The sequence below is a fragment of the Agrobacterium pusense genome, assembly GCF_013285525.1.
Taxonomy (GTDB): domain Bacteria; phylum Pseudomonadota; class Alphaproteobacteria; order Rhizobiales; family Rhizobiaceae; genus Agrobacterium; species Agrobacterium pusense.
The window spans coordinates 959,708-1,188,762 of record NZ_CP053856.1; the positions used below are offsets into that span (position 1 = coordinate 959,708).

A 229,055-nucleotide genomic window follows, 5' to 3' on the forward strand; every position below is an offset into this window, starting at 1 on the left:
TCGAGCGGCGAAAGGTCTATGCCGAAGTTCGAGAAGAAGTCGCGTCCGCTCTCCGTTAAGGCAGGATCATCACCTAACGTCAGGAGACCCTTTGCGGTAATGGCGGCAAGCAGTGCCACGCCGCTTTCCCCGGCCAGATGATCGTAGCAGATGCGCGCCTCACGAAGCGCCTTGTCCTTCGGCCCGGTGCGCACACGTACCGCGCCAGTGCGTTGGGCAAGCCCCATCAACGCTTCCAGAACCTGCGCCACATCCTCATCGGAGAGGCGGAAATATCGATGTCGACCCTGTTTTTCCGCTTTCAGCAATTGTGCGTCCGAGAGCTTTGACAGGTGACCGCTGGCAGTTTGCAGGGTCACACCCGCGGCTTCCGCGAGCTCGCTCGCTGTCAGCGCGCGCCCGTCCATCAGCGCCGTCAAGATGTTGGCGCGGGCAGGATCGCCGATAAGGGCGGCAACATTGGCAATCACGGGTCCGTCTTTCATGCTTCGATGGTAACCGAAGCATCGAGGCATGGCAATGGCGTAGAAGGGAGAGGCAGAACATGAGGAGACAAACGATGCTGACCTGTTTCATCCGCTACGAGATCGATCCTTTCAAGGTCGATGCCTTCGAACGCTATGCCCGCAACTGGGGAGAGGCGATCCCGCGTTGCGGGGCTGATCTGATCGGTTATTACGCGCCGAAGGAGGGATCGAGCACCATTGCCTACGGTGTCTACAACATCGAAAACCTCGCCGCTTACGAAGCCTATAGGGCGCGGCTCGCCGCCGATCCGGCCGGGCAGGAAAATTATGAATTCGCGCGCCGCGAACAATTCATCCGTCGCGAGGACCGACTGTTTCTGCGCCTCGCATCCGCCCCCCACGCGGGAGCCGGACGATGATCGCCGTTATTTTTGAGGTCTGGCCAGCCGCAGGCGAGAAGCAACATTATCTGGATATGGCCGCCGGCCTGCGGGGAGAACTTGAAACCATCGACGGTTTCCTCTCCGTCGAGCGGTTTCAGAGCATCGGCAATCCGAACAAGATGCTCTCCTTGTCGTTCTTCCGTGATGAGGAGGCGGTGAAAGCGTGGCGCAACACCCTGCCTCATCGCGCCGCCCAGTCGCTCGGCCGGACTGGCGTCTTCTCCGATTACAGGTTGCGTATCGCGCATGTGATGCGTGACTATGGTTTGCAGGAGAGGGAGGAAGCACCGGCGGATAGCCGGTCTGCTCACCCGACGGGTGTCGGCCCGGGCTGACGCATCAGCATCAATTTTTCTGCATGCCTCGACAAGCCTTTCTGGTTCGAACTCGTCTTGGAAACCCGTTAAAGATGAGACAGTTTAAGCTGAAGAAGGACCGCCATACGGGCTTGTCCGTCAGACTTGGAATGGGAGAAAAGCGATGTCGGCAGAAAAAGCGGCGGTGGTGACGGCAGGCGGCAGCGGCATGGGAGCTGCCGTTGCGAAACGCCTGGCCGCGGATGGTTACAAGCTCGCTATCCTGTCGTCTTCAGGCAAGGGAGAGGCGCTGGCGAAAGAGTTGGGCGGCATCGGCGTTACCGGTTCCAACCAGTCCAATGAAGACCTGCAACGGCTGACGGATCTGGCGCTTGAGAGATTCGGCCGTATCGACGTGCTGGTGAACAGCGCCGGCCATGGCCCGCGCGCCGCCATCCTCGATATTACCGACGAACAATGGCATACCGGGCTCGATGTCTACCTCATGAACGTCATTCGCCCGACGCGCATCATCGCCCCGGTCATGGTAAGGCAGAGGGCGGGCGCGATCGTCAACATCTCGACTGCCTGGGCTTTCGAACCGAGCAGCATGTTCCCGACATCCGCCGTGTTCCGCGCCGGCCTTGCCTCCTACACCAAGATTTTTGCCGATACCTACGCAGCCGATAATGTCCGCATGAACAATGTCCTTCCCGGCTGGATCGACAGCCTGCCGGCGACGGAAGAACGCCGCGAAAGCGTTCCGATGCAACGTTACGGCAAGAGCGAAGAGATCGCCGCCACAGTGGCATTTCTCGCATCTGAGGGGGCAGGATATATTACCGGCCAGAATATCCGCGTGGATGGTGGTCTCACAAGGTCTGTCTGACGGTTGGCCTCTCCCACTCCTCATCCCGTGCCTGTTAAAGGGATCCAGCCAGCCCAGATCCTTGGGCTGAAAGGGCGCTCCCGCCGTGAGAATGCGTTGACTGCGTTCCTGTGACAAGCATGGGATGAGAAAATGTTAGTGGCCCTAAAAGGGCCCGTTCTTTGCATCCATAAAAGAAAACGCCCGCAACATCGTTGCGGGCGTCTTTTATCCAAAATGTAGCTTCTCTCAGAAGAAGCCGCGGCGCTGCCACCAACCGCCCTTGCGCGGCTTCGGCTCGTCGCCATCGGGATTGGGAGACGACGATGTAACCACCGGCTCCGAAGTTGAAACATTGCTGCCCCGGTTCGCGCGGACCTTTTCTTCGCTCGCCGGTGCTTCCGCCTGCGGAGCGACATCGGCCGACGCTTCGCCTGCTTCTTCAACAGCGACATCCACGACGGTTTCCTCAACGATCACCGGCTCCACCGTTTCAACGGCTTCGGCCTTCGGCGCTTCTTCGGTTTCCGTCTTGGCCTTCGCCTTGCGGGTACGGCGCGGCTTCTTCGGCGCTTCCTCTTCCACGACGTCGGCAACGACACCTTCCACCACTTCGGCTGCGGTCGCCTCTTCGGTTACCGGTGCCTCAGTTACAGGCGCTTCGTCGCTTTCGCTTTCGCCTTCGTCCTCAGCGCCGGAAGCGTCGAGAGCTTCGTCCTCTGCACGATTGCGGCGACCGCCTCGCTTCCCGCGGCGGCGGCGCTTGCGCTTGCTTTCCTCTTCGGAGGTTACAGCTTCCGCAGTGCCGTTTTCGGTCTCAACCCCATTGTCATCGGTGTCGATCCCGTCGTCATCACCCTCGGCATCGTCGCCGTCAGCGTCGTTGCCGGAACCGGCCTCAAGCGAGCCGTTCTGGTCGTTCTGACCGCCCTTGCCACGACGGCGGCGACGGCGCTTGCGCTTGCGCTTGCCTTCTTCGCCATTGTCGCCCTGCTGCTGCTGACGGGGCTGGGCGCTTTCGGTCTTGACGATTTCTTCCTCGTCTTCGTCCTCTTCCACCTCGGCGACAAAATCGTCTTCTTCTTCCACGAAGTTCGGCAGCATCTGGATGAGGCTTTCGATCTTCACGGGATTTTCGACGGCTTCACCGCGATCGATGGCGAAATGCTGGGCGCCGACGCCGGAGTCGGCGGCAATGATGATCGACACGCCGAAGCGGCCTTCATAATCGACAATCGTGCCGCGCTTGTGGTTGAGCAGATAGAGCGCCGTTTCCGGCGTGCAACGCACGGTGATGTTGTGGGTGGTGTTGCGCAGCAGATATTCCTCGACACCACGCAGCACATGCAGCGCGATGGAGGATTCCGAACGCACGTGACCCGTGCCGCCGCAATGCTGGCAGACCTGCGTGGTCGATTCCAGCACCGAAGCGCGAATGCGCTGGCGCGACATTTCCAGAAGGCCGAAATGCGAGATGCGGCCGACCTGGATGCGGGCGCGGTCGTTCTTCAGGCAGTCCTTGAGCTTCTTCTCGACGGCGCGGTTGTTGCGCTTTTCTTCCATGTCGATGAAGTCGATGACGACAAGACCGGCAAGGTCGCGCAGACGCAGCTGGCGTGCCACTTCTTCCGCAGCTTCCAGGTTGGTCGTCAGCGCGGTTTCCTCGATGGAATGCTCGCGTGTCGAACGGCCGGAGTTGACGTCGATGGAGACCAGCGCTTCGGTCTGGTTGATGATGAGGTAGCCACCGGACTTCAGCGTCACCTGGGGCTGCAGCATGCGGTCGAGCTGCGCTTCGATGCCGGAGCGCGAGAAGATCGGGTGAATGTCGCGGTAAGGCTGAACAACCTTGGCGTGGCTCGGCATCAGCATCTTCATGAAGTCTTTCGCTTCACGATAGCCTTCTTCGCCGGAAACGATGATCTCGCTGATATCCTTGTTATAGAGATCGCGGATCGAACGCTTGATCAGCGAGCCTTCCTCGTAAACGAGGCAGGGAGCCGTGGAATTCAGCGTCAGCGTGCGGACGTTTTCCCACAGGCGCATCAGATATTCAAAGTCGCGCTTGATTTCGACGCGGGTGCGGTTGGCGCCTGCGGTGCGCAGAATGACGCCCATACCCTGCGGCACTTCCAGATCGCGCGCGATTTCTTTCAGACGCTTGCGGTCAGTCGGCTGGGTGATCTTGCGGGAAATACCGCCGCCACGCGCCGTATTCGGCATCAGCACGGAGTAACGGCCGGCCAGCGACAGATAGGTGGTGAGTGCAGCACCCTTGTTGCCGCGCTCTTCCTTGGCCACCTGCACGAGAAGGATCTGGCGGCGCTTGATGACTTCCTGGATGCGGTATTGTTTGCGCGGCTTGCGGGCAACGCGATCTGGAACTTCTTCCATGGCGTCTTCGGCGCCGACGGATTCGATCACTTCCTTTTCGTGGTGATCGTCATCGTCGTCGTCATCATCGTCATTGCCGCGGCGAAGACCTTCGACTTCCTCGGAAATCGTGTCGGTATCGACCATCGCGGCCATTTCACCGCCGGTGCTGCCATCGTCTTCGGAAGACGCGTCTGCCGCCTCGGCTGCGATTTCTTCGGCTGTCTTCTTCTTGGCGCGGGGGCGGCGAACGCGCTTCTTCGGCTTTTCTTCCTCAGCCGGCGCTTCTTCCGCGACGACTTCGACGGCCGCTTCTTCGGAAACCGCTTCCACGACGGGTGCAGCTTCTTCCGTCACAACGGTCTCAGTGGTTTCGCTTGCGGAAACAATGCCGACATCCGGCTGATCCACCTGCGAAAGGTCGATCATCGGGGCGGCGGGCTCAGGCGCATCGGCCGATTCGAAATCGTCGCTGCGGCGATGATCCTCGGCTTCCGCTTTCAGCAGGGCCTGACGATCAGCGAGCGGGATCTGGTAATAATCCGGATGGATTTCCGCGAAAGCGAGAAAGCCGTGACGGTTTCCACCGTAATCCACGAAGGCCGCCTGGAGGGAGGGCTCAACGCGGGTGACCTTGGCAAGGTAGATATTGCCGCGGATCTGTTTTTTGTGTTCCGATTCAAAATCGAATTCTTCGATCCGGTTCCCACGGACAACGACTACGCGTGTCTCCTCTTCGTGGGAGGCGTCGATAAGCATTTTGTCTGCCATGTAAGCTGTGCTCCTCGGCGCAGCCTTGTTTTATACGAGAACAGGCCCGCCACACGGACGAGCCTTTCATATGAGTGCAAGGATGTGCCGGAAATGAAGTCTCCTGCCGGGCGTCTGTAAACTGGCAGCATCCGGACCGACGGCGAGGCGCTTGGCCTGCTCCTGGTATCCGGTTCATGTGAAAACTGCTGCGACATCATTGGCCAGGCGGAACGACAATAATATATAGACCCCTTGGGGTCCGATGAATTTGCTCTCCTCAGAGCGGCGGTGGCAGCGCCACCGGGTAGGTCTCCGGCCACGGCCGGAATTGATCGAGTTTCAGGATAAATGTAACGACGGCAGATGATTGCCCGATTTGCAGCGCCAGCGTCTTTTTCGATTGGCAGCCGGCGGGCATCTATCCCGTCAACACTTTTAACCCTCATCCATGTTGTATGTTTTCTCTGTCATAATAGCAATAGGCTGGCTAAATATGCCATATTGTTGGTGGAATTTCCGGGTTAACAATTGGTTCACCAAGGCCTGCGATGGTGAGGCGCAAACGCGCAAATTGTCGTCCGGCGTGGTTGAAACGGCACCGTTCCGGGTGTTTTACCGCGCCGGTTATCGAAAATGACTGAAATACGGAATTTCTTGAAGACCATGAATTTCACGCGCAGCGCAACGAAATCAGGTGGGGCAGGGTGGATTGGCGCGCGAATCGCGCGGCTTGCGGCTGTCGTGACAGTGTCTGCCGTCGCCTCGGTTTCCGTCGTTCCGGCCGTCCAGGCCACGGAGCCGCTTGTCGCGCATCAGGCCCGCATTATCGGTGATGAGGCGCGCACGCGCATCGTTCTCGATTTTGCCGAAGAGCCGGAGTTCGACGTTCACTATCTCGATTCGCCCGCCCGCATCGTCGTGGACTTCCCGGCGGTGAATTTCAGCTTTTCCGCATCCGATCTCAGGCCGACCGGCCTTTTTTCCGATATTCGCTTCGGCGGAATGGGGGAAAACAGCGCCCGTATCGTGCTGACGGCGAAGAAGCCGGTGCGGGTGGCGGTCGCTGAAACGAAAAAGGCCGATGACGGGCAGTCCTTCCGTTTCGTCCTCGATACGGAAATCACCACCAAGGGCAAGTTCGCCGAACTTGTGAAGGAGCAGCATTGGCAGGCGCCTGCGCCCGTTACCACCGCCGCGATTTCTCCCGCGGACAAGACTTCCCGCCCGGCGGAATTCGTCATCGCGGTCGACGCCGGTCATGGAGGCATCGATGCCGGCGCCTCAGGCGGCACGACGGGCACCGAGGAAAAGGTCATCACCTTGATGTTCGCGAAGGAGCTCGCGGAGCGCCTGAACCGCGAGCCCGGCATAAAGGCCTTCCTGACGCGCGATTCCGATACATTTCTTGCCTTGTCCGAACGCGTGACGATCGCGCGGCAGAACAACGCCAATCTTTTCATCTCCCTGCATGCCGATACACTGAAACAGAAGGGCATACGCGGCGCGACCGTCTATACATTGTCCGATCGCGCGTCGGACCGTATGGCGCAGGAATTGGCGGAGCGTGAAAACAAGTCCGACCAGATCGCCGGTGTCGCCGTTTCCAGCGAGCCGCCGGAAGTCGCCGATATTCTCCTCGATTTCACGCGCCGGGAAACCCAGGCGTTCTCGGTGACGCTTGCCGAAAACATCGTTTCTTCCTTCGAGGGGCAGGTTGGTCTCATCAACAATCCACATCGTTACGCCGGTTTCATGGTGTTGCGCGCCCATGACGTGCCATCGGTGCTTCTCGAGCTTGGTTTCCTTTCCAATCCTGACGACGAGAAGCTGCTTCTCGATGCGGAATGGCGCAAGAAGGTGGCCGATACGCTGGCAACAGCCGTCGGGCGGTACCGTTCGAAGGCTCTGGCGAACGGTGGTTGAAGGGAAATGCGCCGCGTCGGCAGAGCTGTTGCCGCGTTGCCATTGATCGCTAAAAATGCTGTTCAATTCGGGACCTTGCGGATGAATAACGGGGCCGAGCCCTATTTTACTCACATTCGCCGCGTTACTCGGAACTCGGATTCGGTGGCGGTCCGCAAAGCGTTGGCGCGGAGTTGCGGGCTGGTGGCCCGGTAACATATCAGCGAATGCTGCCGTATCCGGCTTGTCATCGAAGGTATGGTGTGCAAAACGGCACGCGATATGCAAAGATGCGCCCGTTTCCTCGGGCGTGGATGGTTACGATTCGAATTATCGGTAGCTTGGTATGATCAGACTGATTGGATATTTTTTCGGCTTGGCCAGCGTGCTCTTCCTGTGCGCCGCCGCCGCCGGTGCGATTTATTTGCACGGCGTGACGAAGGACCTGCCGGATTACGCAGTTCTGAGCACCTATGAACCGCCGGTCACGACCCGCGTGCATGCGGGCAATGGTGCGCTTATGGCGGAATATGCCCATGAGAAGCGCCTGTTCCTGCCGATCCAGGCCATTCCCGACCGGGTGAAGGCCGCCTTCCTGTCCGCGGAAGACAAGAATTTTTACAATCACCCCGGCGTCGATGTGTGGGGCCTCGGCCGTGCCATTCTCGTCAATATCCAGAATTTCGGCTCCGGCCGCCGTCCGGTGGGCGCATCCACCATCACCCAGCAGGTCGCGAAGAACTTCCTGCTGACAAACGACCAGACCATCGACCGCAAGCTCAAGGAAGCCATTCTTTCCTTCCGCATCGAGCAGACCTATTCCAAGGACAAGATTCTTGAGCTTTATCTCAATGAGATCTTCTTCGGCCTGAATTCCTACGGCATCGCCGGCGCGGCGCTCACCTATTTCAACAAGTCGGTGACGGAACTGACCATTGCGGAAACCGCCTATCTGGCGTCGCTGCCGAAAGGCCCGGCCAATTACCATCCCATCCGCCGCGAAAAGGCGGCTCTCGAGCGTCGCGACTGGGTGATCGACCGCATGGCCGAAAACGGCTATATCACGGCCTCCGACGCCGCAGACGCCAAGAAACAGCCGCTTGGAGTGAACCTGCGCCGCGGTGGCGCGCATATCTTCGCGTCCGACTACTTTGCAGAGGAAGTCCGCCGCCAGATCGTTGAGAAATACGGCGAGGAAGCACTTCTCGAAGGCGGCCTTTCCGTTCGCACTTCCTTTGATCCCCAGATTCAGATGGAGGCCCGCAAGGCGCTTCAGGATGGTCTGGTGCAGTATGATGAGCGTCGCGGTTTCCGTGGGCCCATCGAAAAGATCGAGACGGCCGGCGACTGGACGGCTGCGCTTGCCAAGGTCAAGGGCTTGAGAGACGTTCCGGAATGGAAGGTCGCGGTCGTGCTTGCGGTTGCCGCAGATGGTGTCGATATCGGCATCCAGGCCGACCCCGATGCGGAAGATGGCGACAAGCGCACGCGCGGTCACATCTCTGCGGAGAACATGCGCTGGGCCTATCGTGACGCGGCAGGCAAGAAAGCCACCGCCAAGTCTCCGGTTGGCGTCCTGACAGTCGGTGACGTCATCTATGCGCAACCGCTTTCCAGCTCCGGAAATGAATATCGGCTGCGGCAGCCGCCCAAGGTGCAGGGTGGTATGGTGGTGATGGACCCGCATACCGGCCGCGTTCTGGCCATGGTCGGCGGTTTCTCCTATGCGCAATCGGAGTTCAACCGCTCGACGCAGGCAATGCGTCAGCCCGGTTCCTCGTTCAAGCCGTTCATCTATGCAGCGGCGCTCGACAATGGCTATACGCCGGCATCGGTTATTCTCGATGCGCCCATTGAGGTGGTGTCGGGCGGCCAGGTCTGGAAACCGCAGAATTACGGCGGCGGTTCTGCAGGTCCCTCGACCCTGCGCCTCGGCATCGAAAAGTCCCGTAACCTGATGACCGTGCGTCTGGCGCAGGACATGGGCATGAATCTGGTGGCGGAATATGCGGAACGCTTCGGCATCTACGACAAGATGCCGCCGCTTCTCTCCATGTCGCTCGGTTCGGGTGAAACCACCGTGATGCGTATGGTTTCGGCCTATTCGGTCATCGCCAATGGTGGCAAGCAGATCAAGCCGACGCTGATTGACCGCATTCAGGACCGTTACGGCAAGACGATATTCCGTCATGAGGAGCGCGCCTGCGAAGGTTGCAACGCTACCAGCTGGCAGAACCAGGATGAGCCTGTGATCGTCGACAACCGCGAACAGGTTCTGGACCCGATGACCGCTTATCAGACCACCTCCATGCTAGAAGGTGTCGTGCAGCGCGGTACGGCCGCAGGCAAGATCAAGGTCGATCTGCCGGTTGCCGGCAAGACGGGCACCACCAATGATGAAAAGGATGCCTGGTTCGTCGGTTACACTCCGGACATGGTCGCCGGCCTGTACATTGGTTTCGACTCGCCCGCACCGCTCGGTCGCGGTGGTACCGGCGGCTCGCTGTCTGCGCCGATTTTCGGTGAATTCATCGCCGATGCGGCCAAGCATCTCCAGCCGAGCAAGTTCATCGTGCCTGCAGGCATGAACTTCGTCGCCGTCAACCGCAAGACCGGCATGGCGGCAGCGGAAGGCGAACCGGACACGATCATGGAAGCCTTTAAGCCCGGCACAGGCCCGGCCGATAGCTTCTCGGTCATCGGTGCTGAAGGCTACATGTCGCAGGAAGATATTCTGAAGACCTCGCCACAGGCGCAGCAGGCCATCACCGGCGGTGGCGGCGGCCTTTATTGACATCAGCCATGACGTTTGGCGGGGGCGCGGGTCTTTACATCCGCGCCCCCCGCATTTATTTGAGCAACGAGTTTCAATGAAGGTGAAGAACCAGCGAAATGCGCAATGAAATCGTGAACGTAGTCGACGAAATCAAGCAGGCCATAAGCCTGCTGAGGAGGCATCTTTGACTGGGACCAGGCGATAAGACGACTGGACTGGTTGAACAACAAGGCAGAGGATCCGACCCTCTGGAACGATGCCGCAGAGGCGCAGAAGTTGATGCGCGAGCGCCAGCAGCTCGATGACAGCATCAATGGCGTCAAGGCGCTGGAGCAGCAGCTCCGGGACAATATCGAGCTGATCGAACTCGGCGAGATGGAGGGCGATGATGAAATCGTCAAGGACGCCGAAGACGCGCTGAAGGCGTTGAAGAGCGAGGCAAACCGCCGTCAGGTGGAAGCCATGCTCTCAGGCGAGGCCGACGGCAATGATACCTATCTCGAAGTGCACTCCGGCGCTGGCGGCACCGAAAGCCAGGACTGGGCGAACATGCTGCTGCGCATGTATACCCGCTGGGCCGACCGTGAAGGTTTCAAGGTCGAGGTTCTGGAAGTCCACGATGGCGAAGAAGCTGGCATCAAGTCCGCGACGATCCTCGTCAAGGGACATAATGCCTTTGGCTGGCTGAAGACGGAATCGGGCGTGCATCGCCTCGTCCGCATTTCGCCGTATGACAGCAACGCGCGTCGCCACACGTCGTTCTCTTCCGTCTGGGTTTACCCCGTCGTCGACGATTCGATCCAGATCGATATCAATGAAAGCGATTGCCGCATCGATACCTATCGTTCGTCCGGTGCGGGTGGTCAGCACGTCAACACCACGGACTCAGCCGTGCGCATCACGCACATTCCGACCGGTATTGCCGTCGCCTGCCAGCAGGAACGCTCCCAGCACAAGAACCGCGCCAAGGCGTGGGACATGTTGCGTGCCCGCCTTTATGAGGTGGAGCTGCAGAAGCGGGAAGAAGCGGCCAATGCGCAGGCGGCATCCAAGACCGATATCGGTTGGGGCCACCAGATTCGCTCCTACGTCCTGCAGCCTTACCAGCTGGTGAAGGATCTGCGTACCGGCGTGGAAAGCACGGCGCCCGGCAACGTGCTGGATGGCGACCTGAACGAATTCATGGAAGCCGCTCTTGCCCACCGCATCAGCGGCGGTGCGGATGTGGACGTGGCGGATATCGACTGAGGCCCCAGGCGCTTCGATCGAAAAAGATCACCCCTCGCGAACCCATTGCGAGGGGTTTTTCATTAGAGGAGATGCATGAATCAGGCGCTCTATATCGTCGACGTCCAGCCGAGCTTCAATCCTCCGGCAACGCTGGTTGCCGAGATATCCAGTCTCGCGCAGACCATGCCCAGCCTCGCCACTGTCGAACGCCATGACGAAAGCGTGACGCCATTTGAACGGCAACTGGGCTGGAAGCCGGGCAGGGACGATGAGTCGCTGGTGGTTGCCGATCGCATCTTCATCAAACATGGCTATGCGCCGCCACGGGAGGCCATCGACTATCTTCTGTCGCTGAAGCTCGACCGCGTGCTGGTCTGCGGCATCCAGGCCGATACCTGCGTTCTGGCTGCCGGTTTTGCGCTTTTCGATGCGGGACTTCATCCCACGCTTCTGCCGTGGCTGACGGTCGGCTCGAGTCTCGACCGCAGCGGCGAACTGGGCGCGCGCTTGTGGAAGCATCATTTCGGTGCAGTTCTGGATGGCCCTCATGAGTTGAACACCCAGACTATTGCATGACGACTGCCCACCGGCCAATCACGGGCTAGTTCGAAGCCTTCTCAACCTTCATCTCACCCAGCTCGTCGATCAGGATCGTCCAGCTTTCCGCTTCCTTGCTCATCGGATCGGTCTTGAGATAAACCGTCACGAAAAGGCCGGGCGAGGCGGGCGCTCCATTCGAGCTTTCGGGACGAATATCCGTGACATAGGACTTCATCTGACTGAATTCCTCGAGCTCGATATTTTCGAGAAGATTCGGCCCCTCGGCGGTAAAGGCGATGCGCTGCAGATAAATTTTCGCCGTACCATCGCCCTGGCGTATGGCGATGACCTTGTAATAGCCGCGCGTTGGTGAGGCAGGTGGGGGCCGCAGCTGCCCGTCAGGCCCCTTCACCGGCTCAAGATTGCGATCTTCCCACATGCCGCTGCTGGTGACAAAGATCGCCGAAACCGGCAGCGCGTCAATCGCTTCCGTCTGCGCCCGCGCCGGAAGCACGGCGGCGGCGAAAAGGCAGGCTGCGATGAGGGTTCTTGTCAGTTGCATGGCATTGTCGATCGTTGGCTTCAATTGTTGAACTGTTCGGCGAGGACCCGGTCCGACCACGAACGGTCCGGATCCGAGAGAATTCTGGCCGTCCTGTCCTGCGATTGTGCGATCCGTACATGACGAACGGATTTCACCTCGGTGTGGTCGGCCACCGCGTTCACCGGGCGCTTGTCGCGTTCGAGAACATGAATGTCGACCGTGACCTTATTCGGCAAAAGCGCGCCGCGCCAGCGCCGCGGACGGAAAGCGCTGACCGGCGTCAGTGCAAGCAGCGGCGATTCCAGCGGCAGAATCGGTCCATGGGCGGAAAAATTATACGCCGTGGACCCTGCTGGCGTCGCCACCATCATGCCGTCGCAGATCAGCTCTTCCAGTCGAACCTTGCCGTCCACCTCGACCCGAAGCTTGGCAGCCTGATGCGATTGGCGGAACAGGCTGACTTCGTTCATGGCGAGCGCCGTAAACTCGTCGCCGTCGGAATCCGTCGTCGTCATGCGCAGGGGGTGGAAATCGTTGCCGCTTGCCACCGCAATGCGTTCGATGAGGCCTTCCACCCGGTAATCGTTCATCAGGAAGCCGACCGAGCCCCGGTTCATGCCGTAGACACGCTTGCCGGAATTCATCGTCTCGTTGAGAATCTGCAGCATGAATCCGTCACCGCCGAGAGCCACGATGACGTCCGCTTCGACAAACGGAGTATTGCCATAAGCGCTTTTCAGCTCTTCCAGCGCCGCCTGCGCCTCCGCAGTCGCGGAGGCTACGAAGGATAGTGAATAGGTAGAATGCGACATCCGCTTCCCTCGACAACGGCGAAGACCGGGACCCGGCCTGCGACTGCAATGTAACCTGTTGAAGCGGTTCGCAATCTTCGAAAGTCGTTCAAGACCTCCGGTCGCAAGCCGCAAGACGCATCCTTGGTACATGAAGACGGCCGCCGGCGACAAGGCCTTTCGGGCAGAGAGACGTTCTCAAGGCCATGCCATTGAATCGCGCCGTTCCACAGCTTCTTGATTTCCTGTCGCAACAAGGGTTGCGGTGTAAGGCGGCCTGATGCAGTTTGCGCAAGGCAGACGAGGTTTCGAATGGCAGGAGACGGGTGTGGCGCTGCACTACAATATCTATGATGTGTTTACCGAGACGAAAATGGCGGGAAACCCGCTGGCGGTAATGTATGACGCCGATGACCTCGATCAGGGGACGATGCAGGCCATCGCCCGGGAGATGAATCTCTCCGAGACCGTTTTCATCAATCGCTCCAGCAACCCTGCGCACGCGGCTTCCCTGCGCATATTCACACCCTCGGGTGAATTGCCTTTCGCCGGACATCCGACCGTCGGCGCCGCGGTAGCGATTGCCGAGCGCAATCGAGGGGATGGCGATGACGACATCGATATGGTCTGCGTACTCGAGGAGAAGGTGGGGCCCGTGCGCTGCGCGGTGAAAATGCGCGCCGGCGCCGTCAGCTTTGCGGAATTCGATCTGCCGCGCAGATCTTCAAGGGTGGACCTGCCCCTCGATCATGCCGCCCTGGCCGATGCGCTGGGTGTCAGCGAAGGCCATCTCGGTTTTGAAAATCATGTGCCATCGATCTGGACGGCCGGCGTGCCTTTCCTGCTGGTGCCGATGCATAATATCGCCGCAGTGCGTGATATGGATTTCGACGCCGGTCTGTGGCTGCGCACCGCACCGCTGGTTGAGGGGCTGCTGACGGCGGCCTATATTTACTGTCGCGGCGGTGTCAATCACGCCGCAAAGTTCCATGCCCGTATGTTCTCCCCGGATATGGGCATTGCCGAAGACCCCGCAACCGGCTCGGCCGCCGCCGCGCTTTCCGGCGCCATCCACCATTTCGACGGGCTGACTGACGGACATTATCCGCTTCTGATCGAGCAGGGGGTGGAGATGGAAAGGCCGTCTCACATCCACCTGCGCATGGACATCAAGGACGGCGAAATCGGCCGCGCCCGCATCGGCGGCCACGCGGTGCGGGTTGCATCAGGCACGTTCGAGATTTGATGCAGGCCATACTGGTCAAATGCCCAGCGTGAAAGGATGGCGAAGCAACTGGCTCGCGCAAAAGAAAAACCCCGGTCTTCACCGGGGTTTTTCTTTCAGTGTCGTTCGGATCAATTGAACCGACCCGCCGCATGGGCAAGCATCGTATAGACCTTGCCGGTATCTGAGGTGAGGTAGGATTGTGTCACGGTCCGGTCGCGGTCGGTCCGGGCCACATCGGCAAGCAGCTTCTCGAAATCGTTGATATAGCGGTCAACGGCGGTGCGGAACTCCGCTTCACGCTCATATTTGCGCTTGATCTCGTCGAAGGTCGTCTGGCCTTTCAGCGTGTAGAGACGACGCGTAAAGACGTCGCGTTCGCCACGCTGGTAACGGCGCCACAGTTCCACCGACGCATCGTGATCGATGGCGCGGGCGATGTCGACGGAGAGCGAGTTCAGCGATTCCACCATGTGACGGGGATTACGGGTGTCGGCTGCGCGGGTCGGCTGTTGCTCGGTGCTGGCGCGCGGTGCGGAGGCTGCGGGCGTCTCCTGGGAGGCGCCGCGCAGCAGATCGCTGATCCAGCCGCCGCCTTCTTCGCGACGTCCCGCCTGGCTTGGTGCGACCGGCTGCGCCGGAGCGGGTGCCTGACGATTCTCGACTTGGCGGTTTTCGACCTGGCGATTTTCGAGCGGCAACGTGCCGCGCAGGGCAGATGCTGGCTGCTGCTGCGCCGGGCGCTGCTGTTGAACCGGCGCCGGGGCTGCGGGCTGCGGGCGCGGCTCTACACGGCGCTCGACGGCGGGCTGGGTTGCGGCGATGGCGCGGGCAACCGGCTCGGACACTTCCATCTGCTGCGTCGAGCGGCCGACGAGTTGGGAAATATCCTGCAGCGCCTTGATCTGCTCGGATACGGCGCGGCGCATTGCGGCCGCACTTTCCTTGGCTTCTTCCGGCAGGTCGAAGGCACCACGCTTCAGTTCGGCGCGGGTCGCGTCAAGTTCGCGGCGGATATCGTGGCTGGAACGACGGATTTCATCGGTCGCGCCGGCAAAGCGGCTCACCGCTTCCTCGACAGCCTGGCGCAGCGTTTCCTTGAGGTTGGCTGCGGCCGCATTGGATTTTTCGGAAGCACTGCCGAGAAGGTTGTCGACTTCGGAGAGAGAGGATTCGACACCGCCGCGCAGGCGGTTGACCAGCTCGTCGGAGTATTTCTGCGCGTCGGAGAGCGTGCTCTCGATCGAGCGGCTGGCATCCTGACCGGCGGCGAGCAGGGCGCCCCGCATGGTCTGTGCCGCCGAACGGGCGCGCTGTTCGGTTTCATCAAGCGAGCGGCCGATATCGGAGAAGGAAGCCTGCAGATTTTCACGCAGGTTGCCGGCGACGTTCTGCGAACGCTCTTCAGCCTCGTTAAGTGTGGTTTCCACCACACCAATGACATTGCGCATGGCGCTTTCGATTTCCTCGGAACGCTTGACGAGGCCGACAGACAGGCTGCGCAACGCATCCTGGCGTTCTTCCAGCGTGCCGACGAGGCTCGACTGGGCGGCATTCAGCAGCTCGGATGCCTGGCTCAGCACCTTCGAATGTTCTTCGAAGCGGCTGACGATGCCAGCGACCTGCGCCAGCGTCTGGCCGGAAATATTCGACAGACGGTCGATCTTTCCTTCCAGCAGACGGCTGGAACTGGACACCATGTCGGCGGCCTGCGACGCGGACTCCGAGAAACGGGCTGCAGACGCATTCAGCGCTTCATCCGCTGCACCGAAGCCCTGAGCGGCGCGCTCAACGGCCGAATTGAAGTTGGTTGCCGACTGTTCGACGATTTCGGCCATGCTGTTATGGGTCTGCGACAGCATATCCGTGCTCTGACGAGTGGCGGCAACCAGCTTGTTGGCTGCTTCGCTTCCGGCGCGGGCATATTTGTCGATACCCTGTTCGACGGCGTCCGCCATTGCAGTATGGGTTTCCGACAACATGTCGGTGCTCTGGCGGGTGGCTGCGACCAGCTTGCTTGCCGCATCCGTTCCGGCGGCGGCATAATCGCTGATTGCCTGCTCCACCATGCCGACCATGCCGCTATTGCTCTGCGACAGAAGCTCGGCGCTCTGCTGGGCAGCGGACACGATCTTTTCGGCGGCTTCGCGGCCAATGGTGGCATATTCGTCGACGACCGGCTTGGCTTTCTCCTCGATAAGACGAGACAGCTCCGCGGAGCGGCTGGCCAGCATCGAGTTGAGTTCGCGGGTGCGGTTGTCCAGTGCCGAACGGATCGATTCGCCGCGCGCGTCGAGGGCGGATTCAACACCCGTCAAAGTCTCGGAAATGACACCAACCTGTGAGCGGACAACGGCTTCAGCCTCGGCAACCTTGTTGACGATGATGTTGCCCGCCTCGGAGAAGGTCTGCGCCACGGCGGCAGCCTGGCCGGAGAGGCGCGTTTGTGCATCCGAAATACGGTTGACGATTTCACCCGAGCGTTCCTCGATGGCCTTGGTAAAGGCCTCGTTCTGTGCCTGCACCTGTTCGGCGAACTCCGCGCCGGACTTCGCCAGCAGAGCGGAGGAACGGGCAGCTTCGTCGCCGATGCTTTGCGTGGCAGAGGTGACCGCGCCACGCAGGCTGACAGCAAGATCGGTGGCCTTGCCTTCGATGGTGCGATTGACGTTTTCGAGACCGATCGTCAGTGCGCGGTCCATCGTGCCGAGGCGCTCATCGATGCGGGCCGTGCCGGTATCGAAGGTTTCGGCCAGGCGGCTGGTGCGGCTTTCGAAGGTGTCGGCAACGCGGGTCGTCTGCTCGTCCAGGATGCCGGTAATCCGCTCGGCGGCCTCATCGCTGGTGCGCGCAAAGACGGCTGTCTTGTCTTCCAGCGCCTCGGCGAAGCGGCGGCCGGCATCCTCGATCGACGTGTTCACATTGGCGAGATCGCCGCCGACGCGTGCCTGAAGCGTATCGAGAGAGGTCTCGATGCGGGTGCCGGTTTCGTCGAGACGGGTGGTGACGTTGCCGATAGAGGTCTCGATTTTCGAGGAGAGGGCGTCCGTCGCGCCGCCGATTTCGCGTGCGGCTTCGCCGATCTTGACGGCGATATCGCCGGCGCTGTTGCGAAGACGCTCTTCCAGCGTTGCCGCACTACCGTCAATCGCCTTCTGCAGCGTTTCCTGCTGGGTTTCGAGCGACAGTTCAAGCATGCTGGCGCTGGAGGCGACCGTGGTGCCGATCATCATCGCCTGCTCGGAGAGCATGTCGCCCATCTGGGTCGTGGCGGAGCTGAGCGTGGCTGCAATTTCTGCCTGACGCTGCTCAAGCGTGCTGCGGATGTCCTCGTGCGATTGCGAAAGATTGCTTTCGAGGCGCGAGACGCCTTCTTCCACGGTCTGCGCAAACCGGGTGCTGCCGTCCTCAACGACGCTTTCAATGCGGTTGGCCGCGCCCGAAACGCTTAGCTCGATCAGACCGCTGTTGCGTTCCAGCGATCCGGCAATACGCTCGGCCTGCGAGCCGAGCATGGTTTCGAGCCGCTCATGGCCGCTGGCAAGCGCATTTTCAAGCGTGAAAGCAGTGGCTTCCAGGCGTTGGCCGACGCCGGCCGCCGCAAGCGAAAGCGATGACGCCCTGGCGTCCATGGCTTCGGCGATCCGTTCTTCGACACCCGAAATGGTCATGTCGAGCGCCATGGTGCGGCTGTCGAGCGCATCGGCGATGCGTTCTTCCGCACCCGATACGATACCGGAAAGAGCCGCCGTGCGGGTGTCCAGCGCGCTGGCAATGCGGTCTTCCACGCCGGAAACGGCGCTGTGCAGGGCGGCGGTGCGGCCGTCGAGAATATCCGCTATCTTTTCCTCCACGCCCGAGAAGCTCATGTCGAGCGCCATGGTTCGGCTGTCGAGGACGTCGGTGATGCGCTCTTCCGCGCCGGAAACGACTGACTTCAGCGAATCCGTCCGGCTGTCGAGCGCGCCGGCGATGCGGGTTTCGGCGCTGGCCACCAACTCGCCGAGGGCCGCGGTGCGTGTATCGAGCGTTTCGGTGATTTTTTCCTCGACTCCGGAGAAGGCCATATCCAGCGCCATCGTGCGGCTGTCGAGTGCATCCGTGATGCGTTCTTCCGCACCCGAAACCACGGCGTTGAGGGCTGCGGTGCGGCCGTCCAGCGTTTCTGCAATCCGGGTTTCGGCGCCCGCCACCACATCGCCGAGCGCGGCTGTACGGCTGTCCAGCGCGCCCGCAATTTTCTCTTCGGCGCTCGCTACGATGCCGGTGAGGGCGGAGGTGCGGTTGTCGAGCGTCTCGGAAAGCCGTTCCTCCACATTGGCGAAGGTCATGTCGAGCGACAGCGTGCGGCTGTCCATGGTGTCGGCGATACGTTCCTCGACGCCGGAAATGGTGCTGGAAAGCGCAGCCGTGCGGCCATCAAGCGTTTCGGCGATACGGCTCTCGGCTCCGGAGACGACGTCGTGCAGGGCAGCCGTGCGGCTTTCCAGCGTGTCGGAGATGCGGTCCTCGATGCCGGAGACTGCGCCGGTAATGGCTGCGGCCCGCGTTTCGAGCGTTTCGGCAAGGCGACGTTCCACGTCGGCGACGACGTTGTTGATCGCAGCTGCACGTTCGTCGAGCATGGCAGCGAGGCGTTCTGCCGTGCCGGAGACGGAGCCGGTAATAGCCATGGAACGGCTGGCGAGCGCTTCGTCGAAACGGTTCTGGCTGGCCGAAAGCGCGCCGAACAGGGCGTTGCTGCGTTCCGACAGCACGGCGTCGATCTTCTCGTGCGAATTGGCGAAGACGTCTGTGATTTCGGCGGTGCGCTGGCCGATCGCGTCGCTGAAGGCCTGAGTCCGGGCCTCAAGCGCGCTTTCCAGCATTTCCTGACCCGTGCCGAGCGCGGTGGCGAGCGCCAGCGACTGATCGGTCATGGTGGTGCCGATGCGTTCCAGACCGGCGCTCAACATGGTGTCTAGCGCTTCAGAACCGCCCGCCACGGTTTCGTTGATCCGGGCAAGGCTTTCCATCAGCTTGCTATCGAGGCTGCCGGCGCGCTGGTCGAAGGCGCTGGCGAATTGCGCCACGTGTTCATCGAAGGCCGAGTTGACCTGACCCACCGTCGCCTGCATCCGTTCCTCATAGAGGCCGGAGCGGAGATCGAGATCCATGATGGCGTCGTCGGCCGTACTCTGCAGGCTCTGGCGGAAGGAGAGTCCTTTTTCCTCTAGCGTCGTGGAGAGCTTGTCGAGCACGGTATCCAGCGAACCGCCGATGATCTGCTGGCCGCGTTCGATATTGCGGTTGAGCTCGAGCGTGCGGCTGGAAAGCGTCTCGTTGAGCTGGCGGGTGCGTTCCTCAAGCGCGCTGTTGAGGCTTTCCACGCCGCTGTCGAGCGTCGAGGCATGGATCGCGAAACGTTCGAGCAGCACTTCACCGCGTTCGTCCAGCGTCGAGGTGAGATTATGCAGCCGCATGTCGAATTCGTTGGAAATCGTCGTGCCGGAGGAGTTCAGCGCCTGCAGCAGGTTCTCGGTCTTGGCAGCGATCAGGCTGCCCATCGCTTCCGTCGAAGCGCGCGATTTTTCCAGGAGAGCCGCCGAACGTGTGTCGATCATCGACGCAAAGGCCTCGCCGGTCGTGGCGATCCGCATCGAAAGCTCTTCGCCGACGATGGAGAGTTCTTCCTTGATCTGTTCCTGCGCGCCGACGATGGAGGAGCGGATGCGCTCGGCATGGTTGACGATTGCGTCGCGTTCGGCGGTCAGTTCCTGCACGAGGCTGCGCACGCGCAGCTCATTGTCCGCATAGCTGCGCTCAAGCGCATTGACTTCGGAATGGACGAGGGTTTCGAGTTCGGTCGCACGCGCAATGGTGCGCTCGATACCGTCATTCATGGCCGAGACTTCACGGCGAACCGCCTGGCCAACGGACATGATGCGGTCAGAGGCAACGGTTTCGGGTTCGGCAAGACGAAGCGCGACTTCCGCCATGGAGCGGGCGGCGTTGCGCAGATCGCGGGCACGCGCCATCATGATGGCGAAGGCGAAGAATAACATGACCGGCACCAGAATGCCGACGACGATCGCCATCAGGCCGGGGATCGCGGCGAGGTCGGAAAGCGAACCGATATTCCAGAGCGCATTGCCGTAAAGAAGATGCGCGATGCCAAGGCCGCCGAGCGCCCATATGACCGACATGATCGTGGCGTTGCGAAGCGCGCCGCCGATGGACCCGCCTTCCAGCGATTTGAGGATCATGGCCGGGCTGCGCTTGGACCCGTCATTGGCCGCTTCGAGATTGGGCGATTTCGGCGCCGGTTCGACAGGCGTGCGCGCGACTTCGGGAGCAGGGGTCGGTCTGCTGGCTTCCTTCACTCTGGCCTCCGGCTGCTTCGGCGCTGCAGTCTTCCGCGTCTCCGGCTTTTCTTCGAAAGCGCCAAGCTGCAGGGCATCTTCCAATGCCTGGAAAGCAGTCTCGTCGACAGAGTCGCTGATCTTGTTATTCGCCATGCGGTTACGCCTCGTTACACATACGCCCGGCTTCATGCCGTTGGACCGCCTGCCTATGCAGGCGGACTGCCGCCATCATGCCAGCGGAACATATCCCTCCAAGAGAGAACAATCCCGCCACTTACCAAATCCCGAATGCTGGTGATCCAGCTTTCGGGCGAAATTACAACACTGTGCCGCAATAACAAAGCTTGTGCTTAGGCCTCGCAGCAACAGCAGTACCGTAGTGACACATTTAGGTGTTCGAAACAATTAATGCGGATTTGCGGTGGTGGCGAAGTGTCGGCTTTTTAACAGTTTTTAAACCTGAGTTTCACGCTGAACGCCTTGTTTCGCATAAGTTTAACATAAATTAACCATAGCAGAAGATTTTCAGCCGCGTCACGCCGTAATTTAAGCCGATAGCACGGGTTAGGATGCCTGAATACGACACAGATGTGACACGAAACAGGAAACGGCAAGACAGGAATTTGAGACATGGCAGCAGTCAGTATCGCTTTCGAAGCGCCCGATAATTGCGGCGGCGCGCCGGTCACTGGAAAAAAGCCTATCGATTTCGATCATCTGGCCCGTCAGACGATGGGCGACAAGAATCTTGAGATCGAGGTGCTGCAACTGTTCAGCCGCAATGCGCGCGCCGCGCTGCACGAAATGGCGGGCGCCGGCGACACGGGCGTGAAGGCGACAGCGCACCGTTTGAAGGGCGCAGCACAGGCTGTCGGCGCCTTTGATGTTTCTGTGGCTGCCGCCGCCGTGGAGGCTGGTGGCAATGACAGCGTCGCGATTGCAAAGCTTGCGGCCGCCATTGTCGAGGCGGAAAATTTCATCCTGAAACTTTGCCGCTGAGGCGTAATTCATCAAAATTGCGGTTTCGCAAGGCCGGTTGAGGCCCTGGGCGCCCTCCAAGCGGGTTGCCAAGGCGAACCGGCCTTTCTATGTGTTTAGAACAGTTCTTAGATCACATTCTGGATTTCGGCATGACAAAACTGACAATCGTTGCCTTTGACGGCACGCCCCATGAACTCGACGTGAGCAACGGTTCCACCGTGATGGAGAATGCCGTGCGCAACTCCATCCCTGGCATCGACGCGGAATGTGGCGGTGCCTGCGCCTGCGCTACCTGTCATGTCTATGTCGACGACGCCTGGTCGGAGCGCGTTGGCGGGCCGGAGCCGATGGAAGAAGACATGCTGGATTTCGCTTTCGATGTGCGGCCGACTTCGCGTCTTTCCTGTCAGATCAAGATGAGCGACGACCTTGACGGTCTCGTCGTTCACGTTCCTGAGCGCCAGGGCTGAGACGAAACGGCTTTGCGGCAGAAAAAGCCCCGCTCACCAAGGTAGCGGGGAGCGGGGCGAGGCGGGTACGCAGCATGCAGGCGAGGGAGGAAACACCTGCGAGCCCTCAAGTGCGCACCGGGAGAACCGGAGGCGGCTGCGACCATCAAAGCTTTTGAGACAGTATGGTCCGAAACCGTATGTAGAACGTACAATGAGTCTCACCGGACGCACCATCACCAGAAGTCACGGGTGAGATCGGACATCACGTTACGTCATGTCGGCCAATCATTCAGCTTTGTCGGAAGAAAGGCGCGGATCTCTCAGCGGCGGCTCTGTCCCTGTTCGAGCCGGTTTTTCAGGAGCCGTGTCATGCGGGCATCGAAATTTCGCGATTCCACCACGTCGAACCGCATCTGGTCCCTGTCGTGCTCGTCCATCACCGTCTGGGTGATCTTGCCAACCATTTCCTGCAGTGTTTCACAGTTTTTCTGGGGGCGAAGCGCGGTCAACTGCCTTTCGAGCGAACGGGCGTGAGTGCGGGCGATTTCGGCGTGCCGTTCCTCGTGGCGCTTGATATCGGCAAGCAGCGTATCCCAGATGAAGGCCAGTTCCGCCGTGGTGCGGCGGCGGTTTTTCCATTGTGGCAGGAGAATCCGGGTATTCAGCACCACTTTGGCGGTTCCGACGCTGCAAAGGCCGTTTTTCTCGACATAGGTGAGTTCGCCGCCGAATTTGATTTCGGTCGCGCCCGGATGGCGAGCGCCGGTATTGCGGGTCAGCGGGCCGTGCCTGGAAAGCTGCTGGTCGAGGTCGGCGGCGGTTTTGCCGCTGATCGAAAAATAGGAATAGGTCTTGCGGACGATGGTTTCGGAAAAAGCCGGTCCGGGGATGGAAAGTGCGACTGCGACCGCCAAAGCGGCGCAAAGAGCACGTGATGATTTGGTCATGACCCGGCCTTCCGGTTGAACTTGAAAAACGTTTGCTGCATAGGCGGAGCGGAACTTATAAGAATTGGCATAACACTCCGTTATTCCGAAAGGCACGTGTTACGTGATAACAGCCGGCAGCAACGCGTGGCAAGCGGCCCATGGCCGCTCCCTGAAACTTGATGGGCGTGGCCGTATTATGGCCATCGTCAACGCAACGCCCGATTCCTTTTCGGATGGCGGCCGTTATCTCGCCGTCGATGCGGCTTTTTCCCAGGCGCTGACCTGCGTGGAAGAAGGAGCCGACATCATCGACATCGGCGGCGAGTCCACCAGGCCCGGGGCTGCCGCGGTAACGGAAGCCGAGGAGCAGGATCGGGTGCTACCCGTCATCGAGAAATTGCGCCGCGAGACGGATGTATTGATTTCCGTCGATACCTACCGCGCTTCGACGGCTCGGCTCGCCATCGCGGCAGGGGCGCATATCGTCAATGACGTTTTCGGTTTGCAGAAAGACGCCGAAATGGCGGGCGTGGTCGCCGCCACCCGCGCGGGCGTCTGCATCATGCATACCGGCCGCGACCGGCAGAAGCTCGCCGATGTCATCGCTGACCAGTTCGAATTCCTCAATCATTCGCTCGAGATCGCCGAGGACGCGGGTGTTGCCCGCGATGCCGTCGTGCTGGATCCCGGTTTTGGTTTTGCCAAGGACGAACGGGAAAATGTTGAGCTGATGGCCCGTTTCAGCGAGCTTGCCGCCTTTGGCCTGCCGGTTCTTGCCGGCACGTCGCGCAAGCGTTTTATCGGGTCGCTGACGTGCCGGGATGCGGCCGATGAACGCGATATCGGAACGGCTGCGACGACGGCGATCCTGAGGCTTGCCGGCGCTTCGATTTTTCGTGTGCACAATGTCGCCGCGACGCGTGATGCATTGGCAATCGCCGATGCGGTTCTTGCCAAAGCGTCGGCAAAGGCCGATGCCTAGATCAATGAGTGCCGGAATGTCATGTCCCGAGGAGGGTGCGGCTTTCCGGCGAAACAGTCCTGCCATGGAGGCGATGCGATGAGCCGCTATACCATCATCCTGAAAAACTGTTCCTTCTTTGCCCGTCATGGTCTTCTTGAACAGGAAGAGGTGTTGGGGCAGCGCTTTTTCGTCGACGCCGAGATGGAGGTCGAGGCGGGCGACGCGCTGGAAACCGACGATATTGAGAACACCGTCGATTATGGCGTGGCTTTCGCGGTCATCGAAAAGATCGTCGTCGGCCAGCGCCGGTATCTCATAGAGGCGCTTGCGAACGACATCGCCAAGGCGCTGCGTGCCCGTTATCCGCAAATCGTCTGGCTGCGCATCACGGTGCGCAAGCCCTCGGCGCCGGTTCCAGGTATTCTGGATTATGCACAGGTGAGCGTTGAGCACCGAGCCTGAAACGATGACCGTCGCTGCCCTGGGTCTCGGCGGCAATATCGGCAATGCGGCCGCCGCCATGGCCAGGGCACTGCGCGAACTCGATGCGCATGGCGATTGCCGCCTGATGGCCGTCTCCAACCTTTACCGCACACCTCCATGGGGCAAGACGGATCAGGCCGATTTTTTCAATTGCTGCGCTTTGGTCGAGACCGCGCTTTCGGCGCCCGCGCTGCTGGAACTGTGCCTCGATATCGAAAAAGGCATGAAACGGGTACGGACGGAACGCTGGGGCCCGCGCACCATCGATATCGATGTGCTGACCTTCGGGAACCAGTCTGTCGTCACGGAAAGCATTGAAGTGCCGCATCCGCGCATGACGGAGCGCGCTTTCGTGCTGATGCCGCTTGCTGATATAGCGCCTGATCTCCAGGTCAAGGGAAAGTCCGTCCGGGAATGGCTTCAGCAGGCGGACAAGAGCGGCATTGTCAGCGCAAACGAAAAGCGGGAGTGGTGGACACTCCCGCCTGGCAATGGCTGAAAAACTGTAGTCTTTACGGCTTGATCGAGCCTACAGCCAGCTGGTCGATATCGCGCGCCAGCGTGACGCCGATGACCGGTATCATCTGATCGGCGACCTTCACCGAGATGGTGATGTTCATCGAATTGTCGTTGGAGACGCGGGCAACCATTGCACCGTTGAGTTTGGCGCGGTTGATGCCGACGACGACCTTGTCGCCGCTGACCTGTCCGGAGGTGATGTCCAGACCCTTGCCCGCCGCGCCATCAAGGAACCTGCCTTCGTAGCTGTTGCCCTTCTGGCTGATGACGGCGGACATGGGCTGGCTGAAGACGCCGACGCGGCAGGTGCCGCCGAGCTTTATGCCGGTCTGCTTGTCGTCAAGCGGTTCGCCCGTCAGGTCGCAGGTGAATTTCGTGCCCTTGTATTTGCCGGCGACGATTTCGCCCGGACCCTTCCAGACGCCGGCAACGGAGCGGAAAAACACGTCGTCGCGATCGCGTGATGCGGCATGCACGTCAGACATGCCGAAACCGCCGCTGACGGACAATATGGCGGCAAGTCCGCCCACAAGCGAAAAGAAGCGCGAATACATGATACTTTCCCCGGCGAAGAAGCCTGTTCGATAGGCTGCAATCTACCGGCGGAATGGTTAATGCTTGGTTTATTTCACTCTCATTTGCGGCGTCATCCGTAACCTTTTGAACCGCTCAAAGCCGAGCAATCAGGCTTTCTCGCCGCTCTTTCCACTGCTTAAATCGGGCGTGAGGTCGGACATGAAATCGCCGATTCCCGGCCGTTTCACAGCCCTGAACGGCAGCGGGCGGCAAAGATCCATTGCGGCAATGCCGATTCGCGCCGTCATCAGGCCGTTGATGACGCCTTCGCCGAGACGTGCGGAGAGTTTCGAAGCAAGGCCGTGTCCGAGAACCTGTTGAGCGAGCCCATCACCGACGGCGATCGAGCCCGTGACGGCGAGATGGGCGACGACATCGCGCAGGAGTTTCAGCATGCCGAGCGTGCCGGGACGGCCGCCGTAAAGCTCTGCCATGGCGCGCACCAGCCGCGTCACTTCGAACAGCACATAAGCGAGATCGACGACGGCGCGTGGACTGACGGCGGTGACAACCGAGACCCGTTTTGATGAATTGAGAATCAGCGCCCGCGCCTGTCGGTCGAGCGGCACCAGCAGTTCACGTTCGGCAAGCTCGATCAGATGCGGCCCGTCGATGACGTCACTTTCCGTTTCCTTCAGCGCCGCGCGCCCCTTGGCCGTTTCCGCCCGATGGGAAAGGACGGCATTCAGGCGGGTGACGATGGCGCGGGCGGGTTTCGGGCTCTTGTCAAGGCTTGCCGTCTCGGCATCCGCCTTGAGAGATTGTACGGCATTGAGCCGCATGATGCCGAAGACTTCGCGGCCGACGAGGGCGAGAACCGCAAAAAGCGCCACGATGAGGGCGATCGTTGCCGTGTAGCCCAGCCAGTCGGAGCGGGAAAACAGATTGCGGATGAGCTGATCCGCCCAGAGCCCGAAGGCAAGCGAGAACAGGACACCCAAGGCACCCAGCGCCAGCTTGCCGAAGGAGAAGCGGCTTTTCTTCGGTATCGCCACGGGCAGAGCGGCAGCGTCTATGTCCTTAGGTGCCAGAAACGGATCATCTTCATCTGGCGTCAAAGATATCTCCGCATCGAAACTGCGCGGCGCTCGCTTCTGCGTGGCGGACGGTCGTGCCGTCTCTTCCGTCTCGAGCGTGAAAGCGGCGGGGCGGCGCGTCTGCGGATCGTTTTGTGTGGGAGCTTTCATGCGAGCTTGTCTCCGAACAGGAACTGCATGGCGCGGTCGAGCCTGATATGTGGAACGGAAAGCCGAATGCCGCCGCTGCCCGGCTCGTCAATGTTGGGCGGTCGAAAACGCACGACATTGACATCAGGTAGTGTCGCCTTGTCGCCATCCCGGTCTATGCTGCGGAACAATGGCTCCGGATCGTCAGGCAGGTCGCCCGGAAAGATCGCTGTCTTGCGATTGCCGTCAAATGTCTCGCCATTGATGGTTTCGCCGGCCATCGGCGTGCCCACGATGACGGGCAGTTCGTGGCCATCCTGTCGAACACTTGCCTCTCTCGTGGCGCGAACCGAAGCCAGCGCCATGACTTCGATACCGGCGCCATTCATTCCGATGGTGGTGATGGCGCGGTCGACCAGACGCCGGGTCAGGCGCTCCAGCCGGTCATGGCTTTCGTGATGCAGATGATCGGCCTTCGTAGCCGCAATCAGCACCTTGTCGATGCGACGGCCGATCAGCGACGACAGCAGGCTGTTGGTGCCGGGGCGGAAACAGGCGAGAACATCGCCCAGCGCCCGCTCCAGATCCTGAACGGCTTCCGGACCGCGATTGACGGCCTGCAGCGTGTCGATCAGGACGATCTGCCGGTCGAGGCGGGCGAAATGCTCGCGGAAGAAGGGTTTGACGACGATCGACTTGTAGGCGTCGTAGCGCCGCTCCATCATGGCGCGCAGGGAGCCTTTCGGCGCTTTTTCGTCCGTCAGGCCGGGAAGCGGCGCAAAGGTCAGCGCGGGCGACCCTTCCAGATCGCCGGGCATCAGGAAGCGGCCGGGCGGCAGGGTCGACAGCGATCTCTCGTCGGACTTGCAGGCCTTGAGATAGGCCGCGAAGCTTTCAGCCAAGCGTCGGGCCGTCATTTCGTCGGCGGGCGCGTTGATATCGAGCGAAGAGGCGATGGCCAGCCATTCCTGTGCCAGCTCGGCGCGGACCCCGCTTCCGGCCAGCGAGACTGTGGTATCGCTGAATTGCCGGTAATCTTGCGACAGAAGCGGCAGGTCGAGCAGCCATTCGCCGGGGTAATCGACGATATCGATAGAGAGCTTGCCGGTCGAGAACCAGCGGCCCCAGCCGCTGGCGCTCTGGTAATCCAGCGTGATCCTGAGTTCCGAGATCGCCCGCGTCGAATCCGGCCAAAGCCGGTCGCGCACCAGTGCCTGGATGTGATCTTCATATTGGAAACGGGGAATGGCGTCGTCCGGCTGCGGCTCCAGCCGCACGTTAGAAACGCGTCCGGAGCGCATGGCCTCAAACAGCGGCAGCCGCCCGCCGTTGAGAAGATTGTGGACCAGCGAAGAGATGAAAACCGTCTTGCCCGCCCGCGAAAGGCCGGTGACACCAAGCCGCAATGTGGGGTGAGTGAGGTTACTCGCGCGGTCGGCCAGATTATCGAACGCAATGAGCGCACTGTCTGTCAGGGACGTAAGAGAAGGCGGCAATGGCAATTTCCCGGCTGCGTTAAACGGTCACGGCTGCAATATAGGAAGATACGGTTGCCCAAAAAAGAAGCGCGCCATCGGATTTTCAGCGCGCCTTCTTTCCACAATTCATCGCACGCCGAAGCGATTATTTGCCCGGTGCGAGGAAATCGACCAGCCGCCAGCGGTCTCTGCCGTTGCTGGCACCGCCGTCGTGATCCAGAACCGCGAGGCCCGATGTCGGAAAACCCGAGGGCAGGGCGGCATGTAGCAGGTCCTCGCCTATCATCGCTTCCAGCGTTGCCTCCATGGTGGGGTTATGGCCCACCAGCATCACTGACTGCGCCTCCGTCTGAGCGGCGACAAGGGAGAGATAGGTTTCGCTGCGCGCATTATACATCTCATCGACATAGAAGATGTCTATGCCTTCATTGAAGGCCCGTTGCCAGGCCTCCGTTGTCTGCCGGCAGCGAACGGCCGTGGAAGACAGGAGGACTTCGGGCCGGTAGCGGCGGTCGGCGGCGAGGTCGGCAATGACCTCCGCCTCGGCAAAGCCGGCCTCGTTCAATCCCCGGTCGAAATCCCGTTCTCCCGGCGCCGCCCAGGCGGCCTTGGCGTGACGCAGAAGATAAACTCGGCTCGGGGAAGATGCTGTCAAGGGCGGGGACCGGCGTTCGAATGTCAGGGCACGGGCGGAATGCTACAGGATTGGGTTGCAGGACCGCAAGTGCTCTTTCCTGTTGGTAAGTCGCATTGAAGTGATTGAAGAAGAGATCGCTTCAATACGAATAAAGAATAAAAATTAGTCATTTAGATGATTTTTGTGTCAGTTTTAAAAATGCCCGAAAACTGATCTGTAGACTTGAACCGGCCACTATCATTGGAGTATACACCGCCGCATTGAGATGTTCTTCGAGGAGAATCGCGTTGAGTGAGAAGATCGATCTTAGCAAATATGTGCTCTCGGAAGACGATGAGTTCATGAATGCCAGCCAGCGCGCCTACTTTCGCGCGAAGCTTATAGCCTGGAAAAACGATATCCTGAGAGAAGCGCGCGAGACGCTCGGACATCTCGCCGAAGAAAGCGCCAACCACCCCGATCTTGCGGATCGGGCCTCTTCCGAAACAGACCGGGCGATCGAGCTTCGCGCCCGCGACCGTCAGCGCAAGCTGATATCGAAGATCGATGCAGCCCTTCAGCGGATCGAAGACGGAACTTACGGTTATTGCGAGGAAACAGGCGAGCCCATCGGCCTCAAGCGTCTGGACGCCCGCCCGATTGCGACCCTCTCCATCGAAGCGCAGGAGCGCCACGAGCGTCGCGAAAAAGTCTACCGCGACGAATAAGGCTAAGCCGCCTCAGACCGGTGACACTATAAAAGAACAAGGGCACGGAAACGCTTCCGTGCCCTTTTTTATGCAATGGACCTTGGCCTGGTAAATTCGTCCCTTCAGCGGTCACGGGTCACCGAAAGCTCACCGAAGATGCGTGCCATTTCCTTCTGGACGTCACCATCCGGTGATGCGCCGGTGACTGGTGGCGTGGCCGGCTGCGGTTTTGCCTGCTTTTCCGCTACGGGGAAAGTGCCCGGGTCACTATCGGCTTCCTTGCTTTTGGCGATCTCGGCTTCGAGGAAGCTCTCGAAATCGCTGGCCAGCTCGTCTGAAAATTTCGGCTCGGTGTCATTGGCGGCGACAGCCGGATTCTCAGGCTTGGGTGGGAACGGGACAGACGGTGCGCTCGCCGCCGGGCTCATACCGGGAAGAACCCGCTCCCGCGCAGCGTCGAGAAAATCGGCTGCGATGGATTGATTGATCACCGGCTCGCGCGCAGCGAAAACGGGCGGCGCAACGTCCGCAGGCCCGCCCTCTGCCGTCTTTGCCTCTATAGGTCCCTGGGCCGGGATCGGCGGCGCAACCGGTGCGGGAGCGGGTGCCGAGGGTTCGGCCCGCTTAAACTCCGGCCGCTCCGGGGCGATGGGGAGTGACGCGGCGGCGACGGGCAGAACGGTCGCGCCCGCGGCGGCTACGGTCACCGGTATTGGCGGCGGGGCAGGACGGGCCGCCTCCCGCTCGGAAGGTGCAGGTCTTGCCGGCGCGGCGGATTCACGCGCCGTCGGAGGCGGGGACGCAGGCGGCGGTGGCGTTGCCGGGCGCGGCGACGGTGGTGCTGCCGCTGCTGTCGGCGCGGGACGTTGGGCTTGAGCGGGCGGTTCCGGCCGTTGCGGCTGCTTCACCGGCTCCTCCGCTATCGAAGCGGGCGCAGGGGCTTGAGACGGTTGCTGCTGCGGCAGCACGGCGCGGCGTTCCGGTGAGATGGAAGGCTCGGTCCTTTTCGGCTCGCTTTCCTGACGCGGGAGCGCCTTGAGTTCCGGCTCCTGCACATCCCTGACGATCGGGATCGCGCCTATGCCGCTCTCGATCACGATATCGGTTGGGCCGCCGATCATGACCAGATGCTCGACATTGTCGCGCCGCACCAGCACGAGGCGACGCCGCGCATCGACGGCTGTGGCGTCAAGCACCTGCAAACGTGGCTGCCGGTTGCGGCCGCCGCGGATAAAGGGCGCCGAACCGCTTCGTCTGCGCAGGATCCACAGAGCAATCGCCAGAACGAGGAGGGCCACACCCACACCGACGACGGCGACGATGAGACGGTTTCCATAGGTGCCGATAAAATCTTCCATCATGGAGATCATCCCTTCAGATTTTTGGCTTTTTAATTTCTTGGGCAATTAATATTGCCGTGGTTCTTATAATGTGAACATCAAGCACGAAAAGACGATTTTTTTAGGCGCAACACAAGGTTTATTCATTTCAGCACGGGCATCGCCTTATCGATGGCAACGGCGCCACCAAAGCGCCACATCTCGTCCTTCAATGCTGGGCGAGAGCGAAAGTTGCAATTCTTCCAATAGAAGGGAGCGCTTGCCATGTTCCGAACCCGTCTCGTCGGACCCGTACTGAGGAGCTGCACTGCCGCCCTGTTGATTTCCTGTTCGGCAGCGGCGGATGATAAGGCGCCAGGCAAGGTTTTCACGATGGATGAGTTCGTTCGGGACAACCCATCGTGTGTGGACTTTACCGATGGATGTTCGGTCTGCACCGTCAGTGACGGCAGGATTGAGTGCTCCGCGCCGCGGATCCAATGCCAGGTGAGGGAACTCACCTGCACGCGCCATTAGTCTTTTGAGGCTGATATGCGGTTTTGAAGCCGTTTTCGCTGTGCTTTTTAAGCCTTTGTGTCGCTGCGGAGCTTTTTGAGGGTCGAGCGAGTTGCTACAAGAAATTCTGCTGCCCGATTCCGTCCGGAGTGCGGGACTGTTCGAATGACGACCTGCACGACTGCGAGGCCAAGATGACACGGGTGCGCGAGACAAGCGACAACGACCTTCCGCTGGTGGACAGGCGTGCCCGTTCCGGCACGGTGTTGCGCATTCTGCTGCTGGCGCTGGTGCTGATCGCCGCTGCCGCCGCCTTTGTCTATTTCAAGGATTCTCTCGAAAACGAAATCGTGCTCGGCATTCTTGGTGTGCTGGCCATGATGGGCATTTTCTTTCTGGTGTCGTCGATCATCGGTTTCATTGAGGTGATGCCGCAATCGCAATCGGATGGGCTTGCACGCCGGTTTCTCTCTGCCCACCCCGATGGTACGCTGATAACAGATGCCAAGGGGCATATGGTTTATGCCAACGCCACCTATTGCAGGATGAGCGGCACCACCAAGGCGAGCGATATCCAGAGTCTTGAAACATTGCTGTCGCGCAGCCGAGAAGCGACGGAGGCTCTTTACCGTCTCATCAACATGCTGCGCGAAGGCCGCGACGGCTACGAAGAATTTCGCCTGCTGAAACCGCTGGGCGAGGATTCCAATGCGGGGCCACACTGGTACAGGCTGAAGGGCAGGGTGCTGAAGGATTCGGGCGGCGAGGGGCTGCATGTCTTCCAGATTGCCGATATCACGCCAGAGCGCGAAGATCAGGAGCGCTTTTTCCGCGAATTGCAGAATGCCATCGATTACCTCGACCACGCGCCGGCCGGTTTCTTTTCCGCCGGTCGCAAGGGGGAGATCGTTTATCTGAACGCCACTCTGTCGGAATGGCTCGGCATCGATCTCGCACAGTTTTCGCCAGGCTCGATGACGGTCTCGGACATCGTCGCCGGCGAGGGCATGGCGCTGATCGAATCCGTCCAGCCCCAGGGTTCAGCAAAGCGCACCGAAATCCTCGATCTCGACATGCGCCGGGTGAACGGCCAGAGCATGCCGGCCCGCCTCGTCCACCAGGTCACCGCAAAGGACGGCGCGCCGGGTGAGAGCCGTACCATCGTCCTGATGCGGCCCAAGGGGCAGGAGGATACCGAATCTTCCTCCGCCATGCGCTTCACGCGCTTTTTCAACAATACGCCGATGGCGATTGCCTCGCTTGACGGCGATGGACGCATCCTGCGCATCAATGCGCCTTTCCTCAAGCTGTTCTCCGGCGTTGTCGGGCGCGACGATATTGATCGCGGCGTGGCACTCGAGACAGTCCTTCACGACAATGAAAAGCCGCGCCTTGAACAGGCGCTCGCCGAGGCCAAGGACCGTCAGGGCGATATCGCGCCCTTCGATTCCCGCCATCCGAGCGACGAGACCAGGCATTTCCGTTTCTACGTCAATGCCGTCATCGACCAGGACGACGAGGCGCCGGAAGAGGTGGCAATCGTCTATGCCATAGAGGTGACAGAGCAGAAGGCGCTCGAAACCCAGATGGCGCAGACGCAGAAGATGAACGCGGTGGGCACGCTCGCAGGCGGCATCGCCCACGATTTCAACAACGTGTTGACCGCCATCCTGCTGTCGTCCGACCATCTGCTCTTGCAGGCGCGTCCGGCCGATCCGAGCTTCGCCGATCTGATGGAGATCAAGCGAAACGCCAACCGCGCCGCCGTACTGGTGCGCCAGCTTCTGGCATTCTCGCGCAAGCAGACCATGCGCCCGGCAATCCTCAACCTGACGGATGTGATCGGCGATCTGCGCATGCTGGTGGACAGGCTGATTTCCGGCACCAATGTCAAGCTGGAGGTCGATTACGGCCGGGATCTGTGGCCGGTGAAAACAGACCTGTCGCAGTTCGAGCAGGTGCTCATCAATCTCTGCGTCAATGCACGCGACGCCATGCCCGATGGCGGCAAGATCACCATCAGGACACGCAACGTCGACGCAGAAGAGATCGCCGCGCTCGGCCGTCCCGAATTCCCGGCCGAAGACATGGTGATGGTGGAAGTTGCCGATAACGGCACGGGCATCCCGCCGGAGATCATGGACAAGATTTTCGAACCGTTCTTCACCACCAAGGAAGTGGGCAAGGGCACGGGCCTCGGGCTGTCGATGGTCTACGGCATCGTCAAACAGTCCGGCGGCTATATTTATCCCGAATCGGAAGTGGGCAAGGGAACGGCCTTCCGCATCTACCTTCCGCGCCACGTGGTGGAGGCGGTTCCCGGCACTGGACAGCAGCCAGGCGAGGCGGCGCTTGCGCCGGTCGCCGCGGCCGAGCCGGTGAAGGAGGAGCCGCTGGACCTCACAGGCAAATCCGCCGTCGTGCTGCTGGTGGAAGACGAAGAGGCGGTGCGGCGTGGCGGCAAGCGCATGCTGGAAACGCGCGGCTACACCGTGCACGAGGCAGGCTCCGGCACAGAGGCGCTGGAGGTGATGGAGGAACTGGAAGGCAAAGTGGATATCGTCGTTTCCGACGTCGTGATGCCTGAGATGGACGGCCCGTCGCTGCTGAGAGAGCTGCGCAAGTCCTATCCAGACCTGAAATTCATCTTCGTTTCAGGTTATGCCGAGGATGCCTTCGCGAAAAACCTGCCGGCTGATGCCAAGTTCGGTTTCCTGCCCAAACCCTTCTCGTTGAAGCAGCTTGCCATCGCCGTGCGCGAAATGCTCGACGACAAGGAGTGAGACCAGCGCCGTCGAACCGAATTCGGCAGAGCGGCCGCCTGTCGCAGCCGTCCGCATTTGGCGCGAAGGCGCGCCCATGCGGGCGAGGTATGTCTTCTCGGACTTCGGTTACCTCTCATATCCCGCACTTTTCGCGAGGTTTGCCTCTTCGCAAACGCAATAGTGATTGCACCGTCGCGCAAGGGGCTTAAAATCGCTTCTTAACGACCTAAATATGGAGAGGCGAAGTTCTCCCTCCTGGCAATCAGCTGTCGGTTTGAGAACAGTTTGGAGAATGATGAAAGATGATCGCTAAGCCGATCTACATGCAGGGCGAGGGCGAAGGGGAAGACGGGGGCGGTACCAACCGTGGAACGTCTGTTATCACCCGCGTTAAGCCGAAGACGAAAAGACCGAATTTGTACCGTGTTCTTTTACTGAATGACGACTACACTCCCATGGAATTCGTCATTCACATTCTGGAACGGTTTTTCCAGAAAGATCGTGAAGCGGCAACCCGCATCATGCTGCACGTGCACCAGCACGGCGTAGGCGAATGCGGGGTGTTTACATATGAGGTCGCAGAGACGAAAGTAAGCCAGGTCATGGATTTCGCCCGACAGCACCAGCATCCGCTGCAGTGCGTCATGGAAAAGAAATGAGGATCGCAACGTGCCAACTTTTTCCCCGAGTCTCGAGAAGGCGCTGCACCAGGCACTGACCTTTGCAAATGAGCGTCACCACGAATATGCGACGCTCGAACATCTACTTCTGGCGCTGATCGACGACGCGGATGCCGCAGCCGTCATGGGCGCCTGCAACGTCGATCTCGATGCCCTTCGCAAGACTGTCAGCGATTACGTCGACAATGAACTGACCAACCTCGTCACCGGTTACGACGAGGATTCCAAACCCACATCCGGCTTCCAGCGCGTCATTCAGCGCGCCGTGATCCATGTTCAGTCATCCGGCCGCGAGGAAGTGACCGGCGCAAACGTGCTTGTGGCGATTTTCGCCGAGCGCGAGAGCCATGCTGCCTATTTCCTGCAGGAACAGGAAATGACCCGTTACGATGCGGTCAACTATATCTCTCACGGTATCGGCAAGCGCCCCGGCACGTCCCAGACGCGCACGCCGCGTGGCGCTGACGAACCGGAAAGCGAAAACAAGCCGAACCGCAGCAATCCCGAGGAGGACGGATCGTCCGCCAAGAAGCAGCAGGATGCGTTGAAGGCCTATTGCGTCAACCTCAATGAAAAGGCGAAAAACGGTAAGATCGACCCGTTGATCGGCCGCCACGACGAGGTCAACCGCACCATCCAGATCCTCTGCCGCCGCTCCAAGAACAACCCGCTTTATGTGGGTGATCCGGGCGTGGGCAAGACGGCGATCGCTGAAGGGCTTGCCAAGCGGATCGTGGAAGGCAAAGTGCCGGAGGCGCTCGCCAATGACACGATCTTTTCGCTCGACATGGGCACGCTGCTGGCGGGCACCCGTTATCGCGGTGATTTCGAAGAGCGTCTGAAGCAGGTCGTCAAGGAACTCGAAGAGTACCCGGGCGCGGTCCTGTTCATCGATGAAATCCACACCGTCATTGGTGCGGGCGCGACCTCCGGCGGCGCGATGGATGCGTCTAACCTGCTGAAGCCTGCGCTTTCGTCGGGTGCAATCCGCTGCATCGGTTCGACCACCTACAAGGAATATCGCCAGTTCTTCGAGAAAGATCGTGCGCTTGTGCGTCGTTTCCAGAAAATCGACGTCAACGAGCCGTCGATCGATGATGCGATTGCGATCATGAAGGGCCTGAAGCCCTATTTCGAGGACTACCATCACCTCAGATATTCTAATGAGGCTATCAAGGCTGCTGTCGAGCTGTCGGCCCGCTATATCTCGGACCGCAAGCTGCCGGACAAGGCGATCGACGTGATTGACGAGACCGGTGCAGCACAGATGCTGCTGCCTGTTTCCAAGCGCCGCAAGCTGATCACGGAACGGGAAATCGAGGCGACCATCGCGACGATGGCCCGTATTCCCGCGAAGACGGTGTCCAAGGATGACGAGATGGTTCTCGCCAACCTCGAAAAGGAACTGCGCTCCGTCGTTTATGGTCAGGACATCGCCATTGAGGCGCTTGCCACGGCCATCAAGCTGGCCCGTGCCGGTCTGCGCGAACCGAACAAGCCGATTGGCTCCTATGTCTTCTCCGGCCCGACAGGCGTGGGCAAGACGGAAGTGGCCAAGCAGCTTGCCGCCTCGCTCGGCGTCGAGATGCTGCGCTTCGATATGTCGGAGTACATGGAACGTCATACCGTGTCGCGCCTGCTTGGTGCGCCTCCCGGTTATGTCGGCTTCGACCAGGGCGGTCTCCTGACCGATGGCGTCGATCAGCATCCGCATTCCGTGGTGCTGCTGGACGAAATCGAAAAGGCGCATCCTGACATCTACAACATCCTGTTGCAGGTGATGGACCACGGCTCGCTGACCGACCATAACGGCAAGAAAATCGACTTCCGCAACGTCATCCTCATCATGACGACGAATGCGGGCGCTTCCGAAATGGCGAAATCCGCCATCGGTTTCGGTTCTTCGCGCCGCACTGGTGAAGATGAAGAGGCGATCAACCGCCTGTTCACGCCGGAGTTCCGCAACCGTCTAGATGCGATCATTCCGTTCTCGCCGCTGCCGACCGCCGTTATCCACAAGGTCGTGCAGAAGTTCGTCATGCAGCTGGAAACCCAGCTCTCCGAGCGCAACGTCACCTTCGATCTGCATGAAGATGCGATCTCCTGGCTGGCGGAGAAGGGTTACGACGAGAAGATGGGCGCCCGTCCTCTGTCTCGTGTGATCCAGGAGAACATCAAGAAGCCGCTCGCCAATGAAATTCTCTTTGGCAAGCTGAAGAAGGGCGGCGTCGTCAGCGTCACCGTCGGCAAGAAGGATGACGGTGCCGATGGCCTCATACTAGAGGTTCTGCCGGAGACCGCACCCGTCAAGCCGCAGCCGGAAGCCGAACTCAAGGCGGCGAAGTCCCCGGGCAAGGCAAAGGCGAAAACATCTTCCAAGGCTGCTAAAGCGAAGGAAGAGGCGGATGTCCTCGTCGCCGAAGCTGACAAGTCCGACGATGCCGAAAAGCCGCGGCGCAAGGCCAACGCCGTACCGAAAGTACCGAAGAAGAAGTGACCGCGGTCTTTGATCGATAAACAGATGCCGGGCGAAAGCCCGGCATTTTTATGCATGAAGCGTGCCGCTCTTTAATGGAATCGGCGGCAAGTCTTCATTTCTCCGTCTGTATGACGTTGCCGCGATGCCACGGCATTTCAGACGACATGCACGAGTGGGTTCGCAATGCAAAATGCCGATAGCGACACCATCCCATTGCGCGGCTGGTTTTTCAGGGGAATGCGGGGCATATCCTCGCTGCCGTCCCTTATTCTCATGACATCCTTCGTCGGTTTCAGCGCTTTTGCACTGGAATCGGGCGTAGCCCGCGGTGAAGCCGTGTTCATGACGCTGTTCATCTGGGCATTGCCCGCCAAGATGATCCTGATCGGCTCCATGGTCGGCGGCGCCAATCTTGCCGCCTGTTTTCTGGCGGTGACATTGTCATCGGTACGTATGATGCCGATGGTGGCCTCCATCGTTCCCGAAATGCGCGGCGCGAAGACGCCGACCTGGATTTTGCTGTTCCTTTCGCATTTCGTTGCGATTACGGCGTGGGTCTTTGCAACACAGAACCTTTCAAAGGTGCCGCGGGAGGCCCGCGCCGCCTGGTTTGCCGGGTTTGGCATCACGCTCACCGTCGTCAATGCCATCATCGTTGGCCTGTGTTACGGTGTCGTCGCCGCGTTTCCGCCGCTGGTTGCTGGTGTCCTGTTCTTCCTGACGCCGGTTTATTTCATCGCGTCCATCTGGGCTTCCGCGCGCCACTCCGTCGTCAAGGTCGCCTTTGTCATCGGCGTCATCGCCGGTCCGGCCTTTGCGGTCCTCGCGCCCGAATTCGACATCCTTTATGCCGGTATCGGTGGAGGCACGGTGGCTTATGCAATCGATCGCCTCATATTCCGCCGCAGGATGAAACCGGCCTCACCGGAGAGTGAACCATGATGAGCGACCATTGGTGGGCACCCTATCTCTTCATCGCAATCGCAGGCTGGCTGGCGACCGATCTCTGGCGCTGGCTCGGTGTTCTCGCCGGTAACCGGTTGAAAGAGGATTCCGAGGCGCTTTATTGGGTGAGGGCGGTTGCCACGTCACTCGTCATGGCGGTCACCGCCAAGCTGATCGTGTTTCCGACCGGAACGCTTGAGTCCTCGCCGATGTGGCTGCGTATCGGTGCGGCAGTACTCGGCTTTGTTGCCTTTCTGGCCGCCGGCCAACGTGTCATCGTCGGCGTCGCGGTGCCGATCGTGCTCCTGGCAGGCGGACTTTTCGCGCTGGGTTTCTAACCTGGTATTAAAACTCCCTGTTTAGACTGCGCGATCAAAACAGGGATCCAGCGCCATGCGATTATTTGCAGCGGAACGTTTCGTCGTTGGCTTTATCGCTTTATTATTTGTCGTTGATGCAGCCTTGATTGCAGCAAGGGGCATCAGCGTGGATTATGCCGGGTACTTCCTGTGTGTATTCGCGGGTGCCGGCGTCTTTCTTCTCGGTCAATTCTATCGCAGAAGCGGGCGCGATGACCGTATAGCTGCCGCCCTCATGTCGGGAGGGCTTTTTATCCTCTTCACGCTCGCGGCCTCCATCTTCAACTATATGTTCCTGCCAATTGCGTTCCCGACGATCGATCATGTGCTCTTCGCTGTGGACGCGGCATTTGGCTATAGTTGGAAGGACATTGTCATCTGGGCGGCAACGCATCCGTGGATCGGGACAATCCTGTTCTTCGTTTATGCGACATCACTTCCCCAGCTTCTATTGATTGTCCTCACTCTGGGCTTTACGGGCAAGAACCGGGTGCTGCATCATTTCCTCGTTACCGGGGTGCTGGGCGCTTTTGCGAGCATTGTTTTCTGGATATTTTTCCCGACATTCGGACCATCTGCCTATATGGAGCTGCCCCAATGGGTCTCCCAGGCAATTCCTCTGGCGGTGGGCAATGAGTATGGGCAGGAACTGAACGGTCTTGCGACGCAGGGAGTTGGCTACCTTTCCCCTAAAAGCGTTCTGGGACTTATCGGTTTTCCATCGTTCCACATCTTCATGGCGGCGATGTCTGTCTGGTTCGCACCAAGGCACTGGTGGGCGATGCTCGTCATCCTGCCGCTTAACCTGTTGATGCTGCCGGCCGTCCTCGTGCAGGGCGGGCATCATCTCTCGGATGTTTTTGGCGGTCTCGTCGCTTTTGCCATCATCTGCGCCGTCTCGGGTCGGTTGCTCCAATGGTTGTCGGCAAAAGAGCGCATGGAAAGGACGGCCGAGGCGGCCGGGCAGGTCATGGTGGCGGAATAGTCCCGGCTTCGCGTGCTTCTGCCAACAGCCAGTTCGCCAGAAGCCTCGCCGATGTACTCATTTCCGCCGTTTCCACCAGCCAGTAATATTTGTCCTTGTCGGCGGCGCGCTCGAAGAGAACGGTCAGTTCGCCTTTCGCAATCTCGTCACGCAGAAGTGCTGTCGGACAGAGACCGACGCCCTGGCCGGCCTTCAGCGCTGTTACGAGAAGATTGAAATCCGCGAAAATCGGGCCGGTGCTATTCGGCGGGACCGTGCCGGCGGCGGCGAACCAGGCCCGCCAGGCCATTTCGTTATCGTCATGCAGCAATTCCGCCTGCAACAGGCTGGCAACCTCGCTGAACGGACCGAATTGGTCGGCGTAACCGGGAGCGCAGGTGGGGCGTGTCTCGGCGCTGAGAAGCGCCACGGCATTTGGCCCGGCAGACACGCCATGCTCTATGGTGAGATCGGCCGGCACGGCCTGCCTGGCGCCGAGATAGCTGATGGACACTTGAATATCGGGATGCATCGCCCGGAAACGCGGAAGCCGCGGCGTCAGAAAATGCGCAATGACTGAAGGCAGGCTGGCGAGGCGGACCGTGATGCGATCGCGACGGCCGCGTATGCGTTCTGCGCCGGAAGCGATCTGCCTGAGGCTTGAGGAAACCGTGCCCCCGAAATCCTTCCCGGCCGGCGTCAGCGTTACGCCCCTGGCATGCCGTTCGAAGAGTGCAACACCAAGCCATGCCTCGAGATTGCGTATATGCTGGCTGACGGCGGTCGCCGTCATGCCGAGTTCAAGGGCGGCCAGGGCAAAACTGCCTTTCCTGGCGGCCGCCTCGAAGGCGCGGATAGTGGCGAGCGGAGGCAACATCATGAGAAACAAGGGTAAGTAAAACTTGGTCTGAGCGCAAGAAGAAGCCATCTTGTCAGCCGGGCATTCGTACCGCAATTTCCCTCCGACATTACATTGCTCAGAGGATTTCATGCCCCGAACGCCTGTTGCCGAACCCGATGACGCCGCCGCGCGTCGCGCCATTTCGCCTGTCGTCGTTTACCCGAACGGCACACTTGAGACTCCCGACCTTGCGCTTTTGGAAAAAGCACGCGGGAGCATGGAAAAGATCGATGAGGTTATCGTGCCGCCGCGTGACGGCCGAACCTTCAATGTTCCGAAGGGCCATTTTTTCCGCATCGTCAGTATCGAAGGCCCGCAGGTGGGGGATTTGAACCTCTGGAATGCGCATGATCTGAATGAACGGTTTTTCAGCGGCAAGACCCGCGCGCTGCATGCCACCCATGTTTCTGTCGGCAACCGGTTGTGGAGCAACCTGCCATCCCTTCGGCCGATGGCGACCATCACCCATGACACGCTGTCATGGTATGGCTGGGACGAGGACGGCGGCGGTGTGCATGACGTGATCGGCACGCGCTGCGATCCCTACACGAACAAGCTGCTCAGCGGCGGCGATTATCATCATTGTTGCCACTCCAACCTCACGAACGCGCTTGCTTCCGCCAAAGGCCTTTCGTTCCGGCAAGCGGAGCCGCATGTTCATGATGTGTTGAACGTCTTCATGTGCACGGGGTTCACCCGCGACACCCACCAGTATTTCATGAAGGCAAGTCCGGTGCGTCCGGGCGATTATCTCGAGTTCTTTGCGGAAATTGATCTCATCGGCGCGCTGTCCGCCTGCCCGGGAGGCGATTGCAGCGCCACGCATTCCAGCGATACGGCGGCCTGTTATCCGCTGCAGGTAGAGATCTACCGGCCGGATCTGACGATGCTTGAAGGCTGGCCATGGCCGGAGAGGAATGCCTATCGCCCTCCGGCGTGACTGCAAACAATATTGCCGCCGTGCGCGTTCCCGAACGGGCCAGAGGATGATGCCGCGTGCAGCCAGGGCGCTTCTGCGCCTTAAAGCTAGCGCGATCGAGAACTTGATCGCGCCAGCCGAGGGATCGCGTCTGTGACAACGGCGTGCGGAGGCCGCGACAAACGCGCAGATGTCTTGGCGCCCGTCACGAGGCGAGCGCCGCCTTTATCTTCTCTGCGTGAGCCTTCAGCACTTCACCATCGGCCATCACGCCCGAGTGCGGCTTCAGCGGCTCGCCTTCCTTGCGTGGAATGACGTGGAAGTGCAGGTGGAAAACGGTCTGGCCAGCGGCCGGTTCGTTGAACTGGGCGATGAAAACGCCGTCCGCATCGAAGGCTTCCTTTGCCGCGACTGCGAGTTTTTGCACCACCGGAATGGTTTTCGCCAGCACTTCGGGATCGGCGTCGAGCAGGTTGCGGGAGCCGGTCTTGGGAACGACGAGCAGATGGCCCGGGGCCTGCGGCATCACATCCATGAACGCCAGGGTATGCTCGTCCTCGTAAAGCTTATGGCTCGGAATTTCGCCGCGCAGGATTTTTGCGAAGATATTGTTGTCGTCATAGGCGCTGGCCGTCATTCTGCTCTCTCCGTATGTCGGACTATGCGTCCGGTTCCTATCTTTCGCCCTTGCGGAAAGGCGTGTGTTCATCAAGGTAATCGCCGATATGCTCGACCTCTTCGCGCTCCCGCTGAAGATAATCGGCAATGGCGCGGCGCAGGCCCGGGTGGACGATGAAATGCGCCGAATGGGTGGTGACCGGCACGTAGCCGCGCGCCAGCTTGTGTTCGCCCTGCGCACCGGCTTCCACCCGTTTCAAACCCTTGGACAGCGCAAAATCGATCGCCTGATGGTAGCAGACCTCGAAATGCAGAAAAGGATGATCCTCGATGCAGCCCCAGTGCCGGCCGTAAAGCGCGTCCGAGCCGATAAAGTTGATCGCACCGGCAATATAGCGCCCCTCGCGTTTCGCCATGACCAGCAGCACGTCATCGGCCATTCGCTCGCCGATCAGCGAATAAAATTCCCGGGTAAGATAGGGCCGGCCCCATTTACGGCTGCCGGTATCCATGTAGAAGGCGAAAAACTGGTCCCAGATGTCCTCCGTCAGGTCGGAACCCGTCAGCCAGTCGATCTCGATGCCGTGTTCCAGCGCTGATCGGCGTTCCTTCTTGAGCCCCTTGCGCTTGCGTGATGACAGCGCATCGAGGAAATCGTTGTGATCGCGATAACCGTCATTGATGAAATGGAATTGCTGGTCCGTACGATGCAGGAAATCGCCTGGCAGAAGAGCGGATAGGTCATCCTCTTGCAGAAACGTGACGTGAGCCGAGGAAACGCCGATCTTCTCGGTCACTTGTGCGAGACCGGAAGCAAGTAGCGGCTTGAATCGTCCGACATCTTCGCCGTTGGCAACCAGCAGCCGCGGGCCCGTCGCCGGGGTAAAGGGCACCGAGCATTGCAATTTCGGATAATAATGCCCGCCAGCCCGCTCGAAGGCATCTGCCCAGCCGTGATCGAAGACGTATTCGCCCTTGCTGTGGTTTTTCAGGTAGGCAGGAACGGCACCAATGAGGGTGCCTGCAGCGTTTTCCAGCAGCAGGTGGTGCCCCAGCCAGCCAGTCTTGGCGGTCGCCGAGCCAGAGTCTTCCATAGAAGACAGGAATTCATGCGATATGAACGGGTTGTAAGATTTTCCTGATGCATCGCGCGATGTTCCGGAAAGCCGTTTCCAGCTCTCCGGATCGATGTCCGCGAAGGACTGCGCAATGCTGATGGAATAATCTTCTGTCATGCCGTGGTGGACGGGTTCTCTCTCGGGTCGAAACCTTCGAATGTCATCTGGTCCGCATATTTATAGGTCGTCTCGCGCGCATTTTCATCCCTGACCGTCCAAGTAATCACCGGAAGCCCGAGTTTTCTTTGCGCTTCGATGAAGCTGTTGGGCAGGTGACCCCAATGATAGGAGATGAAATCGAGCCCCAACTGCATGGCTTCGTCATGTCTGAAGAAGTCCTCCGGCTTGTCGCCTTCGGCCGTCAGCCCAAGAGGCCAGGGCGAGCCCGCAGCCTTCAGGTCCTTCAGCAGATGGTGGTCGAAGCTCATCAGCGCCACGTGGCCGTTATAGCCCTCGAGGTCTTCCAGCACCGCTTCGGCAAAGCCGTCATCGACGCCTTCGCCCTCGCGGCCCTTCAGCTCAATAACCAGCGGCACCTTGCCGGCCACGAGAGCCAGAAGCTGCTTGAGGCTCGGAACGCGATCCTTGGTTTGGCCGACGGAAAGCATTGCCAGCTCCGCCGAGGTGCGTTCACGCACATCGCCCTTGATGCCGGTCAGCCTTTCCAGATCGTGATCATGGAAAACCACCGGCACACTGTCGGCCGCCAGCTGAACGTCGCATTCGATCGCAAAACCGGCCTCGACGGCGCGGGAAAAGGCGGAGAGCGTGTTTTCCCAGACCGCCTTGTTGAGATCATGATAACCGCGATGGGCGACGGGCTGGGCCGTCAGCCAGGAAAGTTTCAGTGTCATACGTCGATTTCCACGATGGCGTCGATTTCGACCGATGCATTGAAGGGCAGGGCGGCCATGCCGACGGCGGCGCGGGCATGTTTGCCGGCTTCGCCGAGAACATTGGCGATGAGGTTCGATGCACCGTTGATGACGAGATGTTGCTCAACGAACTCGGGAACGGAAGCCACAAAGCCGTTCAGCTTGATGACGCGGCGGACTTTCGACAGATCGCCATTCAAGGCGGCCTTGACCTGTGCGAGGATGTTCACGGCGCAAAGTTCGGCTGCGCGCTGGGCGCCTGCCACGTCGACATCGCGGCCAACGAGGCCCGTCACCGCAATCTTGCCCGATTCCATCGGCAGTTGACCCGATACATAAAGCAGATTGCCGCTGATGGTGAACGGAACGTAGTTTGCGGCTGGTGCTGCCGCAACAGGAAGCGTAAAGCCTAGTTCCTTGAGGCGGCCTTCGATGACGTCCGACATTTTCGTCTCCGGTTTTGTTGTAAATCCTTCAAGAATCCGGCATTCAGAAGATGTTGATCCAAAAGCCGGGCGGTTGCTTGTACAATATGAGCGGTGAGTCCAACAGGAGATATTGCATGTTTGTCAGGACGCTTGGTTTCGTTGCCGCAACAGGGCTTATGACCGGCCTGTCGAACGCCGCCAGCGCCTTGCCCGTCGCGGTTCCCGATCTCATTGCACATCGCGCCGTCTACGACCTCGAACTCAAGGATGCGTCCGATCGCTCCGGCATCGAAGGCATGACTGGTCGCATGGTCTATGAGTTCACCGGCTCCGCCTGCCAGGGTTACAAGACCGATTTCCGTTTCGTAACGCAGATCAACACGGGCGATGCCGTGCGGATGACGGATCAGCAGACGACGACGTTCGAAGACATTGCCGCCAAGAAATTCACCTTCGAGACCAAGTCCTACACCGATGACAAGCTGGACAAGGAAGTGCAGGGGGCGGCAACCGATAGCAGCGATGGCGTGAAGGTCGACCTGACCCGTCCGGATGCCCGCCAGGTCAGTCTGGTCGCAAGTGAGTTCCCGACACAACACATGTTTCAGGTCATCGAGCACGCGAAGCAGGGAAAGCGCATTTTCGAATCCCGTATTTTCGATGGGTCGGATGATGGTGATGAAAGCCTGATCACCTCGACGCTGGTCGGCAAGGCGCAGACACCGAAGGACGGGGACGCGGATGCCGGCAAGGCGGGCGATTTCGCCAAGGCCGCCTTCTGGCCGGTGACCATCGCCTATTACAACGACAAGACCGGCACCGACGCTTTGCCGATCTACCGCATGTCGTTCAAGCTTTATGAAAACGGAATCACCCGCGATCTCACCATGGATTACGGTGATTTCGTTCTGACGGGAAAGCTTGCGAAGCTTGATATTCTCAAGCCCGAAACCTGCGAAAACAAGCCCGTGCGCTGAAACGGGGCCATTTGCGCGGTTTTTTCGCATAAACGCTTGCATTTTTAAGCGGGCGACTGTATGCGGCTCACCATTCCACACGCGAAGCTTGGGATGTTCCGGGAGAAATCCGGTCCGTTCCGCCCGGTGGTGTCGATGAAAATCGGCGCTGTTCGCTTCGCGGGGGTTAAACCGGAAAAGGAGTAACAAGGCATGGCATTGCCCGATTTTTCTATGCGCCAGCTTCTGGAAGCTGGTGTTCACTTCGGCCACCAGACGCACCGCTGGAACCCGAAGATGAAGCCGTACATCTTCGGCGACCGTAACAACATCCACATCATCGACCTGGCTCAGACCGTTCCGATGCTGTCGCGCGCCCTTCAGGTCGTGTCCGACACCGTTGCCCGTGGCGGCCGCGTTCTGTTCGTTGGCACCAAGCGCCAGGCGTCCGAAATCATCGCCGACAGCGCAAAGCGTTCGGCCCAGTACTACGTCAACTCCCGCTGGCTCGGCGGCATGATGACCAACTGGAAGACCATCTCGAACTCGATCCAGCGCCTGCGCAAGGTTGACGAGATCCTGAACTCGGAAGGCTCCGGCTACTCCAAGAAGGAACGTCTGAACCTTGAGCGCGAACGCGAAAAGCTTGAAAAGGCTCTCGGCGGTATCCGCGATATGGGCGGCGTTCCGGACCTGATGTTCATCATCGACACCAACAAGGAAAAGATCGCGATCGAAGAAGCCAAGCGTCTTGGCATTCCGGTCGTTGCGATCATCGACAGCAACTGCGATCCGGATCACATCGACTACCCGATCCCGGGTAACGACGACGCGTCGCGCGCCATCTCGCTTTACTGCGACCTGATCGCACGCGCTGCCATCGACGGTATTGCCCGTCAGCAGGGCGCTTCCGGCCGCGACATCGGCGCTTCTGAAGAAGCTCCGATCGAGCCCGCTCTCGAAGACGAGGCTGGCGCCTGATATAGGCCCTGTCTGGCGGCGATCCCGTATCGCCGTCTCCTCGACCAGGATATGACAAGGCCGTCAAAGACCTTCAATGGGTTGACGGCCTTGTTTGTTTCTAACCGCTCCGCCACGGTTTCTGGAAACCACAGGCGTCCGAGGTGGTTGGAACGGCAGGCAGTCTTCATAACGCTGTCACACTAGAGCGGCACCCATCATTTCGATGTTTGGCGACGCCGCAGCACTTGGGAATGCGCATGCCCCTTGTCGGAACCTCAGGGTTTCAAAGGGTGTGCGGCCGGGTACAGTCATCACCCAGAACTTCGGCACGGCAAATTCCGCCGGCTGACCGATCGAACCGATAAGAGGCACACAATGACCGAAATCACAGCCGCAATGGTGAAGGAACTGCGCGAAAAGTCTGGCGCAGGCATGATGGACTGCAAGAAGGCTCTTGCTGAAACCAATGGCGACATGGAAGCGGCGATCGACTGGCTGCGCGCCAAGGGCATCGCGAAGGCCGACAAGAAGTCCGGCCGCACGGCTGCCGAAGGTCTGGTCGGCGTTGCCACCATGGGTCACAAGGCTGTCGTTGTCGAGCTGAACTCGGAAACCGACTTCGTTGCCCGTAACGACGCTTTCCAGGATCTCATCCGCGGCATCGCCCAGGTTGCTCTATCCACCGATGGCACCGTTGACGCTGTTTCCGCTGCCACCTATCCGGCAACCGGCAAGTCCGTTTCCGACAGCATCAAGGACGCAATCGCAACGATCGGCGAGAACATGACGCTGCGTCGTTCCGCTGCGCTGGAAGTGCCGCACGGCGTTGTCGCGACCTACATCCACAACGCTGCCGGCGACGGCATCGGCAAGCTCGGCGTTCTCGTTGCGCTGAAGTCGGAAGGCGACAAGGCAGTTCTCAACTCCATCGGCCGCCAGGTTGCCATGCACATCGCTGCAACCAACCCGCTCGCCATCCGTGCTGAAGAAGTCGACGCTGCCGTTGCTGAGCGCGAGCGCAACGTCTTCATCGAACAGGCCCGCGAATCCGGTAAGCCGGAAGCCATCATCGAAAAGATGGTTGATGGCCGCATGCGCAAGTTCTTCGAAGAAGTCGCCCTTCTGTCGCAGGCTTTCGTCATCAACCCCGACCTGACCGTCGGCGCTGCCGTCAAGGAAGCCGAGAAGGAAGCAGGCGCTTCCATCGAAGTTACCGGCATGGTTCGCCTGCTGCTCGGCGAAGGCGTCGAAAAGGAAGAAAGCGATTTCGCAGCTGAAGTCGCAGCCGTCGCCAAGGGCTGATTATATTTACCCAATCTTGGGAAAACGGGAGGGCATCGCGTGACAACGCGGTGCCCTTCGTGTATCCGCGTTTCGGTTACATTTCCGAGGAGTCATGATGTCTTCCAAGCCGATCTACAAACGCGTTCTTCTCAAGGCTTCCGGCGAAGCCCTCATGGGTGATCAGGGTTTCGGTATCGATGTGGCGGTGGCCGACCGCATTGCCTCCGATATCGCCGAGGCAAGGGCGATGGGCGTTGAAGTCGGCGTTGTCGTCGGCGGCGGCAATATCTTTCGCGGCGTGGCCGTGGCATCCAAGGGCGGCGACCGCGTCACCGGCGACCATATGGGCATGCTGGCAACCGTCATCAACGCGCTGGCCCTTGCCACCTCGCTCCGCAAGCTCAGCATCGACACTGTCGTTCTTTCGGCAATCGCCATGCCCGAGATCTGTGAGAGCTTCTCCCAGCGTGCCGCCCTTCATCATCTGGCCCAGGGCCGCGTGGTGATTTTCGCCGGCGGTACGGGCAACCCGTTCTTTACCACCGATTCCGCTGCTGCACTGCGCGCCGCCGAAATGGGCGCAGAGGCGATCTTCAAGGGAACCCAAGTGGACGGCATCTATTCCGCTGACCCAAAGAAGGACCCGACGGCAACCCGCTTTGACGAGCTGACCCATAGCGAAGTGCTCGGCAAGGGGCTCGCGGTCATGGATATCGCCGCTGTCGCCCTTGCCCGCGAAAACCACATCCCGATCATTGTTTTCTCGATCCATGAGAAGGGTGGTTTTGCACAGATATTGACCGGCGGCGGCCGCAAGACCATCGTGCACGACAAATAATCCAAAACGATGCCGCCCCTGGGGCGAATACGGCCGCTGGCCGACAAGATGGAGTATCAAGATGAGTGGTGTTGACCTCAACGATATCAAGCGCCGTATGGATGGCGCCATCAATGCGTTCAAGAGCGATATCGCGTCGCTGCGCACCGGCCGCGCGTCGGCCAACATTCTGGACCCAGTGACCGTCGACGCCTACGGTTCGCGTGTGCCGCTCAACCAGGTGGCCAACATCACCGTTCCCGAGCCGCGCATGCTCGGCGTCAACATCTGGGACAAGTCGATGGTCAACGCTGTCGACCGCGCCATCCGCGAATCCAACCTCGGCCTCAACCCGATCGTTGACGGACAGAACCTCAGAATTCCGTTGCCTGAACTCAATGAAGAGCGCCGCAAGTCGCTCGTCAAGGTCGCCCATGACTATGCCGAAAAATCCAAGGTGGCGATTCGCCATGTCCGTCGTGATGGCATGGACGGTCTGAAAAAAGCCGAAAAGGATGGCGACATCGGTCAGGACGAAAGCCGTGGCCAGTCGGAAAAGGTGCAGAAAATGACCGACGACACGATTTCGGAAATTGACCGCTTGCTTGCCGAGAAGGAAAAGGAAATCATGCAGGTCTGATATCGCCTGCGATAGACCTGTCTTTTCCGTTTAATTCCGCGCTGCCCTGTTACTGGATCGATATGCCGACGACGACACGTTCCTCCATACCCGAGCACGTCGCCATCATCATGGATGGCAACGGCCGCTGGGCAAAGCAGCGCGGCCTCCCGCGCGTGATGGGGCATCGCCGCGGTGTGGAGGCCGTGCGCGAGACCGTGCGCGCGGCCGGTGACTGCGGCATACGCTATCTCACCCTCTTCGCCTTCTCGTCGGAAAACTGGCGCAGGCCCGAATCCGAGGTAAGCGACCTGATGGGGCTTTTGAAGGCTTTCATCCGCCGCGACCTTGCCGAACTGCACCGCGAGAACGTCCGCGTGCGGATCATCGGTGACCGGCAGGGGCTGAAGAACGATATTCGCTCGCTTCTGGAAGAGGCTGAGCAGATGACGGCCGACAACACCAAGCTGACGCTGGTGATCGCCTTCAACTACGGCAGCCGTGACGAGATCGCTCGCGCGACGGCGTCAATCGCCCTTGATGTTGCCGCAGGCAGGCTAGACGCCGCTTCCATCACCCCCGAGATGATTTCGGCCCGGCTCGACACCTCGGGCATTCCTGATCCTGACCTGATCATCCGCACCAGCGGCGAGGAACGCCTGTCGAACTTCCTGCTCTGGCAGGCGGCCTATTCCGAGTTCCTGTTCATTCCGGAATATTGGCCGGACTTCGACCGGCAGCTCTTCTTCTCCGCAATCGAGCAATATGCAACGCGTGACCGCCGCTTCGGTGCACTCACCGAGCAGGTTGCCGTGGCAGGCGCCTGATGAGCCGAGAACTCAGACTGCGGATTGTTTCCGCGATCGTCATGGCCGCGGTCATTCTGGCCGCAACCTGGTATGGCGGCATTCTGTTCCGCATCGTTGCGGGCCTTCTGGCGATTCTCATCTATTATGAGTGGTCGACGATTACCCGGATGTCGGAAAGCAATCCGACCGGCAACGCCTGGGGCTGGTTTTCCGTCGCCGTCATTGCCGGCAACACGATTTTCGGCGAATCCTCGCTCGACCTGCCGCTTTTGTCAGGCTTCACGCTGACAGCGGCGCTGTTTCCGGTATTGCGCGGCAAAAACTGGTGGCTGGTGGGGGGCATTTTTTATGCGGGTCTGAGCGGTATATCACTGGCGGCCATCCGCGGTGACGAACTGACGGGCTTTGTATCCATCCTGTTCATTTTCGCCGTTGTCTGGTCAACGGATATTCTTGCCTATTTTGTCGGTCGCGCCATCGGCGGGCCGAAGCTGGCGCCTTCTATTTCGCCCGGAAAGACGTGGTCTGGCGCGATTGGCGGGGCGGCGGCGGCCGTGATCGGCGGCGCGGCAGTCTCCATGGCCTATCACGGACGCATCAGCTTTCTGGTGCTGGGGCTTGCACTCCTTCTTTCCGTGTTCAGCCAGATCGGCGATCTCTTCGAATCCTTCGTGAAACGGCGTTTCCAGGTCAAGGATTCAAGCCATCTCATTCCTGGCCATGGTGGCGTCATGGACCGTGTTGACGGTCTTGTTTTCGCCTGCTTTACGGTATTCCTCATAGCTTTCGTGCACGCGGCGGCAACCGGCTATGTGCCCGGGTCGGGCGGCGGTCTGCTGCCGGGTTTCTAAGCGGCACGAAAGGTCACGACATGAAGGGCAGATTGTCATGAACACAGTAATGGCGGCGACCGGCTTTTTGACCGGCTATATCGTGCCCTTCATCCTGGTGCTTTCCCTTCTCGTTTTTGTCCACGAGATGGGGCATTATCTCGTCGGTCGCTGGTGCGGCATCCGTTCCACGGCATTCTCCGTCGGATTCGGCCCCGAGCTGCTCGGTTTCACCGACAAGCGCGGGACGAGATGGAAGATCTCAGCCATACCACTGGGCGGCTACGTGAAATTCTTTGGTGATGAAGACGCAGCGAGCAAGCCGGACAGCTCGGGCCTGTCCCATATGACGCTGGAGGAAAGGGCGCAGACGCTTTCCGGTGCAAAACTGTGGAAAAGGGCGGCGACCGTCGCTGCGGGCCCGATCGCAAACTTCATCCTCGCGATTCTCATCTTCGCAGTACTCTTCGGCATTTACGGCCGGATGATCGCCGATCCCGTTGTTGCAGAGGTGCGTGAAAACAGTGCCGCTGCCGCTGCGGGCGTGCGCCCCGGCGACCGTCTGGTGGCGATTGATGGCGAAAAAGTGGTGACCTTCGAAGATGTCCGCCGTTATGTCGGCATCCGGCCCGGCACGCCTATCACGGTCACCGTCGAGCGGGCAGGCGAGGAGCTCAAGCTGCCGATGGTGCCGACCCGGACCGAAACCACCGACCAGTTCGGCAACAAGCTGGAAATGGGCATCATCGGCATTGTCACCGACCAGACCAGCGGTAATTTCCGTCACATCAAATATTCGCCGTCGCAGGCGCTTCTGGAAGGTGTGCGCGAGACAGGCCACGTCATCACCGGCACATTCAATTATATCGGCAATCTCGTTACCGGCCGCATGAATGCCGATCAGCTCGGCGGCCCGGTGCGGGTCGCGCAGGCTTCTGGCCAGATGGCGACTCTTGGCATTTCCGCCGTGATTCAACTTGCAGCCGTTTTGTCGGTATCGATCGGGCTCCTCAATCTGATGCCCGTCCCGGTTCTGGACGGCGGACATCTCGTGTTCTACGCCATCGAGGCCATCCGCGGCAGGCCGCTGGGAGCGGGCGCGCAGGAGGTTGCCTTCCGCATCGGCATGGCGATGATTTTGGGTCTTATGGTTTTTGCAACATGGAATGATATCAGCAGCTTGATTGGCTGAGGATTGTGTTTTAACGGTTTTGTTAGTCGGTTGTTTACCTTGTTTTTATGCCAAAGTGGCGAATGAGCCACTCTGGAGCACGAAGTAAACAGAATTTAACGTTCGCGCTTGCTTGTAGGGGAAAAGCAGGTAAAACGACGCACATGGCCGGAGTCGGGTTCCGCCCGCTGAGGGACAACGTAAAAAGGTAAGAATTGAAATGAAGGCTGGTTCAAGATTTTTGAACGCTGTGTCGGCGGTTGCTCTGTCTGCCGGTGTTTCTTCGGTTGCGGGCCTTGGTGTGCTTGCCTCTGCTGGCGTTGCACAGGCAGCCGTCATCAGCAGAATCGACGTTCGCGGCGCCGAAAGATCGGGTGCGGATTCGGTTCGTTCCAACATCACCATTGCGCCCGGCAAGAACTTTTCCAATTCGGACATCGATGAATCGGTGAAGCGTCTTTACGCCACCGGTTATTTCTCGAATGTTTCCATGCGCGTTTCGGGCAGCACGCTTGTCGTGACCGTCAACGAGAACCAACTCGTTAACCAGGTAGTCTTCAACGGTAACCGCAAGATCAAGGACGACAAGCTCGCCGGCATCGTGCAGACGCAGTCGCTCGGCCCGTTCAATCAGGCCATCGTGACGGCGGATATTGCCCGCATCAAGGAAGCCTATGCCGCTATCGGCCGCAGCGATGTCGAAGTCACCACCCAGACGGTTTCCGTCGGTCAGGGTCGCGTGAACATCGCTTTCGTCATCAATGAAGGTGAGCGTACCAAGATCGGCCGCATCGACTTCGTGGGCAACAATGCCTACAGCGATGGTCGTCTGGCTGCTGTCATCAATACCAAGAAGTCCAACATGCTGTCATTCCTGACGCGTAAGGACGTCTACAACGAGGACAAGCTGCGCGCCGACGAAGAGGCGCTGCGCCAGTTCTATTACAACCGCGGTTACGCCGACTTCCGGGTCGTTGGTTCCGAGGCTGTGCTTGATGAGTCCAAAAACGAATACAACATCACCATCACGGTCGATGAAGGTCAGCGTTACAACTTCGGCAACGTCGCGGTCGAATCGACCGTTCCGGGTGTTGAGGGTTCGGAGCTTCAGGGCCTCGTTGAGACCCGCCAGGGCGCAAGCTACAGCGCCAAGGAAGTTCAGCAGAGCATGGAGGCGATTTCCAAGCGCGTCGCCGGTGAAGGTTATCCTTTCGCCCGTGTAACGCCGCGCGGCGACCGCGACATGTCCGGCAACACCATTGGCGTGACCTACATCGTTGATCAGGGCGAGCGCGCTTACGTCGAGCGTATCGAAATCCGTGGCAACACCCGCACGCGTGACTATGTCATTCGTCGCGAATTCGATATTTCTGAAGGCGATGCGTTCAACCAGACGGTTATCACCGCTGCCAAGCGTCGTCTGGAAGCGCTGGGTTACTTCTCGAAGGTCAATATCTCGACCGCCGGCGGCAGCGCGCCTGACCGCGTCGTGATCGTGGTTGACGTTGAAGATCAGTCGACCGGTTCGTTCGGTATCGGCGCCGGTTATTCGCAGAACGACGGTGTTCTGCTCGAAGCCTCCATCGAAGAAAAGAACTTCCTCGGCCGCGGTCAGTATATCCGTCTCGCTGCCGGTGCGGGTGAAGACGATGCGCGTAGCTACACGCTGTCCTTTACCGAGCCTTATTTCCTCGGCTACCGCCTTGCTGCAGGTTTCGACCTGTTCAAGAGCCAGAGCCGCAGCGAAGATTATTACGACTACGACGAGCAGGGCTTCTCGCTGCGCGTGACCGCGCCTATCACCGAGGATCTCTCGACGACGTTCAAGTATACCTACAAGCAGCTCAACTATGATGGTGAGGGTGACTGGGAGACCGGTAGCAACCTTGCTGCACCTTATAAGGACCTGATCCGCGGTGGCGATTGGACGCAGTCCATCATCTCCAACACGCTGAACTACAATACGCTCGACGACCGCAACATGCCGCGTGAAGGCTGGCAGGCTGCTTTGACGAACGAATTTGCCGGTCTGGGTGGCGATTCTGAATATTACAAGATCTACGCCAAGGCGCGCTTCTTCTATACCCTGTCGGATGAGTACGATGTCATCGGCTCGCTCACCGGTCAGGCCGGTCACGTGATGCCGACGGGCGACAATCTGCTGGTATTCGATCAGTTCAAGTTCGGCGGACGTCAGGTGCGCGGCTTCAAGAACGATGGTATCGGTCCGCGCATCGGTTCCGACTCCATCGGCGGCACGACCTATTTTGCCGCCTCTGCTGAAGTCACGGCTCCGATGCCTGGCGTTCCCGAGGATTTCGGTCTGCGTCTTGCTGGTTTCGTCGATGCCGGTACGCTTTACGGCAATAAGGTCGCCAACAGCGCCGGTGTAAAGGATGACAATTCCATCCGCGCATCCGCCGGTATTGGCGTGATGTGGGCGTCGCCCTTCGGTCCGATCCGTGTAGACTACGCGGTTCCGATCGCCAAGGAAGACTACGACGAGGAACAGCGTTTCCGGTTTGGCATGTCCAACACTTTCTGATATCGGCAGTCCAGAACTGCAACTTTGAACGTTCTGGAGTTTCCGGCTAATGGAATACAACGCGTTTTTTCCGCCCCACGAGGGACTGCGATTGAAAGACATCGCAGACCGCTTTGGGGCGGAACTGTCTGATGAGGCGGCGGGAGAGCGGATTGTCAGGTCCGTTTCTCCGGTCTATCGGGCAAAACCCGATCAGCTCTGCTATATCCTTTCGCGCAAGAACCGCGATGAGCTGCAGACCTGCGAAGCCGCCGCCGTCATTTGTGACGCTGCCCTTGTGGACATGCTTCCGTCCGACATCCCCGCGCTGATATCGAAAAATCCACACACGCTGTTTGCCCAGGTTGGTGCCTTGCTGCACCCCTCGGCGATGCGTCCCGGTCCGATCGCGCGGATGGAAAGCGAAATTTCTCATGCTGCGCATGTCGATCCTTCCGCGAAGCTGGAAGCGGGCGTCATTGTCGAGGCGCTCGCAGTGATCGGCGCCGGCGCCCACATCGGTGCTGGTACGCGGATCGGGCCCGGTGTCATCATCGGGCAGGACGTACAGATCGGACGCGATTGCACCATTGCAGGCGGCGCAAGCGTTCTTGCCGCGCTCATCGGTAATAATGTGATTATCCACAATGGTGCGCGCATCGGGCAAGACGGTTTCGGCTATGCCCCCGGTCCACGCGGCATGCTGAAGATCGTCCAGATTGGCCGTGTCATCATCCAGGACAATGTCGAGATCGGCGCGAACACCACGATCGATCGCGGCACCATGGATGACACGGTGATCGGCGAAGGCACCAAGATCGACAATCAGGTCCAGATTGGCCACAACGTTCGCATCGGCCGCCATTGCGGCATCGTCAGCAAGGTCGGCATTGCGGGCAGCACCCGTATCGGCGACGGTGTGATGATTGGTGGTGCGGCAGGCGTCAATGGCCATATCAACATTGGCGACGGCGTGCAGATCGCTGCCATGAGCGGTGTTGTGGCGGACGTGCCGGCAGGCGCCCGTTATGGCGGAACGCCTGCGCGACCGATGAAATATTTCCTGCGCGACATGGCCGAAATTCTGGCACGCGCTGAAGGGCGTGATAAAAAAACAGGAGAGAAAAACAATGACTGAAGAAACGAAGACGACGCTCGGCGCGGCTGACATTCTGGAAGTCATGAAGCTTCTGCCGCATCGTTACCCATTCTTGCTGATCGACAAGATCATCGATATTGACGGTAACAATTCGGCGACCGGCATCAAGAACGTGACGGTCAACGAACCGCATTTCACCGGCCACTTCCCGGACCGGCCGATCATGCCGGGTGTTCTGATCGTCGAAGCCATGGCCCAGACGGCAGGTGCAATATGCGCCCGCAGTCAAGGCGAGGGCGGCCATCTGGTCTACTTCATGACAATCGACAACGCCCGTTTCCGCAAACCCGTGATCCCCGGTGACCGTCTGGAAATCCACGTCGTCAAGCAGCGCCAGCGCGGCAATGTCTTCAAATTCCATTGCGAGGCGAAGGTGGATGGTGCGCTGGTGGCGGAGGCTGATGTCGGCGCCATGATGATCCCCGAGGACCAGCAATGAGCACGATTGCCGCCTCGGCCAGAATTCACCCCACCGCCGTGATCGAAGATGGCGCGGTGATCGGTGAAAACGTCGTCATCGGTGCGCTGAGCTACGTCGGCGCGAAAGTCACGCTGCATGATGATGTCCGGCTGCACAATCATGCCGTTGTATCCGGCCTGACGGTCATCGGCCGTGGATCGGTCGTCCACCCCATGGCGGTCATCGGCGGCACGCCGCAGGCGGTTCGCCACGACGGTTCTGAAACCACGCTCGAAATTGGCGAGCGCTGCATCATGCGCGAAGGCGTCACCATGAACGCCGGCAGCTCTGATGGCAGCGGCAAGACGATCGTCGGTAACGACAATCTGTTCCTTGCCAACTCACATGTGGCGCATGATTGCCGCCTTGGCGACCACATCATCCTGTCCAACAATGTGATGCTGGCAGGCCATGTGACGATCGAGGACCGCGCCATTCTCGGCGGCGGCTGTGCTGTTCACCAGTTCACCCGCATTGGCCGTCAGGCCTTCATCGGCGGACTGTCCGCGGTCAATTACGATGTCATTCCCTATGGCATGCTGAATGGCAATCCCGGCATTCTCGGCGGCCTTAATGTCGTTGGCATGACGCGTGCCGGCATTGAGCGCGCAGATATCCACAAGGTCCGGCGCGTCTTCAAGCAGATTTTCGAGGCGGAAGGCACGATCCGGGGCAATGCGGCAGCGATCGACCGCAGCGAATATCTGGATTGCCCGCAGGCGCTAGAAATCATCGATTTCATTGGAGTGGACAGCGACCGCGCAATCTCTTCGCCCAACCGGGGCAAGTGAGCCGTGACAGGCGGCGGGCGTCTCGCCATTGTGGCCGGCAGCGGCCATTTGCCGCTTTACGTGGCGAACGCCGCCCGTGAGATGGGAGAAGATCCTTTCATCGTGCGGCTGCGCGATGATTCCCGCTTCGACTGGAGCGGTTTCGACAACGCCGTCATCTCGGTTGGTGACGTCGCCGGGCTTGGCCGGCTGCTGCGTGACAACCGGGTGGATCGTGTCGTACTCTCCGGGGCCGTGGCGCGGCGGCCGGAATGGCGTGAAATCCGCCCCACCGTCGCCATCCTGCTAAAACTTCCATCCATCGTCAAAACGCTGTTGTCGGGCGGCGATGACGCCGTTCTGCAGATGGTCATAAAGATCATCGGCACGCTCGGTGCGAAAGTCATCGGCGCGCATGAGATCGCTCCAGGCCTCTTGGCCACGACTGGCGCTTTCGGCACGCAAAAACCGGCCGAAGACGACTTGAAGGACATACGCAAGGCAGCTGAGGCGGCGCTTGCGCTCGGCAAACTTGATGTCGGGCAGGGCGCGGTCTCCGTCGGCGGCCGCATCGTGGCGCTTGAGGGCGTTGAAGGCACGGACGCAATGTTACTGCGCGTCGCGGCATTGCGCGCGGAGGGACGCATCTCGCCCCGCCGCCGGGGTGTGCTGGTCAAGCTCTGCAAACCGCAGCAGGATATACGCGCCGATCTGCCGACAATCGGGATCGAAACTGTCGAAAATGCCCAAAAGGCCGGGCTTGCGGGCATTGCCGTCGAAGCCGGACGCGCACTGGTGCTTGATCGTGACGCGATGTTGAAAGCTGCCGATCAGGCGGGCATATTCGTCTGTGGCATCGATACGTCACTTCGCGGAGACATGATGGGATGACGGAGAGATTGAAGGTGGCGGTCATCGCCGGCGAAGTGTCGGGCGATCTTCTCGGCGCGGATCTGATCCGGGCCCTCAAGGCCCGATATCCCGGTTCGATCGAACTTGTCGGCGTCGGCGGCGAGGCGCTCGAGGGGCAGGGGCTCACTTCTCTTTTCGATTATTCCGAACTCTCGATCATGGGGTTCACGCAGGTCCTCAAGAAACTGCCCAAACTGATCGGCCTGATCAACCGGGCGGCTGAGGCGGTGATACGGGAAAAACCGGATGTCCTTTTGATCATCGACAGCCCGGATTTCACCCATCGAGTGGCAAAAAAAGTCCGCAAGGAACTGCCGCATCTGCCGGTCGTCAATTATGTTTGCCCGAGCGTCTGGGCCTGGAAAGAACATCGCGCCACGGCGATGTTATCCTATGTGGACCATGTCCTGGCTCTCCTGCCATTTGAGCCGGAGGCGATGCGCAGTCTCGGAGGCCCGCCGACCACATTCGTCGGCCATCGCCTCAGCGTCGATCCGGACGTCCTCGCGGTGCGTCGGAAGCGGGCAGAACGGCCACTTCCAGCGGAGGGGCGGCCGAAGACGATTCTTCTTCTGCCCGGGTCGCGTTCCACCGAGACCACCAGGCTGATGGAGCCGTTCCAGCACGCGGCGAAGGCTTTTGTGGAACGGAATGGTCCGACGCGGTTTCTGCTGCCCACCGTTCCACGTCAGGAACATCGCATCCGCGAACTGGCGGCGTCTTGGCCGCAGGAAATCAGACCCGAAATCGGCATCGATCCTGCTTTCAAGTGGAACTCCTTTGCGGAAGCCGATGCGGCTATCGCAGCGTCAGGCACGGTCATTCTTGAGTTGGCTCTTGCCGGCGTGCCGACCATATCTGTCTACAAGACCGACTGGATTTTCACCATGCTGAGCAAGCGGGTGAAGACTTGGACGGGTGCGCTACCCAATCTCATTGCCGATTATGCTGTCGTCCCGGAGTATTTCAACGAGGTGGTCAGGGCCGGATCGATGCTGCGTTGGGCGGAACGCCTGTCATCCGATACAATTGAGCGGAAGGCCATGCTCGAAGGTTATGCTCTGGTGCAGCAACGTCTGCGCACGGATGTCCCGCCTGGCGAAACCGGCGCGGCTATTCTCCTTGAGGTCGTGAACGCCCGCAGACAGTGAGGTTGAAGCCCCGGCTGTGTCAGGGCCTGTGTTGCCGCCGGTCCCACCGCGTGTATCCCAATCCACAATAGCAAGCAAAAAGGCCGGCGAGTAAAACTCGCCGGCCTTTGATGTGACTTGGTTTGCCGATTAACGCTTGGAAACCGGAACGTAGTCGCGTTTGCCGGCACCCGTGTAAAGCTGGCGCGGACGGCCGATGCGCTGCTGCGGATCTTCGATCATTTCGTTCCACTGTGCGATCCAGCCAACGGTGCGGGCGAGAGCGAAGAGGACGGTAAACATGGTCGTGGGGAAGCCGAGCGCCTTCAGCGTGATGCCCGAATAGAAGTCGACATTCGGGTAAAGCTTCTTTTCGACGAAATACGGGTCGGAAAGGGCGATCTTTTCCAGTTCCAGCGCGACCTGCATGATCGGATCGTCGGAATTGCCAGTGGCTTCCAGCACTTCATACATCGTCTTCTGCATGATCTTGGCGCGCGGGTCGTAGTTCTTGTAGACGCGGTGACCAAAGCCCATCAGGCGGAACGGGTCGTTCTTGTCCTTGGCGCGGGCGATATATTCCGGAATGCGGTCAACCGAGCCGATTTCATTGAGCATGTTGAGCGCCGCTTCGTTGGCGCCGCCGTGTGCCGGACCCCAGAGGCAGGCAATGCCGGCCGCAATACAGGCGAACGGGTTGGCGCCCGACGAACCGGCAAGACGCACCGTGGAGGTGGAGGCATTCTGTTCGTGATCGGCATGCAGAATGAAGATGCGGTCCATGGCGCGGGCCAGAACCGGATCGACCTTGTATTCCTCGCACGGCACGGCAAAGCACATGTGCAGGAAGTTAGAGGCGTAATCCAGATCGTTCTTCGGGTAAACGAAGGGCTGGCCGATATGGTACTTGTAGGCCATCGCAGCGATCGTCGGCATCTTGGCGATCATGCGAAGCGATGCGACCATGCGCTGATGCGGATCGGTGATGTCGGTCGAGTCGTGGTAAAAGGCCGAGAGAGCGCCGACCGTGCCGCACATGACGGCCATCGGATGTGCGTCGCGGCGGTAGCCGGTAAAGAAGCGGCTCATCTGCTCGTGCACCATGGTGTGGCGCGTGACGCGGGTATCGAAATCTTTCTTCTGTGCCGCCGTCGGCAGTTCGCCGTAAAGCAGCAGATAGCAGGTTTCCAGGAAGTCGCCCTGTTCGGCGAGCTGTTCGATGGGGAAGCCACGGTGCAGGAGAACACCTTCGTCACCGTCGATATAGGTGATCTTGGATTCGCAGGAGGCCGTCGACGTGAAACCCGGGTCGTAAGTGAAGGAGCCCGTGTGTTTGTACAGCGTGCCGATATCGACGACGCTCGGCCCGATCGTGCCTTCCCTGACAGGGAGTTCGACCTGTTTGTCGCCAAGTGTCACTGTAGCGCTTTTTTCCGTCATACTGATCCTCCGAAAACATGCGGGTGGGGGCGTTGAGACACGCCCCGCGGTTAAGCGTCTACCGATTAGCTATATGATCCTGTCGCAGATGCCAAGCTATCCAAAGGTCAAATTGTGCATTGCGGCAAACGCAAATGCGTTGCTTTTGGCCTCGTTGATCGAAGCAATTCAATCTCGGTCAACGCGCGGTTAAAGGAAAGCATTGCAATCTCGGGCGTCCCTCTGCAAACCTGTTTACAGTGCGGCAGGGGCGCGGCGCAGAATGCTTGGTCAAGGGGAAAAACAGCATTTCGGATATGCCGAAACGATGCAGGGAAACGCCCCCGGCACGGTGGATATCCTGTTTCCGCTGCAGCGGACCGTCGCCGTCGCGATCCCTGTTCTGCCGCCTCTGGTCGACAGGCCCGAACCCGGCGTTTCCGTTTCTCGAAAAATTGCCGTCTGGCTGACGGAAGAACGCGCATTCGGGCACGATTTTCTTTTCGTACCCGTTGTCATCGGTTGCGGAGCGATCCTCTGGTTTTCTCTCGACACCGCGCCTTCCTTGCCCCTTCTGATCGTCGCATTTTTAGTCGCGGCCCCACTGGCGCTTCTCAACCGATACCGCCTTGATACGGTGGGAAGGGCGTGCAGCCTTGTCGCCCTCTTGTTGCTCGGCATGCTTTTTGCCGAACTGGAAACCCGCCGTGCGGCGACCATCCTTCTGGACACGCCGGTCACCACCACCCTCACCGGTAAGGTGGTGCGCCGGGAGGTGGATGCGCGGGGCGACTGGCGGTATCTGGTGCAGCTCCACTCCACTGAAGCGCCGTCACTAACGCGTCTGCCGGGGAGGGTGTCGCTCCTTGCGCGCGGTGGCGGCGACGCCATGCCGATCGGCGCGACCATACGCGGCAAGGCACGGCTCTCTCCACCGTCCGGACCGGCTTTGCCGGGATTGAACGACTTTGCCTTTTCATCTTATTTCCGGGGCATCGGTGCGACAGGCTTTTTTTACCAGCCGCCCCAGGCGGTGGCGACGGCGGACCTTGGGGCCGAGGGTTGGCTGGATGTGGCCGACATGTGGCTTTATCGCCTGCGTGCCGCCGTCGCCGAGCGCATTCGCACGACGATCGGCGGCGATGCGGGTGCCTTCGCTGCATCCATCGTCACCGATGAGAGACAAGCCATATCGCCGGAAACCATGGAGGCGCTGCGGGTCTCGGGGCTGGCTCATATCGTTGCCATATCCGGGCTCAACATGGCCTTGGCATCAGGCATCTTCTTTGTCGGCATGAGGCTCGCATTCAGCCTTTTCCCAGCCTTTGCCCAGCGATGGCCGGTCAAGAAGATATCCGCCTTCGCAGCGCTCCTGATGACACTTTGCTACTATCTGATTTCCGGTTTCGCAGTTTCCGCCGAGCGGGCCTGGCTGATGATGTCGGTGATGCTGATTGCGGTGCTCTTCGATCAGCCCTGGCTCAGCCTGAGAAATGTTGCGCTCTCCGCCCTCGTGATACTGGCGCTGTCCCCGTCCGAAGTGATGGGGCCAAGCTTTCAGATGTCTTTTGCCGCAACGATCGCGCTTGTTTCTGCATATGCGGCCTGGAGCCGTTGGCGCATTGACCGCGAGCGTCTTTTTAGGGGGCGAAAACCCGCTTGGGTGACGGTGGCGCAAACGGCAGGTGCCGTGATCGGCGGCGTTATCACAACGTCGCTGATCGGTGGGCTTTCGACAGCAATCTATTCTGCCGAACATTTCCAGCGTGTCACCACCTATGGACTTTTTGCCAATCTCGCCGCCACGCCGCTCATGTCGCTGATCGTCATGCCCTTCGGTCTGATTGCGATGCTGCTGATGCCGTTCGGGCTCGACGCGCCATTCCTGAAGGTCATGGGCCACGGCATGGCGCTGGTCATAGAGGTCGCGGACGAAGTCGCCTCCTGGGGTGGCAGCGCCGCGACCGGACGTCCGCATGGCTGGTTCATCGGCATCGCCTCGGCTGGCTTCCTGCTGCTGACCCTGCTGCGCAGCCGCCTTGCGCTTTTGGGCATTCCGCCTCTGCTGCTTGCCTTCGGCCTCTCGGCAGCGACATCTCAGCGCGATCTGCCCGATCTCCTCGTTCATGAAGACGGTTCTCTGGTCGCGCTTCTGGACGAGAACACGGTTTACGCCACAAAAACCCGGCCGCATGGCTTCATCTATGACCAGTGGCAAAGGGCGCTGCTGCTTCCGGAGAAACCGCTCGCGCCCGTTATCCTCAGAAAAGACGTTCCAACCGCGTCCGGCATCGCACTCACCAAGAAATCAAAGCTCACGCGGGACGAAATAAAGGCTGTGGGACGAGACATGGCGGCTGCGTTGAAGGATGCAGCGCCTGGAATTTTTACATGCAAGTCAGGTCGCTGGTGCGTGGCGCGTGCGGAAAGCGGCGAATGGATCATCGTACTGGAAGACGGCCGCCTCGCCGGAAAGGCATGTGACATTGCCGACATCGTCATTGTTTCCCGCAGAACGTCGTTTGCACAGTGTCGCTCGGGCGCGTTACTCCTCAACCGCGACATATTGCGGCGCATCGGTTCCGTGGAGATAGACTTCGCGAGGAGCGATCAGCCCGGCGTTGTCGGTCGGCTACGGGCGTCGACCGCGGGCGCAAACCGCCCGTGGAGTGAACATCGATATTATGACTGGAAAACCGGACGTTTCGACCGGGAATTGCCTGAAACGATCACCCGTCTGCTGGCGGCGTCGCAATGATCGCCACCAGCAAGGATCGTCAGGCCTTTGCGCGTAGATCCGTCGTCAATTCGCCGATTCCGGCGATCTCCTCTTCATGTGCCGCGTCACGCCAGGTCTCCTTCAGTCCCGCCTCATACCATTCGCGCATGGAAGGCAGAGCGAGCAGTCGCTCACAATAGGCTTTTGCCGCAGGAGAAAGGTCTGCGCCATACGTCTGAAAACGGAATGCCACAGGGCAGTAGAAGGCATCCACCGCCGTGAACTTCTGACCGGCGAGATAGGGACCGCCGAAATTCGACAGGCCCTCGCTCCACAACGCATCGACACGCTTTATATCCGCCGCAAGCCCGGCATCGCTGACGTTCGGTCTGACACGAACGCCAACGGACATGGGGTAGAGATTGCGAAGGGACGAAAATCCCGCATGCATTTCGCTTGCTGCCGACCGCGACCAGGCTCTCGCATGCTTGTCGCTTGCCCATACCCCTTGATGACGTTCGGCAAGATATTCGGCAATCGAGAGTGACTCCCAAATCGTCACGCCATCATCGACGAGGCAAGGCACCTTGCCAGTTGGGGAAAAGGTGGAGAATGATACGCCTTCACCAAACGGGACGAGTTTTTCCTCGAAGGCGATACCGAGCGTGCGCATCAGGACCCATGGCCTCAGCGACCAGGAGGAGTAATTCTTGTTGGCGATATAAAGATCGTACATTGCGGGTCTCCTGACTGTGAAGCGGGTTTTATACCAGCGGCCCGGCCCGGAATATCGCAAAGAATCCATCGCTCCCATAACGCCAATTGATGGGTGGGGCGCCATCCCTGCCGACGTCCTCTGGCAAAGCCGCCTTCGCCGCCATAAAAAGAAAAGGCGCATCACCCGAGTGGAATGACGCGCCGTTCATCCTGAAGGCCTGATTTATCGCTCATCGACCGCTCCGGCCTTATCCGGACCGGCAGCAGCATCAATGATACCGGCGGATCAGCCCTACCAGCTTGCCCTGGATTTTAACCCGATCAGGTCCGAAAATGCGGGTTTCATAGGCAGGGTTTGCGGCTTCAAGTGCGATCGAGGCGCCTTTGCGACGGAAGCGCTTCAGCGTCGCTTCCTCGTCATCGACCAGCGCCACGATGATATCGCCGGGATTGGCGGTGTTACCGTTGCGAATGATGACGGTATCGCCATCGAAGATGCCGGCCTCGATCATGGAATCGCCCTTGACCTCGAGCGCGTAATGTTCGCCCGAGCCAAGCATGTCCACCGGAACCGCCACGTCATGCGTATTGTTCTGAATGGCTGAGATCGGCACACCGGCAGCGATCCGGCCCATGACGGGCACGGTTGCCGCGCCTGCTATGTCGTTCGCGGGCGCCTTGGGAGCAGGGGCGGGCTCAGGCATCTTGGGCTTGCCGAGGCTGCCTTCAATAACGCTCGGCGAGAAGCCCCGTTGCGGCCTCGAGCCGGGCACATAGGCCTCCGGCAGCTTGATCACTTCAAGCGCTCGCGCCCTGTTAGGTAGCCGGCGAATGAACCCTCGCTCTTCCAGAGCGGTGATCAGCCGGTGGATGCCGGATTTGGAGGCAAGATCGAGTGCGTCCTTCATTTCATCGAAGGAGGGCGGCACGCCGGACTCTTTCATTCTTTCATGAATGAAGAGAAGCAATTCCTGCTGTTTGCGCGTGAGCATGAGGAAAACACCCTTAAGAATCGTCGTTGAAGTCGCGAAACAAATACAGAACGAACACTATATGTTCCATATGTGTTCCGCAATCCCCTAAAATTTCGTGAACTTGGGGCGAGAAAACAAAACGGGAATGGCACGTTAAGAACCCCGGTAGGTAAGCTGGAATGAAAATCATAAGATTTCATTGTTTTTATTGGCTTTTTTCCGAAAATTAGGCGTCGCCAGTCGCTGTATTGGCAAACCTCCATAATGCGTCGTTCTCGCGCAGCAGCTAAGTAGCCGATTACTCAGAATATATTGAGCCCCGTCTTACGATTGAATGCTCTGCGATGTCGTGATTAGGAACCTTATTGGAACACCGATAGCAACCCAAGCTTTTCTTGTCGGTCTCGCCGGGCGGGAGTGCGAGCCCGAGACGGGCCTATCCCACTATCGTTCACGCGCCTACGATCCCTCGACCGGGCGCTTCCTTCAGGAAGATCCGATCTGGTTCGAAGCCGGTGACCTCAACGTCTATCGCTATGTCTGGAACTCGCCCGCCAATTGGACCGATCTGTCTGGCATGAGTGCAGCAAGCGAGCGCGTCGGTCTTGGGGCGATCGCCATTGGGGTGCAGCAAGGGCTTACGATCAATCGCTCGGTTCAGGTTGCGGTATGGGTTCGCCGTTGGAGCGGCACCCGATACGTTCTCCAGCAGGTTGTGAAGGAGGTAACACTTCAAAATAAAGGCTTGGGCTGCGTGATCGGTCTGAAGCTGGCGAGTATTGGCGCGACCATAGAGATCACCCTATAGGGAAAGGACGCCATATTGGCTAGGTTGACCCTGACGGGGCGCATTGGGAAAATTATGGCGATAAATGGTTGCCAAAAAAAGCGGTGATTAATGAACAGTCAGAGAGATACACAGCAACCATCTCAAGATGTCCTTCGATCACTGTCCCGTAATGAAGTAGACGCCGCGCTATCGTATCTAGAGGGTTGGGGGATCGTTTATGACGCAGTTGTAAGTGTAACTCGTCTTCGATCGTTTGATTGTGTTGCCTTCATGAACGATAAGATGGCAAATTTGGAACTTACGGAATATTCGTATCCGCAAATTTATCCGGTGTCGAACTCCGTTTACGATTCGATAAGAGAGTTTTTCTTTGAGAAATTAACATCCAAGAATGAATATATAATGGTCTCCAACTGGAAGATCGGCGCTGAAACACCGAACATCGCTGGTTCCTTAGGTGGCTTCTATATGAACAATGACGGTGTCGAATTTTTTCACAAAGGTGTTACATTTAAAAACGTTGATTTTATGAGAGAAAATTCTTCGACACTGTTTATTGGAATCCATGAGGTATTTGATGAAGTCTCGATTTCATTTGAAGAATATTTATATCGCAATATTAATTCATATTATGTGAATGTAATGGATGATGAGTTGATACTTTATTTCAGCGCGGCCGAATTATGACGCGCTGATCGCCGAGCCCGATATCAATGCTTCGGCGACCCGATCGTGCTGGCCCGGGCGCTTCCTTCAGGAAGATCCGATCTGGTTCGAAGCCGGTGACCTTAACGTCTATCGCTATGTCTGGAACTCGCCCGCCAACTGGACCGATCCGAGTGGAATGAGTGCCTCGGCCGAGTATGGTGCGACCGCGAGCATCGCAACTCGGTCGATGACGTCGATGGCGCTGGTCGGCAACCGTGTGAGCTGTATCTTCTTCGGTATCGCCGGGGTGCTGGATGCGATTAACACCGCGCAACAGGATGGTTTCACCGTCGAGAATGTCGCCATGTATACCGTGGAGGCAGGATTATGGGCGCTGGAGTGCGGTGCAAAGGTTAAGGCGAAGAAGGCTCCCAAGAGCTGCAAGCTCCAGGATGCCGCAAGCATGTTCATAACGAGCGGCGGCACACCGGCAAATCTACGCTTCATGAACTCGTTCGTTGAAGGAACGAAGGTTCTGACCAAGGAAGGCTACAGGCCGATCGAGGCCGTTCGGGTTGGCGATCTGGTAGCATCGGTCGATGAAAAGACAGGTGGGGAGGTTTACCGCAAGGTTGTTTCGACCTTTAACCGTCAGGCGCCGGGAACGCTTTCGCTGACACTGGAAGACGCAGCGGGTAGTTGCGAGGTCATCGAAACGACGCCGGAGCATCCGTTCCATACGCAGGGCTGGGACGGTAAGGTCGAGACGCTGGTCGCTGCGCTGGATGGCGATGCTCCGGCGGCCACGGTCGTGCCGGCCCGTCTGTTCCCATCCAGCGGCAAGACGCCGTTTGGGGAATGGGTGAAGGCTGGTGCCCTGAAGCAGGGTGATTGTCTCGACGTCTACTTCAATGGTAAAAACCGCGGTGGTCAAGGGTGATGAAACGCTCAAAGCGGCCAATGACAACGGCTCGCTGACGGTTGCTGAAATTGTCCGCGGAAATCGCACCGCTCGCGTCTACAATCTCGAGGTTGAGTCCAGAGCAGGGGAAATCACGAATAACTACTTCGTTGGGGATGCTCAGGCATGGGTCCATAATGGCAGATATATCCCGACGAAGGTTCGAGATTTAACGCGCAAACGAATTACCGGTCGTGATGGAGTCATGAGATGTGAGTATTGCGGAACTTCTGTGGTTGAAAAATCTGGCTATGTTTGCTCGCTGGAACTCGATCATATGAATCCGTATCACGCTGGAGGTGGCAACGAGCCAGGCAATATCGCCGGATCATGCCGCGCCTGCAATCGTGGGAAGGGTGGAAAGGGCTTCGTGAGGACAATGTGAAACCGGATCGACTAGTATTTTGCTGCGACCACGTTATGGAAAATCAAAGGGAGGTTAAATTAATTACCTTCACCATGGGTGGTGATATTTGTTATCTATGTGGTGAAATTGACCATGATGAGCAATCATTTCGCGGCGTTAGTATCGAGTCTCTACTGATTTTTGCCCCTACGGTTCGGGCGGTCGGTAAAATTAGAGCTGGATACCGGTGCGAGCGGCAGGGTGATGGTGTATGGCATGAGGCGCCATATATCGACGACTAAAACATAAAGATGAAAAATAAATAATAGTTAGAATCTTAGCCACGGCAACATCCCATGCAAGCTATACATCGGGTGCCGGGCAGGGGGTCGGCGAAAGGTGAAAAAAATACCCATCGCACTGGGAGTTCGTTTTGTCGACAGAGAAACTTATTATTCAAAGGGTTGCCATCACAAATAAACGAGCTTCAATACTTGTTGGATGAAGGCTAGTTGCCGGTATTTGAGTGGGAAAAATCTGACCTTGCTCTGATACGGTGAACTGCCCCCCATTTCGACCGGACAGTCGGCATAAGCAGAAAGGCTCAAGCACAGGCTTGGGTATAGGCTTATGTCTAACGACTATCGACACGTTGAATTGCTGACGGGTGATGTTCGCCGCAGGCGGTGGACAACCGAGCAAAAGCTGACAATCATTGAGCAGAGTTTCGAACCAGGCGAGACGGTATCGTCCACCGCTCGCCGCCATGGCGTCGCGCCCAATCTGCTTTATCGGTGGCGCAGGCTCTTGAGCGAGGGAGGTGCTGCAGCTGTGGATTCTGACGAGCCGGTGGTCGGCAATTCGGAAGTGAAGAAGCTGGAAGATCGCGTCCGCGAGCTGGAGCGCATGCTCGGCCGCAAGACGATGGAGGTCGAAATCCTTCGGGAAGCCTTGTCCAAAGCAGACTCAAAAAAACGGATATCGCGGCCGATCTTGTTGCCGAAGGACGGTTCGCGATGAAGGCCGTCGCAGACACGCTGGGCGTATCCCGTTCCAACCTCATCGAGCGGCTGAAAGGCAGATCGAAGCCGCGCGGCTCCTATCACAAGGCCGAGGATGCAGAGCTTTTGCCCATCATTCGCAGGCTGGTAGATCAAAGGCCAACCTATGGCTATCGGCGGATCGCCGCGCTCCTCAATCGCGAAAGGCGAGCCGCCGATAAGCCTGTCGTCAACGCAAAACGGGTTCACCGCATCATGGGCAACCACGCCATGTTGCTGGAGAAGCATACGGCCGTTCGCAAGGGCCGCATCCATGACGGCAAGGTCATGGTCATGCGCTCGAACTTGCGCTGGTGCTCGGATGGGCTGGAGTTCACTTGCTGGAACGGCGAGGTCATCCGTCTCGCCTTCATCATCGACGCTTTCGACAGGGAGATCATCGCCTGGACGGCGGTCGCCAATGCTGGCATCTCCGGCTCGGATGTGCGTGACATGATGCTGGAGGCGGTCGAGAAACGCTTCCATGCAACCCGAGCCCCGCACGCTATCGAGCATCTCTCGGACAACGGTTCGGCTTATACAGCACGGGACACGAGGCTGTTTGCGCAAGCACTCAATCTAACGCCCTGCTTCACGCCGGTCGCCAGCCCGCAGTCCAACGGCATGTCAGAGGCTTTCGTCAAAACCCTGAAGCGGGATTATATCCGCATCGCAGCACTACCGGACGCAGAAACAGCGCTCCAGTTCATCGACGGATGGATCGAGGACTATAATGAAATCCATCCACATTCCGCGCTCAAGATGGCTTCCCCTCGGCAGTTCATCAGGGCTAAATCAAACTAGCCGACTTGTCCGGCGAAACGGGAAGCACTCCATACGGGTAGCGGGAGAAGTTGAGCATTTTGTATGTCAATCAATAAGATATTGAAGTGTGTGATGGGCCAGTCTGCGGCTAATTTCCATTGTGACCGAAGGCTGATCTGAAATCTAAAGGAAAAACCAGTGCTGGGGAGGCAACCGGCCTAACTTCTTTCCATGCGTGTCGAAACGTCCGTAACGTCTATCGGCAAAGTCATCGTGGAATGGCGGCGGCAGGAAAATATGCTGTCCCAGCCGGACTGATGGGGGAGCACGATTGGCGCAACGATAGTATGTACCTTTATTCCTTGCTGATGCGCTGAATACAGCGATGCAACGGGATACGCAGATTGTTGGGGTAAGAATTGTTGTGTTTTAACGCGATCGATCCCGCCAAATGATCCGCCGTATGATAAATCACCTGATCGTCCCCAGTCGTGGGATTATCCGTGTGCCGCCCAGATGAAACAATGCGATGATGACATCGCTAGTGGATCAAAAAGGGAGTGTATGGGGGCAAAGCAGGTGCATATACTGTGAGCAATTCTGCCGTCGAAATGGATATATTTGGCCGGGGCTGTTTCGGTCGAAGGTAGGAAGCGCTCATGCCAGTATTGGACATTTCGAATATGAACGAAAAAATGGAAAAACTAGAAATTTATATTTCTCGCGAAATCGATAAGATTTTGGTCCATGAGAGAATTTGCAGCTCAGAGGATTTTCTAATGGTGTTCTCTCAGCTTAAAGATACGTTTCCGTCGGCAGCAGAATATGAAATGTCGAAATTGACGAACTTGATGGAATTTTTACGTGGGCGGCGCGATCCACTACTTCTTGTGCATGCAATGGAAATATTCAATGAGATATTCATGCGAAAAGACGCTGGCACAATCCTGTTGTTTGAACGATGGATCGATTTGCGGACATTATTCGTCGACTTTCACCCTGGACATCGGTTCCCCCTTGACAATCATTTCGGATATTTTCTCTCGCATAAAAAAGAATTGAAATACTATTCTAAAATAGTCGAAAGTTTGTCTGGTGTTGTTTGACTTGTTTGCGGCACGAGTTCGAATATGACGTCAACGGCAACCTGATCCGCAAAACCGTCAGGGCGAGCGGATTGACCTGGCGTTATGGCTATTCCGCTTACGACGAGCTTGTTCTGGTAAGTCGACAGGCCTCGGCCTCAACCGGGGTGACAGCTGAGTTGACGGTGAGCTATGGCTACGATGCGCTGGGTCGTCGGGTATGGGAACGACGACAGGATGCCAGCGGAACGGAAACATCGTTCAGGAGCCCTGTATGACGGCGAACATGTTGCGGCCGAAGCTGCCGTTGATGGCGCAGGTGCTGCAAGCGAATCGCGTCGATACAGCCATACCGATAGCGTAGACGATCTTGCCAGCATATCTGTTTATCATCATCATATGAGCGCCAATCCGTTGTCCCATTTCCATGCAGCGGACCTCGCCTGGGCCCAAAGGGTGAATAGGACACCTACCAGGCAAGTCCTATAATATCAGCTGTGTCGTCAGATTTCGGATGAACAGTATTCACATTGCGATTGGCATCATCGATGCGACACCATCTTTATTCACTGCCTTGCTCAACGCTAGAAAATGTTGACATTCTACGCGTCAAAGCACCAAGCTCAGCTGCTCAAGTTGCAGAAGTCCGCGACTAAGATGCTGTTAGGTCCGATTGATTAGATATCCGGATTTAAATCCGGATATCTATTTACTAGTGGTAATATCAAATCTCTAGAAATATATCCCATAAGATCGCCGACTGATTTATCAAATTCATTTTTTGTATCTTCATCGTGTATTTGATTTACACATAAAAACATGTCACCCAAGATATGATCAATAGACACTGCTAATTCTATTATCTTTTTTGCTGTGTCTTTTTCCATCAAATTCTCCTTTTTTTATGATATTTAGTAGTTTTCACCAACGATTCCCAAACATTGGCGAACACATCTCCTGTAAAGTCCTGGTCGCTCATAAGATGGGTATACTCCCTTGTGTTTCCGCTAGGCATTTCTGATGGCAGTCTTCCCAGCCCGGTAGCGAAGCGCATAGTTGAGGCGATTGTCCGGGCTGGCCACGCCATGGCGAAACAGGCCCTTTACTCGCTGCACCTAATCCCATCGGATCAGTATACATCAAAGGATTGTCTTTAACATAAGCCCATCTATTTGGCCCATCGGGCATCCCAAGAGGATCGGCCCGGAGATAGCGGCCTGTCCTTGGATCGTAGCGGCGATGCCAATTATAGTGCAATCAGATTCTATTTGGAAATATTACCCGGAAATAGCTGGTTGAGCGAATTTTTTCAAAGATTGTGGTTCGATGACGTTGCAGAGTCCAGTCCTTTTCTTACCCATTGGTCAATTTCTTCTTTAGAGTATCCAAGTAGTAATCCTATAATTCGATCAATACCCTCATCAGGGCGTTGAATATTGTCCTGTTGGGCAACCAAGGCTGTCTTTAAAGCAGGAATGCGCCAAGCTTCGTCGGGAAGACTGTAGAAAATGTAAGTCACGCTAAAGCGAGGGTGCTCGGGATTTAGAAGTGTAAATTCTTCCATTAGGATCGATCCCTCATCAACGTATGGCTGGAAGTTATCGACGGGGATTAGGTCCTTATCGCCTACCGACTCAATATAGTAGAACATTGAGAGGGGTTTTTTCCCCTCTCGCATTAGTCTCAATTCATGCCCAATGATCTCTTTCATTTTAATTTCAATCAATTAGGAATTGTTGCTGCTAATCTGGAAGGTGGCCATTCTACGATTCGGCAGAGGCATTGATAGCAGGCATTCGGATATTCTGGATTTATATCCGGAGGACGATCTCGTGCTCCACATTCATAGCCATAGACACCGGGGCAATATAGGATCGGTCCCCCGTTTCGATTTTTTTTAGCGCTGACCTGCCACTGAAGTTTCATCCGGCTGCGATTAGAGCCTCGGCTGTTTTTGAAGTGCTCCCCGATTTTGGGCCAACGGGAGCTGGAATTTTCCGGGGTTATGGCTCATGTCGGCGGTGATGCCGATGAGCCGCTCATGAGCGAAATCGGCACTTTGTTGCCGATCGCGCTGTGTGGCCGGAACTCATTATAGTCTCTACGCCAATCCTCCATCTTTGCCCGCGCGTCGTCAAGGCTCATGAACCAGTGAGCGTTCAGGCACTCGGCGCGGAACTTGCCATTAAAACTCTCGATGTAGCTGTTGTCGGTCGGTTTGCCTGGCCGCGAGAAGTCAAGCACGACACCTTTGTGATAGGCCCAGAGGTCAAGGTCTCGGGAGATGAATTCGCTGCCATTATCCACACGTATGGTCGCCGGATATCCGATCTGTCGGCAGACCCGCTCCAATGTCTGAACGACATCCTCGCCTTTGTAGCTAAAGCGAGCATCCACCACTGGCGAGAAGCGAGAGAAGGTATCAACAACCGTCAGAACCCTGATCTTGCGACCAGTGGCCAGTTGGTCATGAACGAAATCCATCGCCCAGACATGGTTGGAATGGCTAGGCTCCGTGCGGTCAGCCCGCAGCTTCGCCTTGACCCGGCGCTTGGGAACCTTGTTGCGGAGCTGGAGGTCCATCTCCTTGTAAAGACGATAGATTCGCTTCGGGTTCACAGACCAGCCTTCACGCTTGATAAGGATATGCACACGCCTGTAGCCGTAGCGTATCCGCGTCTGGCAGATGTCCTTGATCTTCAGCTTTAACTCGGCCTGCTCGCCACGCCTGGACTTGTAGACATAGAGCGACCGGTCGACTTTCAACACCGAGCATGCACGCCGGATCGAAACCTTCCAGTCCGCCTTGATCGTGTCGACAAGCTTGCGCTTGCGGGCAGGCCTCAAAGCTTTTTTGAAAGCACATCCTGCAGCATGGCCTTGTCCAGCGACAGGTCGGCAACAATCCGCTTCAGCTTGGCATTCTCCTCCTCAAGCTGTCGTAGCCGCTTCATCTCCGAGGGCATCAAGCCCGCGTATTTTTTGCGCCAATTGTAAAACGTCGCGTCCGAAATTCCCGCCTTGCGGCAGACCTCGCCGATGGGCGTTCCATCCTCTGCCTGCTTCAAAACAAACGCGATCTGCGCTTCCGAAAACTTCGAGGCCTTCATCGAATTCTCCTCTTCTTCCCACAAGGAATCATAAGTGGAAAATTCCAGTTCTAAATGGCCTAATTCATTGGGGGCACGTCAGCGCCCGTCCGGATCTACGCCCATCTAAAGTGAATTAGTTACATAGGTCCACCTATTTGGTCCATCGGGCATCCCAAGAGGATCGGCCTGGAGATACCGGCCTGTCGTCGGATCGTAGTGGCGATGCCAATTGTAGTGCAAACCGGATTCCAGTTGAAACCATTGCCCCGGAAAGCGTTGGTCGAGCGTGGTCGATCCCAGGATTGTGTATGCCTCCCCATAAGGCAGGTAGGTCGCGCGCCAGACTACATTTCTTGCGCTGTCGGTCATCATGATGGGACGTTCGAGATGATCGGTATGAACCTGGTAGATTGTAGCTGCTTCCGTACCGGCATCTGCAATCACTGCCAAAGGTCTCTCGTCAAGCCAGATACACTCCCGTCCCAGCGCGCCGTTGCCGTCATATTCCGCGATGATGTTGCCGCTGAAGTCGTAAATATAGTGAAGTGTGGTGGCGCGCGAAAATACAAACGCCTGATATCGGTCAGATGCACAGTGGCCAACAGCCGACCTTGCGTTTTCCCCCCTTAACCAGCGCTACACACCTGAAGTCACTGGCCATCCAAAAACGGTCGCGGCCGATCTCGCCAACAATCCGCAGGCGGATGAAAACTGGTAAACCGTCCGCATTCAGATGAAGCCGGAGGACTGGTGAAACCCGGCAACCTCAGCCCACTGCCGATACCGGCATAGACGCGCAGGCCCGTCATTTGCATTCCCGGCGCTCTTCGTGCTTTTGTCAGCTTCAATACCCGGCATCTGCGCCGGGCGCGTCAAAAAGGCAAGATTTATGGCTGACAGGCATCGCATCGATCATCTCGTTCTGCCCGTTCGGGACCTTGCGGTAGCGGCCGCGCGGCTCAAGGTCCTTGGCTTTACGGTCGCGCCACAGGCTCTCCATCCTTTCGGCACGGAGAATGCCTGTGTGTTCTTCAGGGATGGCACCTATCTGGAGCCTCTGACAGTTGCTGACCGGGTTAGCTATATCGCGTCGGTCGAGAGAGGCGATGTTTTTACCGGCAGGGACCAGGCATTTCGGCGATCGTACGGACAGGAAGGTTTTTCTGCCCTTGTGGCCTCCACCGCTGACGCTCGTGCCGATCACCGGAGATTCGTGGCGTCCGGCGTATCGGCTGGCGAGGTCTTCGAATTTTCGCGGCCCATGCAAATGCCGGACGGATCGTCAGGCGAGGCGGCGTTCCGGCTTGCTTTCGCGGCAAGCGGATCGGCTGCGGATTTCTTCCTCTTCAGTTGTCAACGCCTGCAGGCACTGCCGGGGGAGCGTGCTGCACTGGAACGTCACCAGAACGGAGTTCTGGGCCTTCGCGAGATCGTGCTGTGTTCCGGTACGCGGAGTGACACCCACTTGATAGAAACGGTTTTCGGCTGCAACGGCGTCGTGTCTCCGGATGGTGATGTCGTTTTCGAAACCGGCAATGCAAGGGTGAGGCTGAGGGAAAGACCCGCCCTTTCTGGCGTCGACCCGAAGGCTACGGGAAAAAACGGTGAGGGCCTGCGCGGCATGGGCGTCGTCTTTTCCGTTGACGATCTTGCCGTGACAGCGACGGTACTTGCTGCTAATGGCGTGTCCAGCGCAGAAGCGGGCGGCCGTCTGGTGGTGCCCGCAGCACCCGGACAGGGCGTCGATTTCGCCTTCGAGGAAAAAAGATGAGCGTCACGAACAATCTCAAAGTCACCGCCGGCCAGGGCGCCAGCAAGGTTTCCTTTTGCAATAGCGAGCGTTTTTCACTGATCGCCGGCCCCTGCCAGATGGAAAGCCGGGAGCACGCCTTCATGATTGCGGGTGTCTTGAAGGAGCTTTGTGACGGGCTCGGAATCGGCCTCGTTTACAAGTCATCCTTCGACAAGGCGAACCGCACCTCGCTTTCCGGCAAGCGTGGCATCGGTCTGGACAGTGCCATGCAGATATTTGCCGATCTCAAGAAGGAATTCGGCTTTCCGGTCCTGACCGACATTCACACCGAAGAACAGTGCGCCATCGTTTCCGAAGTGGTGGATGTGCTGCAGATCCCGGCCTTCCTCAGCCGTCAGACCGATCTTCTCGTTGCCGCCGCAAAAACCGGCCGTGTCATCAATGTCAAGAAAGGCCAGTTCCTGGCGCCATGGGACATGAAGAACGTGCTCGCCAAACTGAATGAAAGCGGCAACCCCAATGTGCTGCTGTGCGAACGCGGCGCGTCCTTCGGCTACAATACGCTGGTCTCCGACATGCGTTCTCTGCCGATCATGGCATCCCTCGGCGCACCTGTTGTCTTCGACGCCACCCACTCGGTGCAGCAGCCGGGCGGGCAGGGCGGTTCCACCGGCGGTCAGCGGGAATTTGTCGAAACGCTGTCTCGCGCAGCTGTCGCCGTTGGTGTCGCAGGCCTCTTCATCGAGACCCATGAGGACCCGGACAATGCGCCTTCTGACGGCCCGAACATGGTTCACCTGAAGGATATGCCGAAACTGCTCGAAAAGCTGCTGGCCTTCGACGCCATCGCGAAAGCCTGAGCGGCGGGCGCGGTGCCGTGCCAATCGATTTTAAATGGCGGTGGTTCCCTTTCTACGGCCTGCCGTCATTGTAATTTCTTCGCCATCGTCTAAGACAGGCGACGGAAAATATCTGTTCCATTCCCAAGGGAGAGACCATGACTGCCATTACCGATATCATCGCGCGCGAAATCCTCGACAGCCGCGGCAACCCGACCGTTGAAGTCGATGTGTACCTCGAAGACGGCTCCATGGGCCGTGCCGCCGTTCCTTCGGGCGCCTCCACCGGCGCGCATGAGGCGGTTGAGCTGCGTGATGGCGGCAAGCGTTATCTGGGCAAGGGCGTGGAAAAGGCCGTTGAAGCCGTCAACACGGAAATCTTCGACGCCATCGGCGGTTTCGATGCTGAAAACCAGATCCAGATCGACCAGATGATGATCGCGCTGGACGGCACGCCAAACAAGTCGCGCATCGGCGCCAACGCCATTCTCGGCGTGTCGCTCGCCATCGCCAAGGCTGCTGCCGAAGCCTCCGGCCTGCCGCTCTACCGTTATGTCGGCGGCCCGAACGCGCATCTGCTGCCGGTTCCGATGATGAACATCATCAACGGCGGCGCCCACGCCGACAACCCGATCGACTTCCAGGAATTCATGATCCTGCCGGTTGGCGCAGAAAACATCCGCGAAGCCGTGCGCATGGGTTCGGAAGTGTTCCATACGCTGAAGAAAGAGCTCTCCGCGCAGGGCCACAACACCAATGTCGGCGATGAAGGCGGTTTCGCCCCCGGCCTCGAAAGCGCGCCTGCCGCGCTCGATTTCATCATGAAGTCGATCGAAAAGGCCGGTTACCGTCCGGGCGAAGACATGTATGTCGGCCTCGACTGTGCATCGACGGAATTCTTCAAGAACGGCAAATACGTTCTCGAGGGCGAAGGCCGCACGCTGGAATCGGGCGCCATGGCTGAATACCTTGCTGACCTCGTTGCCAAGTACCCGATCATTTCCATCGAAGACGGGATGGCTGAAGACGACTGGGACGGCTGGAAGACATTGACCGATCTCATCGGCAATAAGTGCCAGCTGGTCGGCGACGATCTCTTCGTCACCAACTCCGCGCGTCTTCGTGACGGCATCAAGATGGGCGTCGCCAACTCCATCCTCGTCAAGGTCAACCAGATCGGTTCGCTTTCCGAGACGCTGGACGCGGTCGAAACCGCCCACAAGGCCGGCTACACCGCCGTCATGTCGCACCGTTCGGGCGAGACCGAAGATTCGACCATCGCCGATCTCGCAGTTGCCACGAACTGCGGTCAGATCAAGACCGGCTCGCTTGCCCGTTCCGACCGGCTCGCAAAGTACAACCAGCTGATCCGTATCGAGGAAATGCTCGGCCCTCAGGCTGCTTACGCCGGCCGTTCAATCCTGCGCGGTTAATTTGCGTTCGGGTTTCTGGGCCCGCTGTCTTGCGGGCAGAGGTGGTGAAAAACGCATCTACATATGAGATGTCATCCTCGGGCTTGACCCGAGGATCCACCACGATACGTTTTTGGATCCTCGCCTCAAGGGCGAGGATGACGGTGGGGAGGGCAGGTCTCCCGCCAATCCAGCCCGCCCTCCGGCGGGCTTTTTCATGCCCAATTGCCGATTGGAATTTAAGGTCAACGGATAGTTAAACAATCCGCTCTAGTCTCAGACTCACGTTACGCGTTTTGAGGCATCTCTCCGGCATGTGGACCAGGCATCATAAAAAGAGACGATTCGGTCGGCTGATCGTTCCAGCCATTACCATCGCTTTTCTTTCCTACTTCGGTTATCATTCGATCCATGGCGATTTCGGCCTTCAGGCAACGGAGCGGCTGGAACGGCAGCGTATTACCCGGACGGCGGAGCTTGCAAAGCTGACACAGGCGCGCGTGGCGCTGGAGCGTCAGGTGGAACTGTTGAGTGACGGTTCGCTTGAACGGGACATGATCGACGAGATTTCCCGGTACCAGCTGAACATGTCCCGAACGGACGAAATTGTCATCATGAACACATATTTCTGATTAACCGAAATTAAGTTAATTCAACATTTTTGATTTATTCACAGCATCTTAGCGTGAATATGTGCCATGCGTTTAAAGCATTGCTGCATGGCGCTTTCTTGCATATGGTACGCGCCACTCTATCCATTCAAACGGCAACTCAGGGAGGGATGAATGGCGCCGCGAAAATCAGCGACCGTATCCGGCCGCAAGACAACGGCAAAGTCCGCAACCGAATTCACCGGCAAGAACAGCCCCGACTTCTCGAAGGAAGAAGAGCTTCACGCCTATCGTGAAATGCTTCTGATCCGCCGTTTTGAAGAAAAGGCCGGCCAGCTCTATGGCATGGGCTTCATCGGTGGTTTCTGTCACCTCTATATCGGCCAGGAAGCTGTCGTCGTTGGCATGCAGATGGCTCAGAAAGAGGGCGACCAGGTCATCACCGCCTATCGCGACCATGGTCACATGCTCGCCTGCGGCATGAGCGCCCGTGGCGTCATGGCCGAACTGACCGGCCGCAAGGGCGGTCTGTCTAAAGGCAAGGGCGGCTCCATGCACATGTTCTCGAAAGAGAAGCATTTTTATGGTGGTCACGGCATCGTCGGTGCCCAGGTGTCGCTCGGCACCGGCCTCGCATTCGCCAACCGCTATCGCGGTAACGACAACGTCTCCGTGACCTACTTCGGTGACGGCGCGGCGAACCAGGGCCAGGTCTATGAGAGCTTCAACATGGCCGCTCTCTGGAAGTTGCCGATCATCTATATCGTCGAAAACAACCGTTATGCCATGGGCACCTCGACCGCCCGCGCCACCGCCCAGTCGAACTATTCGCTGCGTGGCCAGTCCTTCGGCATTCCAGGCATTCAGGTGGATGGCATGGATGTGCGCGCCGTCAAGGCAGCAGCCGATCAGGCGCTGGAACATTGCCGTTCCGGCAAGGGTCCGATCATTCTGGAAATGCTGACCTACCGTTACCGCGGTCACTCCATGTCCGACCCGGCGAAATACCGTTCCAAGGACGAAGTGCAGAAGATGCGTTCGGAACACGATCCGATCGAGCAGGTGAAAGCACGCCTTCTGGAGCAGGGCTGGGCCAGCGAAGACGAACTCAAGGCCATCGACAAGGATGTCCGCGATATCGTTGCCGACAGCGCCGACTTCGCCCAGAACGACCCCGAGCCGGATGCGTCCGAGCTCTACACCGACATTCTGCTCTGATCGGGAAAGGGAAACCCATGCCTGTAGAAATTCTTATGCCCGCCCTTTCCCCGACCATGGAGGAAGGCACGCTTTCCAAATGGCTTAAAAAGGAAGGCGACAAGGTAACCTCCGGCGACGTGATCGCGGAAATCGAAACCGACAAGGCGACCATGGAAGTGGAAGCCGTGGATGAAGGCGTCATCGGCAAGCTGCTGATCGATGCAGGCACCGAAGGCGTCAAGGTCAACACCCCGATCGCCGTGCTCATCCAGGAGGGCGAAAGCGCCGACGACATCTCTTCCTCTGCCAAGAAGGAAGAGCCGAAGGCCGAAGCTGCCAATTCCGGTTCTGATGCCGCTGGCGGCAAGACCCGCGAAGCGACCGAAGAGCCGAGCGCTTCCAAGGAAGCCGCGAAGGTTCCGGCGGCGCCCAAGATCGACGTTGCCGCTGACCCGGACATTCCGGAAGGCACCGAAATGGTGATGACGACGGTGCGTGAAGCGCTGCGTGACGCCATGGCCGAAGAAATGCGCGCCGATGAAAAAGTCTTCATCATGGGTGAAGAAGTCGCCGAATATCAGGGCGCCTACAAGATTACCCAGGGCCTGCTGCAGGAATTCGGCGAGCGCCGCGTCATCGACACCCCGATCACCGAACACGGCTTTGCCGGCATCGGCGTCGGCGCAGCCATGACCGGCCTGAAGCCGATCGTCGAATTTATGACCTTCAACTTCGCCATGCAGGCGATCGACCAGATCGTCAACTCGGCAGCGAAGACCCTGTACATGTCGGGCGGCCAGATGGGCGCGCCGATGGTGTTCCGTGGTCCTTCGGGTGCTGCTGCCCGCGTTGCGGCCCAGCACTCGCAATGTTACGCCGCATGGTACAGCCATATTCCGGGCCTCAAGGTCGTCATGCCCTATACGGCTGCCGATGCGAAGGGTCTTTTGAAGGCCGCCATCCGCGATCCGAACCCGGTCATCTTTCTCGAGAACGAAATTCTCTACGGCCAGAGCTTCGAAGTGCCGAAGCTCGATGATTTCGTGCTGCCGATCGGCAAGGCGCGCATTCATCGCAAGGGCAAGGACGCAACCATCGTTTCCTTCGGCATCGGCATGACCTATGCGGTGAAGGCAGTTGCGGAACTCGAAAAGCTCGGCATCGACGTCGAACTGATCGACCTGCGCACCATCCGCCCGATGGACCTGCCGACCGTGATCGAATCGGTGAAAAAGACAGGCCGTCTCGTCACTGTCGAAGAAGGCTTCCCGCAGTCGTCGGTCGGTGACTTCATCTCCAACCAGGTCCAGCGCGCTGCTTTCGATTATCTCGACGCGCCGATCCTGACGATTGCCGGCAAGGACGTTCCGATGCCTTACGCGGCCAATCTGGAGAAGCTGGCGCTTCCGAATGTCGATGAAGTCGTCCAGGCCGTCAAAACCGTCTGCTACAAGTAAGGGGAGGCGTTTCGATGCCTATCAACATCACCATGCCTGCCCTTTCTCCGACGATGGAAGAGGGCAATCTGGCCAAGTGGCTGGTCAAGGAAGGCGACAAGGTCGCACCCGGTGACGTGATCGCCGAGATCGAGACCGATAAGGCGACCATGGAAGTGGAAGCCGTCGACGAAGGCACCGTCGCCAAGCTTGTCGTTCCGGCCGGCACGGAAGCCGTCAAGGTCAACGCCCTCATCGCAATCCTCGCCGCCGATGGCGAGGATGTGGCCGAGGCGGCAAAGGGCGGCGATGCCGCTCCCGCCAAGGCTGAGGCAAAGACGGAGGCCCCCAAGCAGGACGCCGTCAAGGCGGAAGCGCCGAAGGAAGAGGCTGCCCCGGCAAAGGCTGAAAAGCCGGTTGCCGACCAGCCCGCTGCCTCGTCCACGCCAGCGCCGGTTGCAAAGTCCGGCGAGCGCATCTTCGCTTCGCCGTTGGCACGTCGTCTCGCCAAGGAAGCCGGTCTCGACCTTTCGGCCGTTTCCGGTTCCGGCCCGCATGGCCGTATCGTCAAGACCGACGTCGAAAAAGCTGCGGCTTCCGGCGGTGCAAAGGCTGCTCCCGCCGCTGCTGCATCCGCAGGCACACCGGCTCCGGCTCCCGCCAAGGGCCAGTCGGACGATGCCGTTCTCAAGCTGTTCGAAGAAGGCTCCTACGAGCTCGTGCCGCATGACGGCATGCGCAAGGTCATTGCCAAGCGTCTGGTCGAATCCAAGCAGACCGTTCCGCATTTCTACGTTTCGGTCGACTGCGAACTGGATACGCTTCTGGCGCTGCGCGCCCAGCTCAACGCCGCTGCCCCTGAAAAGGACGGCAAGCCGGCCTACAAGCTGTCGGTCAATGATATGGTCATCAAGGCGCTGGCGCTGGCCCTTCGTGACGTGCCTGACGCCAACGTCTCCTGGACGGAAAGCGCCATGGTCAAGCACAAGCATTCGGATGTCGGCGTTGCCGTGTCCATTCCGGGTGGCCTGATCACGCCGATCATCCGCAAGGCCGAGCAGAAGTCGCTCTCCACCATCTCCAACGAGATGAAGGACTACGGCAAGCGCGCGAAAGAGCGCAAGCTGAAGCCCGAGGAATATCAGGGTGGCACGACCGCCGTGTCCAACATGGGTATGATGGGCGTGAAAAGCTTCTCCGCCGTCATCAACCCGCCGCATGCCACCATCCTGGCGGTCGGCGCGGGTGAAGAACGCGCTGTCGTCAAGAATGGCGAGATCAAGATCGCCAACGTCATGACGGTCACGCTCTCCACCGACCACCGTTGCGTCGATGGCGCGCTCGGAGCCGAACTGATCGGCGCCTTCAAGCGCTACATCGAAAACCCGATGGGCATGCTGGTTTGATCGGAGAGTAAGATGGTGAAGTCGGTCCTCTGCTTTGGCGATTCCCTCACCTGGGGATCAAATGCGGAAACGGGTGGCCGGCACAGCCATGACGATCTTTGGCCGAGCGTCTTGCAGAAGGCGCTCGGTCCTGACGTGCATGTGATTCACGAAGGTCTGGGTGGTCGCACCACCGCCTATGACGACAACACCGCCGATTGCGACCGCAACGGCGCGCGGGTTCTTCCGACGTTGTTGCACAGCCATGCGCCGCTGGATCTGGTGATTATCATGCTCGGCACCAACGACCTGAAGCCGTCAATCCACGGATCGGCGATCGTTGCCATGAAGGGTGTCGAAAGGCTGGTGAAGCTCACGCGCAACCACATCTGGCAGGTGCCGGACTGGGAGGCGCCTGACGTGCTGATCGTCGCACCGCCGCAGCTGTGTGAGACGGCCAATCCGTTCATGGGCGCGATCTTTCGCGATGCGATCGATAAATCGGCGATGCTGGCGTCCGTTTACCGGGATCTGGCCGACGAGCTTGATTGCGGCTTTTTCGATGCGGGTTCCGTCGCCCGAACGACGCCGGTGGATGGCGTTCATCTCGATGCTGAAAATACGCGGGCCATCGGGCGGGGGCTGGAGCCCGTCGTCCGCATGATGCTCGGACTTTAAGAACAATTCCCGGTCGTGGCGCTGCTCGCGACCCGATAGGACAAGGCAGGATTTCCAATGGCTCAATCATATGACGTCATCATCATCGGTTCGGGACCGGGCGGTTACATTGCCGCGATCCGCGCAGCCCAGCTCGGCATGAAGGTTGCCGTCGTGGAGCGTGAGCATCTGGCCGGCATCTGCTCCAACTGGGGCTGCATTCCCACCAAGGCGCTGCTGCGCACAGCCGATGTCATGCACACCGCCACCCACGCCAAGGAGTACGGCCTGACGCTGGAAGGCTCGATCAAGCCTGACGTCAAGGCAATCGTGGCGCGCTCGCGCGGCATTGCAGCCCGCATGAACAATGGCGTCGGTTTCCTGTTCAAGAAGAACAAGGTCGATATCATCTGGGGTGAAGCCAAGATCACCAAGCCGGGCGAAATCGTGGTCGGCAAGTCCACCAAGCCGGTGGTGCAGCCGCAGGGTCCGGTTCCGAAGAACACGCTGGGCGAGGGTACCTATACAGCCAAGCACATCATCGTCGCCACGGGCGCCCGCCCGCGCGCGCTGCCCGGCATTGAGCCCGATGGCAAGCTGATCTGGACCTATTTCGAGGCAATGAAGCCGGAAGAAATGCCGAAGTCGCTGCTCGTCATGGGCTCCGGCGCGATTGGCATCGAATTCGCCAGCTTCTACCGCACCATGGGCGTGGACGTGACCGTTGTCGAAATCATGAACCAGGTCATGCCTGTCGAAGACGCAGAAATCTCCACCTTCGCCAAGAAGCAGCTCGAAAAGCAGGGCATGAAGATCCATCTGGAAACCAAGGTTTCCAAGGTGGAAAAGGGCGCAAACTCCATCACCGCGACGCTGGAGAAGAAGGACGGTTCTTCCGAAAAGATCACGGCTGATCGCATGATCTCTGCCGTTGGGGTCGTTGCCAATATCGAAGGCATCGGCCTCGAAGCTGCCGGCGTGAAGACCGATCGCGGCTTCATCGTCATCGACGGTTACGGCAAGACCAACGTTCCCGGCATCTACGCCATCGGCGATGTCGCGGGTCCGCCGCTGCTTGCCCACAAGGCGGAGCACGAGGCTGTCGTCTGCGTCGAAAAGATCGCCGGTCTGCCGAATGTTCACCCGATGGACAAGCTGAAGATTCCCGGCTGCACCTATTGCAACCCGCAGGTCGCTTCTGTCGGTCTCACCGAAGCCAAGGCCAAGGAACAGGGCCGCGATATCCGCGTCGGCCGCTTCTCCTTCGCCGCGAACGGCAAGGCGGTCGCGCTGGGTGAAGATCAGGGCATGGTCAAAACCATCTTCGACAAGAAGACCGGCGAGCTGCTTGGCGCGCATATGGTCGGGGCGGAAGTGACCGAACTCATCCAGGGCTTTGTCGTCGCTATGAATCTGGAGACGACAGAAGAAGATTTGATGCACACGATCTTCCCGCATCCGACCATTTCGGAATCGATGAAGGAAAGCGTGCTCGACGCCTATGGACGTGTGCTGAACGCATAAGTGCCGCGTGATGCCCGGCATTGTCTAACCATGCCGGGTGTCCCATATGTCTCGATACAGCCTTAAGGCGGGCTGTTATTTCAGGGAGCGTGGGAATGGAAAGTGTAGGCTGGATTGCAGCAATCATCATCGGCGGTCTCGCCGGCTGGCTTGCGGGCAAGCTCATGGACATGCGTTTCGGCATTTTCATGAACATTGTCCTTGGCATTGTCGGTTCGGTGGTCGCTGTTGCGGTGCTGCGAACCTTCGATGTTTTCGTGCAGGATAGCAGGCTCGGTTATTTCGTTACCGCCTTCATCGGCGCAAGCCTGTTGCTGTTCGTGGCTAAGCTCGTGCGGCGCTGACAAGGCGTCGTGACCGGAAGGGGCTTACGCTTTTTCTGGAATTGTTCTAAAGCATCGCACCAAAGATGTCTGGATCGCCAAGGGCGATGGAAGCAGGTTTTTATGGTCACTATTCTCGACAGGACGTCGTCTGACGAAAAGCGTATCCGCCACCCGGAAAAGGCGCACAAGCCTGATACCGAGGTGATGCGCAAGCCCGAATGGATCCGCGTCAAGGCGCCGACCTCCAAGGGTTACCACGAGACGCGCGAACTGGTGCGCAGCCACAAGCTGGTGACCGTGTGCGAGGAAGCCGGCTGTCCGAATATCGGCGAGTGCTGGGACAAGAAGCACGCGACCTTCATGATCATGGGTGAAATATGCACCCGTGCCTGCGCCTTCTGCAACGTCGCGACCGGCAAGCCCAATCCGCTCGACATGAATGAGCCGGAAAATGTCGCCAAGGCCGTCAAGCAGATGGGGCTTTCCCACGTCGTCATCACCTCCGTCGACCGTGACGATCTCGCCGATGGCGGTGCTGAACATTTCGAAAAGGTGATCTGGGCGATCCGCGCAGCCTCTCCGACGACCACAATCGAAATCCTCACGCCCGACTTCCTGAAGAAGCCCGGCGCGCTGGAACGTGTCGTTGCCGCAAAGCCCGACGTCTTCAACCATAATCTGGAAACGGTTCCGGGCAACTACCTCACGGTCCGCCCGGGTGCGCGCTATTTTCACTCGGTGCGCCTTCTGCAACGGGTGAAGGAACTCGATCCCACCATGTTCACCAAGTCGGGCATCATGGTTGGCCTCGGTGAAGAGCGCAATGAAGTGCTGCAGCTGATGGACGATCTGCGCAGCGCTGACGTCGACTTCCTGACCATCGGCCAGTACCTGCAGCCCACCCGCAAGCACCACAAGGTCGAGGCTTTCGTGACGCCGGAGGAATTCAAGTCCTACGAGACGGTGGCTTACACCAAGGGCTTCCTGATGGTTTCGTCAAGCCCGCTGACCCGTTCTTCCCACCACGCCGGTGACGATTTCGAACGCCTGCGTGCGGCACGCGAAAAGAAGCTGCTGGCGGCTGCGGAATAAGCGACGCAAGGTTCGCCAATACGGCGTTGAGATTTGAAGTCTTCATGTTATCACCATCGTCATGCTCGGGCCTGCCCCGAGCATCTGCAACCTATGGAAATGACAATGGGTGATTAGATCCTTGGGATATTCCCGAGGATGACGGTGCGTGAGACGCGGCGCCGTGGATCAATGCAATAGTCTGTTTTTGGCCTTCAGGCCGATCACGCCGCAACCTTTTCAGGCCTGTGCGCCCGCATGCAGAGCACGACACTCAGCACAACCGAGCAGATCGCCAGGACCTCGACCAGCGTCGGGCCACGCCCTTCCCAGAGAAAGCCGTAAAGCAGCGCAAACAGCGTTTCAAACAGGATCATCTGCCCAACCATGGTAAGCGGCAGCATGCGGCTCATACGGTTCCAGAAGGCATTGCCGAGGATGGACGCGGTGAAGCCGAGCCCGGCGGCGATGGCGGCGAAATACAGCCAGTCGCCCGTGCTGTGGCTTTCTCCACCCAGTGCGAAGGCGGGGATGGCGAGCGCCAGCGCAAGCCCGCCGGTCACTACACCCGTCATCATGTTCCAGTCATCGGCGCTCACATCGTGAAGGCGCGACAGCCAGCGGGCATTGCCTACGGCGAAAGCCGTCCATGAAGCCAGCGCCCCGAGCGCGCAGGCAAGGCCGATGACACGAGAAATATCCAGACCCGCATCGTTTTCCGTCAGCGACTGCCATGAGATGCCGAGAATGCCTATCGCGCCGAAGGCAAGCGACGGCCACAGCCGCTTCAGCGATACGGCGCCATGGTCGCGACTGCCGATGATGGTAACGGCAACAGGCAGGAAGCCGATGATGATTGAGGTGAAGGCGACGCCGCTCAATTTCACCGCGGTCGAGATGAAAACATAGTAGGCGATGTTGCCGATCATGCTCAGCCAGCCGAGCGCCAACCATTCGCGTGCGCCAAACCGCGCCAACACTTGTTTGAGGCGTGGCCCGATGATGACCAGCGAAATCAGCCCATAGGTCAGGTAGCGCGCCGTGGAAAGCTGCAGGGCGGAAAAATCCGGCACGAGTTTCGGAGCGAGAAATATCCCCCCCCAGAGCGCACCCGCCATTATGCCGTAAAAAACACCGAGACCAGTCCTGTTCATGTCCATCACATCCGCATTCACATTTGTCAGCGATGTGCCACAGGCGGTTGCGGCTGTCTTGACAAAAACTCCTGACGAATGTGAGCGGTTCTAATGAATGCCGTGGCGGCGGCGATACGCGGCGGGGGTCTCTCCCACCGCGAGGCGCATGGCCCGTGTCAGCGCCGTCTGGTCGGAAAAACCGGCCCTAAGCGCGATTTCGGAAATCGGCATGACGGAGTTGCTGAGCAGGGCGCACACCTTCTCCATGCGCAACCCGGAAAGCCACCGATGCGGGGGAAGACCGAATTCTTCGAGAAACAGCGCATGCAGGCGGCTGTCGCTGAGCGTCATGCAAGAGGTCAGCATCTCGATCGTCCACGGAAAGAAGGGCTCGGCCCTCACGACTTCGCTCAGCTTTCGCATGCGCTGGCGCATATCGCGCTTGTTGTTGGCAAGGCTGTCAACCAGCAGCGGCGCCCAAATGGCTGCAATATCGTCACGGCGTCCATCCATTCCAACCAGGCTGCGCATATAGGCGATTAATTGACGTGTCTCAGGCGCAATATCGAGAAAGGGCGCGTGAGCGAATTTTTCAAGCGTCTGTTCGGGAATCACGCATTCATCGATATCCACCACCAGCGAATGATTGATGGCCGTGGCTTCCTGGGTATGCGGAAGATCGCGGTGGATAAAGACGCCGCGCCCGATGGACAACTCATCTTGCCGTCCTGCCACATCGATACGCAGGCAGCCCGAGACCGGCAGAACGATCTGAACGAATGCATGTCGCTCCTTCGGTCTTTCCTGTCTGTAGGTTCTGATGTCGGCTGATGCGGCTGTCATGACGCTGTCGTTTCCATTGGGCAAAGAAACGGCCGCCTGGAAAAGCGGCCGGTTTCATTGGTGATTATGACATTGTCTTGAAGATTGGGCCAGCCGGCTTTATCGGTCGGCCAGGCGCCGGCAATTAACAGTCTTCCTTGGCGGTCGATTCGCCGCGCTTGCGCTTGCGCAGAACCGGCTTGTTTTCTCTCGCCTCGCATTTGGCGACGTCGATCAGATAGGCGAGCACAGGCATGCCGTTCATCGATGCAAGCTGTTTGGCGGATTCGAGAAGGTTGATGATGTTGGAAAAATCGTCCATCGGCTCACTCAGTGGCTCAAAGCGGTTATGTATCGGGTCTGAACCCAAGGATGAATAGGCTGGGCGAAATAGGGAGCTTCCAGCGCCGTTGCATCCAATGGGTGTAATATTAGTCGCAAATAAATAGCAATCCCCCGCAAGGGGTTGCAATAGTCAATTTTCCGTAACTGCCATGCGCCACCCGGATATCGATTGAAAGCGATCGCCAGACGGCAGAGGGACGCGTAGCGCTCGAATGGGGCTCAGAATATGCCGAACTACCTCGAAAAGACGGATGATGCGGCCGCCATCATCGCTGGCGCGCGCCGCATCATGATCGTCGGCTGTTCCGGCGGTGGCAAGTCCACGCTCTCGCGCAAGCTCGTGCGGCGCTTTGGACTGGAATATATCTCGATGGACCGGGAGATTTTCTGGCTGCCGGGCTGGCAACTGCGCACGCGTGCGGAACAGCGTGAAAGGATCGCGGACTTCGTTGCCGGCGAGCGGTGGTTGATGGATGGCAGCAATCCCTCGTCGTTTGATCTGCGTCTGCCGAGAACCGATATCGTGATCTGGGTTCGCATGCCGCGCTGGCTCTGTCTCTGGGGTGCCATCAGCCGAATCGTGAAAGGCTACGGCAAGGCGCGACCGGAAATGGCGCAGGGCTGCCCTGAGCGACTGGACCGCGAATTCCTGCGCTATATCTGGAATTTCGAGCGGCGACACGCACCACTTTTCGAGCAGAATTTCGATCTCTATGGGCCGGACGTGCCGGTATGGCAGCTGAAAAGCCGAAAACAACTCCGCCGCCTTCTTGATCTTCTGCACATCGAGGATTAACTGCCGCTCATGCCCAAGTTCGAAACGCATCGTTTTGTAAAACACTCGCCGGACCGCATGTACGACCTCGTCGCCGATGTGGAGAAGTATCCGCAGTTCCTGCCCTTATGCGAAGCACTTACCGTGCGCTCCCGCAAGGAGCGCGATGGCAAGACGCTGCTGGTGGCGGATATGACCGTGGGTTACAAGGCCATTCGCGAGACCTTCACCACGCAGGTTCTGCTCAATCCCGCGGAACGGGCCATCGACGTCAAATATATCGACGGGCCATTCAAATATCTCGACAATCGCTGGCGTTTCGATGCTGCCGAGGGCGGCTCCAACGTGCATTTCTTCATCGAATACGAGTTCAAGAACCGCCTCTTGGGCGCAGTCATGGGGTCCATGTTCGACCGTGCCTTCCGCATGTTCGCAGAAGCTTTCGAGACCCGCGCCGATAAGATCTACACCAATCCCGCCTGACGGAGGGCGATCAGCATCTCGAGCGCCGTCCTGACCGTTGCAAGACGGATGTCCGTACGGCCGATCTCGCCATAATGCATTTCCTGATGCAGGCTCCGGCCGTGACGGGCCTTGGCGGCCAGATGAACGAGACCCACCGGCTTTTCGGCGGATCCACCCCCCGGACCAGCAATGCCGGTAACGGCAACCGCGAAATCGGCGCGTGACCGGAACAGGGCGCCGTGCGCCATCTGCAGTGCGGTTTGCCGCGAGACCGCGCCAAAGCCCGTCAGCGTTTCAGCGCCAACGCCAAGCATGTCCATCTTGGCCTCGTTCGTATAGGTGACAAAACCGCGGTCGACCACCGCCGAGGAGCCCGAAATCTCCGTCAACGCACCCGCGATCAGGCCGCCCGTGCAGCTTTCCGCGGTCGAGACCATGAGACCGTCTGCTGCAAAATCAGCAATGATCTGCCGTGCGAGCCCTTCAATATCCGCTGGAAACAGGCTCATAGCGGTCTGCCCCTGTAAACGACCGTGGCGGTGGCGATTGCTGCAATCCCCTCCCTGCGACCAACGAAGCCGATGGTTTCATTGGTCGTCGCCTTCACCGAGCAACGCTCCAGCGAGATGCCGAGCATGTCGGAGAGCGCTTCCCGCATGGCCTGCCGATGCGGCCCGATGCGCGGCGCTTCGGCGATCAGCGAGACATCGGCATTCATGATCGTGCCGCCATTGTCGCGCACCACTTTCGCCGCGTGCTCCAGAAATATGCGGGAAGGAGCTCCTTTCCATTGCGGATCGGAAGGAGGGAAATGGTCACCGATGTCGCCGGCGCCGCAGGTCGCCAGCAAGGCATCCGTCAGCGCATGCAGCGCAACGTCCGCATCCGAATGACCTTTGAGCTTCTGATCATGCTCGATGAATATGCCGCACAGCGTCACGCCTTCTCCGGCCTCCAGCTGGTGTACGTCGTAGCCGTTCCCGGTGCGCACGTCCGGCATTGCATGAGAGAGCTTTTCATCGGCCATGGCGATATCCCGCTTGAGAGTGAGTTTCACATTATCGACCGAACCTTCGGTCAATGTTACTGCCAGACCCGCCCATTCGGCAATCGACGCGTCATCGGTAAAATCCGATTTTCCCGAGGCGGCAGCAGCGCGATGCGCGGCGAGGATGTCGTCATAGTCGAAACTCTGTGGGGTCTGTGCGGCATAAAGGCCCTGTCTCGAAACCGTGTCGGTGACACGATTGCCCGCGCCGCGTTTCAGCGTGTCAGTAACGGGCAGGGCGGGTAGAACACCGCCCGCGCCCTCCCGGTGCAGGGCGACAATACGTTCAAGCATATCGACGGAAACGAAAGGCCGCACCGCGTCGTGGATCATTACGTGGCTCAGGCCATGGCGGGAAAGCGCCTCCAGCCCTGCCAGAACAGACTGCTGCCGTGTCACGCCGCCAATAACCGTGGTGACGCGCTCCCCGGCATCAAGTCGCTGGAGAACCGGAGTGAGCAGCGCCGTATCGTCCGCATGGTGCACGACGACGATATGGGAAGCGTTCTTCCACTGGAGGAACGTCGACAAAGTGTGCTCGATCACAGCCTTGCCGCCGATCGGACGATATTGTTTCGGACCCTCCTCGGGAGAGCCGGCTCTTTCCCCGCGTCCCGCGGCCACGATGACGATGCCGAGTTTCATAGTACGTTCCTGCATTGGTCGTATGCTTTGCGTGCAACCCTTCGTGGTTGACAGTCATGCTCTAGCGTTTCAAAACCCGGATGGCCAGCCCGATAAGGCGGGCATCAGCCCCGCAAAGCGCAGGAGATGACGTTGCTGCGCCTTCGAAGCTGCACAATTTGCCGCCGACAGCAAAACAGGCAGGCAGCCGCTCAGCAAATAAAAGGTGCAACCTTCTAAAAGTGCTTGGCAACTGCGCAAACACTGTCTAAAAATAATGCAAATAACCCTTCTGCATGAAAGATCATCATTTGGCCCTTCCGGAGTTGTCAGAACCGTTCAGCATCGGCTCAGTCACGATCCGTAATCGGGCTGTGCTGGCGCCCATGTCGGGCGTGACGGATCTGCCTTTCCGACAGCTCGCCTGGCGTTACGGAGCGGGCCTCGTGGTGACAGAAATGGTGGCAAGCCGGGAGCTTGTTGCCAATCGCGGGGAATCCTGGGCGCGGCTGAAAAATGCAGGCATGGTTCCGCACATGGTGCAGCTTGCGGGGCGCGAGGCGCATTTCATGGCCGAGGCGGCGAAGATCGCCGCTGGCAATGGCGCCGGTATCATCGATATCAATATGGGCTGTCCTGCCAAGAAGGTGACGGGCGGTTATTCAGGCTCGGCGCTGATGCGCGATCCCGATCACGCGCTTTCGCTGATCGAGGCGACTGTCGAAGCGGTCGATGTGCCGGTGACCTTGAAGATGCGGCTCGGCTGGGATGAAAACAGCATTAACGCACCTGATATAGCTCGGCGCGCCGAAGCAGCAGGCGTTCGCCTTATTACCATTCACGGCCGCACCCGCATGCAGTTTTACGAGGGGCGGGCGGATTGGGATGCCATCCGCGCCGTGCGTGAGGTGATTTCCGTGTCGCTGATCGCCAATGGTGACATCGAGACGGCGGAAGATGCTCGCGAAATCCTGCGGCGGTCGGGTGCGGACGCCGTCATGGTCGGTCGCGGCGCGCAGGGGCAGCCGTGGTTGCCGGCGGTGCTCGCGGGGCATGCAGCGCCGCATCGAGAGGATATCCCCGCCATCGCCGTCGAACATTATGAGATGATGCTGGAATTTTACGGAAGGGAAGCCGGCCTCCGGCATGCCCGCAAACATCTCGGCTGGTATCTCGACCGTTTCGCGCCAGGTATCGCCACGACCGACAAGGCAAAAATCATGACATCGCGCGAGACGGGGGAGGTGGCAGACCTGCTGCGTTCCGCCCTTTGCGAAAATGCGGGCGAAGATGCCGCAAGGAAGGCCGCATGAGCGCTGATAAACACAGCCCTGCAGATGCGAACCCGCTCGCCATGGCGGTTCTGAACGCGGTGCAGAATCCCGTCATTCTGGTGGATGCCGAAGGTTTTATCGCCTTCGCCAACTGGGAAGCCGAAGCCTTTTTCGGCGCCAGCGCCTCCCACCTAGCGCGCTATAGGGTTTCCACTTTCATCCCCTTCGGCAGCCCGCTGCTTGCCCTGATCGATCAGGTGCGGGAGCGCCGCGCGCCGGTCAATGAATATCGCGTTGATCTGAGCTCGCCGCGTCTCGGCCAGGACAAGCTGGTTGATCTTTATGTCGCGCCCGTCGTCAGCGAGCCTGGATCGGTCGTCGTCGTCTTTCAGGAACGGTCTATGGCCGACAAGATCGACCGGCAGCTGACCCATCGCGCTGCTGCCCGCTCCGTCACCGGTCTTGCCTCCATGCTCGCGCATGAGATCAAGAACCCTCTCTCGGGCATTCGCGGCGCGGCCCAGCTTCTGGAGACCTCGGTAGCGGATGAGGACCGGGCGCTGACCCGGCTGATCTGTGACGAGACGGATCGCATCGTTTCGCTGGTCGACCGCATGGAGGTGTTTTCCGACGAGCGGCCGGTGGATCGCGTGCCGGTCAACATCCATTCGGTTCTCGATCATGTAAAGGCGATCGCCAAGGCCGGTTTCGCCCGTAACATCAAGATATCGGAGAATTACGACCCGTCGCTGCCGCCGGTCTACGCAAACCGCGACCAGCTGGTGCAGGTCTTCCTCAACCTGGTCAAGAATGCGGCCGAAGCGGTGGCCAATCAGTCGGATGGCGAGATCGTGCTGACGACCGCCTATCGTCCCGGGATCCGACTATCGGTTGCCGGCAGCCGGGAGCGCATTTCGCTTCCGCTGGAATTCTGCGTGCATGACAATGGCCCGGGCGTACCCGCCGATCTCTTGCCGCATCTTTTCGATCCGTTCATCACCACCAAGACGAATGGTTCGGGCCTCGGTCTGGCGCTTGTCGCCAAGCTGATCGGCGCCCATGGTGGCATTGTCGAATGCGACAGCCAGAACCACCGCACGACTTTCCGCGTATTGATGCCCGTCTCGCCGGAAGTGGCGCTCGACGACAGCACTTTGCCGAACACGACAGGGAATGACCAATGACAGCTACGATCCTCGTCGCCGATGATGATGCCGCAATCCGCACGGTGCTCAACCAGGCGCTGAGCCGCGCCGGTTACGACGTGCGCATCACCTCCAATGCTGCAACGCTCTGGCGCTGGGTTTCGGCAGGTGAGGGCGATCTTGTCGTCACGGACGTCGTCATGCCCGATGAGAACGCCTTCGACCTTCTGCCGCGCATCAAGAAAGCCCGTCCGGACCTTCCCGTTCTCGTCATGAGCGCTCAGAACACCTTCATGACCGCCATCAAGGCCTCGGAAAAGGGCGCCTACGATTACCTGCCCAAGCCCTTCGACCTGACAGAACTGATCGCCATCATTGGCCGGGCTTTATCGGAGCCCAAGCGCAAGCCGGCGAAGCTGGACGACGACATGCAGGACGGCATGCCGCTCGTCGGTCGCTCCGCCGCAATGCAGGAAATCTACCGGGTTCTCGCCCGCCTGATGCAGACCGACCTGACGCTGATGATAACGGGCGAATCCGGCACGGGTAAGGAACTGGTGGCCCGCGCGCTGCATGATTACGGCAAACGCCGCAACGGTCCGTTCGTCGCCATCAACATGGCGGCAATCCCGCGCGACCTCATTGAATCCGAACTCTTCGGCCATGAAAAGGGCGCCTTTACCGGCGCTCAGAACCGCTCCACGGGGCGTTTCGAACAGGCCGAGGGCGGCACGCTCTTCCTCGATGAAATCGGCGACATGCCGATGGACGCCCAGACGCGCCTGCTGCGCGTATTGCAGCAGGGTGAATATACGACGGTCGGCGGACGCACGCCGATCCGTACCGATGTCCGTATCGTCGCGGCAACCAACAAGGATCTGAAGCAGTCGATCAATCAGGGCCTGTTCCGCGAGGACCTCTATTATCGCCTGAACGTGGTGCCGTTGCGCCTGCCACCTCTGCGGGACCGCGCCGAGGATATTCCCGATCTGGTTCGCCATTTCATCCAGACGGGCGAGAAGGAAGGCCTGGAAGGCAAGCGTTTCGAGACCGAAGCTCTTGAAGTCATGAAGGCCTATGCCTGGCCGGGCAACGTGCGCGAGCTGGAAAACCTGATCCGCCGCCTGATGGCGCTTTATCCGCAGGAAGTCATCACCCGCGAGATCATCGAGCAGGAACTGCAATCGGATGTTCCCGACAGCCCGCTTGACAAGATGGCGGTCCGCACCGGTTCACTCACCATCTCGCAGGCGGTCGAGGAGAACATGCGGGACTATTTCGCCAGCTTCGGCGATGGCCTTCCGCCGCCCGGCCTTTATGACCGCGTGCTGCGCGAACTGGAGTATCCGCTGATTCTGGCTGCGTTGACTGCCACGCGCGGCAACCAGATCAAGGCTGCCGATCTTCTCGGTCTGAACCGAAATACCCTGCGCAAGAAAATCCGCGAGCTGGGTGTTTCCGTCTATCGCAGCTCCCGCCCCAGCTGAGAATGTTGACAAGGCCGCATTTGTCGTTGCATTTTCGCCACATTGTGTTGCTTGGAAAACACTAGGAAGGACAGAGATTCGCCCCACATGTGCGAACCTCGCCTGACTTCATGACTGTGGCGCTGGCTGGCCAGCGATTGGGAGTAGTGCATGCGGAAACCCGCCGCCGAAAACGCCGTTGCCGACGAAGCAGCGGGCATGGTGGTCGCCGATCGCAGGATGTCTTTCGCTCTGCCGGGGCTGGTGCTCGCCGGCGTGGCCCTCGTGTGCGCCATCATCACGCTTTTCGTGCTGCTGGGCGTCACGCCAATCGCGCCGACATCGAATGTGGTCATCGCTTCCGTCGTCATCAACTCGATCTTCGTGATCGGCCTGATCTTCCTGATCGGTCGCGAAATCAACCGGCTGCTGAAAGCGCGCAAAAAGGGCAGGGCGGCGGCGCGTCTGCACGTGCGCATTGTCGTCCTTTTCTCCATCGTGGCGATCACGCCCGCAGTGCTCGTCGCCATCTTCGCCAGCCTGACGCTGAATGTCGGTCTCGATCGCTGGTTTTCGCTGCGCACCCAGTCGATCGTCGATTCATCAAGTAATATCGCCCAGGCATACATGATGGAGAATGCCGGTTACCTCCAGGGGCAGACCCTGTCGATGGCGACCGACCTCGACCGCAACCGCGCTCTCTTTTATCTCGACCGCACCGGATTCGTTGATCTTATGACCCGCCAGGCGAAGGGGCGCGGCCTTCTTGGTGCGTTTCTCGTGCAGGAGGATGGCGACGCCGTCGCCCAGGCCGACATCAAGACGGAAAAGCCGCTTCCCGCGATACCGCATGACGCGCTCGAAAAGGCGGCCGCCGGCCAGCCGACGCTGATCCCGCCCGGTATTACCAACCTCGTAGGCGCCATCATCAAGCTCGAAGGCATCAGCGGCACATTCCTTTATACGGTGCGTGCGGTCGATCCCAAGGTGATGGGCGCGATGCGGCTGATGGAAGAGAACCGCGCCGAATACAAGGCCATGGAGGCAGGCCGCGCCCCGCTGCAGATCGCCTTCGCAATTCTCTATCTCGGTTTTGCGCTGATCGTGCTGCTCGCGGCAATCTGGACGGCCATTGCGGTGGCCGACCGTATCGTGCGGCCGATCCGCCTTCTCATCAGCGCCGCAGACAGCGTTGCCACCGGCAACATGCATGTCCTCGTTCCCGTTCGCGCTGTCGATGGCGACGTCGGGCGCCTGTCCCGCACCTTCAACAAGATGGTGTCGGAACTGCGCAGCCAGCAGGAGCAGATCATCGAGGCCAAGGACGACATCGATGATCGCCGCCGTTTCATCGAGGCCGTGCTGTCAGGCGTGACCGCCGCGGTTATCGGCGTTGACGAAAACCGCAGGATCACCATCGTCAATCCGTCGGGCGAAGAGTTCCTCGCACAAACGTCGGAACAGCTCATTGGCGCACAACTCTCCGAGATCGCGCCTGAGATCGAACAGGTCGTCAACGAGGCCAACAGCTGGTCGCGCGGCAACTTCCGCAAGCAGATCAACATTATGCGGCGTGGCAAGGAACGAACGCTGAATGTGCAGGTGACGCGCGAAGACGCCCGCGACAGCCGTGACAGCTACGTCATCACGCTCGACGACATCACCGATCTCGTCATCGCGCAACGCTCGACGGCGTGGTCGGATGTCGCGCGGCGTATCGCACACGAAATCAAGAACCCGCTGACGCCGATCCAGCTTTCCGCCGAGCGCATCAAGCGCCGTTTCGGCAAGCAGATCGACGAAAGCGACCGCGCCGTCTTCGACCAGTGTACGGACACCATCGTCCGGCAGGTCGGCGATATAGGCCGCATGGTAGATGAATTCTCCGCTTTTGCGCGTATGCCGAAGCCAACGAAGGAAAAGTCGGACCTGAGGGCGATCCTGAAGGACGCAGCGTTTCTCCGGGAAATCAGCGCCGCTGACACCAAGTTCACGACGGAGCTGGGTGACACCCCGCTGGAGGGCATGTTCGATGCCCGCATGCTGGGGCAGGCCTTTGGCAACCTCATCAAGAATGCGACGGAAGCCATCGAAGCAGTGGAAGGCGAAAAGCGGCCGGGCAAAATCCTCGTTCGCGCGTCCTTCGACGAGGCCAACTCGCGTTTTGTGGCCGACATCATCGACAATGGCCGCGGTCTGCCGGTGGAAAATCGCCACCGCATTCTCGAACCCTATATGACGATGCGGGACAAGGGCACAGGCCTTGGCCTCGCCATCGTCAAGAAGATCATCGAAGAGCATGGCGGGTATCTGGAACTCCATGATGCCCCGCCGGAGTTCGATCATGGCCACGGCGCCATGATCAGAGTGCTGCTGCCCTATATCGAGGCGGTCGGCGGCGAAAATAACAAGGAAGCAGCATATGGCGTCTGATATTCTGGTCGTGGATGACGAGGCGGACATTCGCGAAATCGTGGCGGGCATTCTCTCCGATGAGGGGCATGAAACGCGTATGGCGTTCGACAGCGACAGCGCGCTGGCCGCCATTTCGGAGCGTGTGCCGCGCCTGATCTTCCTCGACATCTGGATGCAGGGTTCGAAGCTCGATGGTCTGGCGCTGCTCGATGAGATCAAGAGCCGCCATCCCGAAATTCCGGTCGTGATGATCTCGGGTCACGGTAATATCGAAACCGCCGTCAACGCCATCAAGCGCGGCGCCTTCGACTTCATCGAAAAGCCGTTCAAGGCGGACCGTCTGATTCTCATTGCCGAACGCGCGCTGGAAAACTCCAAGCTGAAGCGCGAGGTTCAGGAGCTCAAGAAGCGCACGGGAGATGCGGTTGAACTTGTCGGTGCGTCACTTGCGGTATCGCAGCTGCGCCAGACCATAGACCGGGTCGCGCCCACCAACAGCCGAATCATGATTCTCGGCCCGTCAGGTTCCGGCAAGGAACTGGTGGCGCGGATGATCCACAAAAAGTCGTCTCGGGCGACAGGTCCCTTTGTTGCCCTTAACGCCGCGACGATCACGCCGGATCGCATGGAGATTGCACTCTTCGGCACCGAAGGCCTGCCTGGACAGCCCCGGAAGGTGGGCGCACTGGAAGAAGCCCATCGTGGCGTTCTTTATCTCGACGAAGTGGGCGAGATGCCCCGCGAGACCCAGAACAAGATCCTCCGCGTGCTTGTCGACCAGCAATTCGAGCGTGTGGGCGGCGGCAAGCGGGTGAAGGTGGATGTGCGCATCATTTCGTCGACGGCTCATCACCTCGAAAGCCTGATCGCCGAGGGCCAGTTCCGTGAGGATCTCTACCACCGGCTCGCCGTCGTGCCGGTGAAGGTACCGGCGCTGTCCGAGCGACGCGAGGATATTCCCTTCCTCGTCGACATGTTCATGCGGCAGATTTCCGAACAGGCTGGCATCCGTCCGCGCAAGATCGGCGACGACGCAATGGCCGTTCTTCAGACCCATGACTGGCCGGGCAACATCCGACAGCTTCGCAACAATATCGAGCGGTTGATGATACTGGCGCGTCCCGAAGGCGGTGAAGCCCCGATCTCTGCTGACATGCTGCCGTCCGATATCGGCGACATGTTGCCGAAGATATCGGCTCAGGGCGATCAGCACATCATGACGCTGCCGTTGCGCGAAGCTCGCGAAATGTTCGAGCGAGACTATCTGGTGGCGCAGATCAACCGATTCGGGGGCAATATTTCGCGAACGGCGGAATTTGTCGGCATGGAACGCTCTGCACTGCATCGCAAACTGAAATCTCTCGGCGTATAAGGGGCCAGGGCCAGGTCGCCGTAACCGATTATCCGTCAGAGAGACAGCATGAGAGTCATCATTTGCGGCGCAGGGCAGGTGGGTTACGGCATCGCCGAACAATTGTCGCGCGAGGACAACGAAGTATCCGTCATCGATACCGCCGCGTCTTTGATAACCGCCATCACTGAGACGCTTGATGTCCGCGGTTACGTCGGCCATGGCGCGCATCCAGACATGCTGGCCAAGGCCGGAGCGGACCAGGCGGACATGATCATCGCCGTGACGCTGCATGACGAAATCAACATCGTCGCCTGCGAGGTTGCGCATGCCTTGTTCAGCGTGCCGACCAAGATCGCCCGCATCCGCGACCAGAGCTATCTTAAGCCTGAATATGCCGATCTCTTCAGCCGCGAAAACATGTCTATCGACGTGACGATCTCGCCGGAAGTTGAAGTCGGCAAGATGGTGCTGCGGCGCATCGCCTTTCCGGGCGCGACCGACGTGGTGCGTTTCGCGGACGACACGGTCTACATGCTGGCCATCGAATGTATGGAGGATTGCCCGGTCATCAATACGCCGTTGCAGCAACTCTCCAGCCTCTTTCCAGACCTCATCGCTACGGTTGTGGGTGTCTACCGGGATGGTTTCCTCAAGGTGGCGCATTCTTCCGAACAATTGCGGGTCGGCGACCTTGCCTACGTCATCTGCCAGCGGCAACACGCCCGCCGCACGCTCAGCCTGTTCGGTCACGAAGAGCAGGAGGCGCAGCGCATCGTTATTGCGGGCGCGGGCAATATCGGCCACTTCGTTGCAAGCAAGATCGAGGAGTTGCAGCCAAAGACGCGGGTGAAGATAATCGAAGCGGATCGCGACAGGGCAGTTGCCGCATCGGAACAGCTCAGCCACACCATCGTCATGCATGGTTCAGCGCTGGACCAGAAAATTCTCATGCAGGCCGACATTCAGGACGCGGACCTGATCGTCACCCTGACCAATAACGACCAGACCAATATCCTGGCTGCGGTCATGGCCAAGCAACTCGGCTGCAAGTCGAACCTCGCGCTTTTGAACAGTTCCTCCTTTCACGAGGTTGCCGACTCGCTCGGACTTGACGCCTATATCAATCCGAGGGCGGTCACCATTTCCCGCGTTCTCCAGCATGTGCGCAAGGGTCGTATTCGCTCCGTCTATGCCGTGCAGCGCGGTTCGGCAGAGGTGATCGAGGCGGAGGCGCTGGAAACGTCACCGCTTGTCGGCCAGTCTTTTCGTGACGTTGAAATGCCCGAAGGCGTCCGTATTGGCGCCATCTATCGCGATGGCGTGGTCATCCGGCCGGACGGGAGCACCAAGATCAAGGCGAAAGACCGTGTCGTACTGTTCGCCTCCGCCGACGCGGTGCGGGACGTGGAACAGCTTTTCCGCGTTTCGATACAATATTTCTGACTGTTTCGACGGCAGAAAACGGGTCAATACTCGTACCCATTCGGCTGTTTTCGCCGTTGCCGAACAAGACACGATTTGATACCAGAGTTTGAGGTCGGCCAAACGGGGGACGAGATTTGGCCGGCTTATTATTGATTGATTATTTTCCGGTATCCCTGCCGGCAAAAAAGAAAGAAGCGGCGCCATGGCGGAACGTTCTCAAAACCTTCAAGATCTTTTCCTCAACACCGTACGCAAGAAAAAGATTTCACTGACGATCTTCCTGATCAACGGTGTGAAGCTCACGGGCGTGATAACGTCCTTCGATAATTTCTGCGTTCTGCTGCGCCGGGACGGTCATTCGCAGCTGGTTTACAAGCATGCGATCTCGACCATCATGCCCGGACAGCCGCTGGAACTCGAAATCGAAGAAGGTCCGGACCGCTCGCAGAACCTTCAGGACCTGTTCCTCAGCACGGTTCGCAAGAAGAACATTGCGCTGACGATCTTCCTGATCAACGGTGTCAAGCTCACGGGCGTGGTCACGGCTTTCGACAATTTCTGCGAGCTTCTGCGTCGCGACGATCACGCACAGCTTGTCTACAAGCACGCTATTTCGACCATCATGCCGGGTCAGCCGATGCAGATGTTCGAAAACGAAGAAGGCGCTGCACGCGAGGCGTCGTGACCTTCTCGTCTTAATGGAACCAACCGCACCGGGAACTTATTTGCCGCTGGGCGGTTGCTTCCTATTGACGTCCGCGCCGGCGCGGACGAATTCCAACCGTCTTTCCCGATGAGGACTGCCATTTCGACCCGCGACACCTCGAACGAATCGATCATTCCCGAGCAGGAGAAACACCGCGACGACATGCGCGCCGTGGTTCTTGTGCCGGTCCTGAAGCAGCGCGACACCCGCGACACGGCTGCTACGCCCGCCGCTGCTGGCCGCTCGGTCGAGGCGAAGCTTGAGGAAGCGAAGGGGCTGGCGCTCGCCATCGATCTCGAGGTGACCCAGGGGCTAATCGTCGCGGTCAACCAGCCACGCCCGGCGACATTGTTCGGCACCGGCAAGATCGAGGAAATCGGTCATCTTCTGGATGAAACCAATTCCGGCCTGGTCATTGTCGACCATCCGCTGACGCCGGTGCAGCAGCGCAATCTCGAAAAGCATTGGAATGCCAAGGTCATCGACCGAACGGGCCTGATCCTGGAAATCTTCGGGCGCCGAGCCTCCACCAAGGAGGGTACGCTGCAGGTCGATCTTGCGCATCTGAACTATCAGAAGGGTCGCCTCGTTCGAAGCTGGACCCACCTTGAACGCCAGCGCGGTGGCGCGGGCTTCATGGGCGGCCCCGGTGAAACGCAGATCGAGGCTGACCGGCGCCTGCTTCAGGAACGCATCGTCAAGCTCGAGCGGGAACTGGAGCAGGTGGTGCGAACCCGCCAGCTTCATCGCGCCAAGCGCCGCAAGGTGCCGCATCCGATCGTGGCGCTGGTCGGGTATACAAATGCCGGCAAGTCGACGCTGTTCAACCGCATTACCGGTGCGGGCGTTCTGGCCGAGGACATGCTGTTCGCCACACTCGATCCGACATTGCGGCGCATGAAACTGCCGCACGGCCGCACGGTGATCCTGTCCGATACGGTCGGTTTCATTTCGGATCTGCCGACACATCTGGTCGCGGCTTTCCGTGCGACGCTGGAAGAAGTGCTGGAAGCCGATCTCATCCTGCATGTCCGCGATATGTCCGATCCGGACAATGCCGCGCAGTCGGCGGATGTGCTGCGCATTCTCGGCGATCTCGGCATTGACGAAAAGGAAGCCGAGCACCGTATCATCGAGGTCTGGAACAAGGTTGACCGCCTCGATCCGGAAGCCCACGACGCCATCATGCAAAGAGCCGAAGGCAGCGCCAATATTCGTGCTGTCTCTGCGATCACCGGCGAGGGCGTCGATGCCCTGATGGACGAGATTTCGAAACGCCTCTCCGGTGTCCTGACGGAGACGACCGTGGTCCTGTCCGTTGAACAATTGCCGCTGATTTCCTGGGTCTACAGCAATTCCATCGTCGACGGGCGGGAAGATCACGAGGATGGTTCGGTTGCCCTCGATGTTCGCCTGTCCGAAGCGCAGGCCGCAGAGCTGGAACGCAAGCTCGGGAAGACGACCACACGCGAGCGGGAGGACTGGGAACGCTGAGCGCTCCCGGCCGCCCCTTATTCCAAGTCATTATTCCGCGCAAAGCCGAGAGTTGACGTTTGCTGAAACGTCTTACGCCGCAGACCAGACCGCCAGTTCATATCCATCGGGATCGGTAAAATGGAACCGGCGTCCGCCGGGAAAGGCGAAGATTGCGACGGTTATCTCGCCACCCGCCGCCGCCACCTGCCGCTGGGCATCGTCGATATCAGCCGCATAGAGAATAACCAGCGGTCCACCCTTCGCGGAAACCGGCGCTGTGGTGGTAAAACCGCCGGTCAGGCGGCCGTCGGAAAATTCGCAATATTGCGGACCGTAATCCTTGAAAGACCAGCCGAAAGCGCCGCCGTAAAAGTCTTTGCTGCGCTCAATATCGCTCACGTTGAATTCGACATAGTCGATTCGCCGGTCGTTGCCATTTTCCGTCATCATCTACTCCATCACGTCTCTTCGAGCAGCGCCTTCAAGGCTTCGAGATCGGCTGTGACAGCCCTCGCATCCCCGTTGAAATCCTCGTCCGTCATCCCCTCAAGACGAAGCAGCGTGAAACTGACCTCGGCGCCACTGCCGTTCGGGGTCACCCTGAGCGCGTTATAGACCTTCAGGCCATCGGGCAAGGTGACGACGTGATCCACGACCCCGAATTCGTTTGCTGGCGCAAAATTCACCCTGACCTCGCCGAGTGGTCCGCCTTCGGCGATCCAGTCTTCGCCATCCGGCCTGAGGCCACCTGCCAGTCCGGCAGCCCAGCGAGCCATGTTGTTCGGATCGGAAACGAAGTCATAGACGTGACTCCACGGCTTCTCGATAGACAGATGAATGATTCTCGACTGCATGACAGACATTTCATCCTCCTCTTGCGGCACGCTCCTCTTGCTGCGCCACTTTGTCGTCACTTGATGCAAGTCAAGGATGTTTCACCGCAGAGATGGGAGAAAGCAAGGAGATAAAAACCGGACTCCTATCATGAACATCTATCGCGCCGGACAGGAACGCCCGCAGCAGCCCGTTGAAAGGCTGGACGCGGAGGCCGTCAATTCCGCAAAAACGCGCAAACCGCTTTACGAAGCACGCAGGAAAATTTTTCCCAAGCGCGCGGAAGGTCGGTTCCGGCGGTTCAAATGGCTTGTCATGCTCGTCACGCTCGGCATTTATTATCTCACGCCGTTCCTGCGTTGGGACCGTGGCCCCTATGCGCCAGATCAGGCAGTATTGATCGATATCGCCAATCGACGCTTTTATTTCTTTTTCATCGAAATCTGGCCGCAGGAATTTTTCTTCGTCGCGGGATTGCTGGTCATGGCGGGGTTGGGGCTGTTTCTCGTTACCTCCGCCGTGGGACGTGCATGGTGCGGTTATACCTGTCCCCAGACAGTGTGGGTGGACCTGTTTCTCGTCGTCGAACGGGCGATCGAGGGTGACCGAAATGCACGCATGAAGCTGGACGCCGCGCCCCTTACAGTCGGCAAATTCCGCAAGCGAGTGTTGAAGCACGCGATCTGGCTGGTGATTGGCGCCCTGACCGGCGGCGCCTGGATTTTCTACTTCGCCGATGCGCCGACGCTGGCGCGGGAATTCGTCACCGGCCAGGCGCCCATGATTGCCTATTCGACCGTCGCCATCCTCACCGCCACGACCTATGTCTTTGGCGGGTTGATGCGGGAACAGGTCTGCACCTACATGTGCCCTTGGCCACGCATTCAGGCGGCGATGCTGGATGAGAATTCGCTTGTCGTCACCTATAACGACTGGCGCGGCGAGCCACGCTCACGGCACGCCAAAAAGGCCGCCGCAGCGGGGGAGAGCGTCGGCGATTGCGTCGATTGCAACGCTTGCGTGGCGGTCTGTCCCATGGGCATCGACATCAGGGACGGGCAGCAGCTGGAATGCATCACCTGCGCGCTCTGCATCGATGCCTGCGACGGGGTGATGGACAAGATCGGCAAGCCGCGTGGCCTGATCGCCTATGCCACGCTTGCCGAGTATCAATCCAACATGGCGCTCGCGACCGGCAACGGTCAGCACGCAATCCGCCCAGCCAACGTGCGTGAGGAAGACGGCAAGTTCAGCAAGCGCGTGCGCCACTTCAACTGGCGCATCATCTTCCGTCCGCGCACGCTGCTTTATACTGCCATCTGGGCGGCTGTCGGCATCGGCATGCTGTTTGCGCTGGTGACGCGCGAGCGGCTGGCGCTCAATGTTCTGCACGACCGCAATCCGCAATATGTGCTGGAATCGAACGGATCCATCCGCAACGGCTACACCGTGCGCATCCTCAACATGGTGCCGCAGCCGCGCACGATGAGCCTGACCATCAATGGCCTTCCTGATGCCGTGATGAAGATAAACGGTATGCCCGATGCGGCCGCGCGTGCCTTTGAGGTGACGGTGGAGCCGGATGAAGCGACGACGCTGAAGGTCTTCGTCACCCGGCCGGGCGGGCGCGTCGCTCGGGCCGCGGAAAATTTCGAGTTTATCGTCAGCGATACGGGCGGCCATGAGACGGCCCACTATGACGCTGTTTTCAACGCTCCGGGAGCGACAAAATGACCGTGAACAATCGTCACACGTCCGGTTTCACTTTTACCGGCTGGCATATGCTGGGCGTCATGCTGCTGTTTTTCGGCACCGTCATCACCGTCAACATGGTGATGGCCTGGAACGCGGTCAACAGCTGGAGCGGGCTTGTCGTGCCGAATACCTATGTGGCCAGCCAGCAGTTCAACGCGAAGGCGGAAGCAGCCAAGGCGAGGGCGGCGACCGGCATCAAGGGTAAACTTGCGGTGGACGAAAGGACGGTCCGCTACGAGGTCTTTCATCCCGATACCGGCCCGGTCGATACCGATCAGGTGATCGCGCATTTTCGCCGGCCCGTCGGGGAACGCCAGAATTTCGACATGGAGCTGACCACGGTTGCCAAAGGGGTCTTTACCGGCCCGCATGACATGCTGCCGGGTCAGTGGATCGTAGAAATTACAGCCGTCAAGAACGGCCGGATCATCGTGCACGAGGGCACGCGGATCGCCGTTGTCAGGGGGCGCCAATGAGCTGTTGTGCACCGGGGACAGAAGGATCGCTGCAGCTTGCCGATTCGGTCAATCCACCGTCGTCAGAGGAGCTGATGCTGGCAAGCCGTGATCTCGGGCAGGGTCTCCGCCAGACCGATCTCAGCGTGCCGGATGTTTATTGCGGCGCCTGCATCACCACCGTGGAGCGCGCGCTCGGCCGCTTGCCGCAGGTGGAGCGGGCGCGGTTGAACCTCTCGTCCAAGCGTGTTGCGATTGTCTGGAGAGAAGAGGTCGAGGGTGTCAGGACCGATCCCGCCGACCTTGCCCGCGCCATTCTGGCGACGGGATACCGCACGCATCTTTTCGCCAGTGGTCAGGACGCTTCCGACGCGTTGCGTTCGCAGCTGATCAGGGCGGTTGCGCTATGCGGCTTTGCCTCGGCCAATATCATGCTTTTGTCCGTTTCCGTCTGGTCAGGCGCGGATGCGGCGACGCGCGACATGTTTCACTGGATTTCGGCGATGATCGCCGCCCCGGCGCTGATCTACGGTGGGCGTTTCTTTTATCAGTCGGCCTGGAGCGCGCTGAAACACGGCCGCACCAACATGGACGTGCCGATCGCACTGGCCATCACGCTGTCCTATGCCGTTTCGCTGTGGGAGACGATCCACCACGGTGAACATGCCTGGTTCGATGCGACGGTGTCGCTGCTGTTCTTCCTGCTGATCGGCCGCACGCTCGATCATATCATGCGCGACAAGGCTCGTTCGGCGATTGCCGGGCTCGCCCGGCTCTCGCCACGGGGCGCGACCGTCCTCGGTGAGAACGGAACACGCGAATACCGCCCGCTTGCCGATATCGAGCCGGGAATGTCGATTGCGATAGCGGCAGGAGACCGTGTGGCGGTCGACGCGGTGGTCGAGAGTGGCAGCAGCGATCTCGACATGTCGATCGTCAATGGTGAAAGCGCGCCAAGGCGTGTTGCGGTGGGTGACAGCCTGCAGGCGGGTACGCTGAACCTTACCGGTTCGCTGGTGGCCCGGGTGACCGCCTCGGCCAGGGATTCATTCCTGTCGGAGGTCATCAGTCTGATGGAGGCGGCCGAAGGTGGGCGAGCGCGTTACCGCCGTATTGCCGACCGGGCCGCAAGCTATTATTCGCCCGTCGTCCATCTTCTGGCGCTTGTGTCGTTTCTCGGATGGGGTTTCTTCGGTGGCGACTGGAAGCAGGCGATGCTGATCGCCATCGCGGTTCTCATCATCACCTGCCCCTGCGCGCTCGGCCTTGCCGTTCCCGTCGTGCAGGTGGTGGCCGCGGGAAGGCTTTTCCGGCATGGGATCATGGTCAAGGAGGGGTCGGCCATGGAGCGACTGGCGGAAATCGATACCGTACTGTTCGACAAGACCGGCACATTGACCATCGGCAGGCCGCGACTGGTCGAGACGGGCGAGGTAAAGCCCGCCACCATGGCAATTGCGGCAGGACTTGCTGCCCATTCCCGCCATCCCCTCTCAAAAGCTCTGCATGCCGCCTACAGCAGCCCTTTGCCGGCGTATGAGACGGTGCATGAAATCCCGGGTTCGGGCGTCGAGGCGAAGACTGATGTGGGAACCTATCGGCTCGGTAACCGCCGTTTCGCGTGCCCGGATGATGAGGGTGCCGACAACGGCAATGCGCGGTCGGAGGTGGTGTTGTCACTCGATGGCCGCCTTCTGGCGAGCTTCGGTTTCGATGACAATCCGCGCGCAGGTGCGGCTGCGGCATTGCGCAGCCTGTCGGTGCGGGGTTTGGCTCAGGAAATCGTTTCGGGTGACCGGGCAGCAGCTGTCAGCGCCATGGCCGACCGGCTGGGGATCGCCAACTGGAGCGCGGACCTGTCGCCGAAGGACAAGGCGGCGCGTTGCGCCTCGCTTACCGGGGAAGGGCACAAAGTCCTGATGGTGGGAGACGGTATCAACGATGCGCCGGCGCTCGCCGCCGCACATGTTTCGATGGCGCCCGCCACCGCGGCCGATATCGGCCGGCAGGCCGCCGATTTTGTTTTCATGCAGGAGGACCTCGATGCCGTGCCTTTCGCGATCGAGACATCGCAGCAGGCCGGAAAGCTCATCCGGCAGAACTTCGCGCTTGCCATCGGCTATAATATCATTGCCGTGCCGATCGCGATTGCTGGTTATGCGACGCCGATGATCGCGGCCATCGCCATGTCGACATCCTCGCTGATCGTCGTCGCCAACGCATTGCGCCTCGCCGGATCGGTTGAATCCGTCGGTCGTCGGAATGAACCAGAGACCGGGTTTGCGGGCGAGGGGGCGCAACTGGCATGAACATGCTGATCTATCTCATTCCCGTTGCGCTGCTATTAGGCGCACTTGGACTTTTTGCCTTCCTCTGGTCCGTGCGTTCGGGCCAGTATGAGGACATGGATGGGGCCGCCTGGCGGGCGCTGGACGATGGTGATAACCGGCCGCGATCCTCGATTTCGAATGGGCCATGACCTGCCGCAAATATGCAAAGCTGATTTGCGTCATCAAAATTTAATCGTTTCAGTCACGCCCAGCCTTGCCGTTTGGTGATTACAGTGCCACAACACGACCACCAAAAAGCAAGATGGAGGCACATCCGTGGAACAGGCAGAAATCGGTTTGATCGGTCTCGGCGTCATGGGCTCTAACCTGGCGCTCAACATCGCCGAAAAGGGCAACAAGATCGCCGTATTCAACCGAACCCCTGAAGCGACGAGAAAATTCTACGCTGAAGCCGGCGAGTTGCAGGGACAATTGATCCCTTGCGAAACCATCGAGGAATTCGTTGCCGCCATTCGTCCTCCGCGCCCGATCATCATCATGATCAAGGCTGGCGATCCGGTCGACCAGCAGATGGAAATCCTGAAGCCGCATCTTTCGAACGGCGACATCATGATCGACGCGGGCAATGCGAATTTCCGCGACACGATCCGCCGTTTCGACAATCTGAAGGACAGCGGCCTCACCTTTATCGGCATGGGCGTTTCGGGTGGCGAAGAGGGCGCGCGTCATGGACCGTCCATCATGGTTGGCGGCACCGAGGACAGCTGGAAGCGCGTCGAGAAAGTGCTCACCTCCATCTCGGCCAAATATAATGACGATCCGTGCGTGGCATGGCTCGGCAATGATGGTGCTGGCCACTTCGTCAAGACCATCCATAACGGTATCGAATATGCCGACATGCAGATGATCGCGGAAATCTACGGCATCCTGCGTGACGGTCTGAAGATGAGCGCTGCCGAAATCGCCGATGTGTTCGGTGAATGGAACAAGGGCCGTCTTAATTCCTACCTGATCGAAATCACCGAAAAGGTTCTGCGCGCCGCCGATCCGATCACCGGCAAACCGATGGTCGATCTGATCCTCGACAAGGCCGGCCAGAAGGGCACCGGCAAATGGTCCGTCATCGAGGCGCAGAACATGGGCGTCGCCGCAACCGCCATCGAAGCGGCCGTGGCTGCCCGTATTCTCTCCTCGCAGAAGGATGAGCGCGAAGCTGCCGAGAAGATCTTCGGCCTTCCGGCCCTTGCAGCCGCACCGGCCGACAGGAAGGCCTTCATCGCCGATCTGGAAAGCGCGCTTCTGGCCGCCAAGGTCGGTGCCTATGCGCAGGGCTTCGCCATCATGTCGGCCGCTTCGAAGGAGTTCAACTGGAACCTGCCGATGCCGACGATTGCCCGCATCTGGCGCGCCGGCTGCATCATCCGCTCGGAGTTCCTCGATGAGATCACCTCGGCCTTTACCAAGGATCCGCATGTGGCCAACCTCATCGTGACGCCGGCTTTCTCCGCCGTCGTCAAGGAAACCGATGCGCCGCTGCGCCGCGTCGTTTCTTACGCTGCCCTGTCGGGCCTGCCGGTTTCGGCGCTGGCTTCCGCCCTTGGCTATTTCGACGCCTATCGTCGCGGCCGCGGCAGCGCCAATCTCATCCAGGCGCAGCGCGACTTCTTCGGCGCGCATGGTTTCGAACGCACCGACGGCGTGGACAAGCCGCATGGCCCGTGGGGCAGCGGCGCCGATATTTTCTGATCGGCCATTGGATAAAGATAAAGGCCCGCGCAAGCGGGCCTTTTTCATTTCACCGGTGCTTGGAATTAGCGAGCGGCGGCAAGGCCGACGATCAGGCCGCTGACGGCATTGATGAGCAGGAACTGGTTGTCAACGCGCACCCAGCGCTGGTCGCGGCGCGGTTCGGCCAGGCGGTAACGGCGATAATCGCGACGATCGACGAAATGACGACGCTCTGCTGGCGAGAGGCGCTGACCACGATCCCAGCGGTGCTTCTTGACGATGACCTTTTTCGTGACATGACGCTCGACGGTGACGCCGCGGTGGCGATCATCGTGACGGCCCTGCGCCTGAGCCATCGGGGCCGCGAGAACGGTTGCAGCCAGAAGAATGGTGACGAACTTTTTCATGGAAGTTTCCTCTCGTGTTTCAATGAGAAGAACTTACGAATAAACGAATGAACGGAAACTGAATTTAAAATTACAATTATGTAATGGTTGTTAAGGCTTAGAGGCGGAAGTTAATCTTTTGTTTTGAAGTTTCTTGACGCGGTCGGACCGCCCGGAATAACCGGGCGGTCTCTCCTCGGTCAGACGCGTTCGGCAGATTTTGCCCAGAGGTTGATATCCGCGTCCTTGGCATAGCGGTCGATTTCAGCGAGTTCTTCGGTCGTGAAATCCGGTTTGTCCAGCGCTTTCACACAGTCTTCAACCTGCTCGACGCGGCTGGCGCCGATCAGCGCCGAGGTGATGCGACCGCCACGCAGCACCCAGGCGATGGCCATCTGCGCCAGTGTCTGGCCGCGGCGTTCGGCGATGCCGTTCAGCGCACGGATATTCTCGACATTACGTTCGTTGAGGAAAGCCGGGTTCAGCGACTTGCTCTGCGATGCGCGGCTGCCATCGGGCACGCCGCCGAGATATTTCGTCGTCAGCATGCCCTGCGCCAGCGGCGAGAAGACGATGGAGCCAATGCCTAGTTCCTCCAGCGTATCAACGAGACCATCTTCTTCAATCCAGCGGTTGATCATCGAATAGCTCGGCTGGTGGATGATGCAGGGCGTGCCGAGGTCCTTCAGGATGGCAGCTGCCTCGCGGGTGCGCTTCGAATTGTAGGAAGAGATGCCGACATAAAGCGCCTTGCCCGAACGCACGATCTGATCGAGCGCACCACAGGTTTCCTCAAGCGGCGTGTTGGGATCGAAACGGTGAGAATAGAATATATCGACGTAATCCAGCCCCATGCGTTTCAGGCTCTGGTCGCAGGAGGCGATAAGATATTTGCGGCTGCCCCATTCGCCGTAAGGGCCTGGCCACATGTTGTAACCCGCCTTGGAGGAGATGATCATCTCGTCACGATAACCCCGGAAATCCGTCCTCAGGATTTCGCCGAAGGCGGTCTCGGCGCTGCCGGGCGGCGGGCCATAATTGTTGGCGAGGTCGAAATGGGTAATGCCGAGATCGAAGGCACGACGGCAGATGGCCTGTTTCATCTGATGCGGCGTATCGTTGCCGAAATTATGCCAGAGTCCCAGCGAGATCGCCGGCAGTTTCAGTCCGGTTTTGCCGCAATGATTGTATTTCATGGACGTGTAACGGTTTTCGGCCGGTTGCCAAACCATGGGTCTTCCTCCACTTGCTGATGATCGGCTGCCGAAGAACCCGGCAACCATTTGAACTGATGAGGGCAGGCCGCGACGCCTGTCTTCCCGAACAGGATGGTTATGCCTTTCTCCGCGTCGTTTCAATGCGGGGACTGGCAGCCATGAAGATCGAAGACACGGAAGTGCGGCTGTCCGCCGCCCGCTTTCGGGGTGAAGATGATACGCCGCGTTTCGCCGGCGGCGAGATCGAAAAGGTTGTCGGAATAACGCCCGGGTTGATCTGCCTCCAGCATGACGAAGAGCGCAAGCCCGCTTGCGGTGACATCTATTTCGAACTGCCCGTTTTTCAGCGTGCTGGTGGTGAATGTCAAACAGGCGGGCAGAAGTTCCAGCGCTTTATAGGTGTCGCGCACATGGTGGCCTTCCCCGGTCATGCCGTTGGAGGCGATGAAGCTCCAGGCAAGGATGGTGCCGTCAGGCAGGCTGCTCATGTCGATGTCGGTCAGCGTAGCGGCCTTGTCGGTCGTGCAGGTGCCGTTGGCGGATTTCAACGGCACTCGGTTGCCGTCCATAGTCAGGGCAACGATATTCATGTCGATCTCGACGTCTTCCGCCGTGTCGTTCACCATGGAGAAGTTTATTCGGCGTCCATCCTCCGCAGGGATAGCCGAAACCGTTACTGGCTGGAAGAAGCGGCGGGCGGCATAATGCAGCGCCTTCCAGCCGCCGCCATAATCGAGGCTTGACCACGAGGCGACCGGCCAGGTGTCGTTCAGCTGCCAGTATAGCGTTCCCATGCAATGCGGCTTCAGCGAGCGCCAGTAATCGACGGCCGTGCGGATAGCCAATGCCTGCTGGACCTGGCTCAGATAAACGAAATTCTCGAAGTCCTTTGGGAAGCGGAAGTAGCGGAACATCGTACCGGCGATCCGCTCGTTGCCGCCGGCATTTTTCTGGTGCAGTTCGATGACGGGGGAGGCGATGTTCATGTCCTTGTCTTCCGCATAGGTGCGGATGACCGGCATGGAGGTGTAGGACTGGAAACCGAATTCCGAGCAGAAACGCGGCTTCACCGAACGGTAATTGTCGAATGACTTGTTCTCGTGCCACACGGACCAGTAATGCATGTCGCCGGAACCATCCGCGTGCCAGGCATCGCCATAATCGAGATAACCGGAGGCAGGGCTTGATGGCCACCACAGGGCTTCGGGAGCGGCCTTTTTCAGGGCCTTTTCAATGGTGCGGTTCAGTCGGTCATAAGCCACAAGGTATCGGTCGCGATTGTTGCGGGACTCATCGAACCAGGTCAGTGCACCCACCAGCTCGTTATCGCCGCACCAGAGCGCGATGGAAGGATGCGAGGAGAGGCGTTTCACCTGATAATCAACCTCGTGTTCGACATTATCGAGAAAGTCCTCGCTGCAGGGATAAAGATTGCAGGCGAACATGAAGTCCTGCCACACCAGCAGGCCAAGATGGTCGCAGAGATCGTAGAACCAGTCTTCCTCATAAAATCCGCCGCCCCAGACCCGGATCATGTTCATGTTAGCCTCGACCGCGGAGCAGAGGAGGTCTTCGGTCTTTTCCCGGCTGGTGAGCGAATAGAGCGCATCTGCGGGAATCCAGTTGGCACCGCGGCAGAAGATTTCCCGGCCGTTGATGCGGAACGCGAAGCGGCTGCCGGCATCATCCTTATCGGTCAGAAGCTCGATGGTCCTGAAGCCGATCTGCCGGGTCACAGTCTCATCGGGCAGCTCCACCATCAGCGTGTAGAGCGTCTGCCCGCCACTGCCGGCAGGCCACCAGAGCTCCGGATTTTCCACGAAGAAGACGTGACGCACCACGGTTTCGCCTGCGCCGACGCCGCAATCGAGCCTCAGCCTTTCATCGTTGAGAGACAGATAAACCGGCAGGCTTGCCGGTCCCTCGGCAAAGAGGGTGACGGCCACATGCAGCTCGACGCCCCCGTCGATATGGCGCTGTGAGGTAACGACATGCTCGATCCGGGCCGTATCGAGCCGTTTCAGCAGGATTTTGCCGTAAAGCCCGAGTGGCGCGATCGCGATGTTCCAGTCCCAGCCGAAATGGCATTGCGGCTTGCGCAGCATATTGCCATTGGCGATAGGCGAATTCCCCGGATGATAGGGTATATAAAACGGCTGGCGCGCCTGCCGCTCCGCCCCGGCGGTTATATTGGAGTGGAAATGGATGCGAATGGTGTTTTCACCGGGGCGCACTGCACGGGAAATGTCAGGGCGGTAGCGACGGAAGCAATTGTCCGCGCTGAGCACCGGAACGTCGTTCACGAAGACAATCGCGACGGTGTCGAGATAGTCGATGTCGAGATACCAGCTTGCGTCCGCCTCATCGAGGATGAACGTTCGCTCAAGAACCCAGTCCTGTTGGGCCACCCATTGCACGGCCTTTTCATTGGCTCCGTGGTAGGGATCTGGAATGATGCCCGCATCTTTGAGTGCCGTATGGATATCCCCAGGGACGGTAAGCTCGGTCGTATGATCTCTGTCCACTGATGTCAGGCGCCAGAGCCCTGCCAGATCGATGACGGTTTCGGGCGTGGAGGAAGAAATCATGACGGAACCCTGCATTTATGAATTCAAATAAGAAAGCCGGCATTGTGATGCAGGCTTGTGTCAGAATCTGGGGAGGATGGACGCCGCAAGTGGCTAACCGCCCGCTTGCTCGGTCTCATGATACCCTCCCTTCGGCAACGTTACCGTAAAACCTCCATTCCGTCATGTCTTTCAGGTACAACATATGTCAGGAAAAATTTCTGGAACGGAGCATCAATCGCGGCCGGATGGATCGGTCTAAAGGTTATTTTATTTTTCGATATTATATCAATAAGTTATTATAATTTTTCAATGTTTATGATTAAATCATATATTGGCTGCGCAGCCATCACGGGCGGGCCAGAGAAAAGCGCAGTAAGAACCGGACATTTTTTCGAGCTACATCGTTATAGCCCAAACAGGGGCTCCCGCGCGGAAAGCGGATCCCGGTTGAGGACCTTTGCCTTTGCAACGACGTAAAAGCTATCTATGATCACCGTTCGGTCAAGCATGGCGAAATGACATGAACGATACTGGTAAATCCGGCGGGAGCGAAGCGCCCGTGACGACGGGCGAGCGCCCGACCCTGAAGACCATCGCTTACATGACGGGCCTCGGCATCACCACCGTTTCGCGCGCTCTCAAGGATGCGCCTGATATCGGCGCGGAGACCAAGGAGCGCGTGCGGCTGATTGCCCGCCAGATCGGCTATCAGCCAAACCGCGCCGGCGTGCGCCTTCGCACCGGCAAGACCAATGTGATTGCCCTCGTTCTCAGCGTCGATGAAGAGCTGATGGGTTTTACCAGCCAGATGGTGTTCGGCATCACCGAGGTTCTGTCCTCGACCCAATATCATCTGGTCGTAACGCCCCATATCCACGCGAAGGATTCCATGGTGCCGATCCGCTACATTCTCGAAACGGGATCGGCGGATGGCGTCATCATTTCGAAGATCGAACCTAACGACCCGCGAGTCCGTTTCATGACGGAGCGCAAGATGCCCTTCGTCACCCATGGACGTTCGGACATGGGCATCGACCATGCCTTTCATGATTTTGACAATGAGGCCTATGCCTACGAAGCGGTCGAGCGATTGGCTCAATGCGGACGCAGGAAGATCGCCGTCATCGTGCCGCCGTCACGTTTTTCGTTTCACGACCACGCTCGCAAAGGGTTTAATCGGGCAATCAGGGATTTCGGCCTTACCGAATTTCCGTTGGACACCGTTACAATCGAAACGCCGCTGGAAAAAATCCGGGATTTCGGCCAGAGGCTCATGCAGTCCGATGATCGTCCCGATGGCATCGTTTCGATCAGTGGCAGCAGCACCATAGCGCTGGTGGCCGGGTTCGAGGCCGCGGGCGTTAAAATCGGAAAGGACATCGACATCGTCTCGAAACAGTCCGCCGAATTCCTGAACTGGATCAAGCCGCAGATCCATACCGTCAATGAAGATATCAAACTGGCGGGCAGGGAGCTTGCGAAAGCCCTTTTGGCCCGCATCAACGGCGCGCCCGCGGAAACTCTGCAGAGCATCAGCCGCCCGGTCTGGTCCTCCATGGCGCCGAAGCCTTAAGGCACACGCAAGACCGAGCCGGCATGGCGCATTGGCCATGCCGGGCTTGATGAGTGCCCATCAGGACAAACAATTCTTCAGCGACCCGGCGATACCGCGCATCAGCTTGAAGTAAAGCTCCGGGCCTGGCTCCAGCGTTGCCGCTTCCGGATCAAGCGTGGCCGATTTCGCTGCCGTGCCTTCGGTGATGACCGAGACCAGCTTAGGCTCGAATTGCGGTTCGGCAAAAACGCAGGTCGCGCCGAGCTGGCGAACCTTTTCTTGCATCTGTTTGACGCGATCCGCGCCCGGCAGGGTTTCGGGGCTGACGGTGATCGATCCCGCCGTCTTCACGCCATAGCGATGTTCGAAATATTGATAGGCGTCGTGGAAGACAATGAACGGCTTGTCCTTCACCGGCTGAACCGTTTTGGCCAGTTCGGCGTCAAGTGTATCGAGATCATCGATCAGCTTTTTTGTGTTGGACTGATAGATCGCGGCATTGCCGGGATCGGCCGCGATCAGCGCGGTTTCGATTGCCTGGGCCATGGCCTTGGCATTGGCGGGGTCAAGCCAGAGATGTGTGTCATAGGTGCCATGCTCATGGGCATCGTGGCTCTCACCGTCGTGACCGGCGTGAGCGCCTCCGTCATGCTCGTGACCATGCTCGTGCGCGTCCGGCTTTTCGGCATGACCGTCATTCGCCTCATGGCCTTCTTCGCCATGATCATGCGCTTCAAAGGGCCCCCCTTCACGGAAGGGCAGCTTTTCCAGCCCCTTGGCATCTTCCAGTTCCACAACAGTCGCCTTGGCGGCCAGCGCTTCCAGCGGCTTCTCCAGAAATGCTTCCAGTCCGGGACCCACCCAGAAAACCACATCCGCCGCTTCGAGCTTGCGTGCATTCGACGGACGGAGATTATAGGTATGCGGCGAGGCCGCGCCATCGACGATGAGCTGTGGTTCCCCGACACCTTGCATGATGGCCGCAACGAGGGAGTGGACGGGCTTGATCGACACCACGACCTCGGGTGCAGCGGTGGCGCCGGAAGCGGCGACCGCGATTGCCATGGAGGCCGCGAGCGGGATCAGGATCGATTTCATGAAATGCACTCCACTTGAAGAACGTTAGTTATGTTATTACATTTATTGCGTAACTCTATAACGTATGCGATAGCGGTAAGCAACATCGCCAAACGGACAATCCCATGCTTCATTCCGCCCATCCGGGTAACGAGATACTGGTCTCCCTTGCCAATGCCGGCGTCCAGCGCAACGGCCGCTGGCTGGTGCGCGGCGTGGAGTTTTCCGTCAGCAAGGGCGAGATCGTCACACTGATCGGGCCGAACGGATCAGGCAAGTCCACGAGCGCGAAAATGGCGATTGGTGTCGTCAAACCAACCGAGGGGGTGGTTACCCGCAAGGCTGGTCTGAAAGTGGGCTATGTGCCGCAGAAGCTTTCGGTCGACTGGACAATGCCGCTTTCGGTGCGCCGACTGATGACACTGACAGGACCGCTCGCCGCCCGCGAAATCGACGCCGCGCTGAATGCGACCGGTATCGCGCATCTTGCCAATGCCGAGGTGCAGCATCTGTCCGGTGGCGAGTTCCAACGCGCGCTTCTTGCCCGCGCTATTGCCCGCAAGCCCGACCTTCTGGTTCTTGACGAACCCGTGCAGGGGGTGGACTTCTCCGGCGAGATCGCGCTTTATGAACTGATAAAAAATATCAGGAATTCAAATAATTGCGGAATTCTGTTAATCTCGCATGATCTGCATGTAGTGATGGCGGAAACCGATACGGTGATATGCCTCAACGGCCATGTCTGCTGCCGCGGCACACCGCAGGCGGTGAGCCAGAGTCCGGAATATATGCGCCTGTTCGGCGGCGCGGCGGCGAAGGGGCTGGCCGTCTACAGTCACCATCATGATCACACCCATTTGCCGGATGGCCGGGTGCAACATGCGGATGGCACGGTGACGGACCATTGCCACCCCGAGGATGGTCACCATCACGGGCATGATCTTCATCATGACCACGGGCATGACCATCATGACCACGGCCACCGCCACGATGATCATGGAGAATGCGGCTGCGGCCATGAACGTGACGACGACGCCCACCTGAACCAGCGGCAGGGAGAACGCCATGTTTGACGATTTCTTCGTCCGCGCCATGGTCGCCGGCATTGGGGTTGCATTGACAGCCGGTCCGCTTGGCTGCTTTGTCGTCTGGCGGCGCATGGCCTATTTTGGCGATACCATGGCCCATTCGGCGCTTTTGGGTGTTGCCCTGTCTCTGCTGCTGCAGCTGAACCTCATTGTCAGCGTGTTTCTGGTCGCGTCGGCCGTGTCGCTCCTTTTGATTTTCCTGCAACGGCGGCAGGCGCTGTCCGCCGATGCGCTGCTTGGCATCCTGTCCCACTCCGCATTGGCGATCGGCCTTGTCATCGTTGCCTTCATGAGCTGGGTCCGCATCGATCTCGTCTCGTTCCTGTTCGGCGACATTCTCGCCGTCACCCGCAGCGATATTGCACTGATCTGGGGCGGCGGACTGGTTGTCATCGTCTCCATGGTGTTCCTGTGGCGATCGCTGCTTGCCTCCACCGTCAATACGGAGCTGGCGGAAGCCGAGGGGCTGAAACCGGAACGGGCGAAATTGATCTTCACGTTGCTGATGGCGCTGGTGATCGCCATCGCGATGAAGGTGGTCGGTATCATGCTCATCACATCGCTGCTCATCATACCGGCTGCGACCGCCAGACGTTTCTCCGCTACACCGGAGGTAATGGCGGTGGTGGCCTCGCTGATCGGTGCGGTTGCCGTTGTTGGCGGCCTCTTCGGATCGCTCACCTATGATACACCGTCCGGTCCATCCATCGTGGTTGCCGCGGTGATCCTCTTCGTTATAAGCCTGTTGCCGGCGCCGGGTTTGTCCCGCTCCGCGGATGAAGGAGGCAAGTCATGAATGCGCAGACCCAGCAGAACCTCACCAAGAACCAGTCGCTGGTCATGAACGCCCTTTCAAACGCGCATCAGCCGCTCAGCGCCTATATGATCCTCGACAAGTTGCGCGATGATGGTTTCCGCGCGCCGCTGCAGGTCTATCGGGCGCTGGAAAAACTGGTGGAATATGGCCTTGTGCACCGGCTGGAGAGCCTTAACGCCTTCGTCGCCTGCACCCATACCCAGGCGGAGTGCTGCTCCAGTCACCATGGCACCGTCGCCTTTGCCATCTGCGAGTCCTGCGGGCAGGTCACGGAATTCCACGATCACGAGATCGATCACCGGCTGGAGCGCTGGGTGAAGGACAGCAAGTTCAAAGCGGAAAAGACCACCATCGAAATCCGCGGTCTTTGCGCCGCCTGCTCGGCCTGACGGACGATGGATGGAATGGGTATTGTTGCCCGCTCCCGATCACCTTTCGATGATCGCCAGATCCTGCGAGAAACGCTTCCAGTTTTCGACGTATTTTTCCGCTGAGCGACGAATCCCCGCCACGGCGTCGTCATCAAGCGTGCGGATAGCGCGCGCGGGCGAGCCGACGATCAGGGAATTATCCGGAAATTCCTTCCCCTCCGTCACTAGAGCATTGGCGCCGACGAGGCAGTTTCGGCCGATCTTTGCGCCGTTCAGGATCGTCGCGCCCATGCCGATCAACGAATTATCGCCGATGGTACAGCCATGCACGATAGCGTGGTGGCCAATGGTGCACATTTCGCCGATCGTTGCGGCAAAGCCGGGATCGCTGTGAACCATCACCCCTTCCTGAATATTGGTGCCGCACCCGACGATGATCGGCTCATTGTCTCCACGCAGCGTTGCACCGAACCAGATGCCGACGTCTTCGCCGAGCGTGACTGAGCCAATGACATTGGCGTCGGGAGCGATCCAGTAGCGATCCGCTGCAGGCGTTTGCGGCACACGGTCGGCAAGGCGGTAAAGCGGCATGTCGATGTCCTCCCTTATGTTCGTGCGTCAGACGACCGTCACCGACAGTGTGCCGACACCCTCGACGCCGCATTCTATGCGGTCACCGCGAACGATTGGACCAACGCCAGCCGGCGTGCCGGTCATGATGACGTCGCCAGCGGCAAGGGTGAACAGCTTGGAAAGCTCGGCAATCACTTCCGGCACCTTCCAGATCATCTGGGCGAGATCGCCCGTCTGCTTGCGTTCGCCATTGACGTCGAGCCAGATCGCGCCGGTTGCGGGATGCCCGATCCTGTCCGCTGGGACGATGGGGGACACCGGCGCGGAATATTCGAAGGCCTTCGCGCCCTCCCAGGAACGTCCCATCTTCTTCAGCCCGTCCTGCAGGTCGCGGCGTGTCATGTCGATACCGACGGCGTAACCCCAGACATGGTTCAGCGCTTCCGACGCCGGAATATCCGCTCCGCCGCTTTTCAGCACCACGACGCACTCAACTTCGTAATGCACATTCGATGAGAGCGACGGATAGGGAAAATCCTGTCCTGCGGGCAGCAGGTTGTCCGGGTTCTTCTGAAAATAGAAGGGCGGCTCGCGCGAGGGGTCGTGGCCCATCTCAATGGCGTGATCGGCATAATTGCGGCCGACACAATAGACCCGCCGTACAGGGAACAGATCGCTCGTGCCTTCGACGGGCAGGAGAACGGGCTTCGGGGCGGGGATGACGGTAGCGGCCATGTGGATTTCCTGTCGTCTTTTAGGGTGCAATTCTTGTCCCGCGATTCCGGCGCGATTTCCAGTTCAAAATTGCCTCGCCTGCAAAACTGGCTTTTTACGGTCCTTTGCTGTAGAAGCCGGCGCAAAGAGGTTAATCCATGTACAGACAAGCGCTTGCAAGCGGCGAAAAAATCTTCGCCGTGGCCCCCATGATCGACTGGACCGATACGAGGTGCAGGTTTCTGCACCGGCAATTGTCGAAGCGTGCGCTGCTTTACACCGAAATGATCGTTGCCGACGCCATCACCCATGGCCAGCGTGACAGGCTGCTCGGTTATCACCCTCAGGAACACCCCGTCGCGTTGCAGCTCGGCGGGTCTGATCCGGCCAAGCTTGCCGAAGCGGTGCGGATCGCCGGGGACTACGGTTATGATGAAATCAATCTGAATGTTGGCTGTCCCTCGGATCGGGTGCAATCCGGCACCTTCGGCGCTTGCCTGATGCGCGAGCCTGATGTGGTGGCGCAATGTGTGGCCGCAATGAAGGCTGCCGCCAGTGGGCCGGTTACCGTGAAATGCCGGATCGGGGTGGATGAGCAGGAGCCGGAAGCGGTTCTTCCTGATTTTCTGAAGAGGGTTGTTGCGGCGGGCGCGGACGCGGTCTGGGTTCACGCGCGCAAAGCCTGGCTGCAGGGGCTTTCGCCAAAGGAAAACCGCGAGGTGCCGCCGCTCGATTATGACCTCGTCTATCGCATGAAGCGGGAAAATCCTGACGTCTTTATCGGCATCAACGGCGGCATCGCCGATCTCGATCAGGCGAGCGGACATCTCCAGCATATGGATGGCGTGATGCTCGGCCGCGCCGCCTATCACAACACCTCCATCCTTGCCGACGTCGACCATCGCATCTATGGCGAGGAGGCCCGCCACCCGGACTGGATGGTGCTGCGTGACGCGATGATGGCCTATGCCGCCGATTATATCGCCGCGGGCGGACGTCTCAACCACGTCACCCGCCATATGGTCGGACTGTTTCAGGGCATGCCCGGCGCGCGCCGTTTCCGGCAAATCCTCTCCAGCGATGCCACGAGGCCCGGGGCAGGGCCGGAGGTCATCGAGGCCGCTTTCGCCAGCATCGATGTCAGCACCACGAAAGACATGGCGGGCTGAAAGCGCTCAGACCGCCTTTTGCAGTTCCTGCGCACCATTAGGCGCATTGACCTTGCCGCCGGTAATGAAGAAAGCGAAAACGTCGCGCGGGGTCTTCTCAACCTTCCGATCCGGCGCGATCAGCGGCAGATCGTCCGGCACACCGCCACTGGCATAGGTCTTTACCCGCTCAGCCCAGTGCGTGATCTCTTTTTTCGGATAGCAGGTCTCGATGTCGTCCTCGCCCTTCTGCAGGCGGCAATAAACGAAATCGGCCGTTACGTCAGGCAGCATCGGATAATCGTGATGGTCAGCGCAGACGACGGCGACCTTGTGCCTGGCAAGAAGTTCGATGAATTCCGGAACTTGGAATGTCGGGTTGCGCACCTCCACGACATGGCGAAGAGTGAACCCGTCCTGCTTTTCGGGCAGCAGCGCCAGAAATGCACCGAAATCCTCCGCATCGAATTTTTTCGTGGGCGCAAACTGCCAGAGGATGGGACCGAGATGGGACCCGAGTTCCGTCAACCCCTGCGTCAGGAACTTCGTGATCGACTCACCTGCCTCGGCCAGAACCCTGCGGTTGGTGACAAAGCGGCTTGCCTTTAGCGAAAACACGAAATCCTCGGGCACTTCGGATGCCCATTTAGCAAAGGTCTCCGGTTTCTGGCTGCTGTAATAGGTGCCGTTCACCTCGATTGCCGTGAGCTGCCGGCTGGCGTGTTCCAGCTGGCGTTTTTTCGGCAGTTTTTCGGGATAAAAAGTGCCTTCCCAGGGCTCGAAGGTCCAGCCGCCGATACCGGTGCGGATCGTGCCTGATGTCGACATATCTAGTTCCTCCTCCGGCCTTCGGCCTTTCGAACCTTTGCGAAGAAAGCTGCGGCCTACTCCGCAGCCTCCCGTTTTCCGGCCGGCCGGCGCTCCAGAAGCTCCTTCAGGAAGTGGCCGGTATAGGAACGCTCCACCTTGACGATGTCTTCCGGCGTGCCCGTGGCCACCACTTCGCCGCCGCCCGTACCGCCTTCAGGCCCGATATCGATGATCCAGTCCGCCGTCTTGATGACTTCGAGATTATGCTCGATCACCACCACGGAATTGCCCTGTTCCACCAGCGCATGCAGCATTTCGAGCAGCTTGTTGACGTCGTGGAAATGCAGGCCCGTCGTCGGCTCGTCGAGAATATAGAGCGTGCGGCCCGTCGAGCGCTTCGACAGTTCCTTGGCGAGCTTGACGCGCTGCGCCTCGCCGCCTGAAAGCGTATTGGCCTGCTGTCCGACCTTGATGTAACCGAGGCCGACATCGAAGAGCGATTGCAGCTTGTCGCGCACGGCGGGAACGGCGGCGAAAAATTCGACGCCCTCCTCAACCGTCATATCCAGCACGTCGGCGATGGATTTGCCCTTGAAGGTGACGTCCAGCGTCTCGCGGTTATAACGCTTGCCGTGGCAGACGTCGCAGGTGACGTAGACGTCAGGCAGGAAGTGCATCTCGATCTTGATCACCCCGTCGCCCTGGCAGGCCTCGCAGCGGCCACCCTTGACGTTGAAGGAGAAACGGCCGGGCGCGTAACCACGAGCCTTGGCTTCCGGCAGGCCGGCGAACCAGTCACGGATCGGCGTAAAGGCGCCGGTATAGGTGGCCGGGTTGGAGCGCGGCGTGCGTCCGATCGGCGACTGGTCGATATCGATCACCTTGTCGATGAATTCGAAACCATCGATGCGGTCGTGTTCGGCCGGGATTTCACGCGCGCCCATGACCCGGCGCGCCGCCGATTTATAGAGCGTCTCGATCAGGAAGGTGGATTTGCCTCCACCCGAAACCCCGGTTACGGCCGTGAAAACACCGAGCGGCACAGCGGCCGTGACATTCTTCAGGTTGTTGCCGCGTGCGCCAAAAACCTTGATCTCGCGGCCCTTCTTCGGTTTGCGGCGCTCAGCCGGCACGGCAACGCCGAGTTCACCGGAGAGATATTTGCCGGTCAGCGATTTCGGATTGGCCATCACTTCCTGCGGGGATCCTTCGGCAATCACCTGGCCGCCGTGAATACCGGCCGCCGGGCCGATATCGACAACATAATCCGCCGTCAGAATGGCGTCCTCATCATGTTCGACCACGATGACGGTGTTGCCGATATCGCGCAGATGTTTGAGCGTATCCAGCAGGCGCGCATTGTCGCGCTGGTGCAGGCCGATCGAGGGCTCATCGAGAACGTAGAGAACGCCGGTGAGGCCAGAGCCGATCTGCGAGGCCAGACGGATACGCTGGCTCTCCCCGCCCGACAGCGTGCCCGAATTGCGCGACAGGCTGAGATAATCCAGCCCTACATCGTTGAGGAATCGCAGGCGTTCGCGGATTTCCTTGAGAATACGGACGGCAATTTCATTCTGCTTCGTGTTCAGGCTTTCCGGCAGCACCTCGAACCAGTCGCGCGCCGTGCGGATCGACATTTCGGTGACTTCACCGATATGCAGCTTGTTGATCTTGACCGCCAGCGCCTCCGGCTTCAGGCGGTAACCGGCGCAGGCCGGGCAGGGGGCTGCCGACATGTAGCGCTCGATTTCCTCGCGCGCCCAGGCGCTGTCTGTCTCTTTCCAGCGCCGTTCCAGATTGGGCACGATGCCTTCGAAGTTCTTGACTGTCTTGTAGGAGCGGGCGCCGTCCTGGTAATTGAACTCGATCTTGTCGTCAGTGCCCTGAAGAATGGCGTGCTGCGCCTCCTTCGAAAGATCGGACCACTTGCTCGAAAGCTTGAAACCGAAGGCTTTGCCGAGCGCTTCCAGCGTCTGGTTGTAATAGGGCGACGATGATTTTGCCCAGGGAGCAATGGCCCCGTCACGCAGGGTACGGGCCGGCTCCGGCACGATCAGGTTCTCATCCACCTTCTGCTGCGAGCCAAGGCCATCGCAGCTGGGGCAGGCGCCGAAGGGGTTGTTGAAGGAGAAGAGACGCGGCTCGATTTCCGGAATGGTGAAGCCGGAAACGGGGCAGGCGAATTTTTCCGAAAACAGCACCCGCTCATGGGTCTCGTTGAGAGACTTGTTGGCGGAACCACCGGCGGCTGTCTCTTCGGGCGGCAGGGGCCTGTCGGCAAATTCGGCAATTGCCAGCCCGTCGGCAAGCTTGAGGCAGGTCTCAAGGCTGTCGGCAAGACGCGCGGCCATATCCGGGCGCACGACGGCGCGGTCAACCACCACGTCAATGTCGTGTTTGTACTTCTTGTCGAGAGCAGGAACGTCGGCGATCTCGTAGAACTGGCCGTCCACCTTGACGCGCTGGAAGCCTTTCTTCATCAGCTCGGCAAGTTCTTTCTTGTACTCGCCTTTGCGGCCGCGCACGATCGGCGCGAGGATGTAAAGACGCATGCCTTCCTCGAAAGCGAGGATGCGGTCGACCATCTGGCTGACCGTCTGGCTTTCGATCGGCAGGCCCGTGGCCGGCGAATAGGGGACGCCGACACGCGCGAAGAGAAGGCGCATATAGTCGTAGATCTCGGTGACCGTGCCGACCGTGGAGCGCGGGTTGCGCGAGGTGGTCTTCTGTTCGATGGAGATTGCCGGCGACAGGCCCTCGATCTGGTCGACATCCGGCTTCTGCATCATTTCGAGGAACTGGCGCGCATAGGCCGAGAGGCTTTCGACATAACGGCGCTGGCCTTCGGCGTAGATCGTATCGAAGGCGAGCGACGACTTGCCTGAGCCGGAAAGCCCGGTCATGACGATCAGCTTGTTGCGTGGCAGATCGAGATCGATACCCTTGAGATTGTGTTCACGGGCACCACGGATGGAAATCGTCTTCAGTTCACTCATGACAAGGCTCGGACAAAAATAACAGGCTGGATGGCGGCGCGTCCTTATGTAGTGACGCAGCCGGACGTGTCGAGGTCTATTCCCTATCGGTCGCAGCTTTTCACGATGCTTGACTCGAAATCTGCAATTCAATAGAACAAAAAAGGAACGAATTGCAAGCGCGAATGTCTGCCCCCACAGCTTAAGATTATTCTTTGTGGATAGTTCCATGCTTGCGGTGCCCTTTGCGGGCGGCGGCAGCTATTGTGTGCCGAATTTTTTGAAATGCAATTGCCGGTCATGATGGCCGGCGGACAGGATGACGAGATGGCTGGTAGCGTAAACAAGGTAATTCTGATCGGAAACGTGGGCGCTGATCCCGAAATCCGCCGGACGCAGGATGGCCGACCCATTGCCAACCTGCGCATCGCCACCTCGGAGACCTGGCGGGACCGCAACAGCGGCGAGCGCAAGGAAAAGACCGAGTGGCACACGGTCGTCGTGTTTAACGAAGGCCTGTGCAAGGTCGTCGAGCAATATGTGAAGAAGGGCGCCAAGCTCTATATCGAAGGCCAGTTGCAGACCCGCAAATGGCAGGACCAGACCGGTAACGACCGTTACTCCACCGAAATCGTGCTGCAGGGCTTCAACTCCACGCTGACCATGCTCGATGGTCGCGGTGAGGGCGGCGGCCGTAGCGGCGGCGGCGACTTCGGCGGCGGTAATGATTATGGCAGTGGCGGCGGCTCCAGCTATGGCGGCGGTTACGACCAGCAGTCCTCCTCGCGCGGCGGTTCTTCCCGTGGTGGCAACCAGCCTTCGGGCGGATTCTCCAACGACATGGATGACGATATCCCGTTCTGATCGGACCGGGGACGAAGAGACCTGTGACAGGAGGTGAGCTTGACTGACGAAACCCTGCAGCCAAAACAGCCCGCCACCTGGCGCATCATCCTCGCTTTTTTCTCGACTTCTGGACGGCGTTTTTCGCCGCCGGATTTCTGGTCGCGACGGTAGCGGGAGGGCGAACGCCCGAAGGTTTCGCCCTCAACGGTGCGCCCGCCTTTATCGCCTTTGCGCTGATCATTGCCTATTTTGTCGTGCTCGGGCGGTTCTTCGGTGGCACACTGTGGCAGCGCCTTTTGAAGGCGAGACGCTGACATCGGGCTTTGCCGTTTTTTTAAGAGAAGAACACTTCGACGCCCGGCGCAATCTATGCCGCGACTTTATCGGCCAGCATCGCCACCATGACATCGGATTGCGAGACGATGCCGACCATCTTACCCCTGGCGTCGATGACAGGCAGATAATGCAATCCTTCCTCCGCAAAGCGGATGATTGCTTCCTCGATTGGGGTTTCCGGCTGCACGGTTTTAACGGGCGATGTCATGATGTCCTTGACCGTATCGTTGGGGGCACTTGCGCCTGACAGGATGAGGCGCAGTCGCTGCAGGAAACCGATCGAGGGACGGCCGTTTCTCCAGCTCGCCTTTTCCAGAAAGTCTGTCTGGGTGACGATGCCGACGATTTCGGCGCTGTCATTGGTGACGGGCAACGCCTTGAAATGATGGCTTTGCATCAGGGCATGCGCGTGGCGCAGACTGTCATCAGGGGCGACGCCGACCACATCCCGGGACATGACACTTTCGCAATCGAGATGCAGCGCGCGACGCCGGTAGGAGCGCAACTCTGTCTTCCGCAGGATGGTTTCCAGCGCGTCGCGGTCGATATCGATGAACTCATCATATTCCTTCAACACGTCGTCGAGATCGGTGGAGGAAAAGCCGATTTTCTGGATGGGTGTCGGATCGGCTGTCCCGTGCGCGGCCTTGCCAAGCTTCAGACCGTGTGGATAGGCGCGGCCAGTGGCATTGTTGTAAGCGAGGGCCAAGGCAAGAAGGATCAGCGAATTTCCGGCGACCGGCCACAGCAGGAAACCATAGCCGAGGCCATGTATGGCAGGGCCGCCCAGAACGGCAGTCAGCGCCACCGCACCGCTCGGCGGATGCAGGCAGCGCAGCGCCATCATGGCGGCGATGGCCAGGCTGATGGCGAGCGCGCTTGCGAGGAACGGATCCGCAACCAGCAGCGCCACCGTCACCCCGACAAAAGCCGAGACGAAATTCCCGCACAGGATCGACCAGGGCTGCGCCAGCGGGCTGGAGGGTACGGCGAACAACAGGACGGCCGAAGCCCCCATTGGCGCGATCATGGCGGGCAGCGTGGGATCGAAACGAAGAGCGAAACTGGCAAGAATGCCAGTCAGCAGTATGCCGACGAAGGCGCCTGTGGCGGAGCGGAGCCTTTCCCTGTTGCTGACGGGTGCGGCATCGGGAATGATGCGGCGCAGCGTGGAACGCATGGAGATAACTTTCGAATCCGAAATGACACGCGTCTTTTAGCCGAAGCGCCAGCTGAATTTAAAGGAGGATTTTCCGGCATTTCAGCGGTGGGCAGGAATTTATTGCGTTGGTGTCGCGCAGGGACGGCTCAGAACGCGAAGGCCGATTTTATGCCGTCGACAACGAACTGCACGGAAAGCGCGGCCAGCAGCACGCCGAGAAGCCGGGTAAGGATGGCGCGGCCGGTATTGCCGAGAAAGCGGTCCATCCGTTCCGAGACGATCAAGGCCGCGTAAACGAGGGCCATCGCGAAAGCGAGGATAAGGATGAGCACCACCATCTCGACCGTGGTCTTCATTGAGCCGGCAAGCAGAACGGTGGCGGAAATAGCACCCGGCCCGGCAATCAACGGTAGGGCCAGCGGGAAGACCGCGAGATTGTGGAGATGGTCCTTGGTAATGGCGATTTCCGAGGTCTTTTCCTTGCGCTCCTGGCGCTTTTCGAAAATCATTTCAAAGGCGATCCAGAACAGCAGAAGGCCGCCGGCGATGCGGAAGGCGCCCAGCGAAATACCGAGCAGATTGAGGATTGCGAGGCCGAAGAGGGCAAAGACGGCAAGGATACCGAAAGCGATGATGGAGCCGCGCAACGCCACCTGGCTGCGCTGGTCACGGGTCATTCCGGCAGTCAGCGCCAGAAAGACGGGCGCAAGCCCAGGCGGATCGAGTGTGACCAGAAGTGTGGTAAGCGCATTGATGAGCGTTTCGCTGCTGGCCATTCTTTCCCCGTTGGTTTTGTTTTTAGGCCGGAGCCTACGCAAGTCGCGGGCACTTTGAAAGAGAGCGCCACGCATTTCGGCGGCTAAATCGTGAAAAGCGGCGTTCGTCTTGCAAATGACGCAAAAGCCTGTTCAAAACTCGCCGGGAAATTGGCTTAACGTGGCTGTTTCCGCTATAAAAATCCATCCGATTCTTAACAGAGAATGTGATCCGTTTTGACTGACCAGAGCCCCCCCGGCGGCGGAAAGCTTCCGCCAGGCATTGAACCGATTTCCATCATGGAGGAAATGCAGCGGTCGTATCTCGATTACGCCATGAGCGTTATCGTGTCCCGCGCGCTTCCCGATGTGCGAGACGGCCTGAAGCCGGTTCATCGCCGTATTCTGTACGGCATGTCCGAACTCGGCATCGACTGGAACAAGAAATACGTCAAATGCGCCCGCGTAACCGGGGACGTGATGGGTAAATTCCATCCGCACGGCAACTCGGCAATCTATGACGCGCTGGCGCGTATGGCGCAGGACTGGTCGCTCCGCCTGCCGCTGATCGACGGCCAGGGCAACTTCGGCTCCATCGACGGTGATCCGCCGGCCGCTGAACGTTATACCGAATGCCGTCTGGATAAGGCCGCGCATTCGCTGCTTGACGATCTCGACAAGGAAACGGTCGACTTCCGCGACAACTATGACGGCACCTTGCAGGAGCCGGTCGTCATTCCGGCCAAGTTCCCGAACCTGCTGGTCAACGGGGCAGGCGGCATCGCGGTCGGCATGGCCACGAACATCCCGCCGCATAACCTGTCAGAGGTTATCGATGGCTGTATCGCCCTGATCGACAATCCGGCGATCGAGCTGCCGGAACTGATGCAGATCATTCCGGGCCCTGATTTCCCGACCGGTGCGTTGATCATGGGCCGTTCCGGCATCCGCTCGGCTTACGAAACGGGCCGCGGATCGGTCATCATGCGTGGCCGCGCGACAATCGAGCCGATGCGTGGCGACCGCGAGCAGATCATCATCACCGAAGTTCCCTATCAGGTGAACAAGGCGTCGATGATCGAAAAAATGGCTGAGCTGGTCAAGGAAAAGCGCATCGAGGGCATTTCCGACCTGCGCGACGAATCCGACCGCCAGGGTTATCGCGTCGTCATCGAATTGAAGCGCGACGCCAATGCAGACGTCATCCTGAACCAGCTTTACCGCTACACACCGCTGCAGACCTCGTTTGGCTGCAACATGGTGGCGCTGAACGGCGGCAAGCCCGAGCAGATGACGCTGCTCGACATGTTGCGTGCTTTCGTGTCCTTCCGCGAAGATGTCGTCAGCCGTCGCACGAAATACCTGCTGCGCAAGGCGCGCGAGCGGGCGCATGTGTTGGTCGGTCTGGCGATTTCCGTCGCCAATATCGATGAGGTCATCCGCGTCATCCGGCATGCTCCCGATCCGGCTTCGGCCCGAGAAGAACTGATGACGCGTCGCTGGCCTGCACAGGATGTGGAAAGCCTGATCCGCCTCATCGATGATCCGCGCCACCGCATCAACGAAGACGGGACTTACAACCTTTCCGAGGAACAGGCGCGCGCCATTCTCGAATTGCGCCTCGCACGTCTTACAGCGCTCGGCCGCGATGAAATTGGCGACGAGCTGAACAAGATCGGCGCTGAGATCAGCGAGTATCTGGAAATCCTGTCATCGCGCCTGCGCATCATGCAGATCGTCAAGGACGAGCTTTCCGCCGTCCGCGACGAATTCGGCACGCCGCGTCGCTCCGAGATCGTCGAGGGCGGTCCCGATATGGACGATGAAGACCTCATCGCCCGCGAAGACATGGTCGTGACCGTTTCGCATCTCGGTTACATCAAGCGCGTGCCGCTGACGACGTATCGTGCACAGCGTCGCGGCGGCAAGGGTCGCTCCGGCATGGCAACGCGCGATGAGGATTTCGTCAACCGTCTGTTCGTCGCCAACACCCACACGCCAGTCCTGTTCTTCTCCTCGCGTGGCATCGTCTACAAGGAAAAGGTCTGGCGTCTGCCGATCGGCACGCCGCAGTCCAAGGGCAAGGCCCTTATCAACATGTTGCCGCTGGAACCCGGCGAGCGCATCACCACCATCATGCCGTTGCCCGAGGACGAAACGACCTGGGAAACGCTTGACGTGATGTTCTCGACGACGCGCGGCACGGTTCGCCGCAACAAGCTCGGCGATTTCGTACAGGTCAACCGCAACGGCAAGATCGCCATGAAGCTGGACGAGGAGGGCGATGAAATCCTCTCCGTCGAAACCTGTACGGACCGCGACGATGTGCTGCTGACGACCGCGCTCGGCCAGTGCATCCGCTTCCCCGTGGACGATGTACGCGTCTTTGCCGGCCGCAATTCCGTCGGCGTGCGCGGCATCAACCTGGCCGAAGGCGACCGCATCATCTCCATGACCATTGTGGGCCATGTGGAAGCGGAGCCGTGGGAGCGTGCGGCTTACCTCAAGCGCTCGGCTGCCGAACGGCGTGCCGCAGGCGTGGATGAGGACGATATCGCGCTCGTCGGTGAGGAAGTAACGGAAGAGGGCGAACTCAGTGAGGAGCGCTACCAGGAACTGAAGGCGCGCGAAGAATTCGTGCTGACGGTTTCCGTGAAGGGCTTCGGCAAGCGTTCATCGTCTTACGATTTCCGCACTTCAGGCCGCGGCGGCAAGGGCATCCGCGCCACCGATACCGCGAAGACGTCGGAGATCGGTGAACTTGTCGCGGCCTTCCCGGTGGAAGAAGGCGACCAGATCATGCTGGTTTCCGATGGCGGACAGCTCATCCGTGTGCCTGTCAACGGCATCCGCATCGCCAGCCGCGCGACCAAGGGTGTGACAATCTTCTCGACCGCGAAGGATGAGAAGGTGGTTTCCGTGGAGCGCATCAACGAGCCTGAAGGCGACGACGAGGCTGAAAATGGCAATGGCGAGGAGGCGGATGACAATCTGCCGACCACGCCGGAGGCACCGGAAAGCGAGGCGTAAGCCGCCTCGTTTTTCACATCAGGATCAACAAAAACCCCGCGGTGCCTGTGCGCCGCGGGGTTTTTCTTTGGGTTTCCGTCTGGTGCGGTCTGTTAGCGAATACGTATATGAACCGGTGAGCGCCCCGACCGACGGGCGACGTGCAGGTGAATGCTGGCTTCCGGCTGGTTGGCGCGCCAGGCACGGGCGCCATGCGAGAGCAGCAACGCGACGAGATCACGCGTTTTTGCCTTGGAACGGTTGAGACCGAGATCGGCGATACGCATCGCCGCCTCATGAATGGGATGCAGAACCGACAGGCTGCCATGCCCGTTGCCAGACGCAATGTCCGAATAATTCTCGTTGACTGCCATCTTGGAAAGCCTCGCTACTCATTACACAATTCGAGGAGACAGGCGATGTTCGAAACAGAGAGCACCGCCTGCGGGAACGTCTTCACTGAAGGGATGCCCAGCAGCTGACGCCTTTCTTTTTCAATGCATTGCACGCATTCACCGCGGCGTTCTGGCCATCGAAGCCGCCGAAACGGGCGCGGTATATCTGGGAGCCGTCCTTACTGTAGGCCACCGTGAAGGGCTTGGCGGAACGCAGTGCCGCACCGCCTTTTTCCTGGGCGCTCTGCAGCAGGCCGCGCGCGGAATTTTCGTCCGGCGATGCGCCAATCTGGATGACCCAGCCGCCCTGCGGCGCGTCAGACCTTGCCGCAACGGAAGGTGCGGAGGCTGCGGAAGCCGAGGTGGAAGCCGTGACGATATTATCGACCTTGGTGGAATTGGTTATCAGCTTGCGATCGGGCGCGGAGGGCGCCTGACGGATGGGGTCTTTACCCTTCTGCCAGGTAGCCGCTTCCATTGCCTTGACGGCTGCATTGGAAGAGGAGCCAGCAAAGGCGGTAACCGGCGCTTCCTCGTAACGCGTCTGCGGAACGGGTCCGGCATTGGGCAGGCCGGCATCCGTCGCGGCGACGGCGACAGAGGGAACGGCGGCGGCCACAGCGACCGGCTCTTCGACCGGGGCGGAACGCGTCTGTGCAATCAGGTTGCTGTTGCCGCCACGCGACGCCTGCGGCAGATAGGTTGCAACCAGTTTGCGCATGGTGGCGTCACGGGCGGCGCTGGAGCGACCGCCGAGAACGACGGCGACAATGGAGCGCCCGTCGAGCTGCGCGGAGGTGGCAAGATTGCTGCCGGCTGCACGCGTGTAACCCGTCTTGATACCGTCGACGCCCTTCACGGTTCCGACGAGGCGATTGTGATTGCCGATTACCTGCTTGCCGAAATTAAAAGTGCGGGTGGAGAAGTAACCGTAATATTGCGGAAAATGCTGGCGAAGCGCGATGCCGAGGCGGGCTTGGTCGCGCGCCGTGGTCATCTGGGCTGTATTGGGCAACCCGTTGGCATTGCGGTAGGTCGTGCGCGTCATGCCCAGGGCACGGGCCTTTGCGGTCATCATTCTGGCGAAACGGTCTTCTGAGCCGCCGAGATATTCACCGAGCGCCGTCGCCATGTCGTTGGCCGACCGGGTAACGAGAGCAAGGATCGCCTGCTCGACCGTAATGCTGCCGCCAGCGCGCACACCGAGTTTGGACGGCGGCTCCTTGGCTGCATTCGCCGAAACCGGCACCTTGGAATCAAGAGAGATACGTCCGGCACTGAGGGCTTCGAACGTCAGATAAAGCGTCATCATCTTTGTGAGCGAAGCCGGGTAACGCAGCCCGTCGGGATCCTCGCCGTAAAGCACCTTGCCCGTCTTCGCATCGATGACGATGCCCGCATATTTCGGATCGGCCTTTGCGGTCTGGACGGATGTTGCGGTTATGAACGCCGCCGCAAGTGTCAACGCCACAAACCTTACAAAAGACCCTGTACCCGCTTTGCGCGAATGTGCCCAAGATAGACTTTTCAACACTGCTGAACTCTTTAATCGCATATTTATGTTCCGCTCGGACACGCCCCGCCCGAATGCTCCGGGTAGAAACTTTATCGGGATGGCGTTACCAAGTGGTTTATGAAAGGTATCCGCCTTCCATAAAATGCGACTTCTCACACGCGATCTGTCTCGTGCCGTGTCACGGGTTTTCGTCTTTTACGAGGCGTTTCTCGACATAGCGTGTCACGGCCGCGTCTAGCGCCTGCCATTGCGGCAGCAGGTTGGCCGAGAATCGGTAGAACAGGCTCAGGTCCTGCCCGACGTGGATATCTCTCTGACAATCGCTACCCGCTGTTTCCTGAGGCGTCTGCGGCAGCAGGCAGCGCACCACATAGACGCTTTCGCCGTCGCGTCGGCCGGTCAATATGACTTCCTTGCCATAACCGGAATCAGCGCGCAGCCGATGGAGCAGCAGTCCGTGCTTCAGGGGCGTCGGCTCACCTTCTATAAGTCTGGTATAAATCGGCTCGAAACGTCCTGACATGTCCTGCGACATGGTGCTTTGCGACAGCTGAACGAAAATCAGCCCGACCGCATTTTTCGGATCGTCGAAAAGGGCACGATTCGAATCTCGATACCCCGCAAGGTCGGGCCAGGTGAGGTAGAGGTCGGCGCGCTCATGTGCACCACTGTGACGATCAGACGGATTCCGAAGGGTGTTTTTTGCCAGTTTCAGCCGGTCGTTGCCGATCGTGATCTCCACTTCGTCGGTCGACGTGGTGTGTCCCGCCTGAATAATTCTGTCGCCATACCATTTCATGCCGAAATTGAGCGCAGTGAGAAGGGCGGCAAGGGCTCCGCATATGACGATGACGCGTCTTATGAGGGAAGAGGAAAGGAAGCCTGTGTCGCTATGCATGAGCTTTCAAACTCGTTCTGTCCGCCGGGTTTTCGGCGCGGAAATAACAGGCAAAGCTTTAACCCGCGGCGATCGCCATTGAAATGATGTTTTGCCGCTGCTACCTGATAAGCGCAAGCAAAGGACGGCATATGGCAGCGCGTGACAGATATTCCCGGAAACTCGAATGTTCCAAATGTGGCCATCAGGGTTTTGCCGAGGCGTCCGAGTCGGATGACAAAACCCGCCGGGACGTTGATTTCCGCATTGACGAAATGCCCCGGGGATTTCGCGCAGAACGCCCGTCGGGCGACCCCACTGACTTCATGATCCGCTGCGCCCAATGCGGCAACATATTCCGCTTCCTGCAGAAAACCGCCTATGCGCCGGGAGGCGAGCCGCGCGTCAAGGCCTGAACGGAGGGTGCCGGCATGACTTTACCGCAACAGCCCAACGGAGCGCCGCAAAGGCGCAAACCAATCTGGCCCTGGATCGTTCTGCTGGTGCTCACGCTATGCGCGATCTATTCCTATAACCGCACCAACGAAATCATCGCTGAGTTGTCCGATACCTTGCCGCCGGCGCTGCTGAACCTCTTCGAGGACCTTCTCCGGGGGGAAGGCCGGCGCGGCCATGGCGGGCCCAGCATCGGCGTTTGAGTGAGACGCCCGCCGTAAAGGGTCGCCCATCCTCCGGCCGCACATCATGTCATGACCATAAAAGAAAAAAGCCCCGCAAAGAGGCGGGGCAGGTTGATCGCTCGGGGAAAGTTGGGCAATGCCCGGGAGCGATGAGTGGGATATAAGAGACAATGGTGCGGACGCGATAGGCCACTTCCGTCCCAAACAGTACGCCAATGCACAAATTTCACTTAATCCGCAGATTTTTGAACGATGAATTTGACGGATCTGTAAGACAACTTGACAGGCTTTCGCTTTATTCTTTGCTTGCCTCGAATTGCACATATTCTCCTTTAACGTAACGTGACATGAGCAGACGCATGGATAAATCCGGAATCCTCTTTGTGGCGCTTTTGTTGGTGCTTGTTGCAATCGTCTTGAGCCTCACGCTGTTCGATACAGCGCAGCAGGTCCCTTCGATACCTTCAGGTGACGGCTCCCTGCTGCCGCCCGCGGCGACCCCGGGGCAATGATCCGCCAACTGTGAGAGAAGGACGACGATGCTCGTCGGAGCGGGATTGACGCCCTTTTTCAAACCGCTATAAAGCCTCACCACCATGGATGGGTGTCCGAGTGGTTTAAGGAACCGGTCTTGAAAACCGGCGTGCGTGAGAGCGTACCGTGGGTTCGAATCCCACCCCATCTGCCATCAAGCGCAACATCATTCCTACAATGTCGCGACGAGGCGTGTTCCCGCAGCGTTTGGGCATCGCGTACATTCCGTACGAATAAGAAACCCGCCTTTCGGCGGGTTCCAGGCAGCGGTAGTGGATCAGATTTCCGGACAGCCTCGTTCATTTGCGAAGGTGATCCGGTCCGGTCCCCGGCGCGTGAAGCCTTCGACAACAACGCGGCCCGGCGTGACGCGCACGACTTCGGGATCACGAAGGCCTGCTTCACGGGCCGCGGCGCGGGCTTCGCGTTCGCTGCAGCCACGCATGCGTGGAGGACCCCGGCGGTCCATGTCCCGATCACGGTCGCGGATGACGGGACGGACGCCATCCGGGCCGATTCTGAGCTCCATATCCTGGGCACCGGCAGGCATAGGTGCGGCGAAGGATACCAGGGCGATGCCAATCGCCAGACCTGTGGTTTTCATAAAATTTATCATGTTTCCTCCCTCAGCCGAAACCGGCGGAAGCTCGTTTGTTTGCGCGGAGAAAACGCGGTTACCGCTGCTTTGTTCCTTGCGAGGCTGCGAGGGGAGGACTGACGGCGGGCGGATTCCGCCGTGGAGGGGCATGCCGAAAAGATAGAAATCATTAACCACGTTCGTTACAATTTTATCGAATTTGCAAAAGTCGTTCGCATTTTCGCCACGTTATGCACAAGATTAAGCGACTGTTAGGTGCTTCGATGGCAGGGGCAATATCGAGGCAAGTGAGGGTGCGGTTCTCCGAGCCAATAGCAGCGTGGGGCAGACGATTTGAATTCTACGGTCAAGAAAACAGGCATCAGCGCCAGGTCGGGCGTGAAGTGGCTTGCAATTTCCGTGCTTTGCGCTGCAACGGCGTCGTGTTCCACCACCTCCGAGACAAAGCCTAAGCCCAAGCGCAGCAAGGAATATTTCTCAGAATCCGAATATGGCGTGAAGGCCAGCCCGCGCGTTGCCGATGGAAAGAACATCCCGAAGGGTGGCGGACGCGAGCTGCTGGGTAACGCCTATACCGTCAAGGGCCGCCGTTACTTCCCGAAAGAAGAGCCGGGCTACAACAAGGTTGGCCTTGCTTCCTGGTATGGCTCTGCCTTCCATGGACGCCTCACGGCGAATGGCGAGGTTTACGACAAGGAACATCTTTCTGCCGCACATCCGACATTTCCGCTGCCGAGCTACGCGCGCATCACCAATATGGATAATGGCGCGTCGGTGCTCGTCCGTGTCAACGACCGTGGTCCGTTCCACGAGGGCCGTCTGATCGACGTTTCCAGCAAGACGGCAGATCTTCTGGACATGAAGGCGACGGGGACAGCAAATGTACGGGTTCAATATGCGGGCCGTGCGCCGCTCGACGGCCATGACATGCCTTACCTGATGGCTTCCTATATTCCGAAGGGTTCGCGTTCGCCGGGCGTCGCGCCTGAAGGGCAGATCGCGACCGGCGTGATGGTTGCTTCGGCCTCGCCGAATTTCGTGCCGGCGCCGACATCGAACCCGAATTATGCCGGCTCGGCTCAGACCGCGCTCGTTGGTTCCAAGAAGAATGCGGCGCTTCAGGCCATGCCACTCGTCAACGGTGTACAGCCCGCATTCGAACAATTCGCGATCCTGCCGGAAATCGGCCCGATCCTGGCGGAGCGCCCCGAAGGTAACTTCCTGCGGGAACCAGCGGCTCCAGGCGGCAATTATCTGCGTGTGCCCACGCCGTCTTCCAAATATGCAGCGGCCTATTCCGAAGAATCCGCCGCCGTATCCAAAACCGCAAAGGTGTTCGACACCGTGCTCGTCAATCGTGACGGCTTGAGCGAAGAGTCGATCCTCGCCCATGTGAAGCGTCAGCAGGCGAAGTCACGCTAACGGATTAAGGACACCGCCGCACCGTTCTCATGGCGGGTGGCCGGTTGTGGCAGACAGCACTGGGCGGTTTCATGCGCAAGACCTTTCATCGCTCCTATCTGTCGGCCGTCGCGGCGGCCGCTTTTGCATTTTTGAGCGCCGGCGCGGCGCAATCGCAGACAGCGCCCTTCATCGCCAAGGCCGAGCAGGCCTATATGATCGATGCCGAAACCGGTACGGTGCTTCTTGCCAAAAATGAGGATCAGTCCTTTCCGCCCGCATCGCTTGCCAAGCTGATGACGGTGGAGGTGGTGCTGGATGCGCTGTCGAAAGGACAGCTGGCGTCGGAAACGGCCTATCCCGTTTCGGAATATGCCTGGCGCACGGGCGGAGCCCCATCGCGAACGTCAACCATGTTCGCCGCCCTGAAATCCTCCGTTGGCATCAATGACCTTCTGACCGGAATCATCGTGCAGAACGCCAATGACGGCTGCATCATCATCGCCGAAGGCATGGCGGGATCGGACGCTGCCTTTGCCAAGCGCATGACGGCACGGGCCGGCGAACTTGGCATGAACCGCAGCACGTTTGCCAATTCCACCGGACTTCCCGATTCCGGAAACCAGACGACCGCCAGGGACATGGTGCGCCTTGCCCAGCATCTGCATGACACCTATCCCGACCGCTACTCGTTGTTTACGAAGCCGGACTTCGAATGGAACCGGATTTTCCAGCGCAACAAGAACACGTTGCTGATGCCGGGAAGCGGTATAGACGGTCTTGGCCTCGGTTTTGCAGAAGGCAGCGGTTTTGCCGCCGTGGTTTCGGCGGAGCGGGAAGGGCGCCGCATCTATCTGGCGCTTGCCGGCATCGCAGACGACAAGACGCGGCAGGAGGAAGCGCGCAGAGTGGTGGACTGGGGCCTGACCGCCTTCGAAAAACGCCGCCTGTTCAGCAAGGATGAAGTGGTTGGCTCCGTCAGCGTGTATGGCGGCGATGCCTCCTATGTCGACCTTTCTCCGAAGGACGATGTCAGCGTCCTGGTGCCCGTCAACAATCCGGAACGCCTCTCCGGACGTATCGTCTATCGCTGGCCGCTGAACGCGCCGCTCGATGTCGGGGCGAATGCCGGAACGCTGAAGATATTCTCGGGCGAGCGTCTATTGCGCGAAGTGCCGCTTTATACGAAGAGCCGGGTGAACAAGGGGTCGCTCACGCAGAATGCAGCAGGAGCATTGAAGGAACTTCTGCTGTTCTGGCTGTGAAATGTGGTTCGGCACGCGCCTTTCCTCCTATGCTTTTGTTCAGGCAACGGTTTTTCTGAAAAGCGCTTCACACATTTCGGTCCGATGCTGTAAACAGGCATTTCAACATTGACGTGAATTCCTTGCAGGACGTGACATTGGCCGAAAAGACCGGATTGTTCATCAGCTTCGAAGGCGGCGAAGGCGCCGGCAAATCGACGCAGATTCGCACGCTTGCCGAGGCGCTTCGCGATCGTGGCTTCAAGGTGGTCGTAACGCGTGAGCCCGGCGGTTCGCCGGGTGCGGAGGCCGTAAGACATGTTCTCCTTTCCGGTGCGGCGGAGCCCTTTGGCGTCCGGATGGAAGCCATCCTGTTCGCCGCCGCGCGCAACGATCACGTCGAAGAGGTCATTCGCCCTGCGCTGGAGCGCGGCGAGATCGTGCTCTGCGACCGGTTTCTCGATTCATCCCGCGTCTATCAGGGCACGACCGGCAATCTGGAGCCGGATTTCATCGAGACGCTGCAGCGCATCGCGATTGATGGCGTCGTTCCGGAGCTGACACTGATTTTCGATATCGCTGCCGAAAAAGGCCTTGCCCGCGCCAGAAAGCGCGCGGATGAAGGCGCGAAGCCCGATCGCTTCGAGAAAGAGGAAATCGAAACCCACGAGAAGCGGCGGGAAGCCTATCTCGATATCGCGCTTGCCGAGCCGCGTCGCTGCCGCATCGTCAATGCCGATCAGCCGGAAGAAAAAGTTGCGGAGGATGTCATGTCCTTCGTCGAGCCCTTGCTCGAACAGCTGGGGACCGAGGCGGGCAGGGCCCATGAGTGAGGTCCAGGGCGTTCTCGACGGTGCAATCGCGCCGCAGCAGAACACGACGCTTTTTGGCCATGAGGAGGCGGAGGCGTTTCTCGCGCAGTCCTATCGCTCTGGCAAAGGCCATCATGCCATTCTCATCGAAGGGCCGGAGGGCATCGGCAAGGCGACGCTCGCTTTCCGTTTCGCCAATCATGTGTTGAACCATCCCGATCCTTTGTCGGCGCCGGAGTTTCTGCCGGACCCCGATCCGCAGTCGCTGGTCAGCCGGCAGATCACCGCCGGCGCCTCGCATAACCTGCTGCATCTCACCCGGCCCGTGGATGAAAAGACCGGCCGCGTGAAATCTGCCATCACGGTGGACGAGGTGCGACGGGCAGGGCATTTTTTCTCGCAGACCTCGGGCACCGGCAACTGGCGCATCGTCATCATCGATCCCGCCGACGATCTCAACCGCAATGCCGCGAACGCGATCCTGAAAATACTGGAAGAGCCGCCCAAAAGGGCGATGTTTCTCGTGCTCTCCCACGCACCGGGAAAATTGCTGCCGACAATCCGGTCACGCTGCATGCCGCTCAGGCTGCTACCGCTTTCGGATTCGGCCATGGTGCAGGCGCTCGATCATCTCGGCATAAGTCTCTCGGAGGAAAAGCGCGATGCCCTGCTTGCCGCCTCCAAGGGTAGCGTTGCGCAGGCGCTGAAGCTGATGAACTACGGCGGCTCCGATATTGTCGAGGCCCTTGCGGCAGTCATGAATGCCGACGGCCCGGGCGCCCGCAAACAGATGCACAAGCTCGCCGAGATCCTGGCCCAGAAGGATGGCGACATCGTCCTCGGTTTCTTCATGGAACATGTAACGGAAGATCTGATGGCGCGCGCGCGCGCGGCGGCCATGACGGGCGATATCACGGCTGCGGAAAGGCTGGCACGGCTTTCTTCGGCGCTCTCGGAACGCATCACCGTGGCGCAGGCCTATAATCTTGACAAGAAACAGATGGTGATTTCCATTCTTGAGGATATCCGGGGCGTCTAAGGCCGGAAAATCGTGAGGACCGAAGTTGCCTTTTCGGATTGGCCCACTCTAAGCCGCATTACCCCCGGGATTGACACGGGAATCCACAACCCGCTGAAATTAATGGATACTCGGCTCGAGCCCGAGGATGACGAATAGTCGGCAATATTGATATCAGTGTACCAATTCGGTAGCTTTTTCTTTCGCTGCTGCGAACAATGGTTTAAGAGCGGTCTATCCAAAAAACAGCGCGTAAAGTCGATAGACCGTCATGACAGACAAGACACCATTCTACATCACCACCGCGATCTCCTATCCCAACGGCAAGCCGCATATCGGCCATGCCTATGAACTGATCGCAACGGACGCCATGGCACGCTTTCAGCGCCTGGACGGAATGGATGTGTTCTTCCTGACGGGCACCGACGAACACGGCCAGAAGATGCAGCAGACGGCACGTGCGGAAGGCGTTTCGCCGGAAGAACTCGCGGAACGAAATTCCAATCAGTTTCTCGAGATGGGCAAGCTGCTCAACGCCTCGAACGACGATTTCATCCGCACGACGGAAGAACGACATCACGAGACCTCGCGCAATATCTGGAACCTGATGGCCGAGAGCGGCGACATCTACAAGGATAGCTATGCCGGCTGGTATTCCGTTCGTGACGAGGCCTATTACGCCGAGGACGAGACGGAAGTGCGCGCCGATGGCGTCCGTTACGGCCCGCAGGGCACGCCGGTGGAATGGGTGGAGGAGGAAAGCTATTTCTTCAAGCTCTCCGAGTACCAGGACAAGCTGCTGAAGCTCTATGAGGAAAACCCCGACTTCATCGGTCCGGCGGAACGCCGTAACGAAATCATCTCCTTCGTGAAATCCGGTCTGAAGGACCTGTCGATTTCCCGCACCACCTTCGACTGGGGCATCAAGGTTCCCAATGATCCGAAGCACGTGATGTATGTCTGGGTCGATGCACTGACCAACTACATCACCGCAACGGGTTACCTCGAAGACAGGAACGGACCGCGGGCGAAGTATTGGCCGGCCGACGTGCATATCATCGGCAAGGACATCATTCGTTTTCACGCCGTCTACTGGCCAGCCTTCCTGATGAGCGCAAAGCTGCCGCTGCCGAAGCGCGTTTATGCACATGGCTTCCTGCTCAACAAGGGCGAGAAGATGTCGAAGTCGCTCGGCAATGTCGTTGATCCCGCCAATCTGGTGAACCATTTCGGCCTTGATCAGGTCCGCTATTTCTTCATGCGCGAAGTCTCCTTCGGCCAGGACGGCAGCTATAGCGAAGAGGGCATTGCCACCCGCATCAATGCCGATCTTGCCAATGGCATCGGCAATCTCGCCAGCCGTTCGCTGTCGATGATCGTCAAGAATTGCGACGGCAAGATCCCTACGCCTGGTCCGTTCACCGACGAAGACAAGGCGATGCTGGCGTCTGCAGACGGTCTGCTCGCCATTTGCCGTGAGGAGATGGGCAAGCAGCTCATCCACCGCGCGGTAGCCGCCATCATTGCCGTCGTTTCCGAGACCGACCGCTATTTCGCCTCTCACGAGCCTTGGGCGCTGAAAAAGACCGACCCTGAGCGAATGGGCACCGTGCTTTACGTCACGGCGGAAGTTGTGCGCCAGATCGGCATTCTCCTGCAGCCCATCATGCCGGGTTCCTGCGAAAAGCTGCTCGATCTCGTTGCGGCGCCAGCCGACAAGCGCGACTTCGCGGCGTTGGGCGAAGCCCGTCGTCTGGTGCCGGGGACACCACTGGAAGCTCCGAAGCCAGTCTTTCCGCGTTACGTCGCGCCGGAAGCGTGAAGGCGACCACGATGCTGATCGATACCCATTGCCATCTGGATTTTCCTGATTTCGAGGCGGAGCGCGACGACATCATCGCTCGCGCCCATGCCTCCGGCGTGAGCCAGATGGTGACGATCTCGACCCGGGTGCGTCGTCTGCCGGAGCTGTTGAAGATCACGGAAAAATATCCGTCAGTCTTTTGCTCGGTCGGCACCCATCCGAACAATGCCGATGAGGAACTGGATATCTCCGCCGATGAGCTGGTGCAGCTTGCCGAAATTCATGAGAAGATCGTAGCGATCGGAGAGGCGGGTCTGGATTACTTCTACGACACGCAGAAGCCCGAAGACCAGAAGACCGGCCTTCTTCGCCATATCGAGGCGGCGAGACGAACGAAGCTGCCGCTTGTCATTCACAGCCGCAGTGCCGATGACGACATGGCCGCCATCCTGCGCTCCGAAAGCGGGAAGGGCGCATTTCCGTTCATTCTGCACTGCTTTTCCGCTGGTCCCGAGCTCGCAAAAACGGGTGTCGAGCTTGGCGGATATGTGTCTTTCTCGGGCATTCTGACCTTCCCAAAGTCGCAGGATATTCGCGATATCGCTGCAACCGTGCCTCTTGACCGGCTGCTTGTAGAAACGGACGCACCCTATCTTGCGCCGAAGCGCTGGCGTGGCAAACGCAACGAGCCTTCCTACGTCGTCAATACCGCGGAGGTTCTGGCCGAGGTGCATGGCATCTCCTTCGAGCGGATGGCCGAGATCACCACCGAAAACGCCTTCCGCTGCTTTTCCAAGATGACAAGGGTGTAGGCGTGGCAATCTACCGTCGCCGCTTCACGGTTCTCGGATGCGCCTCGTCACCCGGCGTGCCGCGCATTAACGGCGACTGGGGCGCCTGCGACCCCGATAATCCGAAGAACCGGCGCACGCGTGCGGCCTTCATGGTGGAACAGATTGGTCCTGATGGTGGCAAAACGACCGTTGTGATCGATACTGGTCCTGATTTTCGCGAGCAGATGATCGCCGCGAAGGTGGAGGCTATCGATGCCGTTCTCTACACCCATGCTCATGCCGACCATCTGCATGGCATTGACGATCTGCGCATCTATTTCGCACTCCAGAAAAGCCGCGTTCCGATCTATGCCGATCCCATTACCATGGCGCGCATCCGCGATGGTTTTGCCTATTGTCTCGAGACGCCGGCGGGCAGCAATTATCCACCGATTGTCCGGCCTTATCTGATTGCCGATATCAACGAGCCGGTTGTTATTGATGGAGCAGGAGGACCAATCGCCTTCAGGGTGCATATGCAAAAGCATGGGGACGTCCATTCTCTGGGTTTCCGCATTGGTGATGTGGCCTATTGCACCGACGTCAGCGATTTTCCGGCCGAAAGCCTGCCGAAACTCGCCGGACTTGAGGTGCTCATCATCGACGCCCTGCAATATCGCTACCACCCCAGCCATCTATCACTCGAACAGGCGCTCGGCTGGATCGAAACACTGGCACCCAAAAGGGCAATCTTGACCCACATGCATATTCCGCTCGATTATGAGACGGTGATGCAGGAAACGCCTGACCATGTTGAACCGGCTTATGATCAGATGCGTTTCGAAATTGAGATCGATCTCGAAGCCGCCTGACGCCGCCTGAAAAGGAACAGCATGTCGACTAAGCCTTTCCGTGCACCGAGTATGGCGAGCTTCTTCGACAATCTGCGCGCCAGCCGCCTGCGCGCCATGTTCCGACGCGGCGAACTCGGCCTCGTCGCGCTTGCCGTGCTCATCGGCATCGCAGCCGGCCTGCTGGTGGCGTTGATCGGCGCTTTGAGCACGGCATTGCATGTGCTCGTCTTTGGCGTCGAACGTCTGAGCAGCAGCGATCTTTCCGGACAGATCGTGCTGGTGGGGCCGATCATGGGCGGTGTCCTGCTTGGGCTGATCATCTTCATCCTCTCCAAAACCCGCAAAAAGCCGATGGTCGACCCCATCGAGGCAAATGCGCTGCATGGTGGCCGCCTGTCGCTCACGGATAGCATCATTGTCTGCGTGCAGAACATCGTTTCCAACGGTTTTGGCGCATCTGTCGGGCTTGAGGCGGGCTACACGCAGATTGCCAGCGGCGTCGCATCGAAGATCGGCATCAAGCTTAAACTGAGGCGAGGGGACATGCGCATCCTCGTTGGCTGCGGCGCCGCGGGCGCCATCGCGGCCGCCTTCAACGCGCCTCTGACTGGCGCATTTTACGCCATCGAACTCATCATCGGCACCTATACAGTCGTCACGCTCGCCCCGCTGATCGTTTCGGCGCTGGTGGCGACAACCGTTATCGGCCTGATTGGCGGCCATGGCCTTTCCATCGATATCGTCGATGCCAGCCGCGTGACGCCCGCCGATTACGTGCCGGCTATTTTCCTTGGGGTTGTGTGCGCGGCAATCGGTATCGTGCTCATGCAGGCGGTGTCCTTCATTGAGGAGACGGCGCGCAAAAGCGCTATTCCTGGCTGGCTGCGTCCTACGCTTGGCGGCATCGTTGTCGGTGGGCTGGCGTTGATTTCACCGCAGGTTCTCTCGAGCGGCCATGGGGCCTTGCATCTCAACATCGATGCCGACTTGACGATCTACGGGCTTGCAGGATTGTTCCTGTTGAAGGCGGCGGCCAGCGCGATCTCGATAGGTTCGAATTTCCGCGGCGGCCTGTTTTTCGCCTCGCTGTTCATGGGATCGCTGCTCGGCAAGATTTTCGCCCTCTGCGCGCCCTATATCGGCTATGGCTCGACAGCGCCGATCGTCTACGCCGTGATCGGCATGAGCGCCTTTGCCGCCGCCATCATCGGTGGTCCGCTGACAATGACATTTCTGGCGCTGGAACTAACCGGCGACTTCCAGATTACGGCGCTCGTGCTTGCCGCCGTCATCACCACATCGCTGGTGGTGCGCACCACATTCGGCTACTCCTTCGCCACCTGGCGTTTTCACCTGCGCGGTGAGAGCATTCGCAGCGCCCATGACATCGGCTGGATCCGCGACCTGACGGTGGGCAAGATGATGCGCGCTGACATCCGCAAGGCCAATGTCAGCATGGGGCTTCCGGCCTTCAAGGAGAAGTTCCCGCTCGGTTCGACGCAGCGGGTCATCATGACCCACGATGACGGGCGTTATGCCGGGATCGTTCTCGTGCCGGAAATCTATGCCGATCCGATGGATCGCGACCCAAGCAAGATCAGCCTCGAGACCTATCTGCACTACAAGAACGACGTATTGCTGCCGACCATGAATGCACGGCAAGCGGCGGCAGCCTTTGACGCGGCGGAAAGCGAAGCACTCGTCGTCGTCAACGACAAGATCGAAAATCGTCCCGTTGGCCTGCTTACCGAAAGTCACACGCTGAGACGCTACAGTGAAGAGCTCGATCTGCGACGCCGAGAGGCATCAGGAGAATTATGATCGACCTGGATATGGATGTATCAATGCGATAAGCGGCGCTTTTCAATGATGACAGCAACGGCGCTGCGATCTGACAGCTTACGGTTTTCCCGGTAACTAAGTACGAAAAGTTCCATAATCTATCTTATGCGATTATTGTATGCGTGCTGGCGGGTTCGGGAATGACGTCAACCTGCAAATGTTCCTATGGGTTGTCTCCTGCAAGGCACATTCAGTGAAACACGCCTGTCCCAATATCGGCATGGATGAGAGAAGCCAGATCGCTCGCTGGCATAAATGGCCCCTCGTCTAATCACACAGAACCTTTAAAACTCGCTGATGGAACGCTTCTTGTGAAACCTCAGCGGCAGGCCCTTCGATCCATTCCAAATCGAGATGCAGTTTTCCTGCAGGAACCATTTGCTGTGCGATCTCAGCCGGTGTGGTTTCGTCGCTGGTTCCGTTCTCCCAGTCGTGAAAGGCTGATGAGTATCGAACGACCGCTCCACTGGTCGGCAAATCGAGCAACCCTCCCTCGGCAAAAAACGTCAGGCCGTCGCCCATTTCTTCCCCGACGAGCTTGAGCCTACGTCCCAGACGATGTTTGAGAATGGCCACAAATACTATCGCTGCAGAAAACGTGAACTTATCGACAAGCACAACAACCTGCCTGCCTGCGTTTTCAGAGATGGCGTCGATCAAGGGCACAGTTTGAAGAAAATCGCCACCGGTGTTTCCGCGAACATCAATCAAGAGTTTGTTGTTCCCGCAGGTTCTCACGCGCTCCGCTGCAGCGGAGATGGCTTTCGGCAGCGCACTTTCGCTTGGGTCGAAGAAACTCGGCAATAATATTGAAAGCCCAAACTCCTGCCGGTCCTCAATCTCCACAAATGCCCGAGGTTTCCAGGCCGGGTCAGCCTTGCCATGCTCGTTTCTCGGGTAGAGCATCGATGCCGGAACGGTAAGCCGGTTCTCCACTTTCAGGTCGGTGATCTGCGCATTCTCGCCTTTCAGGCGATATTCAGTGCTACTCTCTTTTGAAGAAAACCCGAGATGAGCCAATGCATATGGCCATGCGAGGAGAATCGGTCCGATCACCCGTTTCCGCTGGCGCGTTCCCGCCAGAAATTTCCCTGCGGCGGCTTCAATCTGACCAAGGGGTATGCCGTTGACTGCTATCAGCTCCCCTCTTGGCACAGTTGTTTCCAGTGCCGTGTCAGTTAACTGCACCCCCGTTCCAACGCTTACAAACCTCAGCGGGAGCACCGAAATGGAATCGTTCGGGATCAACCGTGTGTGTCCGTTGTCGGGAAGCGCAAGCAGGCGCATCGCGGAAAACAGAAAGGCCTCTTTGAAGCCCTCCAAAGCGTATCGTCGGGTATCATAAATGCAGCGATCTATCATCGCCGGTTCGATGCGCCGAAAGCTGGGATCGATTGGCAGGACAATGTCCAGAATTTTCTCGAGGTCTTGCATCAGCGACATGATCCACAATGCGCACAGCTCTCTGTCGATGTCCAGATTGGGCTTGAGCCAGACCTTCCCCTTTCCCCGTAAAATGCATTTCTGATATGAGTTTAATATTGACCGACAAGCCATTGTATTTATTATAAATCGTTCAAAGATAAAAACTTGGTCGTCTTTTCTATGAGGGACTCCATCTGCCGCCGTTTATCTGTTATTGCTCCTAGCGAAGAGCATTGGCGCATCGAGGTAGACTTTGCCTAAGTAAATACCGGTCTCAATCCAGTTTCACCCTGTGCGGATAGCCACCGGCTGTCGCCGCATGATCATGTTCATCGGGTGGTGGCAAGAGACCGGTCTGGCATCGTTACAATGTGCCCTGCGCAGCTTTGCTGTTTCAGCTCTTCACCACTCCAGAACACCGCCACGCCGTTCCCGCATGGGTTTTCTCCTGCACCATCTTGGTGGACTTCCGAATGGAAGACCAACCGACTATGTGCAATATATTTCGGGTCCAGTGGACCGTTACACCCAGAGCCGCGCCGCAGCCCTGGATTGCCTGCAGCGGATGCGGAGAAGCGAGGCCATTTCAGCCGAGCGGCAAGATCCGCCTCAATGCCAATGGCCGCAAGCTGGATGCCTGGCTCATATACAGATGCCGGATATGCGACAGGACCTGGAACCGGCCGATCTTTGAGCGGCGGACTATTCGCGACATCAGCCCCTCTGTTCTCGAGGCGCTGCAGAACAATGACCCGCAGTGGATAAGGTTGGAAACGTTCAATCTCGAGGCGTTGAGACGCAGATCGCAGCGCGTCGACGAGTCTCCCGAATTCGATATCGTGAAACAGATACGGGATGAACCTCCCGATTGGGCCGTGGCGGAAATTGATCTCATCGTTCCGTTCCAGACCGGTATACGCCTCGACCGCCTGCTGGCGTCTGAGCTCGCGCTTTCGCGGTCGCTTCTACAAAGGCTTCAGCGCGGCGGCCGGATTCGCACGCACGGCGACGCCTCCGATCCATGGCGACGCCAGGTGAAAAACGGCACGCGGATCGTGATCGAGCGGTGCGATGGCCTCGATCCGGCATGTTTGTGGAAATCTGTCACGGCGGAGTGCTAGCGCACAGCGAGGGCCCGAAGTTCGGGCCCTCGCGATGCGCATCAATCAGTTCGATGCGGCTTTGAAAACCGCCAGCTGATCGGCAAATGCGCGTCGATAGGCGGGACGCGCCTCGCCTCTCGCCACATAAGCTGCAAGGTTCGCATATTCATCGAGAATGCCAGAGCTTCTTATCCGTTGCAGCACCGATATCATCAACAGGTCGCCGGCGCTGAACGCGCCGTCGAGCCACTCGCCCTCACCCAGTCGCTGGGACAGTTCGCCAAGTCGCTTGCGAATACGTTCATCGACGATCTCCAGGCGTTCGCAATGCCAGCTCTTGTCACTTTCGACAAAACCGGCGACAAAATGCTCGACTATCGGCGGTTCCACGGTGCTGAGCGCCGCAAACATCCACATGATCGCGCGCGCCCGCGCGTTCGCTTCCCGCGGCAACAGGCCGGCGTGGCGCTCGGCTATGTGGAATATTATCGCACCGGATTCGAACAGGACGAGATCGCCCTCCTCATAGGTCGAAATCTGCCCGAAGGGCTGAAGTGCAAGGTGCCCTTGCTCCCGCATCGCCTTGAAGGAAAGAAGGCGAACCTCGTACGGTTGCCCTACTTCCTCCAGTGCCCAGCGGACACGCATGTCACGGGCAAGACCCTTGCCGCCATCGGGCGAGCGTTCAAAGGCGGTAATGGTGATTGTCATTGCTGTTCTCCATCACTCCCCCATGCAAAATTGCCCCTGCAATTCCGTCGCCCGGCGTGGTGTCACAATAGGCGCCGGAATGAGCGAAAACAACGCATCGTGTTGTCGGCACACGCTAAAGGGCTGGCCATTTCACGCAAAAACTCTAAGCTCCTGCGCTGGAGACGGATTGCCGCACCATCAGTTTTCAGTTCAAATGATTAGGGAGAAAGCACCAGATGAGCCTGCGTATCAACGATATAGCGCCCGACTTCACCGCCGAGACCACCCATGGTCCGATAAGCTTTCACGACTGGATCGGCGACGGCTGGGCGGTCCTGTTTTCGCATCCGAAGAATTTTACGCCGGTCTGCACCACCGAACTCGGCGCCATGGGCGGCCTGCAGCCGGAATTCGAAAAGCGCGGTGTGAAGATCATCGGTATCTCGGTCGATCCCGTCGAAAGCCATGAAAAATGGAAGAACGACATCCGCACCGCCACTGGCTTCAATGTCGATTATCCACTGATCGGCGACAAGGACCTGAAGGTCGCGAAGCTTTACGACATGCTGCCGGCCGGCGCCGGCGACAGCTCGGAAGGCCGCACACCGGCCGATAACGCCACCGTACGCTCGGTCTTCGTCATCGGTCCTGACAAGAAGATCAAGCTGGTCCTCACCTACCCCATGACCACCGGCCGCAACTTCGAGGAAATCCTCCGCGCCATCGATTCTATCCAGCTGACCTCGAAACACCAGGTGGCGACGCCAGCCAACTGGAAGCAAGGCGAAGACGTCATCATTACCGCCGCCGTCTCCAATGAGGATGCGATTGCGCGTTTTGGTTCCTATGACACGGTTCTTCCCTATCTGCGCAAGACGAAGCAGCCGGGCTGATTTGAAGCCTGATGGGGCGGCGAAACATCATCGCCCCATCATCGCAATTTTCATGGCTTTATGATCCCGCCATGATAGTCGAGCCGGTAAGTCTCGAAATGTCCGAGATAAATGCGCTCGACGCCGGTGAACGACTGGAATTCGCCTGCATTCGTGTCGACATAGACCAAATTCTCCACCGGGTGCGTGAAGCCGCCCAGAAACCGCCCTTCCCGATAGAGCGTGGAAAGCGAACGTTGAATGACCATGCCGGCCGTTGTGGCGTCGATCATATCGGGCCGGAGGATGCGGCCGTGATAATTCATCGCCCACATGGCTGTCCCCTGGTGCCAGACGACCTCTTGACCGACGAAATCGGTTCCGCCGAAATAGCTGTCGATATAGTGCCAGTCTCCGTCGCGATAGCCGAGATCATGCGATCCCGTGCGAGTGGGCGTGGCGGATTTGTTGCCCCCGCCAACATATGTGGCGGACTTGGCCCTCACTATGAACTCTTCCAGCATATAACCCTCTTGGAAAAGAACATAAAGGGAACATAATTCATTTCCGGATCCTTCGCAAGCGCCACGCCCTGCCCTTGCCTCGCCCGCGATTTACCAATCGCGGGCTTGGTAATCGCAGCATTTGCGCTTAGAAGCGTGGCAGAACGATCCAAAAGAGTGTCCATGCAGCAAAATCCGCAAATTTACGTCGATGCCGATGCCTGTCCAGTGAAGCCGGAAATCCTCAGGGTCGCGGAGCGGCATGGGCTGGAGGTAACATTTGTTGCCAATTCGGGTCTGCGCCCGTCCCGCGACCCCATGGTCAGAAATGTCATTGTTTCCGCCGGTTTCGACGCGGCGGACGACTGGATTGCCGATCATGCCGGCGAGAACGATATCGTCGTTACCGCCGATGTGCCGCTGGCCGGGCGCTGTGTTGCCAAGGGCGCACTGGTGACGGGTCCCACGGGCCGCGTTTTCGATCAGTCTAATATCGGCATGGCAACGGCGATGCGAGACCTTGGTGCACATCTGCGCGAAACCGGTGAAAGCAAGGGCTATAATGCCGCTTTTTCGCCACGCGATCGATCCGCTTTTCTGGAGACGCTTGACCGTTTCTGCCGCCGTGTCAAAAAGTGATGCCGCAAGCAGAAAGGCCCAGCCCATGACCCCGGCCAGTTCCAACAGCAATACCTATCGCCGCCATCAACCTTTTTTCATCGCCGTTCTTGTCGGGGCTTCCGGCCTCGGTATTGCATTGGCTCTCGCGCCTTCCGTGGCAATAGAAATCGCGGCAGTTTCTTTCTTCCTGACCTATCTGACGCTGGTTGCCTTTCGTCTTTCCAAATTGACGGCGCAGCATCTGAAAGCCCATGCCGACAGCGACGATCTCCCCGCAATTGCCATCATCGCCGTGACGCTGCTGGCAGTGACCGTCGCCGTGGTGTCCCTTTTTCAGGCGCTCAACCATACCGGTGAAACCGTCTGGACGCTGGTCATCGCTTTCGCCTCGGTGATTTTCGGCTGGTTGACCATCCACACCATGACGGCCCTGCACTACGCGCATCTTTACTGGCGTCCGCACACGGTCGACGGCAAGCGCCAGCATCGCGGCGGCATGGACTTCCCCGCGACCAAAGAGCCCTGCGGTTACGACTTTCTCTATTTCGCCGTGGTGATCGGCATGACGGCGCAGACCTCGGACGTGGGTGTGACCACGACCGCCATGCGCAAGGTCACGTTGCTGCACTCCATCGTCTCTTTCTTCTTCAACACGGTTCTGGTAGCGGCAGCCGTCAATGCTGCAGTCTCGCTTGCCGGTTGAACCGGGATTTTTTCAAAGGAATGGCTTCATGAACATTATTTCGCAAAATACGGCCTTTGGTGGCATGCAGGGCGTATTTTCCCATGTATCCGAGACCCTGAAATGCGAGATGACCTTTGCGGTTTACGTACCGCCGAAGGCAATCCACGAGCCATGCCCCGTCCTGTGGTATCTCTCCGGCCTCACCTGCACCCACGCCAATGTCATGGAGAAGGGCGAATATCGCCGCGTGGCTTCCGAACTTGGTCTCATCATCGTGTGCCCCGACACCAGTCCGCGCGGCAATGACGTACCAGATGAACTGACCAACTGGCAGATGGGCAAAGGCGCGGGATTTTATCTCGACGCGACCGAGGAACCCTGGTCGGAGCACTACCGGATGTACAGCTACGTGACGGAGGAGTTGCCTGCACTGGTCGGCCAGCATTTCCGCGCCGATATGAGCCGTCAGGGCATTTTCGGCCACTCCATGGGCGGCCACGGCGCGATGACCATCGCCCTGAAAAACCCCGAACGGTTCAAAAGCTGCTCCGCTTTCGCGCCGATCGTGGCTCCCTCCTCCGCTGACTGGTCGGAACCGGCGCTGGAAAAATATCTGGGACCGGACCGGGCGGCATGGCGTCAATACGACGCCTGCTCACTGGTGGAGGACGGTGCGCGTTTTCCCGAATTCCTGATCGATCAGGGCAAGGCTGATAGTTTCCTGGAAAAGGGCCTGCGGCCATGGCTGTTCGAAGAGGCGATCAAAGGCACGGATATCGGCCTGACGCTGCGCCTGCACGACCGCTACGATCACTCCTATTATTTCATCTCCACCTTCATGGACGATCATCTGAAATGGCATGCCGAACGGCTCGGATAAGCCGCAAACACAAAGCGGGCGGCGCCTGCGAACGCCGCCCCTTTAGGCCGACCGCATCTCACGGGATGCGGGCGATCACCTTGATCTCGAAATCAAAGCCAGCAAGCCAGTTGACGCCGACGGCGGTCCAGTTCGGATAAGGCTGTTTGCTGAAAATCTCCTGCTTAACGGCCATGATCGTCCCGAACTGGTTCTGCGGGTCGGTATGGAACGTCGTTACGTCGACAATATCGTCGAACGTGCATCCCGCGGCCTTGAGCGTGGCAGCGAGATTGTCGAAAGCAAGCCGAACCTGACGCTCAAAGTCGGGTTCGGGCGTTCCGTCGGCACGGCTGCCGACCTGGCCGGAAACGAACAGAAGGTCACCCGACCGAATTGCCGCAGAGTAACCGTGCTGTTCGTAAAGCGCGTGCCGGTCTGCGGGAAAAATTGCCTCGCGTTTGCTCATCTTGCATCTCTCTTTTTGGCTGAGTGGCGTCGGAAGAAGAACTCCGGACGCCCAATTCACATACGTTGCGTATGTGAGATAGTAATCTACACCACGCATGTCAATTGAGATACGTGACGTATGTGAATATCGAGACGCACTTTGTCAAAGCAGAAGATGGTTTCCGGCGACGCGCGCGTATGACTGCCGCAGTCCCGCTCACGCCTTTGGTCCAATCTATGGAAACAGCGCCGTCGCCAGCGTGGTCGGACCCGGCCGGTTCAATCTGAACTCGCGGATCACCCGCTCGGCAACGCCATAAGCAAGCTCCTGCTCTAAAGCCTCGTCATCGAAGCTTACGACGGTGGCGGTGAATTTGGCTTCGGCGATCACCTCGCCCGTGGCCACGGCGGCGGCCCGCACGATGACCTTGGCGGAGGCCTTTTCACCGAAAAGGAAGGGACCGCGTGTGACGGATGCAAGGCGGATGGTCAGCACCACGCGCGGTCGGGTCTCTCCCCGTGCTGTGGTCTTGATCGCATTCTGAACCTGCGCATGAATGGACTGCATCAGCGCCGGCGCCACATCCGGTCGTGCTGCAACAAACGCGCCGCGCACGTCGTAAAGCAGCCGATCCGCACTGGTCGCTTCCGGTTCAAGCCTGAAAGACATGAGCATGAAACACGCCAGCACAATAATGCCAAGGCGTTTCAGCATGGTTGTCATGATCTGCGGCTCCCCTTACGTGAGGTAGCCTGATGATCGTCGATCAGGGTTAGAAAAGCGTTAAGATGCGCTCGTCAGAGACTCCAGAACATTGACCGCGGCACGCATGTCGATGAGACGGACGGCCCGGCGCTCCAGCGCCTCCTCATCCTCACCCCATTGTTCCGCAGTCCAGTCTTCATCCAGATGGGCAAGCGCCCAGGCTTCCTCAAGCCTCAGCTCTCCTTCCGCCAGCGCCAGCGCCAGAATGGCAGACCCTGTCAGCGACGTCATGGTATGGAGTGCCGCGAGCGCGATCGGTGTATCGTATTTTTTCAGCGTCACTGCAAAGGCGGCGATGGCCTCCCGCGGCTGGTCGCGATGCATGACGCCCTCCACCAGAATGAAGCGCGCGCCAAGTACATTGGCCGCCCAGTCGAGCACGGGATCCCAATGGTCCGTCTGGCGCGCGACCAACGCTTCCGGTTCACCAGCGCGGTAGCAGAGGAGATCGGAGGAGGAAAACCGCAATATATCCTCGAAAACCGCCTGCGTATCAATGGCGACGCCGTCGATGGCCGTGTTCACGTGGCGCGACACCGGCATGACAACCGGATTGACGACCTCGGTCTGGGCGTCCCATTCATCGCGAAGCAATTCCGCGAGCGACCTCGACGGCACGACCAACGGCTTCTTGGCGGGGGTGCGCAACGGCTTACCGTCGAGAAGGATGGTGAAGCCTTCCTCCGCCGCCTCGCCGACCGTCACATCCTTGTAGAACCGCTTGGGCAGCGGTTTCTGCATCTGGACCTGCGCGCGCAAGATCGGATCGGGGTGGCTCAGGCCTTCCGAAAGGTCGTTCAGGAGATCACGCATGGCACATCCTCATCGGTCGGTAGAAAGGATAATTAAGGATTATCGGTCGGAACATAGACCGGGATTTCACGCGGGTGGCTGACGACCGCATCGGCGCCCGCCGTCCAGAGTTCGTCGACGGACGCATAACCCCAGGCGACGCCGATCGCTTTTGCGCCCGCAGCTTTTGCCATCTGCATATCATAGACCGCGTCGCCGATAACGACAGTATCGGCCGGAACCATGCCGGTTTCATGGCAGCATTCCCTCACCATGGCCGGATGCGGCTTGGAAGGGCAATCATCCGCCGTGCGCGAGACAATGAAGTGCCTGGCAAATCCATGGGTTTCGAGAATGTGGGTCAGCCCGCGCCTCCCCTTGCCCGTCACCGCACCGATCAGCACGTCATCTCGCCTTGAAAGGGTGTCGATCAGCGGGGCGATGCCCTCGAAAAGCGGCTCGATCATCCCCGGACGTGCACGGATCGGATGGTAGATTTCCTTATAACGCTGGGTCATCGCCTGAACCTCGTCATCCACATGCGCCTTGCCGAGCATGCGGGCGATGGCGATATCCAGCGTCAGACCGATGATCGCCTTGGTTTCGGAGATATCGGGGCGCGGCTTGCCAAAATCGGCGAACGTATCGGCCATGACCGCATGGATCAGGCCCGCGCTGTCCACCAGCGTTCCGTCGCAATCGAAAAGAACCAGTTTCATCTGCCGTCAGTCTTCCCTATCGCCATCGGCCACGTCGAGACCGAGCAGGTTCCAGGTCTGTACCATATGTGGCGGCAGGGGTGCGCTGACCCGAAGCCGGCCGCCATTCGGATGCGGAATGTCGATATGGCGCGCATGCAGATGCAGGCGCTTCTGGATGCCGCCGGGAAAATCCCAGTTTGGATCGTCGATGTAATATTTGGGATCGCCGATGATCGGGTGCCCCATATGCAGCGCGTGCACGCGAAGCTGATGGGTGCGGCCGGTATAGGGCTCCATTTCCAGCCAGGCGAGGTTCTGCGCGGCGGTATCGATGACGCGGTAATAGGACACGGCGTGATCGGCGCCCTCCTCGCCATGCTTGGCGATGCGCATGCGGTCTCCGTCGATCGTCTGTTCCTTGACCAGCCAGGTGGAAATCTTGTCCTGGTGCTTCCGCGGCACGCCTTTGACGAGCGCCCAATAGGTTTTCTTGGTGTCGCGTTCGCGGAAGGCGGCGGTCAGTTTTTGCGCGGCACCTCTGGTACGGGCAACCACCAGCACACCCGACGTATCACGATCCAGCCGGTGCACGAGACGCGGCTTTTCGCCCTTCTGGTTGGTCCAGGCTTCCAGCAAGCCGTCAATGTGCCGGGTCACCCCCGAGCCGCCCTGAACGGCGATGCCAGCAGGCTTATTGAAAACGAACACCTTGTCGTCTTCATGCAGCAGCATTCGTGCCAACAGCTCGCCATCGGCGGAATGTTTGAGGTCCTTCGAGCCGATCGGACCGCTCTTGGTCTTCATATCGGAATCGACCGGCGGCACGCGCACCATCTGTCCCGGCTGCACCCGCGCGTCCGTCTTCACCCGGCCGCCATCCACACGCACCTGGCCGGATCGCAGCAGCTTCTGCAACTGCCCGAACCCAAGCCCCGGATAGTGAATCTTGAACCAGCGATCGAGGCGCATACCGGCCTCGTCGGCCTCGACCTTGATATGCTCGATACCTGCCATAAATTTTCCAGTCTCTCTGTCCTGATCGCGCAGCCGTTTCTTCGGCGCGCCGTTTGGATCAAGCCTTTAGAACAAGTTGCGGCCCAAGGCCAGCCCGGCGAAAACCGCAGCGATGGAAACCGAAAGGCTCGCAAGAACGTAAACGGCAGAAAGGCCGAGCGCGCCGCGTTCAAAAAGCGAGACAGCATCGAGCGAAAAAGATGAAAACGTCGTGAAACCGCCGAGCACGCCGGTCACGAGAAAAAGACGCATTTCCATCGAGGCATTCAGACGTCGCGCCACGAGCTCCACCAGGAGACCGATCAGAAAAGAACCCACCACGTTGACCGTAAGCGTTCCCCAGGGGAAATTCACCCCCGCCAGCCGGACGCTCCAGACGCCGACCAGATAACGGAAGACGGAACCGATTGCGCCGCCCGCTGCGACGAGGACTATATTGATCATGCATTTATCTCCGGAGGGAACGGCCGGACCTCACGGTCCGCTTAGATTTCTAGACCACGTAAACCGCCTGCGAAACCCTTGGCCGGGCACTGCCAGCTGTTAAAATACGATTAAATTGCGCCTCCGCGATTTAGCCTTCCAACAACACGCAGATGCTAACCTGCGGTTTTTGAAGGTCGGCAACGATGGCCGGAGGTTGGATGACACAGGTTCTTTCCGTTTCTGCGAACACGGCAGCCTATGCGCTGGAGGCTGTAAAACCGTCACAGCGCGTGCCGCGCCGGAGCGAGGTCGAAGAGGCCATTCACGAACTCGCGCGCAAGGCCGAGAACAGCGACGACTTCCAGCTTCGCGGCATGATGACTGTGATCAAGCCACCAGCCCTCACCCTCTATTTCCTGACCGTCGCCAGCCAGCATCAGGAACCGCAGGCGACGCTTGAGCAGGCCGTGGAGGCATACGAGGAAAACAACCTCCCCCAAAAAGCAGATGATATTCTTTTGAATCAGGATGATAGACAGACATCCTGATGTCGCTTGTTAGATTTCAACCCTGTTGTTGCGGGAGTGGCATTCAGCTTGGTGTCAGGTTGAGTTTCTAGATATCTACACCCGGCTTCCGGAAATCACCAAAAGCGAGCGTCATCCGTTTTCCGCCGCGGCGCCGAAACAATAGACCGGACAAATGAGAAATCTTGCGGCTACCGGACCTGTCACGCGTTCCGGTAGCCGCTTTTCATTGGTCAATTATGTTGATGGTCGCCGCCGCCCTTGGCAGCTCCCGCAGACAGTATGACGTCGACCTTCCCGGCTTTTTCGAAGATCAGCGTTACCGGCACTTTGTCTCCTTCGGCAAAGGGCTTCTTCACGTCGAAGAACATCATGTGCAGGCCGCCGGGTTTCAATTCCACGGTCTGACCGGCGGGGATGACGATGCCCTCATCCAGCTTGCGCATCTTCATCACGTCATTGACCATGGCCATTTCATGGATTTCAGCGCGTCCGGCGGCAGACGATTCGACTCCGATCAGCTTGTCGTCGCTATCGCCGCCATTCTTGATCGTCACATAACCGCCACCGACGGGCTGGCCCGGCAACATGGCCTTCGTCGCGCCGCCAGACACTTCGAGATTGCCAGCCTTCACGACATCCATATCCATGCTCATACCCGCGTGATCGTGGCCGCCCGCATGGGCTTTGGCGGTGACCTTGATGGTCGGCGCCGGATTTTTCAGCGAGTGGGGATCGACACCAGCTGCAGCCACTTCATCCCAGGAAACCTTGCCCTTGTCGCCGCAAAGCTGTGTCACCTTGAAGGGTAGTTCCTGCCCCACCTCGACGCCGGAAACCTTCCCCTGCACGGCAAAGGTATCGTAGAATTCGTCCGGAAGATTGCCGCCCTTCCAGCGAATTTCGACTGGCCCGCTTTTGATCTCCTTGCCGTGATTTTTATAGGCCTTCCGGTAATCGCCCTTGATGACCTCCAGCTCCCAGCCGGCCTTCGGCTGCGGCTTGGCGGAAATGAAGCCCTCCGGCAGCTTGATCTGCACTTCCGTCGTGGCAAGCCCGCCTTCGCAACCGTGCGGCACCTGAAGAGCGGCGACGACAGTGCTTTCCTGTTCGGCCGAGCCGTCAACGAAGGTGGCGTGGGCAAAAGCCTGCGCGGTGGAAACCGCGGCGATAAAAAGGGTCGATGTGATGATCTTGGTGGTTTTCATTTGTCTGTCCCTGCGACTGCCAGCCTTTCGGGTTCAAGCAGCCGTTTCTTGCCACCGGTTCGGCGGCGATGATCCTGTAAGATGAAAAATCAGGCGGACAAGGCTGGCGGGCCGCGTGCGACCGGTTTGCGGATCGTCGGGACGGGATGGAAACGCCAATCGGTGGACGGGCGGTTCTCAAGCCAGGCAAATTCGGTCTTCAGCCAGCTTTCCTTGTCGGGGACCGGCAGAAGAATGGACGAGGCCAGCAGGCAGGCCTCGCAAAACAGGATCGCGTCGCCCGAATGGGCGGGCCCCTCCTTGGCATGCGAGGCATTCACCCCGCCGCCATGCCCGAGGCAGATCTCCGCAAAGGTGCCATCAGGCAGCCGGTAGCTCTCATCGAGCGCGACTGCGGGGGCTGCGGCAAGCGCCGGCCTGTGGGCAAAACCGAGCGACAGCATCAGGGTTGCACAGAAAATGCGAAGCATTTTCTCGATCCCCGTCAGCCGTCTTTTTCGATGTGCGCCCATGATCTCATGCGATATAGCGCTTCCCTTCGATTTCAAAGGGGAATTTTGCCGCAGGCTTGACGTGTATGAGGAACAATCGCCGCAAGGCGGCATTTTCCTGCAACACGGATCGTTTAAGGGAGACATGACATGCCTGCCAAATCGAAAGCCCAGCAGAAAGCTGCGGGTGCAGCACTCGCCGCCAAAAGGGGCGAAACGAAGAAATCCAGTTTAAAAGGTGCTTCAAAAAGCATGGAGAAGTCCATGACGGAAAAGGAACTTGAGGATTTTGCCTCAACGAAACGCAAGGGTCTGCCGGCAAAAAAATCGGAATGACGGCGTCTTTCCACCGCCATTCCCATTCGTTGGAATGATGACGGAACGACAATATCAAAACGTCGTTGCGAGAGAGATGAGGGATGATGGCGCAGATGGAGCAAGAATCTGTTCAGATGCGTCATTTGGTCCTTGCCAATAGCGGGTCTTCGAAGATAATGAGCGTCGCATCATCGTTGGGAGAAACCGCTTCAATGCGGTGCCGAAGGAGCAACCGCCCCGGAAACTCTCAGGCAAAAGGACCAGCGATGACGACGGAACTCTGGAGAGAAGCCACCTTTCATAAGGACGGCTCGCCGAAGGGATAACAATCTCAGGCGACAAGGACAGAGGGGGCTCTTGAACCGGCGCATCTGCGCCACGACCTGAGCCCGCGCGATTGCTCGCGCAACCCTGGAGGCGTCCTTGGACGATACCGCCGCGCTGAAAACCACGCCGCTTCATTCCCTGCACCTGTCGCTTGGCGCCCGCATGGTGCCATTCGCCGGTTACGACATGCCCGTGCAATATCCGGCCGGCGTTTTAAAGGAGCATCTTCAAACCCGCACCTCAGCCGGCCTCTTTGACGTCTCCCACATGGGTCAGGTGATTGTGAAGGCAAAGTCCGGCAACAACTCAGATGCCGCACAGGCACTGGAAAAGCTGGTGCCGGTGGATATTCTCGGCCTCAAGGAAGGCCGCCAGCGCTACGGTTTCTTCACCGACGACAAGGGCTGCATTCTTGATGATCTGATGATCACCAATCGCGGCGATCACCTTTTCGTCGTCGTCAACGCGGCCTGCAAGGATGCCGACGTCGCCCATATGAAGGCGCATCTTTCAGACAGCTGCGAAATCACCCTTCTCGAGGACCGCGCCTTGATCGCGCTGCAGGGCCCCCGCGCCGAGGAGGTACTGGCCGAACTCTGGACGGGCGTTTCCGAGATGAAATTCATGGACGTGCAGGAGGTGCCGCTGCACGATGTTGCCTGCATCGTCTCCCGCTCCGGTTACTCCGGTGAAGACGGCTTTGAAATTTCCGTGCCGGCAGACAAGGCAGAAGAGATCGCCAGGGCCTTGCTCGAACATCCCGATTGCGAAGCCATCGGACTTGGCGCGCGTGACAGCCTGCGCCTGGAAGCAGGCCTTTGCCTTTACGGTAATGACATCGACACCACGACCTCCCCCATCGAAGCATCGCTGGAATGGGCGATCCAGAAGGCGCGCCGTGCCGGCGGTGATCGCGAAGGCGGTTTCCCGGGCGCGGAACGCATTCTTGGTGAACTGAAGGACGGTACATCGCGCCGCCGCGTCGGCCTGAAGCCCGAGGGCAAGGCACCGGTTCGTGGCCATTCGAAGCTTTTTGCGGATGCTGAAGGCAAGACGGAAATCGGCGAAGTCACCTCGGGTGGTTTCGGTCCTTCGGTCGAAGGCCCCGTCGCCATGGGTTACGTGCCTGTTTCTTACGCCGCTCCCGGCACTGCGATCTTCGCGGAAGTGCGCGGCAAATATCTGCCCGTCACCGTCGCCGCCCTGCCCTTCATCAAGCCCACCTACAAACGATAATTTCATCCCATCTCCGGAGAGAACACGATGCTGAAATTTACTGCAGAACACGAATGGCTGAAGTTCGAAGGCGATGTCGCCACCGTTGGCATTACCAGCCACGCCGCTGAACAGCTCGGCGATCTCGTTTTCGTCGAATTGCCGGAAGTGGGTGCCACCTTCTCCAAGGATGGAGAAGCCGCAACCGTTGAATCCGTCAAGGCGGCTTCCGATGTCTATTGTCCGCTGGATGGCGAAGTGGTCGAGATCAACCAGGCCATCGTCGACGACCCCTCGCTGGTCAATTCCGATCCTCAAGGCGCCGGCTGGTTCTTCAAGCTCAAGCTTTCCAACGTTGCAGATGCCGATACGCTGCTCGACGAGGCAGCCTACAAGGAGCTGATCGCGTAATGACGACGCCCACCGAATTCCATTTCACCGACTATCAGCCCTATGACTTCGCCAACCGGCGTCACATCGGGCCGTCGCCGTCGGAAATGGCCGAGATGCTGAAGGTCGTCGGCTATAAGAGCCTCGACGCGCTCATCGACGCCACCGTTCCCTCCTCCATCCGTCAAAAAGTGCCTCTCACCTGGGGTGCGGCCTTGACCGAACGTGAGGCGCTGGATCGTCTTCGCGAGACGGCCAACAAGAACCAGGTCCTGACCTCGCTGATAGGTCAGGGCTATTACGGCACCATCACGCCGCCGGTCATCCAGCGCAACATTCTGGAAAACCCGGCCTGGTACACGGCCTATACGCCATACCAGCCGGAAATCAGCCAGGGCCGACTTGAGGCGCTGCTGAACTACCAGACCATGGTCTGCGATCTGACCGGCCTTGACGTCGCCAACGCCTCGCTGCTCGATGAAGCGACTGCGGCCGCCGAAGCCATGGCCATGTGCCAGCGCGTCGCGAAATCCAAGGCGACCGCCTTCTTCGTGGATGCCAATTGCCATCCGCAGACCATCGCGCTGATCGAGACCCGTGCGGCCCCGCTCGGCTGGAAGGTGATTGTCGGCAACCCCTTCACCGATCTCGATCCGGTCGACGTGTTTGGCGCGATCTTCCAGTATCCCGGCACGCACGGACATGTCAGCGATTTCTCCGGCCTGATTTCCCGCCTGCATCAGACGGGCGCGATTGCCGCCGTCGCCGCCGATCTTCTGGCCCTGACGCTGCTGAAATCTCCCGGCGAAATGGGCGCTGACATCGCCATCGGCACCTCGCAGCGCTTTGGCGTTCCGGTCGGCTACGGCGGTCCGCATGCCGCTTACATGGCCGTCAAGGATGCGCATAAGCGCTCCATGCCGGGCCGTCTCGTCGGCGTCTCGGTCGATGCGCGCGGCAACCGCGCCTATCGCCTGTCGCTGCAGACCCGCGAGCAGCATATTCGCCGTGAGAAGGCCACCTCCAACATCTGCACGGCGCAGGTGCTGCTGGCAGTCATGGCTTCGATGTACGGCGTCTTCCATGGCCCGCAGGGCATCAAGGCGATTGCCCAGCAGACCCACCAGAAGGCCGTGCTGATGGCCAAGGGACTGGAAAAGCTCGGTTACACCATCGAGCCGGAGACCTTCTTCGACACGATCACCGTCGAAGTCGGCCATATGCAGGGCGTTATCCTGCGTTCGGCCGTCGCGGAAGGGGTGAACCTGCGCAAGGTCGGCGCCACCAAGATCGGCATGAGCCTTGACGAGCGTACGCGCCCGGCAACGCTGGAAGCCGTCTGGCGCGCTTTCGGCGGCAATTTCTCGGTCTCGGATTTCACGCCGGACTATCGCCTGCCGAAGGAGCTGCTGCGTACCAGCCAGTACATGACGCATCCGATCTTCCACATGAACCGTGCCGAAAGCGAGATGACGCGCTACATCCGCCGTCTTTCGGACCGCGATCTGGCGCTCGACCGCTCGATGATCCCGCTCGGTTCCTGCACCATGAAACTCAATGCAACGGCAGAGATGCTGCCGATCACCTGGCCGGAATTTTCCGACATCCATCCCTTCGTACCGGCCAATCAGGCACTCGGTTACAAGGAGATGATCGACGATCTCTCCGAAAAGCTGTGCTCGGTCACAGGTTACGACGCCTTCTCCATGCAGCCGAATTCCGGTGCGCAAGGCGAGTATGCTGGGCTTTTGACCATCCGCAATTATCACCTCGCCAATGGCGGGACACACCGTGATGTCTGCCTCATTCCGACCTCGGCGCATGGCACCAATCCTGCCTCGGCGCAGATGGTGGGCATGAAGGTGGTGCCGGTGAAAGTGCGGGACAACGGTGATATCGATATTGATGATTTCCGTGCGAAAGCAGAGCAGTACGCCGAAAACCTCTCATGCTGCATGATCACCTATCCGTCCACTCACGGCGTGTTCGAGGAGACGGTTCGCGAGATCTGCGAGATCACCCACAAGCATGGCGGTCAGGTGTATCTTGATGGCGCGAACATGAACGCCATGGTGGGCCTTGCCCGTCCCGGCGATATCGGCTCCGACGTTTCGCACCTTAACCTGCACAAGACCTTCTGCATTCCGCACGGTGGCGGTGGTCCGGGCATGGGGCCGATCGGCGTCAAGGCGCATCTTGCCCCTTACCTGCCCGGCCATCCGGCGACCGATGGCCGCGAGGGTGCGGTGTCTGCCGCCCCGTTCGGTTCGCCGTCCATCCTGCCCATTTCCTGGAGCTACTGCCTGATGATGGGCGGCGAAGGGCTGACGCAGGCAACCAAGGTTGCGATCCTCAACGCCAACTACATCGCCGAGCGGCTGAAGGGTGCTTATGACGTGCTCTACAAATCCGAAACGGGACGCGTGGCACATGAATGCATTATCGACACCCGCCCGCTGGCAGACAGCTGCGGCGTGACTGTCGATGACGTGGCCAAGCGCCTGATCGACTGCGGTTTCCACGCGCCGACCATGAGCTGGCCGGTTGCCGGCACGCTGATGATCGAGCCGACGGAATCCGAGACCAAGGCGGAACTCGACCGGTTCTGCGATGCCATGCTGGCCATCCGCGAGGAAGCCCGCGACATCGAGGAAGGCCGCGCGGACAAGACGAACAATCCGCTCAAGAACGCGCCCCATACGGTCGAGGACCTCGTCGGCGATTGGGACCGTCCTTATAGCCGCGAAAAGGGATGCTTCCCGCCCGGCGCATTCCGCATCGACAAATACTGGTCGCCGGTCAACCGCATCGACAATGTCTATGGCGACCGCAACCTCATCTGCACCTGCCCGCCGATGGAGGCCTATGCCGAGGCGGCCGAATAAGCTGTCCTTCGTTCGAGCCAGAAAGCCCGGAGCGATCCGGGCTTTTTCGTTTTCCGTCCCGTCGCAGGACGAACCCTCGGCGTTTGCGCGCCGGGACCATGTTTTAAATCAGCCATTTATCTTTTTTTCCGGCTCGCCTGAAACTTTGCGAGACCGGCTTCCGTCTCTTGTGTCGCTACGGATAACCGATAGCGGCCGCTGGAAGAGCCACCTTTCGGGGCCTTGGATGTCACAAGGAGGAATAATGATGTACAAGCTTTCCGTTCGCGCCCTGACGCTGGCTGCAGCTCTTTCCATCGGCACGGTTTCGGCCTATGCCGCGAACCCCAAGGTGGGCGGCGCGGCGATGTTCGAGGACAAGAACATCGTTGAAAATGCGGTGAACTCGAAAGACCACACGACCCTCGTCGCCGCGGTAAAGGCCGCCGGACTTGTGGAAACACTTCAGGGCAAAGGACCGTTTACGGTTTTTGCACCCACCGACGAGGCTTTCGCGGCCCTTCCGAAAGGCGCGGTCGACGATCTTCTGAAGCCAGAGAACAAGCAGAAGCTGGTCAAGGTTCTCACCTGCCACGTCGTTGCAGCCAATGCACTGTCATCCGCCATCGAAAAAATGATCAAGGATGACAAGGGCGAGCACGACGTGAAGACGGTCGGCGGCTGCGTACTCAAGGCAAAAGAAAGCATGGGAAAAATCACACTTACCGATGAGAATGGCACGGTCGCCCATGTCACCATCGCTGATGTTAAACAATCCAACGGCGTCATACATGTCATAGACAAGGTGCTGCTGCCGAAAATGTAAGGCAGCGCCGCAGCGCCAATCTGGGCTCGAACGACTAAGGCCCGAAGCAATTCGGGCCTTCCTCATTCAGGTGGGCGTAATCCCGACCGTGAAAAAGAACGGGGTGTGATTGATCTTCATCGCTTCCATGCTAAATCGGATCACACAATCAAGCGATGGAGTGTGCATGCGCCTTATCTGCCTGAACGGTTGGGGCGGAAAGCTCCACGACGAACTCTTACCTTATATCTCCCTGTCCGACCCGGATATCTTGTGCCTGCAGGAAGTGGTGCATACGCCCGCTGCCCAAGAGGATTGGTTGACCTATCGTGATCACGGCATCGAGCTTCCGCAGAGAGCGAATTTCCTCCGCGATGTCGCCGATGCCCTGCCGGATCATGTCGCGATATTCTGCCCCGCGGCGCAGGGTGATCTCTGGCACGGTACGACTAGATATTTTTCCCAATGGGGACTGGCCACATTCGTTCGCAAGTCCATCGCCATCGTTGCCCAGGCGCAGGGCTTCGTCCATGGGACCTTTTCTGCGGACGGATATGGCGATCATCCACGGTCACGCACCGGCCATGCCATCAGGCTTTTCGACTTTGCCACCGGACAGCCGGCTGTCATTGCCCATATGCACGGGTTACGCGACCTCGACGGCAAACACGATACCGCCGCCCGCCTGGCGCAGGCAAAACGACTTGTGAACCTCGTCAAGAACATTGCGGAGGATGGCGACCGGGTCATCGTTTGCGGCGATTTTAATGTCCTGCCCGACAGCGAAACCTTTACCGTGTTGAATGAACTCAATCTTGTCGAGCTCGTCACGACCCGCGGTTTCACAGATACCAGAACCTCACATTACGCCAAGCAGAACAGATATGCCGACTACCTGCTGGTCAATCCGGCTGTGAAAGTTGATCATTTCGACGTCGTTATGCAGCCCGAAGTCTCGGATCATTGCCCGTTGCTGCTTGAATTCAGCTGAAGAAGTGGAGATGCTATGCCTAAGCTCTTCAACGCACCAACTGGATGTCGCTCGTCACCACTGTCTTGCCGGTCCTGCCGTCCTTATCGGTCGTGCGCAGCCGCAAGCCGTTGGCACCGACCTTTTCGATGGTCATGGCGGCAACGCGGTCGCCGTTGATATCGCGGTTCCATCGCACCGTCAGATTGATGGCGTTTCCTTTTCTTGTGCCCGATAGTGCGGACGGCCGACCGGAAGGGCCCGTATAGGCGCCGCTATAGCGCCCGCCCTTCTCCGAGAGATCGGCTGCGATCGCGCGCCTTACCACCAGAAGACCGCGGCAAGTGCCGGACATGTTGAGTGACGATGATCCCGCGTTGGAATTCAGCGTGCAGCTGACGTTAATGGGCGGTGTGCCGATCCGGGTAATTACGGTTCCCTTTCCCGCCCACGTGCCCTTCAGCGAGGAGAGAAAAGCGCCCTCGTCCGCGTAAGCAGGCTGGGTCGCGAGCAATCCGACCGAAAATAAAACTGCAAGAGCCTTGATCTTCATGGCGATTATCCGTTTTTCCACGAAGCCTAACTCACAAATGCCGTTAAACGTTCCTCCAGCGAATCCCGCAACGGGCAAAAATATCGGAACAACCCTGCTGATGTCGTGCCAATGCAACCAAATGCGGGCACAGATGTTTCTCGCCAGCCTCGATCAATTTTTCGATTCCCTGCATATTTCTCGGAGTATTTTCATGACGACTGTAGGCGTTGCGGCACCACACGGCCGCCTTCCTTCCGGCGGCCTGCCGCATAGCGGTGGCATCTCGGATCGCACGCTTTTTGCCCTCGCTGCACTGAATTTCTTTCTCGCCGACGCCCGCGACGGTCTCGGGCCGTTTCTGGATGCATTTCTGGCGACACGGGGCTGGTCTTCGATCTCGCTGGGCATGATCGCCACGGTCGGCGGCCTTGTGGGTCTGCTCGCCACGCCGCTTTGTGGCGCCCTGGTAGATGGAACGACGTGGAAAAGGACGCTGATTGCCATACCCGTCGTCCTCGTGACCATCGGCGCGCTGATCACCTTGATCTTTCCCGATGTTTGGATCGTCTGGACCGGCCAGATCATGACGGCCGTCGTCGGCGCCGTGGTCGGCCCGGCGCTTGCCGGCCTCACGCTCGGCCTTGTCGGCGAGCGCCTGTTTTCCCATCAGATTTCGCGCAACGAGTTCTGGAACCACGGCGGCAATTTCGCATCGCTCTTCGCGACTTATGTCGTCGTCACTTTCTTCGGCATGGACGGCATCATCGGCCTGATGCTGCTGACCGCTGCGGGTGCTCTGGTCGCGACGGCGGCCATCGACCCCGAACGCATCGACCACAAGGTGGCGCGCGGCCTTGGCGAAGACAGGGGCGAACCCGGTCCATCCGGCATCGCGGTCTTGCTGCAGGAACGCGGACTTATCTTTCTGGCCATCATCCTGCTCGTCTTCCACTTCGGCAACGCGCCGATGGGCCGGTTGATCGCGCAGGATTTCGCCATCGAACTTCAGACACCCTTCCGCACCACTGCGATCATTACCGGCGTCGCGCAATTTGCAATGATTTTCGTCGCCGCCATGGCCCCTTGGCTGATACGACGTTTCGGTCTCTCAACCGTCTTTATCATCGCGCTCGTCGCACTGCCGATCCGCGGCGTTCTCGCTTCCGCCTTTACGGACTTCTGGGTCATTTTCCCCGTCCAGTTTCTGGACGGTGTCGGAGCGGGGCTGCTCGGTATAGTCACGCCGGTTGCGGTGGAGAGAATTTTGAAGGGCACGGGCCGCTTTAATGTCGGTCTTGCCAGCGTCATGATGGTTCAAGGCATCGGCGCGTCATTCAGCAATGTCGTCGCAGGTTGGCTGGTGACGAAGGGCGGTTATTCACTGTCGCACCTTGTCGGCGGCGGCATTGCGGCAATCGCCATCGGGCTTTTCCTGCTCTATCGCAACGAGATAGCGCCTAAACAGAATAATGATGGCCTGTCTCAAGGAAGGCAGTAACGGCGCAAACATAAAAGGAGGCCATCTGGCCTCCTTTTATGTCGTAGACCGTGTTCCGTCAGCCGACGAAAGCGCGTTCGATCACGAATTCGGCAGGCTTGTTGTTGGCGCCTTCGGTAAGACCGGCATTCTCAAGCAGTTCCTTGGTATCCTTGAGCATCGCCGAGGAACCGCAGATCATGCCGCGGTCAATGGCCGGATCGAGCGCTGGTACGCCGAGATCGGAAAACAGCTTGCCGTTTTCGATCAGCGTGGTGATGCGGCCCTGGAAAGGATAATCTTCGCGGGTCACCGTGGCATAATGCTTGAGCTTGTCGCCGACAATCTCGCTGAGGAACTCGTGGTTCTTGATTTCCTCGACCAGATCGAAACCGTATTTCAGTTCGGCGACATCGCGGCAGGTATGGGTGAGGATGACCTCTTCGAACTTCTCATAGGTCTCGGGATCGCGGATCAGGCTCGCGAAAGGCGCAATGCCGGTGCCGGTGGAGAACATGTAAAGCCGTCGGCCGGGCGTTAGCGCATCGAGAACCAGCGTGCCTGTCGGCTTCTTGCGCATCAAAACGGTATCGCCAGGCTTTATCGCCTGAAGATGGGAGGTCAGCGGGCCATCCGGGACCTTGATCGAGAAAAATTCCAACTCCTCGTCCCAGGCGGGGCTGGCGATGGAATAGGCGCGATAGATCGGCTTGTCGCCGACCATCAGGCCGATCATGGCGAATTCGCCGGAACGAAAACGGAAGCCGGCCGGACGCGTCATGCGGAAACGGAACAGATGATCCGTATAATGTTCCACCGACAAAACCGTCTCGGCATAAACACCATCGGGTATCTTGATCGCGAAATCTTCCGTCTTGGCTGGCGCGTTCATTTAGGTTCCGTCCATTCTATTCGATGAGCGACATTCTCCGACCGGGCAATTATACCATTTCTGCTCCGGTTTGAAGGCATGAGAATGTCAATACTGCCATGTGCGTAGGAAATATGTATCAGAAACTCATATTTCCGTGCAACGTGTCACAGAGACGCACGCCGACGCCAGCTATAAGCCTCGCCGTCGCTCGCAGGCCTGGCCGTCGGCTGGTAATAGACCGGAATTTCCGGCAGGCGATTTTCGGACAGGCGGCGGATCGCCGTACCATTCGTCACCGCAAAGCTTGTGAAGCCGGTACGCAGCATGAGCGGCACCTGATCGATCAGCACGTCGCCAATCGCCCTCACCTCGCCTGTGAAACCGAGGCGGCTGCGCAGCAGCGACGCGTGGCTGAAACCACGGCCGTCATTGAAAGCCGGGAAACTCACCGCGACAAGCTCGATACGGTCGAGATAAGGTTCCAGCCGGGTCACATCATCGGCAGGCGCAATCAGCACCCCGAGACCGATATCGTTGCTTTCGGCCGCACGAACCAGAAAATCGGCAAGCGGCAGCACGGGCTTCTGCTCGGCCACCGCTTTTAATTCTTCCGTTTCGATCACCCAGGGATCGTTCTCCACGAAGCCGTCGCGGGTCCAGATTTTCGTCATGACATTCTCCTCAGGCGGCTTCGGCGGCGGAACCGTAGAGCGCATCCTTGAACGGTTGCGGCCCGACGCGGCGATAGGCTTCAAGGAAATTCTCTTCCTTTGAAAGACGAAGCCCGAGATAGGTGTCGACGATGGTTTCAACCGCGTCGGTCACCTTTTCCGGTTCGAAGCCGCGACCGATGATCTCACCGATCGAGGTGTTTTCGTCACCCGATCCGCCAAGCGTGATCTGGTAGAGTTCCGCACCCTTCTTTTCCACGCCCAGCAGCCCGATATGACCGACATGGTGGTGGCCGCAGGCATTGATACAGCCGGAAATCTTGATCTTCAGCTCACCAATTTCCGCCTGACGCTCCGGCGAACCGAAGCGGGTGGAAATTTCCTGCGCCACCGGAATGGAGCGCGCATTGGCAAGCGCGCAATAATCCAGCCCGGGACAGGCAATGATATCGGTGATGAGCCCGGCATTGGCGGTCGCAAGACCCGCGCCTACAAGTGCACGATAGACCGGCTCGAGGTCAGCCAGCGCCACATGCGGCAGGATGATGTTCTGCTCATGGCTGATGCGGATTTCGTCGAAGGCATATTCCGCGGCAATATCGGCGACCAGCTCCATCTGCTCATCCGTCGCGTCGCCCGGAATGCCACCGATCGGCTTCAGCGAGATCGTTACCATGCCGTAGTCCGGATGCTTGTGCGGGGCGACGTTCTGCTCGACAAAACGGGCAAAGCCCTCGTCGGCCCGCTTCCAGCGCGCCAGGCTTTCCCAGCCTTCCGGCCGGTCCTTCAGCGCCGGCGGCGCGAAATAGGCGGTGATGGCGGCGATATCGGCATCCGGCAGCTTCAATTCGGAGTTCTTGAGTTCCGCAAATTCGACCTCGACCTGACGGGCCAGTTCTTCCGCACCCGTCTCATGCACGAGGATCTTGATGCGCGCCTTGTATTTGTTGTCGCGACGACCATGCAGGTTATAAACCCGCATCACGGCCGTGGTATAGGACAGGAGATCTTCTTCCGGCAGGAAGTCGCGGATCTTCTTGGCGATCATCGGCGTGCGCCCCTGTCCACCACCGACATAAACGGCAAAGCCGATCTCGCCCTTGTCGTTCTTTTTAAGATGCAGGCCGATATCGTGAACCTGAATGGCCGCACGATCGCGTTCGGCACCCGTCACTGCAATCTTGAACTTGCGCGGCAGGAACGAAAATTCCGGATGCACGGAAGACCATTGGCGCAGGATCTCGGCATAAGGACGCGGATCAGCAACCTCGTCGGCCGCAGCGCCAGCGAAATGATCCGCCGTGACGTTGCGAATGCAGTTGCCAGAGGTCTGCAGCGCGTGCATTTCCACGCTTGCCAGTTCGGAGAGGATATCCGGGGTATCAGAGAGGCGCGGCCAGTTATACTGGATGTTCTGACGGGTGGTGAAATGGCCGTAACCCCGGTCGTATTTACGGGCAATATGCGCCAGCATTCGCATCTGCTTGGAATTCAGCGTACCGTAGGGGATGGCGACGCGCAGCATATAGGCGTGCAGCTGAAGATAGACACCATTCATCAGGCGCAATGGCTTGAATGCGTCCTCGGCCAGCTCACCGGATAGCCGGCGCTCCACCTGATCGCGAAACTGCGCCACGCGGCCTTCAACAAATGCGTGATCGAACTCGTCGTAACGGTACATATTCTTCCTCAGACTGCGATAAATGCTGCATCGGCCGGCTTGTAGCCGGTCGCATAGTGCACGGTCGGGCCGGCGGCGCGAATGCGCTCGCGCAGGCGCGTCGGCCAGAGCTTGCCGTTCTCTTCCACAACGTCGACGATATTAACGTCAACGACCTTGTTGGCGGAAAAATCCCGCTTGCCGATCTCCTCGAACGAGGCGACCGCTTCCGCATGGCGGGCGACGATTGCGCCCTGCAGGTTTTCCGTCCATTCGCCGTTGGCGTCGAGCCAGACGGCAATGCCATCGCTCAGGCGGTTGGCGGTCAAAACCTTGTCAGCCATTTACATACTCCCGTTTGAGGTCCGCCGGCCTTCCGGCAAGCGCAAGCGCCTCGGACCTGTCGAAATTGGCGCCCGCCACCGCATCGCCGATGATGACCATGACCGGACCGGTCAGTTCATCGCGATGTTCAAGGTCGGGCAGATCGTTTAATGTTCCGTGCAGCAGGCGGCGATCCGCGCGGCTGGCGTTTTCGATAACGGCGACGGTGGTTTCCACACCGAGCCCCGCTTCGATAAGCCTTGTGGCCACCGAGGCAGCGACGCTGCGGCCCATATAGACGGCAATGGTCGCACCGGAAACGGCAAGCCGGGCCCAGTCGGGCAGAACATCGCCTGTCAGATCGTGACCGGTGGTGAAAATCAGCGACGAGGCGACACCACGCAGCGTCAGCGGCAGTTCGAAATCCGCAGCGGCGGCGAAGGCCGACGTGATGCCAGGCACGATCTCGTAAGCGATGCCGGCATCGCGCAGCGCTGCCATCTCCTCGCCCGCACGGCCATAAACCAGGGGATCGCCGGATTTGAGGCGTACGACGCGCTTGCCGTCCTTGCCGAGACGCACCAGCAGGCGGTTGATCTCGTCCTGCGACTTGCTATGGCAGCCCTTGCGCTTGCCGACCGATAGCCTCTCGGCGTCGCGACGGCCCATATCGATGATCGCCTGCGGCACCAGCGCATCGTAAACGATGACGTCGGCTTCCATCAGAACGCGCTGCGCGCGCAGCGTCAGAAGATCTTCCGCACCGGGCCCTGCGCCGACAAGCCATACGCGGCCTTCGCTGCGTTCGGGCGACCGCAGAAGACGGTCGACAGCCTCATGGGCGGCCGGAGCGTCGCCGACGGCGACGGCATCCGCAACCGCACCGGAGAAAAATCGCCGCCAGAAATTGCGCCGCAACGCGCCCTTCGGTACGGTTTGTTCCGCTGCACCGCGATACTGCACGGCAAGATGTGCGAGCTTGCCAAGTGAAGGCGACAGCATCTGGTCTATGCGCGCGCGGATCATCTGCGCGAGCACCGGCCCCGCCCCTTCGGTGCCGATAGCCACCGCGACGGGTGCCCGGGACACGAGCGCCGGCGTGAAGAAATCGCAGAATTCCGGCTGGTCCACCGCATTGGCGGGGATTTTCCGGGAACGCGCGGCAGCAACGATGTCCCTGTCCAGAACAGCCTCACCAGTTGCAGCAAAAACCAGGGTCGCACCATCGATCAGATGGCTGGCAAAAGCATGAGGCCGATGATCGATGCCGTGTTCGCGGAGATAAACTGCGTAATCAGCCTCCGGCTCGTCGGCATAGGCAATGATATGCGCATAGGTGTTGGCAAGAAGCCTGACCTTTGCGAAGGCCTCATCGCCATTTCCGAAGACGGCAACCTGCCTGCCCTCGACCCGGAAGAATGCGGGGAAGGTTGAAAGGCGATCGCCGGCAGCGGAAAAATCATGTTCGTTGTGCATTGGACATATATCCCGCATCGCGGCGCAAGATTGAAGAAACAGAAATTCAAGCCTTTCCGGCACCTGGATTTTTATTTCTCGAACACCCCGGTTTTGGAGGAAAACAAACCGGCCTCTGTTTCCCGCACGCCTGGAGGCTTCCAAGCGCAGCGCGAATCCCTTGACAAACCCGGCCCCCGCGCCGAACAAGGGAAGACAATTTGCCATCTGTTTTCCATGCGAAGACCGCTTTATACAAGCGGCAAGAAGGACCGCACCCTTGACCAGCCAGCCACTTTCCGCTCGCCTTCTTGATGTCATCGAACACGATATCCTGCCATTGACGGCGCGCGGTGTCAGCCTTGGCAACAAGGTTTTCGGCGCGGCAATCCTGCGTAAGTCCGACCTGTCGCTGGTGGTTGCGGAAACCAACAACGAGCTGGAAAATCCGCTCTGGCACGGCGAGGTGCATACGCTGAAGCGGTTTTACGAACTGGGCGAAAAGCCGAATACGAAGGACCTGATTTTCCTCTCCACCCACGAACCCTGCACCATGTGCATGTCCGCCATCACCTGGGCCGGTTTCGACAATTTCTACTCCTTCTTCAGCCACGAGGATTCGCGCGACGCTTTCGCTATCCCGCATGATCTGAAAATCCTGAAGGAAGTCTTCGGGTTGGAGCCGGGCGGCTATCGCCGCAACAACGCTTTCTGGAACTCGTATTTCATCACCGATCTGGTGGAAGTCGAGGAGGATCCGCTGAAAAGCACGTTGAAGGCGCAGACCGCCCGCATCAAGGCGGCCTATGACGATCTGTCCACCAGCTATCAGTCGTCGAAGGGCGGCAACGATATTCCTCTGAATTAAGCGCGGAACTGGACGGCCGGACCGGCATAAACACAAGCGAAGGTTTGAGCATATGGAAGCCTCGAAGGACATTTCCCGCCTGATCGAGATCATGGAAGCCCTGCGCCAGCCGGAAACCGGTTGCCCGTGGGATGTCGTCCAGACCTTCGAGACGATCAAGCCCTATACGATTGAAGAGGCTTATGAAGTCGCCGACGCCATCGAGCGCAGGGACATGGACGATCTTTGCGAAGAACTGGGCGATCTTCTGTTGCAGGTCGTCTTTCATGCGCGTATCGCCGAAGAGCGCGGTGAGTTTGCCTTCGGCGATGTGGTGCATGCCGTCACCTCGAAAATGATCCGCCGACACCCGCATGTCTTTGCCGCCTCCGAGGCCGATACGCCCGACAGCGTCAAGCTGCAGTGGGACCGGATCAAGGCCGAGGAAAAACGCGAGCGCGCAGCGCGCCGTGCGCGCCGGGGCATCACGGAGGATTTCAAGGCCGGCTTTCTCGGCGGCGTGCAACGCAGCCAGCCGGCGCTGACCGAAGCGCTCAAACTGCAGGAGCAGGCGGCGCGCGTCGGTTTCGACTGGTCGGACCCCGCCCCCATTCTCGACAAGATCGAAGAAGAAATCGCCGAACTGCGCGAAGCGCTGGAGGAAGGAAGGCCTGAAAAGGTCTCAGATGAACTGGGCGACCTGATCTTCGCCCTCGTCAATATCGGCCGTCACGTCAAGGCCGATCCGGAAAACGCGCTGCGCGGCACCAACACGAAATTTCGCAGGCGCTTCAACCACATCGAAAAATCGCTTGGCGAAAATGGCGAGACGCTGGAGGAAGCAAGCCTCGAAAGGATGGAGGATCTCTGGCAAGCGGCAAAGCGCATCGAACGCTCGCTCGATAAGGTCACGTCCTGAGGGGCGGGACGCCTCGCGGCTCGAGCGCCGGTTTTCTCCGCCCGCAGCCGAGCTGCATCATCGAAGAAGAATGGAAACAGTCGAGGGCCGCATGATGCGGCCCCTGCTTTTGCTCAGACGCTCTTATTCGCCGCCGCCCAGCGAGTGCACGAAGATCGCAAGCTGCTTGACCGTCGTGTCACCGAGGCGCTCACCCCAGGCGGGCATGACGCCATGCTTGGGAGAGCGTATCTGCGAAACGATCCCCTCCTCGCCATGAGATTTCAGCCAGATGGCGTCGGCAAGATTGGGTGCACCGAATTCACGGTTGCCCTTGGCATCTTCCCCATGGCAAGAGGCACAATTGTCGGCAAACAGCTGCCTTCCGGGTTCCACCAGCACCGGGTTGGAAGGCGTTCCCGTGAGGCTGAACACATAAGCGGCAACCTGACGAATTTCATCCGGCTGCAGTATATCGCCAAAGGCCGGCATTTCCGAAGCACGTGTGTCTGGATCATCCTGAAAGCGGATGCCGTGCTTCACCGTCGTATAGATGTCATCGACGCTGCCGCCCCACATCCAGTCGTCGTCATTGAGGTTGGGATAACCCTGCCCGCCCTCCGCGCCAGAACCGTGACACTGAATGCAATTGACCTTGAACGCGGCAGCACCGCCCGAAAGGGCAAATTGCATCAGCGTCGGATCCGCCTGGATGTCGGCAAGCGCCGAGTTGGCGATCTTGTCGACATAGATGCTCTGAGACTGTCTGGCATCGGCCAGGTCCGCGGCGATTTCGGCACGGCTGTTCCAGCCAAGGACGCCCTGGGTTGCACCTGAAATCAGCGGCCATGCCGGAAAAGCGATGGTGTAGCCGATGGCCCAGACAATCGTGGCGTAGAATGTCCACACCCACCAGCGAGGCATGGGGTTGTTCAATTCGCGAATACCGTCCCACTCGTGGCCGGTGGTTTCGACGCCGCTGATTTTATCGATGTGTTTTTCGGACATGTTCAGTCCTCCCTGAGCGGAATGCTGGCCGCATCGTCCGCGGCCCTTTTCGAGCCTGGGCGAAGCGTGAAGATGACGACGCCGGCGAAGAACAGGGTCATGGCAAGCAGGCCCCAGCTATCGGCGAAGTGGCGCATGGCCGTGTAGGTTTCCATCGTTCCGCCTCCTCACCGGTAACCGGCGGCATCGTCATAGGTCGAGAAATCGACCAGCGTGCCGAGCATCTGGAGATAAGCGACCAGCGCATCCATTTCCGTGAGCTTTGCCGGATCGCCGTCGAAATCGCCGACCTTGGCCTTGGGATAGCGCGCCAGCAGTTCCGACGAATCCGCATTCGGGTCCGCCTGGGCGGCGAGATCGGCCGCGGATTTCTCGATCATCTCGTCGCTATAGGGCACACCGACAGCACGGTTGGCCTTCAGCTCCATGGAGATGTCAGTGATCTTGAGCGGCGTTGTCTTGAGGAAGGCATAGGACGGCATGATCGATTCCGGCACCACCGAGCGTGGATCAGCCAGATGCTGCACGTGCCACTCGTTCGAATAACGGTCACCCACGCGCGCCAGGTCAGGCCCGGTGCGCTTCGAACCCCACTGGAACGGATGGTCGTACATGGATTCCGCCGCCAGGCTGTAATGCCCGTAACGTTCCACCTCGTCGCGGAACGGACGGATCATCTGGCTGTGGCAGACATAACATCCCTCGCGAATGTAGATGTTGCGCCCGGCCAGTTCCAGCGGCGTGTAGGGCCGCATGCCTTCCACCTTCTCGATGGTGTTTTCGAGGTAGAAGAGCGGTGCGATTTCAACGATACCGCCGATCGAGACCACCAGCAGCGAGCCGACCAGAAGCAGGGTGGCGTTACGTTCGATGACGCCGTGTTTGTCGAGTATGGACATCGGCCCCTCCTATTCAGCGGGCTGCAGCGAAGGAGCCGCGCCTTTGCTGGCGCCCTCCTCGCGTTGATGACCGAGGATGGTCATGGTGACGTTGTAGGCCATGATCAGCGCGCCGCTGAGGAACATCAGGCCGCCCAGTGCACGCATCACATAATAGGGGAACAGCGCTGCCACCGATTCCGCGAAGGAATAGACAAGGAAGCCCTGGCTATCATATTCGCGCCACATCAGCGCCTGCTGGATGCCGGCCACCCACATGACGGCGGCGTAGATGACGATGCCGAGCGTGGCGAGCCAGAAGTGCCAGTTCACGAGTTGCAGGCTGTAAAGACGGTCCCTGCCCCACAGCTTGGGCGTCAGATAATAGATCGCGCCGAAGGTGATCATGCCGTTCCAGCCGAGCGCGCCCGAATGCACATGGCCGATGGTCCAGTCGGTATAGTGGCTGAGCGAGTTGACGGCCTTGATCGACATCATCGGGCCTTCGAAGGTGGCCATGCCATAGAAGGCAACCGCCATCACCATCATGCGCACGATGGGATCGGTACGGATCTTGTCCCAGGCGCCCGAAAGCGTCATCAGGCCGTTGATCATGCCGCCCCACGATGGCATCCACAGCATGATCGAGAACACCATGCCAAGCGTCTGCGCCCAGTCCGGAAGTGCCGTGTAATGCAGGTGGTGCGGGCCTGCCCAGATATACATGAAGATCAGCGCCCAGAAGTGGATGATCGACAGGCGGTAGGAATAAACCGGGCGGTTCACCTGCTTCGGAATGAAGTAATACATCATGCCGAGGAAGCCGGCCGTCAGGAAGAAGCCGACGGCGTTATGGCCATACCACCATTGCGTCAGCGCGTCCTGCACGCCCGAAAAGGCGGAGTAGCTCTTGACGCCGAGAAAAGAGACTGGAATGGCGAGGTTGTTGACGATGTGCAGCATGGCAATCGTCACGATGAAGCTCAGGTAGAACCAGTTCGCCACATAGATATGCGGCTCCTTGCGTGTCAGGATCGTGCCGAGGAACGTGATGAGATAGGCAACCCAGACGATCGTCAGCCAGATATCGACATACCATTCCGGCTCCGCATATTCGCGTCCCTGCGTTATGCCGAGCAGATAGCCGGTGGCGGCCATGACGATGAAGAGGTTGTAGCCCCAGAACACGAACCAGCCGAGATCGCCGCCGAACAGGCGTGCCCGACAGGTTCTCTGCACCACGTAGAATGAGGTGGCGATCAGCGCATTTCCCCCGAAAGCGAAGATCACCGCCGACGTGTGCAGCGGCCTTACACGGCCGAAATTTAAATAGGGCGCAATGTTGAGATCCGGAAAAGCAAGCTGCAGCGCCACCACGACGCCAACCAGGAAGCCGACGACGCCCCAGAAGACGGTGGCGATGACACCGTATCGTACGACTCCGTCGAAGTATTCCGACTTGCGCCGGGCCCGCGCGGCCGGATCGACGGGCGCAAAGGAGACACGGCGCAACAGAAGCACCGTGCTGACCAGCAGCGTAAAGAACAGCACCCACATATGGGCGGCGAAAAGACTGTCATGGGCGAATGCCGCCCCGAGCAACGCGAGAAAGGCCCCAAGGGCCACGATCGCGGTTTCCAGTGTGTAGTTCATTGTTGGTTTCCCCCAACGTGCAAGCCGACCGACGAAAGGCACTGCATGCGCCTGGGAGAGCGGACGTGCGCCTTTGCGTCGGTTGGAGCATTGCCATCGGGAATGGGAAGCGACCTTGATCCAGATCAAGAAAGCAAAGCTGCCGCAGCCTCGCCAAAATGCGGCTCGCATTTACAAGGGAAATTTGCCTCTAAGCTGGAGTGCGGCGATGTCGACCGCGCTTTCGCGGGTGCCGCTTCAGCCCTTCATTTTCAGGGGCAACCCGGCGGCGACGAAAAAGACCTCACCGGCAATGGCGGCGATTCGCTGATGCAGCCGCCCCGCATGATCCCGGAATTCCCGCGCCATGCGATTTTCCGGCACGATGCCGAGACCGACTTCGTTGGAGACGAAAATCAGCTTCGCCCGAGCCGACAGGATCGCCGCCTCAAGTGCCGCGAAGGCAGCATCGAAATCCGCATTTTCCATCATCAGATTGGTAAGCCACAAAGTGAGGCAATCGACGAGAACGACATTGTCCGGCCGGTCCAGCTGCTCCAGCATGGCGGCGATATCGACGGGCGCTTCATGGGTGGTCCATTCGCCGCCACGCCGCGCCTGATGATGGGCGATCCGGTCACGCATCTCGTCGTCCCATGCCCGGCCGGTGGCCAGATAATGCAGGTTTCCGCCCGCCTTTATGGCAAGCTCTTCCGCAAAACGCGATTTGCCGGAGCGCGCGCCGCCAAGAATGAAAACGGAGCGGTTATTATCTGTCATGGGAAACCTGAAGGAAGAGAATAAACGGACCGGCATCTTCGCCGGGTCGCGAGCCAGTGACAGGCGGACATGAAGGGAACGATTCGTAGAAAAGGCGTCCCCCGGTTGCTCACGCCGGACTGCCGCTGATACCGGGCCGGAAAAAACAAGACCTGCCTGCAGGATGCGGGGCATATCAGTCTTGATGCTCCGGATACCGGAAACACCGGTCCGGAAGAAAAGCTAGGTGCGAACGTCCATCCTGTCAATCCGTCCCTGCCTTTGGTGAAAAACCAGGCGGAACCGGTACGCAAAACCTTAACCCGGAACCGGCAGACCTGTCGTCCGCGACAGGACTGATAAAGCGACTTGGTTACCGGAAAGTTAGCGTTGAACCGAATGATGAAACCGCAACGCCAAAAGAGAATATGGGGGCGACGTCAGCCGCCGCCATTGCCTTGCCATGGCCTTCAAATCAATATGGTTTCGAAGATTCGCAAACAGCAAGGTGGCCTGCCCGTAATGACCGTCATCGACTATATCGCGATTGTCGTTTTCATCCTTCTATGGGCCGCCTACACCCATGTGACGACGGGAACGAGGCTGTTTTCGCGCGCCAGCCTCAACCAGGCCATGGCCGAGCGCCGTCGCGACTGGATCATGAATTCGCTGAAGCGCGACCTGAAGATGATCGACACACAGATCATGGCCGGCCTGCAGAACGGAACCGCCTTTTTCGCTTCCACCTCCATCTTCGCCATCGGCGGATGTTTTGCCCTTCTGGGGGCGACCGAGCAGGTCGAGTCGGTGTTTCGCGACATGCCTTTCGTGCATTATGCCGGTCGCACGGCTTTTGAACTGAAGGTCATCGGGCTCACCTGTCTCTTCGGTTACTCCTTCTTCAAATTCGGCTGGTCCTACCGGCTGTTCAACTACTGCACCATCCTCTTCGGCGCCATTCCCATGGTGCACGACGTCGGCGCCGACCGCGAGGCGGCGGAACGCGCGGCCGAGAACGTCATCAAGATGAACATCATCGCCGCCAAGAACTTCAATGACGGCCTGCGGACCATATTTCTGTCCATCGGTTATCTCGGCTGGTTCATCAGCCCCTATGTCTTCATCGCCAGCACGGTCATCATCATTGTCGCGCTCTTGCGCCGCCAGTTCTTTTCCGAGGCGCGACGCGCCATCATGGAAGAAAACAGGCCTTGAAATAGCCGCACTTCAAGGGCCAAGCCGAGTAAGACACCGGCCTTACCGAAAGCTGAAACACGGAAACCATGGACACAAACACAGTCGCCGACGAAAACCGCCGTAAAGGCCGCATAGGCGGCCTCGACACGCTCCGCGGGCTGGCCCTCATCGCCATGGCGTCCTACCACTTCACGTGGAATCTGGAATATTTCGGTTATCTCGAACCAGGCACGGCAACCACGGGCCTCTGGAAGCTTTACGCACGCGGCATCGCCACGTCATTTCTGTTCCTTGCGGGTTTCAGCCTGTTTCTCGCCCACGGCAAGGGCGTGAACTGGCCATCCTTCGGCAAGCGTTTCGCCATGGTGGCCGGTTCGGCGCTGCTCATCACCATCGCCACCTATTTTGCCTTTCCGGACAGCTTCATCTTCTTCGGCATACTGCATAATATTGCCGCCGCAAGCCTCGTGGGACTGTTGTTCCTCAGGGCACCCGCAGCGGTGACACTGCTTTTCGCTGTGATTGCTTTTATCCTGCCGCAATATCTGCAATCCGAAGTGTTCAATGCAAAATGGCTGGCCTGGATCGGCTTTTCCACCCAGCCACCCCGTTCGAATGATTATGTCCCGCTGCTGCCCTGGCTTGCGCCGTTCCTCGCCGGGCTTGCGGTCTCGCAATTCGTCTCGCCGCGCGGCTGGCTCGACCGCTTTCGAAGCCCGAGTTCACCTCGCAACCTTCTTGCAAGCGCCGGCCGTCACAGCCTTGCCTTCTATCTCATCCACCAGCCGGTATTAATCGGCCTTGTTTACACCCTGTCGCTCGTCGCCCCGCCCCCGCCTGTCGATCAGGTCGAACTATACAAATCAAGCTGCGAAAAAAGCTGCGTCGAACAGGCGAACGGGCTGGAGCTGTGCCAGCGCTTCTGCGGCTGCACGCTGGAGAAGCTCCAGGCGGAAAGCCTTTTCGACATCATGATGGAAGGCAAGCTGACCGCGGATCAGCAGACGAAGGTCAGCGAAGTGGCACAGCAGTGCACTGTTGAGGCGCAGTAGCGCAGGCAGCCAGAGCGTCAGCGGTCGCCGTCTTTTCTCCCCCTTTCCGGGGAGAAGGTGGCCCGAAGGGTCGGATCAGGGGGCGAACGTCGGTGATAAATCGAGATCATGTCCCACATCCCGCTGCCGCGACATTCTCGTCGGCGGGGCAAGCCGAACCCGCTCGTTTCATATGAAGTAAAGCGGAGAGTCTTGGAGCCGTTCACGACAGTTACGTCAACGGAATATCCGATACCACTAAAAAGCAGTACTCAGGTCCCAACGCCGATTTCGGCAAGACGCGTCAGACAGGCTTCTTCGACATTGTCGAGCTCCGCCAGCGTCTCCTCGATATCCTTACGCTTCTGCCGAAGATCAGCGCGCTTTTCATCGACCTTCTTCATCAGAAGCACAAGCTGGCCCGATTCCCCCGGCGGCTCCTTGTAGACCTGAATGATCTCGCGGATTTCGGCTATCGTGAAACCGATACGGCGACCGCGCAGGATTTCCTGAATGAGACGGCGGTCCGCAGCACGGAAAAGCCTGGTGCGCCCGCGCCGCTCAGGATGGATCAACCCTTCATCCTCATAAAATCTGAGTGTGCGGGTGGAAACACCGAATTCTCGGGTCAGTTCGGTTATGCTATAATATTTGTTCACGGGCCTATCCGATTCCTAACCGGATCATTATTATTTGACCTTCACGTAAAAGTCAATTTTATGGCCGCCCTCGCCTATCCCGAAATTCCGTACCACCAGGTCGCTATCCCCAGAAAGGCAAAAAACCCGACAATGTCCGTCACCGCCGTTACGAAGACGGCGGATGAGACGGCAGGGTCAGCTCCGAACTTGTCGAGGACGAGCGGAATGAGAATTCCCGCCAGGGCCGCCGCGAGCATGTTGAGACACATGGCCGTGGCGATGATGCCCCCAATATGGATGTCCTGAAACCATAGCGCCGCGACAACGCCGATGGCGCAGCCGAACAGCATGCCGTTCAGAATGCCCACCCCCGCCTCGCGCCGGATGATGCGGGCGGCATTGTTGATATCGAGGCTTTTGGTGGCGAGCGCGCGCACCGATACCGTCATGGTCTGCGATCCGGCGTTGCCGCCCATGCCGGCAACCGCAGGCATCAGGATCGCCAGCGCGACGATCTGCTGGATCGTCGCATCGAACAGGCTGATGACGGAAGCGGACAGAAAGGCAGTGATGAGATTGACGGCGAGCCACGGAACGCGGGAACGGGACGTGCTGGCGATGGAGTCCGACAGCTCTTCGTCACCCACACCGCCGAGACGCAGAAGGTCTTCCTCGGCCTCCTCCTGGATGACGTCGACCACGTCATCGATGGTCAGCACGCCGACCAGCCGGCCGTTATTGTCCACCACGGCGGCGGACAGAAGGTCGTATTGCTCGAAGAGCTGCGCTGCTTCTTCCTGGTCCATTTCGGCTGGAATGGAATGGTTTGTCTCGTGCATGATCGTTTCGATCTTCACCTGGCGCTTGGCCCGCAGCACCTTGTCGAGATCGAGCGCGCCGACCAGCTTGAAAGTGGGATCGATGACAAAAATCTGGGTGAAGGAATCCGGGAGTTCCTCCTCCTCTCGCAGATAATCAATAGTCTGCCCGACAGTCCAGAATGGCGGCACGGCGACGAATTCCGTCTGCATGCGCCGACCGGCCGAGCTCTCAGGATAGTCCAGCGCCCGCATCAACCGCACGCGTTCGGTGAAGGGCAGCTGCGAGAGAATGTCCTTACGATCCTCGTCGTCGAGGTCTTCAAGAATGTAGACGGCGTCGTCGGAATCGAGCTCGCCGATACCGGCAGCGATCTGCTCGTTCGACATCTGATCGACGATATCGAGGCGGATACCTTCATCCACCTCGGTCAGCGCCGTCATGTCAAAATCGGAACCGAGCAGCCGCACAAGCGCGTGGCGCTGTTCCGGGAGAATGGATTCAAGCAGGTCTCCGAGTTCGGATTCATGCAGCCGCGCCACATTCTTGCGCAGGAACAAGAGGTCGCGATCGGCGATTGCCGCACCCACCATCGTCAGAAAATCGGAACGCACCGAGCCATCTTCGGCATAAATATCCGACGGGGCATCCGACGGCTTCAATTCATCGGGCGCGACAGCGTCGTCGTCACGGTCTGTCATCTGGCGTCCCCTTGTATTCAAATGCCGCAATGCTCGGATTCGAAGGCAGAATGGCGTTAAAAAGCATATTGTCAACAACCGGATAGCTGCAAATACCTAAGCTTCGCGCGTGTCGCGAAAATTCCATTCGTCATTCCTCTTCGCCTCTCCGGCAGGACCGGGCGGAGTGCGGCTTATAAGCATGAATAGCCGATCCGTGCCGGTTGTTTTACGACAACGCCCGCACCCTTTACGCCGTTCCGCAGCCAAGGTTGAGAGCCATGACGCTGGTTTTACCGCAACGCACAACAAAGGCGTTGACAGCCGATGCGGATGGGCGCTTCTGAAGATGTTTTTGACAAAGGACAAACCGCGCCGACCGGACGCGGAAAGTTAGTTTTGGGGTGGCAAACCATGAGCAAGACGGGTTTCATCGGCAAGGCATCGTCCGCCGCAGGCGGTTGGGGCGCACTTAAAAGCGTCGGCAAGCGCCTTCTGGAATCCGGGGCACCGATCTCGGGCGTCCGCACCCTGTTAAAGACCAATCAGCCGGATGGTTTTGACTGTCCCGGTTGCGCCTGGGGCGATCCGGAACACGGCTCCTCTTTCGAGTTCTGTGAAAACGGCGTCAAGGCGGTGTCCTGGGAAGCGACCGAAGCCCGCGTGCCGCCGGAGTTCTTCGCCAGCCACACCGTCTCCGAACTGCGCGGCTGGTCCGATTACGAGTTGGAAAAACAGGGGCGCCTCACCCATCCCATGCGCTATGACCGGATGAGCGACAAATACCTGCCCGTATCGTGGGACGAGGCCTTTACCGAAATCGGCAGCATCCTCAACGGTCTCGACAACCCGAACCGGGCTGAATTCTATACGTCCGGCCGCGCTTCCAACGAGGCGGCTTTCCTTTATCAGCTGATGGTGCGGCTTTACGGCACCAATAATTTCCCCGACTGCTCCAACATGTGCCACGAGGCAAGCGGTGTCGGATTGAACGCATCGATCGGTGTCGGCAAGGGAACGGTGCTGCTCGAGGACTTTGAAAAGGCCGACGCGATTTTCGTGATCGGGCAAAACCCGGGCACCAATCATCCGCGCATGCTGGGCGACCTGCGCCGCGCCGCCCTGCGCGGCGCCCGGATCGCCGTATTCAATCCCATTCGCGAAAAGGGGCTGGAGCGCTTTGCAGACCCGCAGGACAAGATCGAGATGATCAGTGGCGGCAGCACGAAGATTGCCACCAATTATTACCAGCCGCGCCAGGGCGGCGACATGGCGGCGGTGCGCGGCATGAGCAAGGCGGTCTTCACCGCTGACGACGCTGCAAGGGCGGCGGGCGAACCCGCCATCATCGACTACGACTTCATCGCCGAACATGCAGCGGAGTTCGAGGCCTACCGTGCCGCCGTCGAAGCGACGAGCTGGGATACCATTCTCGACCAGTCCGGCCTCACCCGCGAGGAGATCGAAGAAGCCGCCCACATCTACATGAAGGCCGGCTCCGTCATCGCGACATGGGCCATGGGCGTCACTCAGCATCGTCACTCGGTCGTCATCGTGCGCGAGATCACCAATTTCATGTTGCTGCGCGGCAATGTCGGTCGTCCCGGTGCGGGCCTTTGCCCCGTGCGCGGTCATTCCAACGTTCAGGGCGACCGCACCGTCGGCATCGATGAAAAAGCACCGCCCGCACTTCTCGATGCGCTGGAAAAGGAACTCGGCGTTACCATGCCGCGCAAGCCCGGCCACAATACGGTGGAGGCTGTGGCGGCCATGCTTGAGGGCAAGGCGCAAGCCTTCATTGCGCTCGGGGGTAATTTCCTGCGCGCCACGCCCGATAGCCCGCTTATTATCAAGGCATTCGAAAATCAGAAGCTCACCGTCAACATCGCCACCAAGCTCAATCATTCGCATCTCGTGCCTGGCGAAACCTCGTTCGTGCTGCCTTGCCTGGGGCGAACCGAGATCGACCGCAATTCGGCAGGCCGGGCGCAGATCGTCACGGTCGAGGATTCCATGAGCATGGTGCACGGCTCCGGCGGCATCAATCCACCGGCGTCGGACGAATTGCGCTCGGAAGTCGCCATCATCGCCGGCATCGCAGAAGCGACGCTAGGCAGCGGGCCTGTGAACTGGAAAGCGCTCGCTGATGATTACGATCTTATCCGCGACATGATCGAGCGGGTCATTCCCGGCTTCGAGAATTTCAACGAACGCGTTCGCGTGCCGCGCGGCTTCCGTCTGCCCAATAGGGCTGCGGAACGGCAATGGAACACACCGGCGAAAAAGGCGATCTTTTTCAGCGGCCCCCTGCCCGAACAGACCGAACACCAGCAGGCGCTCACGCGCGAGAACCTTTTCGTCCTGCAGACCTTCCGCAGCCACGATCAGTACAACACCACGATCTACGGCATGGACGACCGCTATCGTGGCGTTTATGGCGAACGCCACGTCATCTTCATGAACCCGGCGGATATGCAAGCGCTCGGCGCCCATTCCCGCCAGCGTGTCGATGTCGTTGGCGAATATGGCGATGGGGTCGAACGCATCGCACAGAATTTCCGGCTGGTGCCCTACAATATTCCGCGGGGCAGCATCGGCGGTTATTATCCGGAACTGAATGTGCTGGTGCCGCTGTCGAGCTATGGCAAAGACAGTTTTACACCGACGTCTAAATCCGTGCTCGTGTCCGTCCGCCTGCGCCCGGATGCCTCCTGATGAATGAGGAACAGTCCGCTGATGCCTTCATGGCTGCGGTGGCACGGGTTCAAGAGCGATCGCAGCCCTTGCTGACATCCACCGGCGCGGCGATACTGATTGCGGTCGACTTCAATATAGCCACAGACAGCCGCGGCATTGCCAACAGGCTGGGTCTTGCACATGCCCTCGTTCTGCGCGAAATCGCCGGTCTGTCACCGCGCTTCGTGCAGGTAACGAGACGCGATGCCCGCACCCAGCGCAGCTTCCTGGAAGCGACGGCGGAGGGAAAGGCGCTCGCCGCCGCCGCCCGGATTTGAAACGAACGGAGCATTTCCTTGGCAACCAGGCCTATCCTGCCCTATCCGCATCCCGGCTTATCGGAAATCTGCGAGCCGGTCACGGTGTTTGACGGGCAATTGCAGGATCTTGTCAGCGACCTGATCGACACGATGCGCGCCGCCCCGGGTGTCGGCATCACCGCCGCCCATATCGGCGTGAAGCAGCGTGTTTTTGTGTTGGAACTGACGCCGGGGACGGTTCTTACCTACGTCAATCCCGAAATCATCGGCCGCGCCACGCAGACCATGCGACATGTGGAGGGCAGCGTCTCGATGCCGGGCTTCACGGACGAAGTGGAGCGGCCATCCAAGATCGAAGTGAGGTTTCAGGACATCGACGGCACGGAGCACCGTCAGGCCGTCGAGGGATTTCACGCCATCTGCATCCAGCACGAGATTGACCAGCTTGACGGCATTTTCTGGGTGAAGCGGCTTTCGAAGCTAAAACGCGACCGGCTGGTGAAGAAATGGGAAAAGTCGAGGAAGCCGTAACCGTCAGCTGGTAATCGACAGCACAAACTCCGCATCGCCCTTCAGCGTGTTGCTGACGGTGCAGATATCCTCCGCCCTGTGCGCAAGCGCCAGTCGCTCCGCCGCGTTGAAGTTTCCGGCGATCTCCATCCGAATGTCGAAGCGGATGATGCGATAGGGTTCATCAGCCGATTTCTCGCCGGAGACATCAACACGAACACCCTCGAACAGATCGAGCAGTCCCAAGCTGCTGGCTGCGATGCGGACGCTGAGCGCCAGGCACGCGGCCAGCGACGAGTATAAAAGATCGATTGGGTTAAACCCTGGCTCCGAAACCCCCGTGACGATGTCCAGAGCGCCACCGGTGACCGACGACACATGAGGACGGCCAAGCCGCCCCACGCTGACGGAAGCGCCGACCGGCCTCGATTTCATCCTCACGCTCTCGGTCATTCAGAAAATCCTAATTTAATCGCGCGCAATCGACCACATGGAACAAAATACCGGCTGGCGCCTTTTTACTCACGCAACGGTGAACCATCGTTGAATATCGAATTTCAATAGGGAGCTGGGACATATGGTTACATCAACGCTCGTCAGCATTCTGATCACCTTCCTGGTGATTGTGCTTGTCTTGTGGCTCATCGCGCGACTGCCCGTTGGCGGCGGCGCCAAACAGATCGCACAGGTTATCGTCATTATTATCGGTATTATTTCGCTGTTGAAATATCTCGCCGTGTTCTGATGTCCCGGCAAGGCGCAGACGAAAAAAGGCGGCGAAAGCCGCCTCTTTTTTGTTGTCGTTACTGGCGTGGTTCAAACTGGTAAGATTTTTTCAGCGTGATATCCCGGACGCTGCCTATACCGAGAAAAGGCGTGCCCTCCGGATCGAAGATCGCCCTGCCCTTTGCCGCGATCCATCGGCTAGAGCCGTCAGGCAGGTTGACCTTGTAACGCTGATCGAAAAAGACGCCCGTGGTGATACTGTCGAAAATGGCCTGTGCCACCCGATCGCGCATCTCAATATCGATCCTTTCCAGAATCTCCTCGATCGTTACCCCGCGTGATGCAACCGGTTCGGAAAATCCATGGCATTCCGCGGTAATCGCATCCATGATCAGCCTGTTGTCGGAAATGCTCCACATGTAATAACCGAGCGCATTGTCTGAATCCGTCTTGTCCCCCTGCACGAAAACCCCCGGATATTATTTCCTGACAAAAGCTAACATCAGACCTCTCATATTCCACCCCTCGTTTTGTGGGGGGAGCAGACGAGCTACCAAAGCGTGCATCAATATCCACCGGAATTTTCCGGCAATCCAAATTGTTGCGCCGTTCTAAAACGGACGACAAATTCCGACGAGGTATCGCAAAAATGCGGGCGTGCGCCTACATGGCTGGGATGACATTTCGAGGAGTTCAAGATGATGCGAGCCGCCCTTACTTTCGGATTGCTGACCGCAACCGTCTTTCTGGCCGGATGCCAGACGTGGCATAGCCCATATCGTGGAAACGAGTGGCGAATGGATCAGGTAATGGATGGGGACCCCTACCGTGTCGGGGACGGACAGCGTTACCGACGCTAGTTCAGTCCGGCCATTCAATTCGGGCGGCGTCGGGTCAATGATTTGCCGCCCGTAATTTTTATAATGCTGACGGCAAAATAAAACACGGTAGCCGAATTGGCTCCGACGCAGCCTGGCGTATTGTGGGGTCAGGGCTAACCGATTGTCTAAAAAAGAAAAAACCCGCCGAAGCGGGTTTCTTTGGTGCGGTCGAGAAGACTCGAACTTCCACGGGTTGCCCCACAGCGACCTCAACGCTGCGCGTCTACCAATTCCGCCACGACCGCATCGTGGTAGGCGTCGACTTGCGCCGACGGGGGTGCATGTAGCAAAAGGATTTTGGGTGCACAAGAGCGTCGTGACAGTTTTTTGAAATTAAAAATCGCACTGCACCATCCTATATGCAGGAAGCCCGGAAATGCTGGGGTTGCGGCCGTGACGCCATTTTGCGAGAAGGCTGTGGAAAGGACTTTTTCATGCTCACACGCACGGATATCGAGACAAAAATGCTCCCCGCCGCCGGTTCGCCGCCCGTTCGCTGGCGAATCTCTGATGGCCTCGTGCCTTACGAGCAGGCGGTAGAGGAAATGGAGCGCGAGGTTAGCGCCATCGCAGCTGGCGAGGCGGACGAACTCGTCTGGCTTCTGGAGCATCCGCCGCTTTATACGGCCGGCACCAGCGCCGATGTGGCCGATCTGATCGAACCGGATCGTTTCCCGGTCTTCGCCACGGGGCGCGGCGGCGAATATACCTATCACGGCCCCGGCCAGCGGGTCGCTTACGTCATGCTTGATCTCAAACGCCGCCGCCAGGATGTCCGCGCCTATGTGGCGGCACTCGAGGATGTCATCATCCGCACACTTGATAAGATGAACGTGCGTGGCGAGCGGCGGGAAGATCGCGTCGGCGTCTGGGTCAGGCGCCCCGAAAAACCTCTCCTGCCGGATGGCGGCATGGCAGAAGACAAGATTGCCGCACTGGGTATCCGTCTGCGCAAATGGGTGAGTTTTCACGGGCTCGCGATCAATGTCGATCCCGATCTCTCGCACTTCACCGGCATCATTCCATGCGGCATCAGCGCCTATGGCGTTACCAGCCTTGTCGATCTTGGATTGCCGGTTATGATCGGTGATGTCGACGTCCTGCTGCGCGAGGCCTTCGAGGAGGTTTTTGGCCCGGCAGTCCCCGAAACCGGCGCTGGCGGCTGACCGCCGCAACCCCTGCCGCAGGCCGGTGTTTGATGCATCGATCACCACAAAAGGAGGAACGACCATGTTCACAACATCCGCTTACGCCTGCGACGACGGATCTTCACCGATGAAGCTCGCGACCATCAAGCGTCGCGATCCCGGCCCGCGCGATGTCGAAATCGAAATAGAATTCTGTGGCGTCTGCCACTCCGATATCCACACGGCCCGCAGCGAATGGCCGGGCTCTCTTTACCCCTGCGTTCCCGGCCACGAAATCATCGGCCGTGTCGGCCGCGTGGGTTCGGACGTCACCAGGTTCAAGACGGGTGACCGCGTCGGCGTCGGCTGCATCGTGGATAGCTGCCGGCAATGCGCAAGCTGCGCCGAGGGGCTGGAGCAATATTGCGAAAACGGCATGACCGGCACCTATAATTCGCCTGACAAGGCGATGGGCGGCGGCGCCCATACGCTTGGCGGTTACTCCGCTCATGTGGTGGTCGATGACCGTTACGTTCTCAGCGTACCCGAAGGTCTCGATCCGGCCGCTGCCGCACCCCTGCTCTGCGCGGGCATTACCACCTACTCCCCGCTGCGCCACTGGAATGCAGGCCCCGGCAAGCGGGTCGGCGTTGTCGGTCTCGGTGGCCTTGGTCATATGGCGGTGAAGCTCGCCAATGCCATGGGCGCGACGGTGGTGATGATCACGACGTCGCCCGGCAAGGCTGAAGACGCAAAAAAACTCGGCGCCCATGAGGTGATCGTCTCGCGCGATGCGGATCAGATGAAAAAGGCCGCTTCGAGCCTCGACCTCATCATCGATGCCGTCGCCGCCGACCATGACATCAACGCTTATCTTGCCCTGCTGAAGCGAGACGGCGCGCTGGTACAGGTGGGTGCGCCGGAAAAGCCGCTGTCGGTAATGGCGTTCAGTCTCATTCCGGGCCGCAAGACCTTTGCCGGCTCGATGATCGGCGGCATTCCCGAGACCCAGGAAATGCTGGATTTCTGCGCCGAAAAAGGCATCGCCGCCGAAATCGAGATGATCGATATCGATCAGATCAACGATGCTTATGAACGCATGATAAAAAGCGATGTGCGTTATCGTTTCGTCATTGATATGAAGAGCCTGCCGCGCCAGAAGGCCGCCTGACCTGCGAAGGGGGGCAGCCTTTAGCACCCCTTCTCTCAATGGACCTTCCGGTCGAAAGCGCTATTCGAACCATGACCAGCCAGACCGGTTTCAGCGATGTCGCCAAGGGCATGACGATCATGGCGACCTGCATGTTCGTGCTGCCCGTCATGGACGCAATAGCCAAATACATGGCCGTGGTCGGCGGCATGTCACCGGCGCAGGTAACCTTCTATCGCTTCTTCTTCCAGGTGGTCTGCACCCTGCCGCTGCTGCTCATGGTCTCACCGAGCGCGCTTTTCAGCGCGAAGCGTCCCTGGATGAACTGCCTGCGCGGCGTATTGCACGCTTCCGCCAGCCTGATGTTCTTCGCCGCAGTCAAATACATGCCGCTTGCCGATGTGTTCGCGATCTATTTCGTAGAACCTTTCATGCTGACGATGATGTCGGCTCTGTTTCTCGGCGACAGGGTCGGCTGGAAGCGGTGGACGGCGATCGTGGTAGGCTTCGGCGGCGCGATGATTGTCATTCAGCCGAGCTTCGAAATCTTCGGCTGGACCTCGCTGCTGCCGGTGGCCTGCGCATTCCTCTACACGCTCTACCTCTTCCTGAACCGAGCCATCGGCGACGCCGACAGCCCGCTTGTGATGCAGACCATGTCGGGCATTGCCGGCACGGTATTCATGGGAGCGGCCCTTCTTGCCGGCGATGCGCTCGGCGACAAGGATTTCGCCGTCTCGCTGCCGCAATCGGGATTGGCCCTGGCTCTGCTCGTGCTGCTAGGATCGATATCCGGCTACATGCATCTGCTGATCGTCAGGGCTTTCAGGCTGGCCCCGCTCTCGCTGCTGGCGCCGTTCCAGTATTTCGAGATCATCTCGGCGACGATCCTCGGTTATGCGCTGTTCTCGGATTTTCCGACGCCGTCGAAATGGCTCGGTATTTTCATCATCGTCGCATCCGGCCTGTTCATCATCTGGCGCGAACGCCAGCAGGCAGGGGCCAATCGGCCGCCGCTCGACGGGCAGTGACGGGCCATGCGATAGCCATCAGGCGCCGGAAGGGAGCGGCCCTTCATCGTGATGATCCTGCGCCTCAACGAGACTGCCGAGCAGCCAGAGAGAGACTTCGGCCGCCTCTCCTGCCGATTTGAAGCGGTATGAACCGCTATATTTCGGCATGTCGAAGAAGGTAACGACGAAACCGTCTCCGCTTTCCAGGCTCTCCACCCGTATCCGCTCGGGATCGATCATCACGCAGACGTAATGAGAACCCATGTTGCGCATGAAACCGGCCTTGTTGTCGTGCAGCCGCACGAAGGCAGCGCCTCCATCTGCCGTCATGTGCAGGCTTCTGATCGCCTCATTGGGAAAGGCGCGGGCGAAATCCATGATCGCCTGCCCGACATCATGGCTGTTGTCCTCATCCGTCGCCCGCGACATGCGCCAGGCATAAACGGCAAAGACCAAAAGCAGCACGAAAACGATAATCCAGATCGCCATATTCATCCGGAACGCTCCCTCAACAACCAAACATCATGGGTCGCGAATCGAAACGAAGCGAACCCGGTTCGCTTTGATAGGAAACGAGGCTTGCGCGAAGTATGGCTCCCCGCATCGGCGCCAGGAGTGACGATCAGAAGCGCTTGAGGAAAGAGGCTTTTGCCAACAGCCATTGCCGACGAAGCTGCGATAATTGCACTTCGCCTTCAAACACGCCCGCGCCAGCCTTTCTCGCGGCCGTTATGACCGGTCCGGAAATGGCGACGGGCAAATAGGCCGCAAAGACGTTGCCCGAAATGCGAGCGCGTCTTGCCTTCTCGATATGATCCAGCGCATGGGCCGCGAACAGTTCGATAGCAATGCCGATGCGCTGTCGGTCCGTGCCTTCCAGGAACGTCTCCCGGTCAAGCCCGGCGGCCGAGAGCATGTCGGCTGGAATATACACCTGACCACGGCGACGGTGCAGTGGCATGAGCAGCATCATGCCGGCCATGGCCTGCGCCACACCCGCATGTCCGGCCGCTTCCGCGCTTGCCGCGGCCTCTTCCGGAGACAGAACGAGGCTGGCAAGCTGGATCAGCGCCGAAGCCGTTTCCCCTGCATAGCCTTCAAGCGCGTTGCGATCCTCGAAAGGATCGTCATAGAGATCGAAGATGCGCGCCTCGATCATGTTGGAAAGCACCGATCGTGGCAGCCTGTAACGCTCGATCGTTTCCAGAAGCGCCGACGCGACGGGGTGCGACTGGCTGTCCCCATGGGGACTTCCCTCGAGCAGATCGCGCCACCATTGCATGCGCACCTCACCTGGCAGCGCTTCACGCACGGAATCGCGAATACGCGCAATCTCGGCGTTAAAGGCATAAAGCGCTGCAAGAGCGTTGCGCCTGTCCGCGGGAGACAAAAGACAGGCGAGATAGCGGTCACGATCCGTATCGCGCAGCGTCGCAAGGCAGACGTCGAGATTTTCTGTGGGTGCCATGGTTCCCCGCGCGGAGCGTTACGTCAGCCTTCGACGGCAATCAACGCCGCAGCCACGGCGCGCGATTCCGAAAGCATGATATTGTAGGTGCGTACGGCGGCACCCGTGCTCATCGGATCAATGGAAATGCCCGCTTCCTTGAAAGCCGCGCGCAGCTCCTTCGGCAGAACCCGCATACCATCTCCCGTGCCGATCAGCAGCACTTCGATATCCTGCGCTTCCGCCAGAACCTTTTCGAAATGCCCGACGCTCAGTTCTTTGGCGTCAACGAGCTCCCACCCGAAAATGCCCGAAGGCAGGAGCAGAAGCGAGCCTCGATGCGACATGTCGGCAAAGCGGAAGCCGCCATTGCCATAAGCATCTATGGGCGCCCGGCCGGGAAAATGGGCCGGGCGTATTTCGATCCCGCCGGCCATCAGACGGCAGGCTTGCCGCCGATGGCGTTGCCGGACTTTTCATCCTTCTCGTCTTCCGCATCCTTGCTATCAGGACGAAGCTTGAAGGCGATCAGCACCGGAGCGGCAATGTAGAGCGACGAGAACACGCCGATACCGACACCGAAGAGCATGGCGAAGGTGAAGGAGCGGATGACCTCGCCACCGAAGAGGTAGAGCGCGAGCAGCGCCAGAAGCACGGTCAAGCCGGTGAGGATGGTACGTGACAGCGTCTGGTTCAGCGACACGTCGATAATCATCGACAGCGGCATCTTCTTATAGCGCCTCAGGTTTTCGCGGATACGGTCATAGATGACGACGGTGTCATTCAGCGAATAACCGATAATCGTCAGGATCGCCGCGATACTGGTGAGGTTGAACTCTATCCCCAGGAACACGAAGAGGCCGATTGTGAAGACAACGTCGTGCACCATCGAAATGACGGCGCCGAGCGCAAACTGCCATTCGAAGCGAACCCAGATGTAGATCATGATCGCCGTCATGGCGAGCAGGATGCCGATCGTGGAGGTGAAGGTGAGGTCACCGGAAACGGCGGGGCCGACAACTTCAACGCGGCGGAAGTCATATTTGTCCTCAAGCTCGCCGCGCACCATGGTGATGGCGGATTGCTCGGCATTTTCGCCGCCTTCCTGCGCCTGAATGCGGATGAGAACATCCTGCGGCGTACCGAAATTCTGAGCCTGGATTTCACCCAGGTTGAGCTGGTTCAGACGATCGCGGATATCGGCCAGATCGGCCTCACCCTGCTTGGCACGGACTTCGATGACGGAGCCGCCCTGGAAGTCGATACCGAGGTTCAGACCCTTGGCGATGAAACCGCCAACGCAGGCAAGCATGATGACGCCGGTGATCATGAACACCACGCGACGGTAGCGCATGAACGGGATGTCGCGACCATCGAACATGGCGGTACGAACGCCCTTCGGCAGATGCTTCGGACGGCTGCGACGAACCCAGTAACCGAACATCCACGCTGTCAGTGTATAGGCCGTGAAGACGGTCGTGATGATACCGACGGCCAGCGTAACCGCAAAGCCCTTGACCGGACCCGTGCCCATGTAGAACAGCACGCTCGCCACGATCAGCGTCGTCAGGTTGGCGTCGATGATGGTCGCAAAGGCGCGGGTAAAGCCATTATCCAGTGACTGGATCAGTGGTTTGCCGCTTTTCACCTCTTCGCGTATTCGCTCGTAGATCAGAACGTTGGAATCGACAGCCATGCCGATGGTCAGGACGATACCGGCGATACCCGGTAGTGTCAGCGTCGATCCGATCACGCTGAGGACGGCCAGCAGCATGATGACGTTGACCACAAGAGCGATATTCGCCAGCAGGCCGAAGAAGCCATAGAACACGAACATGAAGATGAGGACGCCCACGGCGCCAATGGCGCTTGCCGTCAGACCGGCGGTAATGGAGTCGTTACCGAGGCTCGGACCGACGGTACGCTCTTCAACCACCGTCAGCGTCGCCGGCAGTGCACCGGCGCGCAGCAGCACAGCAAGGTCGTTCGCGCCCTGCACCGAGAAATTACCTGAAATCTGGCCCGAACCGCCAATGATCGGCTCACGGATGACAGGCGCGGAAATGACCTGGTTATCGAGCACGATGGCGAAAGGCTTGCCGACATTCTGCTGCGTCGCCTGCGCAAACCGCTGCGCGCCGCGGCTGTCGAAGCGGAAGGTGACGACGGGTTCATTGGTCTGCTGGTTGAAGCTTGCCTGCGCGTCGACGAGATTGTCGCCGGAAACGAGCGCACGGCGCTCCACGAGATAGGGAACCGGCGGATCGTCCTGCGAATAGAGAACCTCGGACGTCGCTGGCGGACGGCCGTTCATGGCTTCCTGCACCGGCATGGTGGTGTCAACCATGCGGAAGGAGAGCTTTGCCGTCTGGTTGAGAAGTGACTTCAGGCGCTGCGGATCCTGAAGACCAGGCACCTGCACGATGATGCGGTCGGAACCCTGACGCTGGATGAGCGGCTCGGTCGTGCCGACTTCGTCAACGCGGCGGCGCACGACTTCGATGGACTGCGAAACGGCTGATGACAGGCGGTAATCGATGCCCTCATCCGTGAGATTGAGACGCAGCAGATTGTCGCCACCATCATTCATCGTCACTTCGGTAATGGAGCCGCCGACCAGCGTACCGGCGGATACCGGCTGCGTCAGGTCGCGAAGTGCGTTCTTGGCGGCTTCCAGCTGCGCCGGATCGCTGATGCGGACCTGAATCTGCTGGCCGTTGCCGGTCAAGCCCGAATAACGGATGTTGGCATCGCGAAGCTGCGTTCGCACATCGCCCACGATGGTTTCGAGCCGTTCCTTGACGATGTCGGAACGCTCGATCTTGAGCATGATGTGGGAACCGCCCTGAAGGTCGAGACCGAGCGTTACCTTGTTGTCCTTGTACCAGGCAGGCATGCCCTCCAGCTGTTTGTCCGTAAACAGATTGGGAGAGGCGATGACGACGCTTGCCAGCACAAGCAGCCAGATGAAGACTGTTTTCCAACGGGAAAAATGAAGCATTTCGATCTCGGTCAGGGTTGGGGTCGCGATCTGCGCAACCCGTCAAAATTCGCAATCGGGCATTCGGTTGTCCGGCAGGATCAGGAAGCGGCTTCCGTCTTGACCACTTCGCCCTTCACGCGCACTTCGGCAATGTAAGCACGGGCAGCGCGGATTTTCACGCCTTCGGCGATTTCGACTTCGAGTTCACTGTCATCGATGACCTTGGTCACCTTGCCGACGATGCCGCCGCCGAGAACGACCTGATCACCGCGGCGAATATTGGTCAGCGTTTCCTGGCGCTTCTTCATCTGTGCGCGCTGCGGACGGATGAGGAAAAAATACCAGACCACCATGAGCGGCGCAAACAGGAAAAGCATTTCAAGGCCGGAACCCAGCGCCGACGTGCCGCCCGCTGCATCCTGGGCAAAAGCTTGACTAATGAACATATAAAACTCCTCAACGATTACGGCACGACCTCGTATGCCGCCCCAGCTTTCAAGCCGCCGGAATATAGTGGGGAACGCCGGGATTGCAACAGATGCAGGGCCCTCGCCGTACCGATTCCGGACCTCTTAACCTTTATGGGCGCCAAACACCATGCTAGGCCGGGCGCAAAACAGACTTTTGAACATCAGACAAGCGGAAGAAACACCATGATTCGAGAAGAAACGGCCTCCCTGCTTCTTTCAGAACTGCGCCGGCTCACCGATGCCGTCGAACGGCTGGCGGGACCGGCGCCCGCCGTAAACGACTGGAATGCGGCGGATTGTTTTGTCTGGGCGCCGCTGAACTCTTTCCTGCAGCCTGTTCCCCGCCCCAACCGCATCGCGTTGAAACTCATCCGCGGCGTCGATCATGTCCGCGACATTCTCCACGAAAACACGCTGCGTTTCGCGGAAGGTTTCGCCGCCAACAACGTGCTGCTGTGGGGTGCGCGCGGCATGGGCAAGTCTTCGCTGGTGAAGGCCGTTCACGAAGATGTGCGTGCGGCAAGCGGTGTTTCGCTCAAGCTGGTGGAAGTGCACCGCGAGGACATCCACACCCTGCCCGCCCTGCTCGACATCCTCAAGGCCTCGGGCCAGCGCGTCATCGTTTTCTGCGACGACCTCTCCTTCGACCATGACGACACCGCCTATAAATCGCTGAAGGCAGCGCTAGACGGCGGCATCGAGGGACGTCCTGACAATGTGCTGTTTTATGCGACCTCCAACCGTCGCCATCTTCTGCCGCGTCACATGATGGAAAACGAGCAGTCCACCGCCATCAACCCATCCGAAGCGGTTGAGGAAAAGGTGTCGCTCTCCGATCGCTTCGGCCTCTGGCTCGGTTTCCACAAATGCGGTCAGGAAGATTATCTGACGATGATCGACAGCTATGCCACGCATTTCGATCTGGGTCTCGACCGCGACACACTGCATCACGAGGCGTTGGAATGGGCAACCACCCGCGGCGGCCGCTCAGGCCGTGTCGCCTGGCAATATATTCAGGACGCCGCCGGCCGCCTCAGGAAACCGCTCGACAGATAACACCACCGTGACATCGGGCGAAACGCGGTGTCGTTACGACCACACCGCGTGTCGTATTCCCGAACGCCACATCTCCCCTCTCATGGTTTGCTGCACCCATGAAGTCATCTGCCCGCGGAGGAGCGGACAGGTACGGTGTTCAACCATGGAGGAGATGGATATGAGCAGGAACAGAGGCGTCGTCTACATGCGGCCGGGTCAGGTCGAAGTCCGCGACATCGACGACCCGAAGCTTGAGGCGCCGGATGGCCGGCGCATCGAGCACGGTGTCATTCTCAAGGTGATTTCCACCAATATCTGCGGCTCCGACCAGCACATGGTGCGCGGCCGCACCACGGCGATGCCGGGCCTCGTTCTCGGTCATGAAATCACCGGCGAAGTCATCGAGAAGGGCATCGATGTTGAGATGCTGCAGGTTGGCGACATCGTTTCCGTGCCGTTCAACGTCGCCTGCGGCCGCTGCCGCTGCTGCAAGTCGCAGGATACCGGCGTGTGCCTCACGGTGAACCCGTCCCGCGCCGGCGGCGCTTATGGCTACGTTGACATGGGCGGCTGGATCGGTGGTCAGGCGAAATATGTCACCATCCCCTATGCCGATTTCAACCTGCTGAAATTCCCGGATCGTGACAAGGCGATGTCGAAGATCCGCGACCTCACCATGCTCTCCGACATTCTGCCAACCGGCTTCCACGGCGCAGTGAAGGCCGGTGTCGGCGTCGGCTCCACTGTTTATGTCGCCGGTGCCGGCCCGGTCGGCCTCGCGGCTGCCGCCTCCGCCCGCATTCTGGGTGCTGCGGTCGTCATGATCGGCGATTTCAACAAGGATCGTCTTGCCCACGCTGCGAAAGTCGGCTTCGAACCCGTCGATCTCTCGAAGGGCGACCGGCTGGGCGACATGATCGCCGAGATTGTCGGCACCAACGAGGTGGACAGCGCCATCGACGCGGTCGGCTTTGAAGCGCGCGGCCACGCAGGCGGCGAACAGCCGGCGATCGTTCTCAACCAGATGATGGAAATCACCCGCGCCGCCGGCTCGATCGGCATTCCAGGCCTTTATGTCACCGAAGATCCGGGCGCGGTGGATGATGCTGCCAAACAGGGCAGCCTGTCACTGCGTTTCGGCCTCGGTTGGGCGAAGGCGCAATCCTTCCACACCGGCCAGACACCGGTGCTGAAATATAACCGCCAGCTCATGCAGGCGATCCTGCACGACCGCCTGCCGATTGCCGACATCGTCAACGCCAGAATCATTGCGCTCGACGATGCCGTACAGGGCTATGAGAGCTTCGACCAGGGCGCAGCCACCAAGTTCGTGCTCGATCCGCATGGCGACCTGCTCAAGGCGGCCTGACGCCTGCACCGGAAAACCGGTGTAATGAAACCGCCCGCTATAAACGGGCGGTTTTCCATTGGCGCAAATGTCCCCTGTCGGAGACACTATTTCTCGCCTTCTCCCAGTGACTCCAGCTCGGCCATTGCCTCGGAAGAAAGATAAGGCCTGAACAGACTGGATACCTGCCGCAGCCCCCACTCCAGTTGCTGCGACCCGAATTCGCTGACACCTTCCTGCAGATTAAGATAGGACGCCCAATAGGTCGAGACGATCCACAAATTCGTCAAAACCGCCTCGCGCTCCGGTTCGGGAATGTCCACCAGCTCCGCATTCTGCATCCGCGTGACGATGTGGCCGACCGCCAGACGCATGGCGGCGCTTATGGTTCGGACGGGCTCCACCAGCCCCGGTGCCAACGCCACCAGACCGACAAGATCGCGAAAAAGGAAGCGGTAGTTCCAGACGAGAGAGAACCACTGCCGCAAAAAGCCGGCATAAGTCGCCGCAGCCGCCTCGTCCGCTCCGTCAACAGTCGCGACGAGCGCCAGCGCATCGTTTTCGAAGCGGGCGAACAGGGCAAGGACCAGCGATTCCTTGGTGCGGAAATGATAATAGAGATTGCCCTCGTTGATTTTCACATCGCCGGCGATTTCGGCCGTTGTCACACGGTCCGGGCCACGTTCGTTGAAGAGACCGAGTGTAACATCTAGAATTTTTTCACGTGTCAGGGATCGCCCCGGCCGTTTCGCGCCGTTCATCATAGAAATTTCACCCCACCATTGAAAATTAAGGCGTACACCTTAAATTACCGGTATAAGGTAAACACCTTAACAGCATGTTGCCATTGTTCAACGCGCATAAAGGACCCGCAGATGACCGACACCGGCCTTCGCAACCCCTCGCCCGAGGCGATCGGGACACAAACCGTATCGAAGCTCGCCACCGCGCGTCTCGCTCTCTCCATTATCCGCAATCCGTTGAAGGCGTTGCCGCCGGAAATCTTTCATGAACCGGCGGTTTTCACTCGCCTTGGCGATACGATGCGCGTGCATCTCGCCGACCCGGTTTTGATCCACGAGGCTCTGGTCAAGAACGCCCATCTGCTTGGCAAGGGTGAAGATGTGCGGCGCGTCCTCGGCCCGGCCCTCGGTCAGGGACTTCTGACCGCCGACGGGGACCATTGGAAATGGCAACGGCAATCCGTCGCAGGCGCTTTCCGCCACGAAAAGCTGTTGGATCTGCTTCCGGTCATGATCGAGACGGCACGACGCACGGAAGCGCGCTGGCGCTCTCCTTCCATTGGTGACATCGACGTGGGCCACGAAATGATGCGAACCACGTTCGACATCATCGTCGAAACGATGATGTCCGGTGGATACGGAATTGATGTTGCGCGGGTCGAACAGAGCATTACCGATTATCTTAAACCAACAGGCTGGACCTTCGCGCTCACCATGCTGGGGGCGCCGGAATGGCTACCTCATCCCGGCCGGCGCAAGGCCCGGATCGCCGTCGGTTATCTGCGCGAAAGCCTTGCGAAGGTGATTGCCGGACGGCGGAAAAATGCATCCGAAAGGAACGACCTCGTCTCGATGCTGCTGGAGGCCAGGGATCCTGAAACCGGACGCATGATGACCGACACGGAAATCGTCGACAATCTCCTGACATTCATCACCGCCGGCCACGAAACGACGGCGCTCGGTCTCGCATGGACGTTTCATCTTCTGTCGAAGAACCGGGAGACGGAGAGAAAAATTCTCGAGGAAATCGACACCGTCACCGCCGGTGAACCGGTCGCGGCGGAACATATCGCCGGCCTGACCTATACCCGACAGGTGTTCTCGGAAGCGATGCGGCTTTACCCGCCAGCTCCGGTCATTACACGCACGGCGCTTGAAGACTTCAGGCTCGGCGGGCATGATATTCCGGCGGGCACCGTTCTTTACGTGCCCATCTATGCCGTGCACCGCCACGCCGCCTTGTGGGACGAGCCCGAGCGCTTCGATCCGTCGCGCTTCGAACCGGAAAAGGCGAAGGCGCGCCACCGCTATGCCTATATGCCATTCGGGGCGGGACCCCGCATCTGCATCGGCAATGCTTTTGCGATGATGGAAGCCGTGACGATCCTGGCCGTTCTTCTGCAAGGCCTTCACCTGGAAAACAGGTCAACGGCAACTGCGGCACCGCTGATGCGGGTAACATTGCGGCCGGAAAGTCGCCTGACGATGCGGATCGTGCAACGGAAAAACAAATCGCCCGCGGCGTGAACCACCGCGGGCGATGAATGGAGGCCCCCTGGGTCACCGAACGGTGACGATCACAGGTCGACGTCGAGGATCGCCATCGAGAAATTGTAGGAACGGTCGCCGTCTTCGTCATCGATGTAAACGACGCCGAGAAACTCTTCGCCAAGATACACTTCGGCGGAATCGTCCTTGCGCGGACGCGCCTTGACCACCATCGTCGGGTTGAAGGTACGCTTGAAGTAGGCGTCGAGTTTTTTGATTTCGTCGGCTTTCACCACTATTCTCCTGTGCGGTTCGCGTTGGCCCGCTTTTGGCATGGGACAAAGGCCAAAGTAAAGTGAAAGCGGCAGGTCATCCGTGTCTTCCACACGGACGACGGCAAAAACCCGGCCACCTGTCAACGCGACAGTGCCGCTCAGATATCGGCTCCGATGAGCTGGTCCATCAGGCGCGAGGGTTCAGAACACCCTGCTTCTCCCACCACCCGCGCCGGCACGCCGGCAACCGTGGTCTTCGGCGGAACCGGCTTCAGCACTACAGATCCTGCGGCGATGCGCGAGCAGCTGCCGATTTCGATATTGCCGAGGATTTTCGCCCCCGCGCCGATCATCACACCGTTGGCGATCTTCGGGTGACGGTCCGCCCCTTCCTTGCCGGTGCCGCCGAGGGTGACGCCATGCAGGATGGAGACATTATCGCCGATGACTGCCGTTTCGCCGACCACCAGCCCGGTGGCGTGGTCGAGGAAGATGCCCTTGCCGATGCGTGCTGCGGGGTTGATATCGGTCTGGAAAATGCTCGAAGACCGGCTCTGCAGATAAAGCGCGAAATCCTTGCGGCCTTTCTGCAGCAGCCAGTGGGCAAGCCTATGGGTCTGGATGGCCTGGAAACCCTTGAAATAAAGCAGCGGTTCCATGAAGCGCGTGCAGGCCGGATCGCGATCGTAAACGGCCTGGATGTCGACACGGAGAACGCTTCCCCATTCCGGCCAGTCATCCAGCATGTCCTGGAAGGTCTGACGCAACAGCACGGCCTGTATGTCCGGATGGTCGAGAAGTTCGCAGATACGGTAGATCACACATTCTTCGAGAGACCGGTGGTTGAGGATCGTCGAATAAAGAAAGGCTGAAAGCAGCGGATCCTGTGCGGCGGCGCTGCGCGCTTCATGCAGCAGGCTGCCCCAGATCGGGTCGACGATCGCCAGCTGTTCAGGCTGACGGGCCTCGGTACGTGCGACCATGAACGGTCTCCTCGTTTGCAGTGGTCGTTCTTTATACAGAAAAAGACGTGCATTAGAAATGGGATTCGAATGACGACTTTAAAGGCGGCACGGCTTCAGTTTTTCTTCATGCAGCTTGAAAAACCGTTTCTTGCCGAACTGCGCTTTGCCGCGCTTCTGCGCGGAAAGCCTGCCCCGTTTTTCCTCGAAAATGCGTCAACTCAGAACGAACGGTAGAAATCCAGCACCGCCGCCTTGAACACGCGGTCGCCGACGGCCAGCATGTGGTCGCGGCCGGGAATGTCGATCGCCCGCGCGTGCGGCATGATGGCAGCGAGCTCTTCACCGGAGCCGGCAATATCGTCCTTCGTTCCGACCGCGATCAGCGTCGGCGCATCTATCTTTGCCGCCTGGTCGCGTGTGACGAGAACCCGCGATGTCTCGATGCAGGCGGCAAGCGCCAAGCGGTCGCTTTTCGTCTGATCGGCAAAGGCTCGGAACATGCGGCCGCGCTCATGGGTCACGACATCGAGCGAAGGCGCGAGAAGCGCCTCTGCGATCGGGTCCCAGTCGCCCACACCTTCGACCATGCCGATACCGAGCCCGCCGAAGACCAGAGAACGCACGCGCTCGGGATGCGCCATGGCCAGGAAGGCGGAAATGCGTGCACCCATGGAGTAACCCATCACATGCGTCTCTGCGATGCCGAGATGGTTGAGCAGCGCCACCGCATCTTCGGCCATGACGGACGGATAATAGGCCTCCGTATCATGCGGCTTGTCGCTTGCGCCATGGCCGCGATTATCGATGGCGATCACCCGGTAGCCGGCATCTCCCAGCGTCTTCAGCCAGCCGGGATGGACCCAGTTGACGTTGGCGCTGGATGCAAAGCCATGGATCAGCAAAACCGGGTCTCCCGCCGGATCGCCTTCGTCAAAATAAGCGAGGCGAAGGCCGTCATGGAAAAAATCGGAAAACTGCGGCGTGTTGAGATTCATCAAGGACATCCTTTTTGCCGGACCATATGGCAGGAATTAGCAATGTTGAACATGTTTTGCTGACGATTTTTATGGAGATGCAATGCGTTTGAGGCTACATATCCGCAACGACGAGCCGGCATGCGAAGCCGGATTGCGGCTCTACAACGATATTGCATTTGGAGACGAACATGGCCGGGCATACCATTCCCCACTTCCAGAACGATGGCGGACACCGCATGATCGAGATCGGCGTCAAGGAATTCATGTGCACCGGCGCTTCCGTTCCTTACGATCATCCGCATATCTTCATCGATATGGGCGACGACAATGAGAAGGTCTGTTCCTACTGCTCCACCCTTTATCGCTACAACCCGTCGCTGAAGGCCGAGCAGACCAATCCTCCGGGCTGCGTTTTCCACGTGAAGGCTGCCTGACCTCCACTTTTCCTGATCGGGGCGCATCATGCCCATAAAATCCGTAGCCATTATCGGTGCCGGCATTGCCGGTCTCACCGCTGCCCTTTCTTTTGCCCGGCACGGTATAGACTGCGACATCATCGAACAGGCCGGCGAACTGACGGAAGTGGGCGCCGGCCTGCAGATTTCGCCCAATGCCGCCCGCATTCTCGCCACGCTTGGCGTGCTGCCTGCCATCGAGGCGCGCTGGACCGAGCCCGTCAGTGTCGAACTCGCCTCCGGAAAATCGCTCGCAACGCTGCTCTCCCTGCCTGTGGGCGCGGTGGCGCGTACACGCTGGGGCGCACCCTATGGCGTGCTGCACCGCTCCACCCTGCAAAGCGCACTTCTCCAGACGGTGACAGACAATCCGCTATGCCGGTTGCATCTCGGCAAACGCATCGAAAACGCGACGGCCGATGTGATTGCCGCAACCACATTCCGCGACCATGATCTGATTGTCGGCGCGGACGGTGTCTGGTCGGCGGCCCGCTTTGCCGTTCCTGCCGCTCCCACCGCCACCTTCTCCGGCAATGTCGCCTGGCGCTTCACCGTTGCCGCCAATGCCGTGCCGTCGGCCATCAACAAAAGCGCCGTCACGGCCTATCTCGGCTCGGGTGGCCATATCGTCGCCTATCCGCTGAAAGAAGTCGGCGGTTTCAACATCGTCGCCATCGCGCTGGGCGCCGATCCCGGCGCGACGTGGCGGGCGGAATCGAGCGGGCGGCAGAAAGCCCTGCTTCTTGAACAGTTTCGCGGCTTCAGCCCTGACATCGTCCGGTTGCTCGATTCGTCCGAAAACCCGACCTTCTGGCCGCTTTATCAGGCCGGCGCCGGCCGCTGGCACAATGGCCGGGACGCGGTGCTGATCGGCGACGCAGCGCATGCCATGATGCCGTTCGCCGCCCAGGGGGCAGCCATGGCGATCGAGGATGCGTTTGAACTCGCGGGAACCATGGTGGGCAGCGATGCTGCAGCCACCCTGCCCGCGCCGCAGGCTCTTGCCGCCTTCGAGGCCCTGCGCCTGCCGCGCATAGAAAAGGCCCGCAAGCGGGCCTCTCTCAATCGTTTTGCCTATCACGCCACAGGCCCGGTGCGTATCGCGCGGGACTTCGTGTTTTCCACGCGTCCCACCGACGCCTTCCTGAAGGACTTCGACTGGCTCTACGGCTATCGCGCCAAGGGCTGAGATCAAACCGCGGCCGCGGCTGCAAAGCCGGCCTCGAGGTCCTTCTTGAGATCGGCGACATCCTCAAGCCCGATCTGCAGGCGGATGACCGGTCCCTCCGAGGGACCCTTGGCGATGGTCCTGTCGACAAGCGAGACCGAAACGGCAAGCGATTCGTAGCCGCCCCAGGAGTAACCGAGCCCGAAAAAGGTCAGCGCATTCAGGAACGCGGCCGCCGTCTGCTTGTATCTGCCTTCTTCCGACTTCAGCACGAAGGAGAAGACGCCGCTTGCTCCCTTGAAATCGCGCTTCCACAGATCATGCCCTGCAAAGCTCGGCAGCGCCGGATGCAGCACGCGCACGACGTCGTCCCGGCTCTCCAGCCATGTGGCGATGTCGAGCGCGCTTTTCTGATGGTGCGCCAGCCTGATTCCCATCGTGCGCATGCCGCGCAGGATCTGATAAGCATCGTCCGAAGTGACGCAGATCCCGAGATTGGTATTGGCCTGATAAAGCGCCTTCCAGTGCTTTTCATTGGCCGAGACGAAGCCCATCAGCACATCCGAATGGCCCGAGGGATATTTGGTGGCAGCGTGGATGGAAACATCGACGCCAAAATCCAAAGGTTTGAAATAAAGCGGCGTCGCCCAGGTATTGTCCATCGTCACAACGCAATCATGCCGATGAGCGATATCGGTGATCAGCCTGACATCCTGAATTTCGAAGGTGTTGGAACCCGGCGCTTCCAGATGCACCAGCTTCGTGTTCGGCCGGATGAGAGCCTCTATGCCCTCCCCGATGGCCGGATCGTAATATTCCACTTCGACACCCAGCTTCTTCAGCATCGTATTGCAGAAGCGACGTGTCGGAAAATAAACGGAATCGACGATCAGCGCGTGGTCGCCAGCGCCGAGATAGGCAAGGAACGGGACCGTGATGGCCGCAAGGCCCGAAGGCACGAGAATGGTTCCGGCAGACCCTTCCAGCTCATTGACAAGATTGCAGAGCGCATCGGTCGTCGGCGTGCCGTGGGTGCCATAGGTATATTTCTGGTTTTCGGTCGAAAGCGTCTCCGCGTCGGGAAAAAGCACCGTCGAGCCACGCACGATTGGCGGATTGACGAAACCGAAACAGTCCGCGGGATCATTGCCGCCATGGGTGAGGCGCGTATTCACACCTGCGGCGGAAAGCAGGTCATTTGTCTTGGTCATTTCAGATCAGCTTTCGAAGGAACATTGACGCGTGCGACAATGCTGAGAGCGAACCGCAAGGTCAAGTCCCGCCGGGACGCAACAACCGACGGGATTGATCCATCGCCAGCCAGAATACAACAAGTATACAAATACTGTGCAAGTGCAAATTTCCGCAAAAATATGCTTATATTTTCACCCTTTGCACACTTCACGACCAAATTTTGGAAAATTCCGTTTTATAGGCACAATTATTGCCCGCACGTCTTGACCCCGCTGCCAATTGCGATTGTGATAGAAAAAGCGGATCGAAAAGATCTCGCTGAAGGGGGAGCTGGGGCAGAACAAACATGCCGGTCCTCTTCCAAGTGACGATAACAAACAAAGGTTGGGAAAAATGAAAAAGGCAATTCTGTCGGCCGCCATCGGCGCAGCAGTTTTGGGAGGAGCCTCGGTCGCTTCGGCTGCGACGCTTCAGGATGTGAAGGGCAAGGGTTTCGTCACCTGCGGCGTCAGCGCCGGCATTCCGGGATTCTCCAATCCCGATGACAAGGGCGAGTGGTCCGGTATCGATGTGGACTATTGCCGTGGTATTGCCACAGCGGTTTTCGGCGATCCTTCGAAGGCCAAGTTCGTCGCACTTTCGAGCAAGGACCGATTCCCGGCTCTCCAGTCCGGTGAAGTCGACGTTCTGACCCGTAACACCACCTGGACGATCAGCCGCGACACGTCGCTGGGCTTCAACTTCCGTACCGTCAACTACTACGACGGCCAGGGCTTCATCGCCAAGAAGAGCCTCAACGTGAAGTCCGCTCTCGAGCTTTCCGGCGCCGCCGTCTGCGTACAGACCGGCACGACCACGGAGCTCAACCTCGCCGACTACTTCAAGACCAACAATCTGCAGTACAACCCGGTGGTTTTCGAAAAGGAAGCCGACGCGACCTCTGCTTATGATGCCGGCCGTTGCGACGTCTACACCACTGACCAGTCGGGCCTTTACGCGATCCGCCTGAAGCTGAAGAACCCGGAAGAAAACATCGTTCTGCCTGAAGTCATCTCCAAGGAGCCGCTTGGTCCGGCCGTTCGCCAGGGTGACGACCAGTGGTTCGACATCGTCAGCTGGGTTCATTACGCCATGGTCAATGCCGAAGAACTTGGCATCACCTCCAAGAACGTCGACGAGCAGAAGAACAGCGCAAATCCGGACGTGAAGCGCCTGCTCGGCACGGAAGAAGGCACCAAGATCGGTACCGATCTCGGCGTGACCAATGACTGGGCCTACAACATCATCAAGCTGGTGGGCAACTACGGCGAAGTCTTCGACCGCAACGTCGGCGCCGGCTCGCCGCTGAAGATCGAGCGCGGCCAGAACGCGCTCTGGACCAAGGGCGGCCTGCAATACGCACCGCCGGTCCGTTGATCGGCCCCATCATCGGCTAGATCATAAGGAGGCTGGGCAACACCCGGCCTCCGCTTCAAATTATATAAATAAGCTCGCAAAGAGCATATAAAAGGGAAAGGTGCCTATGGCAGGCAACGCGGTCAGTTCGCAACGATCGCGCGCGCAAAGCGCGTCGTCACTTATCTACGATCCACGCATACGCGGCATTTTTTACCAGGTCCTGACGGTCGTCATCCTGGCCGCCTTCGTCTGGGTCATCGTGACGAATACGATCACCAATCTTCAACGTTCAAACATTTCATCCGGCTTCGGGTTCCTCAACGGACGCGCCGGCTTCGACATCGGCCAGTCGCTGATCGCTTATACCAGCGATGCGACCTATGGCCGGGCGCTGCTCGTCGGCATTCTCAACACGATCCAGGTTGCGTTTTTTGGCATCATCGCCGCCTCGATCATCGGTTTCATCGTCGGTATCGCCCGGTTGTCCAACAACTGGCTGATCTCGAAGCTCGCGCAGGCCTATGTGGAAATCTTCCGCAACATCCCGCCGCTGCTCGTGATCTTCTTCTGGTACAAGGGCGTCATCTCGGTCCTGCCGCAGGCACGCGAATCGCTCGAGCTGCCGCTCGGCACCTACCTCAACAATCGTGGCTTCTTCTTTCCGAAACCGCTCTGGGGGGACGGAATCTGGCTCGTGCCGCTGGCCTTTCTTGTCGCCGTCGTCGTCAGCGTGCTTGTTTACCGCTGGGCGAAAGCCAGACAGGAAAAAACCGGACAGCAATTCCGCACCGGAATAACGATAACGCTGCTCGTCATCGGATTGCCGCTCGCCACGTTCCTCGCAATCGGCGCGCCGCTGACATTCGATTACCCCATCGCCGGACGCTTCAACCTTTCGGGCGGCGCCGTCGTCGCGCCTGAATTCATGTCGCTGTTCCTGGCGCTGTCCTTCTACACTGCCTCCTTCATCGCCGAGATCGTTCGCGGCGGCATCAAGGCCGTGGCGAAGGGGCAGACGGAAGCTGCCGACGCGCTTGGGCTTCGCTCCAGCACCACGACACGTCTCATCGTCGTGCCGCAGGCCATGCGCATCATCATTCCGCCGCTGACAAGTCAGTTCCTCAACCTCACCAAGAACTCGTCGCTTGCGGTCGCCGTCGGCTTTGCCGACATCGTCTCCGTTGGAGGTACGATCCTGAACCAGACGGGTCAGGCGGTTGAAGTCGTTGCCATCTGGCTGGTCATCTATCTCTCGCTGTCCCTGCTCACGGCCGTCGTCATGAACTGGTTCAACGCGAAAATGGCTCTGGTGGAGAGATGACGATGACGATCAGCAACCACGCCTTCGTGCGCCAGACCATTGAGGAAGCCCGCCCCGCGCCATCGAGCGCGGTGGGCGTAACCCACTGGCTGCGTACCAAGCTCTTCGCCACGCCCAAGGATACGGTGCTCACCGTCCTTGCTATTGCCCTCCTCGTCTATATCGTGCCGCCGATCATCGAGTGGCTGTTTATCGACGCGGTTTGGACCGGCAGCGACCGTATTGCGTGTCTCACCGCTTCACAGGGCGGCGCGCTTCCGGACGGACAGTCCGGCGCCTGCTGGGCCTTTGTCTCGGCCAAGCTCGGACAATTCGTCTTCGGCCGTTACCCCATTGACGAGCGCTGGCGTCCCATCCTCGTGATGGTGACGTTCGCGATCCTGTTGGTCCCGATGCTCATTCCCAAGGCGCCGTTCAAGCGTCTCAATGCGCTGGCGCTCTTCATCATCCTGCCCTTCATTGCGTTCTTCCTGCTCATCGGCGGCGTCTTCGGCCTGCCAAAGGTGGAAACGCAGCTCTGGGGCGGCCTGATGGTCACGCTCATCCTGTCCTTCTTCGGGATAACGGTGTCGCTGCCCTTCGGCATTCTTCTGGCGCTCGGCAGACGCTCGAACCTGCCGGTCATCAAGATGCTCTGCGTCCTCTTCATCGAGGTCATCAGAGGCATCCCGCTGATCACCGTCCTGTTCTTCGCCAGCATCATGCTGCCGCTGTTCCTGCCCGACGGCTGGACTTTCGACAAGTTCCTGCGTGCGCTGGTCGGCGTGTCGCTGTTCTCCTCCGCCTATATGGCGGAAGTGATCCGCGGCGGCCTGCAGGCCATTCCGAAAGGACAATATGAAGGTGCGGACTCGCTCGGCCTGAATTACTGGCAGAAGACGAGGCTGATCGTGCTGCCGCAGGCGCTGAAGCTCGTCATTCCGGGCATCGTCAACACCTTCATCGGGCTTTTCAAGGACACGTCGCTGGTCTCGATCATCGGCATGTTCGACCTGCTCGGTATTGTCACACTCAACCAATCGGATGCGAACTGGGCCACGCCCGTCACCGCCATGACTGGCTATATTTTCGCAGGCTTCGTATTCTGGATATTCTGCTTCGGCATGTCGCGATATTCGCTGTTCATGGAACGGCACCTCGACACCGGGCATAAACGATAAGGGACGCTCAAAATGGCAGAAACCCAGGCAAAAAAACTGACCGTCTCGGCGACGGACGTCGCAATCGAAATCACCGGCATGAACAAATGGTACGGCGATTTCCATGTGCTGCGTGATATCAACCTGAAGGTCATGAAGGGCGAGCGCATTGTCATCGCCGGTCCTTCCGGGTCGGGCAAATCGACCATGATCCGCTGCATCAACCGTCTGGAAGAGCACCAGTCGGGCAGCATCGTCGTTGATGGCATCGAGCTTACCAACGACCTCAAGAAGATCGACGAGGTGCGCCGCGAAGTTGGCATGGTGTTCCAGCACTTCAACCTCTTCCCGCATCTAACGATCCTCGAAAACTGCACGCTGGCGCCGATCTGGGTTCGCAAGATGCCCAAGAAGGAAGCCGAAGAAGTCGCGATGCACTATCTGAAGCGCGTGAAGATTCCCGAGCAGGCGCATAAATATCCGGGCCAGCTTTCCGGCGGTCAGCAGCAGCGTGTGGCGATTGCCCGCTCGCTCTGCATGAAGCCGAAGATCATGCTCTTCGATGAGCCGACCTCGGCGCTCGACCCGGAAATGGTCAAGGAAGTGCTTGATACCATGGTCAGCCTCGCAGAAGACGGCATGACCATGCTGTGCGTGACCCACGAAATGGGCTTTGCGCGTCAGGTCGCAAACCGCGTTATCTTCATGGACCAGGGCCAGATCGTCGAACAGAACTCACCCGCCGAATTCTTCGACAATCCGCAGCACGAGCGTACCCGCCTGTTCCTCAGCCAGATCCTGCATTGAGACCATCATCTTAAAGCATCATCGGACGGGGCCTTTGGGCCCCGTTTTTTTATGACGACAACCCAGCACCAGATCTGGCGTGATCTTTGGCTTTTCATGACGCTGCGCTTCTCACGTCCCGGAGTCACTTGAGTGAATCACTGCCCACCAACGCGTTCCCACACATCATTCTCTTCCGTTAGAAGCGCAAAACCGCGGGACCCAGCACGCTTTAACCTTTTGTTACGAAACAAGAATCCTTGTTTTCCAGGGCTTCTGGCCACCCATGTCATTTTTTTGTCAAATCATGCGTTTTTCCGCTTGCGGAGCAACCGGAGCCTGACTATAAGGGCGCCACACCACAAGCGCACGCGCCCTTCGTCTATCGGTTAGGACGTCAGATTTTCATTCTGAAAAGAGGGGTTCGACTCCCCTAGGGCGTGCCACTTGCTTTGCTGGTTACCTCCCACACGACGAAATCATTCGATAAAATCGCAATAATTCCAGCATCTCATCATTGCTGCGGAACCGATTTGCCGTCGGCACGTTAGATGCCTGTCCCCCCGATGGAAGGCAAGCCGGACGAAATGCCGCCGCGCAATTCACCCGGCTTGCCTTTCCCCTCCCCCAGATCATCAGGAAGTCCCGAGCTTCGGCAGAGCGTTGCCAGCTCAACGGCCACGATGCTGGGCTTTGCCCACTTGCACCGCTTCGTCGCGTCCCGTGCCGCGCGAGATTGGAGCGGTAATTCAAGGATTTGGGCCGGTCCGACCGGGTTTTCCACAGCCCGTTCCGCCCTGCCAAAAAAACTCGCCGCAAAGCGAAAAAAATCAGTTTTTCCGCTTGCGGAGCAACGGGAGCCTGACTATAAGGGCGCCACACCACAAGCGCACGCGCCCTTCGTCTATCGGTTAGGACGTCAGATTTTCATTCTGAAAAGAGGGGTTCGACTCCCCTAGGGCGTGCCACTTGCTTCTTCCTTAAAATCAGCAACATAAACGAAAATCTTCACGCATCGCGTAAAGATATCCTGTTGTAGTGCGTAGATCAGCGACAACCGTTGGCCGGTGACAGTCGAGATAGATTGGTGGCCCTTTCAGGGCGCGAAAGCGGCGTCCAGAACACGCAGTTGAACCCGCCTTTGCCCCTGCCAGAGATCGGCGCCAACAGTACCCGCGACGTGAATATTCCGTCCGCGGGCATTCATGAGCATCTGTCCCAGGGGCGCCTCGGCGGCGCGGAACGCGATTCCGTCCAGCCGTGAGCCATCCATGGCCTCCAGCGTGATCTTGACGTGGGATGTGCCCACCAGCCGCACATCACGCAGGCGATGCGCCGGAACGGCAAAGATCGGCTGAGAATGACCGGAACCATAGGGACCGGCCTGTTCCAGCTGGTCGACAAGCTGCAACGTAGCCCCCGAAGCGCCGATGGCGCCATCAATCTTCAATACGCTGCTCTCCACCAGCTCGTTTACGGTCTTTGCCGCGGCTTCTTCGAAAAAGGTCCTGAGCTTGCCGAGATTGGCGCGCTCAACCGTGAGGCCTGCCGCCATGGCGTGACCGCCGCCCTTGACCAGCAGGCCGGCCTCCACGGCAGCGCGCACCATCCGCCCCATGTCGAAGCCGGCGATCGAACGGCCGGAGCCGGTGCCCTTGCCGGAGGGATCGAAGGCAATGGCAAAAGCCGGGCGGCGGAAGCGATCCTTCAGGCGCGAGGCCAACAAGCCGACAATGCCGGGATGCCAGTTTTCACGCGCGGTGACGATAACACCGGCACCCGAGCCGTCGCCATATTCGAACAGGGCCTCCGCTTCGGCCTCCGCCAGCATCGCCGCTTCCATCGCCTGTCGCTCGCGGTTCAGCTCGTCCAGCCGCTCGGCAATCACCTCGGCCTGCGAGGAATCATCGATCGTCAACAATCGGCTGCCAAGCGCAGCGTCGCCAATACGCCCCCCGGCGTTGATGCGGGGTCCGATCAGGAAACCGAAATGATAGGGTGTCACAGGCCCGCCCAGCCCCGCCTTCTTGAACAGCGCGGCAAGGCCGGCATTTTTCATGTGGCGTGCGGCAATCAGGCCCTTCACCACATAGGCGCGGTTCAGCCCTTTCAGGGGAACCACATCGCAGACCGTCGCAAGCGCAACGATGTCGAGCAATGACAGCAGATCGAGCGTGAAGGCCTGGCGGTGCCGCCTGTCCTTGAGAACGCGAAGCGTGGCGACGAGCACGAGGAACACCACGCCGGCGGCACAGAGATGCCCCTGCCCCGACAGATCGTCCTCCCGGTTGGGATTGACCAGCGCCACCGCCGGCGGCAGTTCCGTACCCACCTGATGGTGGTCGATGACCACAACGTCCGTTCCTGCCTCTTTTGCCGCCTTGAGCGATTCATGGCTGGTGGATCCGCAATCGACCGTCACGATCAGCGTCGCGCCATTGGCGGCCAGCTGCTGCATCGCCGCCGGGTTAGGCCCGTAACCCTCGAAAATTCGGTCGGGAATGTAGATCTCGGGCGTCAGCCCGAAATGTGCAAGAAACCGGTACATCAACGCGGAGGAAGCAGCGCCGTCGACATCGTAATCCCCGAAGATCGCCACCTTCTCACCCGCTTCAATGGCGCGCACAAGCCGCTCGGCGGCCTTCTCGCAATCGGTCAGCACATGCGGGTCGGGCATCAGGGAGCGAATGGTGGGATCAAGGAACGCCAGGGCATCGTCCACCCCTACACCGCGCCCGGCGAGCACCCGGGCGATCAGTTCCGGAATACCGTGGACCTGGGACATGGCCAGCGCACGGTTCTGCCCGGCCTGATCCAGCCGAGACACCCACCGCTGTTCTGTTGCCGACCGCTCCACGCTTAAAAATGCGCGGGCCACGGTATCGGCCGGCTCCATCATTACCATCCTGTCCATTCGTCCTGTCATTCGCGCCAACAGGCGCTCTAATGGTTAGAACGGGCTAAATGGCGATGCTGCGTTTTTCAAGCAAAAACGCGCCTTGACGAAATCACGTCGAGAAAATCGAGAAAAAAGGGCTGACAATCGAGACGGCCGCAACAAGCAGCAGCAGCGAAAATACCGCGAGCGAACACCAGTTACGCTCATATTCGGCCATATCGAATTCCATGCTGCGAATATTGTCATTGGCATTATGCGGCCGCGCCCGGTGATGGCTCGCCGGAGCGCCCTGGCGCTTGTTGTCCTTGAACAGGATGATCGATGTCACGGCCACGCCTCCCTCGCTTGGTGAACACGATTAACCATAAGGCCGAATCGCCCTGCTTTCCAGCGCTTCACGCACCGTCCCCTCAAATTTTGCGGCCGCCAGACCGCAGGAAGGCGCCGGTCCCCCAAGCAACAAAAAACCGCGTTTCCGGATGGAAACGCGGTTTTTGATCTCACGACAGTAGCGTCGCGCTTCAGGTCCGCTCGATGCGGATGACCTGGGGCTCGCTGACGAGATATTTCTCGTTCTTGATCGCTTTTACCGCCTTGCGGATCGCATCTTCCATTGTCGCGTGCGTAACAAGGATGATTGTCTGCGGCGCGCCTTCCACGTGCACGCGCTGGCGCTGCACGATGGATTCCAGCGAAATGTTATTGTCAGCCATGCGGCTGGCGATGGAGGCGAACACACCGGCCTGATCCTTCACCGTGAGGCGGATGAAGTAACCGCCCTCGTGGCTCTTCATCTTGGCGCGGCGATAGTCCGTCAGCGATTTCGCTGGACGGCCGAGCACCGGCACACGCTGTGCACCGGGACGGCTCTTGGCGATATCGGCGATATCGCCGAGCACGGCGGATGCCGTGGCGTTGCCGCCGGCGCCGGGTCCGACCATCAGCAATTCACCGAGAATGTCGGATTCGATCGCCACGGCGTTGGTGACGCCATCGACCTGCGCGATGACGGAATCAAGCGGCACCATGGTCGGATGGACGCGCTGCTCGATACCGGATTCGGTGACCTGCGCCACGCCGAGAAGCTTGATGCGATAGCCTAGATCGGCAGCCGCCTGGATGTCCTCGATCGAAATATTGGTGATGCCTTCGAGATAAATGTCGTCGGCAGCGATCTTGTTGCCGAAGGCAAGCGTGGTCAGAATGGAAAGCTTGTGCGCGGTGTCGTTACCTTCGATATCGAAGGCGGGATCAGCCTCTGCATATCCCAGCCGCTGCGCTTCCTTCAGACAGGCCTCGAAGGACAGGCCTTCTTTCTCCATCTTTGTGAGGATGTAGTTGCAGGTGCCGTTCATGATGCCGTAGATGCGCGTCACGTGATTGCCGGTCAGCGATTCACGCAGGGCCTTGATGACGGGAATGCCGCCAGCGACCGCCGCCTCGAAGTTCAGAAGCGCGCCCTTGTCTTCGGCAACGGTCGCCAGTTCGACACCATGCTTGGCCAGCAGCGCCTTATTGGCTGTCACCACATGGAGACCGCGCGACAGCGCTGCCCGCACCGCATTTTCGGCCTGTCCGGAAGCACCGCCGACCAGTTCGACAAATACATCGATGTCGGCTTCGCTCGCCATCTGTTCAGGCGTGTCGAACCAGGTAATACCCGTGAGATCAATGCCGCGGTCACGCGAACGATCACGCGCGCTCACCGCAATAATCTCAATTGCGCGTCCGCAGGTAATCGCAAGTTCGTTGCTTCTCTGCTGGAGGATGCGCACGAGCGAAGCGCCGACAGTGCCGAGCCCCGCTATGCCGATTCTCAATGAATCTGCCATGGGTATGTTCCTGATTGCTGGTGATGGTGGCGGCCGAGACCCGGCCGCCCTGGGTTTGCCCTTATCTGTGGGCGTTGAGCGAAACGACGTTGTGCATCGTTTCGTCTGCGGTCGACAGGAAACGCTTCAGATTGCGCGCTGCCTGACGAATTCGATGCTCGTTTTCCACGAGCGCGAGACGGACGTAATCATCGCCCATCTCGCCGAAGCCGATGCCGGGAGCAACGGCGATATCTGCCTTCTCGACCAGGAGCTTGGAGAATTCCAGGCTGCCGAGATGGCGGAATTTTTCCGGGATCTTCGCCCAGGCGAACATGGTGGCCGCCGGCGGCGGTACTTCGAAGCCCGCCTTGCCGAAGGTGTCGACCATGACATCGCGACGGCGGCGATAGACATTGCGCACTTCGGCAATGTCCGAGCCGTCACCGTTCAGTGCATGGGTCGCAGCAACCTGGATGGGTGTGAAGGCGCCGTAATCGAGATAGGACTTCACGCGGGTCAGCGCCGCGATCAGCCGCTCGTTGCCAACGGCAAAGCCCATGCGCCAGCCGGGCATGGAAAACGTCTTCGACATGGAAGTGAATTCCACCGCAACGTCGATCGCACCGGGAACCTCGAGAACGGAGGGCGGCGGATTGCTTTCGTCGAAATAGATTTCCGAATAGGCAAGGTCGGAAAGCACGATGATCTCGTGCTTCTTCGCAAAGGCGATGACGTCCTTGTAGAAATCGAGCGACGCGACATGCGCCGTGGGGTTCGAAGGATAATTAACGATCAGCGCCAGCGGCTTCGGAATGGAGTGGCGCACGGCGCGTTCCAGCGGCCCGAAGAAGCTTTCATCCGGCTCGACATTCATCGAGCGGATAACGCCGCCCGCCATCAGGAAGCCGAAGGCATGGATCGGATAGGTCGGGTTCGGACACAGGATCACGTCACCCGGCGCGGTGATGGCCTGCGCCATGTTGGCGAAACCTTCCTTGGAGCCGAGCGTGGCGACGACCTGCGTGTCGGGGTTCAGTTTAACGCCGAAACGGCGGGCATAATAGGCCGCCTGCGCGCGGCGAAGACCGGGAATGCCCTTAGACGAGGAATAACGATGGGTACGCGGGTCCTGAACGACCTCGCAAAGTTTGTCGACGATGGCCTTCGGGGTCGGAAGGTCGGGATTGCCCATGCCGAGATCGATGATATCGGCCCCGGCCGCTCGCGCGCTCGCTTTCAAACGGTTGACCTGTTCGAAGACGTATTGCGGCAGACGCCGGACCTTGTGAAACTCTTCCATCTCTTTCCTCATGGGAATGGACCGGTTCTTCCGGTCCATAACGAAGGTTCGTTTTTGTTGTTAAACGCCGCCGACACGAACCGACCCGGCAGGCGTTATTCATTGTAGCGCAAAGCAGGGGAAAACCCACAAGGGTTTTCTCGGGCCAACGCCGCCTAGCGGTGATCCGCCCGTCCTACCGGCACCGCCTTTTCAAGCCCTCCGGCAAGGCGGATCGCGCACTATGATCAGGGAACTTGCATAACGCCAGATTCTGGGAAAATGCAAGGCAAGCCATGCTCAAGAACGGCCATTCCTGTCGTTCAGCCGCGCTCACCCTTCACAATTGCCGCGCGGATGACCGAAAGCACGCGCTCCGGCTTGATATCCGTGCAGACCAGCTGGCTCGGATGCCCATCCCAGTCGCCCGGCGGAAAGGCGCGTCCGTCTGGCTTCTGGATGGTCTGGCCGTCGGCAAGGCCGCCGCAGACGACGCGCACCGGGCCGCTGCGGGTGGTAAACAGTTCCGGCGCGACGAGATAGACACAGGCGCAGCTGTCGTGCACCACCATGCCGTCACCGGTGCGGGTCTTGTAGAAATCGATGTAGAATTGCGACAGGTCCGAAAGCAGCTGCACCGGCTTGCCGCCCGCCTCTGCCATCTCAGCCATGAAGGCGCTGGTCATCACGGTTTTTGTCGTGACATCGAGACCGACGACAACCACGCGCCACGGCGCGGTGAAGACAAGATCGGCCGCTTCCGGATCGCCATGAATATTGGCCTCGGCCGCCGGCGAGACATTGCCGTTGATGTCGAAGGCGCCGCCCATGACGATGACTTCCTTGACGAGCGCCGCGAAATCAGGTTCTTCGCGCAAAGCCAGCGCCAGATTGGTCATGCGGCCAACGGCAATAAGCGTCACTTCACCGGGATTGGCCTTAACGGTCTCGATGATGAAGCGATGCGCGGGCCGCGGGTCGAGCGGCAGGTCGATGGTCGCTGGAATGTCGATATCGCCAAGGCCGTTTTCACCATGGATAAAGGTCGGCCAGTGGCCTTCCTTGCGGGCCGGATCGAAGGTCACGCCCGCCCCTTTCGCGACCGGCGCGGTCATCTGCCATTCCCGCTTGAGGAAAAGCGCATTGCGGGTGGTGATGTCGATAGGCGCGTTGCCGAAAACGGTGGTGACGCCGATCAGATCGATATCGGGGTGGCGGTGCAGGAACAGAAGCGCCATGGCGTCATCCACACCGGGGTCCGTATCGAATATCACTTTATGCATAATGCCCTCATCCACATGTGTCAGGCGCCATCCGTCGTTCCGGCGACGCGCCACGGAAACATAACGATAAGCGGCAGCACCGCAATCCCCCGGCGCCCCTCAGACCATACAGAAAAATATTGCGTGACCGCGTTTTCGGTGAAAGAAGGGGCCTCTCCTTCCGCCTGCCCGGACATGCCAAGTGCAAGACATCGCCCTCAACGTTTTCCTCATCCTCTTCTGCGTCGCCATTTTCGCCGGCTTTATCGATTCCATTGCCGGCGGCGGTGGCCTCATCACCATTCCGGCAATGATGATCATGGGAATACCGCCACTCGATACGCTTGGCACGAACAAGCTGCAGGCACAGTTCGGTTCGGCCTCCGCCACTCTCGCTTACGCAAGACGTGGCCATGTCAATCTGAAAGAGCAATTGCCGATGGGGTTGATGGCGATGGCCGGCGGAATGCTCGGGGCGCTGACAGCCGCCTTCGTGCCTGCCGATCTTCTGCGCACCATCATGCCCTTCCTGCTGATCGCCATAGCGATCTATTTCGCCTTCAAGCCACAGCTCAGCGATGTAGACAGCCATCGCCGCATCACACCGCTGGTGTTCGGATTTACCGCCGCGCCGCTGATCGGCTTTTATGACGGCGTCTTCGGTCCGGGCGCCGGTTCCTTTTACATGCTCGCCTTCGTGGCACTTGCCGGTTTTGGCATGCTGAAGGCGACAGCCCATACCAAGCTTCTCAATCTGGGCTCCAATTTCGGCGGGTTCGTCGTCTTCGCGATGGGCGGCGCGGTTTTGTGGAAGCTCGGACTGGCAATGGGGTTCGGCCAATTCATCGGGGCGCAGATCGGGTCGCGTTTCGCCATGAAAAACGGCGCGAAGATCATCCGCCCGCTTCTGGTTCTGTCGTGTCTGGCCATGGCGACGAAGCTTCTGATTGACGCCTCGTCCGCCTGGTCCATCGCCACGATCTGGGAAACCGTCTTCCCGAAATAAGGGACTGATCGGGCGCGTTCAGCGCGTCCTTCGGATATCAGCGGAGTTTGGGGTCAACCCGCAGCGCGGCGCCTGCGATCGGCAATTTCGCGGATGACCACCATGGCACCCACGAGCTTGTAGGCGGAAGAATAACAAGGCGACATTTCGAGCGACTTGACGATTGTGCGACCGTTCTGGTCTTCCGCATAGGTATATTTCGACGTATCGCCCTTGAAGCAATTATCGAGCTTTTCCCTGAGTGCGTTCTGGAAACGGTGGACACCGACGAGTTCGGCGATGTGGCAGCCGACGAGCCCTTCCGGCGCATTACGCTGGAAGGCGTCGAGCGCATTGGCAAAGGACACGCGGTAACCGGGGGACACGATGACGACAGGCTCATCGAGATCGTTGAGCATATCTTCATCGAGGATCAGATGGCGGTGGTGCCATTCGAGGCTGTCTGCATCTTCGTCACCGATCACTTTCGCCTTGAGCGGCATGCCGACGTAACGGTCGACGAGCGTTCGCAGAAGTTCGGAATTGCGCTGCACGCAGCCAAGGTCTTCCGCCTCGTGGTTGAGGAGATCGATAGCAAAACGGAACTGCTCGCGAATGTCTTCGGAGCTTTCGGTCTTGCGTCCGACGACGCGCTCGAGAAGCTGCTCCAGTTCACGCTCCAGCACTGCGATCTTGTCGGCCTCGTTTTTACCAACGGCAGATTGCAGTTCCGTATAACGCAGCCAGAACAGCTCAATCAAATCTTTCAACCCAACTCTCCCTGAACGGGCAAACATCCCGATCCTAATCCGAAAGGATAGACCAATTATCCCTGATAATAGCGTCTCCGCGCTTAAAAATGACGTAACGAAGCGCGAAAACACGGCGGGGATTGTTGCTCAAAATATCACAGCCGCTGCTATTTTTTCAATTTCGATAATCCATGAACGAAAAATGAGGTTCCACTACTATGGAAAAATTTCGAAAAGCACAGTTCCTGCGCCTAATTTTGTGAAAATTGCTCTGAGAGCACGAGCCAGCCAGCATCCTCAAATCTGGTGCTTAACGTCCCACCGGTCGTGATACCACAGCCATTGGCCGGGATATTCGCGCACCCAGCTTTCCACCTTGTCGTTCAGAAGCTGCGCTGTCGCCTGAATGTCGACATTGCCCTTGTCATCGCGCGGAATCTCAACCTTCGGTTCGATTTCCAGCCGGTAGCGATTATCGGGCAGGCGCACGCAACGGGCAGGATAGACATCGCAATTGAACTGCCGCACCAGCTTGGCGAGAAGCGGATTGGTGCGAACCTCAAGTCCGAAGAACTTCGTCGTCAGTCCCTTGCCGAATTTCTGGTCGACGAGCACACCCACACCACCGCCCTTTTCCAGCTGCCGCGCCAGCGCGAAGGAGGAGCCGGCATGCGAGGGCACGAGATTGCCCATGCGCTCCTTGCGGAAACTGAACACTTTCTCGGCCACAAAGGGATTGTTCGGTGGCCGGAACAGCACCGTCACATCGAGACCGAAAGCCGAGCCGGCAACCGGCAGCAGTTCGAAATTGCCGCTATGGGCGGTAAAGACGATGAAAGGCCGCGGATTGTCGCGCAGCTCGAGGAAGGTCGGGATGCCCTGGACCTCGATGCGTCCCGGCTCGTTCTTTTCCGGATCGAAATCGAACAGCCGGTCGAGAAAGACATATTCCGCCGCCAGCCGACCCATATTGGCCCAGCTGTCCATGGCGATCTCGAGCCGCTCTTCTTCGGACTTCTCCGGAAAGGCGCGCGCCAGATTATGGAGCATCAGCTTGTGGCGGCCGGTTTTCGGCCCCACGAAACGTGCCAGTCTGTCAGCGGCGCGAATGCCCGCATCGGCGGGAAAGAGCTTCAGCAGGTTGAGAAGGCCGAAGGCGAATGTCGCAATCAGCCACTGCCGGAAGTGGTCCAGTTTCAGGACGATCCGTGTCAGGAACAGCTTCAAGATGCTCAGTCCATCCGCAGCACGATCTTGCCGAACACCTGACGCGTCTCCATGCGCTCCAGCGCCCGGTCGATATCGTCAAAGGTCACTTCGGTGTCGATGACCGGATGCACGATGCCACGTGCCATCTTCTGCATGGCGTTGGCCATGTTCTCCATACGGCAGCCGAAGGAGCCGAGCAGTTTCAGCTGCTGCTGGAACAGCATCATCAGGTTGATGTCGGTGGAAACACCGGATGTGGAACCGCAGGTGACGAGACGACCGCCGCGCTTCAGCGAGAACATCGAACCCGCCCAGGTATCCTTGCCGACATGCTCGAACACGACGTCGACGCCCTTCTTTTTCGTCAGCTTGCGCACGACGCCTTCGAAACGGTCTGTGCGATAGTTGATCACATGATCGGCCCCGAGCGCCTTCGCCCGTTCGATCTTATCATCGGAACCGACTGTCGTGATGACGGTGCACCCCATCTTCTTGGCAAGCTGGATTGCCGCCGTGCCGATGCCCGAACCGCCGGCGTGAATGAGGATGGTTTCGCCGGACTCCAGCTTGGCATTGTCGAACAGCATGTGCTCAACCGTGCCAAACGTCACCGGCGCAAGAGCAGCACCGACGGCGTCGACGCCATGCGGCGCCGGCACGAGCTGGCGGGCAGGAATATTGATCTTTTCCTGCGCGAAACCGTCGAGATGGAAACCGTGCACGCCCTGGACATGTTCGCACAGATTGTCGCGGCCTTCGCGGCAGGGTTTGCACAGCCCGCAGGTGCGCGCACCATAGATCGCGACCAGCTGGCCGGGCAGCACGTTGGATACGCCCGGACCGATGGCTTCCACCACACCCGAGGCTTCCGCACCGATTGTGAGCGGCATCTTGCGCTTGGCGAAAGCCATGCCGCGCCAGCCCCAAACATCGATGTGGTTGAGCGCCACGGCCTTGACGCGCAGCGTTACCTCGCCCGGCGCCGGCGCATCCGGTTCGGGCAGATCCACTTTTTCGAGCTTCCGGTCGTCGACGAGTTGAAGAGCGCGCATATATCAGTCCTTCGCCCGAAGGCGTTATCTAAAATCATTCCGGCAAAACTCTGTAACGGTTTTGCGGCTGGAATGCGAAATCAAAGAAACGGGCGCGTTTCCGCAAGTCATTCGGAAACGCCCCTGTTGTAACGAACCGGTTAAGCCGGTTCCCGCGTCATGACAAGGCTTGCATTCTGCCCGCCGAACCCGAAGGAATTCGACAGAACCGCACCCACCTCGGCATCCCGCTTCACGTTCGGCACCACGTCGAGCGTGATGGTCGGATCGGGATTGTTATAGTTGATTGTTGGTGGCAGCGTGCCAGTCAGCATGGTCTGCAGCGAGAACACCGCTTCCACTGCACCTGCGGCGGTCAGCGTATGACCGATCATCGACTTGTTCGACGACAGCGGAATGTTCTTCAGGCCTTCGCCGAAGACGGCCAGCATAGAGCCATATTCCATCTTGTCGTTCTCAGGCGTCGAGGTGCCGTGGGCGTTGATATAACCGATATCGGTTTCGGCCACGCCCGCATCGGCCAGTGCCGCACGGATCGTCGCAATCGCGGGGCCGCCATCGGGCGAAGAGCGCGTACGGTGGAAGCTGTCAGCCTTTTCACCGGCGCCCTTGATGATGCCGAGAACCTTCGCGCCGCGTGCAACGGCGGCTTCGAGCGATTCCAGCACCAGCGTTGCCGCGCCTTCAGCGATCACGAAACCATCGCGGTCCTTGCTGAACGGCTTGGAAGCCTTTTCCGGCGGGTCGTTCTGGGTCGAGAGCGCCGAGAGAAGCGAGAAGCGGATCAGCGCTTCGGCGCTGACAGAACCGTCGGTCGCAACCGTCAACGCCCGTTCGGCGCGGCCCTGTCGGATGGCCTCGACGCCCAGCTGGATCGCGGTCGCGCCGGATGCACAGGCGGTCGACAGGGTAACCGGCAGACCGCGCGTACCGAAACGGTCAGACAGACGCTCGGAGATGGCACCAAACAGCGCTGCTTCCTGGAATGCCGGATCGGGACGCTGACGGAAGGCCGTCAGGAACCGCTCATAGGCATCACCCGGCTGGGTGGCTGGCGGAGAGCGGTCGGCAAGCTCGAAACGGGCACTCCATTCCGGCTCGATCGGCGGCGCTGCGAGAAACAGCGGGCCGTCAAAGTCACCGGAAATGCCGGCCTGCGCCAGCGCCTCGATGGTGGTTTCGCGCGCGAAGGCATAGGAACGTTCGACGGAATTCGGAACCGGAATATCGATGAAATCCACCGTGCCGCTGATTCTGGTCGAAAGCCCTTCGGTCGGGAAACGGGTGATCTTGTGAATGCCTGACTTACCCGAGGTCAGCGCTGCCCAGTTATCGGCAAGCCCCTGACCGAGCGAGGTAATGATGCCCATGCCGGTGACGGCGACGATCGGGCGACCGAGATGATCCTTAAAATTGGTCATGGTCTTTCTCCTCACACGTCACGGGACAGAACGGCGACACCTTCGCCGCGGACATGGCCAACAGTGGTGACGACAGCCTCGGTCGCCGCCTCGCCCATTGGCTTTTCCGCATTCGCGTCGAAGGTAGGAACCTTGGCACCGCTTTCAAGCGTCAGCGCCGCCAGAGCGAGCCCGAGCGGAAACTGCGCCTCAAGTCCATGGCCCGTGACACCGCCGAAACCGCGGATGGCAGCCTTCGGCAAGGTCTTTTCGAGAATATCCTTCTCACGGGCCGTAACGCCGTCATAACCGCTGGCGCCGGAGAAGACGACGGTCGCGGCGCTGTCCGTTGCCGGGGCCAGCAGACGCTCCATGCGCTTTTCCATTTTGCCGTCGTCGCGGCTGCCGCGATCACCTTCGATGGCGTCGATGCGGGCATAGATGCGCGCGCCGCGCTCGCTGGCATGCTTGCGTGATTCCAGCACGAGGAAGGCTCCGAGCGAGCCGGAAACCATGCCGCCGCCTTCCTGGCCTTCGCGCGACCACAGGGGCTGCCATTCGCCCTGCGCATGCGCGCCGATGGCTTCGAACAGCAGGATCATGTCTGGACGTTCGGCAGAGAAGGCGCCGCCCACGAGAGCGTGGCTCGATTCGCCCGAACGAATGCGATGGAACGCGGTTTCGACGGCGGAAATGCCGGCCGCTTCTTCGCCCATGAAGGTCCGGGAAGAGCCGGTGACCTTGTGCACGATGGAGATATTGCCGGCCATCAGGTTGGAAAGCTGGGCGAGAAACAGCGTCGGGCGCAGTTCCGTCGTCAGCTTTTCGTTCAGCAGCTTTTCGCGGTCGTTGCGCTTCAAAGCCTCGTCAACGATCAGCGTATCGACATTGATGTCGCGCTCGCCGCCGCCGGCAGCAACGATCATATCCATGGTGGCGCAGGCTTCGGCATTTTCCTTCAAGCCGGCATCATCAAGTGCAAGACCGGCGGCAAAAACGCCGAGACGCTGCCAGTTTTCCATCTGGCGCTGGTCGCCGCGCTTGGCGATCTGTGCCGACCAGTCGATCTCGGGCATGGGATGAACCGGATATGGCTTGAATTTTTCCGTCTCGACAATCGTCGCCGGCGCGGCGGTTCCCGAAAGAAGCGCCACATGCGCCTGGCTGCCAACGCCGTGACAGGTCACGATGCCGACCCCTGTTATCACCACATCATTGTCAGATTTCATCGTCTGTCATCCTTTGCAGCCGGCCCCGCCGAAACGGTCACGGCTATCCAACAGCGGTTGCGAACAACCACTTCATGCGTTGCGGAATAAAGCGCGCGGTGCGGATTGGCAATGGCGAAGACCCGATCCACCGTCGCGAGCCCACGATTTTCGTGCATCAAAACCGGGCCGACAGGAAAAACTGTCTTCTCCGAAACGAATGAAAAAGCTTATTTCCGTGCATCGGCGGCAATCGCCGCCATCAGGCAAACTTCTTCCGCCCGCTTCTTGACGATAGGCCCAAGCGGGATCTCGCTGAAGGGCATGGTGCGCAGTTTCAGCTGCGCGTCGCAGACCTTCTTGCCATCGGAGGTGATCTTTGCCTTGGTAACCGCAAAGCCCGAACCGTCATGCTCAAGCACTGCCTCGATGTCGAGAACAGCACCCGGCTCCACGAAAGTCCGCATCTTGGCGCCATCGACCGACATCAGGAACGGCATGGACGCGAAATCGGAAAATGCCAGAACCAGCATGCCGGAGGCCTGCGCCATTGTCTCGATCAGAAGCACACCCGGAACCAGCGGCATGCCGGGGAAATGGCCTTCGAAAACAGGGCTTTTATCGGGAACAACGGACCGCGCCTTCAACGTGCGCGCCGTCATGTCCACGGCCTCGACCTTGTCGATCATCTGGAAATATTCAAGCAGCATCCGTCCGGCCCGTCTCTGGTCGGTTAGTCATGGTTTGCCCGCAGGCGGCATCAAAAGAAAATGCCCGCCGGAAGCGGGCACCGTCATATCAGCCCTTGGCCGCGCGCAATTCGTCAATCTTGGCGCAAAGGTTCTTCAGCACGAAGTATTCTTCCGTGGAAACCTTGCCTTCATTGACTTCCTGCGTCCACTGCTCGAGCGGAATCTTGATGCCGAATTCCTTGTCGATCGCGAAAACGATATCAAGAAAGTCGAGGCTGTCGATGCCCAGATCGTCGATCGTGTGGCTCTCCGGCGTAATGGTTTCGCGGTCGATTTCGCTGGTTTCGGCGATAATGTCGGCAACCTTGTCGAATGTAGCTGTCACGCCCATAATCCTTATTGTCGTTCGTATGAATTATTCTTTCTGACGCACCACATAGGCAAGTCGCGCAAAAAAGCCAATGGTTTCGTGACGTAACTTTGAAATTTGCCCCAAAACTGTTGCCTAAACAGCAACCGAATGACGGCCGCGCCCATTGCCGAGATAGGTATCGAAGATTGCCGCAATATTACGTACAAACGGCCTTCCCACCTCCGTCACGGCAAAAATATCGGCATCCAGCCGCACCAGACCGTCCCTGTCGCCTGCGGCAAACTGCTGCGCCTGGTCCCTCACGGAATGGCTCACCTTACCGAAACGGTGCTGCAAGTCCGAAAGATCGATAGAGAAATCGCACATCAACCTTTCGATCACATGCGAGCGCAGATGATCGTCCTGCGACAACTCAATGCCCTTCACGGCGGCAAGACCGCCCTCACCCACCATGCGCTGATATTCACCGGTTGCCACCATGTTCTGCACATAGCCCTGCGGCAGCCGGCCGATGGATGATGCGCCAAGCCCGATCAGCGCATCGGCAGTATCGGTCGTGTAGCCCTGAAAATTGCGGCGCAGGGCACCCGCCTGGGCGGCCTGGGATAATGTGTCGGTCGCCCGGGCAAAATGATCGATGCCGATCTGGCTGTATCCGGCCTGCCTCAGCATCTCCCCCGCCACCGTCATCTGGCGGTAGCGTTCGGCAACATCGGGCAGCGCATGTTCGGGGATCAGCGACTGGTGTTTTTTCATCCAGGGAACATGGGCATAGCCAAAAAGCGCGATGCGATCAGGGTCAAGCGATACGATCTGATCGACCGTTGTTTTCAGTGTCTCGCATGTCTGGAACGGCAACCCGTAAAGAATGTCGCAATTGACTGAGTGAACGCCCCTCGCCCGCACGGCGTCCACCACGGATTTCGTCTGCTCGAAAGACTGGATGCGGTTGATGGTTTTTTGCACTTTGTCATCAAAATCCTGCACCCCGAGGCTCGCCCGCGACATGCCGATGGCGGCAAGCGCGTCATAGCGGCTTTCGTCCAGATCGTTGGGATCCATCTCAACGCTGATTTCTGGTGCCAGCCCGAAAGTGAAGTGACGCCGCAGACAGTCCATCAGGTCCTGCATGTCCTGCGGGTCAAGCATGGTCGGCGAGCCGCCGCCGAAATGCACGGCACTCACCACGGCGTCAGGCGAAACAAGTGCGCCGACCGCAGCAATTTCCTGCTTAAGTGCTTCAAGATAAATAGCAATCGGCTCGTATTTCAGCGTGTGCTTGGTATGGCAGGCACAGAACCAGCAAAGCCGGTCGCAATAGGGAATATGCAGGTAAAGCGACAGGCGATTCCTGTGACCGAGTGCGCCGAGCCAGCCGCGATAGGTCGTATTATCGATTCCCTCGTGGAAATGCGGCGCGGTCGGATAGCTCGTGTAACGCGGCACTGCCCCGGAATATTTGTGAAGAAGGTCGATATTCATCACCCGATTTGCCTTTTATCAAGAAAATGTCGATTTCCCCTCTTTCAGTAGCGGCTGCGACAGTTTGCAACTTTGACTTCAATCAAATTGAGCCATAAGTTCTTGCTAAAGTAGACGCGGGGACGACGGCTACAGCGCACACGCCTTTAAAGAGACCGGATTTGATATCCAGAGTCGCAATCGTCCCGCAAAGCCAGCATTGGAAAAGGCTTATGGACACGCTGCAGAAGACCATCCACAATTCGGAAGAGCCGGTTGTTTGCCGCTCCTGCGAGGCGCGTCACGGCGGTCTTTGCAGCACGCTGACACCGCAGCAGCTTTGCGATCTGAACCGCCATTCCAGCCGCAAAAAGCTGGAGGCCGGCAATGAGCTTCTTGGCCAGGGCGAGCTCGTCACCTCCTACGGCAATATCCTGAATGGCGTGGTAAAGCTGTCGAAAATGATGTCGGATGGCCGCCAGCAGATCGTCGGCCTGCAATTCGCACCGGATTTTCTTGGCCGTCCGTTCATGGCGGAAAGCAAGATGACGGCGGAAGCCGCAACCGATGTGGAAATCTGCCTCTTTCCGCGCCGCGTCGTCGACCGCATGGTCTCCGAAGTGCCTGATATGGAACGCAAGCTGCACAGCCAGTCACTCAAGGAACTGGACGAGGCACGTGACTGGATGCTGACACTGGGGCGCAAATCGGCGCAGGAAAAGGTTGCCAGCTTCCTTTATATGATCGCCACCCATATCGACCCGGAAAACGACGACAAGTCATGCTTCGACCTGCCGCTCTCGCGTGCCGACATTGCCGATTTCCTCGGTCTCACCATCGAGACCGTTAGCCGGCAAATGACAAAGCTGCGAAAGGAAGGCATTATCCGCATCGAGAACAACCGTCACATCACCGTGCCCGATCTCGATGCGCTGAGTGAAGCGGCAGGCAACGACTGACAGCCGCCCCCCTCGATCATCGCCCCTGAAGTGCGGACGTTCCGAAATTGATGTGCGGCGCCCGCGCCTGAGCTGGTGCGAGCGCAAAACCGGCAAGGACCAGCAAAGCGGCGATGCATTTCATGATATTTCACCCTGTGCGCCGCTTTTTCAGCGGCCTGTTTGTTATGGCTGCACCATAAGCTGCAAACCGCATCCATCCGCTTAACATCTTCGGTAAGCGGAAGGTTCAAAGGCAGGGTAAAGAAGGAGTTATGATTGCCGGGCCGACAGAACCTTCAGCCGTGATTGTCGCTGTAGGACGTTCGGCATCCCCGCTTGTTTCTTCTCCCCGGCGGGGAGAAGGTGGCCCGACGGGCCGGATGAAGGGGCAAACGCGGAGATATGCGGAGAGCTTGCCCCTCATCCCGCTGCCGCGGACTTCTCCCCTATGGGAGAAGAAACAAGTGACATGCACTCGCCCAGCTCGTCACTGCGATGCAGGCGTTGCAACCGGCTTCTGATTTTCTGCCAGCGCCCGCAGCTCGGCCACCCGGCGCTTATATTCGGCTTCCGATATCTGGCCGTTGCGCCGTGCCGCGCCGAGGCGAGACAGGCTCGATTCCATGGTTGAGGCTTCGTCGTCGCCCATCTGCGTGCCAGCGGCCGTCAGCGGCTGCGAGAACGTCGGATAGGTCCCGGTGTCGCGCTTCTGGCTTACCGCGGTGTCGCTGACCGGGCGAGGTCCGACGATTTCAGCCGTCGGACGGCGCATATGGGCGGGCGCGACAATCGGCTCGGGGGCCTTGCAGGCGGCAAGCGTGGTGACGAGCATGGCGCCGGAGAGCGAGAGGAACGCTATTCTTGCGGCGCTTTCCGCATATGTTCCCCATGTGCCGCATTTGCCCATGTGCTTGCCCATCGTCATGTTCCGCCTGTAAGGATATCTGCCGATATCGAATTCGACCGCGGTTCGGCCCTTTGCGGCCTCCCCTTGCTGGTGGAACTTGTATTCGTTTTCATGCAGAATGTGCAAACACAAATTTGGTGGAGGATGGTGCATGGCAGGTGTTGACGGCGGGGGCACGAAAAAGGGTGACAAAACGCCCGGCTTCGACGCCAGTTCCGCCGAGGCCTACCTGATCCGCGACCCCGAAACCTTCGCGATCAACATCGCACGCGCGCTCGAAAACCTCGGCAAGGCTGCCGGTGAATGGCTGGCGCCACGCGAACGCGGCGAAATTCCGCAGACGAGCGCCGATCCCGTGACCGATCTGGTCAAGACGCTCTCCGATGTCGCCGAATATTGGATGGCCGAGCCGAAGCGGTCACTGGAAGCGCAGACCCATCTGCTGTCGAGCTATTACGATCTGTGGTCGAAATCGGTGGCGCAATTTTCCGGAGCCTCCGATTCGACCTCGGAGAAAACGGCCGAAAGCGGCCCCGCACAGCGCAGAAGCAAACGTTTTGCCGATGCCGACTGGCAGGCCAACCCGTTCTTCGATTTTCTTCTCAAGGCCTATCAGACGACCGTCGGTTTTGCAGACCGGATGGTGACGGAGGCGGAGGGGCTGGATGAGCACACCCGCACCAAGGCGCTGTTTTACATGCGGCAGGTGACAGAGGCGCTTTCTCCGGCCAATTTCGTCTTCACCAATCCGCAGGTCTTCCGCGAGACGGTAGCCTCCAGCGGCGCCAATCTCGTCAAGGGCATGGCGCAGCTGGCGGAGGATGTCGCGGCCGGAAACGGCCATCTGAAGCTTCGCCAGACCGATTACAGCAAATTCGTCATTGGCCAGAACATTGCCGTCACGCCAGGCAAGGTCGTTGCGAAAAGCGCGCTTTGCGAAATCATCCATTACGAGCCGACGACGGAAAAGGTCTTCAAACGGCCGCTGCTGATCGTACCGCCCTGGATCAACAAGTTCTACATTCTCGATCTCAACCCGCAGAAATCCTTCGTCGGCTGGTGCCTCGAA

General features: G+C 59.1%; 219 protein-coding genes, 4 tRNA genes, 2 pseudogenes and 1 riboswitch (2 of these 226 running past the window's edge). Of the genes and pseudogenes, 128 read left to right on the plus strand and 97 right to left on the minus strand.

Annotation, left to right across the window (positions count from 1 at the left end; genetic code table 11):
- Positions 1-485, minus strand: the 5' portion of a protein-coding gene (locus tag HQN82_RS04710; protein ID WP_042935937.1) for an ArsR/SmtB family transcription factor. Its footprint begins 199 nt before the window's first position; only the first 485 of its 684 coding nucleotides appear in the window; the start codon lies at positions 483-485; its stop codon lies off the left edge, out of view.
- Between the two features lie 74 nt (positions 486-559).
- Here HQN82_RS04710 and HQN82_RS04715 point away from each other — a divergent pair, with 74 nt between their 5' ends.
- From HQN82_RS04715 to HQN82_RS04725, 3 genes are all read left to right on the plus strand, one after another.
- A complete protein-coding gene (locus tag HQN82_RS04715) occupies positions 560-886 on the plus strand; it encodes an NIPSNAP family protein (RefSeq protein WP_004441442.1) in 327 nt (108 codons plus the stop codon).
- Complete coding sequence (locus HQN82_RS04720) at positions 883-1,245, plus strand: antibiotic biosynthesis monooxygenase family protein (protein WP_173614592.1); 363 nt, start codon at positions 883-885, stop codon at positions 1,243-1,245. The genes HQN82_RS04715 and HQN82_RS04720 overlap by 4 nt, the downstream gene beginning before the upstream one ends.
- Before the next feature lie 145 nt (positions 1,246-1,390).
- Positions 1,391-2,095 carry an SDR family oxidoreductase gene (locus HQN82_RS04725; protein WP_173614593.1) on the plus strand — a complete coding sequence of 235 codons (705 nt, stop codon included), beginning with the start codon at positions 1,391-1,393 and terminating at the stop codon, positions 2,093-2,095.
- Positions 2,096-2,323: 228 nt separating this feature from the next.
- Here HQN82_RS04725 and HQN82_RS04730 read toward each other — a convergent pair whose 3' ends face one another.
- Entirely contained in the window at positions 2,324-5,218 is a 2,895-nt protein-coding gene (locus HQN82_RS04730; protein ID WP_107327556.1) for an Rne/Rng family ribonuclease, read from the minus strand.
- A gap of 645 nt (positions 5,219-5,863) precedes the next feature.
- On the opposite strand from HQN82_RS04730, the gene HQN82_RS04735 reads away from it, so the two are divergent.
- The 4 genes from HQN82_RS04735 (at position 5,864) to HQN82_RS04750 (ending at position 11,684) form a co-directional block, all read left to right on the plus strand.
- Entirely contained in the window at positions 5,864-7,123 is a 1,260-nt protein-coding gene (locus HQN82_RS04735; protein WP_173614997.1) for an N-acetylmuramoyl-L-alanine amidase, read from the plus strand.
- A gap of 325 nt (positions 7,124-7,448) precedes the next feature.
- Positions 7,449-9,896: a penicillin-binding protein 1A gene (locus tag HQN82_RS04740; protein ID WP_004441461.1), complete on the plus strand. Its 2,448-nt coding sequence runs from the start codon at positions 7,449-7,451 to the stop codon at positions 9,894-9,896.
- Positions 9,897-9,994: 98 nt separating this feature from the next.
- A protein-coding gene (gene prfB, locus HQN82_RS04745; RefSeq protein WP_004441463.1) for a peptide chain release factor 2 occupies positions 9,995-11,126 on the plus strand; the annotation gives its coding sequence in 2 pieces (ribosomal slippage) (positions 9,995-10,063 and positions 10,065-11,126; 1,131 coding nt in all).
- Between the two features lie 75 nt (positions 11,127-11,201).
- On the plus strand, positions 11,202-11,684 hold the full coding sequence (locus HQN82_RS04750; RefSeq protein WP_006698028.1) for a cysteine hydrolase family protein: 483 nt from the start codon (positions 11,202-11,204) through the stop codon (positions 11,682-11,684).
- Between the two features lie 25 nt (positions 11,685-11,709).
- Here HQN82_RS04750 and HQN82_RS04755 read toward each other — a convergent pair whose 3' ends face one another.
- Positions 11,710-12,210, minus strand: a complete 501-nt coding sequence (locus HQN82_RS04755; RefSeq protein WP_173614594.1) for a hypothetical protein — start codon at positions 12,208-12,210, stop codon at positions 11,710-11,712.
- A gap of 20 nt (positions 12,211-12,230) precedes the next feature.
- Complete coding sequence (locus HQN82_RS04760; protein WP_173614595.1) at positions 12,231-13,004, minus strand: NAD kinase; 774 nt, start codon at positions 13,002-13,004, stop codon at positions 12,231-12,233.
- A gap of 307 nt (positions 13,005-13,311) precedes the next feature.
- On the opposite strand from HQN82_RS04760, the gene HQN82_RS04765 reads away from it, so the two are divergent.
- Complete coding sequence (locus HQN82_RS04765; RefSeq protein WP_006698029.1) at positions 13,312-14,229, plus strand: PhzF family phenazine biosynthesis protein; 918 nt, start codon at positions 13,312-13,314, stop codon at positions 14,227-14,229.
- 110 nt (positions 14,230-14,339) lie between these two features.
- Here HQN82_RS04765 and HQN82_RS04770 read toward each other — a convergent pair whose 3' ends face one another.
- Positions 14,340-20,705, minus strand: a complete 6,366-nt coding sequence (locus HQN82_RS04770) for an apolipoprotein A-IV repeat region-like domain-containing protein (RefSeq protein ID WP_112765764.1) — start codon at positions 20,703-20,705, stop codon at positions 14,340-14,342.
- 477 nt (positions 20,706-21,182) lie between these two features.
- On the opposite strand from HQN82_RS04770, the gene HQN82_RS04775 reads away from it, so the two are divergent.
- Together HQN82_RS04775 and HQN82_RS04780 are read left to right on the plus strand one after the other, a co-directional pair.
- Positions 21,183-21,551 (plus strand): Hpt domain-containing protein, encoded by a 369-nt coding sequence (locus tag HQN82_RS04775; RefSeq protein WP_035211905.1) that lies wholly within the window; start codon positions 21,183-21,185, stop codon positions 21,549-21,551.
- A 131-nt stretch (positions 21,552-21,682) separates the two neighbouring features.
- A complete protein-coding gene (locus HQN82_RS04780; RefSeq protein WP_006697584.1) occupies positions 21,683-22,003 on the plus strand; it encodes a 2Fe-2S iron-sulfur cluster-binding protein in 321 nt (106 codons plus the stop codon).
- A gap of 302 nt (positions 22,004-22,305) precedes the next feature.
- On the opposite strand, the gene HQN82_RS04785 is transcribed toward HQN82_RS04780, so the two are convergent.
- Positions 22,306-22,932 (minus strand): DUF922 domain-containing Zn-dependent protease, encoded by a 627-nt coding sequence (locus tag HQN82_RS04785; RefSeq protein ID WP_004441483.1) that lies wholly within the window; start codon positions 22,930-22,932, stop codon positions 22,306-22,308.
- Positions 22,933-23,110: 178 nt separating this feature from the next.
- On the opposite strand from HQN82_RS04785, the gene folP reads away from it, so the two are divergent.
- The 3 genes from folP (at position 23,111) to folK (ending at position 24,860) form a co-directional block, all read left to right on the plus strand.
- Positions 23,111-23,896, plus strand: coding sequence for a dihydropteroate synthase (gene folP / locus HQN82_RS04790; protein WP_173614596.1), 786 nt, complete (start codon positions 23,111-23,113; stop codon positions 23,894-23,896).
- Between the two features lie 78 nt (positions 23,897-23,974).
- A complete protein-coding gene (gene folB / locus HQN82_RS04795) occupies positions 23,975-24,340 on the plus strand; it encodes a dihydroneopterin aldolase (RefSeq protein ID WP_003502532.1) in 366 nt (121 codons plus the stop codon).
- Positions 24,341-24,344: 4 nt separating this feature from the next.
- The gene (gene folK / locus HQN82_RS04800) at positions 24,345-24,860 is read left to right on the plus strand and encodes a 2-amino-4-hydroxy-6-hydroxymethyldihydropteridine diphosphokinase (protein WP_173614597.1); all 516 of its coding nucleotides are present in this window, start codon (positions 24,345-24,347) and stop codon (positions 24,858-24,860) included.
- Between the two features lie 13 nt (positions 24,861-24,873).
- On the opposite strand, the gene HQN82_RS04805 is transcribed toward folK, so the two are convergent.
- The 4 genes from HQN82_RS04805 to HQN82_RS04820 form a co-directional block, all read right to left on the minus strand.
- Positions 24,874-25,434 (minus strand): hypothetical protein, encoded by a 561-nt coding sequence (locus tag HQN82_RS04805; RefSeq protein ID WP_004441493.1) that lies wholly within the window; start codon positions 25,432-25,434, stop codon positions 24,874-24,876.
- A gap of 129 nt (positions 25,435-25,563) precedes the next feature.
- Positions 25,564-26,643, minus strand: coding sequence for a YcjF family protein (locus HQN82_RS04810; RefSeq protein ID WP_022556073.1), 1,080 nt, complete (start codon positions 26,641-26,643; stop codon positions 25,564-25,566).
- On the minus strand, positions 26,640-28,118 hold the full coding sequence (locus tag HQN82_RS04815) for a YcjX family GTP-binding protein (RefSeq protein WP_022556074.1): 1,479 nt from the start codon (positions 28,116-28,118) through the stop codon (positions 26,640-26,642). Before HQN82_RS04815 ends, HQN82_RS04810 begins: the two co-directional genes overlap by 4 nt.
- Positions 28,119-28,245: 127 nt before the next feature.
- Entirely contained in the window at positions 28,246-28,722 is a 477-nt protein-coding gene (locus HQN82_RS04820; RefSeq protein WP_048902808.1) for a SixA phosphatase family protein, read from the minus strand.
- 302 nt (positions 28,723-29,024) lie between these two features.
- Here HQN82_RS04820 and dksA point away from each other — a divergent pair, with 302 nt between their 5' ends.
- Positions 29,025-29,444: an RNA polymerase-binding protein DksA gene (dksA, locus tag HQN82_RS04825; RefSeq protein WP_004441503.1), complete on the plus strand. Its 420-nt coding sequence runs from the start codon at positions 29,025-29,027 to the stop codon at positions 29,442-29,444.
- Positions 29,445-29,548: 104 nt separating this feature from the next.
- Here dksA and HQN82_RS04830 read toward each other — a convergent pair whose 3' ends face one another.
- The gene (locus HQN82_RS04830; RefSeq protein ID WP_173614598.1) at positions 29,549-30,796 is read right to left on the minus strand and encodes a flagellar biosynthetic protein FliO; all 1,248 of its coding nucleotides are present in this window, start codon (positions 30,794-30,796) and stop codon (positions 29,549-29,551) included.
- Positions 30,797-31,455: 659 nt separating this feature from the next.
- On the opposite strand from HQN82_RS04830, the gene cckA reads away from it, so the two are divergent.
- The 6 genes from cckA (at position 31,456) to HQN82_RS04860 (ending at position 39,474) form a co-directional block, all read left to right on the plus strand.
- Complete coding sequence (cckA, locus tag HQN82_RS04835; protein WP_006697576.1) at positions 31,456-34,044, plus strand: cell cycle histidine kinase CckA; 2,589 nt, start codon at positions 31,456-31,458, stop codon at positions 34,042-34,044.
- 284 nt (positions 34,045-34,328) lie between these two features.
- Positions 34,329-34,685, plus strand: a complete 357-nt coding sequence (gene clpS / locus HQN82_RS04840; RefSeq protein WP_003502541.1) for an ATP-dependent Clp protease adapter ClpS — start codon at positions 34,329-34,331, stop codon at positions 34,683-34,685.
- A 10-nt stretch (positions 34,686-34,695) separates the two neighbouring features.
- Complete coding sequence (clpA, locus tag HQN82_RS04845) at positions 34,696-37,203, plus strand: ATP-dependent Clp protease ATP-binding subunit ClpA (protein WP_004441518.1); 2,508 nt, start codon at positions 34,696-34,698, stop codon at positions 37,201-37,203.
- 165 nt (positions 37,204-37,368) lie between these two features.
- Positions 37,369-38,127, plus strand: coding sequence for an AzlC family ABC transporter permease (locus HQN82_RS04850; RefSeq protein WP_112765767.1), 759 nt, complete (start codon positions 37,369-37,371; stop codon positions 38,125-38,127).
- Complete coding sequence (locus tag HQN82_RS04855; RefSeq protein ID WP_162719197.1) at positions 38,124-38,468, plus strand: AzlD domain-containing protein; 345 nt, start codon at positions 38,124-38,126, stop codon at positions 38,466-38,468. Before HQN82_RS04850 ends, HQN82_RS04855 begins: the two co-directional genes overlap by 4 nt.
- Positions 38,469-38,523: 55 nt before the next feature.
- The gene (locus tag HQN82_RS04860) at positions 38,524-39,474 is read left to right on the plus strand and encodes a phosphatase PAP2 family protein (protein ID WP_173614599.1); all 951 of its coding nucleotides are present in this window, start codon (positions 38,524-38,526) and stop codon (positions 39,472-39,474) included.
- On the opposite strand, the gene HQN82_RS04865 is transcribed toward HQN82_RS04860, so the two are convergent.
- Complete coding sequence (locus HQN82_RS04865) at positions 39,458-40,333, minus strand: LysR family transcriptional regulator (RefSeq protein ID WP_173614600.1); 876 nt, start codon at positions 40,331-40,333, stop codon at positions 39,458-39,460. The genes HQN82_RS04860 and HQN82_RS04865 overlap by 17 nt on opposite strands.
- Positions 40,334-40,442: 109 nt before the next feature.
- Between HQN82_RS04865 and HQN82_RS04870 the strand changes: the two genes are divergently transcribed.
- Entirely contained in the window at positions 40,443-41,294 is an 852-nt protein-coding gene (locus HQN82_RS04870; protein ID WP_112765769.1) for an urea carboxylase-associated family protein, read from the plus strand.
- A gap of 184 nt (positions 41,295-41,478) precedes the next feature.
- Here the strand turns inward: HQN82_RS04870 and HQN82_RS04875 are convergent, their stop codons facing one another.
- From HQN82_RS04875 to HQN82_RS04890, 4 genes are read right to left on the minus strand one after another with little or no spacing between them, the layout of a single operon-like run.
- Positions 41,479-41,910 (minus strand): HIT family protein, encoded by a 432-nt coding sequence (locus tag HQN82_RS04875; RefSeq protein ID WP_006697570.1) that lies wholly within the window; start codon positions 41,908-41,910, stop codon positions 41,479-41,481.
- Between the two features lie 37 nt (positions 41,911-41,947).
- The gene (locus tag HQN82_RS04880; protein ID WP_113381077.1) at positions 41,948-43,126 is read right to left on the minus strand and encodes a GNAT family N-acetyltransferase; all 1,179 of its coding nucleotides are present in this window, start codon (positions 43,124-43,126) and stop codon (positions 41,948-41,950) included.
- Entirely contained in the window at positions 43,123-43,863 is a 741-nt protein-coding gene (locus HQN82_RS04885; protein WP_045534114.1) for a glycerophosphodiester phosphodiesterase, read from the minus strand. The genes HQN82_RS04880 and HQN82_RS04885 overlap by 4 nt, the downstream gene beginning before the upstream one ends.
- Positions 43,860-44,330, minus strand: a complete 471-nt coding sequence (locus HQN82_RS04890) for a RidA family protein (RefSeq protein ID WP_004441543.1) — start codon at positions 44,328-44,330, stop codon at positions 43,860-43,862. The genes HQN82_RS04885 and HQN82_RS04890 overlap by 4 nt, the downstream gene beginning before the upstream one ends.
- A gap of 116 nt (positions 44,331-44,446) precedes the next feature.
- Here HQN82_RS04890 and HQN82_RS04895 point away from each other — a divergent pair, with 116 nt between their 5' ends.
- From HQN82_RS04895 to lpxB, 14 genes are all read left to right on the plus strand, one after another.
- Positions 44,447-45,289 carry a cell envelope integrity EipB family protein gene (locus HQN82_RS04895; RefSeq protein WP_004441545.1) on the plus strand — a complete coding sequence of 281 codons (843 nt, stop codon included), beginning with the start codon at positions 44,447-44,449 and terminating at the stop codon, positions 45,287-45,289.
- Positions 45,290-45,481: 192 nt separating this feature from the next.
- On the plus strand, positions 45,482-46,249 hold the full coding sequence (gene rpsB, locus HQN82_RS04900) for a 30S ribosomal protein S2 (protein WP_003502558.1): 768 nt from the start codon (positions 45,482-45,484) through the stop codon (positions 46,247-46,249).
- Between the two features lie 357 nt (positions 46,250-46,606).
- Positions 46,607-47,533, plus strand: a complete 927-nt coding sequence (gene tsf, locus HQN82_RS04905) for a translation elongation factor Ts (RefSeq protein ID WP_004441554.1) — start codon at positions 46,607-46,609, stop codon at positions 47,531-47,533.
- A 97-nt stretch (positions 47,534-47,630) separates the two neighbouring features.
- Positions 47,631-48,353, plus strand: coding sequence for a UMP kinase (gene pyrH / locus HQN82_RS04910; RefSeq protein WP_003502561.1), 723 nt, complete (start codon positions 47,631-47,633; stop codon positions 48,351-48,353).
- Positions 48,354-48,414: 61 nt separating this feature from the next.
- Complete coding sequence (frr, locus tag HQN82_RS04915) at positions 48,415-48,972, plus strand: ribosome recycling factor (RefSeq protein WP_004441558.1); 558 nt, start codon at positions 48,415-48,417, stop codon at positions 48,970-48,972.
- Positions 48,973-49,034: 62 nt separating this feature from the next.
- Positions 49,035-49,778 (plus strand): isoprenyl transferase, encoded by a 744-nt coding sequence (locus tag HQN82_RS04920; protein ID WP_004441561.1) that lies wholly within the window; start codon positions 49,035-49,037, stop codon positions 49,776-49,778.
- Positions 49,778-50,611 carry a phosphatidate cytidylyltransferase gene (locus HQN82_RS04925; protein WP_112765771.1) on the plus strand — a complete coding sequence of 278 codons (834 nt, stop codon included), beginning with the start codon at positions 49,778-49,780 and terminating at the stop codon, positions 50,609-50,611. Before HQN82_RS04920 ends, HQN82_RS04925 begins: the two co-directional genes overlap by 1 nt.
- Positions 50,612-50,660: 49 nt before the next feature.
- Positions 50,661-51,782 carry an RIP metalloprotease RseP gene (gene rseP / locus HQN82_RS04930; RefSeq protein ID WP_162699329.1) on the plus strand — a complete coding sequence of 374 codons (1,122 nt, stop codon included), beginning with the start codon at positions 50,661-50,663 and terminating at the stop codon, positions 51,780-51,782.
- Positions 51,783-51,981: 199 nt separating this feature from the next.
- Positions 51,982-54,306, plus strand: a complete 2,325-nt coding sequence (gene bamA, locus HQN82_RS04935) for an outer membrane protein assembly factor BamA (protein ID WP_004441565.1) — start codon at positions 51,982-51,984, stop codon at positions 54,304-54,306.
- 49 nt (positions 54,307-54,355) lie between these two features.
- Positions 54,356-55,423: a UDP-3-O-(3-hydroxymyristoyl)glucosamine N-acyltransferase gene (gene lpxD, locus HQN82_RS04940; RefSeq protein ID WP_173614601.1), complete on the plus strand. Its 1,068-nt coding sequence runs from the start codon at positions 54,356-54,358 to the stop codon at positions 55,421-55,423.
- Positions 55,416-55,883, plus strand: coding sequence for a 3-hydroxyacyl-ACP dehydratase FabZ (gene fabZ / locus HQN82_RS04945; RefSeq protein WP_004441570.1), 468 nt, complete (start codon positions 55,416-55,418; stop codon positions 55,881-55,883). Before lpxD ends, fabZ begins: the two co-directional genes overlap by 8 nt.
- Positions 55,880-56,695, plus strand: a complete 816-nt coding sequence (gene lpxA, locus HQN82_RS04950; protein ID WP_006697564.1) for an acyl-ACP--UDP-N-acetylglucosamine O-acyltransferase — start codon at positions 55,880-55,882, stop codon at positions 56,693-56,695. Before fabZ ends, lpxA begins: the two co-directional genes overlap by 4 nt.
- A 3-nt stretch (positions 56,696-56,698) precedes the next feature.
- The gene (locus HQN82_RS04955) at positions 56,699-57,565 is read left to right on the plus strand and encodes an LpxI family protein (RefSeq protein ID WP_162699314.1); all 867 of its coding nucleotides are present in this window, start codon (positions 56,699-56,701) and stop codon (positions 57,563-57,565) included.
- Positions 57,562-58,737, plus strand: a complete 1,176-nt coding sequence (gene lpxB / locus HQN82_RS04960; RefSeq protein WP_045534118.1) for a lipid-A-disaccharide synthase — start codon at positions 57,562-57,564, stop codon at positions 58,735-58,737. Before HQN82_RS04955 ends, lpxB begins: the two co-directional genes overlap by 4 nt.
- Before the next feature lie 129 nt (positions 58,738-58,866).
- Here lpxB and gltA read toward each other — a convergent pair whose 3' ends face one another.
- Positions 58,867-60,156: a citrate synthase gene (gltA, locus tag HQN82_RS04965; RefSeq protein ID WP_006697561.1), complete on the minus strand. Its 1,290-nt coding sequence runs from the start codon at positions 60,154-60,156 to the stop codon at positions 58,867-58,869.
- Positions 60,157-60,418: 262 nt separating this feature from the next.
- Between gltA and HQN82_RS04970 the strand changes: the two genes are divergently transcribed.
- Complete coding sequence (locus tag HQN82_RS04970) at positions 60,419-62,893, plus strand: ComEC/Rec2 family competence protein (RefSeq protein WP_234904868.1); 2,475 nt, start codon at positions 60,419-60,421, stop codon at positions 62,891-62,893.
- Positions 62,894-62,912: 19 nt separating this feature from the next.
- Here the strand turns inward: HQN82_RS04970 and HQN82_RS04975 are convergent, their stop codons facing one another.
- Both HQN82_RS04975 and lexA read right to left on the minus strand, forming a co-directional pair.
- Complete coding sequence (locus HQN82_RS04975) at positions 62,913-63,590, minus strand: glutathione S-transferase family protein (protein WP_004441586.1); 678 nt, start codon at positions 63,588-63,590, stop codon at positions 62,913-62,915.
- 250 nt (positions 63,591-63,840) lie between these two features.
- Positions 63,841-64,563: a transcriptional repressor LexA gene (gene lexA / locus HQN82_RS04980; RefSeq protein WP_045534120.1), complete on the minus strand. Its 723-nt coding sequence runs from the start codon at positions 64,561-64,563 to the stop codon at positions 63,841-63,843.
- A 331-nt stretch (positions 64,564-64,894) separates the two neighbouring features.
- On the opposite strand from lexA, the gene HQN82_RS04985 reads away from it, so the two are divergent.
- The 7 genes and pseudogenes from HQN82_RS04985 (at position 64,895) to HQN82_RS05015 (ending at position 70,201) form a co-directional block, all read left to right on the plus strand.
- Positions 64,895-65,353, plus strand: a complete 459-nt coding sequence (locus tag HQN82_RS04985; protein WP_210259557.1) for an RHS repeat-associated core domain-containing protein — start codon at positions 64,895-64,897, stop codon at positions 65,351-65,353.
- A 90-nt stretch (positions 65,354-65,443) separates the two neighbouring features.
- Positions 65,444-66,022, plus strand: a complete 579-nt coding sequence (locus HQN82_RS04990; protein ID WP_146175666.1) for a hypothetical protein — start codon at positions 65,444-65,446, stop codon at positions 66,020-66,022.
- A gap of 22 nt (positions 66,023-66,044) precedes the next feature.
- Positions 66,045-66,170: pseudogene (locus tag HQN82_RS25750) on the plus strand (RHS repeat-associated core domain-containing protein); the annotation flags it as partial.
- A gap of 9 nt (positions 66,171-66,179) precedes the next feature.
- Positions 66,180-66,923: a polymorphic toxin-type HINT domain-containing protein gene (locus tag HQN82_RS05000; RefSeq protein WP_112765909.1), complete on the plus strand. Its 744-nt coding sequence runs from the start codon at positions 66,180-66,182 to the stop codon at positions 66,921-66,923.
- Positions 66,895-67,329 (plus strand): HNH endonuclease, encoded by a 435-nt coding sequence (locus tag HQN82_RS05005; protein ID WP_112765775.1) that lies wholly within the window; start codon positions 66,895-66,897, stop codon positions 67,327-67,329. Before HQN82_RS05000 ends, HQN82_RS05005 begins: the two co-directional genes overlap by 29 nt.
- 591 nt (positions 67,330-67,920) lie before the next feature.
- A protein-coding gene (locus tag HQN82_RS05010) for an IS3 family transposase (RefSeq protein WP_173614602.1) occupies positions 67,921-69,134 on the plus strand; the annotation gives its coding sequence in 2 pieces (ribosomal slippage) (positions 67,921-68,257 and positions 68,257-69,134; 1,215 coding nt in all).
- Positions 69,135-69,754: 620 nt separating this feature from the next.
- Positions 69,755-70,201 carry a hypothetical protein gene (locus tag HQN82_RS05015; protein WP_045535667.1) on the plus strand — a complete coding sequence of 149 codons (447 nt, stop codon included), beginning with the start codon at positions 69,755-69,757 and terminating at the stop codon, positions 70,199-70,201.
- A 656-nt stretch (positions 70,202-70,857) separates the two neighbouring features.
- Here HQN82_RS05015 and HQN82_RS05030 read toward each other — a convergent pair.
- The 5 genes from HQN82_RS05030 to HQN82_RS05050 all read right to left on the minus strand — a co-directional run bounded on the left by HQN82_RS05030 (position 70,858) and on the right by HQN82_RS05050 (position 73,716).
- Complete coding sequence (locus HQN82_RS05030; protein ID WP_139786353.1) at positions 70,858-71,067, minus strand: hypothetical protein; 210 nt, start codon at positions 71,065-71,067, stop codon at positions 70,858-70,860.
- Positions 71,068-71,155: 88 nt separating this feature from the next.
- Positions 71,156-71,437 carry an RHS repeat-associated core domain-containing protein gene (locus tag HQN82_RS25755; RefSeq protein WP_173614603.1) on the minus strand — a complete coding sequence of 94 codons (282 nt, stop codon included), beginning with the start codon at positions 71,435-71,437 and terminating at the stop codon, positions 71,156-71,158.
- Positions 71,438-71,489: 52 nt separating this feature from the next.
- Entirely contained in the window at positions 71,490-71,891 is a 402-nt protein-coding gene (locus tag HQN82_RS05040) for a hypothetical protein (protein ID WP_045534810.1), read from the minus strand.
- Positions 71,892-72,190: 299 nt separating this feature from the next.
- Positions 72,191-73,290 (minus strand): IS3 family transposase gene (locus HQN82_RS05045; RefSeq protein ID WP_144115371.1). Its coding sequence is split into 2 segments (ribosomal slippage): positions 72,191-73,038 and positions 73,038-73,290, totalling 1,101 coding nucleotides; the frame shifts between segments, so codons are not numbered across the junction.
- A 105-nt stretch (positions 73,291-73,395) separates the two neighbouring features.
- A complete protein-coding gene (locus HQN82_RS05050; RefSeq protein WP_234797412.1) occupies positions 73,396-73,716 on the minus strand; it encodes an RHS repeat-associated core domain-containing protein in 321 nt (106 codons plus the stop codon).
- A gap of 445 nt (positions 73,717-74,161) precedes the next feature.
- Between HQN82_RS05050 and HQN82_RS05055 the strand changes: the two genes are divergently transcribed.
- The 11 genes from HQN82_RS05055 (at position 74,162) to lipA (ending at position 85,507) form a co-directional block, all read left to right on the plus strand.
- Positions 74,162-75,043, plus strand: coding sequence for a VOC family protein (locus HQN82_RS05055; protein ID WP_112765779.1), 882 nt, complete (start codon positions 74,162-74,164; stop codon positions 75,041-75,043).
- Positions 75,040-75,885, plus strand: a complete 846-nt coding sequence (gene kdsA / locus HQN82_RS05060; protein ID WP_006697551.1) for a 3-deoxy-8-phosphooctulonate synthase — start codon at positions 75,040-75,042, stop codon at positions 75,883-75,885. The genes HQN82_RS05055 and kdsA overlap by 4 nt, the downstream gene beginning before the upstream one ends.
- Positions 75,886-76,022: 137 nt before the next feature.
- Positions 76,023-77,297 carry a phosphopyruvate hydratase gene (gene eno, locus HQN82_RS05065; protein WP_022556098.1) on the plus strand — a complete coding sequence of 425 codons (1,275 nt, stop codon included), beginning with the start codon at positions 76,023-76,025 and terminating at the stop codon, positions 77,295-77,297.
- Between the two features lie 293 nt (positions 77,298-77,590).
- Positions 77,591-77,908 (plus strand): FtsB family cell division protein, encoded by a 318-nt coding sequence (locus HQN82_RS05070; protein WP_004441601.1) that lies wholly within the window; start codon positions 77,591-77,593, stop codon positions 77,906-77,908.
- 153 nt (positions 77,909-78,061) lie between these two features.
- The gene (gene pdhA / locus HQN82_RS05075) at positions 78,062-79,105 is read left to right on the plus strand and encodes a pyruvate dehydrogenase (acetyl-transferring) E1 component subunit alpha (RefSeq protein WP_004441604.1); all 1,044 of its coding nucleotides are present in this window, start codon (positions 78,062-78,064) and stop codon (positions 79,103-79,105) included.
- A 17-nt stretch (positions 79,106-79,122) separates the two neighbouring features.
- Positions 79,123-80,544, plus strand: coding sequence for a pyruvate dehydrogenase complex E1 component subunit beta (locus tag HQN82_RS05080; RefSeq protein ID WP_035208868.1), 1,422 nt, complete (start codon positions 79,123-79,125; stop codon positions 80,542-80,544).
- Positions 80,545-80,558: 14 nt separating this feature from the next.
- Positions 80,559-81,929 (plus strand): pyruvate dehydrogenase complex dihydrolipoamide acetyltransferase, encoded by a 1,371-nt coding sequence (locus tag HQN82_RS05085; RefSeq protein WP_173614604.1) that lies wholly within the window; start codon positions 80,559-80,561, stop codon positions 81,927-81,929.
- A gap of 12 nt (positions 81,930-81,941) precedes the next feature.
- Positions 81,942-82,586, plus strand: a complete 645-nt coding sequence (locus HQN82_RS05090) for an SGNH/GDSL hydrolase family protein (protein WP_173614605.1) — start codon at positions 81,942-81,944, stop codon at positions 82,584-82,586.
- 57 nt (positions 82,587-82,643) lie between these two features.
- The gene (lpdA, locus tag HQN82_RS05095) at positions 82,644-84,089 is read left to right on the plus strand and encodes a dihydrolipoyl dehydrogenase (protein WP_173614606.1); all 1,446 of its coding nucleotides are present in this window, start codon (positions 82,644-82,646) and stop codon (positions 84,087-84,089) included.
- Between the two features lie 95 nt (positions 84,090-84,184).
- Positions 84,185-84,433, plus strand: a complete 249-nt coding sequence (locus tag HQN82_RS05100; RefSeq protein ID WP_004441618.1) for a GlsB/YeaQ/YmgE family stress response membrane protein — start codon at positions 84,185-84,187, stop codon at positions 84,431-84,433.
- A 102-nt stretch (positions 84,434-84,535) separates the two neighbouring features.
- A complete protein-coding gene (lipA, locus tag HQN82_RS05105) occupies positions 84,536-85,507 on the plus strand; it encodes a lipoyl synthase (RefSeq protein WP_004441621.1) in 972 nt (323 codons plus the stop codon).
- Positions 85,508-85,710: 203 nt separating this feature from the next.
- Here lipA and HQN82_RS05110 read toward each other — a convergent pair whose 3' ends face one another.
- From HQN82_RS05110 to HQN82_RS05120, 3 genes are all read right to left on the minus strand, one after another.
- Entirely contained in the window at positions 85,711-86,640 is a 930-nt protein-coding gene (locus tag HQN82_RS05110) for a DMT family transporter (protein ID WP_173614607.1), read from the minus strand.
- Positions 86,641-86,730: 90 nt separating this feature from the next.
- Positions 86,731-87,465 carry a helix-turn-helix transcriptional regulator gene (locus HQN82_RS05115; protein WP_173614608.1) on the minus strand — a complete coding sequence of 245 codons (735 nt, stop codon included), beginning with the start codon at positions 87,463-87,465 and terminating at the stop codon, positions 86,731-86,733.
- Positions 87,466-87,589: 124 nt separating this feature from the next.
- Entirely contained in the window at positions 87,590-87,766 is a 177-nt protein-coding gene (locus tag HQN82_RS05120; RefSeq protein ID WP_003496171.1) for a hypothetical protein, read from the minus strand.
- Positions 87,767-88,015: 249 nt separating this feature from the next.
- Between HQN82_RS05120 and HQN82_RS05125 the strand changes: the two genes are divergently transcribed.
- Entirely contained in the window at positions 88,016-88,585 is a 570-nt protein-coding gene (locus HQN82_RS05125; protein ID WP_173614609.1) for a P-loop NTPase family protein, read from the plus strand.
- A gap of 9 nt (positions 88,586-88,594) precedes the next feature.
- Positions 88,595-89,047: a type II toxin-antitoxin system RatA family toxin gene (locus HQN82_RS05130; protein ID WP_004441633.1), complete on the plus strand. Its 453-nt coding sequence runs from the start codon at positions 88,595-88,597 to the stop codon at positions 89,045-89,047.
- On the opposite strand, the gene HQN82_RS05135 is transcribed toward HQN82_RS05130, so the two are convergent.
- Both HQN82_RS05135 and HQN82_RS05140 read right to left on the minus strand, forming a co-directional pair.
- Complete coding sequence (locus HQN82_RS05135) at positions 89,029-89,538, minus strand: CinA family protein (RefSeq protein ID WP_004441636.1); 510 nt, start codon at positions 89,536-89,538, stop codon at positions 89,029-89,031. The two genes, HQN82_RS05130 and HQN82_RS05135, sit on opposite strands and share 19 nt — an antisense overlap.
- Positions 89,535-90,722, minus strand: a complete 1,188-nt coding sequence (locus HQN82_RS05140; protein ID WP_173614999.1) for a bifunctional 2-C-methyl-D-erythritol 4-phosphate cytidylyltransferase/2-C-methyl-D-erythritol 2,4-cyclodiphosphate synthase — start codon at positions 90,720-90,722, stop codon at positions 89,535-89,537. Before HQN82_RS05140 ends, HQN82_RS05135 begins: the two co-directional genes overlap by 4 nt.
- Before the next feature lie 275 nt (positions 90,723-90,997).
- Here HQN82_RS05140 and dusB point away from each other — a divergent pair, with 275 nt between their 5' ends.
- The 9 genes and pseudogenes from dusB to hflX all read left to right on the plus strand — a co-directional run bounded on the left by dusB (position 90,998) and on the right by hflX (position 101,980).
- Positions 90,998-92,014 carry a tRNA dihydrouridine synthase DusB gene (gene dusB / locus HQN82_RS05145; RefSeq protein ID WP_173614610.1) on the plus strand — a complete coding sequence of 339 codons (1,017 nt, stop codon included), beginning with the start codon at positions 90,998-91,000 and terminating at the stop codon, positions 92,012-92,014.
- A complete protein-coding gene (locus HQN82_RS05150; RefSeq protein ID WP_004441645.1) occupies positions 92,011-93,159 on the plus strand; it encodes a two-component system sensor histidine kinase NtrB in 1,149 nt (382 codons plus the stop codon). The genes dusB and HQN82_RS05150 overlap by 4 nt, the downstream gene beginning before the upstream one ends.
- Entirely contained in the window at positions 93,156-94,607 is a 1,452-nt protein-coding gene (ntrC, locus tag HQN82_RS05155; RefSeq protein WP_004441656.1) for a nitrogen regulation protein NR(I), read from the plus strand. The genes HQN82_RS05150 and ntrC overlap by 4 nt, the downstream gene beginning before the upstream one ends.
- 150 nt (positions 94,608-94,757) lie before the next feature.
- A complete protein-coding gene (locus tag HQN82_RS05160) occupies positions 94,758-97,019 on the plus strand; it encodes a sensor histidine kinase NtrY-like (RefSeq protein ID WP_004441659.1) in 2,262 nt (753 codons plus the stop codon).
- On the plus strand, positions 97,009-98,373 hold the full coding sequence (gene ntrX / locus HQN82_RS05165) for a nitrogen assimilation response regulator NtrX (protein WP_004441661.1): 1,365 nt from the start codon (positions 97,009-97,011) through the stop codon (positions 98,371-98,373). The genes HQN82_RS05160 and ntrX overlap by 11 nt, the downstream gene beginning before the upstream one ends.
- Before the next feature lie 48 nt (positions 98,374-98,421).
- Complete coding sequence (gene trkA / locus HQN82_RS05170) at positions 98,422-99,798, plus strand: Trk system potassium transporter TrkA (protein WP_004441664.1); 1,377 nt, start codon at positions 98,422-98,424, stop codon at positions 99,796-99,798.
- A gap of 184 nt (positions 99,799-99,982) precedes the next feature.
- A pseudogene (hfq, locus tag HQN82_RS25495) lies at positions 99,983-100,198 on the plus strand (RNA chaperone Hfq); the annotation flags it as partial.
- The gene (gene hfq, locus HQN82_RS25475; protein WP_197483846.1) at positions 100,175-100,465 is read left to right on the plus strand and encodes an RNA chaperone Hfq; all 291 of its coding nucleotides are present in this window, start codon (positions 100,175-100,177) and stop codon (positions 100,463-100,465) included. The pseudogene hfq (HQN82_RS25495) and the gene hfq (HQN82_RS25475), both read left to right, overlap by 24 nt.
- Positions 100,466-100,573: 108 nt before the next feature.
- Positions 100,574-101,980 carry a GTPase HflX gene (hflX, locus tag HQN82_RS05180; RefSeq protein ID WP_173614611.1) on the plus strand — a complete coding sequence of 469 codons (1,407 nt, stop codon included), beginning with the start codon at positions 100,574-100,576 and terminating at the stop codon, positions 101,978-101,980.
- Between the two features lie 72 nt (positions 101,981-102,052).
- Here the strand turns inward: hflX and HQN82_RS05185 are convergent, their stop codons facing one another.
- Positions 102,053-102,409, minus strand: coding sequence for a VOC family protein (locus HQN82_RS05185; protein WP_112765784.1), 357 nt, complete (start codon positions 102,407-102,409; stop codon positions 102,053-102,055).
- 11 nt (positions 102,410-102,420) lie between these two features.
- Positions 102,421-102,825 carry an SRPBCC family protein gene (locus HQN82_RS05190; protein WP_045534827.1) on the minus strand — a complete coding sequence of 135 codons (405 nt, stop codon included), beginning with the start codon at positions 102,823-102,825 and terminating at the stop codon, positions 102,421-102,423.
- A gap of 121 nt (positions 102,826-102,946) precedes the next feature.
- On the opposite strand from HQN82_RS05190, the gene ccoG reads away from it, so the two are divergent.
- The 5 genes from ccoG (at position 102,947) to gndA (ending at position 109,043) form a co-directional block, all read left to right on the plus strand.
- Positions 102,947-104,530, plus strand: a complete 1,584-nt coding sequence (gene ccoG, locus HQN82_RS05195) for a cytochrome c oxidase accessory protein CcoG (protein WP_173614612.1) — start codon at positions 102,947-102,949, stop codon at positions 104,528-104,530.
- Positions 104,527-105,027, plus strand: coding sequence for a FixH family protein (locus HQN82_RS05200; protein WP_173614613.1), 501 nt, complete (start codon positions 104,527-104,529; stop codon positions 105,025-105,027). The genes ccoG and HQN82_RS05200 overlap by 4 nt, the downstream gene beginning before the upstream one ends.
- Complete coding sequence (locus HQN82_RS05205) at positions 105,024-107,315, plus strand: cation-translocating P-type ATPase (RefSeq protein ID WP_173614614.1); 2,292 nt, start codon at positions 105,024-105,026, stop codon at positions 107,313-107,315. The genes HQN82_RS05200 and HQN82_RS05205 overlap by 4 nt, the downstream gene beginning before the upstream one ends.
- A complete protein-coding gene (gene ccoS, locus HQN82_RS05210) occupies positions 107,312-107,485 on the plus strand; it encodes a cbb3-type cytochrome oxidase assembly protein CcoS (protein WP_004441684.1) in 174 nt (57 codons plus the stop codon). Before HQN82_RS05205 ends, ccoS begins: the two co-directional genes overlap by 4 nt.
- Before the next feature lie 127 nt (positions 107,486-107,612).
- Positions 107,613-109,043 (plus strand): NADP-dependent phosphogluconate dehydrogenase, encoded by a 1,431-nt coding sequence (gndA, locus tag HQN82_RS05215; RefSeq protein WP_004441685.1) that lies wholly within the window; start codon positions 107,613-107,615, stop codon positions 109,041-109,043.
- Positions 109,044-109,108: 65 nt separating this feature from the next.
- Here the strand turns inward: gndA and HQN82_RS05220 are convergent, their stop codons facing one another.
- The 3 genes from HQN82_RS05220 to HQN82_RS05230 form a co-directional block, all read right to left on the minus strand.
- Complete coding sequence (locus HQN82_RS05220) at positions 109,109-109,432, minus strand: RcnB family protein (RefSeq protein WP_004441687.1); 324 nt, start codon at positions 109,430-109,432, stop codon at positions 109,109-109,111.
- 179 nt (positions 109,433-109,611) lie between these two features.
- Positions 109,612-110,643 carry an L-glyceraldehyde 3-phosphate reductase gene (mgrA, locus tag HQN82_RS05225; RefSeq protein ID WP_173614615.1) on the minus strand — a complete coding sequence of 344 codons (1,032 nt, stop codon included), beginning with the start codon at positions 110,641-110,643 and terminating at the stop codon, positions 109,612-109,614.
- A gap of 122 nt (positions 110,644-110,765) precedes the next feature.
- Complete coding sequence (locus HQN82_RS05230) at positions 110,766-113,231, minus strand: beta-mannosidase (protein ID WP_173614616.1); 2,466 nt, start codon at positions 113,229-113,231, stop codon at positions 110,766-110,768.
- Between the two features lie 487 nt (positions 113,232-113,718).
- On the opposite strand from HQN82_RS05230, the gene HQN82_RS05235 reads away from it, so the two are divergent.
- A complete protein-coding gene (locus HQN82_RS05235) occupies positions 113,719-114,771 on the plus strand; it encodes a LacI family transcriptional regulator (RefSeq protein ID WP_034495714.1) in 1,053 nt (350 codons plus the stop codon).
- A gap of 60 nt (positions 114,772-114,831) precedes the next feature.
- Here the strand turns inward: HQN82_RS05235 and znuA are convergent, their stop codons facing one another.
- Entirely contained in the window at positions 114,832-115,851 is a 1,020-nt protein-coding gene (gene znuA, locus HQN82_RS05240; protein ID WP_173614617.1) for a zinc ABC transporter substrate-binding protein ZnuA, read from the minus strand.
- Between the two features lie 104 nt (positions 115,852-115,955).
- Here znuA and znuC point away from each other — a divergent pair, with 104 nt between their 5' ends.
- Genes znuC through zur form a run of 3 tightly spaced genes read left to right on the plus strand, consistent with a single transcriptional unit; the run spans position 115,956 to position 118,124 of the window.
- Positions 115,956-116,903 carry a zinc ABC transporter ATP-binding protein ZnuC gene (znuC, locus tag HQN82_RS05245; RefSeq protein ID WP_173614618.1) on the plus strand — a complete coding sequence of 316 codons (948 nt, stop codon included), beginning with the start codon at positions 115,956-115,958 and terminating at the stop codon, positions 116,901-116,903.
- On the plus strand, positions 116,896-117,714 hold the full coding sequence (gene znuB, locus HQN82_RS05250; RefSeq protein ID WP_004441703.1) for a zinc ABC transporter permease subunit ZnuB: 819 nt from the start codon (positions 116,896-116,898) through the stop codon (positions 117,712-117,714). Before znuC ends, znuB begins: the two co-directional genes overlap by 8 nt.
- Complete coding sequence (zur, locus tag HQN82_RS05255; protein WP_004441705.1) at positions 117,711-118,124, plus strand: zinc uptake transcriptional repressor Zur; 414 nt, start codon at positions 117,711-117,713, stop codon at positions 118,122-118,124. The genes znuB and zur overlap by 4 nt, the downstream gene beginning before the upstream one ends.
- A gap of 39 nt (positions 118,125-118,163) precedes the next feature.
- Here zur and HQN82_RS05260 read toward each other — a convergent pair whose 3' ends face one another.
- Complete coding sequence (locus tag HQN82_RS05260) at positions 118,164-118,697, minus strand: gamma carbonic anhydrase family protein (protein WP_035208846.1); 534 nt, start codon at positions 118,695-118,697, stop codon at positions 118,164-118,166.
- Between the two features lie 27 nt (positions 118,698-118,724).
- Positions 118,725-119,414 (minus strand): fumarylacetoacetate hydrolase family protein, encoded by a 690-nt coding sequence (locus tag HQN82_RS05265; RefSeq protein WP_072494366.1) that lies wholly within the window; start codon positions 119,412-119,414, stop codon positions 118,725-118,727.
- Between the two features lie 137 nt (positions 119,415-119,551).
- Here HQN82_RS05265 and dusA point away from each other — a divergent pair, with 137 nt between their 5' ends.
- Entirely contained in the window at positions 119,552-120,562 is a 1,011-nt protein-coding gene (gene dusA / locus HQN82_RS05270) for a tRNA dihydrouridine(20/20a) synthase DusA (RefSeq protein ID WP_173614619.1), read from the plus strand.
- 6 nt (positions 120,563-120,568) lie between these two features.
- Here dusA and HQN82_RS05275 read toward each other — a convergent pair whose 3' ends face one another.
- Together HQN82_RS05275 and uvrA are read right to left on the minus strand one after the other, a co-directional pair.
- The gene (locus HQN82_RS05275) at positions 120,569-121,369 is read right to left on the minus strand and encodes a DUF72 domain-containing protein (protein ID WP_173614620.1); all 801 of its coding nucleotides are present in this window, start codon (positions 121,367-121,369) and stop codon (positions 120,569-120,571) included.
- Positions 121,370-121,425: 56 nt separating this feature from the next.
- The gene (uvrA, locus tag HQN82_RS05280; RefSeq protein WP_173614621.1) at positions 121,426-124,347 is read right to left on the minus strand and encodes an excinuclease ABC subunit UvrA; all 2,922 of its coding nucleotides are present in this window, start codon (positions 124,345-124,347) and stop codon (positions 121,426-121,428) included.
- A gap of 264 nt (positions 124,348-124,611) precedes the next feature.
- Between uvrA and HQN82_RS05285 the strand changes: the two genes are divergently transcribed.
- The gene (locus tag HQN82_RS05285; protein WP_048902810.1) at positions 124,612-125,190 is read left to right on the plus strand and encodes a single-stranded DNA-binding protein; all 579 of its coding nucleotides are present in this window, start codon (positions 124,612-124,614) and stop codon (positions 125,188-125,190) included.
- Positions 125,191-125,539: 349 nt separating this feature from the next.
- Here the strand turns inward: HQN82_RS05285 and HQN82_RS05295 are convergent, their stop codons facing one another.
- Together HQN82_RS05295 and HQN82_RS05300 are read right to left on the minus strand one after the other, a co-directional pair.
- Positions 125,540-126,688, minus strand: coding sequence for a CBS domain-containing protein (locus tag HQN82_RS05295; protein ID WP_173614622.1), 1,149 nt, complete (start codon positions 126,686-126,688; stop codon positions 125,540-125,542).
- A 128-nt stretch (positions 126,689-126,816) separates the two neighbouring features.
- The gene (locus HQN82_RS05300; protein WP_035208833.1) at positions 126,817-127,446 is read right to left on the minus strand and encodes a MarC family protein; all 630 of its coding nucleotides are present in this window, start codon (positions 127,444-127,446) and stop codon (positions 126,817-126,819) included.
- A 216-nt stretch (positions 127,447-127,662) separates the two neighbouring features.
- Between HQN82_RS05300 and gyrA the strand changes: the two genes are divergently transcribed.
- Positions 127,663-130,455, plus strand: coding sequence for a DNA gyrase subunit A (gene gyrA / locus HQN82_RS05305; RefSeq protein ID WP_004441736.1), 2,793 nt, complete (start codon positions 127,663-127,665; stop codon positions 130,453-130,455).
- Between the two features lie 92 nt (positions 130,456-130,547).
- On the opposite strand, the gene HQN82_RS05310 is transcribed toward gyrA, so the two are convergent.
- From HQN82_RS05310 to HQN82_RS05320, 3 genes are all read right to left on the minus strand, one after another.
- A complete protein-coding gene (locus HQN82_RS05310) occupies positions 130,548-130,808 on the minus strand; it encodes a hypothetical protein (RefSeq protein ID WP_004441743.1) in 261 nt (86 codons plus the stop codon).
- A gap of 82 nt (positions 130,809-130,890) precedes the next feature.
- Positions 130,891-132,384 (minus strand): D-alanyl-D-alanine carboxypeptidase, encoded by a 1,494-nt coding sequence (locus tag HQN82_RS05315; protein WP_081093392.1) that lies wholly within the window; start codon positions 132,382-132,384, stop codon positions 130,891-130,893.
- A 139-nt stretch (positions 132,385-132,523) separates the two neighbouring features.
- Positions 132,524-133,243, minus strand: a complete 720-nt coding sequence (locus HQN82_RS05320; protein ID WP_112765793.1) for a hypothetical protein — start codon at positions 133,241-133,243, stop codon at positions 132,524-132,526.
- A gap of 131 nt (positions 133,244-133,374) precedes the next feature.
- On the opposite strand from HQN82_RS05320, the gene HQN82_RS25500 reads away from it, so the two are divergent.
- Both HQN82_RS25500 and HQN82_RS05325 read left to right on the plus strand, forming a co-directional pair.
- Complete coding sequence (locus tag HQN82_RS25500) at positions 133,375-133,638, plus strand: hypothetical protein (RefSeq protein ID WP_004441746.1); 264 nt, start codon at positions 133,375-133,377, stop codon at positions 133,636-133,638.
- Between the two features lie 15 nt (positions 133,639-133,653).
- On the plus strand, positions 133,654-133,881 hold the full coding sequence (locus HQN82_RS05325; protein WP_173614623.1) for a hypothetical protein: 228 nt from the start codon (positions 133,654-133,656) through the stop codon (positions 133,879-133,881).
- A 277-nt stretch (positions 133,882-134,158) separates the two neighbouring features.
- On the opposite strand, the gene HQN82_RS05330 is transcribed toward HQN82_RS05325, so the two are convergent.
- Positions 134,159-134,461 carry a hypothetical protein gene (locus HQN82_RS05330; protein ID WP_173614431.1) on the minus strand — a complete coding sequence of 101 codons (303 nt, stop codon included), beginning with the start codon at positions 134,459-134,461 and terminating at the stop codon, positions 134,159-134,161.
- Between HQN82_RS05330 and HQN82_RS05335 the strand changes: the two genes are divergently transcribed.
- Positions 134,462-134,551, plus strand: a tRNA-Ser gene (locus tag HQN82_RS05335).
- A 123-nt stretch (positions 134,552-134,674) separates the two neighbouring features.
- On the opposite strand, the gene HQN82_RS05340 is transcribed toward HQN82_RS05335, so the two are convergent.
- The gene (locus HQN82_RS05340) at positions 134,675-135,013 is read right to left on the minus strand and encodes a hypothetical protein (RefSeq protein ID WP_004441749.1); all 339 of its coding nucleotides are present in this window, start codon (positions 135,011-135,013) and stop codon (positions 134,675-134,677) included.
- A gap of 315 nt (positions 135,014-135,328) precedes the next feature.
- Between HQN82_RS05340 and HQN82_RS05345 the strand changes: the two genes are divergently transcribed.
- From HQN82_RS05345 to HQN82_RS05380, 8 genes are all read left to right on the plus strand, one after another.
- Positions 135,329-136,417: a septal ring lytic transglycosylase RlpA family protein gene (locus tag HQN82_RS05345; RefSeq protein ID WP_006697463.1), complete on the plus strand. Its 1,089-nt coding sequence runs from the start codon at positions 135,329-135,331 to the stop codon at positions 136,415-136,417.
- 71 nt (positions 136,418-136,488) lie between these two features.
- Positions 136,489-137,661, plus strand: coding sequence for a D-alanyl-D-alanine carboxypeptidase family protein (locus HQN82_RS05350; protein ID WP_173614624.1), 1,173 nt, complete (start codon positions 136,489-136,491; stop codon positions 137,659-137,661).
- A 137-nt stretch (positions 137,662-137,798) separates the two neighbouring features.
- Entirely contained in the window at positions 137,799-138,473 is a 675-nt protein-coding gene (gene tmk / locus HQN82_RS05355) for a dTMP kinase (RefSeq protein WP_004441759.1), read from the plus strand.
- Positions 138,466-139,491: a DNA polymerase III subunit delta' gene (locus tag HQN82_RS05360; protein ID WP_112765795.1), complete on the plus strand. Its 1,026-nt coding sequence runs from the start codon at positions 138,466-138,468 to the stop codon at positions 139,489-139,491. The genes tmk and HQN82_RS05360 overlap by 8 nt, the downstream gene beginning before the upstream one ends.
- A 250-nt stretch (positions 139,492-139,741) precedes the next feature.
- Complete coding sequence (gene metG, locus HQN82_RS05365) at positions 139,742-141,292, plus strand: methionine--tRNA ligase (RefSeq protein WP_112765796.1); 1,551 nt, start codon at positions 139,742-139,744, stop codon at positions 141,290-141,292.
- 11 nt (positions 141,293-141,303) lie between these two features.
- Positions 141,304-142,086, plus strand: a complete 783-nt coding sequence (locus tag HQN82_RS05370; RefSeq protein ID WP_112765913.1) for a TatD family hydrolase — start codon at positions 141,304-141,306, stop codon at positions 142,084-142,086.
- A gap of 2 nt (positions 142,087-142,088) precedes the next feature.
- Positions 142,089-142,919: an MBL fold metallo-hydrolase gene (locus HQN82_RS05375; RefSeq protein ID WP_112765797.1), complete on the plus strand. Its 831-nt coding sequence runs from the start codon at positions 142,089-142,091 to the stop codon at positions 142,917-142,919.
- 21 nt (positions 142,920-142,940) lie between these two features.
- Entirely contained in the window at positions 142,941-144,722 is a 1,782-nt protein-coding gene (locus HQN82_RS05380) for a chloride channel protein (protein ID WP_004441767.1), read from the plus strand.
- Between the two features lie 288 nt (positions 144,723-145,010).
- Here the strand turns inward: HQN82_RS05380 and HQN82_RS05385 are convergent, their stop codons facing one another.
- On the minus strand, positions 145,011-146,186 hold the full coding sequence (locus HQN82_RS05385) for a S41 family peptidase (RefSeq protein WP_112765914.1): 1,176 nt from the start codon (positions 146,184-146,186) through the stop codon (positions 145,011-145,013).
- A 473-nt stretch (positions 146,187-146,659) separates the two neighbouring features.
- Here HQN82_RS05385 and HQN82_RS05390 point away from each other — a divergent pair, with 473 nt between their 5' ends.
- The gene (locus tag HQN82_RS05390) at positions 146,660-147,289 is read left to right on the plus strand and encodes a DUF1062 domain-containing protein (protein ID WP_112765798.1); all 630 of its coding nucleotides are present in this window, start codon (positions 146,660-146,662) and stop codon (positions 147,287-147,289) included.
- Between the two features lie 45 nt (positions 147,290-147,334).
- Here the strand turns inward: HQN82_RS05390 and HQN82_RS05395 are convergent, their stop codons facing one another.
- Positions 147,335-147,982, minus strand: coding sequence for a glutathione S-transferase family protein (locus tag HQN82_RS05395; RefSeq protein ID WP_173614625.1), 648 nt, complete (start codon positions 147,980-147,982; stop codon positions 147,335-147,337).
- 218 nt (positions 147,983-148,200) lie between these two features.
- On the opposite strand from HQN82_RS05395, the gene HQN82_RS05400 reads away from it, so the two are divergent.
- Positions 148,201-148,857, plus strand: coding sequence for a peroxiredoxin (locus HQN82_RS05400; protein WP_037092776.1), 657 nt, complete (start codon positions 148,201-148,203; stop codon positions 148,855-148,857).
- Between the two features lie 50 nt (positions 148,858-148,907).
- Here HQN82_RS05400 and HQN82_RS05405 read toward each other — a convergent pair whose 3' ends face one another.
- Positions 148,908-149,360, minus strand: a complete 453-nt coding sequence (locus tag HQN82_RS05405) for a DUF5680 domain-containing protein (RefSeq protein WP_112765800.1) — start codon at positions 149,358-149,360, stop codon at positions 148,908-148,910.
- A gap of 162 nt (positions 149,361-149,522) precedes the next feature.
- Here HQN82_RS05405 and HQN82_RS05410 point away from each other — a divergent pair, with 162 nt between their 5' ends.
- From HQN82_RS05410 to fghA, 3 genes are read left to right on the plus strand one after another with little or no spacing between them, the layout of a single operon-like run.
- Entirely contained in the window at positions 149,523-149,978 is a 456-nt protein-coding gene (locus HQN82_RS05410) for a YaiI/YqxD family protein (RefSeq protein ID WP_004441780.1), read from the plus strand.
- Positions 149,979-150,003: 25 nt separating this feature from the next.
- Positions 150,004-150,663 (plus strand): DUF1345 domain-containing protein, encoded by a 660-nt coding sequence (locus HQN82_RS05415; RefSeq protein ID WP_004441782.1) that lies wholly within the window; start codon positions 150,004-150,006, stop codon positions 150,661-150,663.
- A gap of 28 nt (positions 150,664-150,691) precedes the next feature.
- Positions 150,692-151,525 carry an S-formylglutathione hydrolase gene (gene fghA, locus HQN82_RS05420; RefSeq protein WP_112765915.1) on the plus strand — a complete coding sequence of 278 codons (834 nt, stop codon included), beginning with the start codon at positions 150,692-150,694 and terminating at the stop codon, positions 151,523-151,525.
- Positions 151,526-151,583: 58 nt separating this feature from the next.
- On the opposite strand, the gene HQN82_RS05425 is transcribed toward fghA, so the two are convergent.
- From HQN82_RS05425 to crcB, 6 genes are all read right to left on the minus strand, one after another.
- Positions 151,584-151,973: a RidA family protein gene (locus HQN82_RS05425; protein WP_112765801.1), complete on the minus strand. Its 390-nt coding sequence runs from the start codon at positions 151,971-151,973 to the stop codon at positions 151,584-151,586.
- Between the two features lie 216 nt (positions 151,974-152,189).
- Positions 152,190-152,678, minus strand: coding sequence for a hypothetical protein (locus HQN82_RS05430; protein ID WP_035208812.1), 489 nt, complete (start codon positions 152,676-152,678; stop codon positions 152,190-152,192).
- Between the two features lie 60 nt (positions 152,679-152,738).
- The gene (locus tag HQN82_RS05435; protein WP_173614626.1) at positions 152,739-153,533 is read right to left on the minus strand and encodes an ATP12 family chaperone protein; all 795 of its coding nucleotides are present in this window, start codon (positions 153,531-153,533) and stop codon (positions 152,739-152,741) included.
- 32 nt (positions 153,534-153,565) lie between these two features.
- Positions 153,566-154,231: an HAD family hydrolase gene (locus tag HQN82_RS05440; RefSeq protein WP_112765804.1), complete on the minus strand. Its 666-nt coding sequence runs from the start codon at positions 154,229-154,231 to the stop codon at positions 153,566-153,568.
- A gap of 6 nt (positions 154,232-154,237) precedes the next feature.
- The gene (locus tag HQN82_RS05445) at positions 154,238-155,227 is read right to left on the minus strand and encodes an RluA family pseudouridine synthase (protein WP_022556167.1); all 990 of its coding nucleotides are present in this window, start codon (positions 155,225-155,227) and stop codon (positions 154,238-154,240) included.
- A gap of 66 nt (positions 155,228-155,293) precedes the next feature.
- Positions 155,294-155,671: a fluoride efflux transporter CrcB gene (gene crcB / locus HQN82_RS05450; RefSeq protein WP_006697447.1), complete on the minus strand. Its 378-nt coding sequence runs from the start codon at positions 155,669-155,671 to the stop codon at positions 155,294-155,296.
- Between the two features lie 200 nt (positions 155,672-155,871).
- Here crcB and HQN82_RS05455 point away from each other — a divergent pair, with 200 nt between their 5' ends.
- Positions 155,872-156,201 (plus strand): hypothetical protein, encoded by a 330-nt coding sequence (locus HQN82_RS05455; RefSeq protein ID WP_022556168.1) that lies wholly within the window; start codon positions 155,872-155,874, stop codon positions 156,199-156,201.
- Between the two features lie 212 nt (positions 156,202-156,413).
- On the opposite strand, the gene HQN82_RS05460 is transcribed toward HQN82_RS05455, so the two are convergent.
- Together HQN82_RS05460 and HQN82_RS05465 are read right to left on the minus strand one after the other, a co-directional pair.
- Positions 156,414-157,388, minus strand: a complete 975-nt coding sequence (locus tag HQN82_RS05460) for a copper chaperone PCu(A)C domain-containing protein (protein ID WP_112765806.1) — start codon at positions 157,386-157,388, stop codon at positions 156,414-156,416.
- Between the two features lie 89 nt (positions 157,389-157,477).
- Positions 157,478-157,858 (minus strand): hypothetical protein, encoded by a 381-nt coding sequence (locus tag HQN82_RS05465; RefSeq protein ID WP_035208902.1) that lies wholly within the window; start codon positions 157,856-157,858, stop codon positions 157,478-157,480.
- A gap of 171 nt (positions 157,859-158,029) precedes the next feature.
- On the opposite strand from HQN82_RS05465, the gene HQN82_RS05470 reads away from it, so the two are divergent.
- From HQN82_RS05470 to HQN82_RS05495, 6 genes are all read left to right on the plus strand, one after another.
- Positions 158,030-158,215, plus strand: coding sequence for a DUF3008 family protein (locus tag HQN82_RS05470; RefSeq protein WP_006697443.1), 186 nt, complete (start codon positions 158,030-158,032; stop codon positions 158,213-158,215).
- A 167-nt stretch (positions 158,216-158,382) separates the two neighbouring features.
- Positions 158,383-158,470, plus strand: a riboswitch (glycine riboswitch).
- A 150-nt stretch (positions 158,471-158,620) separates the two neighbouring features.
- On the plus strand, positions 158,621-159,760 hold the full coding sequence (gene gcvT / locus HQN82_RS05475) for a glycine cleavage system aminomethyltransferase GcvT (RefSeq protein ID WP_037092789.1): 1,140 nt from the start codon (positions 158,621-158,623) through the stop codon (positions 159,758-159,760).
- A gap of 27 nt (positions 159,761-159,787) precedes the next feature.
- Positions 159,788-160,150 (plus strand): glycine cleavage system protein GcvH, encoded by a 363-nt coding sequence (gene gcvH, locus HQN82_RS05480; RefSeq protein WP_004441817.1) that lies wholly within the window; start codon positions 159,788-159,790, stop codon positions 160,148-160,150.
- The gene (gcvP, locus tag HQN82_RS05485) at positions 160,150-163,014 is read left to right on the plus strand and encodes an aminomethyl-transferring glycine dehydrogenase (RefSeq protein ID WP_113380608.1); all 2,865 of its coding nucleotides are present in this window, start codon (positions 160,150-160,152) and stop codon (positions 163,012-163,014) included. Before gcvH ends, gcvP begins: the two co-directional genes overlap by 1 nt.
- A gap of 247 nt (positions 163,015-163,261) precedes the next feature.
- Positions 163,262-163,819 (plus strand): fasciclin domain-containing protein, encoded by a 558-nt coding sequence (locus tag HQN82_RS05490; protein ID WP_034498907.1) that lies wholly within the window; start codon positions 163,262-163,264, stop codon positions 163,817-163,819.
- 166 nt (positions 163,820-163,985) lie between these two features.
- Positions 163,986-164,789, plus strand: coding sequence for an endonuclease/exonuclease/phosphatase family protein (locus tag HQN82_RS05495; protein WP_173614627.1), 804 nt, complete (start codon positions 163,986-163,988; stop codon positions 164,787-164,789).
- Between the two features lie 28 nt (positions 164,790-164,817).
- On the opposite strand, the gene HQN82_RS05500 is transcribed toward HQN82_RS05495, so the two are convergent.
- Positions 164,818-165,321: a hypothetical protein gene (locus HQN82_RS05500; protein ID WP_004441826.1), complete on the minus strand. Its 504-nt coding sequence runs from the start codon at positions 165,319-165,321 to the stop codon at positions 164,818-164,820.
- 193 nt (positions 165,322-165,514) lie between these two features.
- Here HQN82_RS05500 and HQN82_RS05505 point away from each other — a divergent pair, with 193 nt between their 5' ends.
- Positions 165,515-166,801: an MFS transporter gene (locus HQN82_RS05505; RefSeq protein ID WP_004441829.1), complete on the plus strand. Its 1,287-nt coding sequence runs from the start codon at positions 165,515-165,517 to the stop codon at positions 166,799-166,801.
- A gap of 58 nt (positions 166,802-166,859) precedes the next feature.
- Here HQN82_RS05505 and HQN82_RS05510 read toward each other — a convergent pair whose 3' ends face one another.
- From HQN82_RS05510 to cysG, 5 genes are all read right to left on the minus strand, one after another.
- Entirely contained in the window at positions 166,860-167,672 is an 813-nt protein-coding gene (locus HQN82_RS05510; RefSeq protein ID WP_004441832.1) for a ferredoxin--NADP reductase, read from the minus strand.
- Positions 167,673-167,818: 146 nt separating this feature from the next.
- A complete protein-coding gene (locus tag HQN82_RS05515; RefSeq protein WP_006697437.1) occupies positions 167,819-168,325 on the minus strand; it encodes a DUF934 domain-containing protein in 507 nt (168 codons plus the stop codon).
- A 10-nt stretch (positions 168,326-168,335) separates the two neighbouring features.
- Positions 168,336-170,006 carry a nitrite/sulfite reductase gene (locus tag HQN82_RS05520; protein ID WP_022556176.1) on the minus strand — a complete coding sequence of 557 codons (1,671 nt, stop codon included), beginning with the start codon at positions 170,004-170,006 and terminating at the stop codon, positions 168,336-168,338.
- An 8-nt stretch (positions 170,007-170,014) separates the two neighbouring features.
- Positions 170,015-170,329 (minus strand): DUF2849 domain-containing protein, encoded by a 315-nt coding sequence (locus HQN82_RS05525; RefSeq protein WP_004441838.1) that lies wholly within the window; start codon positions 170,327-170,329, stop codon positions 170,015-170,017.
- Entirely contained in the window at positions 170,322-171,785 is a 1,464-nt protein-coding gene (cysG, locus tag HQN82_RS05530) for a siroheme synthase CysG (protein ID WP_112765916.1), read from the minus strand. Before cysG ends, HQN82_RS05525 begins: the two co-directional genes overlap by 8 nt.
- On the opposite strand from cysG, the gene HQN82_RS05535 reads away from it, so the two are divergent.
- The 3 genes from HQN82_RS05535 to mazG are packed head-to-tail and all read left to right on the plus strand — an operon-like array spanning position 171,771 to position 173,530.
- On the plus strand, positions 171,771-172,079 hold the full coding sequence (locus tag HQN82_RS05535; RefSeq protein ID WP_113380309.1) for a hypothetical protein: 309 nt from the start codon (positions 171,771-171,773) through the stop codon (positions 172,077-172,079). The genes cysG and HQN82_RS05535 overlap by 15 nt on opposite strands.
- The gene (locus tag HQN82_RS05540) at positions 172,045-172,632 is read left to right on the plus strand and encodes a deaminase (RefSeq protein WP_037092792.1); all 588 of its coding nucleotides are present in this window, start codon (positions 172,045-172,047) and stop codon (positions 172,630-172,632) included. The genes HQN82_RS05535 and HQN82_RS05540 overlap by 35 nt, the downstream gene beginning before the upstream one ends.
- Positions 172,633-172,684: 52 nt before the next feature.
- Positions 172,685-173,530 (plus strand): nucleoside triphosphate pyrophosphohydrolase, encoded by an 846-nt coding sequence (gene mazG, locus HQN82_RS05545; RefSeq protein WP_037092793.1) that lies wholly within the window; start codon positions 172,685-172,687, stop codon positions 173,528-173,530.
- A gap of 123 nt (positions 173,531-173,653) precedes the next feature.
- On the opposite strand, the gene ccoP is transcribed toward mazG, so the two are convergent.
- From ccoP to cobU, 5 genes are all read right to left on the minus strand, one after another.
- Positions 173,654-174,517: a cytochrome-c oxidase, cbb3-type subunit III gene (gene ccoP, locus HQN82_RS05550; RefSeq protein ID WP_112765812.1), complete on the minus strand. Its 864-nt coding sequence runs from the start codon at positions 174,515-174,517 to the stop codon at positions 173,654-173,656.
- A gap of 2 nt (positions 174,518-174,519) precedes the next feature.
- The gene (locus HQN82_RS05555; protein WP_004441852.1) at positions 174,520-174,672 is read right to left on the minus strand and encodes a CcoQ/FixQ family Cbb3-type cytochrome c oxidase assembly chaperone; all 153 of its coding nucleotides are present in this window, start codon (positions 174,670-174,672) and stop codon (positions 174,520-174,522) included.
- A gap of 12 nt (positions 174,673-174,684) precedes the next feature.
- Positions 174,685-175,416, minus strand: coding sequence for a cytochrome-c oxidase, cbb3-type subunit II (gene ccoO / locus HQN82_RS05560; RefSeq protein ID WP_003495954.1), 732 nt, complete (start codon positions 175,414-175,416; stop codon positions 174,685-174,687).
- Positions 175,417-175,425: 9 nt separating this feature from the next.
- Positions 175,426-177,048 (minus strand): cytochrome-c oxidase, cbb3-type subunit I, encoded by a 1,623-nt coding sequence (gene ccoN, locus HQN82_RS05565; protein ID WP_173614629.1) that lies wholly within the window; start codon positions 177,046-177,048, stop codon positions 175,426-175,428.
- A 237-nt stretch (positions 177,049-177,285) separates the two neighbouring features.
- Positions 177,286-177,807 (minus strand): bifunctional adenosylcobinamide kinase/adenosylcobinamide-phosphate guanylyltransferase, encoded by a 522-nt coding sequence (gene cobU / locus HQN82_RS05570; protein ID WP_045534991.1) that lies wholly within the window; start codon positions 177,805-177,807, stop codon positions 177,286-177,288.
- Positions 177,808-178,308: 501 nt separating this feature from the next.
- On the opposite strand from cobU, the gene HQN82_RS05575 reads away from it, so the two are divergent.
- Complete coding sequence (locus HQN82_RS05575) at positions 178,309-179,001, plus strand: DUF599 domain-containing protein (RefSeq protein WP_006697428.1); 693 nt, start codon at positions 178,309-178,311, stop codon at positions 178,999-179,001.
- A 68-nt stretch (positions 179,002-179,069) separates the two neighbouring features.
- Positions 179,070-180,035 (plus strand): acetyltransferase domain-containing protein, encoded by a 966-nt coding sequence (locus HQN82_RS05580; RefSeq protein ID WP_173614630.1) that lies wholly within the window; start codon positions 179,070-179,072, stop codon positions 180,033-180,035.
- A 251-nt stretch (positions 180,036-180,286) separates the two neighbouring features.
- Here the strand turns inward: HQN82_RS05580 and HQN82_RS05585 are convergent, their stop codons facing one another.
- Together HQN82_RS05585 and mgtE are read right to left on the minus strand one after the other, a co-directional pair.
- Positions 180,287-180,673 (minus strand): MerR family transcriptional regulator, encoded by a 387-nt coding sequence (locus tag HQN82_RS05585; RefSeq protein WP_004441868.1) that lies wholly within the window; start codon positions 180,671-180,673, stop codon positions 180,287-180,289.
- A gap of 74 nt (positions 180,674-180,747) precedes the next feature.
- A complete protein-coding gene (mgtE, locus tag HQN82_RS05590) occupies positions 180,748-182,175 on the minus strand; it encodes a magnesium transporter (RefSeq protein WP_022556183.1) in 1,428 nt (475 codons plus the stop codon).
- A 393-nt stretch (positions 182,176-182,568) separates the two neighbouring features.
- Here mgtE and HQN82_RS05595 point away from each other — a divergent pair, with 393 nt between their 5' ends.
- Genes HQN82_RS05595 through HQN82_RS05605 form a run of 3 tightly spaced genes read left to right on the plus strand, consistent with a single transcriptional unit; the run spans position 182,569 to position 185,681 of the window.
- Entirely contained in the window at positions 182,569-184,869 is a 2,301-nt protein-coding gene (locus tag HQN82_RS05595) for an FdhF/YdeP family oxidoreductase (RefSeq protein WP_173614631.1), read from the plus strand.
- Complete coding sequence (locus HQN82_RS05600) at positions 184,869-185,168, plus strand: hypothetical protein (protein WP_006697425.1); 300 nt, start codon at positions 184,869-184,871, stop codon at positions 185,166-185,168. The genes HQN82_RS05595 and HQN82_RS05600 overlap by 1 nt, the downstream gene beginning before the upstream one ends.
- 18 nt (positions 185,169-185,186) lie before the next feature.
- Positions 185,187-185,681, plus strand: coding sequence for a peptide deformylase (locus HQN82_RS05605; RefSeq protein ID WP_037092801.1), 495 nt, complete (start codon positions 185,187-185,189; stop codon positions 185,679-185,681).
- Positions 185,682-185,684: 3 nt separating this feature from the next.
- Here HQN82_RS05605 and HQN82_RS05610 read toward each other — a convergent pair whose 3' ends face one another.
- Positions 185,685-186,113 (minus strand): OsmC family protein, encoded by a 429-nt coding sequence (locus HQN82_RS05610; protein WP_077986262.1) that lies wholly within the window; start codon positions 186,111-186,113, stop codon positions 185,685-185,687.
- Between the two features lie 124 nt (positions 186,114-186,237).
- On the opposite strand from HQN82_RS05610, the gene HQN82_RS05615 reads away from it, so the two are divergent.
- Positions 186,238-186,405 (plus strand): Thivi_2564 family membrane protein, encoded by a 168-nt coding sequence (locus HQN82_RS05615; RefSeq protein ID WP_003502827.1) that lies wholly within the window; start codon positions 186,238-186,240, stop codon positions 186,403-186,405.
- A 58-nt stretch (positions 186,406-186,463) separates the two neighbouring features.
- Here the strand turns inward: HQN82_RS05615 and HQN82_RS05620 are convergent, their stop codons facing one another.
- Together HQN82_RS05620 and HQN82_RS05625 are read right to left on the minus strand one after the other, a co-directional pair.
- A complete protein-coding gene (locus HQN82_RS05620) occupies positions 186,464-186,850 on the minus strand; it encodes a PAS domain-containing protein (protein ID WP_173614632.1) in 387 nt (128 codons plus the stop codon).
- 577 nt (positions 186,851-187,427) lie between these two features.
- Positions 187,428-187,512, minus strand: a tRNA-Leu gene (locus HQN82_RS05625).
- A 189-nt stretch (positions 187,513-187,701) separates the two neighbouring features.
- On the opposite strand from HQN82_RS05625, the gene lipB reads away from it, so the two are divergent.
- The 3 genes from lipB (at position 187,702) to HQN82_RS05640 (ending at position 190,575) form a co-directional block, all read left to right on the plus strand.
- Positions 187,702-188,433, plus strand: coding sequence for a lipoyl(octanoyl) transferase LipB (gene lipB, locus HQN82_RS05630; protein WP_173614633.1), 732 nt, complete (start codon positions 187,702-187,704; stop codon positions 188,431-188,433).
- Between the two features lie 64 nt (positions 188,434-188,497).
- Positions 188,498-189,565 (plus strand): NAD(P)-dependent alcohol dehydrogenase, encoded by a 1,068-nt coding sequence (locus HQN82_RS05635; RefSeq protein ID WP_173614634.1) that lies wholly within the window; start codon positions 188,498-188,500, stop codon positions 189,563-189,565.
- 71 nt (positions 189,566-189,636) lie between these two features.
- Positions 189,637-190,575, plus strand: a complete 939-nt coding sequence (locus HQN82_RS05640) for a DMT family transporter (protein ID WP_004441900.1) — start codon at positions 189,637-189,639, stop codon at positions 190,573-190,575.
- 18 nt (positions 190,576-190,593) lie between these two features.
- Here HQN82_RS05640 and HQN82_RS05645 read toward each other — a convergent pair whose 3' ends face one another.
- The 5 genes from HQN82_RS05645 to yajC form a co-directional block, all read right to left on the minus strand.
- Positions 190,594-191,052, minus strand: a complete 459-nt coding sequence (locus tag HQN82_RS05645; RefSeq protein WP_112765817.1) for a hypothetical protein — start codon at positions 191,050-191,052, stop codon at positions 190,594-190,596.
- A 127-nt stretch (positions 191,053-191,179) separates the two neighbouring features.
- Complete coding sequence (locus tag HQN82_RS05650; protein WP_004441906.1) at positions 191,180-192,025, minus strand: phytoene/squalene synthase family protein; 846 nt, start codon at positions 192,023-192,025, stop codon at positions 191,180-191,182.
- A gap of 23 nt (positions 192,026-192,048) precedes the next feature.
- Positions 192,049-192,441, minus strand: a complete 393-nt coding sequence (locus HQN82_RS05655; protein ID WP_173614635.1) for an Mth938-like domain-containing protein — start codon at positions 192,439-192,441, stop codon at positions 192,049-192,051.
- A complete protein-coding gene (secDF, locus tag HQN82_RS05660; RefSeq protein WP_004441909.1) occupies positions 192,441-195,005 on the minus strand; it encodes a protein translocase subunit SecDF in 2,565 nt (854 codons plus the stop codon). Before secDF ends, HQN82_RS05655 begins: the two co-directional genes overlap by 1 nt.
- An 80-nt stretch (positions 195,006-195,085) precedes the next feature.
- Positions 195,086-195,433 (minus strand): preprotein translocase subunit YajC, encoded by a 348-nt coding sequence (yajC, locus tag HQN82_RS05665; protein ID WP_004441911.1) that lies wholly within the window; start codon positions 195,431-195,433, stop codon positions 195,086-195,088.
- 207 nt (positions 195,434-195,640) lie between these two features.
- Here yajC and HQN82_RS05670 point away from each other — a divergent pair, with 207 nt between their 5' ends.
- Positions 195,641-196,513 carry an ATP-binding protein gene (locus HQN82_RS05670; RefSeq protein WP_112765821.1) on the plus strand — a complete coding sequence of 291 codons (873 nt, stop codon included), beginning with the start codon at positions 195,641-195,643 and terminating at the stop codon, positions 196,511-196,513.
- Positions 196,514-196,673: 160 nt separating this feature from the next.
- Positions 196,674-197,864 (plus strand): formaldehyde dehydrogenase, glutathione-independent, encoded by a 1,191-nt coding sequence (gene fdhA / locus HQN82_RS05675; protein WP_004441915.1) that lies wholly within the window; start codon positions 196,674-196,676, stop codon positions 197,862-197,864.
- A gap of 86 nt (positions 197,865-197,950) precedes the next feature.
- Here fdhA and HQN82_RS05680 read toward each other — a convergent pair whose 3' ends face one another.
- Entirely contained in the window at positions 197,951-198,607 is a 657-nt protein-coding gene (locus tag HQN82_RS05680) for a TetR/AcrR family transcriptional regulator (RefSeq protein ID WP_037092812.1), read from the minus strand.
- Between the two features lie 111 nt (positions 198,608-198,718).
- Here HQN82_RS05680 and HQN82_RS05685 point away from each other — a divergent pair, with 111 nt between their 5' ends.
- A complete protein-coding gene (locus HQN82_RS05685) occupies positions 198,719-200,113 on the plus strand; it encodes a cytochrome P450 (protein WP_173614636.1) in 1,395 nt (464 codons plus the stop codon).
- 50 nt (positions 200,114-200,163) lie between these two features.
- On the opposite strand, the gene HQN82_RS05690 is transcribed toward HQN82_RS05685, so the two are convergent.
- Positions 200,164-200,367 carry a DUF3126 family protein gene (locus tag HQN82_RS05690; RefSeq protein WP_003524869.1) on the minus strand — a complete coding sequence of 68 codons (204 nt, stop codon included), beginning with the start codon at positions 200,365-200,367 and terminating at the stop codon, positions 200,164-200,166.
- A 140-nt stretch (positions 200,368-200,507) separates the two neighbouring features.
- Positions 200,508-201,332, minus strand: coding sequence for a serine O-acetyltransferase (gene cysE, locus HQN82_RS05695; RefSeq protein WP_004441918.1), 825 nt, complete (start codon positions 201,330-201,332; stop codon positions 200,508-200,510).
- A 69-nt stretch (positions 201,333-201,401) separates the two neighbouring features.
- Here cysE and HQN82_RS05700 point away from each other — a divergent pair, with 69 nt between their 5' ends.
- Positions 201,402-201,548: a hypothetical protein gene (locus HQN82_RS05700; protein ID WP_004441921.1), complete on the plus strand. Its 147-nt coding sequence runs from the start codon at positions 201,402-201,404 to the stop codon at positions 201,546-201,548.
- Here HQN82_RS05700 and HQN82_RS05705 read toward each other — a convergent pair.
- A complete protein-coding gene (locus HQN82_RS05705) occupies positions 201,533-202,309 on the minus strand; it encodes an alpha/beta fold hydrolase (protein ID WP_004441923.1) in 777 nt (258 codons plus the stop codon). The two genes, HQN82_RS05700 and HQN82_RS05705, sit on opposite strands and share 16 nt — an antisense overlap.
- A 170-nt stretch (positions 202,310-202,479) precedes the next feature.
- On the opposite strand from HQN82_RS05705, the gene HQN82_RS05710 reads away from it, so the two are divergent.
- Entirely contained in the window at positions 202,480-202,725 is a 246-nt protein-coding gene (locus HQN82_RS05710; RefSeq protein ID WP_004441925.1) for a zinc-finger domain-containing protein, read from the plus strand.
- 28 nt (positions 202,726-202,753) lie between these two features.
- The gene (locus tag HQN82_RS05715; protein WP_173614637.1) at positions 202,754-203,935 is read left to right on the plus strand and encodes an FAD-dependent monooxygenase; all 1,182 of its coding nucleotides are present in this window, start codon (positions 202,754-202,756) and stop codon (positions 203,933-203,935) included.
- A gap of 2 nt (positions 203,936-203,937) precedes the next feature.
- On the opposite strand, the gene HQN82_RS05720 is transcribed toward HQN82_RS05715, so the two are convergent.
- The gene (locus tag HQN82_RS05720; protein WP_112765825.1) at positions 203,938-205,125 is read right to left on the minus strand and encodes a cystathionine beta-lyase; all 1,188 of its coding nucleotides are present in this window, start codon (positions 205,123-205,125) and stop codon (positions 203,938-203,940) included.
- Positions 205,126-205,501: 376 nt separating this feature from the next.
- On the opposite strand from HQN82_RS05720, the gene HQN82_RS05725 reads away from it, so the two are divergent.
- The 6 genes from HQN82_RS05725 (at position 205,502) to HQN82_RS05750 (ending at position 210,720) form a co-directional block, all read left to right on the plus strand.
- On the plus strand, positions 205,502-206,524 hold the full coding sequence (locus tag HQN82_RS05725; protein WP_004441929.1) for an amino acid ABC transporter substrate-binding protein: 1,023 nt from the start codon (positions 205,502-205,504) through the stop codon (positions 206,522-206,524).
- 106 nt (positions 206,525-206,630) lie between these two features.
- Positions 206,631-207,827, plus strand: coding sequence for an amino acid ABC transporter permease (locus HQN82_RS05730; protein ID WP_004441931.1), 1,197 nt, complete (start codon positions 206,631-206,633; stop codon positions 207,825-207,827).
- A gap of 2 nt (positions 207,828-207,829) precedes the next feature.
- Positions 207,830-208,987: an amino acid ABC transporter permease gene (locus HQN82_RS05735; RefSeq protein WP_004441933.1), complete on the plus strand. Its 1,158-nt coding sequence runs from the start codon at positions 207,830-207,832 to the stop codon at positions 208,985-208,987.
- Between the two features lie 12 nt (positions 208,988-208,999).
- Positions 209,000-209,773, plus strand: a complete 774-nt coding sequence (locus HQN82_RS05740) for an amino acid ABC transporter ATP-binding protein (RefSeq protein ID WP_004441935.1) — start codon at positions 209,000-209,002, stop codon at positions 209,771-209,773.
- A 350-nt stretch (positions 209,774-210,123) separates the two neighbouring features.
- A tRNA-Glu gene (locus HQN82_RS05745) sits at positions 210,124-210,198 on the plus strand.
- Positions 210,199-210,645: 447 nt separating this feature from the next.
- Positions 210,646-210,720, plus strand: a tRNA-Glu gene (locus HQN82_RS05750).
- A gap of 128 nt (positions 210,721-210,848) precedes the next feature.
- On the opposite strand, the gene recJ is transcribed toward HQN82_RS05750, so the two are convergent.
- From recJ to HQN82_RS05775, 5 genes are all read right to left on the minus strand, one after another.
- The gene (recJ, locus tag HQN82_RS05755) at positions 210,849-212,657 is read right to left on the minus strand and encodes a single-stranded-DNA-specific exonuclease RecJ (RefSeq protein ID WP_234904873.1); all 1,809 of its coding nucleotides are present in this window, start codon (positions 212,655-212,657) and stop codon (positions 210,849-210,851) included.
- Between the two features lie 103 nt (positions 212,658-212,760).
- On the minus strand, positions 212,761-212,985 hold the full coding sequence (locus tag HQN82_RS05760) for a hypothetical protein (RefSeq protein ID WP_022556200.1): 225 nt from the start codon (positions 212,983-212,985) through the stop codon (positions 212,761-212,763).
- A 187-nt stretch (positions 212,986-213,172) separates the two neighbouring features.
- On the minus strand, positions 213,173-214,483 hold the full coding sequence (locus HQN82_RS05765) for a homoserine dehydrogenase (RefSeq protein WP_173614638.1): 1,311 nt from the start codon (positions 214,481-214,483) through the stop codon (positions 213,173-213,175).
- A 61-nt stretch (positions 214,484-214,544) separates the two neighbouring features.
- Positions 214,545-215,765 carry an LL-diaminopimelate aminotransferase gene (locus tag HQN82_RS05770; RefSeq protein WP_112765827.1) on the minus strand — a complete coding sequence of 407 codons (1,221 nt, stop codon included), beginning with the start codon at positions 215,763-215,765 and terminating at the stop codon, positions 214,545-214,547.
- A gap of 302 nt (positions 215,766-216,067) precedes the next feature.
- Entirely contained in the window at positions 216,068-217,027 is a 960-nt protein-coding gene (locus tag HQN82_RS05775; protein WP_004441945.1) for a nucleoside hydrolase, read from the minus strand.
- A gap of 181 nt (positions 217,028-217,208) precedes the next feature.
- On the opposite strand from HQN82_RS05775, the gene HQN82_RS05780 reads away from it, so the two are divergent.
- Positions 217,209-218,012, plus strand: coding sequence for a TSUP family transporter (locus HQN82_RS05780; protein ID WP_022556201.1), 804 nt, complete (start codon positions 217,209-217,211; stop codon positions 218,010-218,012).
- A 53-nt stretch (positions 218,013-218,065) separates the two neighbouring features.
- On the opposite strand, the gene HQN82_RS05785 is transcribed toward HQN82_RS05780, so the two are convergent.
- The 8 genes from HQN82_RS05785 to hemN all read right to left on the minus strand — a co-directional run bounded on the left by HQN82_RS05785 (position 218,066) and on the right by hemN (position 226,159).
- Entirely contained in the window at positions 218,066-218,761 is a 696-nt protein-coding gene (locus HQN82_RS05785) for a nitrogen regulation protein NR(II) (RefSeq protein WP_006697409.1), read from the minus strand.
- 279 nt (positions 218,762-219,040) lie between these two features.
- Positions 219,041-219,970, minus strand: a complete 930-nt coding sequence (locus HQN82_RS05790; RefSeq protein WP_167497146.1) for a lipid A biosynthesis lauroyl acyltransferase — start codon at positions 219,968-219,970, stop codon at positions 219,041-219,043.
- Positions 219,971-219,975: 5 nt separating this feature from the next.
- Positions 219,976-221,004 carry a zinc-binding dehydrogenase gene (locus HQN82_RS05795; protein ID WP_004441953.1) on the minus strand — a complete coding sequence of 343 codons (1,029 nt, stop codon included), beginning with the start codon at positions 221,002-221,004 and terminating at the stop codon, positions 219,976-219,978.
- A gap of 140 nt (positions 221,005-221,144) precedes the next feature.
- On the minus strand, positions 221,145-222,425 hold the full coding sequence (locus HQN82_RS05800) for a beta-ketoacyl-ACP synthase (RefSeq protein ID WP_077986271.1): 1,281 nt from the start codon (positions 222,423-222,425) through the stop codon (positions 221,145-221,147).
- 11 nt (positions 222,426-222,436) lie between these two features.
- Positions 222,437-223,633 carry a beta-ketoacyl-ACP synthase gene (locus HQN82_RS05805; RefSeq protein ID WP_112765828.1) on the minus strand — a complete coding sequence of 399 codons (1,197 nt, stop codon included), beginning with the start codon at positions 223,631-223,633 and terminating at the stop codon, positions 222,437-222,439.
- 209 nt (positions 223,634-223,842) lie between these two features.
- The gene (locus HQN82_RS05810) at positions 223,843-224,322 is read right to left on the minus strand and encodes a 3-hydroxyacyl-ACP dehydratase FabZ family protein (RefSeq protein ID WP_077986273.1); all 480 of its coding nucleotides are present in this window, start codon (positions 224,320-224,322) and stop codon (positions 223,843-223,845) included.
- A gap of 88 nt (positions 224,323-224,410) precedes the next feature.
- Positions 224,411-224,695, minus strand: coding sequence for an acyl carrier protein (locus HQN82_RS05815; RefSeq protein ID WP_003495848.1), 285 nt, complete (start codon positions 224,693-224,695; stop codon positions 224,411-224,413).
- A gap of 114 nt (positions 224,696-224,809) precedes the next feature.
- Complete coding sequence (hemN, locus tag HQN82_RS05820) at positions 224,810-226,159, minus strand: oxygen-independent coproporphyrinogen III oxidase (RefSeq protein WP_077986274.1); 1,350 nt, start codon at positions 226,157-226,159, stop codon at positions 224,810-224,812.
- Positions 226,160-226,371: 212 nt separating this feature from the next.
- On the opposite strand from hemN, the gene fnrN reads away from it, so the two are divergent.
- Positions 226,372-227,097 (plus strand): transcriptional regulator FnrN, encoded by a 726-nt coding sequence (fnrN, locus tag HQN82_RS05825; protein ID WP_004441967.1) that lies wholly within the window; start codon positions 226,372-226,374, stop codon positions 227,095-227,097.
- A gap of 469 nt (positions 227,098-227,566) precedes the next feature.
- On the opposite strand, the gene HQN82_RS05830 is transcribed toward fnrN, so the two are convergent.
- On the minus strand, positions 227,567-228,112 hold the full coding sequence (locus tag HQN82_RS05830) for a hypothetical protein (RefSeq protein WP_100911034.1): 546 nt from the start codon (positions 228,110-228,112) through the stop codon (positions 227,567-227,569).
- Positions 228,113-228,137: 25 nt separating this feature from the next.
- Between HQN82_RS05830 and HQN82_RS05835 the strand changes: the two genes are divergently transcribed.
- Positions 228,138-229,055 carry the 5' end (the start) of a PHA/PHB synthase family protein gene (locus HQN82_RS05835; protein ID WP_173614639.1) on the plus strand. Its footprint extends 942 nt past the window's final position, so 918 of the gene's 1,860 nt are visible here — the first part of the coding sequence; the start codon lies at positions 228,138-228,140; its stop codon lies off the right edge, out of view.

Coding starts and splice junctions, on each gene's coding strand:
- HQN82_RS05795 (WP_004441953.1), bottom strand. CDS start 221,004: ATGCGCGCTCTTCAACTCGTCGACGACCGGAAGCTCGAAAAAGTGGAT.
- HQN82_RS05385 (WP_112765914.1), bottom strand. CDS start 146,186: ATGTCGCTGATGCAAGACCTCGAGAAAATTCTGGACATTGTCCTGCCA.
- HQN82_RS04725 (WP_173614593.1), top strand. CDS start 1,391: ATGTCGGCAGAAAAAGCGGCGGTGGTGACGGCAGGCGGCAGCGGCATG.
- HQN82_RS04735 (WP_173614997.1), top strand. CDS start 5,864: ATGAATTTCACGCGCAGCGCAACGAAATCAGGTGGGGCAGGGTGGATT.
- HQN82_RS04925 (WP_112765771.1), top strand. CDS start 49,778: ATGAGCCGAGAACTCAGACTGCGGATTGTTTCCGCGATCGTCATGGCC.
- metG (WP_112765796.1), top strand. CDS start 139,742: ATGACAGACAAGACACCATTCTACATCACCACCGCGATCTCCTATCCC.
- HQN82_RS05705 (WP_004441923.1), bottom strand. CDS start 202,309: ATGAATCTCAACACGCCGCAGTTTTCCGATTTTTTCCATGACGGCCTT.
- HQN82_RS05285 (WP_048902810.1), top strand. CDS start 124,612: ATGCAATTGCCGGTCATGATGGCCGGCGGACAGGATGACGAGATGGCT.
- HQN82_RS05150 (WP_004441645.1), top strand. CDS start 92,011: ATGAGCGCTGATAAACACAGCCCTGCAGATGCGAACCCGCTCGCCATG.
- HQN82_RS04830 (WP_173614598.1), bottom strand. CDS start 30,796: ATGATCTCCATGATGGAAGATTTTATCGGCACCTATGGAAACCGTCTC.
- HQN82_RS05650 (WP_004441906.1), bottom strand. CDS start 192,025: ATGGCACCCACAGAAAATCTCGACGTCTGCCTTGCGACGCTGCGCGAT.
- HQN82_RS04890 (WP_004441543.1), bottom strand. CDS start 44,330: ATGTCGGACGTCATCGAAGGCCGCCTCAAGGAACTAGGCTTTACGCTT.
- HQN82_RS04860 (WP_173614599.1), top strand. CDS start 38,524: ATGCGATTATTTGCAGCGGAACGTTTCGTCGTTGGCTTTATCGCTTTA.
- HQN82_RS05235 (WP_034495714.1), top strand. CDS start 113,719: ATGAACGATACTGGTAAATCCGGCGGGAGCGAAGCGCCCGTGACGACG.
- HQN82_RS05595 (WP_173614631.1), top strand. CDS start 182,569: ATGAGCAAGACGGGTTTCATCGGCAAGGCATCGTCCGCCGCAGGCGGT.
- HQN82_RS05680 (WP_037092812.1), bottom strand. CDS start 198,607: ATGATGAACGGCGCGAAACGGCCGGGGCGATCCCTGACACGTGAAAAA.
- HQN82_RS04885 (WP_045534114.1), bottom strand. CDS start 43,863: ATGACACTGAAACTTTCCTGGCTGACGGCCCAGCCCGTCGCCCATCGC.
- HQN82_RS05455 (WP_022556168.1), top strand. CDS start 155,872: ATGACACAGGTTCTTTCCGTTTCTGCGAACACGGCAGCCTATGCGCTG.
- gcvP (WP_113380608.1), top strand. CDS start 160,150: ATGACGACGCCCACCGAATTCCATTTCACCGACTATCAGCCCTATGAC.
- fghA (WP_112765915.1), top strand. CDS start 150,692: ATGAACATTATTTCGCAAAATACGGCCTTTGGTGGCATGCAGGGCGTA.
- HQN82_RS05360 (WP_112765795.1), top strand. CDS start 138,466: ATGAGTGAGGTCCAGGGCGTTCTCGACGGTGCAATCGCGCCGCAGCAG.
- HQN82_RS05610 (WP_077986262.1), bottom strand. CDS start 186,113: ATGACCGAGAGCGTGAGGATGAAATCGAGGCCGGTCGGCGCTTCCGTC.
- HQN82_RS05230 (WP_173614616.1), bottom strand. CDS start 113,231: ATGCAGGGTTCCGTCATGATTTCTTCCTCCACGCCCGAAACCGTCATC.
- HQN82_RS05415 (WP_004441782.1), top strand. CDS start 150,004: ATGACCCCGGCCAGTTCCAACAGCAATACCTATCGCCGCCATCAACCT.
- HQN82_RS05205 (WP_173614614.1), top strand. CDS start 105,024: ATGAGCTGTTGTGCACCGGGGACAGAAGGATCGCTGCAGCTTGCCGAT.
- HQN82_RS05070 (WP_004441601.1), top strand. CDS start 77,591: ATGTGGACCAGGCATCATAAAAAGAGACGATTCGGTCGGCTGATCGTT.
- HQN82_RS05395 (WP_173614625.1), bottom strand. CDS start 147,982: ATGACAATCACCATTACCGCCTTTGAACGCTCGCCCGATGGCGGCAAG.
- HQN82_RS05135 (WP_004441636.1), bottom strand. CDS start 89,538: ATGAGCCTGTTTCCAGCGGATATTGAAGGGCTCGCACGGCAGATCATT.
- lpxD (WP_173614601.1), top strand. CDS start 54,356: ATGGAATACAACGCGTTTTTTCCGCCCCACGAGGGACTGCGATTGAAA.
- cckA (WP_006697576.1), top strand. CDS start 31,456: ATGACACGGGTGCGCGAGACAAGCGACAACGACCTTCCGCTGGTGGAC.
- HQN82_RS05130 (WP_004441633.1), top strand. CDS start 88,595: ATGCCCAAGTTCGAAACGCATCGTTTTGTAAAACACTCGCCGGACCGC.
- kdsA (WP_006697551.1), top strand. CDS start 75,040: ATGAGCGTCACGAACAATCTCAAAGTCACCGCCGGCCAGGGCGCCAGC.
- HQN82_RS05465 (WP_035208902.1), bottom strand. CDS start 157,858: ATGCTTCGCATTTTCTGTGCAACCCTGATGCTGTCGCTCGGTTTTGCC.
- HQN82_RS05090 (WP_173614605.1), top strand. CDS start 81,942: ATGGTGAAGTCGGTCCTCTGCTTTGGCGATTCCCTCACCTGGGGATCA.
- HQN82_RS05040 (WP_045534810.1), bottom strand. CDS start 71,891: ATGAAAGAGATCATTGGGCATGAATTGAGACTAATGCGAGAGGGGAAA.
- HQN82_RS04920 (WP_004441561.1), top strand. CDS start 49,035: ATGCCGACGACGACACGTTCCTCCATACCCGAGCACGTCGCCATCATC.
- crcB (WP_006697447.1), bottom strand. CDS start 155,671: ATGATCAATATAGTCCTCGTCGCAGCGGGCGGCGCAATCGGTTCCGTC.
- HQN82_RS05315 (WP_081093392.1), bottom strand. CDS start 132,384: ATGCGATTAAAGAGTTCAGCAGTGTTGAAAAGTCTATCTTGGGCACAT.
- HQN82_RS05100 (WP_004441618.1), top strand. CDS start 84,185: ATGGAAAGTGTAGGCTGGATTGCAGCAATCATCATCGGCGGTCTCGCC.
- ntrX (WP_004441661.1), top strand. CDS start 97,009: ATGGCGTCTGATATTCTGGTCGTGGATGACGAGGCGGACATTCGCGAA.
- HQN82_RS05685 (WP_173614636.1), top strand. CDS start 198,719: ATGACCGACACCGGCCTTCGCAACCCCTCGCCCGAGGCGATCGGGACA.
- lexA (WP_045534120.1), bottom strand. CDS start 64,563: ATGCTCACGCGCAAACAGCAGGAATTGCTTCTCTTCATTCATGAAAGA.
- lpxA (WP_006697564.1), top strand. CDS start 55,880: ATGAGCACGATTGCCGCCTCGGCCAGAATTCACCCCACCGCCGTGATC.
- gcvH (WP_004441817.1), top strand. CDS start 159,788: ATGCTGAAATTTACTGCAGAACACGAATGGCTGAAGTTCGAAGGCGAT.
- HQN82_RS05085 (WP_173614604.1), top strand. CDS start 80,559: ATGCCTATCAACATCACCATGCCTGCCCTTTCTCCGACGATGGAAGAG.
- HQN82_RS05370 (WP_112765913.1), top strand. CDS start 141,304: ATGCTGATCGATACCCATTGCCATCTGGATTTTCCTGATTTCGAGGCG.
- HQN82_RS05600 (WP_006697425.1), top strand. CDS start 184,869: ATGAATGAGGAACAGTCCGCTGATGCCTTCATGGCTGCGGTGGCACGG.
- HQN82_RS04970 (WP_234904868.1), top strand. CDS start 60,419: ATGCTTGGTCAAGGGGAAAAACAGCATTTCGGATATGCCGAAACGATG.
- cysE (WP_004441918.1), bottom strand. CDS start 201,332: ATGGTCGCACGTACCGAGGCCCGTCAGCCTGAACAGCTGGCGATCGTC.
- HQN82_RS04850 (WP_112765767.1), top strand. CDS start 37,369: ATGCAAAATGCCGATAGCGACACCATCCCATTGCGCGGCTGGTTTTTC.
- hfq (WP_197483846.1), top strand. CDS start 100,175: ATGCCCGGACAGCCGCTGGAACTCGAAATCGAAGAAGGTCCGGACCGC.
- cobU (WP_045534991.1), bottom strand. CDS start 177,807: ATGACAGATAATAACCGCTCCGTTTTCATTCTTGGCGGCGCGCGCTCC.
- HQN82_RS05510 (WP_004441832.1), bottom strand. CDS start 167,672: ATGAACGCGCCAGCCAAGACGGAAGATTTCGCGATCAAGATACCCGAT.
- HQN82_RS04780 (WP_006697584.1), top strand. CDS start 21,683: ATGACAAAACTGACAATCGTTGCCTTTGACGGCACGCCCCATGAACTC.
- HQN82_RS05115 (WP_173614608.1), bottom strand. CDS start 87,465: ATGACAGCCGCATCAGCCGACATCAGAACCTACAGACAGGAAAGACCG.
- uvrA (WP_173614621.1), bottom strand. CDS start 124,347: ATGAGTGAACTGAAGACGATTTCCATCCGTGGTGCCCGTGAACACAAT.
- rseP (WP_162699329.1), top strand. CDS start 50,661: ATGGCGGCGACCGGCTTTTTGACCGGCTATATCGTGCCCTTCATCCTG.
- HQN82_RS05295 (WP_173614622.1), bottom strand. CDS start 126,688: ATGCGTTCCACGCTGCGCCGCATCATTCCCGATGCCGCACCCGTCAGC.
- HQN82_RS05260 (WP_035208846.1), bottom strand. CDS start 118,697: ATGCCGCTTTACCGCCTTGCCGACCGTGTGCCGCAAACGCCTGCAGCG.
- HQN82_RS05580 (WP_173614630.1), top strand. CDS start 179,070: ATGGACACAAACACAGTCGCCGACGAAAACCGCCGTAAAGGCCGCATA.
- lipA (WP_004441621.1), top strand. CDS start 84,536: ATGGTCACTATTCTCGACAGGACGTCGTCTGACGAAAAGCGTATCCGC.
- znuC (WP_173614618.1), top strand. CDS start 115,956: ATGCTTCATTCCGCCCATCCGGGTAACGAGATACTGGTCTCCCTTGCC.
- HQN82_RS04875 (WP_006697570.1), bottom strand. CDS start 41,910: ATGACGGCCAGCGCCTATGACGACAACAATATCTTCGCAAAAATCCTG.
- HQN82_RS05645 (WP_112765817.1), bottom strand. CDS start 191,052: ATGAATATGGCGATCTGGATTATCGTTTTCGTGCTGCTTTTGGTCTTT.
- HQN82_RS05670 (WP_112765821.1), top strand. CDS start 195,641: ATGATTCGAGAAGAAACGGCCTCCCTGCTTCTTTCAGAACTGCGCCGG.
- HQN82_RS04810 (WP_022556073.1), bottom strand. CDS start 26,643: ATGAAAGCTCCCACACAAAACGATCCGCAGACGCGCCGCCCCGCCGCT.
- dusB (WP_173614610.1), top strand. CDS start 90,998: ATGAAAGATCATCATTTGGCCCTTCCGGAGTTGTCAGAACCGTTCAGC.
- tsf (WP_004441554.1), top strand. CDS start 46,607: ATGACCGAAATCACAGCCGCAATGGTGAAGGAACTGCGCGAAAAGTCT.
- mazG (WP_037092793.1), top strand. CDS start 172,685: ATGGAAGCCTCGAAGGACATTTCCCGCCTGATCGAGATCATGGAAGCC.
- HQN82_RS04740 (WP_004441461.1), top strand. CDS start 7,449: ATGATCAGACTGATTGGATATTTTTTCGGCTTGGCCAGCGTGCTCTTC.
- HQN82_RS05440 (WP_112765804.1), bottom strand. CDS start 154,231: ATGAAACTGGTTCTTTTCGATTGCGACGGAACGCTGGTGGACAGCGCG.
- HQN82_RS05460 (WP_112765806.1), bottom strand. CDS start 157,388: ATGAAAACCACCAAGATCATCACATCGACCCTTTTTATCGCCGCGGTT.
- HQN82_RS05390 (WP_112765798.1), top strand. CDS start 146,660: ATGTGCAATATATTTCGGGTCCAGTGGACCGTTACACCCAGAGCCGCG.
- fnrN (WP_004441967.1), top strand. CDS start 226,372: ATGGACACGCTGCAGAAGACCATCCACAATTCGGAAGAGCCGGTTGTT.
- HQN82_RS05160 (WP_004441659.1), top strand. CDS start 94,758: ATGCGGAAACCCGCCGCCGAAAACGCCGTTGCCGACGAAGCAGCGGGC.
- lipB (WP_173614633.1), top strand. CDS start 187,702: ATGCTCACACGCACGGATATCGAGACAAAAATGCTCCCCGCCGCCGGT.
- HQN82_RS25500 (WP_004441746.1), top strand. CDS start 133,375: ATGGCAGCGCGTGACAGATATTCCCGGAAACTCGAATGTTCCAAATGT.
- HQN82_RS05120 (WP_003496171.1), bottom strand. CDS start 87,766: ATGGACGATTTTTCCAACATCATCAACCTTCTCGAATCCGCCAAACAG.
- HQN82_RS05575 (WP_006697428.1), top strand. CDS start 178,309: ATGACCGTCATCGACTATATCGCGATTGTCGTTTTCATCCTTCTATGG.
- HQN82_RS04750 (WP_006698028.1), top strand. CDS start 11,202: ATGAATCAGGCGCTCTATATCGTCGACGTCCAGCCGAGCTTCAATCCT.
- HQN82_RS05490 (WP_034498907.1), top strand. CDS start 163,262: ATGTACAAGCTTTCCGTTCGCGCCCTGACGCTGGCTGCAGCTCTTTCC.
- fabZ (WP_004441570.1), top strand. CDS start 55,416: ATGACTGAAGAAACGAAGACGACGCTCGGCGCGGCTGACATTCTGGAA.
- HQN82_RS05320 (WP_112765793.1), bottom strand. CDS start 133,243: ATGCATAGCGACACAGGCTTCCTTTCCTCTTCCCTCATAAGACGCGTC.
- hflX (WP_173614611.1), top strand. CDS start 100,574: ATGAGGACTGCCATTTCGACCCGCGACACCTCGAACGAATCGATCATT.
- HQN82_RS05525 (WP_004441838.1), bottom strand. CDS start 170,329: ATGGCTGACAAGGTTTTGACCGCCAACCGCCTGAGCGATGGCATTGCC.
- HQN82_RS05190 (WP_045534827.1), bottom strand. CDS start 102,825: ATGTCTGTCATGCAGTCGAGAATCATTCATCTGTCTATCGAGAAGCCG.
- HQN82_RS05805 (WP_112765828.1), bottom strand. CDS start 223,633: ATGAAATCTGACAATGATGTGGTGATAACAGGGGTCGGCATCGTGACC.
- HQN82_RS05730 (WP_004441931.1), top strand. CDS start 206,631: ATGGCAGGCAACGCGGTCAGTTCGCAACGATCGCGCGCGCAAAGCGCG.
- ccoS (WP_004441684.1), top strand. CDS start 107,312: ATGAACATGCTGATCTATCTCATTCCCGTTGCGCTGCTATTAGGCGCA.
- clpS (WP_003502541.1), top strand. CDS start 34,329: ATGATCGCTAAGCCGATCTACATGCAGGGCGAGGGCGAAGGGGAAGAC.
- HQN82_RS05740 (WP_004441935.1), top strand. CDS start 209,000: ATGGCAGAAACCCAGGCAAAAAAACTGACCGTCTCGGCGACGGACGTC.
- HQN82_RS05410 (WP_004441780.1), top strand. CDS start 149,523: ATGCAGCAAAATCCGCAAATTTACGTCGATGCCGATGCCTGTCCAGTG.
- recJ (WP_234904873.1), bottom strand. CDS start 212,657: ATGGTAATGATGGAGCCGGCCGATACCGTGGCCCGCGCATTTTTAAGC.
- HQN82_RS05515 (WP_006697437.1), bottom strand. CDS start 168,325: ATGACGAAAATCTGGACCCGCGACGGCTTCGTGGAGAACGATCCCTGG.
- HQN82_RS05140 (WP_173614999.1), bottom strand. CDS start 90,722: ATGAAACTCGGCATCGTCATCGTGGCCGCGGGACGCGGGGAAAGAGCC.
- HQN82_RS05810 (WP_077986273.1), bottom strand. CDS start 224,322: ATGCTGCTTGAATATTTCCAGATGATCGACAAGGTCGAGGCCGTGGAC.
- HQN82_RS05380 (WP_004441767.1), top strand. CDS start 142,941: ATGTCGACTAAGCCTTTCCGTGCACCGAGTATGGCGAGCTTCTTCGAC.
- HQN82_RS05495 (WP_173614627.1), top strand. CDS start 163,986: ATGCGCCTTATCTGCCTGAACGGTTGGGGCGGAAAGCTCCACGACGAA.
- HQN82_RS04990 (WP_146175666.1), top strand. CDS start 65,444: ATGAACAGTCAGAGAGATACACAGCAACCATCTCAAGATGTCCTTCGA.
- zur (WP_004441705.1), top strand. CDS start 117,711: ATGAATGCGCAGACCCAGCAGAACCTCACCAAGAACCAGTCGCTGGTC.
- pdhA (WP_004441604.1), top strand. CDS start 78,062: ATGGCGCCGCGAAAATCAGCGACCGTATCCGGCCGCAAGACAACGGCA.
- HQN82_RS04720 (WP_173614592.1), top strand. CDS start 883: ATGATCGCCGTTATTTTTGAGGTCTGGCCAGCCGCAGGCGAGAAGCAA.
- mgrA (WP_173614615.1), bottom strand. CDS start 110,643: ATGGTTTGGCAACCGGCCGAAAACCGTTACACGTCCATGAAATACAAT.
- HQN82_RS05470 (WP_006697443.1), top strand. CDS start 158,030: ATGCCTGCCAAATCGAAAGCCCAGCAGAAAGCTGCGGGTGCAGCACTC.
- folB (WP_003502532.1), top strand. CDS start 23,975: ATGAGCCGCTATACCATCATCCTGAAAAACTGTTCCTTCTTTGCCCGT.
- HQN82_RS04775 (WP_035211905.1), top strand. CDS start 21,183: ATGGCAGCAGTCAGTATCGCTTTCGAAGCGCCCGATAATTGCGGCGGC.
- eno (WP_022556098.1), top strand. CDS start 76,023: ATGACTGCCATTACCGATATCATCGCGCGCGAAATCCTCGACAGCCGC.
- HQN82_RS05800 (WP_077986271.1), bottom strand. CDS start 222,425: ATGACCAATTTTAAGGATCATCTCGGTCGCCCGATCGTCGCCGTCACC.
- HQN82_RS05055 (WP_112765779.1), top strand. CDS start 74,162: ATGGCTGACAGGCATCGCATCGATCATCTCGTTCTGCCCGTTCGGGAC.
- HQN82_RS05700 (WP_004441921.1), top strand. CDS start 201,402: ATGACGACTTTAAAGGCGGCACGGCTTCAGTTTTTCTTCATGCAGCTT.
- HQN82_RS05080 (WP_035208868.1), top strand. CDS start 79,123: ATGCCTGTAGAAATTCTTATGCCCGCCCTTTCCCCGACCATGGAGGAA.
- HQN82_RS05725 (WP_004441929.1), top strand. CDS start 205,502: ATGAAAAAGGCAATTCTGTCGGCCGCCATCGGCGCAGCAGTTTTGGGA.
- HQN82_RS05775 (WP_004441945.1), bottom strand. CDS start 217,027: ATGCATAAAGTGATATTCGATACGGACCCCGGTGTGGATGACGCCATG.
- frr (WP_004441558.1), top strand. CDS start 48,415: ATGAGTGGTGTTGACCTCAACGATATCAAGCGCCGTATGGATGGCGCC.
- HQN82_RS05340 (WP_004441749.1), bottom strand. CDS start 135,013: ATGATAAATTTTATGAAAACCACAGGTCTGGCGATTGGCATCGCCCTG.
- HQN82_RS05765 (WP_173614638.1), bottom strand. CDS start 214,483: ATGGCAGATTCATTGAGAATCGGCATAGCGGGGCTCGGCACTGTCGGC.
- HQN82_RS05425 (WP_112765801.1), bottom strand. CDS start 151,973: ATGAGCAAACGCGAGGCAATTTTTCCCGCAGACCGGCACGCGCTTTAC.
- HQN82_RS05615 (WP_003502827.1), top strand. CDS start 186,238: ATGGTTACATCAACGCTCGTCAGCATTCTGATCACCTTCCTGGTGATT.
- ccoO (WP_003495954.1), bottom strand. CDS start 175,416: ATGTCCATACTCGACAAACACGGCGTCATCGAACGTAACGCCACCCTG.
- dusA (WP_173614619.1), top strand. CDS start 119,552: ATGTACAGACAAGCGCTTGCAAGCGGCGAAAAAATCTTCGCCGTGGCC.
- HQN82_RS04715 (WP_004441442.1), top strand. CDS start 560: ATGCTGACCTGTTTCATCCGCTACGAGATCGATCCTTTCAAGGTCGAT.
- HQN82_RS05310 (WP_004441743.1), bottom strand. CDS start 130,808: ATGGCAGTCAACGAGAATTATTCGGACATTGCGTCTGGCAACGGGCAT.
- lpdA (WP_173614606.1), top strand. CDS start 82,644: ATGGCTCAATCATATGACGTCATCATCATCGGTTCGGGACCGGGCGGT.
- ntrC (WP_004441656.1), top strand. CDS start 93,156: ATGACAGCTACGATCCTCGTCGCCGATGATGATGCCGCAATCCGCACG.
- HQN82_RS04730 (WP_107327556.1), bottom strand. CDS start 5,218: ATGGCAGACAAAATGCTTATCGACGCCTCCCACGAAGAGGAGACACGC.
- HQN82_RS05735 (WP_004441933.1), top strand. CDS start 207,830: ATGACGATCAGCAACCACGCCTTCGTGCGCCAGACCATTGAGGAAGCC.
- HQN82_RS04785 (WP_004441483.1), bottom strand. CDS start 22,932: ATGACCAAATCATCACGTGCTCTTTGCGCCGCTTTGGCGGTCGCAGTC.
- HQN82_RS04880 (WP_113381077.1), bottom strand. CDS start 43,126: ATGACAGAAGATTATTCCATCAGCATTGCGCAGTCCTTCGCGGACATC.
- HQN82_RS05505 (WP_004441829.1), top strand. CDS start 165,515: ATGACGACTGTAGGCGTTGCGGCACCACACGGCCGCCTTCCTTCCGGC.
- ccoN (WP_173614629.1), bottom strand. CDS start 177,048: ATGAACTACACACTGGAAACCGCGATCGTGGCCCTTGGGGCCTTTCTC.
- znuB (WP_004441703.1), top strand. CDS start 116,896: ATGTTTGACGATTTCTTCGTCCGCGCCATGGTCGCCGGCATTGGGGTT.
- HQN82_RS05110 (WP_173614607.1), bottom strand. CDS start 86,640: ATGAACAGGACTGGTCTCGGTGTTTTTTACGGCATAATGGCGGGTGCG.
- HQN82_RS05200 (WP_173614613.1), top strand. CDS start 104,527: ATGACCGTGAACAATCGTCACACGTCCGGTTTCACTTTTACCGGCTGG.
- pyrH (WP_003502561.1), top strand. CDS start 47,631: ATGTCTTCCAAGCCGATCTACAAACGCGTTCTTCTCAAGGCTTCCGGC.
- HQN82_RS04770 (WP_112765764.1), bottom strand. CDS start 20,705: ATGGCGAATAACAAGATCAGCGACTCTGTCGACGAGACTGCTTTCCAG.
- HQN82_RS05555 (WP_004441852.1), bottom strand. CDS start 174,672: ATGGAAACCTACACGGCCATGCGCCACTTCGCCGATAGCTGGGGCCTG.
- HQN82_RS05015 (WP_045535667.1), top strand. CDS start 69,755: ATGCCAGTATTGGACATTTCGAATATGAACGAAAAAATGGAAAAACTA.
- bamA (WP_004441565.1), top strand. CDS start 51,982: ATGAAGGCTGGTTCAAGATTTTTGAACGCTGTGTCGGCGGTTGCTCTG.
- HQN82_RS05710 (WP_004441925.1), top strand. CDS start 202,480: ATGGCCGGGCATACCATTCCCCACTTCCAGAACGATGGCGGACACCGC.
- HQN82_RS05535 (WP_113380309.1), top strand. CDS start 171,771: ATGTTCGTTGTGCATTGGACATATATCCCGCATCGCGGCGCAAGATTG.
- HQN82_RS05220 (WP_004441687.1), bottom strand. CDS start 109,432: ATGAAAAAGTTCGTCACCATTCTTCTGGCTGCAACCGTTCTCGCGGCC.
- HQN82_RS05430 (WP_035208812.1), bottom strand. CDS start 152,678: ATGACAACCATGCTGAAACGCCTTGGCATTATTGTGCTGGCGTGTTTC.
- HQN82_RS05715 (WP_173614637.1), top strand. CDS start 202,754: ATGCCCATAAAATCCGTAGCCATTATCGGTGCCGGCATTGCCGGTCTC.
- HQN82_RS05325 (WP_173614623.1), top strand. CDS start 133,654: ATGACTTTACCGCAACAGCCCAACGGAGCGCCGCAAAGGCGCAAACCA.
- ccoG (WP_173614612.1), top strand. CDS start 102,947: ATGAACATCTATCGCGCCGGACAGGAACGCCCGCAGCAGCCCGTTGAA.
- HQN82_RS05005 (WP_112765775.1), top strand. CDS start 66,895: ATGGTAAAAACCGCGGTGGTCAAGGGTGATGAAACGCTCAAAGCGGCC.
- HQN82_RS05720 (WP_112765825.1), bottom strand. CDS start 205,125: ATGACCAAGACAAATGACCTGCTTTCCGCCGCAGGTGTGAATACGCGC.
- HQN82_RS05400 (WP_037092776.1), top strand. CDS start 148,201: ATGAGCCTGCGTATCAACGATATAGCGCCCGACTTCACCGCCGAGACC.
- HQN82_RS05185 (WP_112765784.1), bottom strand. CDS start 102,409: ATGACGGAAAATGGCAACGACCGGCGAATCGACTATGTCGAATTCAAC.
- trkA (WP_004441664.1), top strand. CDS start 98,422: ATGAGAGTCATCATTTGCGGCGCAGGGCAGGTGGGTTACGGCATCGCC.
- znuA (WP_173614617.1), bottom strand. CDS start 115,851: ATGAAATCGATCCTGATCCCGCTCGCGGCCTCCATGGCAATCGCGGTC.
- HQN82_RS05520 (WP_022556176.1), bottom strand. CDS start 170,006: ATGTACCGTTACGACGAGTTCGATCACGCATTTGTTGAAGGCCGCGTG.
- HQN82_RS04895 (WP_004441545.1), top strand. CDS start 44,447: ATGTTTGTCAGGACGCTTGGTTTCGTTGCCGCAACAGGGCTTATGACC.
- HQN82_RS05405 (WP_112765800.1), bottom strand. CDS start 149,360: ATGCTGGAAGAGTTCATAGTGAGGGCCAAGTCCGCCACATATGTTGGC.
- HQN82_RS04975 (WP_004441586.1), bottom strand. CDS start 63,590: ATGTACGATCTTTATATCGCCAACAAGAATTACTCCTCCTGGTCGCTG.
- lpxB (WP_045534118.1), top strand. CDS start 57,562: ATGACGGAGAGATTGAAGGTGGCGGTCATCGCCGGCGAAGTGTCGGGC.
- rpsB (WP_003502558.1), top strand. CDS start 45,482: ATGGCATTGCCCGATTTTTCTATGCGCCAGCTTCTGGAAGCTGGTGTT.
- ccoP (WP_112765812.1), bottom strand. CDS start 174,517: ATGTCCGAAAAACACATCGATAAAATCAGCGGCGTCGAAACCACCGGC.
- HQN82_RS05500 (WP_004441826.1), bottom strand. CDS start 165,321: ATGAAGATCAAGGCTCTTGCAGTTTTATTTTCGGTCGGATTGCTCGCG.
- HQN82_RS04760 (WP_173614595.1), bottom strand. CDS start 13,004: ATGTCGCATTCTACCTATTCACTATCCTTCGTAGCCTCCGCGACTGCG.
- fdhA (WP_004441915.1), top strand. CDS start 196,674: ATGAGCAGGAACAGAGGCGTCGTCTACATGCGGCCGGGTCAGGTCGAA.
- cysG (WP_112765916.1), bottom strand. CDS start 171,785: ATGCACAACGAACATGATTTTTCCGCTGCCGGCGATCGCCTTTCAACC.
- HQN82_RS04805 (WP_004441493.1), bottom strand. CDS start 25,434: ATGTATTCGCGCTTCTTTTCGCTTGTGGGCGGACTTGCCGCCATATTG.
- folK (WP_173614597.1), top strand. CDS start 24,345: ATGACCGTCGCTGCCCTGGGTCTCGGCGGCAATATCGGCAATGCGGCC.
- HQN82_RS05000 (WP_112765909.1), top strand. CDS start 66,180: ATGAGTGCCTCGGCCGAGTATGGTGCGACCGCGAGCATCGCAACTCGG.
- HQN82_RS05265 (WP_072494366.1), bottom strand. CDS start 119,414: ATGGCCGCTACCGTCATCCCCGCCCCGAAGCCCGTTCTCCTGCCCGTC.
- HQN82_RS04755 (WP_173614594.1), bottom strand. CDS start 12,210: ATGCAACTGACAAGAACCCTCATCGCAGCCTGCCTTTTCGCCGCCGCC.
- gltA (WP_006697561.1), bottom strand. CDS start 60,156: ATGACGGAAAAAAGCGCTACAGTGACACTTGGCGACAAACAGGTCGAA.
- mgtE (WP_022556183.1), bottom strand. CDS start 182,175: ATGACAGACCGTGACGACGACGCTGTCGCGCCCGATGAATTGAAGCCG.
- HQN82_RS05330 (WP_173614431.1), bottom strand. CDS start 134,461: ATGGTGGTGAGGCTTTATAGCGGTTTGAAAAAGGGCGTCAATCCCGCT.
- HQN82_RS05300 (WP_035208833.1), bottom strand. CDS start 127,446: ATGGCCAGCAGCGAAACGCTCATCAATGCGCTTACCACACTTCTGGTC.
- HQN82_RS04855 (WP_162719197.1), top strand. CDS start 38,124: ATGATGAGCGACCATTGGTGGGCACCCTATCTCTTCATCGCAATCGCA.
- HQN82_RS05030 (WP_139786353.1), bottom strand. CDS start 71,067: ATGGAAAAAGACACAGCAAAAAAGATAATAGAATTAGCAGTGTCTATT.
- HQN82_RS04865 (WP_173614600.1), bottom strand. CDS start 40,333: ATGATGTTGCCTCCGCTCGCCACTATCCGCGCCTTCGAGGCGGCCGCC.
- HQN82_RS05445 (WP_022556167.1), bottom strand. CDS start 155,227: ATGGCAGGTATCGAGCATATCAAGGTCGAGGCCGACGAGGCCGGTATG.
- HQN82_RS05635 (WP_173614634.1), top strand. CDS start 188,498: ATGTTCACAACATCCGCTTACGCCTGCGACGACGGATCTTCACCGATG.
- HQN82_RS05815 (WP_003495848.1), bottom strand. CDS start 224,695: ATGGGCGTGACAGCTACATTCGACAAGGTTGCCGACATTATCGCCGAA.
- HQN82_RS05655 (WP_173614635.1), bottom strand. CDS start 192,441: ATGGCCGGCGGGATCGAAATACGCCCGGCCCATTTTCCCGGCCGGGCG.
- yajC (WP_004441911.1), bottom strand. CDS start 195,433: ATGTTCATTAGTCAAGCTTTTGCCCAGGATGCAGCGGGCGGCACGTCG.
- secDF (WP_004441909.1), bottom strand. CDS start 195,005: ATGCTTCATTTTTCCCGTTGGAAAACAGTCTTCATCTGGCTGCTTGTG.
- HQN82_RS05640 (WP_004441900.1), top strand. CDS start 189,637: ATGACCAGCCAGACCGGTTTCAGCGATGTCGCCAAGGGCATGACGATC.
- HQN82_RS05350 (WP_173614624.1), top strand. CDS start 136,489: ATGCGCAAGACCTTTCATCGCTCCTATCTGTCGGCCGTCGCGGCGGCC.
- HQN82_RS05125 (WP_173614609.1), top strand. CDS start 88,016: ATGCCGAACTACCTCGAAAAGACGGATGATGCGGCCGCCATCATCGCT.
- HQN82_RS04870 (WP_112765769.1), top strand. CDS start 40,443: ATGCCCCGAACGCCTGTTGCCGAACCCGATGACGCCGCCGCGCGTCGC.
- HQN82_RS05770 (WP_112765827.1), bottom strand. CDS start 215,765: ATGGAAGAGTTTCACAAGGTCCGGCGTCTGCCGCAATACGTCTTCGAA.
- HQN82_RS05435 (WP_173614626.1), bottom strand. CDS start 153,533: ATGCGTGATCTCCTGAACGACCTTTCGGAAGGCCTGAGCCACCCCGAT.
- hemN (WP_077986274.1), bottom strand. CDS start 226,159: ATGAATATCGACCTTCTTCACAAATATTCCGGGGCAGTGCCGCGTTAC.
- folP (WP_173614596.1), top strand. CDS start 23,111: ATGGCCATCGTCAACGCAACGCCCGATTCCTTTTCGGATGGCGGCCGT.
- HQN82_RS05275 (WP_173614620.1), bottom strand. CDS start 121,369: ATGTCGACATCAGGCACGATCCGCACCGGTATCGGCGGCTGGACCTTC.